Source organism: Rhodococcus sp. ARP2 (assembly GCF_001029585.1).
Classification (GTDB): Bacteria; Actinomycetota; Actinomycetes; order Mycobacteriales; family Mycobacteriaceae; genus Rhodococcus_F; species Rhodococcus_F erythropolis.
In genome coordinates, this window is the sequence record NZ_LEKE01000011.1 from 1 (window position 1) to 186,747 (window position 186,747).

The window sequence follows — 186,747 nt, forward strand, 5'->3', positions numbered from 1 at the left end:
ACCTCTGGTGTGCCAGTTGTTCCGCCAGGAGCACCGCTGGTTAGCTACGTTCGGAAGGGATAACCGCTGAAAGCATCTAAGCGGGAAGCCTGTTCCAAGATGAGGTTTCTCACCCCCTCGAGGGGGTAAGGCCCCCGGCAGACCACCGGGTTGATAGGCCAGAACTGGAAGTGCAGTAATGCATGCAGGTGACTGGTACTAATAGGCCGAGGACTTACCACAAAGAAGCTACGCGTCCACTGTGCGGTATCTGAAACAACACACAGATACTGATGAGAAACTCTGTTTTCTCCGTCATCCATCCACCCGGTAACGGGTTCGGGTTGGTGCACGGTGAAACCAGGTGATCAGAAGTTGGTTACTGTGACAGTTTCATAGAGTTACGGCGGTCATAGCGAAGGGGAAACGCCCGGTCCCATTCCGAACCCGGAAGCTAAGCCCTTCAGCGCCGATGGTACTGCACTCGACAGGGTGTGGGAGAGTAGGACACCGCCGAACACCCGTTAACCGAAAGGGGACCCAACATATTGGGTCCCCTTTCGTGCGTTGTATGAGAGGAATGACTGTGTCGGAGAATGGCGACGAGCGTCGGTCCTTCCGTGGGGGAGGAGCGCCTCGATCAGGTGGCCCCCGTCGTGACAACGACGGGCGTGGATCACGCGGCGCTGCAGGCGGAGACCGCCGCGGTGGTGCCGGAGACAACAACCGTGGCGGTGCTGGAAACAGTAACCGTGGCGGCGGATTCAACGGCGGACAGCGTCGCGGCGGCGAGGGTGGGTTCACCCCTCGTGGACGCGACGGCGACCGCAACCGTCAGCAAGCACGACCTGACGAACCGGATTTGCCCGACAACGTAGAGCCCACCGAGTTGGACCCGGCCGTGCGTCGGGATCTGCTCAGCCTCGACAAGGACAACGCCAACACAGTTGCGCGTCACCTCGTCATGGCAGGCAAGCTTGTCGACGAAGACCCGGAACTTGCACTGCTCCACGCGCGCGCTGCTCGTCAGCGCGCCGGCCGAATTGCGGTCGTTCGTGAAGCTGCTGGAATCACCGCGTACCACGCCGGTGAATGGGCTGAAGCTCTCTCCGAGCTTCGCGCTGCCCGACGAATGGCTGGTGGACCGGGTCTGATCGCTGTCATGGCCGACTGCGAACGCGGTTTGGGTCGACCCGAACGCGCCATCGAGCTCGGCCGTAGCGACGAGGCTGCCCTGCTTTCCGGCGACGAGGCTTCGGAGTTGAGGATCGTGGTCGCCGGCGCCCGCATGGATCTCGGTCAGTTCGATCAGGCAGTTGTCACACTGCAGACCAAGGATCTTGACGCAGCGCGTACCGGTGAAGCGGCGGCTCGGCTTTTCTATGCGTACGCTGATGCCCTCGTTGCAGCAGGTCGTGTCGAAGACGGATTGAAGTGGTTCCTCAATGCTGCAGCTGCAGACCTCGAGGGTGACACGGATGCTGAAGAACGGGTGGCCGAGTTGACCGGAGAAGATCAGTGACCGTGCTTCGTACTCAGTACGACGTACTTTTGCTCGATCTCGACGGCACGCTGTACGCCGGAGCTCATGCGATTCCCGGCACCCAGGCTGCGTTGGGTCAGGGTACGCAGGCTCTGTACTACGTGACCAACAATGCGAGTCGCTCGCCTTCGGCAGTGTCCGCGCATCTGACCGAACTCGGTTTCGATTCCGAAGACGATCGCGTGGTCACCAGTTCTCAAACGGCGGTGCGCCTGTTGGCTGAGCGTCTCGAACCCGGTGCCGCCGTACTTGTCGTCGGTACCGACGCATTGGCCGACGAGGTGACACGCGTCGGGTTGTTTCCGGTGCGCGAATTCGCGGATTCCCCGGTTGCAGTCGTCCAAGGACATTCGACGGAGACCAACTGGTCGATCCTCGCCGAGGCATGCTTGGCGATCAGGGCCGGGGCGCTGTGGGTGGCTGCGAACCTGGACACCACACTGCCGTCGGAACGGGGTTTGGTGCTCGGCAACGGCTCGATGGTGGCGGCTCTGCGCGCCGCCACGAGGCAGGAACCCTTGGTGGCAGGCAAGCCTGCTGCACCGCTGATGGAGGATGCGCTTGCACGCAGTGGGTGCTCGCGTCCACTGGTCGTCGGTGATCGCTTGGACACTGATATCGAAGGCGCACATGCTGTTTCGATCGACTCACTGTTGGTACTGACCGGTGTGAGCACGCCGGGCGACGTACTGCGGGCGCCGATTGAGCAGCGCCCCACCTACATTGCAGCAACTCTGGATTCGCTCAATCAGCCGGCCGTCGAATCGCTGGTCGGTGCGGACTCCAAGTGGTCTGTCTCCGTGAACGGGTCGGCGCTGGTTGTCGACGGCCCGGTTGTCGGGCACGAGATGTCGCTTCTACGTGCGGTTGCGCCTGTCGCATGGGCTAATCCGTCGTTCCAGACCCTGGAAGCGTCGGATGCCGGCGTGGCGGATCTGTTTGCTTCCTGGCTCGTCTGATTTCTCGCAAATGTGTTCGACTCGCGGGGGTGCGGGTGTATGCGCAACCGAGAGTCATGCACTAACGTTGTGCCCGATGAGCACGCCGACACCGCACCCCGGAAACTCGAGCAACGGATCACCGCTGCCCGGGTCACGCCCTACCGTCGATCCGGAACGAATACGTTCCGACGTCGACGGTTTGCTGGCACGCCTCGGCGGCATCGAACACGATCCGAACGATCATCACGGAGCAGGTGTGATTCCGCAGAAGGCACATATTTTGGAACAGGCACACGAGGTGCTCGTCCAGGCACTCGCCTCTGTGGACAGGGCTTGACGTGGCACGTAGAGCACGGGTGGACGCCGAATTGGTCCGTCGCGGTCTGGCACGATCGAGAGATCATGCGCAGGAACTGATCTCCGCGGGCCGAGTTCTCATTTCCGGAGCCGTTGCGACCAAGCCCGCGACGGCGATCGAAGCCGGAACGCCGCTTCGGGTCGTCGAGGTGGAGCAGGAAGTCTCGTGGGCGTCGCGCGGTGCTCACAAACTGATCGGTGCCCTTGACGCCTTCGGTACCGAAGGATTGACGGTCGAAGGTCGCCGGTGCCTCGACGCCGGCGCTTCCACCGGCGGGTTCACGGACGTTCTGCTGACACGCGGTGCGAAGGAAGTTGTCGCCGTCGACGTCGGTTACGGCCAATTGGTGTGGCGCCTGCAGTCCGACGACCGAGTGCATGTCATCGACCGAACCAATGTTCGCGCTATCGATGCCGAGACGATCGGCGGAACTGTCGATCTCGTTGTCGCGGACCTGTCGTTCATCTCTCTCAAACTGGTACTCGGGGCGTTTGTCGCCTGTACCGCTGACGGCGCGGACCTGGTTCCGATGGTCAAGCCTCAGTTCGAGGTGGGCAAGGACCGCGTCGGTGCCGGTGGCGTCGTACGAGATCCGGAATTGCGAATCTCCGCTGTGCTCGACGTGTCGGAGGCTGCTGCAAAGGTAGGTCTGCGGACGTTAGGTGTCGTGGCCAGCCCATTGCCCGGTCCGTCGGGAAATGTCGAGTATTTCCTGTGGCTTCGAAAGACGGGTACATCCGGCGATGAAGAGACGGATACCGACGCCGAGACGAACACCGAGGGAATTCCTGCGGTGGAGGACATGATTCGCAAGGCTGTAGAGGAAGGGCCCCAGTGAACGCGGTCACGAACGGCGAGTCGCGCGAGATCCTTCTTGTCGCACACCCTGGTCGACGTGACATCACGGAAACTGCCAAGCGGGTCGGGAAGATCTTCGAGCGCGCGGGAATTGGACTGCGAGTCCTCGTCGACGAAGCAGACAGCTCGCGCATCGAAGCAATGACGGAACCAGAGGGTTTCTCTGCGCCGGGTCTCGACGTCACGGTTGTTCATCCCGGCCCTGATGCTGCCGTTGGATGCGAGTTGGTACTTGTTCTCGGTGGCGACGGCACGTTTCTGCGCGCCGCCGAACTCGCTCAAGAAGCGTCCATTCCTGTACTGGGCATCAACCTCGGACGGATCGGATTTCTGGCAGAGACCGAGGCCGAGCATCTCGACGAGGCTCTCGCACAGGTAGTTCGCAAGGAATATCGCGTCGAGTCCCGTATGACACTCGACGTCGTGATTCGGGTGGACGACGAGATCATCGACCGCGGGTGGGCGCTCAACGAGGCCAGTATCGAGAACCGTTCGCGTCTGGGAGTTCTCGAAGTTGTCCTCGAAGTCGATGGCAGACCGGTGTCCGCGTTCGGTTGCGACGGTGTTCTCGTGTCAACTCCCACAGGCTCGACCGCTTATGCATTTTCCGCAGGCGGCCCCGTCGTGTGGCCCGAACTCGAAGCATTGCTCGTCGTACCCAGCAACGCGCATGCGCTGTTCGCGCGGCCGTTGGTCACCAGCCCGAATTCGATCATCGCGGTGGAGACCGTCGCAGGCAGCCACGACGGCCTGGTCTTCTGCGACGGCCGTCGTACCTTGGAACTGCCTGCCGGCGCTCGCGTCGAGATCGTTCGCGGCGCCACTCCCGTCAAGTGGGTCCGGTTGGACTCTGCGCCTTTCGCTGATCGGATGGTTCGCAAGTTCGAGCTTCCGGTTACCGGATGGCGAGGAAGGAAGCCTTAATCGTGCTCGCAGAGATCCGTATCGACAGTCTTGGTGTGATCTCCGAGGCCAGCGCCCAGTTTCACGAGGGCCTGACCGTCCTGACCGGTGAAACCGGCGCAGGTAAAACGATGGTCGTCACCAGCTTGCACCTCCTCAGCGGAGCGCGAGCGGATGCCGGTCGAGTGCGGTTGGGCGCGTCGCGAGCCGTTGTCGAAGGACGATTCATCGCCGACGACGTCTCACCGGCCACCGAGCGTGAGATCGTCCGAATCCTGGAATCGTCCGGCGCCGAGCGCGACGAGGACGGGACCATCATCGCCGTCCGGACAGTCGGCAGCGATGGGCGGTCACGGGCTCATCTCGGCGGACGAAGCGTGCCGGCGGGAGTTCTCTCCGAATTCACGGACCCACTTCTGACTGTCCACGGACAGAACGATCAGCTGCGATTGCTTCGTCCCGACCAGCAACGCAACGCGCTGGACCGCTTCGGGGACAAGGCAATCGGAACGCTACTGACGAGGTACCGCAAACACCGTCGTGAATGGCTCGATGCTCGTTCGGAGTTGATCGAGCGCACGTCGAAGGCTCGTGAACTGGCACAAGAAGCAGATCAGTTGACCTTCGCGCTCAACGAAATCGACGGCGTGGCACCCGAGCCCGGCGAGGACACGGCGATCGTTGCCGAAGTTCGTCGACTCAGTGAACTCGATTCGCTCCGCTCCGCTGCCGAAGAGGCGCACGCTGCGCTCGCCGGTAGTGACGACATGGCAAGCGGCGACGTCGGTGTCATGCCGGCGCTAGACCTGATGTCCGAAGCGAGGGCGCGCATCGAGTCGGTCACCGACGCCGATCTGGACGGCCTCGGTTCCCGGTTGGCCGACGCTATTGCCGTCGTCACCGACGTTGCCGGTGACCTGAACACCTACCTGTCCGGGCTGCCCGCAGACCCGGGTGCTCTGGACTCTTTGTTGTCGCGGCAATCGGAACTGAAGACTCTGACTCGCAAGTACGCCGCCGATGTCGACGGTGTTCTCGAATGGGCAGATACTGCTCGCGCTCGTCTATCCAAACTCGACGTGTCCTCGGATGCGTTGTCACTGTTGGCCAAGCAGGTCGAGGAGACGGCTGGCCTGACCGCGGAAGCCGCTACCAAGCTGAGCGCCGCGCGAGTAAAGGCGGCGGCAAAGCTCGCCAAAGCCGTCAGCGCGGAACTCGCCGGTCTGGCGATGGGACGTGCGGGCCTCGAGGTGACTGTGCGTTCGCAGCCTGCCGGCCCGCAGGACTCGGCGCCGCTCAGTGTCGGGGGAGTAGACCTGCATGCCGGGTCTGCCGGCGTCGACGAGGTGGAATTTCGCCTGTCCGCGCACAGTGGAGCGCCGTCACTTCCGATCAGTAAGAGCGCTTCCGGTGGTGAGCTGTCACGCGTCATGCTGGCGCTCGAGGTTGTTCTCGCTGGTAGCGACACCGGTGCGACGATGGTTTTCGACGAGGTGGACGCGGGGGTCGGTGGCCGCGCTGCTGTCGAGATCGGCCGCCGATTGGCGAAACTTGCTCGCACGCATCAGGTTATCGTTGTCACCCACCTTCCGCAGGTTGCTGCGTTTGCCGACACCCACCTCGTGGTGGACAAGGTCGACGACAAAGGCGGAGTGGTGAGCAGTGGCGTGCGGACCTTGTCGGATTCGGATCGGGTGGTCGAATTGGCCCGTATGTTGGCAGGGCTGGACGACACCGAAACCGGTCGTGCGCACGCCGAAGAACTGCTCGAGATCGCGAATGCGGCCCGCGTCACAGATTGAAGGTTCTGTGGTGTTGGTGTGACTGATGTGGTAGTTGTCGGCGCGCCTCCACCGGTCAACGCGGTTTCAGGTTCATCATCGAAGCCATGAAGATGCCCGGATTGCTCTCACGTAACACCGAATCCTTGCCTGGGATCAGTGGCATCGCCAGGGCCGATCGGAACACGGCGAAGCTTCTGCGCCGTGTCGGTCCTGGAGACATCGTGATCCTCGACGAAATCGACATCGATCGCCGGACCGCCGATGCTCTGGTGAAAGCCGGAGTCATGGCCGTGGTCAACGCGTCGCCGTCGATTTCGGGGCGGTACCCCAACCTCGGACCGGAAGTGATCGTCGCCAACGACATCGTTCTGATCGATGCCGTCGACGGTGATGTCTTCAAGAACATCAAGGACGGAAGCAAGATCCGCCTGCACGAGGGCGAGATCTTCAACGGCGAGAAGAGCCTCGTCAAGGGCGAAGAGCAGACCGAGGCCGAAATCTCCGACCGGATGATCGAGGCCAAGACCGGCCTGGTCGATCACTTGGAAGCGTTCTCGGGTAACACCATCGAGTTCATCCGCACCGAAAGCCCGTTGCTCATCGACGGAATCGGTGTTCCGGACATCGATATCGACTTGAAGGACCGCCATGTCGTGGTCGTCTCCGACGGCCCCGAACGCGAGACCGATCTGAAGAACCTCAAGCCCTTCATCAAGGAGTATTCGCCGATCTTGATCGGTGTCGGCGCAGGTGCGGACGTGTTGAGCAAGGCCGGATACCGCCCCGATCTGATCGTGGGCGACCCGGAGGAAATCACCAGTTCCACGCTCAAGTCCGGCGCGGAAGTTGTTCTGCCTGCAGACCAGGACGGTCATGCGGCGGGGCTTTCCCGAATCCAGGATCTCGGTATCGGGGCGATGACGTTCCCGGCGACCTGCTCACCGACCGACCTTGCCCTGCTGCTTGCCGATCACCACGGAGCTTCACTGATCGTGACGGTCGGCAACGTGGTGTCCTTGGACGAGTTCTTCGACCGTGGGCGTCGTGAAAGCAATCCGTCGGCGTTCATGACACGGCTCAAGGTTGGACCGAAACTGGTCGATGCCAAGGCCGTCGCAACTCTGTATCGAAGTCGAGTGTCCGGCGGCGCGATCGCGCTCCTGGTGCTCGCCGCCCTGGTGGCAGTGATCGTCGCCCTGGTCGTGTCCAATGCCGGTAGTGAAGTTCTCGACTGGGCAATCGCAACGTGGAACAGCTTCGCGCTGTGGGTTCAGGGGCTCTTCAAGTGATTTCGATGCGTCAACATGCAATTTCCATAGCGGCAATCTTTCTGGCACTCGCGATCGGCGTGGTGCTCGGTTCCGGAATGCTGTCGAGTGGATTGCTGTCCGGTCTGCGTGACGACAAGGCGGACCTGCAGAACGAGATCGAAGACCTCAATCAACAGTCCAATCAGCTTCAGCAGCAACTCAATTCCGCGGACGGCTTCGATGCCGCTGTCGGCGGTCGCGTCGTGCGTGACAGTCTCGCTGGTCGCACCGTCGTCGTCATCACGGCACCGGACGCGGATCCCAGTGATCTCGACGGTGTCAACCGACTCGTCACTGCCGCCGGCGGCGCCGTGACCGGACGCGTCTCGCTCACCGATTCGTTTGTCGACGCCACCGGCGGTGACCGTTTGCGGACCGTCGTCACCAATGTCATCCCTGCGGGGATCACCCTCAAGACCGGTGCGGTCGATCAGGGCAGTCTCGCAGGTGATCTGCTCGGTTCGGTTCTGCTTCTCAACGGGCAGAACAGCGAACCGCAGAGCACTCCGGACGAGATGAATCTCGCGCTCGACTCGCTGCGTAGCGCCGGTTTCATCAGCTACGACGACGGAGCGGTCAAGCCGGCTCAGCTCGCCGTGGTTCTCACCGGCGACAACAAGAGTGAATCCGACGCAGCCACGGGTAACCGCGGCGCCGTCATCGCCCGGTTTGCCGGTGCTCTCGACGGACGCGGCGCAGGAACGATTCTCGCGGGCCGGCCTGGCTCGGCCGAGGGCAGTGGTCCGGTTGCCGTCGCGCGTGCGGACGCGGCGCTCTCAGCGGGCTTGACGACCATCGACAACATCGACCGGGAATCGGGCAAGATCACGACGCCGTTGGCACTTCAGGAACAGTTGAACGGCGGCGCCGGCCGCTACGGCACGGGACCGGGAGCGGCGGCGGTTACCGTCGGCGCACCCACCAACTGAACACCCCGGTATTGATACGCCGGTCACATCGGGGGCGGAAAGTCGGCGCGTTGTAGGCACCGACCCCCGATAGGTGTTACCGTGAAATCCCGTGGGTCGGCAGGCCCCAGCATGCTTCATCAGACCAAGCCCTGCACAGTCGTCACGGGAGCCCCTTTGCCACAGTCACGCACTAACACGCGTACCGCCACCAAGCACATCTTCGTCAGCGGAGGTGTAGCTTCCTCGCTCGGCAAAGGTTTGACCGCCTCGAGCCTGGGACAGTTGTTGACCGCGCGGGGAATGCGCGTGACCATGCAGAAGCTCGATCCCTATCTCAATGTGGATCCGGGCACCATGAACCCCTTCCAGCACGGCGAGGTCTTCGTCACCGAAGACGGTGCCGAGACCGACCTCGACGTCGGGCACTACGAGCGGTTCCTAGACCGTGACCTGTCCGGTCAGGCGAACGTCACCACCGGCCAGGTGTACTCGACGGTCATCGCCAAGGAACGTCGTGGCGAGTACCTCGGTGACACCGTTCAGGTCATCCCGCACATCACCGATGAGATCAAGCGTCGCATCCTCGAGATGAGCGGCCCGGATCTGCAGGGACACCGCCCGGATGTCGTGATCACCGAAATCGGTGGAACCGTCGGCGACATCGAATCGCAGCCCTTCCTGGAAGCCGCTCGCCAGGTCCGCCACGACGTCGGCCGCGACAACGTCTTCTTCCTGCACGTCTCCCTCGTGCCGTACCTCGGCCCCTCCGGAGAACTCAAGACCAAGCCCACGCAGCACTCGGTTGCGTCGTTGCGCAGCATCGGCATTCAGCCCGACGCGCTGATCCTTCGTTGCGATCGTGACGTTCCGCAGGGCCTCAAGAACAAGATCGCGCTGATGTGCGACGTGGACGTCGACGCCTGCATTTCGACGCCCGACGCTCCCTCGATCTACGACATCCCGAAGGTTCTGCACCGTGAGGGCCTCGACGCCTACGTCGTTCGCCAGCTCGGTCTCCCGTTCCGCGACGTCGACTGGACCGTGTGGGGCAACCTCCTCGATCGTGTTCACCAGCCGCGTGAGACCGTGCGCGTCGCGTTGGTCGGCAAGTACGTCGACCTGCCCGACGCATACCTCTCCGTCACCGAGGCACTGCGCGCCGGTGGATTTGCCAACCGGTCGAAGGTCGAGATCTCCTGGGTTCCGTCGGATGCCTGTGAGACGGAAGCCGGAGCGCAGGCCGCTCTCGGTGACGTCGACGGTGTTCTGATCCCGGGCGGCTTCGGCATTCGCGGCATCGAGGGCAAGCTCGGCGCGATCCGTTTCGCACGTTCGCGCAAGCTGCCGCTGCTGGGTCTGTGCCTGGGTCTGCAGTGCGTCGTCATCGAAGCTGCTCGCAGCGTCGGCCTCGACGATGCCAACTCGGCCGAGTTCGAGCCGGACACCAAGCACCCGGTCATCTCCACGATGGCTGATCAGGAAGACGTCATCGCCGGTGACGCCGACCTCGGTGGCACCATGCGTCTGGGTGCATACCCGGCCGTGCTGACCAAGGGTTCCGTCGTCGCTCAGGCCTACGGAACCGAGGACGTCTCCGAGCGTCACCGTCACCGCTACGAGGTCAACAACACCTACCGCGACCGGATTGCCAAGTCCGGCTTGCAGTTCAGCGGAACCTCGCCGGACGGTCACCTGGTCGAGTTCGTCGAGTACCCGCGTGAGCAGCATCCGTTCTTCGTTGCCACCCAGGCACACCCGGAGCTCAAGAGCCGCCCGACGCGCCCGCACCCGCTGTTCGCCGCCTTCGTCGAAGCAGCGTTGACGTACAAGCTCGAAGAGCGCCTGCCCGTCGACGTCCACGGTGACGAGAAGATCGACACCGCTGCCACCGAGACAGCGCTCGACGCTGCAGTCGAGAACGTGGAAAAGGTCTAGCCACAGATGAGCGATCCCGGTCGGCACGAATTCGACACCCTCGGCTCCAAGACGGTCTACACCGGCGCGATCATCGCGTTGCGCGTCGACACCGTTGCGATGCCTGGTGGTCAGCGTGCCGATCGGGAAGTCGTCGAACACCACGGCGCCGTTGCCGTCGTGGCACTGGACGAGCACGACAACCTGGTGCTGATTCACCAGTACCGTCACCCGCTCGGGCACCGGTTGTGGGAAATCCCTGCCGGTCTGCTCGACGCTGCGGGGGAGAGCCCGGTCGAGGCGGCAGCGCGTGAGCTGGGCGAAGAAACCGGACTCGGTGCCGACCGATGGTCGGTGCTGGTCGATGTAGCTCTCTCACCCGGGTTCACGGACGAGGCGGTTCGCGTCTTCCTCGCCGAGGGTCTGCACGAGGTGGAGCGCGACGATCCCGAACACGAAGAAGCCGATCTCGAGATTTCGCGAGTTCCGCTCGCCGACGCCGTCGACATGGCGCTGCGCGGCGACATCGTCAATGCCACCGCGGTATCGGGCATTCTCGCGATCGCTACCGCACGCTCGACGGGAAAGCCGCTACGCCCGGCCGACGCACCGTGGCCCGACCGTCCTCGCGCATTCGGAGAACGCAAGTCGCGAGCCTGAAGTGCTTGCCCGACAGGTGGACTCGTATCTCGACCATCTAGCGGTCGAGCGAGGATCTGCGCGCAACACTCTGCTTTCGTATCGCCGCGACCTGAATCGGTATGCGGAGTACCTGAACGGGCGTGGCATCGACGACGTCGCGGGCGTGACGGAGAACGACGTCACCGAATTCGTGACACATCTGCGCCTGGGTGACAAAGATGCCGGCGTCGTACCGTTGGCGGCCAGTTCGGCAGCGAGGACCCTGATCGCGGTCCGCGGATTCCACAAGTTCTCCGCCGCCGAGGGCCTGGTCGGTGTCGATGTGGCTCGAACGGTCAAGCCGCCGACGCCCGGACGCAAGTTGCCCAAAGCTCTGCCGCTCGACGACGTGATCGCCCTACTCGACGCTTCGGGTGGCGGTGCGGCCGGTGACGGGCCCCGCGACCTGAGGGATCGCGCTCTGCTCGAGCTTCTGTACTCGACCGGAGCACGCATCACCGAGGCGATCGATCTGGACGTCGACGACATCGACACCGAAACCCGTTCCGTGCTGCTCAAGGGCAAGGGCGGCAAGCAGCGGATCGTCCCCGTAGGCAGGCCGGCGATCGCCGCCGTAGACGCGTATCTCGTCCGCGGGCGCCCCAGCCTCGCGACGCGTGGTGTTCCTGCCCTCTTTCTCAACGCTCGCGGGGGACGCCTCTCGCGTCAGAGTGCATGGCAGATTCTTCAGGACGCGGCCGCGTCGGCCGGGATCAAGGCGGACGTCTCACCCCATACGCTCAGGCACTCGTTTGCCACCCACCTGCTCGACGGCGGCGCGGACGTACGTGTCGTGCAGGAACTTCTCGGTCACGCTTCGGTAACCACGACGCAGATCTACACACTGGTCACCGTCACAGCGCTGCGCGAAGTGTGGGCTCAGGCACACCCACGCGCCCGTTAGGCGTTGGTTGGCTCATGCGTGTCTGCGAGACCATTCGGTGATGTAAGCGGTAGCGTTCAAGGAGCGCGAGCGGCCTCCACCGCAGTTTCGGGGGTTTGCCGGCGCCGAGAGCAACCGCCGAAAGAGTAGGGGAGCATCGGACCGTGTCGACATCGCAGCCACCAGCGGCGGAGTCCGCGCCGCCGCATGTCAATGCCCAACTCTTCGAGCGCGTGAACGAATCAGCACCAGCTGTACCCTCCGAACCAGAGGCGATGTTCGAAATAGATACGACGCCAGTAGCCTCTCCACCTGCGGAAACCCCTGCTGTTTCCACGGAAGAACTCGGTCCGACGGGCCGGCCGGTCCGCGAGGTACCCCAACCGACACCGTTGGCGCATCACGGACCCGCGATGATCATCGCGATGTGCAACCAGAAGGGCGGCGTCGGCAAGACGACGTCGACCATCAACCTGGGCGCGTCGTTGGCCGAATACGGTCGCCGAGTGCTCTTGGTGGATCTCGATCCCCAAGGAGCGTTGTCTGCTGGTCTGGGCGTTCAGCATCACGACCTGGAACTGACCGTCCACAATCTCCTGGTCGAACCGCGTGTGTCCATCGACGACGTGTTGATGCGCACTCGGGTGGACGGTCTGGACCTGCTCCCCAGCAACATCGACCTTTCGGCTGCCGAGATTCAATTGGTCACCGAGGTCGGGCGTGAGCAGACTTTGGGGCGCGTGCTGCACCCGGTTCTCGATCGGTACGACTACGTGCTCATCGACTGCCAGCCGTCGCTTGGCCTGCTCACGGTGAATGCGCTGGCGTGCGCCGATTCGGTCATCATTCCGATGGAATGCGAGTACTTCAGCCTCCGCGGCCTGGCACTTCTCAACGACACCGTCGAAAAGGTGCACGACCGTCTCAATCCGAAGCTCGAGTTGGCCGGCATCGTCGTCACGATGTTCGACGCCCGGACCCTGCACGCTCGTGAGGTGATGGCGCGAGTGGTCGAGGTGTTCGGCGACGTCGTCTACGACACGGTGATCAACCGCACCGTTCGATTCCCCGAAACCAGCGTTGCCGGTGAGCCGATCACGACGTGGGCGCCGAAATCGGCTGGCGCCGAGGCATATCGAGCCTTGGCCCGCGAGGTCATTCACCGGTCTGGTCGTTAGTGGAACTGATTGCATCGCAAGAAGATCCGGTCGAAGTCGAGCCGGATTCGATCGATCCGAACGTGCCGACCGACGCTCAGACCGCAGCCAAGGCTGCCGGTTTTCGAGTCACTCTCCGGAACTTCGAAGGCCCGTTCGATCTGCTGTTGAACCTGATCAATCAACGGCAGCTCGACGTCACCGAAGTCGCCCTTCACACCGTCACGGACGATTTCATCGCGTACACCAAGGAACTCGGCAGTGCGATGGGCCTTGATCAGACGACGGAATTCCTGGTTGTCGCAGCTACGCTTCTGGATCTGAAAGCGGCCAGGTTGTTGCCCGCCGGGCAGGTCGAGGACGCGGAGGATCTGGCGCTTCTCGAAGCACGCGATCTTCTCTTCGCACGCCTGCTGCAGTACCGGGCGTACAAACAAGTCGCGGCACTGTTCGGTGAGTTGGAGGAAGCAGCGCTGCGGCGCTATCCGCGCTCGGTTGCCGTCGAGGATCAGTTCACCGAACTCCTGCCCGAGGTGTTGTTGGGCGTCGACCCTCAGCGTTTTGCGGAGATCGCGGCGACGGTGTTCACACCGCGTCCGGTGCCGACAGTGGGCCTCGATCACCTCCATGTGTCCAATATCTCGATACCCGAACAGGCCGAGCGAATTCTCGAGTTGCTGCGCGAGCGAGGCATCGGGGAGTGGACACCATTCGGGGACCTCGTTGCCGAGTGCGAAATCACTGTCGAGATAGTGGCAAGGTTTCTCGCATTGCTCGAGCTGTATCGCCGGCAGGTCATCGTGTTCGAGCAACCCGAGGCCCTCGGACCGCTGATGGTGAGTTGGACCGGAGACGACCCGGCCGCGCCGGTCACAGAGGAGGACTACGGATGAATGCCGAACCGACGGAATCAGAGTCTTCGCAGCTAGACGAGATTATCGAGCCTACCGACGACGCCCCGGAGTCCGAAGAGTCTGCACCCGATTTCGACCTCGACGACGATCAACTCGACGCAGTGCTGGAGTCGCTTCTGCTAGTCGTGGATTCGCCGGCGGAAGTGAACCAACTCGCATCTGTCACCGGAACCGCACCGGAGCGCGTCGAAGAACGCCTGACGTCGATGTCGGCCGCATTGACCGCTCGCGGCAGCGGAATGGACCTTCGCTACGCGGGCGACGGATGGCGTCTGTACACGCGACAAGAGTTTGCCCCGTACGTGGAAAAGCTGCTATTGGACGGCGCACGCACCAAATTGACCAGGGCGGCATTGGAAACTTTGGCCGTAGTCGCATACCGTCAACCGTTGACTCGTGCGCGGATCAGTGCGGTACGAGGCGTCAACGTGGACGGGGTGGTACGCACCCTCCTTGCCCGCGGACTGATCGCGGAAGCCGGGCCTGACCCGGACACCAACGCGACACGGTACTCCACGACCGAACTGTTCCTCGAACGGCTCGGGCTGGCCTCGCTCAGCGAGCTCCCGGAGTTGGCCCCGCTCTTGCCTGATGTCGATCTCATCGACGACATCAGCGAAAGCCTGGAATCCGATCCGCGATTTGCGAGAATGAACAAGGCAGACGTGCCCACTGAGGTAGTGGACACCGAAGTCGACGACTGACCGGAATCCGGCCGTCGTCAGCACCGAGAAAGACCCGACCACGCTCGGGAAACAGTAGAAAACTGACAGGAAAAAAGTGAACAATCCCGCTCGCCGAGATGGCACACCGGACCGTAACAACTCCCGCGACAACCGCGGCGCACGCAGCGATGTCCCCCGTGGTGGTCGCAGCGACGCCCCCCGCGGTGGTCGCAGCGACGCCCCCCGCGGCGCACGTAGCGAAGCGCCCCGTGGTGGACGCAGCAACACTTCCCGCAGTACCTCCGGATACGACCGCAACGCCGGATCCGACCGTCCCCGCACGGACGACCGTCGCGGTGGATTCAATGATGACCGTCGCCCGCCGCGCAGCGACGACCGTCGCCCCGCACGTACGGACGACCGTCGTGGTGGCTACAACGACGATCGTCGCGGACCGCGCACTGACGACCGCCGCGGACCCCGCAGCGACGACCGCCGTACCCCCCACGTAGACGCCCGTCGGGCACCGCGCGGTGGCGCCGACCGTCGTAGTGACGATCAGCGCGGCGCACGCCCCGACGCTCCTCGCGGCGGCGCATGGTCGAACGCACCTCGTGGATCCAAGTTCGACGGACCTCCGCGCAAGCGCCCGGCAGCTCCCACACCGCCGGCGACCAACAAGCGTGGCAAGCCGAAGACCGAGAAGCCGCAGCGCGTCGTCTCTCAGAACCCGTTGGTCTCAAACGCCAAGCCGGCACGTCATCAGCATGCCGAGATCACCAAGCACGACGGCCCGCCGAAGGGCGACGGCGTCCGCTTGCAGAAGGTGCTGGCTCAGGCCGGCGTCGCATCACGCCGTGCAGCTGAAGAACTGATCGACCAGGGTCGCGTCGAGGTCGACGGCCGCATCGTGGTCGAGCAGGGTCTGCGTGTCGACCCCGAGAACGCAGTGGTTCGTGTCGACGGCGTCCGCGTCGTCGTGCAGAAGGACCTCGTCTACCTCGCGATGAACAAGCCGCGTGGCTGGCAGTGCACCATGTCCGACGATCTCGGTCGTCCGTGCGTCGGTGACATCGTCTCCGAGCGCGTTCAGTCGGGTCAGCGGCTCTTCCATGTCGGCCGTCTCGACGCCGACACCGAAGGCTTGCTCCTCTTCACCAACGACGGCGATTTGGCTCACCGCCTGATGCACCCGTCGTTCGAGGTTCCGAAGACGTACCTCGCCACGGTTCACGGCGTTGTCGAGCGCAGCACCGGCAAGCAGCTGCGTGACGGTGTCACTCTCGATGACGGTCCGGCCAAGGTGGACGCGTTCACCGTGCTCGAGATCAACGAGGGCAAGACGCTCGTCAAGCTCGTACTGCACGAGGGCCGTAAGCACATCGTGCGTCGCCTCCTCGATGCCGTCGGTCACCCCGTTGTCCGTCTGGTTCGCACCAACGTCGGAGTTGTCGCTCTCGGCGATCAGCGTCCGGGAACGCAGCGCGTCCTCGGACGTAGCGAGGTCGGTGGACTGTACGAGGCGGTCGGCCTGTGACCGATTCGTCCATGCCGCTGGTAGTCGCTATGGACGGACCGTCCGGAACCGGCAAGTCCAGCGTCTCTCGCGCGTTGGCGCAGCGTTTGGGTGCTCGCTACCTCGACACCGGAGCCATTTACCGGATCGCGACCCTGCACGTGCTGCGTCAGGGAATCGATCTGGCTGATTCCGCCGCGATCACCGCCGCAGTTGCGGCATTGCCGTGGTCCATCGGTACCGATCCAAGCAGTGAGCAGGTGCAACTCGACGGCGCGGATGTCAGCGAGGAGATCCGCGGCGACGCGGTCACCAAAGCTGTCTCTGCGGTGTCGGCCGTACCCGAAGTTCGCGACCTGCTGGTCGCCACTCAGCGTGAGTTGGCGGCCGGTGCGGAGCGGATCGTCGTGGAAGGTCGCGACATCGGAACCGTCGTACTCCCCGATGCAGACGTCAAGATCTTCTTGACCGCATCGGCGGAAACCCGTGCGGCACGGCGCAATACGCAGAACGTCGGCCAAGGCCGTGAAGACAATTACGAAGCGGTGTTGGCTGATGTGCAGCGCCGTGACCATCTAGATTCGACTCGGGCAGTGTCGCCGTTGCGCCCTGCCGAGGATTCCATTCTGGTGGATACGAGCGAATTGGGAATTGAAGATGTGATCGCCAAGTTGCTGTTGGTGGTCAGCGACAGAACTGGAGCAGTGCAGTGAGCGACGATCTGGTAACCGAATATGCCGGTGACGGAACTTGGTCCGAGGAATCGGAGTGGGATTACGCCGATCTCGAAGCGGACGGCGAAGGCGAAGCGCACATTGCCGTCCCGACCTTGGCTGTTGTCGGTCGACCGAACGTCGGCAAGTCGACGCTCGTCAACCGCATCATCGGCCGTCGTGAAGCGGTAGTCGAGGACATCCCCGGCGTTACCCGTGACCGCGTCTCGTACGAGGCGAACTGGGCCGGACGGCGCTTCCTCGTCCAGGACACCGGCGGATGGGAACCCGACGCAAAGGGTCTTCAGCAGGCCGTTGCCCGCCAGGCCGAATTGGCCATGGGAACGGCTGACGCCATTCTCCTGGTCGTCGACGCCGTTGTCGGCGCTACGACGACGGACGAAGCTGTCGCTCGAGTGCTTCGCCGCTCGAAGACTCCGGTCATCCTCGTTGCCAACAAGGTGGACGACGGACGCACCGAGTCCGAGGTTGCAGCGCTGTGGTCCTTGGGCCTCGGTCAGCCGTACTCAGTGAGTGCGACGCACGGACGCGGTACCGGCGACCTGCTCGACGAGGTTCTGGAGAAGCTGCCGGAAACCCCTCGCGAAGGTATCCCCGGCGGCGGTCCGCGTCGTGTTGCACTGGTCGGAAAGCCGAACGTCGGAAAGTCCAGCTTGCTCAACAAGCTGTCCGGTGACGAGCGGTCCGTCGTGCACAATGTTGCCGGCACCACCGTCGACCCGGTCGACTCGATCGTCGAACTCGGTGGTCGCCCTTGGCGTTTCGTCGACACGGCTGGTCTGCGCAAGCGCGTCAGCCATGCCAGCGGCGCGGAGTTCTATGCGTCGCTGCGTACGAAGAGCGCGATCGAGGCCGCTGAGGTCGCGATCCTGCTGATCGACGCACACGAGCCGATCACCGAGCAGGACCTGCGTGTTCTGAGCATGGTGGCCGACACGGGTCGTGCATTGGTGATCGCATTCAACAAGTGGGACCTCGTGGACGAGGACCGTCGACTCATGCTGGACAAGGAAGTGGACCGCGATCTGGTCCGCGTTCCGTGGGCTCAGCGAGTCAACATCTCCGCCCACACCGGTCGCGCCGTGGCGAAGCTCGTGCCTGCGCTCGACACGGCTCTCGAATCCTGGGACAAGCGAATCCCCACAGGTCGCCTGAACACCTGGCTCAAGGAAGTTGTGGCGGCAACACCGCCGCCGATGCGTGGGGGCCGCCTGCCTCGCATCATGTTCGCGACGCAGGCAAGCACGCGCCCGCCGACATTCGTTCTCTTCACCACGGGCTTCCTCGAGGCCGGCTACCGCCGCTTCATCGAGCGGCGTCTGCGTGAAGAGTTCAACTTCGACGGCAGCCCGATCCGCGTATCCGTCCGAGTGCGCGAGAAGCGCGACCGTAAGGGCCGCTGATTCTGCGTCCTAATCGGTACCGAAAAGGCTCTGACCAGCCGATTGGTACTTCGGCCCGTCCCTGATGTAATCTTTCCAAGCGCCCGAAACAAGGGCGTGGGACGGGCTGTGGCGCAGCTTGGTAGCGCACTTGACTGGGGGTCAAGTGGTCGCAGGTTCAAATCCTGTCAGCCCGACCGAAGTTAGATCAAAAAGGCAGTTTCTCAGAAATGAGAAACTGCCTTTTTTGTATGTGCCTCACAGGTTCGGCAACGGATCTCGTGGGAAGTCCTGCGGTGACGTGATCTCCGCGTCGGCAGCGTTCACGACTGCAACATATTCTTCGTCGATCTCTTACGTTATGCCCGCGGCAGTGAAGTGCGGCGTGGACGCGGTGTCGACCGTGCCGAGAACGGTCATTCTCGGAAACTGGGTGAGGATCGACCTCGGCACTTTTCTGGAACGAGAGCTCGTCGAGAAGACGGTGATCGCCTTTCGGCTGACCACGACAAACACACTCGGTTTCGCGCTCATCAGAACGTCTGCTGGAAATACGTACCGGATCTCGTTCTCTGGATCCAGGTAAGACCGAAGGCGCTCGCGAACATCCGCAGAAACCGGCATGCGCGGAAGGCTAGCTCAGTTTCGCTGACTGAGGCGAATATTGTGGACGGCAACGGTTGCTCCGAAGAGCGCGATCAGAATGGCGGTAAAGATTGCTGCTAACCACCACGGCGCCGAACCTGCTGTATTCAGCCAGATTGTCAGTGCACCGAATATTGTAGTCGGAATGCCGACAGCACGAGACAGGTCGACGTTCCTCGGATTGACCGGCGGTGTTCTCCACCAATGAAGGCGATGTCCTCGATTCTCACGCAGCGTTCGCAGGATGGACCAGACAGTAAGCGGCAGACCAATCGCGAGGATGACCATCCCGCCAATGATCGCCAAAGTGGACCCGTCCCGGAAGTACGTCACGGCAGCGCCCACAACACCTGCAAAACCGATGGCCGTGAATACTTTCCACGCCGGGGTTATGGACTGGCCATGCGGTTGTGTTGCCATGCAAGCACCCTTCCATAAAACATGTTCGAAAACTTCACGCCTGTTGCGGCCGTCGATTGTGCATCAGGGTGACAGTCAAACTCGGCAGGCCGTTACTTATTCCGAGTACAGCGACTGCGATACCCGCACTCAAAATAGGTGCTGTCTCCCAATAGTTGTCAACGACGCGGAATGTCCCGATCAGGCTCAAAACCCAACCTTCGAGTTGAGCACGCCGAACATGTTGTGCCACTCGTGTCGAGAACCGCTCCGACGCAAGGAGGTTGTTTTGTCCATTTCGAGATTTGATTACTTTCTGCTTCGGAGCGCAATTTTCCCTACTGGCATGATCTCTTCGTATGACGGGGATTCGGATCGCGTGGGTTGTACTAGCGGTTGCCACCGGGATTCTAGGATCCGCGACGGCACAGTGGCCGCTGTACGAGATCACCAATTGTGAAATAGGTCTCGGCCCGCTCAGTTCTGCTGATTGCTACCGCTCGATTCATGACTATTTCGGGCGGGAGCTCTTCTTGGTGCTGGCGTTGCCGGTGGCTCTGTGCGTCATTCCAGCCGTGATTCCGCGACCATTAGTTTCCTGGATCGTCTCGGCGACAATGCTCTGCGCTGCAGTAGTGGGTTTCTTTACCGCTTTCAGCTCGGATGTGCCTTCTCTGCTCTCGATGGTGGGGAGCCTCCCTGCGGCAGTGCTGGCATTGGTACTTGCTGCGGTGCATCAGGGGATCGCATTGCGCAACCAGGGCGCCATTGCGCGTGCGCGCGGTGGAGTTCGCGATGCGCGGTCGAGTGAATGATCAGTCGGGGCTGAAGAACAGTTCCATCGAGATCCAGAACCACGCCACCATTGCAGCGACCGGAAGGAACGCAAACACCAATGGCAACGCGAATTGCCGGCCGGTGCGGCTGGGAATAGTCATAAGTCCGAGCAAGACGAACACGGCGGCAGGCGCCGCCCAACTTATCCAGTAGGTGAGCGGTGGTGGGTTAGGGCCGAACGACGTGAACGAACGGTTCGGATACAGCTGCGGCTGCGGGACATCCGCGAAGTGTTGCCACAGGAGTACCAATGGCAGGTAGCCGAACAGCCCCAGTAGGAGGCCGACGACGAGTCCCGCGAAGATTCGTTCGCCCCTCATCTCGACGCACCCGTCCGAATCAATCGTCCCACTGCCTATGCGACTTCTGGTAAGTCACGAGGCTGAATCCGTAGAGCCCACGCCCGGGCCGCAACGAACGTCATGGCCAATACGAGAACCACCAGCAGTACGACCGCGATCCAGGTGGGAGCGGCGGTGGAAAAGCCCAGCCTCCACGCAGTACCGACACCTACAGTCGTCGCCGCCAATGCCCCGACCGGAAGCATCGCCGCCACCGCCTGCGCCGTGCGCGTAGTAAGTCGATCCCCGGCAGCGCGAAGAACTCCGAACACGGCGGCGACCGCCAGGGCGTAGGCCAGGAAACCGCTGACGGCATAAACCAGGAGCGGGGACCATCCGATGTCAACCGACCTGGTGAATGCCATGCTGATCAAGACCAACAGGGGCGTCAACCCAAGCGTGACTCCCACGAGCCCTGCCACCACAGTTCGAAGCATTCGATTGTCCTGACCTCCGGAGATTCGCACACCCGCGAGGTGGAGTACGAGCCCGGTCAGCGCGCCCAGACCGGCGCCGATCACCGCAGCCTCGATGGGCCAGGTCCATTGCGATTCACCCGCGAAGCCCGAGATTGTCGTGCCACCCGAAAAGAGAGTGATCGTGGCCGACGCCTGTGACGATCCTTGTGTCAGCGCCGCCGTGACGATGGCAACGGTCGCACCGAACAAAGCAAACCCGAGTGCCTGTTTCCACATCTAGCCATCTTGGCCCATCCCGCGGGAGAATTCGGCGCAACAGGTCTGCGTCATGCTTTACCTATCGGGGTGGGATCGGCGCGAAGTTCCGCATCTCGTCCCGTCCGGGCCGGATGACGCCTGCGGCGGACTCGGGAACCTCGTTCCATGCTCCGGGAAGGTCGCGCAGAGGTTCGGATACGACGATTCGGGTCTCCTCACTGAGATGGTGCAGGGCATCCACCTCAGGATGGAGCTTGCGCAACGTGGAGATCTCGGTGGAGAAGAACAACGATCTCGACCGGTTCTCGCTCGAATAGCGAAAGATCCAGGTGGAGACGCCATCCGACGTGGCAACGGTCATCTGGACCGGATCGTCGATACCCTGCGAGCGAGCCGTGTGCTCGACAAATCCGACGGCCCTCGCGACACCTTCGAACGGATCGTCGGTCAGGCCGAACGTCAGCGCGAGGAAGAACAAGGTTTCCGAGTCCGTCGATCCTTCGAGATCCGGAAAGAGCGACGGATCAATGGCAGTCACCAATTCCCTTTTCATGTCGTGGAATCCGCGTAGTGAACCGTTGTGCATCCACAACCAATTGCCGTGCCGAAATGGGTGGCAGTTGCTGCGCTGCACCGCAGTTCCCGTCGAAGCGCGCACGTGGGCGAACATGAGCGGGGTGCGCAGTTGCGAGGTGACCTCGCGCAGGTTCGAGTCGTTCCACGCGGGTTCGATGCTCTTGAACACTGCTGGTTGGGACCCCTCGCCGTACCAACCGATTCCGAAGCCGTCACCATTCGTCGTCGTTGCCCCGAGTTGAGAATGCAGGCTCTGGTCGATCAGCGAGTGCTGTGGCCTGAACAGCAAGTCATGGGCGGGTATCGGTTCTCCCGAATACGCCATCCACCTACACATGCTTTCAACTCAAACAGATTGAGTCGGCGTTGTCGGTGCATGCGCAGCGGCGTGCGTCGTCTGGGCGGGCTTCCATGTCGACACAGCCCAGATTACGACGATGTTCAGGGCGATGATGAGAGTCGACCACCAGGGGTAATACGGCAGCCACAAGAAGTTCGCGATGATCGAGATCGCACAGATCACGACTGCCGATACCCGTGCCCACGCCGTTCCGGTGAACAGTGCGAGACCGACGAGAGCGACGAGCGCGCCCAGCACGAGATGGATCCAACCCCACGTCGTCAGGTCGAATTGATAGACGTAGTCGATCCCGACTACGAACACTTCGTTTTCGGCGACGGCAGCGATTCCTTGGAAGAACTGCACGATACCGACCGTCACCAGGATGACTGCTGCCCCGATTGATGTTCCTACCGCGAAACCCTGCTTGACTGACGTTGTATCCGACATGGCGGTTTCCCTTGATTCGGTGGGGTGACCGGACACGTGCCCGGCACGTTGTACCGATCGTTGTTCCACCGGCCGACTGCCGTGAAACGGAAATGCCGGTCCGGTTCGGTGAGAAATCAGTGCGTTCTGCTCCGATGTACGGGCGAAATGTAACTTCTGGCCCCTGCTGATGCGATGTACCCCTTGCCGGAACGCGTGTGCGGAGGAATTGCTCGTAACCGAAGTTCACAGAAAACAAGAAGAATTCGGCACGGAATTCGACCTATTTGTCCAGCTGTACTGGTATTTTGACTGAATTGACCGGAAGCTACGGTCCGCGGAAAAGAGTAGCGAGAGAATGACGATCTTCGGCAGGCGTTCCGCGGGCATCTCCGCGACGGCCTTCGTCTTGGCAGCTGTTGTATCGACGGCACTTCCCGCGGTGGGATCGGCAGCACCAGTCGCACTCACCCACGCGTGCACTCCCGAGATCAACGACAATTCGATGTCACTCGATCCGGCAGTGATAGACGGTTGGTACGACATCTCGACTGGTTCACCGGGAACGAAGATCAACTCGATCGAGGCTTGGCGGACAGTGCCGGGAGACATCCTCGAGTTTCGCGCATCGGTGACGATCAGAGCCCACGGAAGTCCCGTCCGAGGGACCCTTCGGATCGACGGCGCCGGCTTGACCGGAGATCAGGATTTGATCTCCAGAATGACGTTGACCCAAGATCTCGGTCGCTCAGGATCGACGGTCACCGATGCCGACGACGGCTCGGTCATTCCGGTTCGTGCCAAGCTCGCATTCGACGTCACAACTCCTGGACAAGTGGCACAGAACCAGACGGTCAACCTCTCGGCAGTCAAGATTGTCTTGGCAGGCGACACCACCGATCCGGGAGGTGAATGCCCCGGCCCCGGCCCCGGCCCGGGCTCCGGCGGCGGCGGGAATGGAAGCGGTGGCGGGAACGTCGGTGGTGACGGTTCCGGTGGGAACGGTGGGGATTCCGGTGACGCACTTCCTGGTCGTGACGTAGGAAACCGAGTACCAATTTCCCAGATTCCGTCCGGCCCGACTTCTCGCCCGTGACAGCGGCACCTGGATTCGCGGTCCGTCGAACATGGGCCGCTGCAGTAGTGGCGACAATGCTCTTGATCGGCGGGTGTTCTGACGACGGCGACTCGCCGACCCGCGTCCTCGCGACCGGCCAACAAGATTTGCCGCCAGAGATTCGCGCTGTGGTCGACGGTCCGGATGTCCCGACCACGCTTCGCATAGTCGACAGCACCGCTGACGTTCTGTCGATCAAGACGACGACAGACGGCTCGCTCATTCCGCCCGATGATGTCAGTGAGATCGGATGGTGGGCAGATTCGGCATTCCCGGGCTCGGGCGCGGGCACCGTGGTGATCACCGGACACATCAACGACATCTATCAGGGTGACGGTTTCGGAAAGAAGTTCTCGACACTGGAAATCGGCTCGATCGTGACCGTGGCGGGCGCCGGGGGACAGACCTGGAACTACCGTATCGATGCGGTCGATCACTACGGCAAGGACGGCGAGCTGCCGGTCGAGCGATTGAACAGCCTCGACGGACCGGAAACCCTCGCGCTGATCACCTGCGGCGGCGAGTTCGTCGGTCCACCCTTCGGTTACGAGGACAACGACGTCGCGTGGGGAACTCCGGTGCCCGCATAGCCGAAAACCAGACGTCGGAACGGTTGATAAACTGGGGCCCCGCGTTCGTGGCCATCCACGCACGTTTCGAAAGTCCGAAGAAGGAGATTGTGCTGTGGTTGACCTCGCCTATGTCATCGCTGGGTCCGAAGCGACTGGCGGTGCCGGCCTGCAGGTCGACCTGAAGACGTTCCAGGCATTGGACGTCTACGGCGTAGCGACCACCACATGCATCGTCTCGTTCGATCCCAAGAACAACTGGGGTCATCGCTTCGTGCCGATCGCTCCTGACGTGATCGCTGATCAGATCGAGGCTGCCACTGCGGCTCACGATCTGGACGTCGTCAAGATCGGCATGTTGGGCACTCCCGCCACGATCGAGGTTGTGGCAGAGGGTCTGCGTCGGCAGTCCTGGCGCCACGTCGTCCTCGACCCGGTCCTGATCTGCAAGGGCCAGGAGCCCGGCGCGGCTCTCGATACCGATACAGCACTTCGTGATTCGATCCTCCCGCTCGCCACCGTCGTCACACCCAACCTGTTCGAGGCACGCACCCTCGCCGGAATGGACAGTATCGAAAGCGTGGACGACCTCATCGAGGCCGCACGTCGTATCCACGACCTCGGACCCAAGTACGTGCTCGCAAAGGGTGGTGTCGAACTCGCCGGTGGCGACGCCGTCGACGTGTTGTTCGACGGCACCGACGTGACGGTTCTCTCCGCCCCCAAGGTCGGCGAAGAGCGCGTCTCGGGTGCCGGTTGCACGCTGGCCGCCGCGGTGACCGCCGAACTGGCAAAGGGCGCCGACGTGGGAGAAGCCGTCGCTCTGGCCAAGAAGTTCGTCACGGCGGGCATCGAAGGCCGCGTCTCGGCACACACGCCGTTCGACACCGTCTGGCAGGGCGCTTTCAAGGGATAGGCACACTGCGGCTCACATCGCCGCGTGCGGCCTGGCAGGATCGAGTGCGTGAGTACTGCGAACCTGAATCGAAGCGAAGTCGCCGAACGATCTCGAACCATCGACGTCACCGGGTACCGGGTGGAGTTGGATCTGCGATCGGCGGCGGACTCTGCCGCGAAGACCTTTTCGACCGTCACGACAATTGATCTGAAGTCGTCGGCGGAGTCCACGTGGCTCGACTTCATCGGTGCTGCAGTCGATTCCGTAGAGGTCGACGGTGCGTCCATTCCGGTGGAGTACGACGGGTCCCGGATTGTGGTGCGCGGACTCGGCGGATCGAACGTCGTTCGGGTGGCAGCACACGGCCACTACAGCCTTTCCGGCGAAGGGCTGCACCGATTTGTCGACGACGCTGATGATCAGACGTATCTGTACACGCAATACGAGCCCGCCGATGCCAGGCGTGTTTTCGCCTGCTTCGAGCAACCGGACCTCAAGGCGCCCTTCACATTCGAGGTGACAGCACCTGACGGCTGGGAAGTCCTGTCGAATCAGCCCGCGACACAGACGCTCTCCGTCGACGGTGCGCAACGCGTCACTTTCGCACCGACGCTGCCGATCTCGACTTACATCACCGCGATCGCGGCCGGGCCGTATCACCGCGTGGCCTCGTCGTGGAGTCGCGGCGAACTCACTGTCGAGTTGGGCGCTTTGTGCCGGGCGTCGTTGGCTCCACACCTCGATGCAGACAACGTTTTCGACATCACCCGTCAGGGGTTGGACTTCTACGCCGAGCACTTCGACTATCCGTATCCGTTCGGCAAGTACGACCAGATCTTCGTCCCCGAGTACAACCTCGGCGCCATGGAGAACCCGGGACTGGTGACCTTCACCGAGGCGTATGTGTTCCGCGGCACCGCAACCGACGAGCAGCATCAGCGTCGCGCCAACACGATCCTGCACGAAATGGCGCACATGTGGTTCGGCGATCTCGTGACCATGGTCTGGTGGGATGACTTGTGGCTCAAGGAATCCTTCGCCGACTTCATGGGATCGCTGGTCAGCGCCGAAGCCACTCGCTTCACCGATGCCTGGGTAGCATTTGCCATCAAGCGGAAGGCGTGGGCGTACCTCCAAGATCAGCTGCCGACCACGCATCCCATCGTCGCCGACATCGTCGATCTCGAAGCTGCGAAGCTGAACTTCGACGGAATCACCTACGCCAAGGGTGCCAGTGTCCTCAAGCAACTCGTGGCGTTCGTCGGCCGTGACGCGTTCTTCGAAGCGGCACGACGGTACTTCAAGGCCCACGCCTTCGGGAACACCACGCTTGTTGATCTGCTCGACGTGCTCGCGGAGACTTCCGGACGTGATGTGCGCGAATGGGCCCGAATCTGGTTGCAGACCACCGGAGTGTCCACGCTGTCGCTCGACGGAACAGACCTGGTTCAGACGGACCCGAGGCCGCATCGGCTCGCAGTCGGAATCTACGACTACAACGAGTCCGGAGATCTTGTTCGCACCGAACGCGTCGAACTCGACATCACCGAATCCCGCACGCCGGTCGACCTTCCGCCCGGAGCGCTCACACTGCTCAACGACGAAGACCTCACCTACGCGAAGGTGCGACTGGACGCGGAATCTCTGTCCACGGTCGAGGCATCCCTGGACCGCGTGAGCGATCCGCTTGCGCGCGGTGTGATCTGGTCGTCGCTGTGGAACTCGGTGCGCGATGCGCAGCTCTCGGTGTTCCGATACCTCGACATGGTGGAACGATTCGCTCCCGCAGAGACAGATCTTGCGATTCTCAGCGCGATCCTGACCGATGCCCAATACGCGGTTCTTCACTACGTTCCGAAAAGCTTGCGGCCCAATGTCAGTGCGGGCTGGTTGGAAACGACCTGGAAGGCGGTGTTCGAAGCCGAACCGGAGTCCGGAAGACAGCTGGCATGGGCACGGGCTCTGTCGGCCGCCGCAGCGGTCAACGATGCTCGCGCCGGCGAGCTGCGGTCGATACTCGACGGCACGTGCCCGGGACCGGTCGGACTGGCTCTCGATCCTGATCTGCGGTGGGCATTGTGGATCGCCCTGTCCGCGACCGGGCATGCGAGTGTAAGCGACTTCGACGGTGAGCTGAGCAAGGACAGCACGTCAGCGGGTCGAACGGCGTACGTCCGCGCCGCGGCGTCGATTCCCGATGGCGAGACCAAGGCGGCTGCCTGGGCGTCGGCGACCACCGATGCCTCACTCTCGAACGACCGCCTGGATGCGACGATCGCCGGATTCCGTTCGGGCACGGACCCGTCGTTGATCGAGGGATATGCGGTCGAGTACTTCTCGTCCCTGGGGAAGTGGTGGTCCGAACGCAGCATCGAGATCGCGCGACGGTTGGTGAACGGGCTCTTCCCGGCAGCTGAAGACACCTCTGCTGTCGATTCCTGGATCCAGGCCAATGCGGAGGCGCCCGCGTCGCTGCGGAGGCTTGTTCTCGAGCGTCGGGATCACCTGGCCCGAGACCTACGTGCCCAGGCGTCGAACGCAGTGATCTGACGCCATCAGCTCCGAAATGTCCTGTTCTTGGATATTGTCTAAACAGGGCTGCGACGGGAGACGACGTGCACACGATCACGGATCTGTCGCTGGTCACGGGCCCGGTTCCGCCCGTGGTGACGGTGCTCGGAATTCTGGCACTTCTGTGGCTGATCTTCTCGAGATCGAGGCGTCACGTGCTGATCTCGATTCCGGTCTGCATCGTCGCGGCAATCGCGATCACTCTCGTGCTGTACTGGCTGATCGAGAAGGTGTGGCACCCGTTCCCCGATCCGATTGCCCGTCCGGTCTACGTGTGGATCGGGTTGGGCATTCTCGGCGTGCTGCTGGGTGTTTCGCGGGTATTTGCGGCGACGCGGATCGACGGTCGCGTGCTCACCGTGGTCTCCGTGCTCCTGGTGGTCGTGTCGAGCGCGGCTCACGTGAATCTGCAGTTCCAGTCGTATCCGACGTTGGGAACAGCGCTGGGACTCTCGGACGCGGAGAAGGTTTCACTCGCCGACCTGGACGACGGCAAGGACGGGGCGGTACCGGTTTCGCAATGGAAGGCTCCAGCGGACATGCCGTCGGCCGGCAAGGTCAGCACGGTCACGATTGCGGGGACGGTCTCCGGATTCAGCGCCCGCGACGCCGAGATCTACCTACCGCCCGCGTATTTCACCAACCCACGACCGGAGTTGCCGGTGTTGGTACTGCTTGCCGGCCAACCAGGCGCGCCCGAGGACTGGCTACAGGGCGGACGTCTCGTCCAGACCATGGACGCCTACGCCGCTGCGCATTCGGGCTTGGCTCCCGTTGTCGTCGTTGCTGACGGGACCGGGTCGGAACTGGCGAATCCGCTCTGCGTCGATTCCCAACTCGGGAACGTCGCAACGTACCTTTCGCGCGATGTTCCCGACTGGGTGCGCGGGAACCTCCAGGTGGATCCCGACCCGAGGAAGTGGGCGATCGGGGGACTTTCCTACGGCGGTACCTGCGCGTTCCAGATGGCAACGAACTTCCCCGCGGTGTATCCGACGTTCCTGGATCTGTCCGGTCAGATCGAACCCACCCTCGGCGATCGGAAGCAGACGGTCGATGCAGCGTTCGGCGGTAACGAAGCCGCGTTCGTGGCAGTGAATCCGCAGGATCTGCTCCGGGAGAAGAAGTTCCCCGACAGCGCCGGAGTGTTCGTGGTCGGCAAGCAGGACAACGACTACCGCCCAGGTCTTCAAACGCTCTACGAAGCCGCAAAAGCCGCAGGGATGGACGTCCAGTACGCCGAGGTCGACGGAGGACACAGCTTCCAGGTGTGGTCGGCTGGATTGGCGAGTCAATTAGGTTGGCTGGGAACGCGACTCGGTCTGCCCGGATGAACGATCGTCTGGAAGTTCCGAAGACCCGATGATCAGCGGGTGAATTCTTCCGGTCGCCCCGGCTTCGGAGCCCAATCCCTGCGGATCTGCCACACTCGCGAGCCGAAGGTCGAGTGCGCCGGTCCATTCTCGGGTCAATTGCGCATCGAGTGCGTCGACGCGCTCGAGTAGCGGAGGGTGCTGGTCCGGCGGGCAGGCTTCGAGCAACGTCGCGAATACCGCGCGTAGACGACGCTGGACCTGCGCGGAATTGGTACTGAAGTGCCGGATCTCGTCGGTGGCGACGGACACGTAATCGGTCCAGGTGCGTTGCTGCCCTCGGATCAGCGTGAGATCCGAGGTTGACGTGTCGAAGCGGACCCGCGGGGCGAGAAGTACCAGAAGATCTTCGATGTGGTCGAGAGCCTGCACGGCTCGGCCCGGGTCGTTGATGGCGGGTGACAGTGCCTTGAGCGCGATGTCCACGATCGACTGAAGCGCTGCACCGGGGCTGACGACCGGGCTGTGCGTGTCACCGAAGATCAAGCACGACATCAAGGTGTCAGGACGTACCTTCAGCGACGGTCCGCGTACCTCGAAGAGGGGCGCGTTCTGGGCGACGAACTCGCCGATGCTGGGGACGACCTCGACCGAGACGTCCCAGCGGCTCGCCAACCGCTGCAGTCGTGCGAGATCGATCGCCAGCAGAATCCGGCCGTCGGGTGAGAGGTGGCGCAGGCGAATCACCAGTGCGTCGGCGCTCTCGGAGGTTTCGGACTCGCGCGGTTGGGGGAGGGGGAGCGGCTGACTGGGTTTCGGTGCGCCGGAAGGTAAGTCCTCGTACAGCGGATAGGCACGAATCGTCGCGCTGCGACCCTGGGCCGCTATCCAACGCAGCAACCGACTGGAATTGAGGATCGACCCGACCTTCGCCACCAACGCGATGAACAGGATCGCACTGGCCAATGCCAGAAGGAGTGCGATCGCCGTGGAGATGGTCGGTGAGGAATTCTCCGAATCGAGCGCCAGATCGAGCGCAATGATCAAGGAGAAGACGAACGTGGCCAGAAACATGCCGATCGACCACCGCATGACTCGCTGTTGCGCAAGCATCGGGACCACCCGCACCGAAATCTGCGAGGCGCCGAACTGCATTGCGAGGGTGATGGCGGTGAACACCAGACCGGTGAGAGTGATCATCCCGCCGGCGATGACGCTGAGCAGCGTTGCGGTGGCCCCGGCGTCCACGCCCTCGGAAATGGTACCGACGTCGCCGTCGCTCACCAGGTCTCCGTCGATTCCGACGAGGATGTTCGCGGTGACGACGGACAGCACGACGAGGATCACGGGGAGGCGCCAGACCGGGACTGTTCGTAGTCGTCGGCGAGTTCGGCGCCAGCGAATTCTGTCCGAAAGCCGCCGTGATAATCCGACTTTCGTCGTAGGCGTCGTGGTGTCGACGACTGGGAGTGGTGGTGGGGTCGGGGGAGTGGAACCGAAACTTCCTGACACCGTTTCCTGAACGTAGATCTTCGCGTGGATCATCGGCTCGCGATACCGCTGCTCACGGGCGACTGCCCGGCTCATCTTCGCGGGCTTGTCGCGGTAACGCGAACGCGCCCACGGCGCACCCGGGCGACTCAACCGAATTGCTCCGACCAACAGAAGCGGGGTGAAGAACAGTCCGATCAAGCCGGTCCAGAGTTTGCCCTTCATCAACGTGATCACGGCGAGTCCGAGTTGGATCACGATCGCGACGACAACGCCGATCAACGTCGCCAGGCTACGGTCCTGCTCATACGGGTCGAACTCTCCCGCGAACCCGATCGGGTGGACTCCGAGAAGGAAAAGGAACGAGATCGCGATGGCAACGAACACTGCGTCGATGGACGAGCGACCCTCCTCGGCCCAGTAGACGTCGCGCAGATGTAGCACGAGTGCGTACTCGTCGAGGACCAGCGCGCTGCCGATACCGAACACCGACGCAAGAACACAGTTGGCGATCGGGGTGTGATAGTCGGCCAGAGCGATGAAGGCAAAGCCGGACACGAGCATCATCATCAAACCGAAAACCATGTGGTGGATGTGCATTCCACCGGGCGTGACATTGCCTGGCCACCACGAGACCTCAGCTCGGATCATTCGAACGCTGAACCGAATGAACAGGAACGTCAGGACAAAGGCGAGCAGAAGGAAGAACAGTGGGAGTCTGCCGGTGTCGACGACCGTGTGCTCGAACCAGGACCGCACGGCGTCAGCTCTTGCTGGTGGCGAGCTTGATCAGCTGAGGAGCTGTCGCGTCCGGAAGGTAAGCACGCGTGAGCGCGATTCCGATTCGAGGCAGGTCGGCCTCGTCGCGGAAACACAGGAAAACGGGTTCGTATCTCGGCTTGAACTTCTTCTTGAATGCGTGAAGAGACCGGAAGCCGTAGAGCGGTTCCATCGCGGCTCCGAGCATGTCGAGCAGGCGGTCCATCGATGCGGCGTCGGCGCCGTCGTCGCTGCGGGCCAGCGGCGCGCCGGACAGTGAGACGAATTGGGCACCTTGTTCTTTGAATTCGAGGGCCGACGATGCGATGAGGAACTCGACCACCGGCCGGAAGCCGTCCGGGCGTCGACGCATGACGTCGAGCGTCCAACCCCGGACCACGCCGCCTTCGCCGTACACCGGCAACCACGAGGTGACGCCGTGAATACTTCCCGTCGGGTCGACGGCCAAACCGACCCGGACGTCGCGATCGAGCGCCTCCTCGACGCTGCCGAGGGTGAACCCCATCTCGGGGAGTCCCTTGTCGCCCACCCATTCCTCGGATATAGCGCGCACTTGAGCCAAGACGGAAAACGGCTCGTCTGCCAGTGTTGTCATCCGGAAGGTGATGTCGTCCTTCTTGGCCTTGTTGAGCGCCGAGCGGATGTCCTGCCAGGACTTTCCGGTGAACTGCAATTCCGGCAGGTCGACGATCGTGTCCTCGGCGACCTGAACGGTGCGCCACCCGCGCCGTGTGGCGGCATCGGCTGTTTCCTTCCCTACGGAGAACAAGCAGGGAGTGAGGCCGTTGGCTTCGGACATCGTCGTGAATTCGTCGACCGCCGCGGCAAGTCGGTCGGGGCTCGCTATCGGATCGGCCAGCACTACGACGACACCGACATGCCGTTGGAATGCAACGACGCTCTCACCCGACTCGCCGAAGTAGTAACTGTTGCCGTCCCACGTCGTCATCCACGACATGGTTCCGCCGCCGTGCTGTTTGAGCAGTTCCCGAGCAGTGGCGCGAGGATCGTTCCCGGACAGCGGTCCGCCTCGAATCTTGCGCCGCATCGGCACGTGAAAAGCGTGACGGCCCTTGATCAGCAAGATGAGTTCGAGAAGCCAGAGCAGCGCGGTACCGACCGTGACGGCTCCGGCGCTTTCGTAGTCGAAGAAGATGACCGAACCGAGGACGAGGGCGGTGGCCAAGACCGTCAGAGAGCCGAACACCACGGCAACCCACCAGGCCCAGCGGCGACCTCGTCGCAACTGATCCGCGATCAGTGCAACGATGATCACGTCGACCAATGCGGTCCAGCCCGAACCGGTTTCGGCTTCCGTCGGCCCGAAGGGTCCACTGCCGGGGAACAACCACACGGCGATCTCGACCACTCCGATCAGGAGCAGGCCGATGAATCCGAGCAGACGGATCTCGCGTCGCGTTCGGGGGATGAACCCGCGCTCTCCGTCGCCGAAGAACTTTTCGCCGACCGGAAGGAAGATCGCGACCGCGATGAGGTGCTGTACGTCGGCGAGGCGACCTTCGAAGAGAAAGGCGATCGCGATGTACGCGCACAGGATGGCGCGCACTCGCATTCGCCAGGGCGAGCGCAGAGTTGCGGTGGTCGCGGCGAGTGCGGCGATGATTGCGGTGGTGACACCGACGTCGCGGTGGGTGGCGAGGTTGCGAGCCCAATCCCAATCGGTGTGGCTGCCCACCCAGAGGAGGAGCGATGCACCCAGTTCGCCCGCCAACTGACCGCTGATCGTGACGATGGCCGCGTTCTTGGTTCCCAGGCGCCACTCGCACCAGCCGACCGCGAAGGCAAAAACGACGATGATCGAAACATACTGACCCGGCGTCAAGCCGAAGAACCAACCCGTGACGAGAGTCCACCACTTACCTTCTTGCAAGGCAGGGACTCCGTAGGCGATGTCGTCGAACCACGAGTAGGTACGGACGTGATTCCACAAGGCGCCGGTCGCGATCCCGACGACGGTGATGGTGAGCACGACGATCGAGGTGAACGGCACGCGCCGCAGGACGCTCAGCGCGTCGGAGGCAAAGCGAGAGGCCCGATTCGGCGCGCCTGGCGCGCTCTGGTCGGTCTGCGGGGTGGGGGTCTGGGACTGCTCAGCCATCGAGGTTCTCTTCTCGCCATGCCGCACGGTGGATTCTGCCTGTTCAGCATGACAGGAATACAGACCGATAATCAGGCGAAGCGGTCAAAATGGACGAGACTGGCTGGGGGTCTCAGTCTCGTGGCGCTACTGTCGAGCCATGGTGAACGGAGATTTACTGAATCGGGACCACCTGGTCGCCTCACTTGCCGCTTTCGAACCTCGGTCGGTCGAATTGGACGGAAGGCGCTCGGCGTCGGTGGTCATCGTCGTCATGCGGACTGCGGACGGAACACCCGTGTTCCCGGTGACGAAGCGGCCGAGCAAGATGCGCGCTCACCCCGGTCAGTTCGCGTTGCCAGGCGGAAGCGTCGACCCGGGTGAGTCTTCCGAACAAGCAGCGGTTCGGGAGCTGTCCGAAGAGTTGGGCGTCGACGTCCCTGAGTCGAACATCATCGGCCGGCTCGACGACTACGTCACCCGTTCGGGATTTGTGATCCGACCGTTCGTCGTCTGGTCCGGTGAGGACATCGGGGGACTGGTACCCAATCCCGACGAGGTGGCCCAGGTGTATGCCGTGACGTCGGAGGAACTCGACGTGGACTCGCGATTCGTCACCATCGAGGAATCACCGAACCCGGTGATCCAATGGCCTTTCCGAACGAGCCTGATCCATGCGCCGACCGGAGCCGTCATCTATCAGTTCCGCGAAGTGCTGAACGGACGGAACACGCGCATCGACAACCTCGAGCAGCCGGTGTTCGCCTGGCGATAAGGTCAGCTCGACACGCTCGGGACAGTTCGGGCTACGGCGCCTCGGCGAATAGTCCGTCGTGCTGTGGAAAGCTGGCCGCACGGCAATCGAAAGACGCGAGGTGTGTGCAGTGAACTCTGGCGAACAAGAACTGGTCCCCACGGATCGGATTCTCACTGTTCCCAACGTGCTCAGTATCGTGCGTCTACTCGCTCTGCCGCTGTTCGCCTACCTGCTGCTCGTCACGCACTCGGACGGCTGGGCATTGGCGCTGCTGATGCTCAGCGGGTTCACCGACTGGCTCGACGGCAAGTTGGCCAGGGTGCTCGGGCAGACCTCGCGTCTGGGAGCGCTTCTCGACCCGTTGGTCGATCGCCTGTACGTCGTGACGACACTGGTCACCTTCGTTGCCCGCGATTTCATTCCCTGGTGGGTCGCGGCGATTTTGATCGGCCGTGATCTTCTACTCGCGTTGACGCTGCCGATCTACCGCCGGCGTGGACTGCCGCCGCCCGAGGTCATCTACCTCGGCAAGGCTGCGACCTTCCTCCTGATGTTCGCGCTGCCCTTGATTCTTGCCGGACACGGAGACTGGGCCATCGGACCGTTCACCCATGCCTTCGGTTTCGCTTTCCTGATCTGGGGAACCGTCCTGTACGTGTGGACTGCCGCGATCTACGTGCTCAAGGCCGTTGACGTTGCGCGAACGCACGAGGTCGTGCGCCGATGAAGTCGACCGGGGAGGACGTCCGTCGTAACCCGGTACCGTCGCTGCTTCGGTCGCTCATGACCGAACATCTCGATCCGGGCTACGAAGCGACGGCATTCGAACGCCAACACGAGCACACGACGAACAGATCCTCGAAGACGGGGCCGTGGCTGGCCCTCGGTGCACTGTTGATCGGGTTCATCGTCACGGTCTCGGCAGTTCAGGCCACCAAGCAGGTGACCGGCACCGAGGAGGTTCGAAGCGAGTTGGTCGCCAAGGTCCGTGACGCGGAGGATCGAATCGATTCGCTGGCCGCGTCCCGCGATTCACTCGGCGGCGACGTCGACGCCGCCCGTGGCCTGGCGCTCGAAGGCGATGCCAGAGGCAGCGCGGTCCTCGATCAATTGCGAGCGGTCGAATCCGGCGCAGGAGCCGAAGCTGTTCACGGGGAGGGGCTGGTGGTGACGTTGACGGACCCGGCCGGGCGCCCGAACCTCTCGGATGCGTCCCAGCGCAGCGTCGGCGGTAAGACAGTTGTCCTCGATCGCGATCTGCAGACCGTCGTCAACGCCCTGTGGGCTGGCGGAGCGGAGGCAATCGCCGTCGGCGGCGTGCGAATCGGGCCGACGGTGACCATCCGTCAGGCGGGCGGCGCGATGCTCGTCGACAACCAACCTGTCTTCTCGCCGTACCGCGTCGAGGCGATCGGCGACACGCGCGCGCTGCAGCGAGAGTTCGTCGTCAGCGACGCCTACGTGAGAATGTCGAGCGTCTCGCAACTGTACGGAGTCGGTTTCGCAGTGGCCGAGGACGACTCGTTGACACTGCCACCCGCGACGCCTCGTGCGGTCCGGGTGGCAACAGAACCCACAGAACCCAAGTGACAGAAGGAGTTCGATGAAGGCCGGTTCCGCCCTGTACGGACTCGCAGCACTGGTCGTCGGCATCGTCTTGGGCGTCGTTTTCAGCCCGCAGGTCCCCGACGTCATCCAGCCCTATCTTCCGATCGCTGTCGTTGCGGCACTCGACGCCGTCTTCGGCGGGCTACGCGCGTATCTGGACGAGATATTCGACGCAAAGGTGTTCGTGGTCTCCTTCGTCTTCAACGTGCTCGTCGCGTCGTTGATCGTCTGGCTCGGCGATCAGTTGGGTGTGGGTACTCAACTCTCGACGGCAATCGTCGTCGTGTTGGGTATCCGGATCTTCGGCAACGCAGCGGCATTGCGACGACGACTGTTCGGAGCGTGAGCCATGTCCGACCACGCCACGACTGACCCCGAAGAACCGCCAGTGACGACTACGGGTGAAGGTCGTCACGAGTTGCGTTCGCCGTCGAAACATCGCACGAACGTCGTGTTCGCGATCCTCGCCGCCGTGCTTCTGGGTGTGCTCGGCGTCGCGATTGCCACACAGGTACGCAGCACCGTGGCCGGAGATTCACTCGACGCCGCGCGCCCTGCCGACCTCCTGGTGGTTCTCGACAACTTGAATCGGCGTGAAGCCGCGCTGAGGCAGGAAGTCGCGAATCTTCAGGAATCGCTTGCCACTTTGGAAGCCGGCGGCAACACCGGAGCAGCGCTCGACGAGGCGCGGGCGCGGCTGACCTCGCTCTCCATTCAGGTGGGGACCGCTCCTGCTACCGGACCGGGTGTGACGATGACCCTGACGGATCCAGCAGGGGGCGTCGGCTCCGAAGTGATTCTCGATCTCATCCAGGAACTACGCGCTGCCGGTGCCGAAGCCATCTCGATCGCAGGTGCGAACGGCGAACCCATTCGTATCGGCGTGAACTCGTGGGTGAGCGGGCGCGGCGGCGAGATCGAATTGGACGGAACCCGGATCGAGCAGCCGTACACTGTGACCGCGATCGGGGATCCACCGACGTTGGCAGCAGCGTTGAACATTCCCGGAGGCGTTTTCGACAACGTCGCACGCAACGGCGGAACTTCCTCAGTCGACCAATCGCAGCAGGTCACGATCTCCGTCTTGCGACAATTGAATCCGCGCCAATACGCTCAACCCGGAAATTGATCTTTTGCGTCCGACTTTCGGACGGCCTGTGAAAGGAAGCCACTGTGAGTGAGCTCGATACACCTACCGATCTGCGCTACACCGCGGAGCACGAGTGGGTGAAGCGGACCGGCCCGACCTCAGTTCGAGTCGGTATCACCGACTTTGCTCAGTCGCAGCTCGGTGACGTCGTGTTCGTCCAGCTTCCTGCTGTCGACGAAGACGTGACCGCCGGTGAATCGCTCGGTGAGGTCGAGTCGACCAAGAGCGTCTCCGACATCTTTGCTCCGTTCACTGCGAAAGTTCTTGCAGCCAACGGTGAATTGGACGGACAGCCTGACCTCGTCAACACCGATCCGTACAACACGGGTTGGTTGGTCGAGCTCGAGGTCGCCGACGAGGCCACACTCGACGCCGCACTCGCGGCAACGCTGGACGCGGAGGCATACAAGGGACTCACGTCCGAGTAGAAAACCTGCGCGTGGACCGGCCAACTCGTGTTGTGTCGCGGCCTGTCTCGCTGCACGCGGCGGTCTGCGCAGGGTACGGTCGTTAGGTACGCATGTGCCGAGTCGGGGCGCAGGGCCGTATCGAACGTGACTGTGAAAGATGCTCGTGAAGAAAGTGCACTGCGTAGTCCAGTGATTCATGATCTGGATGATTGACCCAGGAGGAGAAACAGTGAGCGAGAACGGTAACGACGCGGGCTATGGGGAGTCGCCGGCGGAGACCACTTCGGTTTTCCGTGCGGACTTCCTCAATGAGCTCGACAACACCTCCTCTGCAGCACCGGCCGCCGAGCAGCCGGTTTCGGGCGTGGAAGGCCTTCCCGCCGGAGCCGCCCTTCTGGTGGTCAAGCGGGGACCGAATGCAGGATCCCGCTTTTTGCTCGATCAGCCGACGACGTCGGCAGGTCGGCACCCGGACAGCGACATCTTCCTCGACGACGTGACCGTCAGCCGTCGTCACGCCGAGTTCCGTCAGGAAGATGCAGATTTCCACGTCGTCGACGTCGGAAGCCTCAACGGCACCTACGTCAACCGTGAGCCTGTCGATTCGGCAGTTCTCGCGAACGGTGACGAGGTTCAGATCGGCAAGTTCCGTCTGGTGTTCCTCACCGGCCCTCGTGCCGGCGGTTCGCAGGTCGGCGAGTCGTCAGCAGGTGCGGGTAGCTAATGACGGCAGTGCGGCAGCAGAGCCAGCCCGGAATGTCGATTGGTTCCGTGCTGGATCGGTTGCGTCCAGATTTTCCCGACGTGACGATTTCGAAGATCCGTTTCCTCGAGTCCGAGGGCTTGATCAGCCCACAACGGACACCGTCGGGATACCGCAGATTCTCTGTCGAGGACTGCGAGCGTCTTCGCTTCGTGCTGACCGCTCAACGCGATCAGTACCTGCCGCTCAAAGTGATCAAAGAACAACTCGAAGCGATCGACAGCGGCGCAGCGACGGTGAGTGCAGAAGTTCCTGCGCCTCGTCGTGCTCGCGTCCTGTCGATCGCTACGGGCGATGTCTCACCCGAGGCTTTCCGGGTCGATCGCGAAGTTCGAGTCGGTCGTCAGGACCTTCTCGCTCGCGCCGACATCGACGATCGGTTTCTGACCGATCTGATCCGCACCGGTTTGGTCGTTCCCGGCGCAGCGGGCTTCTTCGACGAGGACGCCGTGACGCTGGCGCGCACCGCGAAGGCGATGTCCGAGTACGGCTTGGAGGTTCGTCATCTGCGGGCGTTCAAGTTGGCTGCTGATCGTGAAGCAGGACTCGTGACCCAGATCGCCGGACCGGTTGCCAAGGGTCGTGACGCCGGAGCACGTGATCGTGCCGAGGAAATGGTCCGGGAACTGGCTGCGCTGTCGCTGACTTTGCACACATGTCTGGTCAAGTCGGCGGTTCGGGGAAGTCTCGATCGCTGAGTTCCTCGATCAGCGGGGCACACTCGAATAGAATTTCAGTACGACCGCATCGGAGTCGGTCGGCTGGATCACGTCAGGTTGGAGGCAAGCTCGATGGGCGAAATGCGTGTGATCGGAGTTCGTGTCGAGCAGCCTCAGAATCAGCCGGTCCTGTTGCTGCGAGAGTCCGACGGCGATCGGTACCTGCCGATCTGGATCGGGCAAACCGAAGCTACCGCGATTGTTCTCGAACAACAGGGAGTCGAGCCGGCGCGGCCGCTGACTCATGACCTGATCAAGATCTTGATCGAATCATTCGGTCGGAGCCTCAAGGAAGTGCGGATCGTGGACCTGCAAGAGGGCACTTTCTACGCGGATCTCGTCTTCGACGAGCAGACCACCGTCTCGGCACGTCCGTCGGACTCGATTGCATTGGCCCTGCGCATCGGCGTTCCGATCTTCGCGTCGGAGGCTGTTCTCGCCGAGGCCGGTCTGGTCATTCCCGACGAGCGCGAAGACGAGGTCGAGAAGTTCAAGGAATTCCTTGACACCATCTCGCCGGACGACTTCAAGGCCACTGACGGTTAGTCCTGTTTGCCCGTAATCAGGCTTTAGTCTTCAACTCTCAAGTAGAGGTTGAGTCTCGGTCGGCGTGTTGCGTTGACCGAGCACCCTCGTGGTCTTACCGTTGCGTGCGGTGGAGATCTTCTCGCCTTGTCGATCGAGGCGTACTCTGGGTAAGTCCACTCATGGAATTACCGGCCTTGGATTCACGTCTGAAAGTTCGGTCGGCACGGGATTCTCGTGACTGCTGATAGCACAGGTTGGTTACATGATGGCGAAGCGAGAGGGAGACGGCAGTGGAAGAACAGTCGAATGAGCGCGGAACGGGCATAGCCGATAGTGCCGAGCCGACTGCAGAAATGTCTTCCGAAGAGCTGCAGCCAGGCCTGTTCCCGGACGATTCCATCCCCGACGACCTCGTCGGATATCGAGTACCCAGTGCGTGCCAGATCGCCGGGATCACGTACCGCCAACTCGACTACTGGGCGCGGACGTCGTTGGTTGTTCCGTCAATCCGTGGCGCTGCCGGATCCGGTAGCCAACGTCTGTACTCCTTCAAGGACATCCTCGTTCTGAAGATCGTGAAGCGTCTGCTCGACACCGGCATCTCACTGCAGAACATCCGCGTTGCCGTCGATCACCTCCGTAAGCGTGGCGTCCGCGATCTTGCCAACATCACCCTGTTCTCCGACGGCACCACCGTGTACGAATGCACGTCTCCCGAAGAGGTCGTCGACCTCCTCCAGGGTGGGCAGGGCGTATTCGGCATCGCAGTCAGTGGAGCGATGCGTGAACTCACCGGAACAATCGCCGACTTCCCAGCCGAGCGGGCTGACGGCGGCGAAAGCGATCCCAACCCGGAAGACGAGTTGGCTTCGCGACGCAAGAATCGCGCCAGCCGCAAAACCGGATAACGCACGTCACATCTCTTTGGAGGATGCCACGGTGCAGGTAGGCGTTTCGGTCAACTAGACTGGGCCTGCGTCGCCGGCGTACGGGAGAGCCTCGGATACCGATTCACCGAACTTGTCTTTGTTTCAGTCTTTGTCTCAAAGGTCAGTCGTGAGCGGGATCAGGGCGCCGAAGGAGCAATACCTCCCCGTCAATCTCTCAGGCACCAAGGACCGTACGGGCTCCGACGCCTCTGGAAAGCGGTGGGACAACCCACCCGCCGACGGGGAAAGGCTGTGGCTTCCGTCTATCGGCGGATCACTACCGAATCTCTCAGGCGCTCGGGAATCGAGCATGCGACAGAGGGGGAGGAACGCACCGCAGTTCGGTGTGTGTCCTGATCCTCCGATCTGTCTGGGAGTTGTCGTGATCGACGCTGCAAGCCGTATATTTGCCGACCGCCATGTCGGTCCGAACGCCGCGGAACTCGCGCGCATCCTCGAACTCGTCGGTGTCGATTCACTCGACGAACTGGCAACCAAGGCCGTTCCCTCCGTCATCCTCGACGCTGCCCCCAACGGCATCGCGGCCGGACTCGACGCTCTGCCGCTTCCGGTCGGAGAGCACGAGGCACTTGCCGAACTGACTGCACTTGCAGCCCAGAACACTGTCGCGACGTCGATGATCGGCCTCGGCTACTTCGACACGTTGACGCCGCCGGTGTTGTTGCGCAACATCATCGAGAACCCGGCCTGGTACACCGCGTACACCCCGTATCAGCCGGAGATCAGCCAGGGCCGCCTCGAAGCCCTCCTCAACTTCCAGACCATGGTCGCCGATCTCTCCGGCATGGAACTGGCCAACTCGTCGATGCTCGACGAGGCCACCGCCGCTGCCGAAGCCATGACGCTCCTGCGCCGCGCGAACCGCAGCAAGTCCCCACGCTTTGTCGTCGACGCGGACCTGTATCCGCAGACCCTCGCCGTCATCGAGACACGCGCCGAGCCGCTCGGCATCGAGATCGTCTCCGCAGATCTCACTGCCGGACTGCCCGAGGGTGATTTCTTCGGTGTCATCGCCCAGATCCCGGGCGCTTCGGGACGCGTCATGGACTACACCTCGATCATCGCGGAAGCTCACGAGCGCGGCGCACTGGTTGCCGTCGGCGCCGACCTTCTTGCGATGACGCTCATCACCTCGCCGGGTGAACTCGGTGCGGACGCGTGCTTCGGCACCACCCAGCGCTTCGGTGTTCCCATGGGGTACGGCGGACCGCACGCCGGTTACCTGGCCGTGCATTCCAAGCACGCGCGTCAGCTGCCCGGCCGTTTGGTCGGCGTCTCCATCGACGCCGACGGAGACAAGGCATACCGCCTCGCGCTGCAGACACGTGAGCAGCACATTCGCCGTGAGAAGGCGACGTCCAACATCTGTACCGCGCAGGTGCTCCTCGCGATCCTCGCTGCGATGTACGCGAGTTACCACGGCGCCGAGGGGCTCAAGGCGATTGCGTTGCGCGTCGCTGCCCGCGCACACGCGTTGGCAAACGGCCTGCGCGAGGGCGGCGTGACCGTAGTCCACGATTCGTTCTTCGACACTGTGCTGGCTCAGGTTCCGGGTAAGGCGGCCAGCGTTGTCGCTGCGGCCAAGGAATCCGGGATCAACCTGCGTCTGGTCGATGCCGATCATGTCGGTATCTCCTGCGACGAGGCCACCACCGCCGACCACGTCCTTGCCGTGCTCGACGCGTTCGGGATCGAGGATGCTGTTGTCGCCATCGAAGCCGAGGGCAATTCGGTTCCGGCTGCTCAGGAGCGCACCTCCGACTACCTGCAGCACGAAGCCTTCACCCGTTACCGTACGGAAACGGCAATGCTTCGCTACCTGCGCGCGCTCTCCGACAAGGACATCGCCCTCGATCGCAGCATGATCCCGCTGGGTTCGTGCACCATGAAGCTCAATGCGACCGCCGAGATGGAATCCATCACCTGGCCCGCGTTCAACGCGATCCATCCGTTCGCGCCCACGTCGGATGCACCCGGTCTGCTGAAGATCATCAAGGATCTCGAAGACTGGCTGGTCGCGGTCACCGGCTATGACAACGTCAGCCTGCAACCCAACGCCGGCAGCCAGGGGGAGTACGCGGGCCTGCTCGCGATCCGCAACTACCACCTCAGCCGGGGCGACGACCACCGCGACACCTGCCTCATCCCGTCGAGTGCTCACGGCACCAACGCGGCGTCTGCCGTCATGGCCGGGATGCGCGTCGAGGTAGTCGCCTGCCGTCCCAACGGTGACGTCGACGTCGACGATCTGCGCGCGAAGATCGCCGATCACGCCGAGCGTCTCGCCGCGATCATGATCACCTACCCGTCAACACACGGTGTCTACGAGCATGAGATCTCCGACATCTGCGCAGCGGTACACGACGCCGGTGGCCAGGTGTACGTCGACGGCGCCAACCTCAATGCGCTTGTCGGCCTTGCCCGTCCGGGCCGATTCGGCGGCGACGTCAGCCACCTGAATCTGCACAAGACCTTCTGCATCCCGCACGGCGGCGGCGGACCCGGCGTCGGCCCGATCGGTGTGCGCTCACACTTGACGCCGTTCTTGCCCGGACACCCGATGGCCCCCGAACTCGGTGGTAGAGGAACGATCTCGGCAGCGCCGTACGGTAGTGCGTCCATTCTGCCCATCACCTGGACCTACATCCGGATGATGGGTGCTCAGGGCCTGCGCCGCGCCAGCCTGACCGCCATCGCGTCGGCCAACTACATCGCGCGTCGACTCGACGAGTACTTCCCGGTTCTCTACACCGGCGAGAACGGCATGGTCGCGCACGAGTGCATCCTCGACCTCCGTGGGTTGACCAAGGACACCGGCGTCACCGTCGACGACGTGGCAAAGCGTCTGGCCGACTACGGTTTCCATGCACCGACCATGAGCTTCCCTGTGGTCGGCACACTGATGGTCGAGCCCACCGAGAGCGAGAACCTCGAAGAGATCGACGAGTTCTGCGAGGCGATGATCGCCATTCGCGGCGAAATCGATCGCGTCGGCGCCGGCGAGTGGACGGTGGAGGACAACCCGCTACGCGGTGCTCCCCATACTGCCGGAAGCATTGCAGCGCAGTGGGATCACCCGTACTCGCGTGAGATCGCCGTCTTCCCGCGAGGCAAGGCTCGCCCGAAGGTGTGGCCGTCCGTGCGTCGTATCGACGGTGCACATGGCGACCGCAACCTGGTCTGCTCGTGCCCGCCGATCGAAGCGTTCGCAGGCAACTAAGGCGTGTGCCCGCCGGAGATCATCACCTCTCGCGTACGAGTTCGAGAACGGTGATCTCCGGCGGTGCGCCGACGCGTACCGGCGGGCCCCAGGCCCCGGCGCCACGCGTCGTGTAGAGCACTGTGTTTCCGACCGTGTCCAAGCCTTGCACCGAAGGTTGCTGCAGGGGAACGAGATAGCGCAGCGGCCACATCTGACCGCCGTGAGTGTGCCCGGACAGTTGCAGATCGATACCCATCTCGGACGCCTCGATCGCTTGACGCGGTTCGTGCGCGAGAAGCAAGGCGAAAGTATTCGCATCGCGACCTGCGAGCGCGGCAGTAAGGTTCGGCTCGTACGGGGCCGGCGACGTGTAGTCGTGGATGCCCACGATGTCGATGGTGTCGCCGTCATGCTGGATCGAGGCGCGACTGTTGCGAAGTGTGGTGATCCCCAATGTTTGCCACACGTCGAGCCATTTGCCACCGTCGTCCGCGTAGAACTCGTGGTTTCCGCTGACTCCGAAGATTCCGTCCGGCGCCTGAAGATCGGCGAGCGGAGCAAGATCGGGAGCAACTTTTGCGACGGTGCCGTCCACGAGATCGCCGCCGATCGCGATCAGATCGACATTCTGCGCGTTGACGATTTCGACCACCTTGCGGGTGAAGTCGACCCCGCGGGCCGGTCCCACGTGCAGGTCGGTGATCAAGGCGATCCGGTATCCGTTGAAGCCCTCGGGCAGGCGAGCGAGCGGCACGCGGACGCGTGAAATCTTGGGGCCCGACGCCTCGTAGACGCCGTAGCCGGCGGTGCCGATCGCCGCGAGAGTGACTGCTGCTGTAGCCAACTGCAACGTACGACGCTTGGCCGGGTCGACTTCGGTCGTGGTATCCGTGCGGCGTGCACGTAGTCGACTGATCCCGGCAAACAGGCCGATCACGAGCAGTCCGGGAATCAGGTACAGCCACGAAGCCAGCCAGACCCATCCGAGAAATCCGATCGGTCGCGCCCAGGACGTCGGAAAGATTTCGCCGCTGCCGACCCCGATGAGCGTCGAGACCGCCAAGACGACAAGCGCAGTGTCGGCAAGACGAGCCCATCGCCTCGGGATGCCGGTGGCGCGAACGAGTCGGCGGTGCAGGAACCAGGTCAGAAGGGCGAGAAGGACTGCAAAAACCGCGACGCGCCCCATCAGGACAGCATCTTGGTCACTGTGGCCGCGAGAGCGGGGTCGGACGTCGAATCGACGCGAACCAAGGTTCCGCCGGTCCGATCCGAGACGTCTTGGAGTGTGGAGACGTCGTCGCCCGCACCGACGACGATCACGTCGACCTGTACCGGACGTGACGGATTGCCCGCAGCGGCGATCGCGCTGAGCAGTTCGGCTCGCGTCGTGGTGGATTCGTCAGGTGTACTCGAGGTGATCAGCAGCACCGAGTTGACTCGTCCCGCGTCGAAACCGTCAACCGCGGCTTTGTACGAACTGGCAAGCGCCGGGTACTTGGAGGTCTTTCCGCCGGCTCGAAGCCCGTTGAGGAAATCGGTGATGGTGGCACGCCGATTCGGCTCGGACAGTGAACCGCCCGGAACCAGGATGCGCTCGGACGGTTTTCCGTCGGTGCCCGTGCTGAACTCGCGAAGGCCGATGTCCGAAGCGTCAGGGCTGCGACCCAATTGCGTGTTCACTGCCGCGGCAACGTTCACCAAGCGGGTAGTGCCACCGTCGTCGGTACCCATCGACGCCGACGTGTCCATCAGGATGGTGGCACTACGCGGAGAGACCGGATTGGCGACGATGTCACCGAGCGCAGCTGCGGTTTCGGCCGAAGCCGGTTTCAACGTGGACGAGATCTTGGCCGGAGACACCGCACCGAGATCGGGAAGATCTTGACCCTCGACCCGGAAACCGGCGCCGACGAACAACTGTGACTGATTCGGCTCACGCATGAAATCGGCAAACTGTGCCGCTGCGCGCGAGGCGGTTTCGTCGATCCCGCTGCCCGAGACGATGACCGCCGGATAGTCCGCGACTGGCGTTGCGCCGGCGGGGGAGTACGTCGTCATCGCTGCGTTCGCGCTCTGCGCTATCGACTGTTCCGTGGCCGGAACGGCTTTCACCGAATCCGGTGTTCCGGCGCTCAGTGCTCCGAGGGCTTCGGCGGTGGACGTGGGGGGAGTCGGCAAGGATTGGAACTGCAACGCCCGCGCACTGAGCGCAGCGTTGACCTGCGCGGACTTCGCCTGATCCGTCGTGACCGGACCGGCACCCGCATCGGCGACGTCGGCAGCGATCGCCTGTGCGGCCATCGAGGTTTCGGTGCTTCCGACCGGCAGGGCGACCGTCAGATCGGAAGGCAATGACTTCCAACTCGATGCTGCGCCGACCAATGTTGCCGCGGTCTCGGGGCCGGCTGCCAGAACGATCGGGGAACTCGCGAGCGAGCGAGGATCACCGTTGATCACGGCCTTGCCCGCCAGCGGCGCGAGTTCGAACGAGCTCGTCGGGATCCACAGGGAGGGACGCTGTCCCAATGCTGCGTCGTCCCAGGGTGCCGCCGGACCGGCTTCGAGTGCCGTCGAGACCGACGCGGACGGCGCACCGTGCACCACGACGGTGATGCAGTGATCGCGCACGACCGGAGAGGTCTGGGTGTACCGCTTGGCCAGTTCCTCGATCTGTGGGGCGATGGACGGATCCGCGGTGACGTCGAGTGTCTTGTTGCCTTCGACGCACGTACCTGCTGCCTGCTGGCCCTGATCGTCGATCCGGTTGCTGAGGGCCTTCCACCCGAAGAAGCCTGCAACGATCAAGACGATCAGCACGACGACGAGAATCGGCCCCTTGCTGATACCTCTGGCGCCTGACCTGCCGCGATGTTCGCCCACGTACCTTGCCCTACCTTGGTCACTCGAAGAATGTCTGCTGAACGGACTGTGTCCTCGGCCAGTCTAGTGACGAATCTTCGGGGCCTACGCGAACAGCCTCGACACCGGTAGCGGTGCCGAGGCTGTTCGGGTTCAGCTTCGAGTTCGAAGAAGGTGAAATCAGGCGTTGGCAGCCTTGTACTCGCGGCGGCGGCGATGCAGGATCGGCTCCGTGTATCCGCTGGGCTGCTTCGCGCCTTCGAGGATGAGTTCCTTGGCAGCCTGGAACGCGATGTTGGAATCGAAATCAGGTGCCATGTTGCGGTACTCGGCGTCGCCCTCGTTCTGACGGTCGACAACCGGGGCCATGCGCTCGAGTGCACTGACAACGTCGCTCTCGCTGACGATGCCGTGACGCAGCCAGTTGGCGAGCAGCTGGCTCGAGATGCGCAGGGTGGCGCGGTCCTCCATGAGCGCGACATCGTGGATGTCGGGAACCTTGGAGCAGCCGACACCCGCGTCGATCCAGCGGACGACGTAGCCGAGGATGGACTGGCAGTTGTTGTCGAGCTCTTCCTTCTTCTCCGCGTCCGTCCAGTCGGTGCTGGGAGCGAGCGGGATGGTCAGGATGTCGTCGACGCTCGCACGCGGCTTGCCCTTCAGGCCGTCCTGAACAGCGAACACGTCGACGCGGTGGTAGTGCGTCGCGTGCAGCGTTGCGCCGGTCGGCGAAGGAACCCACGCGGTGTTGGCGCCGGCCTTGGGGTGGCCGATCTTCTGCTCGAGCATGTCTGCCATCAGCTCGGTCATGGCCCACATGCCCTTGCCGATCTGCGCCTTGCCCTGCAGGCCGCAGGCCAGTCCGGTGTCGACGTTCCAGTCCTCGTACGCACCGATCCACTTCTGCTTCTTCATCTCGGCCTTGCGCACCATCGCGCCGGCTTCCATGGAGGTGTGGATCTCGTCGCCGGTGCGGTCGAGGAAGCCGGTGTTGATGAACACGACGCGGTCGACTGCTTCCTTGATGCAGGCAGCGAGGTTGACTGTCGTGCGACGCTCCTCGTCCATGATGCCGACCTTGAGCGTGTTCTCGGGAAGCCCGAGGACCTGCTCGACGCGGCCGAACAGTTCGGTGGTGAAGGCAACTTCCTCGGGGCCGTGCTGCTTGGGCTTGACGATGTAGATCGAGCCGGTGCGGCTGTTGTCGAGCGGGCCGTTGGCGTCACTGATCGAGAGGCCATGCACTGCACAGGTGCTGGTGATCAAAGCGTCGAGAATGCCCTCGGGGACCTCGTTGCCTTCGGCATCGAGGATCGCGGGGTTGGTCATGAGGTGACCGACGTTGCGGACGAACAGGAGCGAACGACCGTGCAGGCTGAGTTCGCTGCCGTCGACGGCGGTGTACTTACGGTCGCCGTTGAGCGTACGAGTGAAGGACTTGGCGCCCTTCTTGATCTCCTCGGACAGATCACCGCGATTGAGGCCCAACCAGTTCCGGTAACCGACAACCTTGTCGTCGGCGTCGACAGCGGCGACCGAGTCCTCGAAGTCCATGATCGTGGTGACGGCCGATTCGAGAACGACGTCCTTGACACCGGCGGCGTCGGTGCTGCCGATCGGGGAGGACGCGTCGATCTGGATCTCGGCGTGCAGTCCGTTGTTGAGCAGCAGGATGCTCGTCGGTGCGTCCTTCTCGCCGAGGTAGCCGACGAACTTCTCCGGCTGGGCGAGGGTGGTGACCGTACCGTCTGCCAACGTGATCTTCAGTTCGCTGCCGTCGATCACGTACTTGGTCGAATCTGCATGCGACCCCGACGCGAGAGGTGCTGCCGCGTCGAGGAATTCACGCGCCCAGGCGATGACCTTGTCGCCTCGGACCTTGTTGTAGCCGGAACCCTTCTGGGCGCCGTTCTCCTCCGAGATGGCGTTGGTGCCGTACAGCGCGTCGTACAACGAACCCCAGCGGGCGTTGGACGCGTTGAGAGCGAAGCGCGCGTTGAGGATCGGCACGACCAACTGCGGGCCGGCCGTCGAGGTGATCTCGGTGTCGACGTTCGCGGTGGTGACCGAGAACTCGGCAGGCGTCGGCAAGAGGTAGCCGATCTCCTGCAGGAACGCCTTGTATGCGGCAGCGTCGATGGGAGCGCCGGCATGATCGCGATGCCACTGATCGATCTGAGCCTGCAGATCGTCACGCTTGGCAAGCAAATCGCGGTTCTTCGGTGCGAGCTCGGTGATGACCTTGTCGGCGCCGGCCCAGAACGTCTCGGCGTCTACACCGGTGCCGGGAAGAGCCTCCTCGACCACGAAGTCGTAGAGAACCTTGGCAACCTGAAGACTGCCGACCTGAACGCGCTCAGTCATGAATAGCCTCACTTTTCCGAAAGCGGAGCACCACATATGGATGCCATGAACCAACATCAATGTTACCTGGGAGTATTCCCACCGCTGTCCGCGCCCTGAGCTGCGATAATCGGGCGCGAAGAGCTGAAACGATCAAGTGAAATTCGTTCTGTCTAGAGTTTGCGCGCGGAAATCTCGAAACCGGCCTTGCGTAGACGCTCGACCAGGACGTCGCCGAGCGCTGTTGCTGGAGTCAAAACGCCGGTGGCCGGGGGGAGATCCTGTTGGTCCTTCGCCAATGACAACGCAGATTCGCCGAGCATTACCGCCGTCGCGCTATATCCCGGGTCGCCCTTCGCCTTCACTCGTGAGGTGTATCGAGCGCCGGTCGTGGTCGTGGTGAACACATCGAGCGTGAAGTGCCCCTTCTTCTGGGTGCTCTCGCTCGGGCCCTCGCCGGGCGCAGGCAATACCTTGTCGAGAAGGAAACGCGTCGGAGGAAGAGCGAGTCCGGCGACCAGCGCGCCGAGGCCGACTGCGACACCGCCCGCGATTACCGGTGACACCACCGATGAGCCGACGCTCATCACCTCGCTGTACTTGAACTTCTTGCCGTACGCCCACTCTCGGAGCGCATTGCTGCGACGGACGACTCGTGTGTTGTACGACGCCATCACGAACGGTGCCTTCCAACCCTTCAACGAAGGATCGATCTTCTTGCCGTCGACCACGCTCACGTCGCTCTGTCGTCCGAGGTCAGGCTCGCGGTCACGATTGGGGCTCAATGAATACGGCGAGGCAGCGAGTTTCCTTAGGCGCGCATCGTCTTTCGACACGTCGATCTGATTGCGAAGCGAATCGATCGTGCCACCGCTCACTCCGCCGCGCAGCGCCGTGACCACCAGCGTTGTGTCGGTGAGCTCACCGGCGCCGTCGGCAGTGACCTTCTCGTGGAGGACGTGAACTCCGAGATCGGAAGGGATGGAATCGAATCCGCAGGAATGGACGATCTTTGCGCCGGACGAGACCGCCAGCTCATGGTTGGCGTCGATGCTCTCGCGGTGGAACAGCACCTCACCGGTGAGGTCGACGTAATGAGTTCCGGCGGAGGCGCATTCGTGAACAAGGGTGTGACCGTACTTGGCGTACGGGCCGACCGTGGTGGCGACGACCCGAGTTCGCTGCGCGAGCGCTTTCAATGCGGTGGCGTCGTCGGCGTCGGCGATGATCAGGGGGAGATCGGCGGCGGCGGTACCCAGATCGGCGCGAGTGGCTGCCAACTTCTCGAGGGAGCGGCCACCGAGGCCGATCTTCGTGCCTTCGGGAGCGTGTTTGACGAGGTAGTCGGCGAGTAGCTTTCCGACGAAGCCGCTCGCTCCGTAGACGATGATGTCGAGTTCTCGGGCGGGCGAGGTTCCAGTCATGGAGCCAGCCTACAAACGCGTACTCGAAAGTGATGTGACCGAGGTCACTCGTCGGGGAGGGGTTCCTTGACGACGAGGATCGGAGCCTCCACTTCGAGCAGGAGACGCTGCAGTGGGCGTTCGAGGAGGAACTTGCCGATGGGGGACATCCGGCGTGTTCCGACGATCAGGAGATCGACACCCGCGCCGTGGACCAGGTTCACGAGCGCGGTCACCGGATCGCCGTCGTGCTCGGTGGTGCGCAGATCCCACTTCGTCTCCGAGAATCCACCGGCGTCGAGCGCTGACTGAATCTCGCCGCGAAGAGCGGCCCGATCGTCCTCGGTGTCTCCGGTGTCGGCCGTGTCCCCGATGTTGACATCGTCCAGGACGTGCAGAACCAGCAGTTCCTCGCTTCGACCCACGGATTCCCGTGCGGCGGCCACGATTGCGGCGCGGCCTTCCGGGCTGTCCTTGTGTACGACGGCGATCGTCATGGTTCCTCCGAGTCGGTGAGCAGGTTCGCAGTCCATTATCGCCTGCAATGCTGTGCCCTACCTGAATTGAGCTACTCGACACGGGGGTTTGGCGGTGATGAGATCGCCACATTGGGGCGCCTAGGTGCTGCCTGTCACCACTGCGGGGTGCCGCCCATCACCACGGCGAGGGTTTGTAATCCTTGAGGAAGCAGCCGTGCAGGTCGATACCCAGTTCGCCCTGAACGATGGGGTCGTAGACGCGGGCTGCACCGTCGACGAGGTCGAGTGGTGCGTGGAAACCTTCGTCGGCCAACCGCATCTTGGTGAAGTGCGGGCGTTCGTCGGTGATCCAGCCGGTGTCGACGGCGGTCATGAGGATGCCGTCGTCGAGCATTTCCTTGGAGCTGGTGCGGGTCAGCATGTTCAGTGCTGCCTTGGCCATGTTGGTGTGCGGGTGGCCAGGGCCCTTGTACGCGCGGCTGAACTGGCCTTCCATGGCGGAGACATTCACGACGTACTTGCGTCGCGCAGCTGCCGCGGCCATCGACGGGCGCAGGCGTGAAACGAGGATGAATGGCGCGACCGAGTTGCAGAGCTGGACTTCGAGAAGCTCGATCGGATCGACTTCCTCGACGGTCTGGACCCAACTGTTGGTGTGCGCGAGGTCCGGCAGCAGCCCGCCGGCGTCGATGGCGATGCCTTGCTCGATGCGATCGGGTGAAGCCGACTTGGCGACGAGTGCGAGTGAACTGACCGCGTCGGCGGACAGATTTCCGGAGGTGATGCTTGCGACGTCCGACAGCGATCCGGCCAGAGCCGCGGGGTGGGCGTCGCTCGTCTTGCCGAAGGTCAGGACATCAGGGAGTTCACCGGCGGGCAGTGCTCCGGACTCGGCGTCAACCAGAGCGCCGTAGGCACCGGGGGAGCGTCGGACGGTCTGCGCGGCGTTGTTGATGAGGATGTCGAGCGGACCCTGTGCGGCAACGGAATCCGCGAGTGCAACAACCTGGGCGGGGTCGCGGAGGTCGATGCCGACGATGCGCAGACGGTGAATCCAGTCGTTGCTGTCTTCCATCGCCTTGAATCGGCGGATCGCGTCGTTGGGGAATCGCGTCGTGATGGTCAGATGTGCGCCGTCACGCAGCAGGCGCAGCGCGATGTACATACCGATCTTCGCGCGGCCGCCGGTCAGAAGTGCGCGTCGGCCGGTGAGATCAGTGCTCGCATCACGTTTGCTGCGGCTGGTGGCAGCGCACTCGGGGCACAGTTGGTGGTAGAAGGCGTCGACTGCGGTGTAGCGCTGCTTGCAGATGTAGCACGGTCGCGCCTTGATGAGCGTGCCGGCGGAAGCGCCGGCGGTGTTCGACTTGATCGGAATGCCTGCGGTCTCGTCGTCGATGCGATCGGGTGAACCTGTGGCAGTCGCGGCGACTACTTGGCGGTCCGCTTCGTTGACGGCTGCGCGCGAGGCGAGGCGGCGCTTCTTCTTGAGTCGCTTGAACAGATGGCCGACAGCGCGCTGCATGGTGATCGAATCGGGATGCTCGTCGTCGAGTTCGGCGGCTTCGGAAAGGACCTTCAGGCAGATTTCGAGTTCTGCGGGGTCGAGGCCGGTGAGTTCGGCTCGAGCAGATTCTGAATCGGCTGTTTCCAGCGAATCTGCCTGCAGTGCATCCGACTTCTTGGTGTCTGTATCCACTTCGAACTTCTGTTCCATCTCGATCGCCGCTCGCGCGGACTGTTCCCTGGTGCGGGAACTTCGCCAATTACGAGAAAAGCTCCGGTTCGATGAACCGGAGCTTTTCCTGTCTGTCTCAACACAGAGTGTCCGAGGGGGGACTTGAACCCCCACGTCCGTTAATAGGACACTAGCACCTCAAGCTAGCGCGTCTGCCATTCCGCCACTCGGACTCGGCCCCGATTTCTCGGTGCTGGGAAAGAGTATCCGATGCCATCGCCAGGTCCCAAATCGCCCCACCGCTGTGCGCCTTTATTAACCGCCGGGGGTTAATAAAGGCGCACAGCAAAAAGACCCCAACCTGATCAGGCTGGGGTCTTTCTGCTGTATTCGAGTGTCCGAGGGGGGACTTGAACCCCCACGTCCGTTAATAGGACACTAGCACCTCAAGCTAGCGCGTCTGCCATTCCGCCACTCGGACTCGGCCCCGATTTCTCGGTGCTGGGAAAGAGTATCCGATTAGGTGAGCTGCCCCAAATCGCCAGGTTGCGGGGCATTCCGGTCGCCCGCGTCGTTTGATTCGATGGTAGGAAAGTGGAATGACCACAACCCCGAATAATCCGAATCCGAGCAGAGCCGAAGCAGAAGTAGTCGAACTGGTCAGTTCTCTCATCCGCTTCGACACCTCGAACACGGGAGAACTCGAAACCACCAAGGGTGAGCGTGCGTGCGCGGAGTGGGTTGCCGCGCAGCTTCAAGAAGTCGGCTACGAGACGGAATACGTCGAGTCCGGTGCACCCGGACGCGGGAACGTCTTTGCCCGCTTGAAGGGAGCTGAGTCGGGTCGAGGCGCATTGATGCTTCACGGTCACCTCGACGTCGTTCCGGCCGAGCCCGCCGACTGGAGCGTCCATCCCTTTGCCGGCACCGTCCAGGACGGTTACGTCTGGGGGCGCGGAGCCGTGGACATGAAGGACATGGTCGGGATGATCTTGGCCCTCGCCAGGCAGTTCAAGGCGGAAGGCGTCGTACCGCCGCGTGATCTGGTGTTCGCCTTCGTGGCGGACGAGGAAGCGGGCGGCAAGTACGGATGCCAGTGGCTGGTCGAGCACCGCCCGGATCTGTTCGAGGGAGTGACCGAAGCCGTCGGTGAGGTGGGCGGTTTCTCGCTGACGGTTCCGCGGCCGGACGGAACCGACCGCAGGCTCTACCTCGTGGAGACTGCGGAAAAGGGCCTCGGTTGGATGCGTCTGACGGCCAAGGGACGCGCCGGGCACGGCTCCTTCCTCCACGACGACAACGCAGTCGCGACACTCGCCGGCGCGGTCTCGAGACTCGCTGCTCATCAGTTCCCGATCGTGATCTCGGATTCGGTTGCCGAGTTCCTCACCGCCGTCGGCGAAGAGACCGGATTGGACTTCGATCCAGGATCACCCGACATCGACGGGACTCTCGCGAAGTTGGGGACGATCGCCAACATCATCGGGGCGACCTTCCGTGACACGGCGAACCCGACGATGCTCAAGGCCGGATACAAGGCGAACGTCATTCCGCAGACTGCCGAGGCAGTCTTCGACTGCCGCGTGCTGCCGGGACGGCAGGCTGAATTCGAGCGCACGGTGGACCAGCTGATCGGCCCCGACGTGACCCGCGAGTGGATCACCAAGCTCGATTCGTACGAAACAACGTTCGACGGCCACCTCGTAGACGCCATGAACGAGGCGATCCTCGCCCATGATCCGGAGGCTCGCACAGTTCCGTACATGCTCTCCGGCGGAACCGACGCGAAGGCATTCGCGAAACTGGGCATTCGCTGCTTCGGCTTCGCGCCGTTGCAGTTGCCGCCCGAGCTCGATTTCAGTGCGCTGTTCCACGGCGTCGACGAGCGAGTTCCGGTGGACGCACTACTGTTCGGGACACGTGTTCTGGAACATTTCCTGCTCAATTCCTGACGAGCACGTAGATAGATCCGTGAGCTCGACGCACATCGAGCTCTCTTGTCACAGAAAGGATTCGCATGGCGCACGATCCGTACGAACCATTGCCGAAGTTGCCGAGTTTCGAGCTGACCAGTGACGACATCACTGCGGGCCAGCCGCTGAAGCTTGCTCAGGCCAGTGGAGCCTTCGGAGTTCCCGGTGGCGAAGACATCTCACCGCAGCTCTCGTGGTCCGGCTTTCCGGCCGAGACGAAGAGCTTCGTGGTGACGGTGTTCGATCCGGACGCACCGACGGCGTCAGGATTCTGGCACTGGGCCGTGGCGAACATCCCCGCTTCCGTCACCCAACTCCCGGCCGGTGCCGGCGCGGCGGACAGCGATGTCCTGCCCGCCGGAACCGTCACCCTCCGCCACGACGGTGGCGGGTTCGGTTTCATCGGCGCAGGCCCGCCTCCCGGGCACGGTCCGCATCGCTACATCGTGGCGGTGCATGCCCTCGACGTGGAGACGCTCGACGGAGTCACCCCTGACTCGTCGCCGGCGTTCCTCGGTTTCAACGTGTTCCATCACGCGATTGCGCGTGCAACCCTGACCGGGACGTTCGAGGTCGAGTAATCACTTTGCTGTGCGCCTTTATTAACCGCGGGCGGTTAATAAAGGCGCACAGCAGTTTCTAGCGAGGATTTTCAGCTCCCACTGCCTGGGCGATCGACGAGAAACCGGCTGCGCGGACCCGCTTGGCTATGCCCTTGTGGATGCTGCGAGCCCAGAACGGTCCGCCGTAGATGAAGCCGGTGTACCCCTGCACCAGCGTCGCGCCGGCGAGGATGCGCTCCCACGCCTGGTCGGCTGTTTCGATACCGCCGACCGAGATGATGGTCAGCTTGTCGCCGACGCGGGCGTACAGGCGCCGGAGCACCTCGAGCGAGCGGTCGGCAACCGGTGCACCGGACAGCCCGCCAGCGCCGAGTGCAGCTACCTCGGCATCCGGGGTCTTCAAACCGTCGCGGCGGATCGTGGTGTTGGTCGCGACGATTCCGGCAAGCCCGAGCTCGACTGCCAGATCGGCGACAGCGTCGACGTCCTCGTCCGAGAGATCGGGCGCGATCTTCACCAGTACCGGCACGCTGACGGTGTCGAGCACGGCCTGCAGGATCGGGCGCAGAGATTCGACGGCCTGCAGATCACGGAGTCCGGGCGTGTTCGGCGAGCTGACATTCACGACCATGAAGTCGGCCAGCGGACCCAGAAGCTGGGCGCTGGCCGTGTAGTCGGCAGCGGCGTCGGCAGCTTCGACGATCTTGGTCTTGCCGATGTTGGCACCGATCGGCACCGTGACGCGACGCTGTCGCAGGAAATTCGCCGCGTGACCAGCGCCGTGGTTGTTGAAGCCCATTCGGTTGATCAGAGCGCGGTCGGCCGGAAGTCGGAAGAGACGTGGCGCGGGGTTACCGGGCTGAGCTTGGGCCGTTACTGTTCCGACCTCGGCGAAACCGAAGCCCAACGGGCCCCAGGCGTCGACTCCGGTGGCGTCCTTGTCGAATCCTGCGGCCAGGCCGAGAGGTGCCGGGAACGTCAGACCGAAAGCCTGACTGCGCAGAACCGGGTCGTCGACGACAAGGACTTTTGCGACCAGCCAGCGAAGGGGAGCGAACCGTGTCACCAGTTTCATCGCGGTGAAGGCAATGTGGTGGATGCGTTCCGGTGGGACCCGGAACATCAGGCTCAGCAGCAGTTGGTACACGATTCTCCAGCTCTTCGATGGTGTGATTTTGTCAGCGGTTTCGATAGCGGCGGGTTCTGGTCGTCTGTTGAACGATCAGTGCTGAATGCCGTCCGGATCGGTCACGTGCAGCGGCGTCTTCTTTCGCTTGAGCAGCACGCGACGACTGCCGTCGGGGTAGAGACGGACTCGGGAGAGTTCCCACCCGCCGAACTCGGCCGAGATCGCCAGGCGCATCGACGCCGTGACCCGCGAAACGTTCGGCGGTAGCCGGAGCGGCACGTAGTCGAACTTGTCGTCCGACGTCTCCCACTGCGCGGGGATCCCGCGCGTACGCTTTTCCATCAGTTCTCCCGTGACGGGATGACCTGCAGCCCGTCACCGGTTGCCGATCCGACGATCAGATTGCCGTTGGAAGAGTCTACGGCCAACGAATTCGGCTGTCGCACCGTCTTGAACCGCCCGGTCTCCACGGGGATGCCGGACGACAGATCGAAGCCGACCACTTCGTTGGTCGCCGTCAGTGTCACCCACACCCGATCCGCGGTCTCGTCGTAGGCGACGGCGTAAGGCGATTCGCCGACGGGGTAGCGCTGGTGCATCAGGAGCGGATCGGCCGTGAAGACGAGCAGTTCGTTGCCGGTGGTGTCGGTGACAAGGATGCGTCCGAAGCGATCGGTGGCCAGATGAGTTGCGCCCTCACCGGCGCGAAGAGCGACGCCGAGTTTGCCGTCTTCGAGATTGATCGCCGTCAGCGAGGTCTGACGGTGATCGAGGGCGCTCAGGTTGTCGCCGGTCACCGCAAGTTCGTCGACGGATGCAAACCCCGAAACCGTCTGTGACTGATCGGTCTTCGGGTCGACGATGTGAACTGAACCATTGTCCGTGCCGATCGCGATGCGGCCGTCGGTCAGCTCGACCGCGGAGTTCGCCTGGCCGTCGACCGGTATGGACGTCTGTTCGCCCGATGTCAGATTCAGCTTCACTACCTGGCGATCCATCGCCAGCAGAGCGCTACCGTCGGAGCCGATCGAAACGTCGCGTACGTCTGAATCCAGAGCTATCGGACGACCTGCGGAGGCGGGGTCGGCGCCGGCCAAACTGTCCGAAGGAACGACCAGCACCGATCGTGGGTCGTTGGCAACCAGAACAGCGCTGCGCGTGATCGGGTCGAATGTGATGGAATCGATCAGACCTGAATACGGGTGAACCACGCCGTCCGGGGTACTGGTGGTGGCCGGTGAGACCGCTGCCGTAGCGGGATCGATCGTGATGAGGTCGTCTCCGCCATCTCCGGAAGAACATCCTGTGACCAGCAGAACCGCCGCCCCCATTGCTGCTGCAGTGGTGCGGATCCCTAGGCGAGCCATGTGTAGTTCCTCTTTTTCTTGTCATCTGTTCTTCACGCAGTGCGACTGTCATCGATCATCCCTGATCGCAGTCGGGCGCCGTTCATCGCGTCGAGGAACTACCGACCATTCCGCTCACACCCTTGACGCGATACCGTACGAACAGCGGTTGCGGTTGACGCTGCAATCACCGAGGAGATCATTGTGATTCCCACAGAACCCACCGATTCCGGCGCACAGCCGCCCGAACCGGCGCGGCCGGGCTTCGAGATCGAGGACCTCACCGTCGGCGCTCATGCACACGGTTTCGGCAGGTCCGACGGTCGAACTTTCGCGTTCCGCGTACGCAAGAGCGTGCTGTTCGTCGAGGTATACGGCGAATACTGCGAGCACAGTGTGCCGACCCCTTCGGACGTTGTCGCCACGGCGGAGCGATCGGTCACCGACATCGATCTGACCGACGAGCGAAGCATCGCCGGTGTGGTGCGCGACGCAGTTCTCTCGACCGAGACTGATTGGTCACATCCGGACGTCGGTGACGGCGTTCGTCAGGGCGAGGGTCGCAGCCTGCCGACGGTGAGAGCAGTCCTGAACAGGCTGGGATCGATCATCGATTCTGTTCGGTGAATTCTCGGCGCGGGATAACCAGCGTTGCTCCGGTTGTCGGATGCGGGAACACCTCGACCGGATAACCGTAGACGCGGGTCAGAAGCTCTTCGTGCAGCACCGATTCCGGGGGACCGTCGGCGGCGATGCGTCCATTCTCGAGTACGACGATTCGGTCGGCATACGCCGCTGCCAACGCGAGATCGTGCAAAACGACGACGACGGCATCGCCGTCCGCAGCGCGAGCGCGCGCCACGGACATCACCGCTTCCTGGTGTCCGAGATCGAGTGCTGCAGTCGGCTCGTCCAGCAGGATGGTCGACGTTTCCTGTGCCAGTACCCGGGCAAGAGCGACCCGCGCCTGCTCGCCACCGGACAGCACGGCGAACGGCCGATTGGCGAACCCCTCGACATCGCAGGTCTTCATCGCTGCGGTGATAGCAGCGCCGTCGCGGTCTTCTCGGCGCGTTCCGGCCCATGGGGCACGTCCCATGCGAACGACCTGGCGAGCGCTGAACGAAAATCCGATGGTGTGTTTCTGGGGGAGAACCGCGCGTCGGCGCGCCATGTCGATCGGCGACCACTGAGTGAGGTCGGTGCCTTCGACGTCCACCCGCCCAGCGATGACGGGCTGATCACCGGCCAACGCCGCAAGAAGAGTCGACTTACCGGCGCCGTTCGGTCCGACGAGGACGACGAGCTCGCCTGCCCGGACTTCGATGGATACGCCTTCGAGAATGTGTCGACCACCGCGTTCGACGGTGATGTCGCGCGCTTCGAGGGTGACATCACCGACGCCAGGGCCTTCCGGTTCGGGGGTGACGCGGCCGAACAGTTCGCGCCAGTTTCTTACGAGGCTGCTCATGCCCACCCGCCCTGTTGCGCGCGTGTTCGTCGGAGAAGCCAGAAGAAGAAGGGGCCGCCAACCAGAGCGGTCAGCATTCCGAGGGGCAGGTCTGCGTTGTCGATCAGCGACCGCGAGCCGAGATCTGCGACAAGCAGAACCAGTGCGCCGGCAAGGGCGCTCGCCGGAATCAGCGCGCGGTGGCCGGGGCCGACAAGAATGCGCATCAGGTGCGGAACGATCAGTCCGACGAAGAGGATGATGCCGGTGAAGGCAACACTCGCCGAGACCAGGAGAGCGACGATCAGAACCGCGAACTGGCGCAGCCGTTCGACGTTGACACCCAGGTGACGAGCTGCATGTTCACCGAGTGCGAGAAGGTCCAGACGCGGAGCGATCATGACCGTCGCGGCAATTCCGACAACGGTCATCGGCGCCACGATCATGACGGCATTCCACGACGCTCCGTTGAGTGAGCCGAGTTGCCAGAACACGATCTGATCGCGAGCGGACGGGCTGGCGACGAAGGTGAAGAACGCGATGAGTCCGCCGGCGAACGCATTGATCGCGACGCCGGTCAGCACCAATGTCACTACTTCGGTTCGCCCTTCGTGGCGCGCAAGCAGGTAGACCGCCGCGGTGGTGAACAGCCCGGCGACGAACGCCGCCGCAGCAACGGCCCAGCCGGCCACGAACGTGCCGCCGACGACGATGACAGCGCTCGCGCCAACTGCAGCGCCCGCGGACACTCCGATCACCCCGGGCTCCGCGAGTGGATTGGAGAACACACCCTGCAGGAGCGCACCGGAACATCCCAGCGCCGCGCCGACACAGATGGCGAGCACGACGCGGGGGAAACGAACCTCCCACAAAGTCACTTCACCGCTGGGATGGGCGGGCATCGGACCGAGATCGAGCCCGATGCGGTGCAGAATGCTGCCCAAAACCTCGAGAGGCGATGTCGGAACTTGACCGATGCACGCCGACAGCACTGCGACGATCACCAGGGCGAGAGTCAAGCTGACCAGAACCGCACTCACCCGCGACCGCGACGCGGGGCCAGACGCCGACTTGTCGGCGCCCCCGACGTCATGTGAATCCTCGGCTGCGGACACAGACTTACCTGCTTCGGAACTACCTGTTTCTGTACTCACGAATCAGCACTCACAAATCTTTGCTCACGATCCACCGGGCTCGTAGATCGCTTCGGCGAGTGCCGCCATGACGCGTCCGGTGTTCGGCCCGAAGCTGAGCAGGACACCGTCCTCCATGTCGACTACTCGTTTGGTCTTTCCGGCCGGCGTCTGAGCGATGCCAGGGACCTTTTCGAGGCCGTCGATTCCGCCGATCGATGCCAATCCGTCCGTCATCATCAGCAGGGCGTCAGGCGCTGCGGCGATGAGCGCCTCGCTGGTGATGGGTACGAACTGTTGTGTGATGCCCGAGGCGGTACCCGCATCTGTGGCGCCGAGGGCCTCGATCAAGGAATCGGCACCCGAACCTTCACCGCCGATCATGGTGATGGCCGATCCGCGCATGTAGAGGAACGCGATCTTCAGTGGATCGCCGTCGTTGGGAACCAGATCGCGCGCGGCAGCGATCTCCGATTCGGTTCGATCGATCAGCGCTGCGCCCTGGGCCGGAACGCCGAGCGCGTCGGCGACTGCTTGGATCTGCCCCGGCACACCTTCGAGGGTTCGGGTCGGGTCGAAGAACACCACGGGAACACCGGCGGCGCGCAACTGATCCTGGACGCTCTTGGGCCCGATGCTCGTGTCAGTGAGAACCACGGTGGGATTCAAATCGAGGATGGCTTCGGTACTGAGCGATTGGCCGCCGACCGTGACAACCGGTACGTCCGCGACCGCGGGGAACTTGGCTGCGGTGTCGCGGCCGACAAGGTTGTCACCGAGGCCGAGCGCCACCGTTGTCGTAGCGAGCGTCCCGTAGCGGTCGGCCGCAACGATCCGGCTGTTGTCGGTGATGGTCACGTCGACGCCGTCGAAGCTCTTCACCGTCACGGGCAGCGTTGCGGTCGGGTTGTCGGACACGGGAACCGGGCTGGAATCTTCGAGTACTGCGGTCCGGGCACCCTGAGATGTCGTGGAGTTGTCGCTGGATCCGCAAGCCACGAGACCGAAACCGGCTGCTGCGACCAGTGCCGCCGCGGCCAAGCGCTTCATCATTTGACGAGGTAGCTCTCGATGTCGCCTTCGAGGTCGGCGAACAGGTCACCGTTGAGGCGGTACGCCAGATTCACCTCGTCGATGAAACGCTGCTGTTCTTCGGCCGGAATCTGCAGCGCATCCAGATTCGAGCGGTAGTCGTCCTTGAAAGGCTTCGGCTTGGGGATGCCTTCGAAGATGTAGAAGCGAAGTCCGTCGGTCTCGAATCCGTAGGCGCGCTCGAGCATCCGGCGGATGATCTGTCCGCCCGAGAGGTCACCCATGTATCGCAGGTAGTGATGTGCGACGAAGCCGGCGGGCCAGTCGAACGCCACTTCCTTCAGGCGGGCGATGTAACGCTCGGTTGCCGGCAAGGCCACGAGTTCGTCGCGCCAGTTCGGTCCGCCGAGGAACTCGAGATCGGCTTCGAGCGAAGCCACCCGCAACAGATCCTCGGACAGGAACGGAGCGACCAACTCGTTGTCGGCGTGTGTGCGGCCGGCCTCTTCGAGGCTCGTGTAGACGAGGTACGTCTGTCCCAGAAGAGCGGCGTAGCCAGCCGTGGTCAGCTCACCGCCGAGAAGCGCGCCTACGAATCGGGACTGCTCCGTCTCGCGGTGTGCTGCGTCCGTCTCGGTCTTGATTCGTTCGGAGAAGGCGGGGCCTGCGTCTGCGGAAAGGCTGTCTACGTCGAGCGTGGTCATTGTTTCTCCTGAGGCTGTAGTCAAGCGTTGCCTACTAGGTTAGCCTGCCCTCGCCAACACGATACCTTCGGTATTTCGATCAGCGGGACAGATCAAGCGCTCACATCGTCGAGAGCCGCGGCAATCGCTTTCGGAAGTTCCAATTCTTCGGTTGCCAGTACTCCTGTCAACTGGGCGAGATCCCGCGTGCCGACGACGGCGCTGGCCACCCCGGCGCGATCGCGCGCCCAGGCCAGTGCCACCGCCAGTGGGGAAGTACCCAGCCCGTCGGCGGCGGTAACGACTGCGTCGACCACCCGGATCGAGGAATCGGTCAGATAGCTCTGCACATCCTGCGAATGTGCTTCGTCGGCGCCGCGGGAATCGACGGGAATGCCGTCGCGGTACTTTCCGGTCAGAACACCGCCCGCCAGGGGTACTGCGGCGAACACTCCGACGCCGTGGTGGGCCGCCGCTGCGAACAATTCTTCCTCGACGCCGCGCGCGAGCAACGAGTACTCGGCCTGCGTTGCGGCGAGTGTTGTTGCGCCACCGGCTCCGACGGCCGTCGCGAGCTGCCAGCCGAGGTAGCCGCGCACGCCGACATACCGCACCTTGCCGCTCGAGACCGCGTAGTCGAGGGTTGCTGCAACCTCGTCGACGGGCGTGAGCGGATCCCAGGTTGCGACCTGCCACATGTCGAGGAAGTCGGTTCCGAGTTCACGAAGAGTCGCGTCGAGCTGGCGGAGCAATCCGCGCCGCGAGCAGTCGACGCGGTCGGTGCCGATCGGAGTGGGATCGATTCCGGCGCTCGAGCTGATGATGAGTTCGTCACGTGGAACGACGTCGTCGAGTAACTCGGCGAGGATCCGTTGCGCCGCACCGGCGCCGTATGCGGGCGAGGTGTCGACCAAGGTTCCGCCGGCCTCGGCGAATGCGAGTAGCTGCGCCGCAGCCTCGTCGCCGTCCGTGTCGCGTCCCCATGTCAGTGTGCCGAGCCCAAGCCGCGAGACCCGAAGTCCGCTCGTTCCGACAGATCTGTGCTTCATAACCGCCTGCATCTCGCGCCCGACTCGTGTGCGCAAGTGCGGCACCCGAGAGATCTCACCACGTGCAGACTAGTAGGCGCTCGCCTTGAGTCGGGGTATTCGGACACGGACGTGCCGGGCGCGGCGCGGCGCCGTGGGCCCCGGTAGCGTGGCGCCGGTGAAACGTGAACCCGACACACGAAACCTGTGTGCAGTAACCCCATTCGAATCAGCCGGGATCGGTGAGTGATGGGCGAAGCGATGACCTGGCTCCAGGCCGTGATCCTGGGCCTCGTACAGGGATTGACCGAGTTCCTGCCCATCTCGTCTTCCGGACATTTGCGAATCGTGTCGGAGATATTCTTCGGCAGTGACGCCGGTGCGTCGTTCACCGCGGTGACGCAGCTCGGCACCGAACTGGCTGTGTTGATCTACTTCGCGCGCGACATCGTGAGGATCATCACTGCCTGGTTCCGGGGTGTGTTCAATGCCGAGCACCGGGGCGATCTCGATTACCGGATGGGCTGGTACGTCATCATCGGTACCATTCCGGTCGGCATCCTCGGGTTTCTGTTCAAAGACCAGATCCGTACCGGCGCACGCAATCTGTGGCTGATTGCCACGATGTTGATCGTGTTCGCGCTCGTCATCGCCGCTGCCGAGTACTACGGACGCAAGACGCGCCCGATCGAATCGCTCACAGCGCGCGACGGCATCATCATGGGTTCGGCTCAGGCGCTCGCGCTCATCCCGGGTGTCTCACGTTCGGGTGGCACGATCAGTGCCGGTCTTTTCCTCGGACTCACCCGTGAGGCCGCAGCTCGTTACTCGTTCCTGTTGGCGATTCCGGCAGTTCTCGCCTCCGGTTTGTTCAGCCTCCCGGATGCCTTCGAGCCGGCCGGTGAGGGTCTGAACGCGAGCGGTCCGCAATTGCTGGTGGCAACCGTCATCGCCTTCGCGGTCGGTTACGCAGCGATCGCCTGGCTGCTTCGATTTGTTGTCGATCACTCCATGTACTGGTTCGTCGGATACAGAATCGCTCTCGGCGTAGTCGTCCTTGCGCTGCTGGCCACAGGGGTCGTGTCCGCGACATAGAGCCCGTTTCGACGTCGACCACCCGTCTGTGCGGCCACCGCCCCATTAGGGTTGTGGAATGACAGTTGTCCTACTGCGGCACGGGCGGTCGACGTCCAACACTGCCCATACCCTGGCCGGTCGAACGCCGGGTGTGGAACTCGACGACCACGGCCGGAAACAGGCCGAAGGCGTCGTCGATCGGCTGGTCGGTCTGGACATCGCGGAGATCGTCCGCTCGCCGCTGTTGCGGTGCGAGCAGACGGTCGGCCCCATTGCCGTCGACCGTGGTCTGACGCCGGTGGTCGAGGATCGCCTGATCGAGGTCGATTACGGCGACTGGACGGGTCGCCCGCTGAAGGAACTCTTGGAAGAACCGCTCTGGAAAGTGGTGCAGCGCCACGCTTCCGGTGCGGTCTTTCCCGGCGGTGAAGGGCTGGCCCAGGTACAGGCGCGAGCCGTTGCCGCGATCCGAGAGCACGATGCACGGCTGGCCGAAGAACACGGCAAGGACGTCGTCTGGATCGCCTGCACACACGGTGACGTCATCAAATCGGTTCTCGCCGACGCGTTTGCGATGCACCTCGATTCGTTCCAGCGGATCGTCGCCGAGCCGGCCTCGGTCAGCGTGATTCGCTACACGGCCACACTGCCGTTCGTTCTTCGAGTCAACGACACCGGAGACGTCCTCGCAGCGATCAGTGCAGCGAAGACCGCGACCAACGGTTCGGCTCCCGCGCAGGAGTCCGTCCCCGGTGGAGAGGTCGGTGCGTGAGCTGTGACGGATAATGGGTATTCAGTGATGTTCTGCTCGAACTCGAGGAGGTGCAATGTCGCGCGCGATTCACGTATTTCGCACTCCTGACCGATTTGTCGCAGGAACGGTGGGCGAGCCCGGTGACAGGTCTTTCTATCTCCAAGCCGTGCACGATTCACGGGTGGTGAGTGTGCTGCTCGAGAAGCAGCAGGTTCAGGTCCTCGCCGATCGCATGGGTCTTCTCCTCGAAGAGGTACATCGACGCTTCGGAACCGAGGTTCCGCCGCAGGCCGACGATGTCTCCGATCTCAGCCCGCTGGTCACACCGCTCGACGCGGAGTTCCGGGTCGGCACGATGGGGCTGGGTTGGGATGCCGATGCCGGTGCGGTCGTCGTGGAGTTGCTTGCCGTCAGCGAGACGGAGTTCGACGAATCGGTTGTCCTCGACGACGCCGACGACGGTCCGGACGCGGTCCGTGTGTTCCTGACCCCGGAGCAAGCGCGTGAATTCTCGCTGCGGTCCGAACGCGTCATCGCGGCGGGACGCGCGCCATGCCCTCTGTGTGGTGAGCCGCTGGCGCCCGAGGGGCACGTGTGCATCCGAACCAACGGATACCGCCGCGGCGAGTCCTTCGGTTTTGCGATCGACGACGCAGACGACGAGGTCTGACGTCGTGTCCGAACCTGGAGTGCCGGACGTTCTGCTCGAGGGAGATCTGACCCTGATCGGCCAGATCACCACGGCAAGCAACGCCACGCTGGTGTGCGAGTCGACTCTGGGGGAGCAGTCCACCCGTGTGGTCTACAAACCGGTGCGGGGTGAACGCCCACTGTGGGATTTCCCGGACGGCACTCTGGCCGGGCGTGAGGTTGCGTCGTACCGCGTGTCCGAGGCGCTGGGCTGGGGAGTGATTCCGCGAACAGTGTTGCGGGACGGCCCTTTCGGGACAGGCATGGTGCAGCGCTGGATTGACACCGTCGATCGCCGCGCGGATGGATCTGGCGGACTCGAGATGGTCGACCTGTGCAGTCCCGGCAATGTTCCGCCAGGGTGGTTCGAGGTCCTGCAGGCCTTCGACTCGGAGGGCGAACCAGTCTCTCTGATCCATGCGGACGATCCACGGCTGCAGCGAATGGCCGTTCTGGACGTCCTCATCAACAACGCCGACCGCAAAGGTGGTCACGCCCTCGAAGGCGTCGACGGCTCGGTGTACGGCGTTGATCACGGAATCTGTCTTCACTCGGAGAACAAGCTGCGGACCGTGTTGTGGGGGTGGGCGGGGCAGCCCGTACCCGGTGCTTTGATCGCCGACGTCGCCGAATTCGCGACAACTCTCGATGGAGATCTCGGGGACGAGTTGTCCGAGCTGATCACCGAAGAGGAAATCGTGGCCTTGGCGGTCCGGGCGATGCAGTTCGCCGAGTCGGCCGTGATGCCCGAACCGAACGGCCATCGAACGATTCCCTGGCCGGCTTTCTAGTCTCGAGACGTTTCCTGCTGTTCGCGAGTTGCCGTCTTCAATCCGGGTGAGCGAACCAATCGCAGTAGTTGTTCGCGCAGCGCGGCGACGTCCCCGACGCCGACGGTCAACGCCGCATCTTCCTTCTCGAGCGTCAGTAGTCGCTCGTACGTCAGTCTTCCGGCGTCGGTTATCGCGATCACGCGCCGACGCTCGTCCCGCGGATCGGTGTCACGCGTGACGTAACCCGCTCGTTCGAGACGGTCGATCGTGCGGCTCATCGTCTGATCGGTGACGCGGGCGTTCTTCGCGATGTCGCGTTGAGACGCCGCCCCACCGGCGATCGAGTGGAGCACGATCAGGCCCGCGTGCGTCATGTCCTGAGACCGCAGAACCTTCTCCCACGAGTGCTCTACCAGGCGCGCAGCGGTGGACAACAGCCGGCCGGTTGGCCAGTCGTCCAGGCCGTCGCTGCTCATGTTTTTGCCTTCCGTTTGCAATTACTCAGCATGCTGAACAAAATAGTCGGCAAGTCCTCTCTGCTGCCGATCCCTGGAGACCCAGTGAGCACACCAGTACAAAATCGTCCTGTTCGTCGCCTTCGATGGATTGTGCCAGCTCTCCTCGTGATCGGCTGGCTGGCAATCGGAGGATTCGGCGGCCCGTTCGCCGGAAAGCTCAGCACCGTGCAGCAGAACGACAACACGTCGTTCCTGCCGGCGTCGGCCGAAGCCACCGAGGTGGCAAAGCTTCAAGAGAGCTTCACGGACACCCGCTTCGTGCCGGCCATCATCGTGGCGGAACGACCAGGTGGCCTCGAGCCCACCGACTCCACCTTCCTGTCCCAGACCGTCGATTCGTTTGTCGGTACCGAGGGATTCGGTGACGCGTCATCGCCGCCGATCCCGTCGGCCGACGGCCAGGCGTTGCAGATGTTCCTGCCGGTCGACAGCACCCTCGAGGTCAAGGACAGCGTGAAAGCGTTGCGCGCGGCGCTGGAGTCGAGCCCTGACGGACTGACAGTCAAGGTCACCGGCCCCGCTGGGCAGGTTGCGGATCTGTCGGCAGCATTCGCCGGTATCGACGGACTGCTGTTGTTGGTAGCCGGATCCGTCGTGATCCTGATCCTGATCATCGTCTACCGGAGCCCGATCCTGCCGTTCGTGGTGATCTTTTCGGCGATCTTCGCACTCGGATTGTCGAGCTTGCTCGTGTATCTGCTCGCCGACGCGGACGTCATCGCACTGAACGGCCAGAGCCAGGGCATCCTGTTCATCCTCGTGTTCGGTGCCGCCACCGACTACGCGCTGCTTCTGGTCTCTCGCTACCGGGAAGAATTGCGGATCGAGAAGGACAAGTACGCAGCAATGCGGACTGCGTGGCGCGCGACGCTCGAACCCGTCGCGGCGTCTGCCGGAACGGTCATCGCGGGCGTTCTGTGCCTGTTGCTCTCCGACCTGAACTCGAACCGCGGACTCGGTCCGGTGGCCGCCATCGGTATCGCCGCGTCCTTCCTCGCATCGATGACGTTCCTACCTGCTGTCCTCGTTCTGTTCGGGCGGACTGCGTACTGGCCGACCAAGCCGAAGTTCGACGCCGACCGCGAGCACCACGACGAGGCGAACGATCACCGGTTCTGGGCCGGGCTCGCTGCTCGAATCGGTAGGCACCCGCGCCGCTTCTGGGTGGCGTCGACGCTGGTGCTTGTGATCTTCGCGCTGATGATGCCGCAGTTCAAAGCCAGCGGTGTCTCTTCGTCCGACATCTTCTTACTCGACGTCGATTCGGTTGCAGGCCAGGAGATTCTCGGCGAGCACTTCGACGCGGGTTCGGGTTCACCGGCCGTGGTCATCGCGAATGCGGACCAGGTGGACGCCGTTGCGGCAGCCAGTCGCGTGGAGGGCGTCAGCGACGTAAGCGTCGTACAGAACGGGGGAGCCCCACTGGTTGTCGACGGACGAGTCTCCCTGCAGGCGACGTTGACTGACGCTGCCGACTCACTCGAGGCCGAAGACACCATCGCGCGACTACGTGATGCAGTTCACTCCGTGGACGGCGCCGACGCGTTGGTCGGTGGCGTCACTGCGACCGACCTCGACACGAAGACCACCTCGACACGGGACCGGACACTCATCATTCCCGTGGTGATCATCGTGGTGTTCGTGATTCTCTCCCTGTTGCTGCGTTCGCTTCTCGCACCGCTGCTTCTCATGGGCACCGTTGTGCTCTCGTTTGCTGCGACACTGGGCATTTCGTCGCTGGTGTTCGACCACCTCTTCGGGTTCCCCGGCGCGGATCCGGTGGTCCCGCTGTTTGCGTTCGTGTTCCTCGTGGCTCTGGGAATCGACTACAACATCTTCCTCATGACGAGGGTGCGTGAGGAAGCGCTGAAGATCGGCACTCGGGCGGGTGCGCTGCGGGGACTCACCGTGACCGGCGGGGTGATCACCTCTGCCGGAGTTGTTCTGGCAGCAACCTTCTCGGCGTTGGCGGTGATCCCGCTGTTGTTCCTCGCGCAGATCGCGTTCATCGTGGCGTTCGGTGTCCTGCTCGACGCTCTGATCGTCCGATCCTTGCTGGTCCCGGCCCTGACCTACGACATCGGTCAGAAGATCTGGTGGCCGAGCAAGCTCGCGTCGATGCCCGAACCGGAGCAGGATCAGCCAGCACCTTCCCAGCCTCAGAGCAGTCTCCACTAGGCTCGGCAGCATGCAGTCTTGGTCCGATACCGCACTCCCGTCCGTTCCCGGTCAGGGGCCGCCGTTGCGGCTGTACGACACAGCCGACCGTCAGGTTCGCCCCGTCACCCCGGGCAAGAAAGCGACGATGTACGTCTGCGGCATCACCCCGTACGACGCCACCCACCTCGGTCACGCGGCCACCTACCTCACGTTCGACCTCGTGAACCGCATCTGGCGCGACGCCGGACACGACGTCCACTACGTCCAGAACGTGACGGACGTGGACGACCCGCTGTTCGAGCGCGCCAATCGCGACGGCGAGGACTGGATCGTCCTCGGCATGCGTGAGACCGCGCTCTTCCGGGAGGACATGGAAGCGCTGCGCGTGCTTCCGCCGAAGGACTACATCGGCGCCGTCGAATCGGTGAACGAAGTAGTCGAGTTGGTGGAGAAATTCGTGGCGTCCGGCGCCGCGTACATTGTCGACGACGCGGAGTTCCCCGACGTCTACTTCCGCGCCGACGCGACCGAGCAGTTCGGCTACGAGTCGGGCTACGACCGCGCGACGATGGAGAAGTTCTTTGCCGAACGTGGCGGAGATCCCGATCGCGTCGGAAAGCGCAATCCGCTCGACGCTCTTGTCTGGCGGGCGGAGCGTGCGGGCGAGCCTTCTTGGCCGTCGCCCTTCGGACCGGGACGCCCCGGTTGGCACATCGAGTGCGCGGCCATTGCGCTCAACCGCATCGGCTCCGGCTTCGACGTCCAGGGCGGTGGCAGCGACCTGATCTTCCCGCACCACGAGTTCTCGGCAGCACATGCCGAATCGGCAACGGGTGATCGCCGTTTCGCGCGGCACTACGTGCACACGGGCATGATCGGCCTCGACGGCGAGAAGATGTCGAAGAGTCGCGGAAACCTCGTCTTCGTCTCGAAACTGCGCGGTGAAGGGGTCGATCCCGCAGCAATTCGTCTCGGATTGCTCTCCGGCCACTACCGCCAGGATCGCGCGTGGACCGATCAGGTCCTCGAGGATGCTCAGTCGCGTCTGAAGGTATGGCGCGAGGCAGCGGCTCTCGATTCCGCGCCGTCAGCCACCGACACTGTTGCGCGGTTGCGTCAGCATTTGGCCGACGATCTCGACACCCCGAAGGCGCTCGACGCGCTCGACGGTTGGGCACGCCGCGCCATCGAGGGCGGCGGATCCGACACGCAGGCACCCGGCGAGTTCGCCGATGCCGTCGACGCCCTGCTGGGTATTTCGCTTCGCTGAATCCCTGCTGTGCGCCTTTATTAACCCCGGGCGGTTAATAAAGGCGCACAGTGGTTTCTAGGCGTAGTCCAACGCACCTTCGGCTGGTGTCGGCACCCGGCGCCGTAGCGGCGAGCCCAATGCCCGCGCCAGATCCGTTCCGTCGTGCTCGGCGAGCAGCTCACCGTTCGACCACACCAGCAGCGCGGCGCTGACAGCTTGTTCGGCCGTGGAGTGCGCGAGGTCGTAGTGCGCACAGCCGGGGACGTCTGCGTACGTGATCCACAGGTCGTAGCCGGTCATGAAGAGATCCAGGTCGAACTGAACGCTCAAGCCGAGCAGCTCGCTGCGTCCGTTGTCGTCGACACCGGCGAAGGCCTCGTCCAGTGCCAGCAGACGTGGGGCGTGCGGGTCGGCCGAGTCCAGCATGACGTGCGCCGCGGCGAACAAAGGAAGGTGCAGCGAAACCGACTGCTCGCCACCGGACAGTGCGCTGTGCCGCGCGACGGTAAGGCGGTCTTCCTTGCCCTCACCGCTGATGAGGGTGAACGAGAACACGCGCCACTGCCTGTAGTCGAGCGCCGAGGACAGGATTTCCGGGTACGAGCGTTCGGGGTGCGCCGCGCGGGCGGTACGGATCTGGGTCGCGAAATGAGCTCGCAGAGTAGCCAGTTCATCGACGCCGAGGGCCGACGCGTCTCGATCCAGCAACTTGGAGATCGCCCGCGAGCTGTCGTCGAGGTTGTCGGCGAGCACCCAGTGAACGCCGATGGTGTTGCCCGAGGACATCCGACGCTCACGCATCTCCGTGCCCATCTGTGCGATCAACACGCGTGCATCGACCGTGCGCTCGTGGATCTGCTGAGCCAATCCGGTCAGCAGGGCATCTTCGAGAATGCGACGCTCGGATTCGGTGAGCAACTGCTCCTGATCGCCACGAGCATCGTGGATCCGCGTTGCGAATTCACCGATCGACGAATAGCCCTGATCGTCCTGCACTCGTACGACGGTCAGTCCGTCCGGTGCGTCCCATTGCAGGCGGTAGTCCTGTCCGGCCGCTGCGAGTTGGGCGTCGAAGTCCTGCAACGCCGAGGTCAGTGCCGTGCGGGTTGCCTTGCGGGCTCCGTCGGTGACGCGTACCGCCGAGGTCGCAGCCTCGAGCGCTCGGTACAACTTGTCGACGTCTTCGGGGAGGACGGGCGGGTGGGCCGCGTCCTCGCTGCGGTCTTCGTTCTGGATGCGGTAGACCAACTGATCGGGGCTCATCCACGCCGCTGAACTTGCCGGCCAGCTCAGATGTTCCTTGACGCCCAACAACTCGAGAAGGTCCGGGCGAGCATAGGGTGCGAGTCGCTCTGCATCACTGCGGGTTTCGGTCAGGGTGTGCCGCAACGTCTCGACGGCGGTGTTGTACGCACCCTCTGCCGTGCCGATCTGGAGTACCGCAGCGTCGTACGCCTTTCGCGCAGCACGCTGTTCGACCTTGCATTCTTCGATCTTCGCGCGGGCTTTTGCCAGGTCGAGGTCGATCTGCTCGGCGCTGGCCCCGAGGGTGTCGCGCAGTGTCTCGAGGCGCTGGACCTGCTGAAGCAGACTCTCCTCGGCGATGGCGGCTTCCTCGGCGAATTCCTCCGCATTGGCGCGTGATTCGTCGAGACGGTCGCGAGACTCGCGTTCGAGTTCGACTTCCTTGGCATGTTCGCGTCGGCAGCGCAGCGCCAGTTCGCCCTGCTTCTCGAAATGACGGATCGCCGCCGCGAGGGAGTCGAGTTCACGGCCGATATGCGGGGTCCGGTGCTGCGACGCCGTCGCCCGGAGTTGCTTTTCCTTCGCCGCGAGATCGGCGATCGCCGCATCGAGTTCGCGTTGCGCTGTTTCCGTGGCCTCCGAGCGAGTGCGGAGTGCACCGGCGGATTCGGTGACAGTTTTGAGTGCGCGGAGGATCGACCCTGTCTTCGGCAATTCCTTTGCCGCAGAGTTGATTCGGCTCAGCTGCTCGTTGGTCTGCGTCACCAGTGCCTTGGCTGCATCGACTGCCGCGGCAAGTTCTTCCAGAGCCGCGTCGATCTCGGTGATCCGAGCTTCGCGTCGACGCGCCCGCGCTGTCGTGCCGATGTACTCGGCGTCGGCCTTGACGTGCCGGCCACGCGCGACGCCCTGCCAGAAGCGCCCGTCGACGCCGATCGCGACGCTGGCATCGGAGTCGCCCGGTGCCTCGACGAGACTGATCGACGCGAGAATGTCCTGTACCCGAGCGTCGGGTACGTCGGCATTGCCTTCGACCTCGAGGACGTCGGCCAGCGTTCGTCCCTTCGGGCGCTGCTTGACCGGCAGAGCGGTCAGGAACTGCTCACTGACGTGATCGGGAATCGTTTCGTCGGGGCAGACCCAGCCGTCCAGCAGATTTGCCGCCTGGAGTGCGGATTCGATTCCCGTAGCCACGTCTGGTTCGACTGAATCGGCGAAGCGCACCAGCTGCCACAGCGGCGCCCCACCCAGATCACTGCGGTTGTCGGTCCGTGCGTGGAAGGCCGGCGGAGCATCGTCATGTTCCGCCGAGACGGCCTTGCGCTCGGATTTCAGAGCTGCGATGGAGGCGTGTGATGCAGATATTTCAGCTTCGGCCTCACGACGTCGCTCGCGCAGCGTCTCGGTGCCTGCCTCGGTGTGCTCGGTGAGAACTGCGGAGAGCGCCGGAGCGTCCTCGTCGCCGACCTCGGCGAGCGCCGCGTCGAGAGCCTCGAACAGCGACGTGTCTGCACCGACAGCTGAGAACAAGGAAGAGTGATCGGTCCACCACGCGCGCAGCCCACTGGCGCACTGACTGCGTGCGAGTTCCACGGCAGCTTCGCCCTCGAGCACAGCGGCCTTGGACGCTTCGAGCAGCTCTTGTCCACGGCGCGAGCTGTTTTCGGCCCGGGTTCGTTCGGTAGCGGCCTTCTCGACGGTCGCGAGCGCAGTGCGGACGACGCGTACGTCGCCGTCACGTTCCTCGGCATGGCCACGCACGGCTGCCGTGATCTGGTCGCTGCGTGAGCCGTCGGGCAGGGGAGTCCAGACGATGCCGGCGTCCTCGGCGGCTGCCTGCAGTTCGTCCTCGGCACGCGAGAGTGCCTCGGCTGCACGCTTGACCGACGATGCAGCCTTGTCGGCTTCGTCGCCGCGCTGCGCGAGTGCAGCCTGCGCCTTCCTCGACTTGTCTGCCTGTTGCTCGGTCGAGAGCTTGAGCGTCGAGACGGCCTGAGCGAGATCGTCGAGTTGCTGTTTGCCTTCGTAGGCGCTCGAGCGTTGCAACGCTTCGACATTGGCGCGCGCGTTCTCGAGTGCCTGCTCGGCCTGGTTGAAGCGCTCCTCGGCTGCTGCCCGGGCCTCACGGCTGCGAGTCTGGGCGAGCGACGACTCGTCCATGGCGGCAACGCCTCTGGTGACCGCTGCGAGGCGGGTGCTGACCTGTTCGATCTCTCCGCGCGACTGCTGACGCAGGTACTTGGTGTAGACGCCGATGAAACTCTGCGCTGCCTGATCGGCGGCTGCGAGCCCCTCGAGCGCGCGGCCGACCTCTTCCATATCGCTGAACGAACGCGCAGCTTCGAGGACGAGTTGGTCGTCGAGTGGACGGAGGCCGTCGGTGAGCGCTTGCGAAAGGCCCTTCGGATCAAGGTTCTTCGCGAGCTGGGGACGGCGAAGCGTGAGAATGAGATTGATCAGCTGGTCGTAGCGCTGCACTCCGAGACCGAACATTCGCGCGTCGATCGCGGTGCGGTAGTCGAGGGGACGGTCGGTGATGGAATCGCTGCCGAGTTGTTCGGCCAACTGCTTCTTGGTGAGAGGACGATCGTCGTTGCCGATCAGCGAGAAGTCGACTCCGACGCGGCCGTCGGCGACGAAGTACCAGCGGGTGACCTTGTCGTTGGTGCGGGTTGCCCGCATGCCGATGCCCACGGTCACCGACTCGGGATCTTCGAGGGAGCCGCGGCAGAACTCCATCCACACGTAGGAGTGCGCGCTGTCCTGGCCCCGGTAGAGCAGGTTGGACTTCATCGTGCGCTCTTCACCGGCGAAGGGGTTGAGGCGCCGCGGTTCGATGCGGCCGTCGAAAACGAACGGGAACAAGACCTCGAGGGCCTTGGTCTTACCGGATCCATTTGGCCCTCGTAGGACCAGTCGACCGTCGGCGAACGAGAACTCCTGGTCTCGGTAATCCCAGAGGTTGATGATTCCAGCCCGAGTAGGTCGGAAGCGGGCGTTGCTCATACGTTCTCTACCTCTGATAGTTCGCCGTTGGTGGAAGATTCGGGGCCGAATTCGTCGACCGGATCCGGTGCGGAGTTGTCTACCGCGAAGTCGATCTGAGGATCGCGTTCGCGTACGGAGACCACGACGTCGCGGTACCGGGCAAGGACGGGCAACACCAGTACGCCGCCGTCGACCGCATGCGTCAGGCGCAGACGTTGCAGCAACCCGAGCGCCTGCTTGCGCAGCCCGTTGTGATCGGCCTGCCATTGCGCTGCGAACGTGCGTCCGAACTGGTCCACCAACTCGGTGACCTTGTCGGCGAGCCAGTCTTCGTCGATCATCGGGTACGTGACGGGTTCCGGGGGCTCGGCCGGTTCGCCGGCAGGCACCACGAAGTCGTCGTCCTCGTCGGCGAGGTCCTCGAAGATCCCGGCCTCAGGGATGGAGGCATCGAGTTGTTCGATCAGGTGATCGTCCGACACGTGCGGGATCGGAAGTTTCGGCAGCTTCGGAGCGTCGACGTCGAGTACGCGGTCGGCAATCTCGCCGGCGAGGAGTAGCGCTACCTGGGCGATCGTTCCGGTGCTCGGGAAGCGGACGTCGGAGAGGCGACCGGTGGGATCGATCATCGCGATTCCCTCGGCGCGACGCTCGGCCACCAACCCCGTCAGTAGTTCGACTTCCGACGCGGTCTTGGGCTGCGCCAAGGCGATCAATTCGTGCTGATCAAGTTCACCCGCCAGTACGACCGGCCGCTCGACCAGAGCCCGACGCACTCGGCGTCCGATCTCTTTCGCGTCCACATGAATTCCGTCGTCCTCGGCAGCGCTCGAGGTCTCCGTGGCCAGGAGTCCGCGGATGGAGTGCAGGTGCTGCAGGGCGCGCGGCGGACGGAACAGGGCTACGACGACGGAACGGTCGATGTCGTAGAGCGCTTCTCCCGCTTCGGGATTGGACGCCCAGCCGTTTGCGTCACCGTCGGCGAGTGCGATGGCGCCTCTGACGCCGAGCCAGCCCACTGCGTCGACGAAGGCGTCGCGGTCCGACGCACGATCGGTGGAGAGTTCGACGCCGTCGACTTGTGCAGCGTCGGCCGCGACGTGATCGGCCAACTCCGACAACGTGATCTGGTTCCCGGCGCGGCCCAACGCGGCCAGGCACAGTGCCAGGTAGGCGTAACGCGTGCGATCGAAGGTTCGCTCGGAGGCAGTTCGGGCCGGTGCCGACGGGTTGAGTCGATCCGACACCGTGAACAGGCGCGCGGTGGTCTCCGTCACCTCGAGGCGGTAGCCGAACAGTTCGAGTAGGTCGTCACGCAGCTCGGTGGCCCACCGGCGCAAGAGCGGCAACGCAATTCGATCCGGGTACGTCGAGGTGATCAGGTGGTTGGACAGGATCACTCGCGCCGCGCGTTGATACGAGTCGAGGGCAAGGGGCGTGATCTCGCGAGCTCTCATCGAACACTGACCTCGATGCCGTCGAGGTGCATACGCCCGCGGGCGGTCTTGATGGTGGTCGAACCGTCCGAGGGACTGAGCGTCAGCTTCACCCCGTTCTCACTACCGGTGGAGCTCTTGACGCGTCCCACTACCGGAACGCGCGCGGTCAGTGCTGCATTGAGCAGACTCAGCAAAACTTCGGTCTCCTGCTCGTTGAGTTCACGCTGATAGACGCCGTTCGACGCGAGTGATTGCGCCGCGGCGCTGCGGGTACGTTGCGCTGCCAACTGCTCTTCGCGTAGGCGGCGGATGCTGCCGTCGTTGCGGGCGACCTTGCTCGGCAATCCTGGTGAGGGTGGGCGGCCGGTTTCGGCGAGTGTTCGCGCGATTTCGACCGGCGGTGCCTCCCACCACGAACGTGAGTGAGAAATGATGTCGGCGTCCGGATGCACCATCGAGAGGTGGCGTGGACGGCCGAGGTCGAACACTGCCTGGAACAGAGCATGAGCTGCGTCTTCGGACGGCGTGGCGGCGAACCAGCCGGCGAGGTGCCGGAGCTGGCTCTCGCGGCTGACGCCGCCGCGACGGGTTTCCGTGACGCGGCGAAGGAGCGCCAGAACCGCGGCGATCGCGCTCATCGTGCCCTCACGTAGACGCTCGGACTCGCTGATCCCCGATTCCGCGGAGACGAACCAGGCGGTCAATCCTCGCCAACGCGCAGCCCAGTCGTCTTCGCGTTCGGTGATCGGGACGAACACCCGTTCGTCACTGGCGGCGGCGAGGCGGATCATGCGATCGACCCCGGTGGATTCGACGTGCTCGATCGCTTCCTTGAGCTTGGGGGCGTAGCGCGCCAGATCGGAGCTGAACTCCCGCATGTGCGTGAGCAGAGCGTCCTTGTGCGTGAGGAAAGCCTGCGGAGTGATCTCCGTGGTCCGTACGAGGTCGCCGAGGGTCAGATAGAAGTGCGCGGCTCGATCGGCCATGTCGGAGAGCGTCGAGTCGAGGCGCTTGAGCTTGCGGAAGATCAGGTCGCCGTCGGAGCTTCGGTTGGCCTCGGCGAGTTCGGACATGTCTGCGAGCAGGTCCGGCAGAGCGAGGCGCGAGAGCGAGGCCGAGTCCAGGCGTGCGGCGAGAACGTCTTCGACTGATCGATAGACCTGGTATCCGGCCTGACCGAACTGGTAGACGAAGTGGCGATTGCGGTACTCGGCCAGCGTGGCCGCGCGGGTGCCGTCGTAGCTGCGCTCGAGGATCTCCCACACATGGAGCTGATCCAACAGGGGAGTGACCTCTGCTGCCGACAGATCGGCCGCCGGATCCGATCCACCGATCTTCTCGAGGATTTGCGCGACGGCTCCGGCATGCAGCAGGACGGTGTAGTTGGCGCGAGCATGGTCGAAGGCACGAAGTACCCAGAGGTACTCGGCCCGTTTTTCCGCGATCGTGAACGAAAACAGCTTCAGTCGATTGGTGTCGGCGTACGCGGCGTAATCGGGCGCACTCGTTTCTTCCACCATGACAGGGTAGGCGAGAGACGCCCCCTCTTTTTCCTACGGGCGATCCGTAGCAGGGGATGCGGCGCGTCGCCACTGCGATTCGTTCTCGATCATCCATGTGAGCAGGTGCTCCGCCGCCGCCTCGTCGGAGTCCGGGCCGACCAGCAGATCGGCGAACGCTTGGCTGGGGGCGACGATGCGGATGCCGTCGCGGGTGAGCAATCGGTCGAAGGCAGACGGTGAGAGGGGAGCGGTGATCCACACGTCACCGCCGGATTCCACACGCCGTAGTCCGAGAGCGTCGGCGAACTGATCGACGTTGTCGGCATGGAAGTGGGCACGTCGAGTGGGCGCGTACCGAGCAAAGGGTGCCGCCGCTATCGATGCGGTACCGGCGTAGATGTGACCGCTGAGCTGACGCAGTTGATCGAATAGTGCTTCCAACCCGTCCGGCGCGTGAAAGCCGTGAGGCGTCGGCGCTTTGGCGCCGGCTTCAGCCGCCCATTCACGAAGCATCTTCGGCCAGCGGACGTCACCGATCCCGCCGCGGGGGAGCCTGGTCACCAATTCACGATCCGACAGTGTCTGAACCACCCGATAGGTTGCTCCCGTCGACGCACCGGCCAGGCGCACCAAGGCAGTGATCGCCAGTGGCGCCGCGAAATCGGCAAGCGCACGCACGACGCGAGCTGACGGATCGCCCGTCAGTTGTCCGGAAGGACGTCCGGGCCCCCGCCACGGATCGGCGTCGGCTCCGCGTCCACGCACCCAGACGGCGGGTCGATCAGCGGTCAACGACACATTGCCCGTGGCGTCTGCGTACGAGATCGCGTGGGAATCGAGCTGCCGGCGGACCGGCTCGGACAGATATTTTGCGCACACGAAGCCGGGTTGACCGGTGGGGAAGCGATCGGCGATACCGGGAACGTCGCTGCTCAGGACACCGTGAGCGGCGTAGACGCCGAATTTGGCCACCGCGCCGTCAGGGGAGCGGAGGTCGAGTCGGAGTGGCGCCTCGGACAGGTCGGGGGAGCGCTGTGTCGACAAAGACCAGGTAGGAGGCAAATTTTCTTCGATGACGGCAACCGATCGCCGAAAAATGTCGATCGGCCGTTCCGGTTCCGACTCAGATTCGCTCATGTTCCAATGGTATCAATATCTGTCGACGACGGAAACACAAGATTTTCCGAATAATGTTCGCCCTGACAGCCTCGCGACAACGGTGGTCACTTTCGCCGACAAACTCACTACCTACACAACTTCAAATTCGAAACTGCCGAGACCGATCAGCGTTGCTTCGGCATGATCAGGGGAGCGACGACGGCGAGCAATAATGCGGGGATCAGGAAGCTCGCGGCAGGCGAAGAGTCGTAGATCGGTGTCAGGGCCAGGGGAGCAAGAGCGGCGCCGCCGAAGCGCATCGCTTGGACGACCGACACGGCGCCGCCACGGTTGGGCCCCGCGGATCCGAGCACCGCCGCGTTGACGCCGACAAGGACGAACTGGCTCGCGACACCTGCGACAAACCATGCGATCGCGATCACCGGCACCAAGCCGGCAAGGCCGACGACGGAGACCAGAACTGCTCCGCCCAGTGCACCGATCATCACGGAGGAGCGTGCGCCGATGCGATCGATGAGGATTCCGATGCGCCGGGCCGAGAGGATGCCGGCCACGCCGAAGACAGTGAGCAGTAGGCCGCGGACGGTGGGGGACAGCCCGAACTCGTCTTCGAAGCGGAAGGCGAGCAGGAAGCTCAGTCCACCGAGGGCGCCCCAGCCGAGCAATGCAGCGATACCGATGCGGAGCACTTCGGGGCGTAATGCATCGCGGAGACGGGCGGGAGTGGTCGCTGCCGGTGCTTCGGACTTCGGGAGTCCGACGGCTCCCAGGATGCCCGCGACCACTGCGATGACGAGAAAGGCCAGACGCCAGTCGAATTCGGCCGCCAGTCCGCCGATCAACGGAGCCGACGACTGCCCTGCAGCCTGGAATGCGCCGAAGGCGCCAAGGGCTCGACCCAATCGAGCCTGCGGAGTTGCGGCCGCCAATGAAGCAAGCAGCAGCGGCGTGGTGAATGCGTTCGCGGATCCCTGCAGTACCCGGGCGGCCAGGAAGATCTCGAGTGTCGGGGCGAGGAAGCATGCCAACGACGCGAAGACGTAGACGCCGTATGCGATCCGCACCGTCCGGACCTTGCCCCACCGTGTCCCGAGCGTCCCCGACACCAACATCAGAGCGGCGAAGGGGAGCAGGTACGCGGTGAGGGAGGAGGCGGCCGCCGACGGTCCGACCCCTAGATCGTCACCGATCTCGGGGAGGATCGAAGCAACCACGCCGCCGCCGAACGGGCCGAGGAACCCGCCGGCGTACAGCGCGATCAGTTGAAGCCGGAGGCGCAGTGGGCGCTGCGTACTTCCACCTTCTTCTGGAGTGTTCTTGCTCACAGTCCGAAGCTGCCGGGGCCTCGCCGTCTGAGGTAGCGCTCGAATTCCGCCGCGATGGCGTCGCCGTCGATCTTGGAGATTGCTTCGCTGATGTCGGTTTCGGCGTCTCCCCGCTCTTCCAGGGTGCGCACGTATTCGCCGATTTCCTCGTCGTCCGCGGTCATTTCGTTGACCGCTTCCTCCCAATCCTCCGACTGAGCTGGGAGTTCACCGAGGGGGACCTCGATGTCGAGAACATCCTCGACTCGTTGAAGGAGGGCCACTGTGGCCTTCGGGTTGGGTGGCTGCGAGACGTAGTGCGGAACCGCTGCCCAGAACGAAATAGCGGGTACACCAGCACGAACGCACTCATCCTGAAGAACTCCGGTGATGCCTGTCGGGCCTTCGTATCGGGTCTGTTCGAGGTTGAATCGTGCCGCGGATTCGCTGCTGTACGCCGTGCCCGTGACCGGCACCGGGCGGGTGTGCGGAGTATCGGCGAGCAGGGCTCCGAGGATGACCACCGTCTTGACGTTCAGTTGGTCGATCAACTCGAGCAGATCCTCGCAGAAACTGCGCCACCGCATGTTGGGTTCGATCCCGCGAAGAAGGACGATGTCGCTCTCACTGCCTGGAGGCGAACAGACCGACAAACGTGTTGCCGGCCAAACGATTTCGCGAGTGACACCGTCGACCTGACGGACCGTGGGACGGTTGACCTGGTAGTCGTAGTAGTCCTCGGAATCGAGTTCGGCGAGCGGCTGGGCATCCCAGATCAGCTCGAGATGTTCGACCGCACCGCTGGCTGCGTCACCGGCGTCGTTCCAGCCCTCGAAAGCTGCAACGAGGATGGGATCACGTAGGACAGGGATGTCGCCCTCGAGGCGGTCGCTGCTGTCGACGGCAAAGCCGTCAGGGCTCTCGAAGGCCGCGGAATCGTCGAAATCGACCGGGCCGTCGGGAGTGACGGGGAACTCACTTGGACTCACCCACCCAGCCTACGGCCAGAGCTTGTCGGTGCGCCCACTACTCTGGACGGCATGTCTGCCCCATTTAACTCTGCCCTGCTTGATGCGCTGAAACAGCGCGTTGTCATCGGCGACGGAGCGATGGGCACCATGTTGCAGGCCGCGGACCTCACCCTGGACGACTTCCTCGGCCTCGAGGGGTGCAATGAGATCCTCAACGACACCCGTCCCGACGTGCTCAAAGACATCCACCGTGCGTACTTCGCCGCTGGTGCCGATGCCGTCGAGACCAACACCTTCGGTTGCAACCTGCCCAACCTCGCCGACTACGACATCTCTCACCGGATCCGCGAACTCGCGGAAAAAGGCACTGCTCTCGCCCGTGAAGTAGCGGACGAGATGGGACCAGGCCGCGACGGCATGGCCCGATTCGTACTCGGCTCGATGGGACCGGGAACCAAGCTCCCCAGCCTCGGGCACGCACCGTACGCAGTCCTTCGTGACGCGTACACCGAAGCTGCGCTCGGCATGATCGACGGTGGCGCCGACGCCATCCTCGTCGAAACCTGCCAGGACCTGCTTCAGGTGAAGGCGGCCATTCTCGGCAGTCAGCGCGCGATGGAGCAACTCGGACTGCGGTTGCCGATCATCACGCACGTGACGGTAGAGACAACTGGAACGATGCTCCTGGGCAGTGAGATCGGTGCGGCGCTGACGGCACTCGAGCCACTCGGTATCGACATGATCGGCCTGAACTGTGCCACCGGGCCGGCCGAGATGAGCGAACATCTCCGGCACCTGTCCAAGTACTCGACGCTGCCGGTGTCGGTCATGCCCAATGCAGGTCTGCCGCAGCTCGGCCCCAAGGGCGCCGAGTACCCGCTGACCGCCGACGAATTGGCCGAAGCCCTCAGTGGTTTCGTTTCCGAGTTCGGACTCGGCCTCGTAGGCGGCTGCTGCGGTACGACACCCGAGCACATCAGCGCGGTCGCCGACGCGGTCCGTCAGGTCGAGAAGGCCCAGCGCACCCCGATCCACGAGCCGAGTACCTCTTCGCTGTACTCGGCGGTGCCGTTCGAGCAGGACGCCAGCATCCTGATGATCGGTGAACGCACGAACTCCAACGGCTCCAAGGCTTTCCGCGAGGCAATGCTCTCCGCGGACTACCAGAAGTGCCTGGACATCGCCAAGGACCAGACCCGCGACGGCGCACACATGCTCGACCTCAACGTCGACTACGTGGGCCGCGACGGTGCCGCCGACATGTCGGAACTGGCCAGCCGTCTGGCGACGTCCTCGACGCTGCCGATCATGCTCGACTCCACCGAGCCTGCCGTGTTGCAGGCCGGTCTCGAACACCTCGGTGGCCGCTGCGCTGTCAACTCCGTCAACTACGAGGACGGCGCCGGCCCCGAATCGCGTTTTCACAAGATCATGACGTTGGTCAAGGAGCACGGCGCGGCGGTCGTCGCCCTGACCATCGACGAAGAGGGCCAGGCTCGCACCGCCGAGACCAAGGTCGCCATCGCCAAGCGTCTGATCGAGGACATCAAGGGAAACTGGGGACTCGCCGAGTCCGACATCATCGTCGACGCCTTGACCTTCCCCATCTCCACCGGTCAGGAAGAGGTGCGACGCGACGGCATCGAGACCATCGAAGCCATCCGTCAGCTCAAGGCTGCGTACCCGGAACTGCACTTCACCCTGGGTATCTCGAACATTTCGTTCGGTTTGAACCCGGCCGCACGGCAGGTCCTCAACTCGGTGTTCCTGCACGAGTGCACCGAGGCCGGTCTGGACACGGCGATCGTTCACGCGTCCAAGATTTTGCCGATGGCGCGAATTCCGGACGAGCAGCGTGAAACCGCACTCGACCTGGTCTACGACCGTCGTAGCGAGGGCTACGACCCGCTGCAGAAGCTGATGGCTCTGTTCGAGGGTGTCTCGGCTGCGTCGGCGCGCGAGTCCCGTGCGCAGGAACTCGCCGGACTTCCGTTGTTCGACCGGCTCGAGCGTCGCATCGTCGACGGCGAGCGCAACGGCCTCGACGACGATCTCACCGAAGCGATGACGGTCAAGTCCCCGATCGAAATCATCAACGAGACACTGCTTTCGGGCATGAAGACCGTCGGTGAACTGTTCGGTTCCGGACAGATGCAGTTGCCGTTCGTTCTGCAGTCCGCCGAGGTCATGAAGGCAGCAGTTGCGTTCCTCGAGCCGCACATGGAAGCGACGGACGACGACGGCAAGGGTCGCCTCGTCATTGCGACGGTCAAGGGCGACGTCCACGATATCGGCAAGAACCTTGTCGACATCATCTTGAGTAACAACGGTTACGACGTCGTGAACCTCGGCATCAAGCAGCCCATCGCGACCATTCTCGATGCTGCGATCGAGCACAAGGCCGATGTCATCGGCATGTCCGGACTGCTCGTGAAGTCGACAGTGGTCATGAAGGACAACCTCAAGGAACTGAACTCTCGCGGTGTCTCGGAACAGTTCCCGGTTTTGCTGGGTGGTGCCGCGCTGACGCGTTCGTACGTCGAGAACGATCTGCAGGAGGTGTACGAGGGCGACGTCAGCTATGCCCGCGACGCTTTCGAGGGTCTGAACTTGATGGACCAGATCATGACGACCAAGCGCGGCGGCGGCCCGGCGCCGGACAGCCCAGAGGCCATCGCTGCTCGCGAGAAGGCTGCCGAGCGTAAGGCTCGTCACGAGCGTTCCAAGCGCATCGCCGAAAAGCGTAAAGCTGCAGCGGTTCCCGTCGTCCTGCCGGAGCGTTCCGATGTCGCTACCGACATTGCGGTGCCGACACCGCCGTTCTGGGGCTCGCGCATCGTCAAGGGAATCTCTCTGTCCGAGTACTCGGGGCTGCTCGACGAGCGCGCTCTCTTCCTCGGCCAGTGGGGCCTTCGCGGTCAGCGCAAGGGCGACGGTCCGACGTACGAGGAACTGGTCGAGTCGGAAGGCCGTCCGCGGCTCCGGTACTGGCTCGATCGGCTGACGTCCGAGGGCATCCTCGCGCACGCCGCGGTTGTGTACGGCTACTTCCCGGCGATCTCGGAGGGCGACGACGTCATCGTGCTCACCGAACCGAAACCGGATGCACCTGAACGGTTCCGGTTCACCTACCCGCGTCAGCATCGCGACCGTTTCCTGTGCATCGCTGACTTCGTGCGCTCGCGTAAGGAAGCAGAAGCGACCGATCAGGTCGACGTTCTTCCGTTCCAGTTGGTGACGATGGGTCAGCCGATCGCGGACTTCGCCAACGAGTTGTTCGCGTCGAACTCGTACCGTGATTACCTCGAGGTTCACGGAATCGGCGTCCAACTCACGGAATCTCTGGCCGAGTACTGGCATCGACGCGTTCGTGAAGAGCTTGTGCTCCCCGAGGGGCATACCGTCGCGGAGCAGGACCCGACCGAGGTTGCCGGCTACTTCGATCTCGAGTACCGCGGCGCTCGTTACTCGTTCGGATACGGCGCGTGCCCGGACCTCGAGGATCGTGCCAAGTTGGTGGCGTTGCTCGAACCCGAGCGAATCGGCGTCGAATTGTCCGAAGAACTGCAGCTGCATCCCGAGCAGTCCACGGACGCTTTTGTCCTGCACCACCCGGAAGCAAAGTATTTCAATGTCTGAGTTGTTGACCGAGGTATCCGAATCGACCCTCGGTGGTGTCCTGTGGGACATGGACGGCACCCTGCTCGATTCGGAGAAGCTGTGGGACATCGCGCTTCGTGAGCTGTCCCTACGCCTGGGCGGACCGATGACGGAAGCGACACGCATCGCCGTCATCGGTGCGTCGAGCCCCTTCGCTCTGGCGACGGTGTTCGACGCGCTCGGCCTGGAGAAGCATCCCGATGCCGTCGCCGAGGCGAAGGACTGGATGTACACCCGCGTCGGCGATCTGTTCGAGGACGGCGTGACCTGGCGGCCGGGTGCTCGCGATGCACTGGCGACCGTGCGTGACGGTGGTCTGCGTTCTGCACTGGTCACCAACACCGAGCGAGTACTGGTCGATCGGGCACTCGGCATGCTCGGCCGTGAATTCTTCGACCACTCGGTGTGCGGCGACGAGGTTCCCAACGGAAAACCGGCGGCGGATCCGTACCTGCGCGGAGCGCATCTACTCGGACTCGAGCCGGCGCAGTGCCTCGCCATCGAGGACTCGCCGACCGGTACTGCGTCGGCAAGCGCCGCGGGTTGCGCGGTGCTCGTCGTTCCGTGTGAGGTCGATGTCCCGGAGGGGCCTGGACGCGTGTTTCGAGAGTCTCTGGTGGACTTGTCCATTCACGATCTTCACGACGTTCACTCGAGCGCGGCACGTTAGGCGGGATTTGCTGTGGCTATTCCGAAAATTGTTCTGTTCTACCAGTTCACGCCGTTGGCGGACCCGGAAGCGATCAAGCTGTGGCAGCACAGCCTGGCCGAGTCCAACAACCTGACGGGCCGGATCATCGTCTCGCCTCACGGAATCAATGCGACGGTCGGCGGAGACATCGAGGATGTCAAGCGATACGTCCGCGGAACGCGTGGCTACGAGCCGTTCCGTACCGCTGACATCAAGTGGTCGGACGGACTCGGAAACGACTTCCCTCGCCTCAGCGTCAAGGCTCGCTCGGAGATCGTGACGTTCGGAGCCCCCGACGAGCTGAAAGTCGACGAGAACGGTGTTGTCGGTGGCGGAGTTCATCTGGCGCCCAAGGAACTACACGAACTCGTCGACAGTCGCGGTGACGACGTTGTGTTCTTCGACGGCCGCAATGCATTCGAAGCCGAGATCGGCCGCTTCCGGGATGCGGTAGTTCCGGACGTCGCCACCACCCGCGATTTCGTCGACGAACTCGACAGTGGAAAATACGACCATCTCAAGGGCAAAGCCGTAGTCACCTACTGCACTGGCGGAGTGCGCTGTGAGGTGTTGTCTTCGCTGATGCGCTCACGTGGCTTCGACGAGGTCTACCAGTTGGACGGCGGAATCGTCCGTTACGGCGAGACTTTCGGCGACCGCGGCCTCTGGGATGGTTCCCTGTACGTGTTCGACAAGCGGATGAACATCGAGTTCTCATCCGAAGCCAAGACACTCGGCGTGTGTGTCGATTGTGGTACTCCGACACCGCGGTACCGCAATCGGATCGACGGCGACGGCCGCACCCTCGAATTGCTCTGCGAGAGTTGTTCACCAGACCTCGAGCAGGACTGAGCAGTGCCCAAGGCACCGTTGCCGATCCGAAACGGTCTCGGACCCGACCGGCTGCGGATGCCGGCGGAGTCGTCGGCGCATACCGTCCTCGAGCATCTGATCGGCGAGCACCCGGGGGAGCGGGACCTGTGGGCGGACCTCGTGAATGCCGGAGACGTCGTCGACGAGCACGGGCGGAAGATCACGAGTCGAACGCCCTATCAGCCGACCCGCTTCGTGTACTTCTACCGCGAGCCGGCCCCCGAGATTCCGGTTCCGCACGAGATCAAGATCTTGTACCGCGACGACTCCATTCTCGTGATCGACAAACCGCACTTCCTGGCGACCATTCCGCGGGGAGCGCACATCGTCGAAAGCGCCGTCGTGCGACTGCGTCGTGATCTGGATCTTCCGGACCTTGCGCCCGTTCACCGCCTCGACCGAATGACGGCGGGTGTCATCGTGTTCACGGTGACACCGGACCTACGACGGCCGTACCAGGAACTTTTTGCCGAGCAGCGGATCGTCAAGGAATACGAGGCGATTGCAGGGTTCGATCCGGAACTGACTTTCCCTCGCACGGTGCGTAGCCGCATCAACAAAGTTCACGGCGAGATGACGGCTACCGAGATCGATGGCGAGCCGAACAGTGAGACTTCGATCGAACTTATCGAGACGATCACCGACTCGGCCGGCCGGACTCTCGGCCGATACAGGTTGCTCCCACGGACCGGCCGTACCCATCAGCTTCGGCTGCACCTCAACTCGCTGGGCGTCCCGATCGTCGGTGACAATTACTACCCCGAGTACCTTCCCGCGGTGCCCGGCGACTTCTCGACTCCGTTGCGATTGTTGGCGCGGGCGTTGGAATACCCGGATCCGATCACCGGGCAGACTCGCAGGTTCGTGAGTTCGCGCAGCCTCGACGCAGGCCTGTGAACACCGCTGTTCGTGGGCGTGTGCAAACCGCTTCCGTCCTCGTGAAAGAATGTGTACCCGTGAAGACCTTCGAATCCTTGTTCGCCGAATTGACCGAGCGTGCTGCTACTCGCCCCGAGGGGTCCGGCACTGTCGCCGCCCTCGACGCCGGTGTGCATGCTCAGGGCAAAAAGGTCATCGAGGAAGCCGGTGAAGTGTGGATCGCTGCGGAATACCAGAGCGATGAGCAGCTAGCCGAGGAAATTTCCCAGCTGCTGTACTGGACGCAGGTGTTGATGGTCGGTCGCGGACTGACCCTCGAGGACGTGTACCGACATCTGTGATCGGAGCTGACCAGCGAGATGTTCGCCATCTCGCTCGTCCAGGGCTTCCGATTCATGTCGTCTCACGTCACCCACACCTTCCGAAAGGACATCCACCATGCTGCGCGTAGCAGTTCCCAACAAAGGCTCACTGTCCGAGTCCGCCGCCGAAATTCTCAGCGAGGCCGGCTACCGTCGACGCACCGATTCCCGTGATCTGACGGTCCTCGATCCTGCCAACCAGGTCGAGTTCTTCTTCTTGCGTCCCAAGGACATTGCGATCTACGTCGGCTCCGGTGAGCTGGATCTCGGCATCACTGGTCGTGATCTCGCCGGCGACTCGGGCGCTCCCGTATCCGAGCGTCTGTCACTGGGCTTCGGCCGTTCGTCGTTCCGCTACGCAGCACCAGCAGGCAAGGACTGGGCCGTTGAGGATCTGTCCGGCCTGCGCATTGCGACGTCGTACCCGAACCTTGTCCGCAAGGACCTCACCGATCGCGGACTCGACGCAACCGTCATCCGTCTCGACGGAGCAGTGGAGATTTCGATTCAGCTCGGTGTCGCCGACGCGATCGCCGACGTGGTCGGGTCGGGTCGTACTCTCCGCCAACACAACCTCGTTGCTTTCGGTGAATCGCTCTGCGATTCCGAAGGTGTCCTGATCGAGCGCACCGGCGCTCCGCAGGACGATCCCGCACGCAATCAGCTCATCGAACGCGTACGCGGAATTGTCTTCGCGCAGCAGAATCTGATGATCGACTACGACTGCCCGCGCACCATCCTCGACGACGCGATCAAGATGACTCCGGGTATGGAGTCGCCGACCCTCTCGCCGTTGGCTGACCCCGACTGGGTCGCGGTTCGCGCGATGGTTCCGATCAAGGGACACAACCAGGTGATGGATGCCTTGGCGGAACTCGGCGCCAAGGCCATCCTCGCGTCGAACATCCGCTCGGTACGCGCTTTCTGATCACCGTCTGAATAGATTTACGCGCATTCGCGCCCGTTCCTGGAAATCAGGAACGGGCGCGAATCTGCAAAGTCTGGGCGATACGGCCGACGGCACCCTGCTCGTCGTAGAGCACTCCCGCACACATGCCGACGCCGTCCGGACCGGTAGTGGTTTCGGCGGCGACACCGACCCACTCGCCCTCGGGTACACGGAAGATATGCACCGTGAGATCGGTGTTGAGGAACGTCCAGTGCTCAGGGTCGAGCTTGGCGCCGACGCCGTTGGAGATGTCGGCCACCGCGAACAAACGCTCGAGGGCAGACATCTTCTCGCCCTCGACCAGCTCGGGCTTGGGGCGCGCCCATACCTTCCCGGTTCCCACGCACCCGATCGGAGCAATCCAGGACCAGTCGAGGGTCTTGAGGTAGCCGACGCTCCAGAGACCCTCGAGAACGCCCGGGGTGCCGCTGTCACGGGGTTCGAGCGGGGGATCGACTACGTGGACGACCTCGCCGGTATCGACGGTCTCCATCCGCCATGCCGTACCGCGCGCAACCGCGCGGGCAGATCCGTCGGCGGTGGTTGCCCACAGCTCGGCGACGATCAATTCGATTCGGCGACCGGGGCGTTCGATCCACGACCGGACTTCGAGGTCGGCAATCGGAATAGGCCCGAGAATCTCGACGACGACGCGCGTCAGACGGGTTTCGTCGCGCGCACCACACCGCTCGAGTGCTCGTACCAACAGCGCCGACGGGGGAGCACCGTGCTGCAGTGTCGGGCCCCAGATGCTGACAGTCGCCTGCGTGCTCGCGAACCGCTCGTGCCCTTCCTCCGTGGTTCCGAGGTAGCGGTAGTACGAACTGTCCGTCATGTTATGAATTCTCCTTTGCAGCAACAGGTTCGGTGCTCAGCAGGTCCGGCCAACCTGGATACGGCGGTGGTGTTCCGCCGAACGAGGGGCACAGTGACTTGTGATCGCACCAGTCGCACAGTTTGCCAGGCTTGGGTCTGAAGTCTCCGGTCGCACCTGCCGCGAGGATCGCCTTCCAAATGGCGGAGAGGGTCCGCTCGAATCGAATGAGCTCGTCGTGATCCGGGGCGTACATGAGAATCGAGCCGGAGGCCAGATAGATCAGGCGCAGTTGCGCGGGAACGATTCCGCGAGTGCGCAGTAGTACGAGCGCGTAGAACTTCATCTGGAAGAGCGCTTTGGACTCGGTGAACTCGCGGGGTGCCTTTCCGGTCTTGTAGTCGACCACCCGCACCTCACCGGTCGGTGCAACGTCTATCCGGTCGACGAAGCCGCGTAGTCGAACGCCGTTCTCCAACTCGGTCTCGACGTAGACCTCGCACGCCTCGGCATCGAATCGAGTGGGATCTTCGAGCGTGTAGTACGTCGCGACGAGCTTGCCGACTTCGCCGAGAAACGCGTCCAGCTCGTCTTCCGGAATCAGATCAGCTGCCTCGGGAGACTCGGCACTGACACGTTCCCACGCGGGACGGACGAGTTCGGCTGCGCGATCGGGAACCCGGTGACCGGTCGGGAGTGCAAACAGCGCTTCCAAGGCCGCGTGGACGACGGTGCCTCTGACCTGGGCTCTGGTAGGTGTTTCCGGAATTCTGTCGACCGCTCGGAACCGGTAGAGCAGGGGGCATTGCTTGTAGTCACCCGCACGCGACGGAGAGAGCGCCGGCCGACTACGCGGGCGCTCCTGTGATGTTGCACCCGTTGGAGTGGGGGTTGGCAATTCGACAGAGCTCACACCTGGCAGGCTATGCGGTTGGTCCGACAACTCCGTCGGAGCCGGTGGCGAGGACACCGGAAACAAGCGAACAGGGATCATCTGCGCATGGCGAACGAGCTGCAACCAGAAGAAGTCACGACCGAAGTGGATGAGGTTGTGCAGTCCGCTGTCGCCGAGATTCCCGAACAAGAGCTTCCAGAAGCTGATCTCACTGCGCCGGGCAAGCGGCCGTCGGGGCCGTTTCGCGTCGGCGACCGAGTCCAGCTGACCGACGGCAAGGGACGCCACTACACGATCGTTCTCGAGGCGAACCGCGAGTACCACACCCACAAGGGCGGAATCGTTCACAACGATTTGATCGGCGCCGACGAGGGCAGCGTCGTCAAGTCGGTCAACGGCACGCCCTACCTCGCCCTGCGCCCGCTACTGGTCGACTACGTGCTGTCCATGCCGCGCGGTGCACAGGTCATCTACCCGAAGGACGCAGCTCAGATCGTCCACGAAGGCGACGTGTTTCCAGGAGCACGCGTGCTCGAAGCCGGAGCCGGCTCCGGCGCACTGACGTGTTCACTACTGCGTGCCGTCGGACCCGAGGGCAAGGTCATCTCCTACGAGGTCCGCGACGATCATGCCGAACACGCGGTTCGCAACGTCGAGACCTTCTTCGGTGAACGTCCGCCGAACTGGGAACTGACCATCGCCGATCTGGCAGAGTTCGATCCGGAAGCACACGGCGGCAAGGTCGATCGCGTCGTACTCGACATGCTGGCTCCATGGGACGTCCTGCCCGCCGTCTCGAAGGCGCTCGTGCCAGGCGGCGTGTTGATCGTCTACGTCGCGACCGTTACTCAGCTCTCGAAAGTCGTCGAAGCGATGCGTGAGCAGGAATGCTGGACCGAGCCACGGTCGTGGGAATCGATCGTGCGCGGTTGGCACGTCGTCGGTTTGGCAGTGCGTCCCGAGCATCGGATGCAGGGCCACACCGCGTTCCTCGTGAGCGCTCGTCGTCTGGCCGAAGGAACGGTCACCCCGAAGCCGCAGCGGCGCGCGGGCAAGGGCTCGAACACGGCAGCCAAGTAGTCACACGAAAACAACAAGAGCGGCGATCCGGATACCGGATCGCCGCTCTTGTCGTAGCTGGAAGTTAAGCGGTGCAGGAAGCGCGGCCCATTTCCAGGAGCACGCATGCCGAGGTGTCGGACAGCTTCCAGGATCCGTCTTCGAGCTCCCAGGTCCACGGGGTGGCCGGTGCGGCGCCGTGCGGGCTGACGACGGCGACGTCTGCGGTTGCGGTCTGACCGTCGACCTTGACGTTGTCCACGTTGAACGTGATCGCGTAGGCCGGGTTACCGCCCAGCGCAGCACTCATCGTCTCGATGTTGGCCTGACGCTTGGTTCCGTCGACCACCAGAGCGGTCTTCTCCTCGATCGGCTTGGCCGGATCGATCAGAGCGACGAGCGAAGCGTTGAGCTCCTCGGCCGTCGGAGCCGTTGCGGCAGCGGCAGCTGACGTCGTAGCGGAAGCCGAGGCCTTGGCCGTGGTGCTCGAGGCGGCGACCGAAGTCGAGCTGGCCGCCGTCGAATCCTTGTTGTCGTCCGAGCTGCATGCGCCCATGGTCAGGACGGCAGCGACGGCACAAGCGCTGATGAGAGTCTTGCGGATGATCACAGCGTTACCTTTCGTTGTAAAGAGAGACAGGCGCTGTCTCCATCTTGTAGGCAAGGCTAACATGACCAAAACCTGGCTCGAGACCAGTCGGCACGGTCCGTACTCACGTGTGAATTCGCACTCGCGCACCGTGTCTGGCGACACTTGGGGCCTTATGCCGGTAGCGTTGATGGATCGCACTGGGAGGAGACGCACATGAGCTCGACAGAGAACCCGGATTCGGTTGCGGCAGCAGAAGAACTCCACGCGCTACGAGTGGAAGCACAAGTACTGCGCCGACAACTTGCACAATCGCCGGAGCAGGTGCGTGAGCTGGAGTCGAAGGTGGACTCGCTGTCCATCCGAAACAGCAAGCTGATGGACACCCTCAAGGAGGCCCGTCAGCAGCTCATCGCACTTCGTGAAGAAGTCGACAGACTCGGTCAGCCGCCGAGCGGTTACGGAGTCCTTCTCTCGGTACACGAGGACAAGACCGTCGACGTGTTCACGTCGGGTCGCAAGATGCGATTGACGTGCTCACCGAACATCGACACGGACACCCTTGCCCTCGGACAGACGGTGCGCCTCAACGAGGCACTCACCATCGTCGAGGCCGGCACCTACGAGCAGGTCGGTGAGATCAGCACGCTCCGTGAGGTACTCGACGACGGCTTGCGCGCACTGGTGGTCGGTCATGCCGACGAAGAGCGCATCGTCTGGCTCGCAGCACCGTTGGCAGCCGTCTTCGCCGACCCCGAAGCCGACATCATCGCGTACGACGCCGATTCTCCGACCAGGAAACTGCGTCCGGGCGACTCGTTGCTCGTCGACACCAAGGCCGGGTACGCCTTCGAGCGCATCCCGAAGGCCGAGGTCGAAGATCTGGTTCTCGAGGAAGTTCCGGATGTTCACTACGACGACATCGGTGGTCTCGGGCGTCAGATCGAACAGATCCGTGATGCCGTCGAACTCCCGTTCCTCCACAAGGACCTGTTCCACGAATACTCGCTGAGGCCGCCGAAGGGTGTACTGCTCTACGGTCCGCCTGGTTGCGGTAAGACGCTCATCGCCAAGGCCGTCGCCAACTCGTTGGCCAAGAAGATCGCCGAAGCTCGCGGTCAGGACAGCAAGGACGCCAAGTCCTACTTCCTGAACATCAAGGGCCCGGAACTTCTGAACAAGTTCGTCGGCGAAACCGAGCGTCACATCCGGATGATCTTCCAGCGTGCTCGTGAGAAGGCGTCCGAGGGGACGCCGGTGATCGTCTTCTTCGACGAGATGGACTCGATCTTCCGTACCCGTGGTTCGGGAGTCTCTTCCGACGTGGAGACAACGGTCGTTCCGCAGCTGCTCAGCGAGATCGACGGCGTGGAAGGGCTCGAGAACGTCATCGTCATCGGCGCCTCCAACCGTGAGGACATGATCGACCCGGCCATCCTGCGTCCCGGCCGACTGGACGTGAAGATCAAGATCGAGCGCCCCGACGCGGAATCCGCTCAGGACATCTTCTCGAAGTACCTGGTGGACGGTCTGCCGATCAATGCGGACGACCTTGCCGAGTTCGGTGGCGATCGCACCGCATGCTTGAAGGCGATGATCGTTCGCGTCGTCGATCGCATGTACGCGGAGAGCGAAGAGAATCGTTTCCTCGAGGTCACCTACGCCAACGGCGACAAGGAAGTTCTGTTCTTCAAGGACTTCAACTCGGGTGCGATGATCCAGAACATCGTCGACCGCGCCAAGAAGTACGCGATCAAGTCGGTACTCGACACCGGTGCTCCTGGCTTGCGTGTGCAGCACCTCTTCGATTCCATCGTCGACGAGTTCGCCGAGAACGAGGATCTGCCCAACACCACCAATCCTGATGACTGGGCACGTATTTCGGGCAAGAAGGGTGAACGGATCGTCTACATCCGCACTCTCGTCACCGGTAAGAACGCCAGTGCCAGCCGCGCGATCGACACAGAGTCGAACACGGGCCAGTACCTGTAACGAAACGAACACCGATCGGGCCGGCCACTCCACGGGAGTCGTCGGCCCGATCTGTGCGTCGCTGCCGTTCCCTCCGTTGCGATTGGACCGGTCGGTCGCGCTGGTTTAGAGTCCCGCCGTGCAGATACATCTTCGACACAATCCGTCGTCCACTGTCGCTCGCTGCTACCTCGCGCCCGGCGAACCGCTGCGCGTGGAGAGCGGGGCAATGCTCGCGCATTCCGCCGGCGTAGTTCTCGAAGCGAAGGCGCAGGGCGGCGTCCTGCAGGGACTCAAGCGGTCGATGCTCAGTGGGGAGTCGTTTTTCGTCACGACGTATACCGCTCCGCCGCAAGGTGGTTGGGTCGACGTGACCGGCGTGCTTCCCGGCGATCTGATCCCACTGACCATCACGTCCGATCGCCCGTTCTTCCTCAACCGTGGAACCTGGTTGGCCAACTCCTACGGCGTGACCGTCGAGTCCAAGTGGGGAGGCATGTCCAACCTCTTCGGCGGTGAGGGTGGATTCGGTCTGCGGGCAAGTGGCGACGGTGAAGTAGTGCTGGCCGTCTACGGCGCGATCGACGTCATCGACTTGCAGCCAGGCGAGACGGTCACGATCGATACCGGTCACGTGGTCGCCTACGACCTCGGGATGAACTTCAACATGCGGCGCGCCGTTCAGGGGCGCACCATTCAGTCGATGAAGTCCGGTGAAGGATTTGTCTTCGACTTCACCGGCCCAGGACGCGTTCTCGCGCAGACCCGCAACCCCAGCGCGTTTGCTGCTTGGCTCTCGGCGATCACCCCGGGCTGATCACGGTCGCAGCAGTGTTCAGTCGCAGCAGTGTTCAGCTCCAGCAGTGTTCAGCTCCAGCAATAGTCGGCCAGCAGCGCGCGTGAGTCCGGAACGAACGGCCACGACGGGTCCTGCAGGTGGGCGCCGAGTTCTTTCGGCGTCCACCACCAACCTTCGGCGATCTCGCTGGGTTGATGTGCCATCGGCCCGTCGTATCTGAGTTCGAACGCAAACAGGTGACAGCGCAACGGAGAGTTGTTCCACTCGCCGTCCCAGGAGATTCGAGCGATCTCCGTCAGTTGGAGTGGCTGATCTGCTGTTCCGAAGATTCCGAGTTCTTCACCGACTTCACGGATCGCGGTTTCCTGCGGCGTCTCACCTGGATCAACGACACCTCCGGCAAGACAGTCGTGATAGCCCCCGAACACCGCTTTCGTGTCGGTTCGGCGATGGACGTAGATGCGGGAGCCGTCCCCGGTGCGAACCAGGACGCCCGCACTCGCGTGCCAGAGCCCACCCGAGTAGACGACGGAACGTGGTGCTCGGCCGATCGGATTACCCGTCCGGTCGTACACGGCGACTACCTCGTCCGCGGGATTCAGGTCTGCGGTGAGAGGTTGGTGCATTCCTCCAACTGTGCCACGCCTGTGGGTGCCGCGCCGCAATCACATAGGCTCTTGTGTCATGCAGCGGATCATCGGTGTCGAGGTCGAATACGGAATATCTTCACCCAGTGAGCCGTCGGCGAATCCGATTCTCACTTCAACCCAGGCGGTGCTTGCCTACGCCGCCGCAGCGGGCGTGCCACGGGCCAAGCGCACACGCTGGGATTACGAGGTCGAATCTCCGCTGCGAGATGCCCGAGGCTTCGATCTGGGGCGAATGAGCGGGCCCGCACCGGTCATCGACGCTGACGAGATCGGCGCCGCGAACATGATTCTCACCAACGGGGCACGGTTGTACGTCGACCACGCCCATCCGGAGTATTCGGCCCCCGAGGTCGCCGACCCGCTCGATGCCGTGATCTGGGACAAAGCCGGCGAACGAGTGATGGAGGCAGCTGCGCGGCACGCCTCCAGCGTGCCGGGTGCCCCACGGTTGCAGTTGTACAAGAACAACGTCGACGGCAAGGGTGCGTCGTACGGCACGCACGAGAACTACCTCTGCTCGCGTGACACCCCGTTCGCCTCGATCGTGACCGGCTTGACGCCGTTCTTCGCGTCCAGGCAGGTGATCTGCGGTTCCGGTCGTGTGGGTCTCGGTCAGTCCGGCGACGAGGCCGGATTCCAGCTTTCGCAGCGATCCGACTACATCGAGGTCGAAGTAGGCCTCGAGACCACGCTCAAGCGCGGAATCATCAACACCCGCGACGAACCGCACGCGGATGCGGACAAATACCGCCGGCTGCACGTCATCATCGGTGACGCGAACCTCGCGGAGATGTCGACCTACCTCAAGGTGGGAACAACCGCGCTGGTACTCGACCTGATCGAGGCGGGCGTCGACCTCACCGATCTGCAACTGGCGCGTCCGGTCACCGCCGTCCACCACATCAGCCACGACCCCACTCTTCGCAAGACCGTTGCGCTGGCCGACGGTCGTGAACTGACGGGGCTTGCGCTGCAACGTATTTACCTCGAACGTGTCTCCAAGTTCCTCGATCGCGAGGCGGATCGTGATCCGCGAGCGGACGATATCGTCGCCAAGTGGGCGATGGTTCTCGATCTCCTCGAGCGCGATCCCATGGAGTGCGCGAACATCCTCGACTGGCCGGCCAAACTGCGCCTGCTCGAAGGTTTCCGCAATCGTGAGGGACTCGCGTGGTCGGCTCCGCGATTGCATCTGGTGGATCTGCAGTACTCCGACGTGCGACTCGACAAGGGCCTCTACAACCGTCTGGTTGCTCGCGGCTCCATGGAGCGGCTTGTCACCGAACAGCAGGTTCTCGACGCGGTCACGAACCCTCCCACCGACACTCGCGCATACTTCCGTGGCGAGTGCTTACGCCGATTCGGTGCCGATATCGCGGCCGCGAGCTGGGATTCGGTCATCTTCGATCTCGGCGGCGAGTCGTTGATCCGCATCCCCACCCTCGAGCCGCTTCGAGGTACCAAAGCGCACGTCGGAGCGTTGCTCGACTCCGTTGACAGCGCCGCGGAACTGGTTGATCAGCTCACTCACTGAAACAGCCGATGCGGCTCGCCGTCGCGTCTCTCCACACCTGACGGTGCCGCTCGGTAGGGTGAAGGTCCGAGCGGGATCAGTTACCGACTCTGCTGGGCCGAACAGGATGCTCGCGAGAGCTCCCTTCACACAAGGAGGTCGACGGCGATGGCTCAAGAACAGACGCAGCGTGCCGGTGGCGGCGAAGACGACGAAACCACTGGTGGCGACGGCAGTGCCGGCCAGGAACGTCGTGAGAAGCTCGCTGCAGAAACCGACGACCTGCTCGACGAGATCGACGACGTGTTGGAAGAGAACGCCGAGGACTTCGTCCGTGCCTATGTCCAGAAGGGCGGCCAGTGACGGTGGATCGCGCGCCCCGGATCACCGACGGGGACACACGGTTGAGCTTCGGCTCGAATCTGTCGTCATTCTCGGAATACCTTCGGGTGCATGCACCGGAGCATCTTCCGCAGAACCGCTTCGCCGACACAGGAGGTGTTGTCATGGGCGGGGGAGACGTAGCTCCGCACGGCACCACCATCGTCGCGATCAGCTATGCGGGTGGAGTTCTGCTCGCGGGTGATCGCCGAGCGACGATGGGCAACCTCATCGCCAGCCGTGACGTGCAGAAGGTGTACGTCACGGACGACTACTCGGCTGCGGGTATCGCCGGTACGGCCGGGATCGCAATCGAACTGGTCCGGCTCTTCGCGGTCGAGCTCGAACATTACGAGAAGATCGAAGGCGTCCCACTCACGTTCGACGGCAAGGCCAATCGACTTTCGTCGATGGTTCGAGGAAATCTCGGAGCAGCGATGCAAGGTTTGGCGGTCGTGCCATTGCTCGTGGGTTACGACCTGGACGCGGTCGATCCGTCGAGGGCAGGTCGCATCGTCTCCTACGACGTCGTCGGTGGGCGATACGAGGAGCGCGCGGGCTATCACGCAGTCGGATCCGGTTCCCTGTTCGCGAAATCGGCGCTCAAGAAGCTGTATTCCCCGGGAATCGACGAGGACACCGCGCTTCGGTTCGCGGTCGAGGCGCTGTACGACGCGGCAGATGACGATTCGGCTACCGGTGGTCCTGATCTGACACGCGGGATCTATCCGACAGCGGTCACCATCACCTCGGCCGGTGCCGTGGAGTTGTCGACGGCCAAGGCTGCCGAGATCGCAAGGGAGATCGTCGCGGCTCGTACTGCGACAGCGAGTCCGGAAGGGGAGTCTGCGCTATGACGATGCCGTACTACGCATCAGCCGAACAGATCATGCGCGATCGTTCGGAATTGGCGCGCAAGGGAATTGCCCGCGGACGCAGCGTCGTCGTTCTCACCTACCGCGACGGAGTGCTCTTTGTCGCCGAGAACCCGTCGAGGGCGCTGCACAAGGTCAGTGAACTGTACGACCGTCTCGGATTTGCGGCAGTGGGCAAGTACAACGAGTTCGAGAATCTGCGCCGCGCGGGCATCGTCCACGCCGACATGCGTGGGTACTCGTACGACCGTCGGGACGTCACGGGGCGTTCCCTCGCCAATGCGTACGCACAGACCTTGGGAACGATCTTCACCGAGCAGCCCAAGCCGTACGAGGTCGAGATCTGCGTTGCCGAGATCGGCCGTTTCGGGAGTAGTACGCCGGCTCAGCTCTACCGGATCACGTACGACGGTTCCATCGCGGACGAGCAGGAATTCGTGGTCATGGGCGGTACAACCGAACCGATCGTGACGGCGATGCGCGAGTTCTACCAGCGAGACCTCGACCTCGAATCCGCGGTGCGGCTCGCGGTCGGGGCGCTTCAAAAGGGCGGTCCGGCGCCGGCCGGAACCACTGAGGCGGAACCGCGAACACTCGATGTGAGTGCACTCGAGGTTGCCGTTCTCGACAGCAACCGTCCACGCCGTGCGTTCAAAAGAATCGCTGGTTCGGCATTGGAAGAGATGCTTCCAACTCCGGCAGCAACTGAGGACGCGCCGCCGGCAAACGGCGACGCACCCTCGTAGTTGCTGCGTCGGTCTGGGAGTTACTGCAGGTCTGGAGTTACTGAGTGATTCTGTAGACGGCCACCGCGCCCGGTTCGGTGTCGAAATCGAACCGGCGCGCGTCTGCCACCACTTCACCGTCGGTGGCGATGGCTACCGGTGAATCGGCCACTCGAACCGACATCGAGGACACGAGTTCGCGAACGTAGACCCGCGAGCTGCCCAATGTTCCTGTGGCAGCAGCAAACAGCAGGCGTGAACGCGAGAACTTCTTGTCCGCGCGCAAGTAGCGGACGTCCAGCAGTCCACGGTTCATCTCCGGACGCGACATCGGCACCTGATCAGCGGGGGAGTATCGCCCGTTTCCGACGAACAGCATCCAGATGGTGGTCCGCTTCCCGTCGATGGTGACAGTCATCGGCTCTGCCGCTGCGAGAACCCGGATCATTGCAGCACCAGCGGCCGGCCACTTACCGAAACGCGGTTCCCACTTTTCCCTCAGACGCACAGCGTCCGGGTATCCGCCCAGGCTGGCTGTGTTGAGAAACCGTGCAGTCACTCCGGAATCCGTGCGCACCACCGCGTGGTCGACAAATGCCGCCTGACCGGACTCGACTGCCTGTGCGGTCTCCTCGACATTCACCGCCCCGACGTCGCGGGCGAAATGGTTCAACGTTCCGCCGGGAAAGACGGCAAGTGGTAGCTCGTGCTTTGTCGCCGCGGTCGCGACCGTGACCACTGTTCCGTCGCCGCCGCATACTCCTAACGCTTTCGGCGAGAGTTCGGGGATCTTGGCATCGATCTGCATGTCGAAGTCGATGTCCGCGTCGAACTCGTAGACGATGGCCTCCGGTAGCAGTTCTCGAATCGATTCCACGATCCCGTCGTCCTCGGAGCCTGAACCAGGATTGGTGAAGACCAACAAGCCTTCTCCGCGCGCGAGCGCGGGAACCACGCACTCGGGTCCGAGTTCGGCGGGTTCTTCGTCCCGCACCGCCCACCAACGACGCGTGCCGGCAGCGATTGCGCCGCCGACCGCGAGGCCTGCGAAGACGTCGGACGGCCAGTGCACTCCGTTGTGAACGCGTGAGTACGCCACTGCTGCGGCCAGTGGTGCGAGTGCGGCGCCCGCCGCCGGGGACTCCATGGCCACTGCCGCGGTGAATGCCGCGGCCGAAGACGAATGCCCGGAGGGGAACGAGGACGACGTCGGAATGTCGACGCCTCGCTTCGGGCTCAGCCAGACACGCGCCGGTGGGCGCCGGCGGGGGAAGAGGGGCTTGAGTATGCCGTTGGCCAGCGCGCTCGAACCTGCCAGCGCGAGCATCCCACGTGCCGCTGCCCTCCTGGGGCGGCCACCGATCATCGCGAGCAAGGCTGCGACAACCATCCACAAAACGCCGTGATCGGCAGCTCTGGAGAGAAACCGCATGGTCGGGTCGAGCACGGAAGGGCGCAGTGCTCCAGTGCTTTCCATGACTTTGACGTCGCTTCGGACAACTTTTCGGCGAATAAGGCTCACACCGTCACACTATGCCGCCGCCCGACGTTGTCGAGTCGTGACTTACGACGCGATCGAAGTACACGGGTGAACCTCGCATTCTGGTTGTAGTGTCGAAGTGTGCAGAGACGAATCATGGGTATCGAGACGGAATTCGGCGTTACCTGCACCTTTCACGGGCACAGGCGACTGAGCCCCGACGAGGTTGCTCGTTACCTCTTCCGTCGTGTCGTGTCGTGGGGTCGCAGCTCCAATGTCTTCCTCCGTAACGGAGCCCGCTTGTACCTGGATGTGGGTTCGCACCCGGAGTACGCGACCGCAGAGTGCGACAGCCTCATCCAGTTGGTCAATCACGACCGTGCCGGTGAGCGAGTGCTCGAAGAACTGCTGATCGACGCCGAGGCGAGACTCGCCGAGGAGGGGATCGGCGGCGACATCTACCTCTTCAAGAACAACACCGACTCGGCCGGAAACTCGTACGGATGCCACGAGAACTTTCTCGTCGCGCGCGCCGGTGAGTTCTCCCGCATTTCGGATGTCTTGTTGCCGTTCCTCGTCACGCGCCAGTTGATCTGCGGCGCCGGCAAGGTGCTGCAGACTCCCAAGGCCGCGACGTTCTGCCTCTCGCAGCGCGCGGAACACATCTGGGAAGGTGTCTCGTCGGCGACCACTCGCTCGCGTCCGATCATCAACACCCGCGACGAACCGCATGCCGACGCCGAGAAGTACCGCCGACTGCACGTGATCGTCGGCGATTCGAACATGGCCGAAACAACGACGATGCTCAAGGTCGGTTCTGCAGCACTCGTGCTCGAGATGATCGAAGCCGGGGTTTCGTTCCGCGATTTCGCTTTGGACAACCCGATTCGTGCCATCCGCGAGGTCAGCCACGACGTGACGGGTAAAAAGCCTGTCCGTCTAGCTGGTGGTCGTCAGGCCAGTGCCCTCGATATTCAACGCGAATACCACGCCAAGGCAGTCGAACACCTGCGTAACCGCGAACCGGACCCGCAGGTCGAGCAGGTAGTCGACCTGTGGGGTCGCACCCTCGATGCCGTCGAAGCTCAGGATTTTGCGAAGGTCGACACGGAGATCGACTGGGTCATCAAGCGCAAGCTGTTCCAGCGTTACCAGGACCGTCACGGTTTCGACCTGTCCGATCCCAAGATCGCGCAGCTCGACTTGGCGTACCACGACATCAAACGCGGCCGGGGTGTCTTCGACGTGCTGCAGCGCAAGGGCTTGGTCAAGCGGGTCACCGAGGACGAGACGATCGACGATGCCGTCGAGAATCCGCCGCAGACCACGCGCGCCAAATTGCGAGGCGACTTCATCACTGCAGCCCAGGCCGCAGGCAGGGACTTCACGGTCGACTGGGTTCACCTCAAGCTCAACGACCAGGCGCAGAGAACGGTGCTGTGCAAGGATCCGTTCCGTTCCGTCGACGAGCGTGTCGAGCGTTTGATCGCTTCGATGTAGGTCACCCATTTTCACGATTGACAACACGGCAGGTCTGTTTTGCGGCGACGCGCCGGGCACGAAAGTGTCCGGCGCGCGTTCGGTTATCGGATAGCCACTAGGATTTCGGCGTGGCGACATCAAAAATCGAGCGGTTGATGAACCTGGTGATCGCATTGCTGTCCACCAGACAGTTCCTCACGGCGGAGAAAATCCGCGACAGTGTGGCCGGGTACAACGATTCCGCGAACTACGAAGCGTTCAGTCGCATGTTCGAACGCGACAAGAACGAACTTCGTGACCTGGGTGTCCCGTTGGAAACCGGTCTGGCAGGACGGTTCTCGACGGTCGAGGGTTATCGGATCAATCGCAACGCTTATGAGCTTCCGGACGTGGACCTCACCAGCGAGGAATCTGCTGCGGTTGCTGTCGCCGTGCAGTTGTGGGAGTCGCCGGAACTGATTTCGGCAGCCCAGAGTGCACTACTCAAACTCCGAGCGGCCGGCGTCCAGGTCGACTCAGAAGTCAGTGCCGCGCCGGTCACGGCGATTCCCGCGCGCACCCGCGGTTCGGAGCCCGCGCTCGGCAAGCTGCTTGCAGCCGTCGACGCCGGACGAGCAGTTCATTTTCAGCACCGCGGCGCGTTGAACGAACCGTTCACCGAGCGCACCGTCGAGCCGTGGGGCGTAGTTACGCACAACGGCAAGTGGTATCTGGTCGGGCACGACGTCGACCGTGATGCGGTGAGGACCTTCCGGCTCTCCCGGATCGGTGACGATGTCAGGGAGTTCGGCCCGGCCGGTTCGGTTCACAAACCCGAAGGTGTTGATCTTCGCGAGGTCGTCGACCGCGTGACCGGATCGGGAGTCGTCACCGGAACCGCCACGGTCTGGGTCGCCGACGGCCGCGCACATGAGCTTCGGCGGCTTGCGACGTCGTCGTCCGATCGGCGGCTGACCGATCGTGATGGCAGCGTGCTGGCCATTCCCGTCCGATCCTGGGAATGGACCGCTCGGTTGATCGCCGGTCACGGTTTGGATGCACTGGTGTTGGACCCACCGGATTTGCGTGCTGAGGTCGTCGCGAAGCTTCGCGCCGCCGCGGCGAGCCTGGCCACCAGCAATGACGGACAGGGGGACAACTGATGAGCAATCGACTGTCATCGCGGTTGGCACGGCTGCTCAACCTCGTGCCGTACTTCATCGCGAATCCGGGCATCAGTCCCGCCGAGGCGGCCGAGGAACTCGGCGTCAGCACGACTCAACTGATGACCGATCTGAATCAGCTGTGGGTGTGCGGACTGCCCGGGTACGGTCCCGGCGATCTCATCGACCTGTCCTTCTCCGAGGAAAGTATCGAGGTCACGTTCTCGGCCGGGATCGATCGCCCGCTGCGCCTCACCTCTACCGAAGCGACGGCATTGCTGATCGCCCTTCGGTCGTTGGTGGAAATGCCGGGCATGGTCGATCCGTCGTCGGCCCAGCGCGCTATCGCGAAGATCGAGGACGCAGCAGGCTCGGCCGCGGCACGAGCTATCGGTCAGGACCGGGATACATCGCCGGCGCCGGACATCGCCGAAGACCCGATCGCCGCGACGGTCAGAGCCGCGCTCGCAGACAAGACCGCCCTGCGATTGACGTATTATTCGGCCTCGCGTGACGCGGTCTCCGAGCGCATCGTCGATCCCGTTCGTATCGTGTTGGTCGACAACTACAGCTACCTCCAGGCCTGGTGCCGTCAGGCCGAGGGTGTGCGGTTGTTCCGATTCGATCGGATCGATGCCGCCGTCCAACTCGACGAGCCCGCCGACCCGCCGCCGCAGGCCCTCGAGGAAGATTCGAATCTCGAGTTGTTCAGCGGCGACGGTTCCCTTCCGGAAGCACGGTTGTTCATCACCAAAGAGTGGGTGTGGATGCTCGACTACTACCCGATGGACGTCGAGCACGTGAACGACGACGGGTCGGTCGAGGCGACGATGAGTTTCGGAACACTCGAATGGATGGCAAGGCTGGTGTTGGGATTCGGTGAGGGAGTTCGGGTCCTTCATCCGCCGGAACTGGTCTCCGAAGTCCATGATCGGGCCGTTGCGGCACTCGACGCCTACGACGTAATCGGTTCGTAAAAGTTGGGGAAACTCCGCGTTCAGTGGGTTCGCAGGAAACAAACAGGTAAAAGGTAGCTGAAGTAAGTGCTTTGACACCTCCGAGCGCCGGTTGTGTCCGGTAGCATCGAGGAATCTGATCATGGGAGGTCGTTATGGGTGCAATGCAGCCGATGCATTGGCTGATTGTCGCTGTTGTCGTCGTAATTCTGTTCGGGTCGAAGAAGCTTCCCGATGCAGCACGCGGTCTGGGTCGTTCACTCCGCATCTTCAAGAGCGAAGTCAAGGAAATGCAGAACGACGATGCGGCGCCCGCAAGCGCGCCGGTCGCACAGCCTGCTCCGGCACAGTTGCCGACGGCCAACACCGCGGTGGTCGCAAACGGTGCAGCAGCACCTGTTGCGCAGCCGACCGAAGTCAAGCCGCTCTAGTACACACTGCGTTCTAGCCGGGGTGAAATATTCGTTCACCCCGGTTGTCTGCTGACCAAGACCAGGATGCACAGTGCGTATTCCGTTAGATCCGCGTAACCGCAAGCGGAAGGTCAACCCAGACGGCACCATGTCGTTGGTCGACCACCTGTACGAATTGCGGACTCGTTTGTTGTTCGCATTCCTCGGCGTGATCATCACCACGGCGTTCGGCTTCTTCTGGTACTCACACTCGATACTCGGTCTCGAGAGTCTGGGCGATCTGCTTCGTGGACCGTACTGCGAGCTTCCGTCCGAGAGTCGCGCCAACCTCAGCACCGACGACGCGTGCCGATTGCTGGCGACCGGGCCGTTCGAGCAGTTCATGCTGCGATTCAAAGTGGCGCTCACCGCCGGCATCGTTCTTGCTTGCCCGGTGTGGCTTTACCAATTGTGGGCATTCATCACCCCGGGGCTCTACGCCAAAGAACGTCGATACGCGGTCGGATTCGTCACCGCCGGTGCCGCTCTCTTCATTCTCGGCGCGATCCTGGCGTACCTCGTCGTGGCGAAGGCTTTGCACTTCCTCCTGACCATCGGTGACAACGTCCAGATCACCGCGCTCAGTGGTTCGGAGTACTTCGGCTTCATCATCAATCTGCTGCTCATCTTCGGTGTCAGCTTCGAAATTCCACTGCTCGTCGTCGTGCTGAACTTTGCCGGCATTCTGACGTACGAGCGTTTGAAGGCCTGGCGTCGAGGATTGATCTTCGGGCTTTTCGTATTTGCTGCAGTCGCCACGCCGGGTTCGGATCCGTTCTCGATGCTGGCGCTCGCGCTGGCCCTGACGCTTCTCTTCGAGGTCGCTGTTCAGATCGCTCGCCTCAACGACAAACGTAAGGCCAAGCGAGCCGGTGAAGACTGGGGCGCACTGTCCGACGAGGAAGCTTCCTCCATCTCGTCTCCGTCCGATCTGAACGAGGCTTTCGACAATCCGACCAAACCCAAGGCCGAATCGAGTGGATTGTTCGGACGTAAGTCCAAGTCCAAGGCTCCGGTTGCGGAGAAATCCGACACCGGCGGCGACAACGCGCCCGGTCAGGATTTCACTGACACCCTCTGAGCGCCGTGCCACCACGTCGGCGGCGTGTGAAACCCTGACGAGGTGGTTATGAACAAGAGTGAACTGAGCACGTTTGCGTCCAGCCTGAAGTTCGAACTCGATCCATTCCAGGTGAAGGCATGCGTTGCGCTCGAAGCGGGCCACGGAGTCCTTGTCTGCGCGCCGACCGGTGCAGGCAAGACCGTGGTCGGCGAGTTCGCTGTCCACCTGGCTCTCGCGGCGGGCCGCAAGTGTTTCTACACGACGCCGATCAAGGCGTTGAGTAATCAGAAGTACGCAGAACTCGTCGAGCGGTACGGCCCGAGCGAGGTCGGCCTGCTGACGGGTGATTCGAGTATCAACTCCGACGCACCGGTGGTCGTCATGACCACTGAAGTCCTGCGGAACATGCTCTACGCAAATTCCGAGGCACTGCGCGGGCTTTCGCACGTAGTCATGGACGAAGTGCACTACCTGGCGGACCGGTTCCGTGGTGCGGTGTGGGAGGAAGTGATCCTGCACCTGTCCGAGGATGTTCGGCTGGTGAGTTTGTCGGCGACCGTGAGCAATGCCGAAGAATTCGGCTCCTGGATGGAAACCGTCCGCGGCGACACCACCGTGGTCGTCGACGAGACGCGGCCGATCCCGCTGTGGCAGCACATCATGGTCGGTCGACGGATCTTCGATCTCTTCGACAGCCGTAGTCACCCTGCGGCTGGGCCGAAGACCGTGCTCGTCGACCAGGATCTGGTTCGCCACGTCAAGCAGCGTCAGGCTCTCGAACGCGTCGAGAGCTGGCAGCCGCGTGGCCGCGGGCGTCGTGGCAGCTACCAGAGTTCCAACGATTTCCGGCCCTTGCCACGCCCCGACGTCATCGCGCAGCTGGACCAGTCCGGACTGCTCCCGGCGATCACCTTCATCTTCAGCCGCGCCGGTTGTGATGCGGCTCTTGCACAGTGCCTGCGGTCCCGACTGGATCTGACTTCGCCGGAGCAGGTTCGCGAGATCGACACCATCATCGAGAAACACACCGGGGAACTACCCGAGGAGGATCTCGAAGTTCTCGGATATCGGGACTGGTGCAAGGCACTGCGACGCGGACTGGCCTCTCACCATGCCGGCATGTTGCCGGCATTTCGCCAGACAGTCGAGGAACTGTTCGTCAAGGGTCTCGTGCGTGCGGTCTTCGCGACCGAGACGCTGGCCCTCGGCATCAACATGCCGGCACGCACGGTGGTCCTCGAACGTCTGGTCAAGTACAACGGTGAATCGCATGCCGAACTGACACCGGGGGAGTACACGCAGCTGACCGGTCGGGCAGGCCGACGCGGCATCGACGTCGAAGGGCACGCTGTGGTCCTGTGGCAGCCCGGGGTCGAGCCCACGGATGTCGCCGGCTTGGCGTCGACCCGGACGTTCCCGCTCCGCAGTTCGTTCCGCCCCTCGTACAACATGTCGATCAACCTCGTCGAACGCATGGGCGCGGCCGATTCACGGAAGCTGCTCGAGCGTTCCTTCGCACAATTCCAAGCGGATCGCTCGGTGGTCGGCCTGGTGCGTGGCATCGAGCGGAACGAAGAAGCACTGAAGGGTTTGCAGGAGAAACTCGGCGGTGCGGACGGCGAATACTTCGAGTACGCGTCGTTGCGTGAGCGGCTCAGTGCGCGCGAGCGCGCGCTCGAACGTAAGGGCCGCGAAGACCGACGCGGAGATGCGGTGGAGTCCCTCCGTGCACTCGCCCGCGGTGACGTGATCGCAATTCCCATCGGTCGTCATTCCGGGGTGGCAGTGGTCCTCGTCCCGGACAACGATCCGAAGGACCCGCGTCCGCTGGTTCTGACTGCCGATCAGTGGGCCGGCCGACTCTCCTCGGGTGATTTCCCGGAAGCAGCCGACGTTCTGGGAAAGATGCGCCTGCCCAAGCATGTCGATCACCACACCGCAAGGATCCGGCGCGATCTGGCCTCGGCATTGCGTAGTACCGGGATCAGTGCCCCCCGGCGGAAGAAGCGCCACAAGGCGGGCGCGTCCGAAGACGCCGAGGTCGCTACTTTGCGACGCGCTATTCGCTCGCATCCGTGCCACAGCTGGCCCGATCGTGAACATCTGAGCCGGATCGGTGAGCGCTACAACCGACTGGCCCGGGAAACGCAGTCGATGAGGGAAAAGGCAGCGGCCACCACCAACTCGTTGGCGCGGACGTTCGACCGCATCATTGCGCTACTCAAAGAGCGTGAGTACATGACTGCCGAAGCAGCGCCCGAAGTCACCGAATCCGGACGACGACTCAGCCGCATCTACTCGGAAAGCGACCTTCTGGTCGCCGAGTGCCTGCGGACCGGGGCGTGGACAGGTCTCAGCCCGGCCGAGTTGGCGGCCGTTGTCTCCTCGGTGGTCTACGAATCACGTCGGGACGGCGACACCGTTGATCGGGTGCCGACAGCGGCGCTTCGTCACGCCCTCAACGACACTCAACGATTGTGGAGCGAACTGCGGTCGGACGAGATTCGTCACAAGCTGCCGCCGACGCGGGAACCGGATCTCGGATTCGTCACCGCCGTTTATCACTGGGCGAGTGAGAACTCGCTTGTCGACGCACTGATCGCGGCCGGAGTGCAGGGCCGTGCGTTGTCTGCGGGTGACTTTGTACGTTGGTGTCGTCAGGTGATCGATCTGCTCGATCAGGTCCGCCTGACATCGACGGATGCCGACGTCGCGAAGACTGCGGCGCGGGCGGTAGCTGCAATTCGTCGCGGGGTAGTTGCTGTCGACGCAGCATGACCGCAACTATGTGGTTTGATTCGCAGACTGGTATTTCGAGTGGGAGGCGAACATGAGCGGGCCTTACGGACCGAACGATCCGAATCGGCAATGGGGTCCTGGTGATCAGCAGCAGCCGAACGAGCAGCAGTGGGGGCAGAATCCTCAGCAGCCGGGCGGTCAGCAGCAGCCTGGTCAGCAGCCCGGCCAGCAGCAGCCGTGGGGTCAGTCTGGTCAAACACCGCAGCCCGGTCAACAACCCGGCCAGCAACAGCCGTGGGGACAACCTGCCTACGGCCAGCCCGGGCAGCCTGGTGGTCAGCCTGCGTACGGTCAGCCGCAGCAACCTGGACAAGGACAACCCGGCCAGCAACAGCCGTGGGGACAACCCCAGCAGCAGCCTCCCGCTCAGCCGTGGGGTCAGCCCGGGCAACAGCAGGCACCTGACGCAACCCAGGCCTGGGGTCAGCCGCCTGCTGCCGCACCTCAGCAGGCATGGGGCGCCGCCGCTCCCGGCCAAGCGCCGGGACAGCAGAATCAGTGGAACCAGGCTCAGCCGTTCCCGAGTCCCGGTGCGCCCGGAAACCAGTCGGGTAAGTCGAAGAAGCCTTTGATCTTCGGTGCGATCGGTGTTCTCGTCGTTCTTGCTGCTGTCGTGGTGGCCCTGGTGTTCGGTGTCTTCGGCAAGAACACACTCGATCAGAGCGCGGCTCAGGCCGGCGTCGAAAAGATCGTCACCGAGTCCTACGGGGCAAAGAACGTGAGCAACGTTCAGTGCCCCGCGGACCAGGAAGTCAAGTCAGGCAACAAGTTCACCTGCACGCTTTCGATCGCGGGTGTGAAGTCGAACGTGACTGTGACGTTTGTCGACGACAACGGCACGTACGAGGTCAGCCGCCCGAGCTGACGCTCTATTGGTCGGAACGGCCTGCCGCCGCAGCCGCGAGCGCGGCGGCAAGCCGTCCGGCCGAGCGCTCGATGTTCAGCGAGGCCGCTACTTCCTCGAAGCGTGCGGGATCGACGGGGGCCGCCGGGAGTTGGTCGTCCTTCGAGAACTGAACGTCCGCGTCGCGAACCACTCGTACTACCGGCAACGCAGCATCAAGGTAAGCGATGGCCTCTGGTGAGGTGAGTTTTGCGCGAATTCCCTTGGCCATGTCGGATTCCGGATCAGCTGCGGCCGCGCGAAGTCCGGCCAACGAGCCGTAGCGCAGCATCAGCGTCGACGCAGTCTTCTCACCGACACCCTTGATGCCGGGTAGACCGTCGGAGGCGTCTCCGCGCAGTACCGCGAGTTCGGCGTATGCCTCGCCCGCACGATCACCGGGTACTCCGTACTTCTCGGCAACCTCGACCGGTCCGAAGAGTTCTGCCTTGGACAAGCCACGGCCCACGTAGAGGACACGAACGGGCACGTACTCGTCGGTGACGACCTGCAGAAGGTCTCGGTCACCACTGACGACGACGGTGAGATCTTCGCGCTCGGTGGCGGCAAGCGTTCCCAGCACGTCGTCGGCTTCGAGTCCGACGGCACCCGCTGTCGCGATTCCTGCTGCTGCGAGCACGTCCATGATCATGTCGACCTGAGGCGTCAACGTGTCCGGAACTTCTTCGGACGAACCGTCAGAGCCTTCTTCGACGCGATGCGCTTTGTACGTCGGGACCGCATCGACGCGGAACTGCGGTCGCCAATCCAAGTCCAGGCACACCGCGAGACGACTCGGCTGGTGTTTGGTGATCAGGGAAGCCACCATGTCGGTGAAACCGCGCACGGCATTGACAGGTCTTCCGTCGGGGTCGACGAATGACTCGGGCAGCGCGTAGAACGCACGAAACCACAGGCTGGCACCGTCGAGGAGAAGCAATGGCCCACTCATGGTCACCATCCTGCCAGTCGGCACTAACCTGTAAGCCATGACGTCTCCAGCCGAACAGGATTCCCGATTCTCCAGCGCCGTGTACGGCGCACGTATCGCTCGCGCCGCGGAGTTGGCTCGATCAGCAGGACTCGACGGTCTGGTGGTGACTCCAGGCCCGGATCTGCGGTACCTGACGGGTTCTCGGGCCGACTCGTTCGAGCGCTTGACCGCGTTGGTCATCGCTGCGGACACGGCGAAGGCGTCTGTCGTGCTTCCTCGCTTGGAGTTGGCGTCGTTGAAGGAATCGGCGGTGGGCGATCTCGGGCTGACCGTCCTCGACTGGGTCGACGGTGTCGACCCGTATGCGATTGTGGCGGCGCAACTCCCGACCGGCGCCAAGGTTGCGGTGACGGATGCGATGCCTGCATTGCACCTGATCCCGCTCGCAGACACCTTGGGCGCGTTGCCGATCCTCGCTACCGGCGTATTGCGTGAATTGCGGATGGTCAAGGACGACGCCGAGATCGAGGCGTTGCGACGGGCCGGTGCGGCGATCGACCGTGTTCACGCCCGCATGGCCGAGTTCTTGATCGTCGGCCGTACGGAAGCCGAAGTGGGCGAGGCAATTTCGGAGGCGATTCTCGAAGAGGGGCACACCGAGGCCGCGTTTGTGATCGTCGGATCAGGCCCGCACGGCGCCGATCCGCATCACGAGGTTTCGGACCGGGTGATCGAGAGCGGCGATATCGTGGTGATCGACATCGGCGGACCGGTCGAGCCCGGCTACAACTCGGATTCCACCCGCACGTACAGCATGGGGCAGCCGTCCGCCGAGGTATCAGCGCAGTTCGCGGTACTCGAAGCGGCACAGCAGGCTGCCGTCGATTCGGTGCGGCCAGGAGTATCCGCAGAATCCGTCGACGTTGCCGCCCGCGAAGTGCTTGCCGCACAAGGTCTTGCGGAGGTCTTCGTTCACCGCACCGGTCACGGTATCGGGCTGTCCGTGCACGAGGAGCCGTACATCGTCGAGGGCAACACCATCGAACTCGTCGAAGGTATGGCCTTCAGCATCGAACCGGGAATCTACTTCCGCGGCAGTTGGGGTGTCCGTATCGAGGACATCGTCGTCGTGACCGCGGACGGTTGCGAGTCGTTCAACAACCGTCCGCACGGCCTGACTGTCCTCGGCTGATCAGCTTTCCTTGAACGCCGCGGACCCGAGGATGCGGGTGACGTCGATTTCGATGACCACGCGCGCTGGGTTGACCCGTGGCTGGCGGTACCGCTCGGCATAGCGCCGAACGGCGTCGGCCACCGAGTCCTCGTCGGCGAGCACGCGTGCCGGCCCTTCGAGCGTGAGCCAGCGACCACCGTCGACCGAACTGACTGCGGCGTATCCGCCACGCGCTGCGTTTATCGCCTTCTGTGAACCACCGCTGGTGATCACGCGCGCCTTTCCGGCTTCCTGGTCCCAGGTGAACCCGACGGCCACGACGTGTGGGGTGCCGTTCGGACGCAACGTCGTGAGTGTCGCGAGGTGGTATTCACCGACGAACTTCAGCCCGTCTTCGGTGAGAGTCTGCTGTGCCGACGGCGTGGTGGAGGGGGTGAGCGTCATGCCACGACGGTAATCCAGGACACTGGAGCGGTGACTGCGGGTGCGAACGTGAATGACATCGAGACGGTACTGCTCCTCGGCGGACGAAGTGAGATCGGCCTCGAGATCGCGGTCAGGCTCGCGCCGGGCCGCAACATCGTTCTGGCTGCCAGACGCAGCGGCGAGCTGTCGGAGCAGGAGCAGATGCTCAGGAACGCCGGAGCGGTCGGCGTCTCCACCGTCGAGTTCGACGCCGACGCCGTCGACACGCACGGAGACCTCCTGGAGGCCGTAGTCGCCGAGCACGGTCGGATTTCGGTTGCAGTGCTGGCCTTCGGAATTCTCGGCGATCAGGCGCGTGCCGAAACCGACGCGGCGCATGCGGTCGCGGTGGTGCACACCGACTACGTGGCGCAGATCAGCATCCTCACGCACCTCGCGGAGATCATGCGCCGACAGGGAACCGGAAAGATCGTGGTGTTCTCGTCCGTCGCCGGCGTTCGGGTTCGCCGCGCCAACTACGTCTACGGGAGCGCAAAGGCCGGCTTGGACGGTTTTGCCAGCGGTCTGGGCGACGCGCTGCACGGTTCGGGCGTGCAGTTGATGCTGGTACGGCCAGGGTTCGTCATCGGGAAGATGACCGAGGGAATGTCGCCTGCCCCGATGTCGAGCACTCCGTCGCAGGTCGCCGACGCCGTCGTACGGGGACTGAACTCCGGGGCGACTCGGGTGTGGGTTCCGCGAATTCTGCAGCCGGTGTTCTTCGTCATGCGGCTTCTGCCTCAGACGATCTGGCGCCGGATGCCGCGATGACCGCACACCCGGTGGTGATCGTCGGCATCGGCGCCGACGGCTGGGAAGGGCTGTCCGAGAGCGCGCAGGGTGCAATCCTCGGTGCGGAGGTCCTGATGGGGTCGCCGCGCCAGCTGGACTTGGTCCCGGCGGCACATCTCGGGGCACGGCGTGCGCCCACCAGGCTCACCTGGCCGTCTCCGATGATTCCGGCGTTGCCGTCGATGTTCGCCGAGAACGCGGACCGCAAAGTATGTGTGCTCGCCAGCGGTGACCCGATGTTCCACGGCCTCGGCGTCACGTTGGTCCGGCTGCTCGGCGCGGACAACGTGCGAGTGATCTCGCACCCGTCGTCGGTGGCGTTGGCGAGCGCGCGAATGGGATGGGCATCGGCCGAGGTCGACATCGTGAGCCTGGTGAACCGAGACTCGGCGACCGTCTTGGCGGCAGTGGTCGATGGCGCGCGCCTCTTGGTTCTGAGCAACGGGCGCTCGACACCGGGGGAGGTGGCACGTCTGTTGGCCGGCGCGGGCTTCGGACGATCGACTCTGACTGTACTGGCCCAGCTGGGCGGGGCCGAGGAATCGCGGACCGTCACGGTGGCGGACGAGTGGGATCACGCGGACGAGGACGTGGACGCGTTGAACGTTCTGGCCGTCGAGTGCATCTCGGTCGATCATCCGTTGCGGCTGACTCGAATCCCGGGTCTACCGGATGCTGCGTTTGTCGGCGACGGTCAGATGACCAAGCAGGAGATCCGCGCATTGACGTTGTGTGCACTCGCACCGGCGCCGGGAGAACACCTCTGGGACGTCGGCGGAGGGTCGGGCACCGTCGCCATCGAGTGGATGAGAACCCACCCGCGTTGCACTGCAACAGCATTCGAGAAAGTGGCGAGCCGGGTATCGCAGATCGGTGCCAATGCACTCAATCTCGGCGTGCCTGCGTTGGCAGTGAAAGGGACCGCGCCCGAGGCGTTTGCGGAAGAGGTTCGGCGTCCCGATGCGGTGTTCGTCGGCGGCGGCGTCACGCAACCGGGAATGCTCGAAGCGTGCTGGGAGCAGTTGAGCGTGGGCGGGCGTCTGGTTGCCAACGCCGTGACCGCCGAGTCCGAATCGTTGCTGCTCGGCTGGATGAGTCGCCAGGGTGGGACGCTGCGACGCTTTCAGGTGCAGCGCGCCGAGCCTTTGGGCGCGTTCAACGTTTGGCGACCGCAACTTCCGGTGGTCCAATGGTCCGTCACAAAAAGTCAGCCGTCTGCAGGCGCAGGCACAGATACGCCGGAGGAATCCACACAATGACCGTTCATTTCATCGGTGCGGGTCCCGGTGCGGCAGATCTGATCACTGTCCGCGCGCAACGCATCATCGCTGCGAGCCCTGTGTGCTTGTACGCCGGCAGCCTTGTCCCGGCGGAGTTGCTCGAGTGGTGCCCGGTCGGGGCGCAGGTCGTGGACACTGCTCGCCTGAGCCTGGACGAGATCACCGCGATCCTTGTCGAAGCGCATTCGGCCGGGCTGGACATCGCGCGTCTGCATTCCGGTGATCCGTCGATCTTCAGCGCGGTAGCCGAGCAGGCTCGTCGCCTGGACGCCGCGGGTGTCGATTTCGACATGATTCCCGGTGTTCCTGCATTTACCGCGGCCGCCGCAGCGCTGAGGCGTGAGCTGACCGTCCCAGGCGTCTCGCAGACCATTGTTCTCACCCGAGTCTCCACCTTGTCGACGGCAATGCCGGAGGGCGAGGATCTGCGGTCCCTGGGCCGCAGCGGCGCAACGATGGTGGTTCACCTCGGCGCTCATCGCATCGAACAGATCGCATCCGAGTTGGCCGACAATTACGGCGAGGACTGCCCGGTGGCGGTCGTCGCCTTCGCCTCGCGGCCCGAGGAGATCGTTGTTCGAGGCACTTTGAAGACGATCGTCGAACTTGTTCATGCAGCCGGCATCACGAAGACGGCCGTTGTGATCGTGGGCCGAGTGTTGACTGCTGAAGGATTCCCGGACAGCTATCTCTACTCGGCGGCGCGTGAGAGAAGCACACACTGACCCCGACGGGTACTCGTCGTCGCGTGCTCTTGCTCGGCGGCACGGGTGAAGGTCGAGTGATCGCTTCTCGGTTGGCCGATTCAGCCGACCTCGAAGTTGTCACATCGCTGGCCGGCCGGGTTCGTGATCCTCGATGGCCGGAGGGGGAAGTGCGCATCGGTGGGTTCGGGGGAGCCGACGGGCTCTCGGAGTGGTTGTCGGCCAACGATATTCGTGCAGTGCTGGACGCCACACATCCGTTTGCCGCTCGCATCACCAAAAATGCATTCGACGCGTGCCGCGCAAATTCCGTTCCGTACGCCATGTATCGACGCCCCCCGTGGCGCGAGCAACCCGGCGACACCTGGCTTCCGGTACGCGATCTCGATCACGCCGCAGAATTGGTGCCGACGATCGGCTCACGCGCTTTTCTGACGATCGGGAGGCAAGGAGTTTCGGCGTTCGACCGCGTGAAGAACGTCTCGTTTCTCGTGCGTTCCATCGATCCGCCTTCAGGGACATTGCCGCCTCATTCGCAATTGCTGCTCGCACGTGGCCCATTCGACGTCGAAGCGGAAGTCGATCTGATGAGAACTCACGGCGTCGACGTCGTGATCACCAAGAACAGTGGCGGCGAGCAGACGTACGCAAAGATCGCCGCCGCCAGGCAATTGTCGATCCCGGTGATCGTCGTCGAACGACCACCGATCCCGGCGACCGCTCCGGCATTCGACACCGAAGCCGGGGCGGTGGACTGGCTCACGGCTTTCGGTAGTGGAACGGCGCTGTGAGGCCGACATCGCGTTCGCTTCAGGTTCGTCTAAGGTTCCGTGACCATACTGGAGGGATGTTGGGATCTTTCGACGCCGCACTGCGGGACCGCGCATGAGAGTGTCGGTTCCCGGAATGAGCCGTCGAAAACCATCGGGAATTCACGTGCGGACGCTCCATGCGCGCGTGAAATTGCTGACTGCAGGCCTGGTGGCGATCGCGGTGATCGTGTCGGCGTCGGCGGTGTACATCGTGTTCAACGCGTATTTGCAAGGCAACGTCGATCGACAACTCGAGCGCACGAGTGACGCGATCACCGACACCGTCAATTTCGGCGGTGTCACACCGGTTCTGGGATTGACGGCCGGCGCGGATACAGCGGTCATCCAGGCGGTGGGGCTTCTCACTGCCGACGGCGCATTGGTGACGGCGACTCCCGGTCTGCCGCCGTTCAGCACCAGCGCAGACGCCATCAGGTCGATCGCAGACGGCAATTCGTCGCAGACGATCGCAACCGTCGATGCGTATCGAATTCTTGTCGAGCCCTCGGTTGCGGGCCAAACTTTGGTTGTCGCCCAATCCTTGGGGCCGACCCGTTCGGTCCTCAAGCGACTCGCAGTGGTGTTGGCGGCACTCGGGGCGGCCGGTATCGCACTCGCTTACGCGGCCGGAGATGCTGTGGCACGCACAGGATTACGGCCAATTGCGCGACTCACTGCGGCAACGCGGCGGGTTGCCGAAACGGATGATCTTGCGCCGATTCCGGTGACCGGCGACGACGAGTTGGCGTCGTTGACAGTCAGTTTCAATCGGATGCTCGGGACGTTGTCGGAATCGCGGGCGCGCCAGAGAAGTCTGATCACCGAAGCGGGCCAGGACCTTCTGGCTCCGTTGACTGCACTTCGCACCAATATCGAGTTGTTGATGTCTTTCGATACCAAGTCCGGCGCGATTTCCGAGGCAGATGCAACGCAGTTGCGTGAGGAAATCACGGACCAGATGATGGAGTTGACGCTCCTCGTCGGAGAGTTGGTGGACCGTGCGCGGGTTGACGAAAGCACGTTGGGGAGAGGAGATTCCCTCTAAATCGGACGTCTGACCAGCGCCTTTGTTGCATTCGTAATTGAAGCAATGGAAGGAGCGCTGGTAATGTGGGGCAATTGTGAAGTTTTTGGGTATAGCTGGAGTGTGGCGCGAACCGTGGGGTTTGCTGGGCGGGGGCCTTTGGAGGACGAGAGGGATTCAGTGGTCAAGCAAGCACGCGCCGAGCTGACTCGGCAGCAAATCGTTGCCGGCGCGGCCGCGCAGTTCGAGAAGACTGGTTACGGCAGCACCAGCATGGCCGACATAGTCTCGGGGGCCGGTACTACCAAGGGCGCGTTGTACTTCCATTTCGCGTCGAAGGACGAGCTCGCGCAATTCATCATTGCCGAACAGCATCGGCTCTCGATCGAATCGGTGCAGGCGATTTCCGCGACGGGCAAGGACCCGTTGGAACAGATGATCATGCTCACGCACGAAATGGCACGTCAGATTGTCGACGAGCCGATCGTTCGCGCGGGCATTCGCCTGACGCTGGAACTGAGCACGTACGAGGGGCCGGTGGAACCGTACGCCGAATGGATCTCGGCAATCACGGATCTCACCGCCAGAGCTCAGGCGGAAGGTGAAATCCGAAAATCGGTCAGCGCAGAATCGTTCGGCAGGTTCATGCCCTCGGCATTCACCGGGGTACAGCTGGTTTCGAACGTTCTCACTCGACGCTCGGACCTTCCGGATCGTGTCGACGAGATGTGGCAGATCCTGCTTCCGGGAATCGTCAGCGACGAACTTTCCGGTGACATCGAGCGCCTCGTCAAGTCGCGGTGGACTCCGGCGGCGGCGTAGCCTGCGGGACATGGCCGTCACGCGGATAGTTTCGGATCTGTCGAGTAGTTCGCTCGAGGCCGCGCAGCGCTTCTACACCGAAGTGCTGGGCCTCGAAGTTGTCATGGATCACGGGTGGATCGTGACGTTGGCTTCGCCGACGGATCCGTCCTCGCAGATCAGCGTCATGACGCACGACGCGCATGCGCCCGTCGTGCCGGACGTCTCCGTCGAGGTGGACGATCTCGATGCGGCGTACGAGGCCGCAGTGCAACGCGGCGACACGATCGTCTATCCCGTCACCGAGGAGCCGTGGGGTGTGCGCAGGTTCTTCGCTGCCGACCCCGACGGTCACGTGATCAACATCCTCAGCCACCGACGCGAGCAGTGATGGCGTCCGGCCCGGGCGGACTGACGTACCTCGAGGTGGGCGCAACGTCAGGCGTTCTCCCCGCTGGCTATCACCACGTTCACGAGAGCGCGACCGTCGGATCCGGACGTGAAGATTTCGAGGTCGCAGCTCGTACCGTCCTGGAATGGGGAATGCACCGCGGAGCCGGTCTGACCGTCCGTACGGCAGCCCCGACCGCGGTGGCAGGTCAGGATGCGACTTTCGGACTCGGCCCGGTGGCTATCCCGGTTCGGATCGTCTATGTCGTCGACGACGCCAATCGCAAGGGCTTCGCGTACGGAACCCGCGCAGGCCACCCCGAATGCGGGGAGGAATTGTTTGTCGTCCAGTTCGACGAGACCAGCCAAGCGGTTCGTATCGAGATCGTCGCATTCTCCAAGCCTGGAACGTGGTGGGTACGTCTCGGCGCTCCGATCGGACGTCGAGTTCAGGCGTTTGTGACGCGCCGCTACATCCGTGCCGTCCGCGCGAGCGTCGACCGATCGCGGGTATGACCGCGGTCGGGCGCGCTGGAAAAATGATTGGACGAGCTTCGGTTCGGGTTGATAGCTTGTGCGAGACCGTGACAACACGCCAGGAGGTGAGACCCATGAACGCTGTAACCATGTGGGTGCTCCCACTCGTGTTCACGGATCGGCGATTGACGTAGGTGTCGCCGGGAGCGCCTCGAGTAGGCATCCCGAAAGGTAACACCATGCAATCCAATTCTCAGACCATCGAATTCACTTCCGAGACGACGTTGAACGGGGTCGTCGAACGCCATTTCATTCTGGACGACATCACCGGTGTGCTCTGGTCACCCGCGTCCGGATCGGTCGAATCACCCCTTCTGCTGTCCGGGCACTCCGGCGGCATGCACAAGAAGGCACCAGGACTGGTTGCCAGCGCACTCCACAGTGTGAGCTCTCACGGGTTCACAGTCGCCGCGATCGACGCGCCCGGACACGGCGACCGGCCGCGGAACACACAGGACGAACAGTGGGTCGAGGCGATCCACCAGGCTAGGGCGGCCCACGAGCCGATCGCCCCGATCGTCGTCGAGTACAACCGATCGTTGGCGGAGCGTGCAGTGCCGGAATGGCAGGCGACCATCGACGCTCTGCAAACACTGCCCGACGTCGACGCCGACGCTCCGATCGGCTTCGGCGGCGTGTCGCTAGGGGTCGTGACCGGGCTGATGTTGGCCCCGGTCGAATCCAGGATCGCTGCCGTGAGCTTCGGGGGAGTTTTTGTGGACGACTCCCTCATCGAAGCGGCACGAAAGCTCACGGTCCCGGTCGAGTACCGGATCCCTTGGGACGACAAGGATTACGACCGCACGTCAGGGGTGGCGTTGTTCGATGCCTTCGGCTCGAAGGAGAAGACGCTGCACGCCTACTCGGGCAGGCACTATCCCGTGCCCGACTACGAGCAAGACAGTTCGGCTCGGTTCTTCGCCCGCCACCTCGGCGGGAGCGGTGGCGCTCCTGTGAGCTGACGTGAACACGTATCGGCGTCCGGCCTGTGTCGGACGCCGATGCGATTTCGATCCTTCGCTCGCCGGTAGCCGTCCAGCTTGGCCATTTTTACTGAGGCGCGCGAGGGTGCGCGCTAGCATGGCCCTCGACCGGGGGTGCTTACAGCTCGAGGTGCAGTGCCCGTGGAATAAGGGGCCAGAGTGTTCGATAGCGACGAGTGGTCCTTACGGTCCGCCGGGCGGAACGACCTTGTTCGTGATCCAGTTCGATACTTCGATCTCGTCGAGGATTGTCCGGAGAACTTCGGTGGCTAATGCTCGTGATGTGCCGAGTATCCGGTCAATACCGAACACCGAACAAGACTGGAAACTCTTCTCGCGTCCGAACTGAGGCGACGACATGTGTTTCAACCGCGCATGTCCAGCCATGCGTCGACTACCCGTCCGATACCTGACCCGGGGGCGGTATTTGAGTGGGCCGATATCGCACGGCGACTGCACCCGACTGGAACTCGTGGCGATCGACGAGTTCGAGTCGGATGCGCTCGTGCAGACCGGCGAGCAACGTCGGTCCGTGTCCGGCAAGGACCGGTTGCACAACGAACTCGTACTCGTCGATCAGTCCCAGGTCTGCCAATGCCAGGGGGAGTGTCACGCCGCCAACCCACAGGCCTTCGCCGGGCTGCTCCTTGAGTCGCTGAACTGCTGGCCCCAAGTCGCCTTGCACGAGTTCGGCATTCCAATCGACCCCGCTCAGCGTGTTCGACACGACGTACTTCTTCGCCCGGTCCATTGCCTCGGCGAACGGGATCTCCCACTCGTCCATCCAGTCAGGCCACGCGCCCGTTGCAGGCTTCCGCCACGCCGACTCCATCATCTCGTAGGTCACCCGGCCGAACAGCAAAGCATCGGCGCGTTCCATCTGAGCGGTCCAGTAGCGCATCGACTCCTCGTCGGGTGGGAGCCCCGCCTCGTGATGGCAGCAGCCGTCGAGGGTGACGTTGATCGAGTATCGAAGTGGTCTCATCTCGTTGTTCTCCCCTGATACGCGCAGAGTGACAGCACCGGACCGTACTCAGACTACTGCCGGGCCGTCGGTGTAGATCAGGTTCGGGACCTGGAGTCACGCGGGGGTCGACCGAACAGCAACCAGACGAGCGCACCGAGTACAGGCACCGCGATCACCAGTGCCGACCACCAGAATTTGCCGCCCGAGCGGTCGAAGTCGGTGCGCACGATCGCCACGAGCGCGCTAATCGTGATGAAGATCCAGGCAAGAACGAAGACGGTGAAGGTGATGTCCACCCAAAGCGGAATGGTGGGGTTGTGGATCGATTCGTTCACGCTTACAAATCCCTTTCAACCGCTGTGACTTGATTGGAACAACACGCTCCAGCGCTTGGGCTTAGTGCGAGATCGACCTTCCCTCGGTACCCCGTCGATCACGCGGACGCGAGACGTTCGGAGATCAACGCGTTGAGGGAAACCCCTTCCTCGGCGGCGGCGCGTGCCAGCTTGCGGTGCAAAGTCGGGGTGATCCGGACCTGGAACTTGCCCGAATATCCGCGCTCGCTCAGCGGTTCGGGGATCCGCTCACCTGTCTCTGCCATGTCCGCGAGCGTCTCGGCCACCGCTGTACGGATGCCGTCGAGGGCGGCTGCTTGAGTATCCGCGAGCCACGACAGGCCAGGGAACTCCGTGCAGGTTCCCAGGAACTCTCCGTCGGGTTCGTACCACTCGACTCGGTATGTGTAGTGCTCCACTGCGGGGATCACCGCGATTCTCCTTCCATGCGTTCGATTGCTGCCAGAACTTGCCCTACCTGGTACTGCTTGGCCTTACCGCCCGAACCCTTTTGAATGTTGATGCGTGGTCCCGGCCACGGCGTCTGGAACTTGGCGTGAGACCCGGCGTTCTGCCTGGCCTGACCGAAGACATCGATGCAGAGTGCGAACAGTTCGTCGTAGGTGACGTTCTGCGGCGCGGTCCGCATTTGCGCGAGCAGCTTGTCTCTCTTCCCCATGCAATATTGATACTGCATCTAGTATCACCGTGGGTCAGCGGAGTGCGCAAGGTGTAAGTGCCCACACCGTGCAATTCTCTCTCCCGAGGCGGAGTCGGGAGCTGTTCACGCTTCCAGACCACTTTCGACGACTGTGCCTTGATGAAACAACACGCTCCATCGATTCTCGGTGAACCGCCAGATGGATGATCGCTCGGTAACCCGATGCGCCTGCGCCAGCCGGTACGTCACCAGATACGTGTCAGGCGCGATCCTGCTCAGCGCTGGCCGGTCAACCGTCCACCCGAGTTCGGCGGCGTCGTTCACCTCGCCGCGGAGTCGCCGGCTCGCGACTACCGATTGCACGTAATCGCGGGTGTATCGCGCACCCGAGGCTCCGATCTCCCGGAACTCCGGGTCGACGACCGAATCGAACTCGTCTCGTGACATCGCTACTCGAGTTCGGTGAAACAGAGGTTCGAACTCCATCAACTCGTCGAGGATCGGGCGAAACTCGTACGGGGTCGTCACGACTGCTCCGAGAACTGCGCCCTCATCTCGATACCTATCTCCGCGTGTCGCAGGAGGAAGGCCTTCTCGTCATACCCCTTGCGCCGCAACCAGAGAGTGACCTCGCTGTTGCATTTGCTTGCATTGCACGAGCGGCACGCCGGTGCGATGTTGTCGAGCGTGTAGCGCCCACCGCGGGAGATCGCCAGCACACAGTCACGCTGCGGCGACTCGTCCGGCTCGCCGCAGTACGCGCAGCCACCCCAGGCCGCTTTGAGCGCGGACCACTGCTCCACGGACAAGTCGTGCTCCACCAGATCCATTCGGCGTTTGCGTTTGCGCGCGTATCTGGCTTTCCGGGTCCGGTTGACGGGCATGACGCCATGCTATCGCCGAGTGGTGGTTACTCCGGGTACCGCCGCGGGGTGAACACTTGACGGCCCGAACCGGTTTCGACGACCGTCGTCATCGACGAGCCGACGATCAGCAGCGTCCGCATGTCGATCTCGGAAGGCTCGAGCTCGCCGAGGGTTACGACGCGAACTGATTCCTCGGCGCCGGCAACATCGCGCCCGATGACAACAGGAGTCTCAGGGGAGCGGTGCTCGAGCACGAGGTCTTTCATGGCTTGGACCTGCCACGTCCGGGACTTCGACGCCGGGTTGTAGACCGCAAATGCCATGTCTGCGGCTGCAACTGCCGAGATACGGCGCGCGACGACATCCCACGGCTTGAGGCGATCAGACAACGAGAGCACCGCATAGTCGTGCCCGAGGGGAGCGCCGACGCGACTGGCGACAGCGTTTGCCGCCGTCATACCGGGAAGGATGCGGACCGGGACCCCGCGCCACTGATCTTCGGCGGCAACTTCGAGAACTGCTGCAGCCATGGCGAATACGCCGGGATCTCCCGACGAGACGACAGCTACACGGGCGCCGTTCTTCGCCAGGTCCAACGCCATCGCGGCGCGTTCGGCTTCGACGCGGTTGTCGCTGGAATGGCGCCGCTGGCCCGGACGCGTCGGCACGCGATCGACGTAAGGGCCGTAGCCGACGAGGTCGGTGGCCAACGAAAGCTCATGCGCCACTTCGGGTGTGGTCCAGGCGGTGTCGCCCGGCCCGAGTCCGACCACGACCACCTCGCCGCGGGACTCGGTTGCGGGTCGAGGGTTGTTCGACGGGCTCGGAACGATGGCGATCGAGAAGTACGGAACTCCGTCCGGGTCGACCTCGGCAGCGGATTCGACGCGTTGACGTGTGGTGCTCGCGCGCTCGACGTAGTGCGCTTCATCCAAGCGGCCGGAATCCTCGAGCGATTGCAGGACAGGCGGGAACGTGCGTCCGAGCTTGAGGATGGCAGCGGCGTCGGTTTCCTTGAGCCGCCTGGTCAGCTCGGCCTGCGGCAATGTTCCGGGCAGGATCGTCAGGATTTCTTCACCCTCGACCAGCGGCTTTCCGAGTGCAGCAGATGCCGCGCTGACGGAGGTGACACCGGGAATCACCTCGGCGTCGAAGCGATCGGCCAGCCTCTTGTGCATGTGCATGTAGGAGCTGTAGAAGAGCGGATCGCCGGCCGCGAGCAGGGCAACTGTTCGACCGGCCGCGAGGTGAACTGCCAACCGTTCGGCAGCCGCTTCGTAGAACTCGTCCATCGCGCCCTGGTATCCGCCGGGATGATCAACGGTCTCGGTGGTCACGGGGTAGACGAGGTGTTCTTCGATCTGTCCTTCGCGCATGTACGGCGCTGCAACTCCGCGGGAGATGCTCTTGCCGTGCCTCGCGGAGTGGAACGCAACCACATCGGCCTCGCCGATGACGCGAGCGGCTTTGACGGTCACCAATTCGGGATCGCCGGGGCCGATACCGACACCCCAGAGCTTGCCTGCACTCATTCGACTTCGCTCGCAATCGCATTGACGACGGCGGCGGTGATCGCGCTGCCGCCGCGTCGGCCGCGGAGCACGAGATGATCGATCCCGCTGGCGTGTTCGATGAGGGCTTCCTTCGACTCGGCAGCACCGATGAAGCCGACCGGACCTCCGACGATGGCGGCCGGACGGGGCGCGCCGGCTTCGATGAGGTTCAGGAGATGAAACAGTGCGGTGGGTGCGTTTCCGATCGCGACAACAGCGCCCTCGAGCTTGGCTCCCCACAGTTCGAGAGCAGCTGCCGAACGAGTGTTGTCGATGGTCGACGCCAGCACGGGAACCCGCGGATCTCCGAGGGTGCAGATGACGTCGTTGCCGGCGGGCAGACGCTTGCGCGTGATGCCGGCAGCCACCATCTGGGCGTCGCAGAAGATCGGCGCGCCGTCGCGCAGAGCTGCGCGCGCAGCCGAGACGACACCGGGTGTGAAGGCGACGTCGTCGACGAGATCGACCTGGCCACTTGCATGAATCATGCGCACTACAGCTTGCGAGACATCCGCCGGGAAACGGCTCAGGTCGGCTTCGGCCCGAATGGTGGCAAAGGACTGGCGATAGATTTCCGCGCCGTCACGGATGTACTCGATCATGTGCCACACGATAGAGGCATCACCGATCGGCCGGATTCACCCGGTAACCGTCACCCGTCGCAATCACATCCGCTACGTCCCCGCGGGGACGTCCGCAGCTGCGGTCGCACCCGGCCCAGTGCTGGCGCCCGACGACGGGCAGTTCTGCCTGCTCTACCGCGGTGATGGCGTCGGTGCGCACATCGGCGAGCGACTTCTCGCATCCCGGGCTTCCGGTGCAGGCGGTGACGTCGAGCCACGGTGAGTTCTCGTCGAAGATCAGCCCCATCGGCGCCAACACCCGGACTACCTGCTCGGCAGCCCATTCGTCGAGGTCGAAGATATGCACCGATCGCCACGGCGTCACGACGACGGGCTTGTCGACGGCGGCCAGGAACTCGGCCAGCCGAGCGTCGAGCAGCCCGAATCGCAAGCCTCCGCCCAGGGCTACGGTCCCGTCGCGCTGCTCGAGCCAGCCGATGGTGGGCCGTGCATCCGGCGTGAGGTCCGCGGCACCGGTGGACTCGGCGCTCAGACCCAGCTGCTCGAGGGTGCGTTCGATTCCGTCCGGAACCTCGGCCAGGCGCCAGTGCTTGTCGCGGACGTAGAGGAAGGATCGAGCCGCCTCGAGGAGCAATTCGATGGCGTCGTCCGCCTGGACGCGGTGAGTGGTGTGGTGACCGGCGAGCACCAGTGAATGCTCGGTGGCGCTGCGCGCATGGAGCCCGAAATCGCCCCGTAGCCCGGTGATGTCTCCGCGCCCGTCGTCGAGGGTGAACAGGGTTCGCCCTGGCAGATCCGCCAATGCTTGATCCGCTTGGATCGCCGAATCGAGACGGTGGACCAGTTCACGAATGTCGGCTACGCCCCCGATACGGCCGGACAGTGGGGACGCGAGGATGTTGCGCACTCGCTCGTGCGTCGCGGACGGCAGCAGGCCGGCCGACGCGATTCGCGCTGCGAAAGCTTCGGGATCCGAGACCGAGCGCAGTTGGACGTTGCCCCTCGAGGTGAGTTCCATCTGCCCGTTGCCGAGATCGCGCGCTGCGTCGGCGAGCGTCTGCAATTGGACCGGGGTGAGGAGTCCGCCGGGTAGGCGCACGCGTGCCAGTGCGCCGTCGGCGGCGTGGTGAACTTGCAGTGCACCCGGGCACGCGTCTGGCTGTGAACGGTCCGTGGGCATGGCTCCAGGGTACGACCTGTCATGAGTGCCTTCTGCGGACCGGTAGCATCACCACCACCAGTGACGGCAGTTGAGGAAACCGGTGAAAGTCCGGTGCGGTCGCGCCACTGTGAGTGTTGCTCGAGCGGGACGTGTTTCCGCTCGGAAACACGAGTCAGACCCTCAACCGCCGTCGATGACAGATCTGTGCCACGGGGCGCGAAACCCCAGGAAGGCTTCACCCGTGATTCTTCTGCTCTCCACGTCCGATACCGATCTGCTGAGCGCCCGCGCCAGCCAGGAAGCCGGCGACGGCGTCTCCTATCGCTGGGCCAACCCCTCACGCTTGCTGGTCTCGGAGGACTTGCCGCCCTTGCTCGACGGCGTCGACCTCGTGATCGTTCGTATCCTCGGCAGCCGTCGCAGCTGGGAAGACGGCTTGGAGATGGTCCTCGCCTCCGGACTCCCCGTAGTCGTTCTCGGCGGCGAGCACGCGCCGGATGCCGACCTCATGGAGTGCTCGACGGTCTCCGCCGGTGTTGCTGCCGAGGCGCACAACTACCTGGCTGAGGGTGGCACACAGAATCTGGCACAGCTGCACCACTTCCTCTCCGACACCGTCCTGCTCACCGGCCACGGTTTCGAGCCGCCGGCTCACCTGCCTTCCTGGGGCATCGCTGATTTCGCGCCCGATCTCGACTCGGCGAGCGGTCCGGTCATCGCAGTTCTGTACTACCGCGCCCAGCATTTGGCCGGAAACACCCGGTATATCCAGGCGTTGTGCGACGCGGTCGCCGAGGCCGGTGGCACCGCGCTGCCGATCTACTGCGCATCTCTGCGAACCGCAGAAGCCGAACTTCTGAGCACGCTCCGCCGCGCCGACGCCATGGTCGTGACGGTTCTTGCTGCCGGCGGCACCAAGCCCGCCACCGCGTCCGCTGGTGGGGACGACGAAGCCTGGGATGTCGCCGCACTCGCTGCACTCGACGTCCCGATCCTGCAGGGGCTGTGCCTGACCAGTAGCCGCGCCACCTGGGACGAGAACGACGACGGCCTGTCGCCTCTCGACGTCGCGACGCAGGTGGCGGTGCCGGAGTTCGACGGGCGCATCATCACGGTCCCGTTCTCCTTCAAGGAAATCGACTCCGACGGACTGTCCACGTACGTCCCCGATGTCGAGCGCGCTGCCCGTGTCGCCGGCATCGCTGTCCGTCACGGCAAGCTTCGCCACATTCCGACCACCCAGCGTCGCGTTGCTCTGATGCTCTCGGCGTACCCGACCAAGCACGCCCGTATCGGCAATGCCGTCGGCCTCGACACTCCGGCGAGCGCAATCGATCTGCTCACCGAAATGCGTTCTGCCGGTTACGACCTCGGTCCGGTCGACGGTCCTGACGCAGTTCCCGGCCTGGCGGCCAAGGACGGCGACGCGCTGATCCACGCCCTGATCGCGGCCGGCGGCCAGGATCCCGACTGGCTCACTGCCGAGCAGCTCGAGGGCAATCCGATCCGCATCTCGGCAGCGAAGTACCGCGAATGGTTCGCCACTCTGCCCGAGGAACTGCGCAGCGGTGTCGAGGAACACTGGGGTGCAGCGCCCGGCGAGTTGTACGTCGATCGCTCGCAGGATCCGGACGGCGAAATCGTCATCGCGGCACTGCGATTCAACAACATCGTGCTCATGGTCCAGCCGCCGCGGGGATTCGGTGAAAAGCCTGTCGCGATCTACCACGACCCGGATCTGCCGCCGAGCCACCACTACCTCGCGGCCTACCGCTGGATCGCTGCCACCCCGGACAACGGCGGATTCGGCGCCGACGCCGTTGTGCACCTCGGCAAGCACGGCAACCTCGAATGGTTGCCGGGCAAGACACTCGGCATGTCCAGCAACTGCGGCACCGACGCAGCGCTCGGCGACCTGCCGCTGATCTACCCGTTCCTGGTCAACGATCCGGGCGAGGGAACACAGGCCAAGCGTCGTGCTCACGCGACGCTCGTCGATCATCTGATCCCGCCGATGGCCCGTGCCGAAAGCTACGGCGACATCTCCCGCCTCGAGCAACTGCTCGACGAGCACTCCAACATTTCCGCACTCGATCCGTCCAAGCTCCCGGCTATTCGCCAGCAGATCTGGACACTGATGCGTGCCGCCAAGATGGACCACGACCTCGGCCTCGCCGAGCGGCCTGAAGAAGACGTGTTCGACGACATGCTCCTGCACGTCGACGGTTGGCTGTGCGAGATCAAGGACGTCCAGATCCGCGACGGTCTGCACATTCTCGGCCGTGCACCCCAGGGCGACGCCGAAATCGAACTGGTCCTCGCCATGCTGCGTGCCCGTCAGATGTGGGGCGGCGAACAGAGCGTCCCCGGTTTGCGTGAAGCACTCGGGCTCAGCGAAGACGGCGACGAGTCGCGCAGCCGTGTCGACGACGTCGAGGAAAAGGCGCACGCTCTGGTTCGCGGCATGTACGACGCCGATTGGAACCCCGCTGCGGCAGAACAACTCAGCGACGACGAGACCGTCGTGAAGATCCTGCAGTTCGCGGCCACCGAAGTGGTTCCGCGTCTGCGGCAGACGGACAACGAGATCAAGCAGGTCCTGCACGCGCTCGACGGCGGATTCATCGCCGCGGGTCCGAGCGGTTCGCCGCTGCGCGGCCTGATCAACGTTCTTCCCACTGGTCGTAACTTCTACTCCGTCGACCCCAAGGCAGTTCCTTCACGTCTGGCGTGGGAGACCGGTCAGGCGATGGCCGAGTCGCTCGCCGCTCGCTATCTCGCCGATCACGGCGAATACCCGCGCTCGGTGGGTCTGTCGGTGTGGGGAACCGCCGCCATGCGTACCTCCGGCGACGACATCGCCGAAGTGTTCGCGCTCCTCGGTGTTCGCCCCGTCTGGGACGAAGCAAGCCGACGCGTCGTCAACCTCGAAGTCATCGATCTCGAAGAACTCGGCCGCCCGCGCATCGACGTCACCGTCCGCATCTCCGGATTCTTCCGTGATGCGTTCCCGCACGTGCTCGCACTGCTCGACGACGCCGTTCAGCTGGTCGCGGCACTGGACGAGACGGACGAGCAGAACTACGTGCGCGCCCACGCACAGGCCGACCTTGCCGAGCACGGCGACGCCAGGCGTGCGACCACCCGTATCTTCGGTTCGAAGCCCGGAACCTACGGCGCCGGACTGCTGCAACTCATCGACTCCAAGACCTGGCGCGGTGACGACGACCTCGCCGAGGTGTACACCAACTGGGGCGGCTTCGCGTACGGCCGTGGGCTCGACGGAATCCCGGCAGCCGACGACATGCGCAGTGCTTACCGTCGAATCAACGTGGCGGCCAAGAACACCGACACACGTGAGCACGACATCGCCGATTCGGACGACTACTTCCAGTACCACGGCGGCATGGTTGCCACCGTGCGCGCGCTGACCGGAAAGTCGCCCGAGGCATACATCGGCGACAGCACTAGGCCGGAATCGGTTCGCACACGCACACTTTCGGAAGAGACCGCACGTGTCTTCCGGGCGCGCGTGGTCAATCCCCGCTGGCTCGACGCGATGCGCCGTCATGGGTACAAGGGTGCCTTCGAGATGGCAGCCACGGTCGACTACCTCTTCGGGTACGACGCCACCACCAACGTGGTCGCGGACTGGATGTACGAAAAGCTCGCCGAGACCTACGTTCTGGACGAGCAGAACCAGAAGTTCATGACGCAATCCAATCCGTGGGCACTACACGGAATCGCCGAGCGGCTCCTCGAAGCCGCCGAGCGCAACATGTGGGAGCACCCCGAGCAGAAGACACTCGACGGCTTGCGTCAGGTGTACCTCGAAACCGAAGGCGAACTCGAGGGGGAGTAAACCTCGAGAATCATCAGCAGGTCCGGGCGCTGAAGTGTTTCAGCGTCCGGACTTGATGATCTGAGCGATGTTCCGCTCCGCCAGAGCAGTGATGGTCAGTGACGGATTGACGGTGCCGGTGCTGCCCGGAATGGCAGCGCCGTCCATCACGTACAGGCCGTCGTAGCCCTTGACTCGCCCGTAGCCGTCGGTTGCCTTGCCGAGAACCGCACCGCCGAGGGGATGCGCGGTGAACGAGGAATTGACGTCTTTCGCGAACGGCAAGGCGGACGGCAGCGTGGTGCCGGCGAAGGCCATCTTGTTCTGGACGGCGCGCAGGGCCTCGACGGTGGCGTCGTTGCCGTTCTTCGGCCAGTTCAGCACCACCCGATCGTTGCCCCCGTCGTAGGCGAAGTCGGCGCGCTGCGAATCGAGGGTCATACCCAAGGTTCCGAGCATGCCGATGTTGACGGGTAGGCCGGGGACGTACCAGTTTTCCAGGGAGAGTGGCATTCCCGACTCGTCGACGATCCGTGATGCCGACGGTGCGGCTTGCGCAGTGCCGTCACTGAAGCCGAACGAGCGCACCATCCCGGCGTCGCCGTTCGTTCCCCAGCCCTTACCGACGTGTTCGTTGAGGTTCGGCAGCGCGCCCGTCGCCTGGGCGCGTACCAGCAGTTCGGAGGTGCCGATCGAGCCGGCGCCGAGGAACAGACGGTCACAGGTAAGAGTCTTCCGGGCCAGAACGCCACCCGTCGGATCCGTCGATTCGACGTCGACGACGTAGCGTCCATCACGTTCGCGACCGATCGCGAGCACCTGATGTCCGTAACAGACGGTGGCTCGTCCGGTGGCTTCGGCGGCGGGAATGTAGTTCTGTGTGAGGTCGAACTTCGCGCCGTTGGAGTTACCCATGTTGCTGTCACCGACAGTGGCCGAGGCTCGGGTTCGGCCGTCGAGTTCTGAGCGCACCACGTCCCAGTTCCAGATCCCGTCGATCCGCTGCGGATCGAATCCGGCACGACGAGCGTCCTGATCCCAACGACGCGAGTGACCGAAATTCGGGGTTTGGTAAATGTCTTCGGGCAACGGGCTCAGACGCAGCATCTGGCGCACCTTGGGGTACCAGGTGGACGCCATCTCGTCGTAGTCGAGGGAGTTGCCGAAGACTGCGTCGAAGAATCGGCGCTCGGGCGCGATCATCACGCCGGTGAAGATGATGGAACCACCGCCGACTGCAGCGCCGCGCCAGACCGAGATGTGTTCGTAGTCGGTGGCATCGAGGACGCCGCTGAAGTAGTCGCACACCACCGGGAGTCCGGTGAGGTTGGTGAACGATGTGCGCCGGAAAACTCCGCGGCCGTCGGCCAGCATGTCGGAGGTGTGAATCTCCCGCTGCGGATCATGCGGCCATCGGAGTCCGCGTTCGAGGATGGTGACCTGGGTGCCGCTCTGCGCCAACCGGAGAGCGGTCGCGCTGGCGCCGAAACCTGACCCGATGACGATGGCTTCGGAATGTTCCGGGGGAGTGGGCGAGGGTACGAACAACTCGGGGACGAGTGCGCGGTAGTGATCGGCACCCATCGGTAGCGCACGCAGAGGCGCGGGGGCGGCGTGGCTGATCGAGGTCGACATGAGCGGTGTCGCGGCTGCAACTGCTGCCCCCACTCCGGCCGCTTTGAAAAAGTCACGACGCTGCATGTCACGACGCTGCATGTGTTTGTTCGACTCCCCAGTTCGACGATTTGCCTCAGAATAACGCGAGATGGAGTTTGGGGACGAAACGGCATGTTGAATGCGCACAGAAACCGGATAAAACGTGCATAAGTGGCATGTTTCAGCCGATTGCGGAAGGTCGCCGGATAGTCGCCGAGGCTCATCGGTGTCCAGTGAGAGGTTCCCGCCCCTATCCTCGAGGAGTGAACTCCGACTTCAAGCGCGTCTCCGAGGCCAAGTACGTCCTACTCACTACCTTCCGCAAGGACGGAACGCCGGTGGCGACGCCGCTCTGGGCCGCGCCGGACGGCGACAAGCTCCTGATGTGGACCGTCACCGATTCCTACAAGGTCAAGCGCATCAAGCGAAACCCCTCGGTCACAGTCGCCGCGTGTGACGCGCGGGGAAATCCGAAGGGTGAACCGGTTGCCGCCGTCGCCGAGATCCTCGACGCGCCGGGCACCGATCATGCTCGCGACGCGATCGCGCGTCGCTACGGAATCCTTGGCTGGATCACCATGAAAGGCAGTCTCCTGCGCCGCGGCAAGACCGGAACGATCGGACTTGCCATCACTGCAGCTTGACCGCGTCAGTTGCCGAGCAGATCGTCCAACGCTGAATCGAACCGCGGATAGGTGAAGGGGAAGCCGTTGTCCGTCAGCACTTTCGACACGGCGTGACGACCCGTCAGGCCCAAGGCAGCGTCGCTGCGCAGCAGGAACGCGCCGAATCTGACCATGACAGCGGGCGTCGGCGGCGCAGGTGGCCGGTGAAGGTGCTTGCGCAGCCCGGCCATCAGTTCTGAATTGCGGACGGGATCCGGGGCAGTCGCGATGACCACCCCCGAGGCAGCCGAATCGGGTTCGAGGGCCCAACGAACGATCGACAGCCAGTCGTCGATGTGAATCCAACTTGTCCATTGTCGACCTGACGCAACGCGTCCGCCCAGACCGAGACGTACGAGCAACAGGAGTCGCTCGAGCGCCGGTGTGCCCTTCTCCAACACGACGCTGGTTCGCAGGATCACTACTCGTGACGTGTTTGCTCCCTCGACCGCTGCCTCCCAGTCCTTTGCGACGTCGGTCATCTGAGGTGGTCCGTCAGCGAGTGGGGAAGCCTCGTCGAGTCGGGTCTCTCCGGCGTCGCCGTAGATTGCGAGCGTGCTCGCCTGGATCCACACCGGAACAGGGTGCGCCAGTAGTTTCGACGCTTCGACCAGTGCGCGGGTCGGATCGACTCGGGAACTGGTGAGCAGTGCGATGTTTGCCGGGGTGGGTCGGCGATCGACCAACTCGCCGGCGAGGTTGATCACCGCGGCGCCGTCGAGTTCTCCTGCCCAGTCGCCTACCGTGACACCGTCCCACTGAACCTGCCTGTGCCTGCCGGGTTTCGGTGACCGAGTCAGGACCACGACGTCATACCCGCGGTCGGCGAGATCGTCGCTGATTCGGCGGCCGAGAGCGCCGGTGCCGCCGGCGATCACGACCTTCGTCATCACTGCGCCTGGCTGACCGAGGACATGTGGAAGTCGGGAATCCGCATGGGCGGCATGGCCGTGCGGGTGAACCAGTCTTTCCACTCGCGGGGAAGCGTGATCTCGGTGCGTCCAGCCTCGGTGACCCGCCGCAGGAGATCGAGCGGGCTCTCGTTGAAACGGAAGTTGTTGACGGCGCCGACGATCTTGCCGTCCTCGATCAAATACACCCCGTCACGGGTGAGTCCGGTCAACAGCAGCGTCGTCGGATCCACCTCACGGATGTACCAGAGGGTTGTGAGCAGTAGCCCCTTCTCGGTACCTGCGATCATGTCCTCGATCGAGGTGTCGTCACCACCGGTCAGGATGAGATTGTCGCCGGGAACTGCGACAGGTCGACCGAATTCTCGTGCAGCGTGGCGCGGGTACGCCAGTGCATTGACGACGCCGTCTCGGACCCAGTCGACGGGTTCGATCTCCATACCGTTGTCGAACAGTGAGACGGATTCACTCGACGACGTCGTGATCACGAACGGCGCGGACTGCAAGCCCTCGGCGCCGGGGTCGGAGGTGAGTGTCAGTGGCAATCCGAGCTTCTCGCCGATCCGGGTACCACCGGTGGTGGAAAGTGCGGTGTGGCCCTCTTCGGCGCCGCGACCCTCCATGGTCCACATCAGATAGATCATCAGGTCCGCGACAGCCGAAGGCGGAAGAATCGTCTCGTAGCGGCCGGCGGGCAGACTGACCGAATTTTCCGCCCAATCGAGTCGAGTGGTCAACTGCGACAAAAGGTTCGGCACTGAAATGTCAGTGAAATCGACAGTTCCGGATCCGACCCAGGCGCTGGCGTCGCCGCGCTTGCCGTTGATCTCCACGGAGCCGGTGGCCTGAGCCGTTCTACGTCGCACGCCCGTCGAAGTTCCGAGCCAGGTGGTGTGCAACTGGTGGTGAGCGAAGCCGAACAACTGGTCATCACCGTCGAAGGCCGTGGACAGGTCGGCAGCCAACTGCGCAAAGACACCGATGTCGGTCAGGGCGGCCGGCAGGTCCCAGTCGGTCTCTGCCACCGACTGCGTGATCAGGTCGGACGCGTCGTCAGCCGGAGTGGCTGTGCGCGCAGCCTGTTCGCTTGCCTGTACGAGTGCGGAAATCTGCTCCGGATCGACACTGCTGGAACTGACAGTGCCCACCTTCGCGATGTCACCCTCGCGCACGATCGAGATCACCGTCCACGTCCGGGACAGCGAAACTCCGTTGGTGGTCATCGAATTGTTGGCCCACCGCAGCGACGCCTCACTCGCATCGGTCACGATCACCAACGATTCGTCTACCGTCCTCGCGGCCAATGCACGCTCGACGACCTGCTGCGGATCGATCACTGCTGAGCCTCCGAACGAGTATTGAGGATGTTGACTCCGCGGAACAGAGCGGACGGGCAGCCGTGGCTGACCGCCGCAACCTGACCGGGTTGCGCCTTGCCGCAGTTGAATGCGCCCTGCAGGCGCCAGGTCGACTCACCGCCAACGGCTTCCATCGAGCCCCAGAAATCCGTCGTCGTCGCCTGATACGCCACGTCACGCACCTGACCGTCGAGCTTTCCGTCACGGATCTTGAAGAACCGCTGACCGGTGAACTGGAAGTTGTAGCGCTGCATGTCGATCGACCAGGACTTGTCACCGACGACGTAGATGCCGTTCTCGACTCGCGAGATCAGGTCTGTGGTCGAGGTGTCCGTAGAAGGGTCGGGGGAGAGCGAGACGTTGGCCATTCGCTGGATGGGAACGTGATGTGCGGAGTCGGCGTACGAGCAACCGTTGGAACGCGTCAGCCCCAGCCTCGGCGCGAACACGCGGTCTAGTTGATACCCGACCAGTGTTCCCTCTGCCACCAGATCCCACCGTTGAGAGGCGACGCCGTCGTCGTCGAATCCGACGCTGGCCAGGCCGTGCTCTTCGTTACGATCGGCGGTCACGTGCATGAGTGGCGTTCCGTATTTCAGCGTTCCCAGCTTGTCCGGCGTCGCGAACGACGTACCGGCGTAGGCCGCTTCGTAGCCGATCGCGCGGTCGTATTCGGTGGCGTGTCCGATGGATTCGTGGATCGTGAGCCACAGATTGGTCGGATCGATCACGAGGTCGGTCGGACCCGCTTCGACGGTCGGTGCCTTCGTCTTCTCTGCCAGCCACTCCGGGATCTGCGCGAGCTCATCGCCCCAGTTCCACGTGCTCTGCGCCCCGAGGTACTCCCATCCGCGACCTACCGGCGGCGCCAAGGTGCGCATCGATTCGAAGCTGCCGGCCGACTTGTCGACGGCGGTCGCCTCGAATTCGGGGTGCAGACGCACCCGTTGCTGGGTGATCGACGAACCGGCCAGATCCGCGTAGAAAGTTTGCTCCTTGACCTGGAGGACACTCGCCGTGACGTGATCCACGCCGTCAGCGGCTTGAAGCCGTCCGGAGTAGTCGACCAGCAGCGCTACCTTGTCGGCCGTCGGTGTCGCGAAGGGATCTTCGAGGTACGGGGACACCCACGTCGCGTCGGCGTAGACGGGCTCGTCGGCGAGGGTGACCGGATCCCGATTGAGCGAGCGTAATGCCTTCGCAACCTCGACCGCTTGGCGTGCCAGCGCAGCCGCGACGTCAGGGGATACCTCGGCGTGCGAGGCGAATCCCCACGTGCCGTCGACGATCACACGGACGGCGACCCCGATCTCGTCTCCGTCGGACACCGCCTGAACTACGCCGTCGCGCAAGCGGATCGACTGTGTGAGCACGCGGTGGACACGAACATCGGCGTGCTGAGCGCCGGCTGTTCTCGCTGCCGACAGCGCCGCATCAGCGACAGCTCGCAGCGGGAGGGCGAGGAAATCTGCATCGACATCTCGGGTGACGGTCACGCACACGACGCTAGCCGACGACCGCCGATCTCAACCGAACTGCTGCCATCCGAGGCGAATCACCATGGCGATCACGACCACCAACAGCGTGATCCGGACGAATCCGGATCCCTTGCTCAGCGCCATCCGCGAACCGATGACCGCGCCGAGAACATTGCACACCGCCATCGCCAAACCCAAACTCCACCAGACATGCCCGGTGACGGCGAAGTAGGCGAGCGCGCCGAAATTGGAACCGAGATTGATCACCTTCGCCATGGCCGCGCTCCGAACGAATTCGGTTCCGAGGAAGGTGGCGAAGCTGATGATGAGGAAAGTGCCGGTACCGGGTCCGAGCAGACCGTCGTAAAGCCCGATGAGTCCGGCGGAGAGCAGCAGGACGAGGACGGTCTTGCGCTGCGTCGGACGATGAGTGGCGATCGTGGTGCCCAGCGTCGGCCGCATTGTCACGAAGACGGCGACAGCGACGAGTACGACCATCACGATCGGAATGAAGTACTTCTTGTCGATCAGTGAAACGGCCGCCGCCCCGCACGCGGACGTCACCGCAGCCAAGGCGGCTGCCGGCGCCATCTGCCGCCATTCCATCGGGATTCGACGCGAGAACGTGTACACCGCAGCACTCGTCCCGGTGAATGCCGTCAGTTTGTTGGTGGCCAGTGCGGCCTGCGGGGTCAATTGCGGGGCGACCAGAAAGAGCGCGGGCAACAGAATCAATCCGCCGCCGCCGACGACGGCGTCCACCCAACCCGCCGCCGTTGCTGCCGTCATCAGCAGTCCCCAATCAGCAATATCCACGGCGGTGACTCTTTCACAGCTGTGACACTCTTGAGCACATGCGGAGGTTCAGCCTGTGGCTGCGAGGAAAGCCGATGATCGCGGACAGCGCGCTCGCGCTCGTGTTCTTCGCGCTCGAGGTAGTCACGTTCGTCAGTTCGCCGCGTGAGGAGCGGTGGCCTCAGCTCGTCGTCGGATTTCTGATCTGCCTTCCCGTCGTGTGGCGTCGCAAATATCCACGTGTGTCCGCTGCGTCCATATTGTCGATGTCGTACTTCGCGACCCTGATGATGTGGGCGACCGGGGATCCGGCTGCGGAACATCCAGGCCTGCTGGCGCTCGGAGTTTCGCTCTACACACTCGTTGCGTACGTCGATCGGCGTACCGGGGCGATATTCGCGTGCTTCCTTGCCCTGGACATGACTTTCTCGTTGCTCGTCATCCGCCAAGACGTGATCCTGACGATCATCATCGCGACGCTGCTCTATGCGCTGGCCTGGATCACCGCCGAGTTCTTGAGCGCGCGACGTGCCTACGACGAGGAAGTGGCCGCCAGACTCGAAGTGGCCGAATACGAACGAGACCGCCGCGCCGAGGATGCGGTGGCGACGGAAAGAACCCGGATCGCCCGCGAACTCCACGACGTCGTTGCCCACGCGGTCAGCGTGATGATCGTTCAAGCGGACGGCGCCTCGTACGCCGTCGATTCCAATCCGGCGTTGGCGAAGAAGGCGCTCGGCAACATCTCCAGCACCGGACGTGACGCGCTTGCCGAGCTTCGCCGGACCGTCTCGCTTCTGCGCACCGAGGTCAGTAGCGATTTGATGCCGCAACACGGAACGGCCGGCATCGCCAAGGTCGTCGAGATGATGCGGGCTGCCGGTCTCGGCGTGCGCCTCGAGCTGACCGGCGAGCTCGACGACGTCAGTCCATCGGTCAGCCTGGGCATTCATCGCCTCGTTCAGGAATCACTGACCAATGTCCTCCGCCACGCCGGCGCGAACCCGAAGGCCCGAGTCGCCGTGCGCCGCACCGAGACCGCGGTACTGCTCGAGGTCGTCGACAACGGAACGTCGAGCTCGACCTTCGCTCACGGTTCGGGCAACGGACTGGTCGGCATGCGTGAGCGGGTGGCGGTACTGCACGGGACACTCGAGACGGGACGACGCCCCGACGGCAGTTGGCGTGTGTACGCAGAGTTGCCGCTCGAGATCCACGATTGATACCGGCTCGCCGCAATCGCATTGGCACCGACGTCTCAGGCCCGATAGGTTTACGCCGTGCCCATCACCGTGCTGCTAGTCGACGACCAGGAACTCATGCGGATGGGCCTGAACATGGTGCTCGAAGCACATGAGGACATCTCGGTCATCGGTGAGGCCGGTGACGGAGCCGCGGCGGTCGCAGCGGCGGTAGCGCTGAAGCCTGACGTCGTGTTGATGGATGTGCGGATGCCGATTGTCGACGGTGTGAAAGCGACGGAGCAGATTCTTGCCTCCGGGATCGAATCCAGGGTCCTGGTCATGACGACGTTCGACCTGGACGAACACGCGCTCGGCGCCCTGCGTGCCGGAGCGAGTGGGTTTCTACTCAAAGACACCCCGCCCGAGGACCTCGTGTCGGCTATCCGCAGCGTGGCGGCCGGTGATGCGGTTGTTTCCCCGAAGGTGACACGTCGTCTGCTGTCGAGGTTCATCGTGGACGGTCCGGCGCCGCGACGCGATCCGGTGGTTCTCGACGTCCTGACCGAACGCGAACGCGAAGTCCTCGGGCACGTGGCCACGGGACTGTCGAACATCGAGATCGCACAGCAGCTGTACCTGTCCGAATCGACGATCAAGTCGCACGTCGGACGCATTCTGACCAAACTCGATCTGCGTGATCGTGTGCAGGCGGTGGTGCTGGCCTACGAGACCGGACTGGTAACTCCGGGCGCGTAGGCCAGCCGCCTGTCATGCAGCGAGCGTTTCGCTCTGCTCAGGCATCAAAAGCGCCCACTGTTGGCAGCACGATGCAGGTCTTCCCGTCTGCGTAATCGACATTGCCGAACAGAGCGGCAAACACCTTGCCGTCGCCGGTGTCGACAACCTTCGAGAGCAAAGGCGTATCGAGTACGGGCAACTTCTCGTCCAACGGGACGATGCCACCCTTGAAGGTGCCGACGTTGATCCAGGCAACACTCAACCCTGAGGTCTTGGGTATGCCGACGTAACCCGGGATTGCCTGGAACCGGAGATGGTCGGCCTCGACCCACGGCGGCAACGGGAAGTTCGGACCGGCCTGTGCGGAGCTGAGGGTGACGGTGACAGGTTCACCGGCCACGCCACACCCGACCGTCGGTGCGGGGTACATGAACGACTGCGGCTTGGTGACGCCGATGTCCGGGAGATCGAGGGCGGTCGTGATCTGATCAGCTCCTGCCGTGCCGATCAACTGCTGAACAGCAGCAGAGGCTTCGGGGGAGATGGCTGCGGCCTGCGCGATCAGCGCGGCAATTCCTTCGGGTACTACCGGTTCTGCGGCCGCGGTTCCCGCGCTGATCATCGTGCTGCCGGCGGTGAGTGCCACGACGGCGGCAGTGCCGGCGATGGCAGCGGGAATGCGTCGGGCGAGTGTCTTGCCGGGGAGTCGGCTCATGTCGGGCTCCTTCATTTCATGAGGCCGGGAAATGCGGCCCGAAGTGACTTGACCACGCGCATAGTCTCAACGTCAACTTGAGGTTTAGAATCGTTAGCGGAGCGTTAGTTAACGCCAGGCAAGTCGCACGTGCGCGAGAGAAGGCCCGTGTGACTCACGGCACTCGCCTGTTTTGCACCTCTGCGTCGTTGTCGGGAGAAAATCCGGCCCCTCGAGCGTTGAACGGATAGACCGTCTGAAAGGGGACGTCATGATCGCCGCCGTATTCCTCCTCTACGTGATCGTCGAGATCGCCGCATTGGTCATCGTGGGCAACGCCATCGGTGTCGCCTGGACAGTGCTGCTGTTTCTCGCCGGTTCGCTTGTCGGATTGATCCTCATGCGTTCACAGTGGCGACGAGTCATGGACGGATTCCGCAAGGCAACGAGGGGTGAGGGATCGCCGTCACTGGCGGTCGCCGACGGCGCCTTGGTCGCGGCGGGCTCCGCGTTGATGTTCGTACCCGGACTCGTGACTTCCGTTCTGGGCCTTCTGCTTCTGATTCCGCCGACCCGGTGGGCGCTCCGCCCGCTTGCGGTGCTCCTGGCAGGCAAGCGCGCAGCAGCATTTGCCGCCGGTGGTGACGCCTTCGCCGGAACCGTCGGCTACGCGGCGCGCATGCGCGGAAACGGCGAGGTGATCGACGGCGAGATCATCGTCGAGACACCCGAAACCACCGAGTACGTAGCAAGCAACGGCAAGGAACTGGTCCTCGAGGGTGAGATTCTGGACACGGATACACCCACCCGTTCGCGGGGGCCGCAGTACTAACAGGCAGACTGGGTGCTCGTGACTACTCGTCTGCTGGTCAACGGCCGGATCTACAGTTCATTTGCACCTGACGCGACCTCGATCGCCATCACCGACGGCACCGTCGTGTGGGTCGGCGACGAGCGCGCCGGACGGGCGTTGCACCCCGCCGCGGAGATCGAAGACCTGGGCGGTGCGTTTGTCACTCCCGGGTTCGTCGACACCCACGTCCACATCACTGCATTGGGACTCAATCTCGTCGGTCTCGATCTCGTGGGCGCGAACTCACTGGACGAATGCCTCTCGCGAGTACGAACATTCGCAGCGGCAAACCCCGAAACTGCCCATCCCGACGCAGTCATCTGGGGACACGGTTGGGACGACACCGAGTGGGCAGATCAGACGCCGCCCTCGACCGCGGATCTCGACGCGGCTGCCCCTGGCCGCAAGGTGTATCTCTCGCGGATCGACGTTCACTCGGCCGCGTGCTCGAGCGCATTGCGCGACGGGATCTCCGGCCTCGCCGACACTGCCGGATACTCGGCCGACGGCCCGCTGACCTTCGACGCACACCACCTGGCGCGCAATGCGGCTCGGAACCTGCTGACCGAATCTCAGCGCGCGTCTGCTCGTACCGCGGCGCTCGATCTGTGCGCCTCCCGCGGGATCGTCGCAGTGCACGAGTGCGGGGGACCGGACATCTCGGGACTGACCGATTTCCAGGAACTACTGGCCCACGACCACGGAGTGGAGGTTCGGGGCTACTGGGGTGAGCGCGTCGACACCGAAGAGGATGCTCGTGCACTCCTCGACAAAACCGGAGCAGACGGACTCGGCGGGGATCTCTTCATCGACGGTTCGCTCGGTTCGCATACCGCGTGGCTGCTCGAACCCTATGCAGACCAACCTGATTCGACGGGCAACGCCTATCTCGACGTCGACGCGATCGCCGCACACATCCGGGCCTGCACCCTCGCGGGTGTCCAGGCCGGCTTCCATGCGATCGGTGACGGTGCCGTCTCGTCGGCAGCGGCCGCGTTCCGCAAGGTCGCCGACGAACTGGGTGGCCCCAAGGTCGCCGCGTTGGGTCACCGCCTCGAGCACGCGGAAATGATGTCGATGGCCGACGCGGAAACCTTCGCGGCCTTGGGCGTCATCGCGAGCGTCCAACCGGTGTTCGACGCACTGTGGGGCGGTACCGACGGTCTGTACGCCACGCGCCTGGGAGTCGACCGCGCAGCAGCGTTGAATCCGTTTGCACCTGCTGCCGGTAAGGGTGTCTCGCTCGCATTCAGCTCCGATGCCCCGGTCACCCCCATCGAGCCGTGGGCGATGCTGCGCGCCGCTGTCCAGCACCGCACCGACGGAAGTGGAATCTCACCGCGTGCGGCCTTCTCCGCCGCAACGCGCGGCGCCTGGCGCGCGGGCGGAGTGCGGGACGGCGCCGCGGGAACGCTCAATCCGGGTGCACCCGCCTCCTACGTGTTGTGGGCGGCAGGCGAACTCGAAGTCAGTGCACCGGCCGATTCGGTTCAGCGATGGTCTACCGATCCGCGCTCGCGAGTACCCGCTCTGCCCAGGCTGGCGGAAGATGCGCCGATTCCGGTCTGCATCAAGTCGGTGCATCGCGGACGCGTCGTCTACCAGCGCGGCTCGACGAGTGAGTGAGGCCGGCGCAGAGGCGCCCAGCAGCGATCGCTCCCGCGTGAACGCTGTGCTCACCGGTTCGGCATGGCTACGTTCGCTGTACGCAGCCGCAGGCGGATTCTTGATCTTCGCCGGGTTCCCACCTCGTCCGCTGTGGTTTCTGGCGCCAGTCGGGATCGCTCTTCTGACGTGCGTGTTGACGAACTTCGGTCGAGGCGGATTGCGTCTTCGTGCCGGCTTCGGTTACGGGTACCTGGCCGGTCTCGGATTCCTGGTGCCGTTGCTTCCGTGGATCGGTGTGTTCGTGGGCGCGGTCCCGTGGATCGCGTTGGCCGCGGTGGAGTCGTTGTTCATCGGACTGTTCGGGTTGCTGGCGGTACTGGTGGCGAGGTTGCCTTGGGCACCTTTGTGGATTGCCGCGACCTGGACGCTTACCGAGTGGCTTCGTTCCAGCGTCCCTTTCGGCGGATTTCCTTGGGGCAGGCTCGCATTCGGTCAATCCGAAGGGTGGCTCCTCCCACTCGCGAGTATCGGCGGTGCGCCGCTGCTCAGCTTCGCGGTGGCCCTGACCGGTACCGGCTTGGCAGCAGTCGTCGTCGTTGTCGCGGCAAAACGATGGGACCGAGGATTCTTCGGAGCCGTTGCCGCCGCCATCGTGCCCGTGATCGTTGCTCTCGTGGTGTCGCCGTTTCTTGCCACCATGGATTCCGGCGACCGAACGATCACCGTCGCCGCGATCCAGGGCAGCGTTCCGCGGTTGGGCTTGGACTTCAACTCGCAACGCAAGCAGGTCCTCGACAACCACGTCACCGAAACTGTGAAACTGGCAGCCGAGGTGGACGCGGGCCGCGTCGATCAGCCTGACGTCGTGATCTGGCCGGAGAATGCCTCTGACATCGACCCACTTCGAAACGCCGATGCCGCGGCCGACATCACCCGAGCCTCCGAAGCGATCGGAGCCCCGATTCTTGTCGGCACCGTACTCGTGAATGCCGATCGTACGACCACCAATTCAGTGATCGTGTGGGACGGCGCCAATGGTCCTCAGGAACAGCACGACAAGAAGATCATCCAGCCGTTCGGTGAATACCTGCCATACCGAAGCTTCTTCCGGAACTTCTCCTCGTACGCCGATCGTGCGGGCAATTTCGTGCCCGGCGAGGGCAACGGCGTTGTCCACGCAGCGGGTGTACCGATCGGCGTCGCGACTTGTTACGAGGTTGCGTTCGACCGGGCGTTCCAGGAATCGGTGCGCAATGGTGCGCAGCTGCTGGCAGTACCGACCAACAACGCCACCTTCGGGGACACCGAGATGACGTATCAGCAGCTGGCAATGTCCCGTGTGCGGGCAGTCGAGCACGGCCGTGCCGTCGTTGTGGCCGCAACCAGTGGTGTCAGCGCCATCATCGCTCCCGACGGGGCAGTGACTTCGCAGACCGACCTGTTCGTGCCGGCGGCACTTGTGGCCAAGGTGCCGCTCTCGACCAGCTCCACCCTCGCTACCCGAGTAGGTCCGGCGCCGGAGATCGTGCTCAGCATCATCGCGGTCGGTGCGATTGCCATGGCGCTGGTAGCCCGGCGCCGAGATCGGGCCGAGCAATCACCAGAGGAGGCTGCGGCAATCTGACCCGAGCAACGGATATCGGGCTGCCGATGTTCCGAGGGGCGCCTACGCGGGTACTCGCTGTGCCACCCGTTCCTGCGTAAAGGCGGCCTCCTGTGACCGAGCCAGACAAGACCGAGCCAGACAAGGCCCAGCCTGAGAAGACCGAGCCCCAGACTGCAGTTCGCAAGACCAGTGTCGTCGACGCGGTGCTGCAGTCACCGCTCGCGGGGCTGTCACCGTGGATCCTGCTGTCCTTGCTCTCCGGGCCGGGAAGGTTCGAGGAATCCGCGGCCGCCGCGCTCGGGTTGTCGCTGCTGATCTTGGCGGCCAGTCACCGGCGCGGCGGCACGGTGAAGCTGTTGGAGGTCTTCGACGTCGTGTTCTTCGGCGTTCTGGCGGCCATCGGCCTCCTCGCGTCGGCGAACACGATTCGGTGGTTCGAACTCTGGGGAGGCGAACTGACCAACATCGCGCTGGTGGTCTTTGCCTTCGGATCGATCCTGCTCCGCAATCCTTTCACTTTGCAGTACGCGAAAGAGTCGACGCCTGAAGAGTATTGGACGACGCCACTGTTTCTGCGCATCAACTACGTCATCACCGCAGTGTGGGCGCTCGCCTTCACATGGTCGGCCGCAGTGGGCTTGTTCGGAGACGCACTGCTGCACGACGGAGACAACTTCTGGACCGGATGGATTCTGCAGTTGCTCGGAACCTTCTTCGCGATCTCCTTCACCGAGTGGTACCCCGAGTATGCGCCGAACAAGGCCGCTCAGGCTCAGGGCCTCGAAACCGAACCACCGCAGTCGATTTTCAGGCTGTTCGACTTTTTGCCGGTGTTCGTAGCCGTGACCGGCATCGCGGGGTTGGTGACCGACTCCGTTTCCGTGACCGCAGGCGTCACGTTGATTCTGGTCGGCGTGTTCGGACATCTGGCGATGCGACGGTTCACCGTCGACTAGGAGCTCTCGGTGATCTTGCGCCGACGGGAACTTGGTGCACGATCGTCTCGATGACCGGCAGGTGCCGGCTGATGCACGGAATTTGTCCGTTTCTGCGATAGTCAGTGCACCTGCCGTGCAATGGAAACGAGGGAAATTGAGCGTTATTTCGAGTACTGCACACAAGCACGAGCCCATACACGGACGACGTCCACCAGCGGATCACCGCTTCCTCGGACTCGACACACGCGTCTTCCCACACGCCCTCGCGATCTTGGGGGTGTGGATGCTCTGGACCGTGATCGTGCCCGCCATCGATTCCGCTGTCTCCTCCGAAGATCCAACCGGCGCCGGAGACCGAATGGCCGTGACCGAAACGGTCTCCTTCGCCGCACCTGCGGGCTGGAATGTCGAGAGTGGTTTCCGAACCGACCAACATGGCGCGTCCGATTCGCTCCCACGTGTGACGTTGACCGGCGGCACCGTCACCGTGAGCGTCGACGCCGACACATTCAGTGGAACTGCCGACGAGCTCCTCTCCCAAACAGATGCCGTGAGTCTTGCGACGAACGGCAGTTCCGTGCTTGCGGTCTCCGGTACACGCCAGCCGATCAGCACCGACGGGGGTCTGAGCGGCGTCCAGGTCAGCTTTGACACTCCGCGGTCCGCCGGATCGGTGACCACATTCGTCGCCGACGGCGAGGGGATTCGGGTACAGGTAGTCGGCCCACCCGATCAGATCGCCGCCCGCGGTCGAGAAATCACCGACATGATCGCCTCCATCGGCACACATGAGGGAGACACCAAGTGAGCAGCGATCTCCTCGAAACCCGCTCCCGCGCATTCGATACGACGGCCTGGGGCGAGAAATTTCACTTCTTCCAACCACGCAACGTCGTGTTCTGGATATACCTGTGGATGTGCGGATTCGGCCTCGTCAAAGGCTGGCAGATGTTCGCCCCCTTCGCCGGATACTTCGGGCGCGCACTCCTCGTTGCCGGCATCGTCGGCATCATCAGTGCCGCGGTCTGGACATGGTGGTTCCGGCACATCGACCGCTACGAACGCCAACCCGTAGGACTAGTGGTCACCGGCTTCATCTGGGGCGCCACCGCAGCAACGTTCACTATCGCAGTACCCGCGAACGGAGCAGTCGGCTCGCTCTACACGAAGATTTTCGGGCAGGTATGGGCTCAGGACTGGCATGCGGGCCTCTCTGCACCGTTCGTGGAGGAAACCGCCAAAGGCATCGGCATCGTCGTCCTCCTCGCGCTTGCACCGCGACTGGTGCGCACCGCAACCGACGGCCTGCTCCTCGGCGCTTTCATCGGCTTGGGATTTCAGACCAGCGAAGACTTTCTGTACTCGATTGCCGGCGCGACGCAGGGCTTCGGCGCCCACCAAACCGACGGCCTGATCGGTTCCATCGCCACCCGCACCTACTCCGACATCGTCTCTCATCCCCTCTTTACAGCCCTTTTCTGCGCCGGCGTGATCTATCTGATCGGCACCCCGGCCCAGCCCCGGCGGATCGGACGCGGATTGGCGTTGATCGTGGCACCCATCCTGATCCACGGCGTGTGGGATTCGATGCTCGCGATCGCCGGCGGCAGCAGTTCGCTCGTGTTCGTCATCATGATCGGCGACATCGTCTTCGCTTTCACTGCCTTGTGGATCGCGTTCGTCTGGGCGCACCCACGTGAGTCCCACTTCGTCCGTGACATTCTCGCCCCGGAAATCGAGTCCGGCGTCCTGACCGACGCCGAGGTGACAGCCGCCGGCGGATGGCGACAACAACGCACTTACGCGAAAGCCGCACCCACTCGCACCGAACGTCGCCAACGACGACATATCGTTCGTGCCGCGCTGGATCTGTGCAGCGACCTTGCTGTCAGCAAGGGCGACGACAGCTCCCAGGTCGTCGAATCACGCAACGAAATCACCCGCCTCCGCCAAGGAACCGCGGCACAGAGCATCGCTCGGTGACCGCGAAGTAGCGGAAGTACCGTTCAGCACCGTAAGTCATTTACCCACACCCCAGTCGGCGTGAGTGGGGTACCGAAGTTTGGTGTGTCGCGGGGTGGGGGATACAGCTCACACTGGTGCACGAAGCAGTGCCGATGGTTCTCCAGCGCGAATCGCGAATCCGCGCACTGTCGGCTCGCGAGTGCGCCTGGATGCTGAATGACGTTGTCCTGAAGTGCCTTTGAGGACCGCGAAGCATCCTGAAGTTGCCACGTCGAAGAAGGGCCGAAGTATGACGTCGACTTGTGAACGATCACTCCCCGTAGAACGAGAAAGACCGCCCGGTGTAGAACCGGACGGTCTTGATCGAAGTGCTAGTTCATGCGCCGCGACGCTTGGCCTTCAGCAAATCGAGACGCTCTTTGAGGAGCTCTTCGAGTTCCTCGACCGAGCGACGCTCGAGCAGCATGTCCCAGTGGGTGCGGGGAGGCTTGACCTTCTTGGCTTCGGGGGCAGTTCCCTCCATGAGGGCGCCTTCGAGGCCGTTGCGGCACAACCAGGTGCCGGGGATCTCGGCTTCGTCCGCGAACGGGATGTCGAAGATCTCGCCGTTCTCGCACTTGTACTTGGCCATACGACGGGGCGCGAGGTCATGGTCACGGTCGGTCTCGTAGCTCACAGCTCCGAGACGGCTACCTCGAAGTACGCGATCTGCCATGGTGGTGTCCTCTCTTCGTTCGTCACCGCTGGTGGGCGCCCTGACTTGGGGAGTAGACGCTCACACTCATCTACAACGCCACGAGCACCCGATTGGTTCCCGTGTGGCGAGAAGACGCAACCTCTCCATCTTACCGGGTACCGCGCGCGTTCAGCGAAGGCGTCCGAATCTCGAGTACAGTGTCGACTCATGGCTGAGAGCACACGCGTCGGATCACCGCAGACTGCGCGTTCCGGAAACCCGTGTGTGTGGTGCGGCCGCGAGGTCGCGGTGACGGGAGTGGGTCGTCGTCGCCGGTACTGCAGCCAGTCTTGTCGCCAGCGCGCGTACGAGCAGCGCAATGCCGTCAAGGGCACGACGATCCCGGCTGACGCCGTCATCTTGACCGCCGTCGAGGCCGTCGAACTGGTGGATCGGATGTTCGAGGTTCGCTGCGCCGCCGAAGATGTGGCGACTGCTGTTGCCGAGGGAGCCGAAAGTTCGGAACTCGCACAGTTGTGTGAACGGTTGACCGAACTTGCCCGTGAAGCCGAACGTTTCCGGTGAAGCAGGTGTGGGCAACCGGTTTCTAGCCTTGCGTTGAGCACCGCAGCACTGCGGTGCGCCTGACGCCTGACGACGACAAATTCTGATCCTGAGTTCGGACCTTCGGGGAGGTTCGGACTTCGAAGCGACCCTTCGTCGAGGTCGATGACCTTCGGCTGCGCTCTCGCAGGATCGCCACATGGTTTCCACTCGATATCGAGGCGGTGCGATGTTTCTCTTCAATCCCCGAGCCACAGTTCCCGGCGCTGATCGTCACAACGCTGTGTGGGGGTGGTCGTGATGGATACCGACAAGAGGATCGATCCGCTGACCGGATCGCGAAGCCTGCCGGCAGGGGCGTTTCCCCTGTCAGCGGTGCAGCGCAGTATGTGGTTTGCGCAGCAACTTCACCCGACGGTGCCGTATTTCATTGCGCAGTACATCGAGTTCCACGGCGACCTGGACATGCAACTGCTCAGCCGCGCTGCAGTGGAGGCCGCCCACGAGTTCGAGTCGCCATTTCTGCGGTTGATGTACCCCGATGGTGAGCCGTGCCAGATCGTGGACTTCACGATCGATCCGGGTATCGACTACTTCGACTTCCGCGAGCGTGAGAACCCTCGGCAGGCTGCGTCGGAGTGGATGGACAACGATTACGCGACGACGCTCGACTTGACGCGTGATCGTCTCGTCGAGATGACAATTCTCCAAACTGGCGATCGAGACTACTTGTGGTACACCAGGATTCACCACGTTGCTCTCGACGGATACAGCGGAATGACGATAGTGAATCGCATTGCCGCGATCTACACCGCAGCAGTCGAGGGCCGGGAGCCTGCGGTAAACAAGGCGCTCGACGTCACGACGCTGTCCGAACTCGATCAGAAGTACCGCGAATCGAGTCGGTTCGAGGCCGACCGCGAATACTGGGCCCGGCGAGTGTCCGGCGTCGAGCACGGTTCTACGTTGGCGACGCGTGAGGGACCTCCGACTGCGCGTAGCGAACTCGTCAGTGCCGCGATGTCGGCGAACAGCCTTGCTGCCTTGGACGAGTGGAATTCGCGTTCCGGTGCCACTGCGGCGGCGGTGCTGATTTCGGCACTGGCGTGCTATTTGTCTCGCAACACCGGCTACGACGACGTTCTGATAAATCTGCCGGTCTCGGCGAGGACCACGGCACCGCTGCAACGCTCCGGCGGAATGCTGGTCAACGTCGCGCCCCTTCACATCCACGTCGACCCCGACGAAAGCGTGGACGATCTGGTCGGGCGGGTCCAACTCGAACTCCTCGGCGCGCTTCGTCATCAGCGATGCAGTCTCGAAGACATCAGGCGCGATGCGGGCTTGGCGGTCGGCGATGCACGACTGTCCGGTCCGATGATGAATGTGATGCTCTTCCGGCAGGAGATAACACTGGGATCACTGACCGGCGAGTTTCACATCGTCACGTCGGGGCCCGTCGAGGATCTCCTGGTCAACGTGTACCAGAGTGGCGACCCAGCTCAGACGTTGATCGACTTTCGTGGCAACCCCAATCGCTACGGTCACGACGAACTGGTTGAACACCACCGGGCGTTCACCGAGTTGGTCGCAGAACTGACAGCAGCACCGGCCGGTACGCCGATGAACCGGATTCATCCGGCAAGCGCCGAGGCCGGGGCACGCAGTGCGCAGCGGAGGGAAACCGAAAGGTTCTGGGCTGGATATCTGGGGGACTCCGACGAGGGTTCGGCGCTGGGGCTCGAGCGAATCGACGCAGAATCGGAGCCGACCACTACGAATCGGCTCAGCTTCCCGCTCGATCCCGCGGTCGCCGAACTTGCACGTACGGAAGATGTCTCACTCTTTGCCGTTGTCCACGCGGCATTTGCGGCATTGTTGTCGAGATCGACCGAGCGCCGTGACGTGTTGATCGGAACGAGGACCGAGTGGGGGACTTCGCCGCTGCGCTGCGAGGTCGATCCGGCGGCGCCGTTCGACGAGTTCGTGAGTTTTCTTGCTCGAGAACGCGACACGTTGTTGGTTCGATCGGCGGCAGGTATCCCCGAGCTGCCCGAGTTGCACGTCCATCTCAACGACGGCTCGCAGGAGACCACGATTGCCGGCCTCGATGTGGCGATCGACGTCCACGCGGATACCGGCGCCCTCGAGGTGGCGTACTCCACGCAGCACTACGCCGAATCCACGGTCCAAGCCTTCCTCTCGCGACTGGTGCGGATCCTTGCGGGCGCAGCGGCAGCCCCGCGAACGTCGGTCGGAGATCTCGATCTTCTCGACGAGTTCGAGCGTGAGTTCCTTATGCCGGCACGGGGAGCGACCGCGTCCGCGCCGTTGACCCTGCCCGATATCCTCCGGCGGGCCGCGGCTGTGAACCCCGATGCCCCGGCGCTCGTTTTCGGTGATCGTGAGGTGAGCTACCGGGAACTCGACGCCGAGTCGAACACACTCGCCCGCGAACTGATCAACAGGGGAGTCGGCCCAGGCACCTACGTCGCCCTTGCACTGTCAAGGTCGATCGAATCGGTGACCGCGACGTGGGCAGTGGCCAAGACCGGCGGCGCCTTCCTTCCGATCGATCCGCACTACCCCGAGGATCGTATTCGGCACATGCTCACCGATTCGGGAGCTGTTGTCGGAATCAGCGTGGGGGAGCACCATGCCGGGCTCGCCGATTCGGTGGACTGGCTGCTTCTGGACGAATTCCGCACCGAAGAACCGAACGCGTACCGCTCGGACCCACCGCTCGACGATGGCGAACGTCGCTCACGCGTTCGCTACGACGACCCGGCTTACCTGATCTACACCTCGGGATCTACCGGCGTCCCCAAAGGCGTCGTGGTCAGTCACCGCGGGCTGAGCAGCTTCGCCGACGAAGAACGAATCAGGTTCGGAGTCGAACCAGGCGACCGCACCCTGCATTTCTCGTCGCCGAGCTTCGACGCTTCGGTACTCGAACTTCTCCTTGCCTTCGGCGGCGCGGCGACGATGGTGATAGCGCCGCCCACCGTGTACGGCGGCGACGAACTGGCCCAGGTGATGCGCGTCGGCCGGGTGACACACGCTTTCGTCACCCCGGCCGCGCTGGCAACTGTTGATCCCGCCGGCCTACCGGATCTACGAGTGGTCGTGACCGGCGGCGACGCCTGCTCGCCCGCGCTGGTAGATCAGTGGTCACACGGACGCTCGATGTTCAACGCGTACGGACCGACCGAAACCACCGTCGTCGCCACCCTGACCGGACCGCTGAGCAGCGATGTTCCCGTCACGATCGGAAAGCCGATGCGCGGCGCCGCGGCCGTCCTCCTGGATTCGCGGCTTCAACCGGTGCCGATCGGTGTCGCCGGCGAACTCTATGTGAGCGGTATCGGTTTGGCGCGTGGATACCACGCGCGAGCCACGATCACGGCCGAACGATTCGTCGCCGACCCCAACGGCGTTGCGGGAGAGCGCATATACCGCACGGGTGACCTCGCGCGGTGGAACGGCGCGGGTGAGCTGGAGTACCTCGGACGGAGCGACTTCCAGATCAAGATCCGCGGTTTCCGCGTCGAACTCGGCGAGATCGACGACGTACTGCGCCGCCATCCGAGCGTCGCGCAGGCCGTCACCGCCGGAGTTTCGGGCCCGAGTGGGGAAACACTGTTGGCGGCGTACGTCACGGCGGCTGAGGGCACGCACATCGACAACTCCGAATTGATCGCCCACGCCGGATCCTCGTTGGCAGCGCACATGGTTCCGTCGCGGATCGTCGTACTCGATTCCATTCCACTGACTCCCGCCGGAAAGATCGACAGGAAAGCATTACCGGACATCGATTCGGCGGGCGGCACGGCCGAATACCGTGCCCCCGAGACCTCGACCGAGAAGCGAATTTCTGCGGTGTTCTGCGATCTGCTCGGCATCACCAGGGCGGGAGCAGACGACAGTTTCTTCGACCTCGGCGGTGACTCGCTGATCGCGACCCGAGTCGTGTCGAGGGTCAACGGAGCACTCGGGACGACGCTGAGCGTTCTCGACCTCTTCGAGGCGCCGACCGTCTCCGCTCTGGCTGCTCGCGCAGACCTCGCGGACTCGCGGAACACGCGCGCCCCAGCACTGACGCGTATCGATCGCCCTGACCGGATACCGGTATCTCTGGCTCAGCAACGTATGTGGCTGACCAATCAACTCGATCCGAGTTCGCCGGCGTACAACATTCCGATCGCGGTTTCGATGACCGGCGATCTCGACGTCGACGCACTGTTCACCGCACTGCGGGACGTGATCGTTCGGCACGAGGTCTTGCGGACCGTTTTCCCCGAGAGCGCCCGTGGTCCGGTCCAGCACGTTCTCGGTGTGGACGAGATGTTCGATCATCTCGAGGTGGAAACGGTGCCTGCCGCAGCGGCCGCAGCGCGGGCGAGCGAACTGGCACGAACGGGATTCGACGTCAGCGAATCGGTGCCGATCCGCGCCACTCTGCTCGAGGTGAACGAACGCGAGCACACGCTGGTCCTCGTCGTTCACCACATTGCAGCGGACGGCCTGTCGATGGCGCCGCTGGCTCGTGACGTGATGGTCGCTTACGCGTCGAGGGCGAGCGGGCGTGTACCGGCGTGGTTGCCGCTCGAAGTGCAGTACGGCGATTTCAGCGAATGGCAACGAGGAGCGCTCGGCGAAGCATCCGACCCGGATTCAATTCTCGCCGAGCAGTTGCGGTTCTGGTCGCACACGCTCGCCGAACGCGGTGAGCTCGCGGAACTGCCGATGGATCACCCGCGGCCTGCAGGTGTCTCGCTGCGCGGTGGAGATCTCGATTTCCGGATCGACTCCGCGACGTACCGCCGGGTCGGCGAGATCGCGGCGCGATGCGACGTCAGCGTGTTCATGGTGATCCACGCCGCGCTGGCCGTCCTGCTCAGTCGAGAATGTGGAGCGAACGACATCACGATCGGCACCCCGGTGGCCGGGCGTAGCGAGCGCGCCCTCGACGACGTCGTCGGAATGTTCGTCAACACGGTGGTGCTGAGGACGGTTCTCGACGGGGGACTCACCTTCGGTGAAGTTCTCACCCGCGTCCGGGACGTCGACGTGGCGGCCTTGCAGCACACCGAAGTGCCGTACGACGTACTCGTCGAATCCCTCGCAGAGCGCCAGGCACCGCTGTTCCAGGTCATGTTGGTGATGCAAGGCGCTGCTCCCGCCGAGGTCACCTTACCCGAGCTCGACGTCACTGTTGACGAACTGTCCACGGGTGCAGCGAAGTTCGATCTTCAGGTCATTCTCACCGACCGCGGCGACCATCTCGACGGCCAGTTGAACTATGCCAGCCAACTTTTCGACTCGGACACCATGTCGGGCCTCGCTGATCGCTTCACGATGCTCCTCGACGCGGTAGCGGCCGACCCCGAATCAATCGTCGGCGACGTCGATCTCACAGCTGTGGGCGAGGCGGAACTGGTCCTCGAGCGCTGGAATGCCACCGAACACGCCGTACCGATCACCACCCTCTCCGACCTGGTGGCGGAGCAGGCAGCCCGGACGCCCGAGGGGGCCGCGCTCATCTACGGCGAGCGGACACTGACGTATGCGGAGTTCGACGCGAGGGTCAGTGAACTTGCCAGAACCCTCATCGCCCACGGTGTCGGCCCGGACATGCGCGTCGCGGTGTCGATTCGCCGGTCACCCGAACTACTCGTCGCGGTCCACGCCGTGATCCGTGCCGGCGCGGCGTATGTCCCGGTGGACCCCGACCATCCGGCCGAACGTATCGCGTACGTCTTCGACATCGCCGCACCGATCTGTGTGCTGAGCCGGCCCCAGGACCACGGCGCACTTCCCGCGCGAGTCCCGATCGTCGACGTCGATCTCGATCGTCCCGTGTCCACGACGGTGCCGATCACCGACGCTGATCGGATCCGACCCCTCCTCCCGGACAATGCTGCATACGTGATCTTCACGTCCGGATCGACCGGTCGGCCGAAAGGCGTTGCAGTATCACACCGTTCGATCGTCAATCGCCTTCTGTGGATGCAAGACGCGTACCCACTTCACGCGTCGGACGTGGTGCTGCACAAGACTCCGGTGACCTTCGACGTCTCGGTGTGGGAACTGTTCTGGCCCCTGCAGACTGGTGCGCAGTTGGTGATCGCGGAACCGGAGGGGCACCGTGATCCCGGGTACCTGTCGGCGTTGATGGCCGAAAAAGGCGTCACGACGGCGCACTTCGTTCCGTCGATGCTCGCGGAATTCGTCGCGGTCGCGACTGCCGGGCAGTGCGCAAGCCTGCGTCAGGTGTTCTGCAGCGGTGAAGCTCTCGCTCCCACCACCGCGGAGGCGTTCACCCGTCTGAGTTCTGCAGGATTGTTCAACCTGTACGGACCCACGGAGGCTGCCGTCGACGTGAGCGCCGCCGAATTCACCCCAGACATGACCGTCACCGTTCCCATCGGTGCGCCTGTGTGGAACACCCAGCTCTATGTCCTCGACGGGCGGCTGCATCCCGTTCCGGTCGGCGTTCACGGCGAGCTGTACCTGGCGGGAGTGCAACTGGCGCGTGGATACCTCGGGCGCAGCGATCTCACCGCCGACAGATTCGTGGCCGATCCGTACAGCCCGGCTGGCACCCGGATGTACCGAACCGGTGATGTCGTCCGGTGGCGCGCCGACGGGCTGCTCGACTACGTCGGTCGACGCGATTTCCAGGTCAAGATCCGCGGCCAGCGCATCGAACTCGCCGAGGTCGAAGCAGCGTTGCTCAGGCTGCCCGGTGTCACGCAAGCTGCTGCTCTCGTCCATCACGACGACGTGGTCGGTGACAGCTTGGTCGGCTACGTCATCGCCGAGACCGGCACCTCGATCGACACGGACGGCATGCGCGCCGAGTTGAGAGGTCTCCTTCCCGCCTACATGGTTCCCGCAGTGGTCATCGCCCTCGACGTGTTTCCGCTCGGCTCGACCGGCAAGCTCGATCGGAAAGCTCTGCCCGCGCCCAGCTTCGACAGCTCGCAGACGTATCTGGCGCCGAGAACACCGCTCGAAGCACAGTTGGCGGCGATCTTCGAGGAGCTTCTGGAATCCGGGGCAGTCGGTGTTCACGACAACTTCTTCGAGATCGGCGGAAACAGTCTCGTCGCTGCCCGAGCCGTGGCGCGCGTGAACGATTCACTCTCGTTGAACCTGTCGATCAGAGAGTTGTTCGACGCGCCGACCGTTGCGCAGTTGGCGGTCGAGTGCGCCACGGCGCGAGGGGGAGCAGCCGTTCTTCCGCTCGAGGCGTTGCCGCGGCCGCAGTCGATTCCGCTGTCGCTGGCCCAGAAGCGCATGTGGTTCGTCAATCAATTCGACGTCACCTCCGCGGCGTACAACGTGGCCATAGCGATCAGGCTGAGAGGCCGGTTGGACGTTGCGGCCTTGGAAGGCGCGATCACCGATGTGCTCGATCGCCACGAATCGCTGCGCACGCTGTTTCCCATGATCGAGGGAGCGCCGGCGCAGGTAATCGTGGAACCCGGTGAAGCGTTGGGGTCGCTACCGATTGTCGGCGCGAGCACCGAAGCGGTACTCGGGGAGATCGAACGCGTCACCTCGAGGGGCTTCGACGTGACGCAGGCTCCACCGATCAGGGCGGAACTGATCGAGGTCGACGCAGAAGATCACGTCCTGGCTGTGGTCGTCCATCACATCTGCGCCGACGGATTCTCGATGGCACCGTTGGCGTTCGACGTGATGAGCGCGTACTCGGCACGGCATCGAGGTGAGGCACCCGACTGGTCTCCTCTCCCGGTCCAGTACGCGGACTTCGCGATCTGGCAGGAAAGGGCTCTCGGACGGATAGACGAAGCGGAGAGCACCCTCGCCGGCCAGCTCGAGTACTGGACACGTCAGCTGGCAAGTGTGCCCGAGCTTCTCGCGCTCCCCGCAGATCGCCCGCGGCCGCGCGTACAGGATCTCTCGGGCGGCGTCGTTCGATTCGACATCGATGCCGGCATTCATCGTCGTCTGAGCGAAACCGCGATCGAACACCGAAGCAGTATGTTCATGGCGACACACGCCGCGTACGCGGTGCTCGTGGCCAGATTGTCCGGCATGGAAGACATCACGATCGGCTCACCGATCGCCGGACGCGGAAATGCCCTCCTGGATCCGATGGTCGGTATGTTCGTCGGAACCTTGGTGCTGCGCGCCGATGTCGACCCCGCAGCCTCGTTCACCGATCTGTTGGCCAGAGTTCGCAGCACCGACCTCGACGCCTTCGCTCACGCAGACGTCCCCTTCGAGCGCGTCGTCGATGCGCTCGCTCCGGAGCGGTCGACTTCGCATTCACCGTTGTTCCAGGTGATGCTGGAGTTCAAGAACACCAGTCGACCAGCAGTTCGTCTGACGGACCTCGAGGTCGAGGTCCTCGAACTCGAATCCGCCGTCTCGAATTTCGATCTGCAACTCACGCTTGCCGAGACATTCGACGACGACGGCCGGCCGGCGGGAATCGAGGCCGGGTTCACCTACGCGAGCGCCCTGTTCGACGAGTCGACGGTCGAAGGCTTCGCTCGATATCTTGTTCGGATCCTCGGTGCGGTGACCGAATCACCGCACACGCCGGTCGGCGACATCGATCTCGTGGTCGACACCGACACGATGAGCGTCGTGTCTGCACCGGAACTTCCCGGCCAGGTTCACTTCTCGACGTTGCTCGAGCGGAAGTACGTCGACGAACCGCAGAGAACTGCACTGATTTTCGGCGACCGACATCTGACGTACTCCGATCTGGACCGCCGGGCCAATCGGCTTGCACGACTGTTGATCGGCCGCGGGGCAGGTCCGGAATCCGTTGTCGCCCTGGCATTGCCACGCTCACTGGAATCCGTGGTCGCGATCTGGGCGGTTGCCCGGACCGGCGCCGCATTCGTACCCGTCGACCCGGCGTACCCCGTCGACCGCGTACATCACATGATCAACGACTCGGGAGCGGGCGTCGTCCTCACCACCGCCGAGCATGTGGGTGTCGTCCCCGACGAGGCAGACGCAGTTCTGCTCGATCAGGCCGAGACACTGGCAACCCTCGAACAGTTCGGAGATCAGCGGCTGGAGGCCTCGGAACTGGCGGGGACGGTGTCTCTGGACAATCCCGCCTATGTCATCTACACCTCCGGTTCCACCGGCGTCCCCAAAGGTGTCATGGTCACTCACCGTGGGCTTGCGGCACTCGCCGAACAGGAACGTACTCGATTCGGGGTGGAATCGACTTCGCGCACGCTGCATTTCAGCTCACCGAGCTTCGACGCCTCGATTCTCGAACTCCTGATGGCCGTTGGTGCCGGGGCCACGATGGTCATCGCTCCACCGAGCATCATCGGCGGAACCGAACTGACGAGCCTGATCGCCGATCAGCACGTCACGCACGCCTTCATCACCCCGGCCGCTCTGGCCACGGTCGATCCGAGCGAACTGAACGAGCTGGTTTGCATCGGAACCGGTGGCGACGTCTGCCCGCCCGATCTCGTCGCCGCCTGGGTCAGTGATCACCGGATCATGATCAATGCCTACGGACCGACCGAATCGACGGTCGTCGCCAGCATCACCGAGCCGATGTCCCCGGCCGATCGAGTGACGATCGGTCGCCCGTCGACAGGCATCAGTGCGTGGGTCCTCGACAATCGCCTGCACCGCGTCCCGGTCGGAGTGACGGGGGAGCTGTACGTCAGTGGCGACGGACTCGCCCGCGGTTACCGCAACCGCGCCGGCACCACCGCCGAACGTTTCGTGCCCAATCCCGCGGGCAGTGCGGGCACACGGATGTACCGCACCGGCGACCTCGCCAGGTGGAACAAGAACGGCGAACTCGAGTACCAGGGCCGAGGTGATTTCCAGGTCAAGATTCGTGGGTTCCGCATCGAACTCGGCGAGATCGAAGCAGTTCTGGCTCGTTACCCCGGGGTCGCGCATTCCGTGGTGACCACGCTCGAACGTGACGGAGGCGCCGCGCGAATCGTCGGATACGTCGTGCCCGCCAACGATGCTCAGACTGTGGATCCCGAGGCCGTCATCGCGTTCGCGGGCTCGGCTCTGGCCCCGTACATGGTTCCTGCGGCGGTGGTCGTTCTCGACGAACTGCCGATGACTGCCAACGGAAAGCTCGACCGCCGAGCCCTGCCGGTTCCCGACCTGCGAGCAACCCAAGCGCGCTCGCGGGCTGCCGAATCCGATACCGAGCGCACGCTGGCCGCCTTGTTCGTCGATGTCCTCGGTGTCGAATCGGTGGGCGTCGACGACTCGTTCTTCTCGATGGGCGGCGATTCGATCATGTCGATTCAGCTCGTCGCCCGTGCCCGCGACGCCGGGCTCGTGTTCACCCCGCGTGACGTCTTCGAGGTGAAATCGGTCGCCGGTCTTGCGGTTTTGCTGGCATCGACCAAGGACGACGAACCCGAGGTGCTCGAGGAACTTCCCGGAGGCGGCGTTGGCCACGTGCCGTTGTTGCCGGTGGCACAGTGGTGGCTCGACCGGCTCGGCTCCGATCTGCAGGGGCTCGATTCGTTCTCCCAAGCGACCCTTCTCAATGCGCCGCACGGGCTTCGCAGTGTGGAGCAGTTGACCGCAGCGCTTCAAGTTGTTCTCGATCGTCATGACATCCTTCGCGCGCGTCTCGAACTCGACGGCGAGCGCGGGCTCGTTGTCGACGATCCGGGATCTGTTGCAGCCGAGGACATCTGCCGGGTTGTCGAGGTCGAGGCCGAGCCGGGCTCCGCAGTGTTCGACGCGGCGATCGTCGCTGCCCTGGGTGATGCACGTCGAGAACTCGACCCCGTCCGGGGCGAGATGGTGCGGGTCGTCTGGTTGTCCGGCGTACGCAACACCGGCCGGTTGCTCCTGGTGATCCACCACCTCGCGGTGGACGGTGTGTCCTGGCGCGTGCTCGTACCGGAACTTGCGTCCGCTTTCCACCGGATCGACGCCGGCGAGGAGCCGGAGCCGTCGTATTCGGGCACGTCGGTTCGTCGTTGGTCGCATGCGCTCCGTGACATCGCGCCCGATCGAAGAGTCGAATTGCCGCGGTGGCGTTCGATCCTCGAAGGTGACGACCCCCTGATCGGAACCCGGCCGCTGGACCCGCGGCTCGACACGTTCGATTCGGTCGGCCGAGTTGTCGCCGACGTGCCCGTCGAACTGTCCGACACAGTCCTGACCACGCTTCCCGCGCTCTTCGGTGGATCCGTCAACGACGGTCTCGTTGCTGCTCTCGCGCTGGCACTGACGCAGTGGAGGCAGGCACAGGGCATACGAACCGACAACGTGCTCGTCTCGATGGAAGGTCACGGACGCGAGGCTCACGTGGTGCCCGGTGCGGACGTCCTGCACACCGTCGGCTGGTTCACCAGTGTCTTCCCGATGCGAATCGACCTCGCCGACATCGACATCGCGAACGTGATGAGCAGCGGCCCCGAGGCAGCGGTGGTTCTCAAGCGGGTCAAGGAAGAACTGTTGGGAGTTCCGGACAGTGGCATCGGGTACGGAGTTCTGCGTTATCTCGACGAGGTGGGCCGAGCGGAACTGGAAGATCTCCGTCAACCGCAGATCTCGTTCAACTATCTCGGTCGTTTTTCCGGCACCGAGGCAGGAGAGTCGCTGGGGGACTGGGCGCTGGCCCGCGACGTCGATCTGGAAGCGGCAGCTCGGTCCGAGATGCCCGTGGGTTCGGTCCTGGACGTCAATGTCGTCACCACCGAAATCTCGGGTGCACCGCACATCGGTGCCACTATCGCGTATCCCACCGGCGTGCTGGCAGAGCGCGATGCTCGCGCCATCGCCGAACTCTGGGTGCAGTCGTTGCGCGCTCTGGCCACCTACGCCGAACACAGCGAACGCGGGGGACTCACACCGTCGGACATCGACCTGATCGAACTGGACCAGGAGTCCATCGACCACCTCGAGCGCGAGTTCCCGACACTGACCGACGTCTGGTCCCTTTCACCGCTGCAATCCGGACTGCTCTTCCACGCCCGCTACGCCGAACACACAGTCGACGCGTACACCGTCCAACTCGCACTCGAACTCGACGGCGTCGACGCGTCCAGGTTGCACCGCGCCGCACAGGCGTTGCTCGACCGTCATGAGAACCTGCGCGCTGCGTTCACGACCGACACCGGTGGGCGATCGGTGCAGGTGATCAGCGCCGACGTTGACGTGCCGTGGACCGAGATCGACATCTCTCCGTTGGCCCCCACCGAACAGGCAACCGAGATACGCGAGCTCCTCCATGCGGATCGGGTGCGAGGCTTCGACATGGCCACGCCGCCCCTGCTGCGGTTCCTGCTTCTGCGAACCGGAGACGACGCGTATCGGTTGATCCTGACCAACCACCACATCCTCCTCGACGGATGGTCGATGCCGCTGCTGGTCCGTGACCTACTGACGCTCTACGCCACCGACAGTGATCACAGTGCCATCCCACGCGTGCACCCCTACCGGGACTATCTGAGCTGGATCAGCACTCGCGACGACAGCGTGTCGATCGAAGCCTGGGGCGAAGCACTCCGCGGACTCGACGACCCGACGCTGCTGACCGGAACTCACGCCGTCGACGAGGACGGCGCGACCTCACGCTCGACCACCACAGCCCTCGGAGAACGTGAGACGGAACTTCTGCGTGGATTCGTCCGCTCCCGTGGCCTGACGACAGCCTCCTTGATCCAGGTGGCTTGGGGAATCGTGCTCGCCGAACTCCTCGGCCGCGACGACGTCGTCTTCGGTGGAACCGTCTCCGGCCGACCACCCCAGGTGTCCGGCGTCGAGTCGATGGTGGGTTTGTTCATCAACACTGTCCCCGTCCGAGTTCGCCTCGACCCGCGAGAGTCACTGGCAGCGCTGTGCGTTCGTGTCCAAGCGGAACAGGCGCGGTTGTCCGATCACCATCATGTGGGGCTTTCGCACATCACTTCGGCAGTGGGGGCCGCTGCATCGTTCGACACGCTGACTGTGTTCGAGTCGTATCCCGTTGACCGCGGTGGACTCTCCTCGGGCACCGACATCGCCGGAATGCACGTTCTCGACGTCCACGACGCCGAGGATGCCGCGCACTATCCACTCGCGATCGTTGCCTCTGCGGCAGACGGGCGACTGCGGCTCAAATTCGAGTATTTCCCGGGAGTCCTGGGCGATCACGACATCGACGCGATCGCGGACCGGCTGCTCCGCACCCTCGAACTGATCACCGCACAACCGGATCTTCCGCTGGCGAAACTGCGTTTGATGCCGGATTCGCAAGTGCAGCAATTGGTTCCCGCGCGCGGCCGGCAAGGCCGCTCGGTACGGACACTCGATCGCATCTTTTCGGACACCGCGAGCAGATTCCCCGAACGGGTCGCACTGTCCTGTGGTGACAGAAAGATGACCTATCGAGAGCTGGACGAGGCGTCGAATCAGTGGGCGCGCGTGCTCATCTCGGAAGGCGCGGGCCCGGACTCACGGGTGGCGATCTGTGTGGAACGGTCCTTCGAATCCGTCGCAGCGGTCTGGGCGATCACCAAGACCGGCGCCGCCTTCGTGCCGATCGATCCTCGCTACCCGAGTGACCGGATCTCGTTCATGCTCGAGGACTCGGCATCATCGCTCGGAATGACCACGGCTGCACACGCACCGGCCGGCGGTGGCGCAACGAAGTGGCTCGAACTCGACGACCCGGAGAACGCCACTCGGCTCTCCGGAGTGTCCACGTCACCGCTACGCGAAGACGAGCGCCGGGGAACCCCGCGGCTGGAGAACACTGCCTACCTCATCTACACCTCGGGCTCGACCGGCCGGCCCAAGGGTGTCGTCGTCACGCACACCGGTCTCGAGAACTTCGCCGACGAACAGCGTCATCGCTACGGTCTCACGGAGAATTCACGCGCGCTGCATTTCGCCTCGCCGAGTTTCGACGCCTCCGTTCTCGAGTATCTGCTCGCCTTCGCCGTCGGCGGCGAACTGGTCGTAGCTCCCACCACCGTCTACGGAGGAACCGAACTGGCCGACGTTCTCCGAGAGGGACATGTCACTCACGCGTTCATCACGCCCGCAGCGCTGACGTCGGTGGATCCCGAGGGACTCGACGATCTGACCACCATCACGGTGGGTGGCGAGGCTCCCTCGGCGGACCTGGTGCGCACCTGGGCGCCGGGAAGATCGTTCGTCAACGTCTACGGACCCACCGAAACCACCATCTCCTGCAACCTCAGTGACCCCATTCCAGCCGGTGAGAAGGTCTATCTCGGGCCGCCGAACCGCGGCTTCAGCGAGGTCGTCCTCGATCGCAGACTTCAACCGGTGTCCGTCGGAGTTCCCGGCGAACTGTATGTCGCCGGAGTTGGACTCGCGCGCGGCTATCACGGGCGTTCACCGCTGACGAGCGAACGATTTGTCGCCAACCCGTACGGCGAGCCGGGGGAGCGGATGTACCGCACCGGAGACGTGGTGCGCTGGCGCAGTGACCGCACCATCGAGTACCTCGGACGCAGCGACTTCCAGGTCAAGATCCGCGGGTTCCGTATCGAACTCGGCGAGGTCGACACGGCGTTGGGTCAGCTGCCCGGTGTGGAGTACGCGGTCACATTGGCGGTGCGCGGACCCTCCGACGAGCAGGCCTTGGCGGCATATGTCGTCTGCGACGACGAACGCCCGGTGAGCGCCGAGGACATCCGGGCGGCGGCACGGGAGCTACTGCCGGCACACATGGTGCCAGCGAGCGTCGTCGTGCTCGACGAGCTACCACTGACCGGCGTCGGCAAGGTCGATCGGGCTGCTCTTCCTGCGCCTCGCTTCGACACCGATCCCGAAACACTCGCTGCGCCGGCGACCGAGCTCGAACGGCTGGTGGTGGGCGTTTTCGAGGACGTGCTCGGAGTGTCCCCGATCGGTATCGACACTCACTTCTTCGACATCGGCGGAAACTCACTGACCGCGACCCGCGTCATCGCCCGCGTCAACGCTCTTCTCGGCACCGACATCGGCGTTCGAGGATTGTTCGAGTCTCCGACAGTTCGGCAGCTGTCTCGTCTGGCGGAGAGTGTCGGCCGCGGCGAGAACCCCAGACCACCGTTGACTCGGCGATCTCGCCCGGATCCACTGCCCGTGTCATTGGCACAGAAGCGGATGTGGTTCCTCAACCAGTTCGACGTGACCTCGCCGGCCTACAACGTTCCCCTGGCAGTGCGCCTCGACGGCGATCTGGACTTCGCCGCATTGCAGGCCGCGGTAGCGGACGTATTGGGTCGCCACGAGAGCTTGCGGACGAAGTTCCCCTCGATCGACGGACAGCCGGTGCAGCAGGTGATGTCCAGCGACGAGGTCATGCCGATCCTGGAGCCGGAAATCGTCACTGCTGCCAGAGTGTCCGATCGAATCCTCGAGCTGGCCTCGGCAGGCTTCGACGCCTCGGCCGAGGTTCCGATCCGCTGCGCGGTCCTGCGCGTCGACGGGGACGAGCGCAGGCACGTACTCGTGATCGTCGTCCACCACATCGTCGCCGACGGGTTCTCGATGAACCCCCTGGCAGCGGACGTGGCAGAGGCCTATGCGGCCCGCAGCGCCGGCAGTGCGCCGAGCTGGTCGGAACTGGCCGTGCAGTACGGCGACTTCGCTGTGTGGCAGCACGAAGTGCTCGGCTCCGAGGAAGATCCGGACTCGGCTCTGACCCGTCAGCTCGATTACTGGAAGGACCGACTCGCGGGACTGGGCGAGCCGATCGCCCTGCCGACGTCGTTCCCACGTCCGGCAAAGCCGTCCATGGTCGGCTCTGTTCACCGGTTCGCTGTATCGCCGCAGACCCATCGGGCGCTGACCGATCTGGCCCGCGAGCACGGCAGCACCATGTTCATGGTCATGCACGCAGCACTGGCGGTACTTGCGGCACGCCTGGCCGGTACCGAGGACATCGCCATCGGTACACCTGTCGCCGGGCGCGGCGAGGCCGAACTCGATCACCTGGTCGGAATGTTCGTCAACACTCTTGTGCTGCGGACACAGATCACGCCCGACGCGTCGTTCGAGGACGTACTCGCCCAGGTTCGCGAAGGCGACCTCGGCGCGTTCCAACACACCGACTTGCCCTTCGAAAGGTTGGTCGACGCACTCGCCCCGGAACGCTCGACGTCGCACACTCCGTTGTTCCAGATCCTCATCGAGTTCCGTAACAACGCGCTACCGCAACTCGAACTGCCAGGGCTGTCGGTCTCGGGAGTCGAGTTCGACCTACCCGTCGCCAAGTTCGATCTGCAACTCTCGGTCACCGAGCGTTACGACGCGGATGGCGGAACGGATGGAATCGACGCCGAATTCATCTACGCCACAGACCTGTTCGACGATGGATTGATCGAGTCGTTCTCGCGCAGACTGCTCACCCTCCTCGAGGCGGTCTCCCGAGAGCCGTCGACTCCTACCGGTGACATCGACGTCGTGGGCGCCGGCGAGCGTCGACAGATGCTGACCGAGTGGAACACTCACGCCGAACCGGCTCCGGCCGACAACATCGCGGACCGATTCTTCGAAGCTGTTGCAGCACATCCGTCGTCGACCGCGGTCAACGACAGCGACGGCGCCATGACGTACGCCGAACTGGACGGGCGCGCGAACCGCCTGGCGCGGCTCCTGATCGGCCGCGGTATCGGTCCGGAATCCGTGGTTGCCGTTGCGATGCCCAGAACCACCGATCTCGTGCTCGCCCTCGTCGCCGTCATCAAAACCGGGGCGGCATACCTGCCGGTCGACATCACCTACCCGGCCGAGCGCATGCGATTCCTCTTCGACGACGCGCGGCCGGTATGCCTGGTCACGACCGGAGACTTCCGAAGCGACCTACCTTCGGAGATCATCGAATCCGGCATCGACATCGTCGAACTCGGATCGCCGGAGATCGCTGTACGCCTCGATCACTCCGCGCCACATCGCATCACCGACGCGGACCGGACGACACCACTTCTGCCCGACGCGATCGCGTACATCATCTACACCTCCGGATCCACAGGGCGCCCCAAAGGTGTCCAGGTCAGCCACCGAAACGTTCTGACTCTGATGGACAACACCTCCCCGACATTCGGGTTCGACAACACGGACGTGTGGACGATGTTCCACTCGTACGCATTCGACTTCTCCGTCTGGGAGCTGTGGGGGCCGTTGCTGCACGGTGGCCGGCTGGTCGTCGTCGACTACTACACGACCAGATCGCCGGACATGTTCCACGAACTGCTCCGCCGTGAGCGAGTGACGGTGCTGAACCAAACACCCACCGCCTTCTACCAACTCGCCGAAGCCGACCGTGCGTACTCACCGAACGGCACGGACCCCGACCTTGCACTGCGTTACGTCGTCTTCGGTGGAGAAGCGCTCGATCTCGGGCAATTGCGCAAGTGGTACGACCGTCGTGCGGACACGGCGCCGACGCTGGTCAACATGTACGGGATCACCGAGACGACAGTGCACGTCAGTCGAATCGCACTCGACCGCAACGACAGCGAGCACGCGTCGGCGAGCATCATCGGGCGAGCAGTACCAGGATTGTCCGTCTACGTACTCGATCGGCGACTGAACCTGGTGCCACCAGGTGTTGTCGGCGAAATGTACGTCGCCGGTGACCAGGTGACTCGGGGATACCTCGGGAAACCCGCATTGACTTCGGTGCGGTTCCTTCCCGATCCATTCGGTAGTTCGGGGGATCGAATGTATCGGAGCGGGGACCTGGCGAGGTGGAACGACGCGGGGCAGTTGGAGTACGTGGGCCGCAGTGATTTCCAGGTGAAGGTGCGTGGTTTCCGCATCGAACTCGGAGAGATCGAAGCCGCAATGCTCCGCTGCCCCGGCGTCGCTGCCTCGGTAGCACTTGTTCGCACAGAGGGAGCGTCACCGCGGATCGTCGGGTACGTGGTCGCCGAAACAGGCAGTACCGTCGATTCAGCGACGGTGACCGACTTCGTCGCCGCCGAACTCGCGGAGTACATGGTGCCCACCGCGATCGTCGTCCTCGAATCGCTTCCACTGACGGTCAACGGAAAGCTCGACCGACGCAGCCTCCCGGCTCCGGACTTCACCGTGACGGGAACAACCGAGGCGACGCGGGCACCAGCCACCGCCACCGAAGCGGTCCTCGCGGACCTCTTCGGAGAGGTTCTGGGGCGGGGCGGTATCGGAGTGGACGATTCCTTCTTCGGCCTCGGCGGCGATTCGATCATGTCGATCCAACTCGTCTCACGGGCGAAGTCCGCAGGCCTCATCTTCACTCCGCGGGACGTCTTCGAAGCGAAAACCGTGGCCGGCCTCACCAAGGTCCTCCTCATCGAATCATCGGAAACGGCACCGGTTCTCACCGAGCTACCCGGCGGGGGAGCCGGCCCGCTACCGCTCACACCGATCATGGAGTGGCTCGTCGAACGCAGTCGCGGTGACCTGAGCACGATCCGCAGTTACAGCCAGAGCGCGCTGATCGCACTGCCCGCGGATGTGTCCGGCCCCGCGCTGGAACGCGCACTACAAACGATCCTCGACCGCCACGACGTACTGCGGGCACGTCTGGAGGCCGTGACTCACCAACTCGAGATCAGCGAACCCGGCACCGTCGCAGCCTCCGACATCTTGCACCGAACCCCCATCGTGTCCACCGGCGGCGAAGAATTCCTGCGCGCGGCAGAAGCCGCGATGCAGGACGCATCCAGCCGACTCGATCCCGAGCACGGCAAGATGATCAGCGCAGTCTGGTTGGATCCGGTCAGCGCGAACGGCAACCGGCCTGAGGCGGGACGGTTGCTCCTGGTACTTCATCACCTCGCGGTCGACGGTGTGTCCTGGCGAATGCTGGTCCCCGGCCTGGTCACGGCATATGCGTCGGCGTTCGACGGCGAAACACCGATTCTTCCGCCCGGCGGAACGTCGATACGTCGCTGGGCGACAGCGCTCGCCGAGACCGCCGCAGATCGACGCGACGAGATCGACCTGTGGTCGAGGATGCGGACCGACGAACCAATGCTCGGAACGCGCGGGCTGGACCCCGCGGTCGACGTCGGAGCCACCGTCGACCGCGTCAGCGTCGACGTACCGACCTCGGTGACCGAGAACATCATCTCGGCGGTGCCACGACATTTCGGAGGCTCGGTGAACGACGGGCTGCTTGCTGCTCTCGCGATCGCCGTCACCGCCTGGCGTCGATCGCGCGGACAGCGAAGCGGGGAAGTGCTCGTCAATCTCGAGGGACACGGGCGCGAGGAGAACGCAGCGCCTGGCGCAGACCTCTCGCGCACAGTCGGTTGGTTCACCACCTTGTTCCCCGTCCGGATCGATCTCACCGGACTCAATGTCGTCGATGCACTGTCCGGGGGATCAACCGCGGCCTCCGCTGTGAAAGTCGTCAAGGAAACGCTGCTCGGTCTGCCGGACAACGGCATCGGGTTCGGGATGCTCAAGTACCTCGACCGGAACGAAGAACTACAGGAGTTGCCCACACCTGAGATCTCGTTCAACTACCTCGGACGTTTTGCCGGCTCGGATCCCGAGCACGGCGAGGTGCCGTGGCTGCCGATCTCGGAAGTGACGCTCGACGAAGCGCACAGCGGAGATCTTGCCGCCGCGTCGGTGCTCGACATCAATGCCGTCACCACCGACACCGCGCACGGTCCGATTCTGCGCGCAACGTGGTCCTTCCCGCGCGGCATCCTCAGCGAAGCCGAAGTCACGGAACTGGCGGAACTCTGGTCCCGAGCACTCGGCTCGTTGAGTGAATACGTGGACGAACACTCCGAGCGCGAGCTCACGCCCACCGATCTCGATCTCGTCACCGCGGATCAGCAGAGCATCGAACAGCTCGAGCGTAGGTTCCCCGACCTGACCGATATCTGGTCACTGTCACCGCTGCAGTCGGGCATGCTCTTCCACGCCCAGTTCGACGAAACGGAAATCGATCCGTACATGGTGCAACTGACCCTCGAGCTCGGGGGTCGGGTGGAGGCACCGCGCCTGCGTCGCGCCGCGCAGGCCTTGGTTGATCGTCATCCGAGCTTGCGCGCGGGATTTGTCTCCGCGCCGGGAGGGCGGGCGCTGCAGGTAATCCGTTCCGGTGTCGAGATCGGCTGGGCCGAGATCGACCTGTCCGGGACCGAGGACAGTGAAGTCGCGTTCGCTCAGCTGCTCGAGCGTGATCGCGCTCAGCGTTTCGACATGGAAACAGCACCCCTGATCCGGTTCATGCTCGTACGATTCGGACCGGACACAGCACGCTTCGTCGTGACGAACCACCACATCCTGCTCGACGGCTGGTCAACCCCTCTGTTACTTCGAGACCTGCTCACTCTCTACGCAACCGACGGCGACCCCGAGATTCTGCCCAGAGTTCAGTCGTATCGCGACTACCTCACCTGGATCTCGAAGCAGCACCCCGACTCTTCTCTGCGAGCCTGGCAGGAAGCGCTACGAGGAGTGGACTCATCCACCCAACTCTCGCAAGCGAGCGCCGCCGCCGAAACCGTTGCCAGTGACATTCACTCGTACTCGCTGCCGACCGCACGAGCCGAGACCCTTCGGGCGTTCGCGCGAAGCCGCGGATTGACCATGGCAACCCTGGTCCAAGTGGCCTGGGGAATCGTGCTCGCCGAACTCCTCGGCCGCGACGACGTCGTATTCGGTGGAACCGTTTCCGGACGCCCACCACAGGTGTCCGGTGTGGAATCGATTGTCGGCCTGTTCATCAACACAGTGCCCGTCCGAATCCGCCTCGACGCCCGAGAAACCCTCGCGGAACTGGCCATTCGCGTCCAATCCGAGCAAGCGTCACTACTCGACCACCACCACATCGGACTGTCGGACATCGCGGGAGCAGTGGGCGCCGCCGGTTCATTCGACACCCTGACGGTATTCGAGTCGTATCCCGTCGACGAGGCAGCCCTGACCGCCGAAACCGACATCGCGGGAATGCACGTCCTCGGCATCGACGGACGCGACTCGGCGCACTATCCGATTGCCGTTGTCGCGTCGGAAAGTGACACGCTGAACCTGAAGATGGAGTACTTGCCGACGCACTTCTCCGCCCGCGAAGTCGCGAAGATCACCGAGCGCGTGGGCATCGTCCTCGAGCAGCTGGCGTCGGCGCCGGATCAGCCGCTGGCCCGCCTGCAGGTTCTCACGGAGTTCGAGAGCCGTGATCTTGCGCCGGTCTTCGGATCCCCGGGTCGCTCCGCTCGTACGCTCCCGGAAATACTCGCCGACGTCTCCGCCACATATCCCGACCGCATCGCGCTCTCGGCCGGCAGCCGTTCCATGACCTACATCGAACTGGACCGACGCTCGAACCAGTTGGCCAGAGCCATGATCCGCCGCGGCGCCGGGCCCGAGACGTCGGTCGCCATCGGCATCGAAAGATCCGTCGAATCAGTACTCGCGGTGTGGGCAGTGGCCAAGACCGGCGCAGCGTTCGTCCCCGTCGACCCCACCTATCCGGCCGACCGAATCGAACACATGCTCAGCGACTCCGAGGTGTTGTTCGGGTTGACCGTCGTCGACGCCATCGACACATTGCCACCCATAGTGTCCTGGTTGGTGCTCGGAGAGGAAGCATTCGACGACGACGTCGCCACAAGCTGCACGCTGCCGATCGGCAAGGACGAACGGCTTGCACCGGTGGTCATGGACAACGCCGCCTACGTTGTCTACACCTCGGGATCCACCGGCCGACCCAAGGGAGTTGTCGTCACCCACACCGGACTCGACAGCTTCGCGCTCGATCAGCAACGTCGATTCCACGCCGATCACCACTCTCGGACCCTGCACTTCGCCACCCCCAGCTTCGACGGAGCCATCTTCGAGTACCTGCAGGCATTCGGTGTCGGAGCAACCATGGTGATCGTCCCGACCGACATCTACGGCGGCGCCGAACTGGCAAGTCTGATCCGCCGCGAACACGTCACTCACGCGTTCGTCACCACGGCGGCACTCGCCACCGTCGATCCGGCCGGCCTGGACGAATTCCGGCACGTCGTCGTCGGGGGAGAGGCTCTGCCACCGCACCTCGTCGGTCTGTGGGCACCCGGGCGGGAATTCGTCAACGCCTACGGCCCCACCGAGACAACCGTCATGGCAGACATCAGCGAACCCATGACAGTGGGTGCACCCATCACGATCGGTGGCCCGATCCGCGGTGTGCACGAGATGATCCTCGATTCGCGCCTGCAACCGGTGCCCGTCGGAGCTCCCGGCGAGCTGTACATCGCCGGCATCGGCCTGGCTCGCGGATACCACCGGCGTCCCGGCTTGACCAGCGAGCGATTTGTCGCCGACCCCTTCGGCAAGCCAGGCGACCGGATGTACCGCACCGGTGACATCGCCTCCTGGCGAAGCGATCACACCATCGAGTACGTAGGCCGCAGCGACTTCCAGGTCAAGATTCGCGGATTCCGTATCGAACTCGGTGAGGTGGACGCCCAGATCACTGCAATGGCAAGTGTCACGAACTGCGTGACACTCGGCGTCGACGGACCGGCCGGCGCAACCGTTCTCGCGTCTTACCTCACCGTCGAGGAAGGGTCGACGCTGACCGGCGCAGAGATCACCGCGCACCTAGCCGGACGTGTTCCCTCGCACATGGTTCCGGCCAGCATCATGATCGTCGACGAGCTACCGCGCACCGCGGTCGGCAAGCTCGATCGAAAAGCGTTGCCGACCCCGGAGTTCACCGGAACCGGCGTGGAATTCCGGGCTCCCGGCACCAGCCTCGAGCGTCGGATCGCCGACGCCTTCATCGATGTACTCGGCGTCGAGCAGGTAGGCGTCGACGACAACTTCTTCGAACTCGGCGGCAACTCGCTGATCGCCACTCGCGTGGTCTCGCGGCTCAACTCCGCACTGAACATCGACGTCGGGGTGCGCGTGCTCTTCGAGGCACCGACGACAGCTCAGCTCGCCGAACGGCTTTCCGACGCTGTCACTGCCGTCGGCACTGTGCCGCTCACTCCCATGGAGCGCGACGGTAACGTCCCGCTCTCGTTGGCGCAGAAGCGCATGTGGTTCCTGAACCAGTTCGACACACGCTCAGCCGCGTACAACATCCCACTAGCTGTTCGCCTCACCGGTGACCTCGACGTCACCGCCATGCAACAGGCGATCGCCGACGTCGTCGAGCGGCACGAAACCCTGCGGACGGTGTTCCCCGCCGTCGGCGGCGATCCGATTCAGAAAGTGCTCACCGCCGACGAGGCCGTACCGCCGGTCCGTGAAATGACGTTGGGAGAGCACGAACTCGCAGAGCGCATGCAACGACTCGCCACGACCGGTTTCGACGTGTCGGTGGACCTGCCGCTGCGCGTCGCGCTCTTCCGCCTCGACACCGATGAACCCGTTCACATTCTGTTTGTCGTGGTCCATCACATCTGCGCCGACGGTTCGTCGATGGCGCCGCTCGCACGCGACGTGATGACGGCCTACCTGGCGCGCACGGCAGGAACCGAACCCACCTGGGCGCCACTCGAAGTGCAGTACGCGGACTTCACGTTGTGGCAGCACCGCGTCCTCGGATCGGAAGACGATCCGGAATCCGTCATCAGTCGCCAATTGCGCTACTGGAGTGAGCAACTCGCCGGCCTCGACGACGTCATCGCACTGCCCACCGACCACCCGCGGCCCGTGCAACAGACCTTCCACGGCGACCGATTCACCTTCGACATCGACGCCAACACCCACCGCGCCCTCGCGGACCTCACCAGGGCAAACGGAGTGACGATGTTCATGGCTCTGCACGGCGCACTGGCCGTGCTGATGTCGAAGCTGTCCGGCGCCGAAGAGGTCACCATCGGCACACCGATCGCCGGCCGCGGTCAGGCAGCGCTCGACCATCTCGTCGGAATGTTCGTCAACACGTTGGTCCTGCGCACCGGCGTCGACCCCGACATCACGTTTGCCGAACTGGTGGAACACATCCGGGAAATCGATCTGGCCGCATTCCAGAACTCGGATCTGCCATTCGAACGGCTCGTGGACGTCATCAATCCGACCAGATCCACGTCGTACTCACCGTTGTTCCAGGTCGCCCTCGAACTTCAGAACAACGAGCCAGCGCATTTCCACTTGCCCGGCCTCGATATCGAAGGCCTCACCGTGGAAACCGAATACGCGAAGGAAGATCTCGAACTGATCGTCGACGAGAAGTTCGACGAGTCCGGCGCCCCGGCCGGGATGTCCGCTGCGTTCGACTTCGCAACCGATCTCTTCGAACCCGCCACCATTCGGCGCTTTGCCGACCGACTGCGTCTGATCCTCGACACTGTCGGATGCGAACCCGCAACACGTATCGCCGACATCGGCATCCTCGCCGCCGACGAAACAGCAGCCCTGGTGCCGGCATCCGGTGCAGCAGCGACTCGCGTGCAGGTGTGGCCGGAGATCCTCGCCGAGGCAGTCGCCTCGAACCCGGATGCTCCAGCTCTCTCGAGTCGCGAGGGGTCGATGACCTACCGCGAGCTCGACGAGGAATCGACGAAGCTGGCTCGAGCGTTGTGCCGGCGCGGTGTCGGACCCGAAGATTTTGTGGCGCTGGGGCTGCCGCGGTCCACGGCGGAGATCGTCGCCATCTGGGCGGTTACGAAAACCGGAGCAGCATTCTTGCCGGTCGACCCGAACTATCCAGACGATCGCATCAACCACATGCTCGACGATTCGCGGGCCGTACTCGGCATCACCGACGACGCTCACCGCAGTCAACTTCCCGACACGGTCGAGTGGATGGTCCTCGATGAAGGCGAGACCGTCGACGAGATCGACGGCCAGAGCGCCGCCGCGATCACCGACCTCGACCGCACGATCCCCTTGCATCACGGGCATCCCGCTTACCTGATCTACACCTCGGGTTCAACCGGGAAGCCGAAGGGCGTCATCGTCACCCACCTCGGTTTGTCCAACCTCAACGCCGAGGAACATCAGAGATTCAACGTCCAGCCCTATTCGCGTATCTCTCACTTGGCATCACCGAGCTTCGACGCCTCGGTCTTCGAACTCATGATGGCGTTCGGCAGCGGAGCCTGCCTGGTCGTCATCCCACCCACGGTCTTCGGCGGATCCGAGTTGGCCGAAATCTTTGCCGACGAACACGTCTCACACGCGTTCATCACGCCGACCGCGCTCAGCTCCATCGAAAGCTCCGCGCTGCCAGAACTCCGCGTGCTCGCAGTCGGTGGCGAAGCCTGCCCACCCGAACTCGTGGACATCTGGGGCCGAGACCGCCGCATGTTCAACGGATACGGACCTACCGAATCCACCATCCAGGCCAGCGTCAGTGAACCCATGCGGCCGGGCAAGGACATCAACATCGGCCGACCGGCCATCGGCTTTGCCGGCCTGGTCCTCGACGGGCACCTCAAGCCCGTGCCAGTGGGAGTCATCGGGGAGCTGTACGTGACCGGCCCCGGACTCGCCCGCGGGTACCACAATCGTCCCGACCTCACCGCCGACCGATTTGTCGCCGATCCGTTCGGCGAACCAGGCCAGCGGATGTACCGCACAGGCGACCTGGTGCGCTGGCGCTCCGACAGCACCCTCGAATACCTCGGCCGCAGCGACTTCCAGATCAAGGTCCGCGGATTCCGCATCGAGCTGGGCGAAATCGACTCAGTCCTGATGGCACACCCATCCGTCTACTTCGCCGCAACACTTGGGCACGAAGCACCGTCGGGGGAGACGATGATCGCCTCCTACATCCAGCCTGTGGAAGGACAGACCGTCGACGACTGGGAGCTTCGCCGCCACCTGTCTTCTCGCCTGCCTGCGCACATGGTTCCCGGCGCGATTGTCGTCGTCGACCGAATTCCGGTGACACCGGTCGGCAAGCTGGACCGTAAAGCACTGCCGACGCCGAGCTTTGAGCGTCGTACAGTCCCGTACGCGCCGCCGACCAATGACACCGAACGAACGGTCGTCGACATCTTCGAGGCAGTGCTCGGTCACGAGCACATCGGCGTCGACGACGACTTCTTCGAACTGGGAGGAACGTCGATCGTCGCCACTCGAATAACCATCGAACTCGAGAAGCGCCTCGGGATGCGAGTGCCGTTGCAGTCGCTTTTCCTGGATCCGACACCGGCCGGTGTCGCCCGGGCGGCCGACGGAATGGACGCACACTCTCCGGACGATTCTTCGGATCTGCTCGCCCCGATGATCACGCTGCGCGCCGGATCCGATCGAGCACCACTGTTCTTCGTCCATCCGGGTATCGGATTGTCCTGGGGTTATGCAGAATTCGTCAAGCACCTCGAGCTGGATCAACCCGTCTACGGTCTTCAGTTACCGTCCCTGAGCGGCGGACCCAGCTTCGACTCGCTGACCGAACTCGCCGACGACTACGCGAATCGCATTGCAGCCGTGGCACCGACCGGCCCGATCCATCTGGCCGGCTGGTCGCTCGGCGGCGTCATCGCACACGCCGTGGCGCACAGTCTCACTCGGAGCGGACGTGACGTGACGTTGTCGATCCTCGACAGCTATCCGTCGTCGGATTCCGATCAGCCAGCGGAACTCTCCGTCTCCGAACTACTGGCCGGGCTCGCGATGCCGGCGGGATCCAAGCCCGTCGAGACCTTCGAAGAAGCGGCGGAATTGCTGGAGCAGACCCTGGGCGCCGGAATCGGAATCGAAGCGGAGCATCTAGCGCGGATCAGTCGCGGTTACTCCCACTCCGTCGAATTGACGAATCGGCACCAACCGCCTGTCCACCTTGGAGCCATCGAGTTCTTCGTAGCCGGAAGATCTACGGAGAACGGACACGACGTGGCCGAATGGCGAAGGTTTGTACAAGGCGACATCCGAGTCACCGAAGTCGACTGTGAACACAACCAGATGATCGAACCGGGTCCGGCGGCAAGCATAGCTGTACGATTGCGGGAAGTTATCGCTCAGTGGGGTGTCTGAACCAGGTTCGACATGGGTATGAGTGAAACACACAGGGTGATGGACCCCGGGTGGGTCCGGACGAGGGGAAAACGTTGAAACTGCGAACCAGACGCGTGTTTACCGGATCGATGCTGACTGCTGCTGCACTGACTGCCGCACTTCTCTCCGGGTGGACTGCACAAGCAGATCCCGCATATCCGGCGCCGGACCCGGACCCGTTCTATTCGCAAGCAGCGGCCGAGGGGACCGCCGGCACGCCTATCTCTGTGCGCCGGGCCCCTGACCTGATGACCTTTCCCGGCGTCGCGATCTGGCAGGTCAGTTACAGGTCCACGAACTCCGAGAACAAGCCGATCGCCGCGGTCAGCACGATCCTGGTCCCGCCGAATCAAGCGCAAGACGGCCCGTTGCTCTCCTATCAGCACATCGTCAACGCACTCGGAACGGGATGTGCGCCATCTCGCGCGCTTTACGCATCGGATCCCAACATCGTCATCCGTGAAGCGCCCATCCTCAACGTCGCGCTTCAACGTGGATGGACCATTGCCCTTCCTGACCATCTCGGACCCAACAGCGCCTACGGCGCCGCGCGCCTGGGCGGACAGATCACGCTCGACGGTATCCGCGCCGTTCAGAAAATCCCCGAATTGCGTAGTGGCGCCAGCCCAGTCGGTATTGCCGGTTACTCCGGCGGCGGCATGGCCACCGCGTGGGCGGCCGCACTGGCCCCGAGCTACGCACCCGAGGTCAACCTCGTCGGTGTAGCCGAGGGTGGCGTTCCGATGAATCTGTCCAAGATGGCCAACGGCCTCGGACAGGATCCGCACCCGGCATTCGGCCTCGCCTTCGCCGCAGCAATGGGCCTCGAACGCGAGTACCCCGACCTCCTTCCGCTGAGCAACCAACTCAATGACCTCGGTCGGTCGATGCGGACCGAACTCACCAACGCGTGCACCAACGACATCCTGAGAGTTGGCGCAGGACGCAGCGCTTCCCAGGTGTCGACGTCGACTTCTCTGTTGTCCAGCCCCGAAGTGCGAAAGGTTATGGACGACAACAGCGTCGAGCTCTATCCGGGTGTGCCGACTGCCCCGGTATTCGAATGGCACACGCCCGACGACGTCCTTATCCCCATCGATTCGGTGGTCAACACGATTTCTCGGTACTGCGCCGCCGGAGCCACGGTTCAATCTCAGCTGTTCCCCAGCCCGGACCACCTCACCACTGCGGTCCTCGGTCTGCCCACCGCGTTCGAGTACCTGCAGGACCGGTTCGACGGAGTGCCGGCCCCGCGTTCGTGCTGAATGTCTCCGGAGTGATGTATCGAGCAGGCGCGGCACATGGCCAACTCGGTGTGCCCGTGGCATCGTTGATCGTATGAGCGACACGGATGACACCGGCGCGGCCGGCAATGGCGATTACAGTCTCGATCCCGACGACCAGCTTCAACCCGAAGACACCCTGATCGATCGAGGCGTGGACGACATTCTCGACGAGGGAATCTCACCACCGGAACGCCCATTGGGCCTGGACGCCCACGGGTTGACCGGCAGTGAAGAATCGGCGGGGGAGACCCTCGACGAGCGCCTGGCCGAGGAAGAACCTGATCCGTACGCGTCACTGGGAGATCCCCTGAAGGATCCGGCAGATGCCGACGAATTCGAACGGGAAGAAGAATTCCCGAACGGTGCCGAAGTCGGAAATCGCCGCGTCGGGCGTCTCGTTGCCGAAGACGAGGGCCGATACGAGGACGAGGAAAGCGAACTCATTGCCGGAGACGTCGGAATCGACGGCGGCGCAGCGTCGGCGGAGGAAGCCGCGATGCATCTGATCGAAGAATCAGACGACTGACCGACCGCCTGACTGTTGTGGCTGTTGATCGGTGAGAACGATGGAGTGGACGTGATTTCCACCCATCCTCTTGCTTTCGTACATCGCCGAATCGGCTAGGCGATGTAGATCGTGAACGCCACTTTCTGCTGCTTGCACGTCTGGCCAGCCGCCGTTGTGTATGGCTATGCCGATGCTTGTCGTCGAGAGTGGTTCGCCCGTAGGGGAGTTCATGATGGGGGCGATCCGTGCGAGCAAGTCGCCGACGTACGGCAACGGCATGATCTGAACGACGACGAACTCGTCACCTCCGATACGAGCGATCGCTGCGTCCGATCTGGCCCAGTCGTGGAGTCGATACGCCGTGCGCAGGATGACGCGGTCGCCGACGTCGTGACCGTAGGTGTCGTTGAAGTGTTTGAAATTGTCGATGTCGATCACCACCACCAGCAAGGACTGGTCGAGGCTGGATTTCGCTTGCAGGAGTTCGGAAGTCCGCCGTGAGAGTCCGCGCCGATTCAGCAGGTCCGTCAACGGATCGAGTTCGGAGCTTTGAGCGTCGTTGCTCAGGAGCGCCAGAGCAATCTGCGTGACGACCGGTATGACGGTGATGACAGGGATGGCAAAGGCAATGCGTCCCAGGACGTCTGAGAGGCCGGAAGGTACATCGGTGAACACGCCAATGCTGGCGATAACGATGACCGCCCCGGAAAACAGCAGGTGCCACAGCTGCGCTCGAAGATTGTGAAAGAACGCTATGTACGAGCCGACGAGTCCGAAGACGAGGCACCCCAGCAGCCTTTGATCCGGATTGGCCTCCGCCAGCACGATCACCGCGACAGCGAGGTCGCCCGCGATGACGAAAAGGTACGACCGTTCCCGGGTCGTCGCAGTGAACGGCAGCGCTGTTCCGCCGATTATCACGAGCACTGCGATCATGACGTCCAATGGAAATCCGATGGTCTGCACCGAATGGGTGCCTAGTCGCTTCAGCAGAATCGTGACTCCCAGGAGGAAAACCAATATGCCGATGCCTATCCGAGTCGGCATCAGAATTCCGTTGTCGCGCAAGAATCGCGTGAATCGGTCGAACTGGTCTGGCACTGCAAGCCAGCGGTGCACGACCTTGGGTGTGTCACTCATCGCGGCCACTGATCATTCGAAGCGGCCGGTCGAAATAAAACACATGCGGCGATAGTAGTCCGTGGCGATGACAATGGAACGGCACCCGCACGCAGCCTGTCGTCCCAATACGTCACAGTGACGAATTGGGGCGGGGTGGCTGGGAGTGGGCGAGACTCATCCATCAACATCAACCCGCGTCAGGCGGCCTGCCGCGCAGCCTGAACACCTGAGCGGCAGGGTTGCTCGGTGGCCGGCCGGGGTCGGACGGCGATCGACGATTGATTGCCCGACGACGGGCACGCCAAGATGATCAGCTCACACAATGCGTCCAGCGGTCCAGGGCGGAAGCACGCGAATGGTCGACAGATACATCTACGGATCGACGACGCAGGAAACGGATCATGAGCCGATATCGCCAGGTCGACAATTTGCCGATAATCTACATTATGTCAAGTAAGGGGTATTCGGACGTCCCCCGTCAGCCTGTCCGCTAGCTTTGCTCACATGGATTTCGTTGCACTCATCCTCGGTTCACCACGTGGCCGTCGCTTCTGTGCGAACGTCGGGCACGCGTGCCGCGCCAGCGCAAGCAACTCCGGTGGACACTGGCCTCAATCGCCGGAACATGCGCTCGAAGTTCTCGGCGCTGTTGATATCCGGGCAATCGCCGAGATGTCCGAACTCGAGATTCTGCACTGTCTTGCGTATGCCGTAGATTGCGCACGCTACTGGGAGCCGCCGGACGAAGAAGACCTGATCTTCGTCCGGCCGGATGTCGCAGCGGCGCTGCGACCGATTGCCGGAGCACTACTCGACTCGCCACACGCCGCCTGGTGGACCGAGCCGATCGACCGCCTGAACCAGAATCTGGTTGAAAAGCGAAACCCCATTTACGGCTGGTCGGGCCTACCCCTGCGGATTTACCCCACGAAGGACGGCCTCGAACATTGGCGCGATGAGGCACTCGATACCGAACGCCGGTTTCTGGAATACCAGATCGAAGATCCGGACCGTAACATCGGAGGCGAATGGTGGTCTACCCCTTTTGCCAACGGCACAACCGAAACAACCAGGGCCCGCGACGGTATCGGGGCCCTCGGGGTGTTTCTCGAAGAAGACAGCTCCTCGAACGAGGCGCGGGTGCAGCCGGTAAGGATCTACGGCGCGCCCCGCATCTACGAGATCACCGGTCCGCAGGACTGGGCGAATCTGGTCGATACCTATCCCCTGCCAGTGCCCGCTTCACGTCGCTCCGTTTGGTACGACACGACCGGTGAATACCGTGACTGGTTCATTCCGGACTGGGTTTCGGTCGCCGCAGATTACGACGCCATCCACTTGACCTTGATGGCCTATCTGACCACGCCAGGCATCGCGATCCCGTTGTCGGCCAACTCGGGGGCCACCGTGCTCGCCGGGTGGGATCCGGACGCCACATTCTGGCTACGAAGCAACAACATCACCGTCGAGGGCGAGCCACCAAGCTGACGCTCATCGGCGCAGAATTCAGCCGGTGCGCCCGTACGGCCAGCCACCGTGCAGTGTCCTCGATCCCCTGTTCCAGGGTGAACGTCGGAACCCACCCGAGTAGTCGTAACGCACGATCGTTCGACGCATAGGCGCCGGCAGTGTCACCGGTGCGTCGGTCGGCAGCGACCACGTCGATGTCTTCGCCGAGCACGTTCTCGAATGTGTGTACCAATTCCCACACCGTCGTCCCCCGCCCGCTGCCCAAGTTGACCACAGTCATGCGTGATGAATCAGCGGTGACCCGGTCGAACCTTTCGAGTGCTCGAACATGAGCGTCTGCAAGGTCCCAGACGTGAACGTAATCACGCACTCCCGATCCGTCGCGCGTCGGCCAATCCGTCCCCGTAACCCTGAAAGGCGTTCCTGTCGAATATGATTCGAACAGCTTTCCGAGTGCGTGGGTCGGGCGTGCCGACGCTGTTCCGCTTCGCAGCTCCGGGTCTGCCCCGACAGGGTTGAAGTAGCGTAGAGATATCGCTGATAATCCTGTGGCCGCCACGATGTCGTCAAGCATCGTTTCGAACTGAGCCTTGCTGTGCGCGTAGGGACTCTGCGGTGCGATCCGCCAATGTTCGTCGACACACCCACCGTCGCTCGGCGCGTACACCGCAGCAGAGGAACTGAACAAGAAGCGCTCACAGCCGTTCCGAAGGACACTCGATACCAGTGTCAGTGACTTGGATACGTTGTTCTCGTAGTACCGCGCCGGGCTACTCACGGAATCTCCGACCACGATCAAGGCCGCACAGTGAACTGTGGCAACGATATCGGGATGATCTGCGAATATCCTGTCGAGCAGTTTCTCGTCCGCGATGTCGCCGCAGTAGAACGGGAATCTGTGCGCAAATTCGGCACGGCCGGTCAGCAGGTTGTCGAGAATCACGACATCGATCCCGGCGTCGACGCACTTCGACGCCACGGTGCTTCCGATGAATCCCGCTCCGCCGGTGATCAGTACTTTCACGCTGCTCCCCCGGCATCTTCGACGGCAGCCCTCGCACGACGGACGAAGTGGGATACGCGTGAGCGTGTCAAGTCCCACCCACGTAGGTCGCGCCCGTCCCGGATGGAAAGCCGATCACGGTCGAGAAAGAGCGGCACCATGACCAGATCGCGGTAGAGCGAGTGCAGACGTGGGCGATCGGCCAACCACAGCGTGCATTGCCACCACCAACGCGCCGACGTAGTCGTCACCCCGGTATTCACTCCGAAGATCGATTCCACCGCAGCCCAGTGGACGTTCACCGCGCGACGGACATCGCGCGGCAATCGGCGTCGCGCGAGCATCGCCGGGAGTGACGGCTCGGAGTCGAACAGGTACCCCACGTCGAAGACGCTGTTCAACGCCAGATCAGCGCGAATCAAGGCGCGATCGGCAAGCCGCGCGTGAGCGATGACATGAAGCGTGACATCGGCAAGGGCAAGTCTGGATCCTTCGGTCTCCGCGCTGAGTCCTCGGACCGCGGACTCGCGGGTCAACGCGTGACGGGCGAACCGCGGAAGCAAGTGTGAATGGATTTCGACGGAGCCGTGACGGTCGTCGCGAAGGAGCGCTGGTTCCTGATGATCGTCGTGATCGATGGAATCCCCTGCCACCTCGTCCGGGCGAACCATTCGATAGCCGAAGTCGATGATCGCGTCGTTGGCTGGAACGGCGTGTGCGGGATCTACGACCAAGAGGTCGATGTCCGTCATCCGTCGTGCCGCCGGGTTCGGCCAGATTCTTCGCTCGAGAAGAGCAGCACCTTTCAGCGCGACAGTCGGAAATCCGCTGCTGTGTAACAACTCTTGCAGTTCTACGCGCTGCGCATCGAGGTCCGCGATACGAAGCGCGTTTCGGTGATGGACAAGGCTCAGCGTCAATTCCGGACTCGACGCGCTAGCTGCGGATTCCGACAGCATTTCGGCGAAACTCGCCGGCAGGACCGATGCGAAGCCGGCATCGACTGCGCGGGCGGCCAGCAGCGGCAGCACCTTGTGCCTGGCAGCGGCGTCGATGACTCGCGGCCAATCCCGCTGCGAACACGAACGGATGACGTCGGCCCCGTGCTCGGGTTCCAACATGGAAATCAGGTACCGGGTGTCACGCATGACGCCACCAGTTCCTCCACGGTGTCGGCGCCGGTGTCGCCGTGGTGCCGGATCATTCTGTAGCACGGGGCATTCGAGAGCAGGGCAGCGATGTTTCTCAGGGTCAGTCCGTGATTGTCGGACCACAGAGCGGATTGCTCGGCCAGCGACTGTATCGCCTGGGGTGCGGGCATCGGCGCGATACGAGTAGGACCCCCGTCCCATTTATCGAGAATCAGCACCAGATCGATTCCGCGAACCGCCGAATCGACGTTGGGAGTAGCGGGCAATGTCGACGGGTCCAGTGCCCACACCGAAGGGGTATACGGGAGATACAGCGAATCGTGCGCCTTGATGTCCGGGAGAACGTCGAACGTACCGGCTTTCAGATGGACCCGGCGCGGCAAGCCCACCGCTTCGGTACCGCGAATGAAGACCCCTTCGTCAGCTCGCAGTTGTGCACCCCGTAAGGCAAGGGCAAGCGCCAAGGTGGTTTTACCCGCCCCGGAGTGCCCGGCGATCGCCACTCTCACACCGTTGCAGTCGACCAGAGCGGCATGCAGGCGTGTCCACAGTTCGGTATCTGCGGCCGTCATGACATCCCGGTGCACAGTGCGGTAAACGTTCTCCGCGAGGTGGAGTCCGTCGAGACCGATCAGCGGTTCATTGCTGCCTCCGATGGTCGAGTCGATGGTGGCGTCCCAGCGACCGAACGTCGATCGATTCCGCTGAATCCGAACTTCGACGTTGTGGTCCGCAGGCCAGGGGCTGGCAATTCGATGCTCGATGACACCGAGTTCGGGTATGGCAGGGCCGCGCACGATCGCATCAACCCACAGGTAGTGCGTTCGGAATTGTGGTACGTGGCTGCCTGTCACGGGATTCTCACACCAGCAGACGCGAGGCGCTCAGCTGTCCATAGGTCTCGCTGACCACCGACTCCGCGTCATGGTCAGGGATCTCGAGTACCTCCGACACCGCCTGGACGATGTCACTGACGGTCCGGCCGTCACACAGTTCCCACACCAAAGTCGCGACGGGGTTGAGGTGATGGGCCACCTCGCTGGAACTGTCGTACAGCACGACACCGTCGGTGAGATCATTGCTCTCCACCGTCTGTGAGCGCTGAGGCCTCGCGTCTTCGAGTAGTTCCGTCAAGATATCTCCTTGTTCCAACGAGTCCGATATTCGTGTTGAGCTATTTGCGTTGGGGTGGTGTCAGAGCGAGAAGCGTCGTGAGTATTCGGATTCGATTGCGCCCGAACGAATCAGGCTGCGTGTGGAGGCGATGCCGGGTGCGAGCGTCAGACACGTCAGCACTCCCCCGGCGTTCGCATCCACCAGGTAGTTGCCCAAAGTTTGGTAGTGGCCCGCCCATTTTTCGAATGCTTCGGGGTCTACCTCCGGATCCGCAATCGCGTCCAGAATTCGTTCGAAGGCGCGCGAATGAACGAGGACGGCGTGAACTCCACGGTTCTCCGGACTGGTGCGCAAGAGCGCCGAACCGTCGATCAGCGCTCCGTCGGCCGATTTCGCGTCGTGTCCGAGTTGGACGACATCCCAATCGCGGTGATCGAGGTCTTGACGTGCGTGGTCCAGGATCGACGCAGCCGCATCCAGCAAACTCACGTCGTCAGCTGCAATGAGGACCGAATCCCAGCTCTTCTCGGTCGCCCGAGAAACCGCGCGACGCCACGAGACGGCAAAGGCCGCTTCCTGATTCATCACGTCCTCGAAAGCTGATTCTCTCTCCACCGCTGTTACGCGCGGTAAGCGAATGAATCGATGCCAGGACGCCTTCCATCTGTCGATATCGAGGTCAAGATTCACGACGACAACACCGAGGTGCGACTTCGAATCCTCGACAGCCGGGGTGGGTTCTCCCCCTACTCGGGCAGGCGACAGTGGGCGATCGAGCACAACGTCGACTGCGCCCCGCTCGAGCAGATAGGTCGCCAGTGAAAAGTCGGACCGCACGGGTCCGTCCATGCTCCGCGAGAGTTCGTCTCGCAAGGTTCGGTATGCCGCGGCGCGAACAATCAGTGCAGCCCCGACCAGGTCTTCGCCGTGTGCGTGGATGACGGCCGCATCGGCTTCGGCGGGGAGGTCGTCTGTTATGTTCCGCAGCTTGTACATAACCGCGGGTTCGATCACGCGAGCCTCGTCCAGGAAGACCACCGACTTCCAGCCCAGCAGAATCGCCTTGTCGAGTCCGGCGACGAACGCTGAGGCCGTCCTCCACCCATCCGGACCGTCGTCCTCCGCCGGAATGGCACGGTGAACGGTCAGTTCGATCGACTCGGCCTCCGCCAGGCATGAACGCCACGGAGCTACTCGGCCGTCGTCGCTGAGAACGATCACCCCGCCGAAGACCAACTCGGGTCGCTGGACGCTCAGTTCGGCACGGCGACGAATCTCGGGATACGAATCACCGAGGTACCTGGAGAACTGACGATGGAGTGAGTCGAGATCCCATCCGACCTCACTCCAACCGAGCAGGTAATTGTGAACGCGATCTTCCCAATTTATTCGATACGGGACACCCGCCGGGCGCTCGAATCGATGGTGCCAACCAAATGTCGGAAGGCAGACGACCTTTCCGCCGTTGATCCGGAACTTCTCGTGGATGTATCCCTCCTCACCGCCGAATCCGGTGAAGTGCGAGTTCAATCCCGGCCACGCCTCACGCCTGCAGGCAAATGAGCCGAGGCCCTGCATGATGATCTCGAAAGGCACGTCAGGGTGTTGCTTCGCTCGCGGATCAACTCCCCAGGAGCCGAACATTCCGTTGCGCCACTTGGGGTCCATGTGGGTGGCCGCGATGTGCGAGGAATCCTGGGAGAGCATCGGTCCCTGGATCAGATCGTCAGTTTCCGGATTTGCATCGAAATACGCCAGCAACGCCGACAACGATCCCGGTGCCAGGATCACGTGGGAGTCGAGGACCAGGACATACTTTCCGGTGGCCTTGCGGAACAGGACGTCCCGCACCGCAGTCGATCGAACGTCGGTGAACGGGATGTAGCGGAACCGATCGATGTAACCGGCAAACGATTCGAGCATCGGCGCCGGCAACCCCTCGGGGTTGTTGTCCAACAAGACGAATTCGACTCTGTCCAGAATCTCGCGATGATGGACCAAGATCGAGTGGATCGTGAAGTATGCGCCGTCGAAATCGTCGTAGGTCGCGATTGCAATGGTGAGGTCGGCAGATTCTCCGTGCGGCGGAGTTTCTTTCACCTGTACTGGCACCGCGCTCTGAAGCTTCTTCAGAGCGCGGTGCAGGGCTTCGTCGAACTCGGGCATCGGTGTGCTCCCTGGGAACCCGTGGCGTTGTATCGATTACGTCGGTTACGCAGGTTCCGTGGGATCTGTCGGCTTGGTCGGGCTGGTTGGGAACGTCGGCTCGGTGCGAGTGGTCGGCACAGTTGGGACAGTTGGGACGGTCGGCTCCGTCGGCTCCGTCGGCCCGGTGGGCTTGGCGGTCGTCGTTCCACCCGAACCTGACGAGCTACCGGTTGATCCGGAACCTGTGGAACTTCCAGACGATCCCGAACTCCCGGAACTACCCGAACTTCCCGACGATCCCGAACTTCCCGACGATCCGGGGTTGCCCGGCTCGTTTCCTCCCGGCTGATTCCCTCCCGGAGTATTACCACCGGGCTGATTCCCGCCTGGTTGCTCGCCTCCTGGTTGATTCGGATTCTGCTGGCCTCGAGTAGGAGCTCCGGAGAGGTTCGGCGTGTCACCGGCCGCGAAGGCCGGTGCCGCACCACCGAGGCTGATCGACGTCACGACCGGAACAGTTACCGCCGAGGCCGCTAGAACTGTCTTGACGAACTTGCGTCGATCAACCGGAACATTCTGAAAAGCGTCGCCGCCCATAGCGTTTCTCCCATGCGTCCGAGACGAGGTCGTCCTCACTCGATGTCGGGCAAAACGCTAGCATCCTTCCGGCAACTTTACAGACTGAACGCGCCGATATTTGACGGGTATGCGAATTTGAGTCCGGACTGCGCCGACTGTTCGGACAGAAGTACGGCGATCTCCTCCTGTTCAGGGGGCTCGTTTGTCCCGGTCGACAACCGTCAACCAACCGGCATCTCCCACGGCGCCACCGGAAGAGTATTTCCGGTCTCGAGGTAGGACTTCAGATTCGACAGCACCGCCGACCATCCGCCCGCTACCTCCATGCGAGCCGATTCGTCCGCTAAATCGGTGTGCTTGACGGTCAATCGCACGATCGCGCCGAAGGCTTCGATGTCGAAACTCACCCGCGAGATATCGACGCCCGGTTCGCCGTTCGGATCAGCCCAGGTGGTGACCAACCTGGACGGCGGGCTGCTTTCGACTACGGTGCCGACTACATCCGCGATGTTCGAACCGTCGATCCGGCGGTGCTCCCACGTCGATCCCGGCTGCCAGTCTGAGACGTTGCTGTGTCCCCAATACTCTGCAGTGGCCCCCGCGTCCGTGAGTGCTTTCCAGACGTTCTCGGCCGTACTGGCGATGTAGGTGACATATACAAAACTGGGCTTGTCGGTCATGGCTTCCTCCGCGAGTTTTTTGACGGCACTGAGCGCATGCAGGCGCGGTACCTCGAACTTGTTGATCCATCGCTCTCGAATCTCCTCGAGCGCAACGGGATTGAGATAGTGAAGTTTCGTTCTCCCCTGCCGTACCGTGCTGATCAGATTTGCATCCTCGAGCGCCGTGAGGTGTTGCGTGACAGCTTGGCGACTCATCTCGAGGCTCTCGCACAGCTCACCGAGCGACTGCCCGTTGGCTACGAACAGGCGGTCCAGCAGAAGTCTTCGCGTGGGATCGGCAAGTGCTTTGAAGGCTGCATTCATCCGGTCGTTCACAACTTCACGATATGCAAGCATTTACTTGCATGTCAATGGTTGGGCGTGCCGGGTTTCGGAAGTGGGGACAAATAGGGTGTGATGTCTTCAGGCAGATGTGATCTGAATCCCGGATCGCACCGTAAGAGAGGTTGGGCACATGGACTGGGCAGCAATTGGAGTGGGTGTCGGGTATGCCTCGGTGGCTCTGTCGATCCTGGTTTTCGTCGGCGGGTGCATCGCACTGTTCATTTTGTCGGTCCGCCAGTAGCTGACACCTCGACAAAGTGGTGAACACCCCCGGCGCGACGATCACACGCGTCTCGGGGTGATCGCCGCCGGAGGCTGCTTGATCGATTCGGACACACCGGCGCGCGTCGGACTGCTCGCAGAGAAGCTCGGCCGCGGTGGGACTACCGTAGGACTGTCGCCTAGAACTCGAGGAGTACGGAATGAGCATCCAGTCGGTTGAACCGCACCGCCACCGCGTAGTGGTGATCGGTTCCGGCTTCGGAGGATTGTTCGGCACTCAGGCTCTCAAAAAAGCCGATGCCGACATCACGATGATCGCGCGTACAACCCACCATCTGTTTCAGCCGCTCCTCTATCAGGTTGCGACCGGCATCCTCTCGGTCGGTGACATCGCTCCCGCCACGAGACTGGTGCTGCGCAAGCAGAAGAACGCCCAGGTGTTGCTCGGTGAGGTCGAGACCATTGATCTCGAGAATCAGACCGTGACCTCGCGTCTGCTCGAACGCGTCACGGTTACGCCGTTCGACAGTCTGATCGTGGCAGCAGGTGCCGGTCAGTCGTACTTCGGCAACGATCAGTTCGCGGAGTTCGCCCCCGGAATGAAAACGATCGACGACGCCCTCGAACTGCGCGGACGAATCCTCGGGGCCTTCGAACAGGCCGAACTGTCGGACGATCCCGCCGAGCGCGCGCGCTTGCTCACCTTCGTCGTGGTCGGCGCCGGCCCCACCGGGGTGGAGTTGGCCGGGCAGATCGCCGAGCTTTCCCGTCGAACGCTGGACGGCGCCTTCCGCAAGATCGATCCTCGTGAAGCGCGCGTCGTGCTCCTCGACGGCGCCCCTGCCGTGTTGCCCGTGTACGGCGGGAAGCTCAGCCGCAAGGCTGCCGAGACGCTCGAGAAGCTCGGCGTCGAGATCCAGCTCGACGCAATGGTCACCGACGTCGACAACGACGGTCTGATCATCAAGGAAAAGGACGGCACTCTTCGCCGCATCGAGTCGCAGTGCAAGGTCTGGTCCGCCGGCGTGCAGGCCAGCCCTCTCGGCAAGCAGCTTGCAGAGCAAAGCGGCGGAGAAACCGACCGCGCCGGCCGAGTGATGGTCAATCCTGACCTGTCGCTTCCCGGACACCCCAACGTCTTCGTCATCGGCGACATGATGTCGCTCGACAAGCTTCCCGGACTGGCTCAGGTCGCCATGCAGGGCGGCAAGTATGCGGCCAAGCAGATCAAAGCGTCACTGGATGGAAAGTCCCCGTCGGAACGAGTTCCGTTCAAGTACTTCGACAAGGGCAGTATGGCGACGATCTCGCGCTTCAGCGCGGTAGCCAAGGTGGGCAAGCTCGAGATCAGCGGCTTCATCGGGTGGGTTGCCTGGTTGGCAATTCACCTCCTGTACCTCGTCGGATTCCGTTCACGCGCCTCGACGCTCTTGTCGTGGGCAGTGACGTTCTTCGGGCGTGGCCGTGCTCAGATGGCGTCCACCGAGCAGCAGGTCTTCGCGCGAAACGCGATGGGCGAGTTGGAGAAGAAGAACAAGGAAGCGACGGAGTCCGGCAGCACTTCGAATGGCGAAGCCAAGAAGGCTGCCGGCAAGCAGCAGAAGGCCGCCGGCTGATCGATCAGCACCTGGGCGAATAACGAAGGGCGGCTGTGGAGTTCAACTCCACAGCCGCCCTTCGTTATTTGATCGACTGCCGCGTGGTCAGTTTCCGATCTTCGCCACCTCGGTGATGTTCGCGAGGCGAACCTGTCCCTTGGAAACGAGTCGGCCGTTCTCGTCGGTGATGCGAACTTCCCAGAGTTGCTGGGTGCGTCCGCGATGAATCGGGGTGGCTTCAGCGGTGAGAGTGCCCTCCCGCGTTGCGCGCAGGAAGTCGGTGTTGTTGTTGACTCCGACTACGTGTCCTCGCTCGCCCAGCCACACGGTGCCGCCGACGCTGGCGAGAGACTCCACCACCGAGCAGTACACACCCCCGTGCTGTATCCCGGCGGGCTGGTGCAGCGTGGGCTTGACCGTCCATTTCGCCCTCACACGGTCTGGGCTCAGTTCGGTGTATTCCAGGCCGATGGTGGCGTCGAAGCCCGTCCCGAGCCGTTTCATCATCTCTGCGGTCTCAGCAGTGTCGACCATGCCATCTCCATCTGTGATTCTCTGGCGCCGGTGTGGCTGCCACTCCCTACCTGATTACACGAGAGGTAACTCGAGCCAGGAATCAGGTCTGGAAAAAGAACCGGCGGGTTTCCC

General features: G+C 63.4%; 150 protein-coding genes, 3 tRNA genes, 2 rRNA genes and 2 riboswitches. Of the genes, 93 read left to right on the forward strand and 62 right to left on the reverse strand.

The window, feature by feature from the left end; all coding sequences use genetic code 11:
- The 20 genes from ABX74_RS02165 to ABX74_RS02270 form a co-directional block, all read left to right on the forward strand.
- A 23S ribosomal RNA gene (locus ABX74_RS02165) occupies positions 1-222 on the forward strand; the annotation flags it as partial.
- 159 nt (positions 223-381) lie between these two features.
- Positions 382-498, forward strand: a 5S ribosomal RNA gene (rrf, locus tag ABX74_RS02170).
- Positions 499-559: 61 nt separating this feature from the next.
- Positions 560-1,501 (forward strand): hypothetical protein, encoded by a 942-nt coding sequence (locus ABX74_RS29800; protein ID WP_073513327.1) that lies wholly within the window; start codon positions 560-562, stop codon positions 1,499-1,501.
- Entirely contained in the window at positions 1,498-2,481 is a 984-nt protein-coding gene (locus ABX74_RS02185; RefSeq protein ID WP_047888120.1) for an HAD-IIA family hydrolase, read from the forward strand. Before ABX74_RS29800 ends, ABX74_RS02185 begins: the two co-directional genes overlap by 4 nt.
- A gap of 76 nt (positions 2,482-2,557) precedes the next feature.
- A complete protein-coding gene (locus ABX74_RS02190) occupies positions 2,558-2,800 on the forward strand; it encodes a hypothetical protein (RefSeq protein WP_019748595.1) in 243 nt (80 codons plus the stop codon).
- Position 2,801: 1 nt separating this feature from the next.
- On the forward strand, positions 2,802-3,659 hold the full coding sequence (locus ABX74_RS02195; protein ID WP_047888121.1) for a TlyA family RNA methyltransferase: 858 nt from the start codon (positions 2,802-2,804) through the stop codon (positions 3,657-3,659).
- Entirely contained in the window at positions 3,656-4,603 is a 948-nt protein-coding gene (locus ABX74_RS02200; protein WP_019748593.1) for an NAD kinase, read from the forward strand. The genes ABX74_RS02195 and ABX74_RS02200 overlap by 4 nt, the downstream gene beginning before the upstream one ends.
- 2 nt (positions 4,604-4,605) lie before the next feature.
- Positions 4,606-6,384: a DNA repair protein RecN gene (gene recN / locus ABX74_RS02205; RefSeq protein WP_003946143.1), complete on the forward strand. Its 1,779-nt coding sequence runs from the start codon at positions 4,606-4,608 to the stop codon at positions 6,382-6,384.
- A gap of 86 nt (positions 6,385-6,470) precedes the next feature.
- Positions 6,471-7,655 (forward strand): putative cytokinetic ring protein SteA, encoded by a 1,185-nt coding sequence (steA, locus tag ABX74_RS02210; RefSeq protein WP_020907868.1) that lies wholly within the window; start codon positions 6,471-6,473, stop codon positions 7,653-7,655.
- Entirely contained in the window at positions 7,652-8,605 is a 954-nt protein-coding gene (locus ABX74_RS02215; RefSeq protein ID WP_019748590.1) for a copper transporter, read from the forward strand. Before steA ends, ABX74_RS02215 begins: the two co-directional genes overlap by 4 nt.
- A 156-nt stretch (positions 8,606-8,761) precedes the next feature.
- Positions 8,762-10,522, forward strand: coding sequence for a CTP synthase (locus ABX74_RS02220; RefSeq protein ID WP_003946139.1), 1,761 nt, complete (start codon positions 8,762-8,764; stop codon positions 10,520-10,522).
- Positions 10,523-10,528: 6 nt separating this feature from the next.
- Complete coding sequence (locus tag ABX74_RS02225; RefSeq protein WP_020907867.1) at positions 10,529-11,161, forward strand: NUDIX domain-containing protein; 633 nt, start codon at positions 10,529-10,531, stop codon at positions 11,159-11,161.
- A gap of 1 nt (position 11,162) precedes the next feature.
- Entirely contained in the window at positions 11,163-12,086 is a 924-nt protein-coding gene (xerD, locus tag ABX74_RS02230; RefSeq protein ID WP_019748588.1) for a site-specific tyrosine recombinase XerD, read from the forward strand.
- A 143-nt stretch (positions 12,087-12,229) separates the two neighbouring features.
- Positions 12,230-13,243 (forward strand): ParA family protein, encoded by a 1,014-nt coding sequence (locus tag ABX74_RS02235; RefSeq protein WP_020969711.1) that lies wholly within the window; start codon positions 12,230-12,232, stop codon positions 13,241-13,243.
- On the forward strand, positions 13,243-14,115 hold the full coding sequence (locus ABX74_RS02240) for a segregation and condensation protein A (RefSeq protein ID WP_019748586.1): 873 nt from the start codon (positions 13,243-13,245) through the stop codon (positions 14,113-14,115). Before ABX74_RS02235 ends, ABX74_RS02240 begins: the two co-directional genes overlap by 1 nt.
- Positions 14,112-14,840: an SMC-Scp complex subunit ScpB gene (gene scpB / locus ABX74_RS02245; RefSeq protein WP_047888122.1), complete on the forward strand. Its 729-nt coding sequence runs from the start codon at positions 14,112-14,114 to the stop codon at positions 14,838-14,840. The genes ABX74_RS02240 and scpB overlap by 4 nt, the downstream gene beginning before the upstream one ends.
- Before the next feature lie 76 nt (positions 14,841-14,916).
- On the forward strand, positions 14,917-16,338 hold the full coding sequence (locus ABX74_RS29805) for a pseudouridine synthase (RefSeq protein ID WP_082148443.1): 1,422 nt from the start codon (positions 14,917-14,919) through the stop codon (positions 16,336-16,338).
- An 11-nt stretch (positions 16,339-16,349) separates the two neighbouring features.
- Positions 16,350-17,030, forward strand: coding sequence for a (d)CMP kinase (cmk, locus tag ABX74_RS02260; RefSeq protein WP_179154643.1), 681 nt, complete (start codon positions 16,350-16,352; stop codon positions 17,028-17,030).
- A complete protein-coding gene (gene der / locus ABX74_RS02265; protein WP_019748583.1) occupies positions 17,027-18,454 on the forward strand; it encodes a ribosome biogenesis GTPase Der in 1,428 nt (475 codons plus the stop codon). The genes cmk and der overlap by 4 nt, the downstream gene beginning before the upstream one ends.
- Positions 18,455-18,556: 102 nt before the next feature.
- Positions 18,557-18,630 (forward strand) — tRNA-Pro (locus ABX74_RS02270).
- A gap of 157 nt (positions 18,631-18,787) precedes the next feature.
- On the opposite strand, the gene ABX74_RS29810 is transcribed toward ABX74_RS02270, so the two are convergent.
- Together ABX74_RS29810 and ABX74_RS02280 are read right to left on the reverse strand one after the other, a co-directional pair.
- A complete protein-coding gene (locus ABX74_RS29810) occupies positions 18,788-19,057 on the reverse strand; it encodes a hypothetical protein (protein ID WP_223257804.1) in 270 nt (89 codons plus the stop codon).
- 15 nt (positions 19,058-19,072) lie between these two features.
- Positions 19,073-19,498: a hypothetical protein gene (locus ABX74_RS02280; protein ID WP_047888125.1), complete on the reverse strand. Its 426-nt coding sequence runs from the start codon at positions 19,496-19,498 to the stop codon at positions 19,073-19,075.
- 338 nt (positions 19,499-19,836) lie between these two features.
- On the opposite strand from ABX74_RS02280, the gene ABX74_RS02285 reads away from it, so the two are divergent.
- Positions 19,837-20,292, forward strand: a complete 456-nt coding sequence (locus ABX74_RS02285; protein ID WP_047888126.1) for a hypothetical protein — start codon at positions 19,837-19,839, stop codon at positions 20,290-20,292.
- Here the strand turns inward: ABX74_RS02285 and ABX74_RS02290 are convergent, their stop codons facing one another.
- From ABX74_RS02290 to ABX74_RS02305, 4 genes are all read right to left on the reverse strand, one after another.
- Positions 20,293-20,634, reverse strand: a complete 342-nt coding sequence (locus ABX74_RS02290; RefSeq protein ID WP_047888127.1) for a hypothetical protein — start codon at positions 20,632-20,634, stop codon at positions 20,293-20,295.
- Positions 20,635-20,669: 35 nt separating this feature from the next.
- Positions 20,670-21,350 carry a hypothetical protein gene (locus ABX74_RS02295; protein WP_047888128.1) on the reverse strand — a complete coding sequence of 227 codons (681 nt, stop codon included), beginning with the start codon at positions 21,348-21,350 and terminating at the stop codon, positions 20,670-20,672.
- A gap of 61 nt (positions 21,351-21,411) precedes the next feature.
- A complete protein-coding gene (locus tag ABX74_RS02300) occupies positions 21,412-22,233 on the reverse strand; it encodes a class II glutamine amidotransferase (RefSeq protein ID WP_047888129.1) in 822 nt (273 codons plus the stop codon).
- A 21-nt stretch (positions 22,234-22,254) separates the two neighbouring features.
- Positions 22,255-22,698, reverse strand: a complete 444-nt coding sequence (locus ABX74_RS02305; RefSeq protein WP_047888130.1) for a hypothetical protein — start codon at positions 22,696-22,698, stop codon at positions 22,255-22,257.
- A 337-nt stretch (positions 22,699-23,035) separates the two neighbouring features.
- Here ABX74_RS02305 and ABX74_RS02310 point away from each other — a divergent pair, with 337 nt between their 5' ends.
- From ABX74_RS02310 to ABX74_RS02330, 5 genes are all read left to right on the forward strand, one after another.
- Positions 23,036-23,773 (forward strand): hypothetical protein, encoded by a 738-nt coding sequence (locus tag ABX74_RS02310; protein ID WP_047888131.1) that lies wholly within the window; start codon positions 23,036-23,038, stop codon positions 23,771-23,773.
- Positions 23,770-24,384 (forward strand): class F sortase, encoded by a 615-nt coding sequence (locus tag ABX74_RS02315; RefSeq protein WP_223257805.1) that lies wholly within the window; start codon positions 23,770-23,772, stop codon positions 24,382-24,384. The genes ABX74_RS02310 and ABX74_RS02315 overlap by 4 nt, the downstream gene beginning before the upstream one ends.
- Before the next feature lie 94 nt (positions 24,385-24,478).
- On the forward strand, positions 24,479-25,279 hold the full coding sequence (gene thiD / locus ABX74_RS02320; RefSeq protein WP_003946192.1) for a bifunctional hydroxymethylpyrimidine kinase/phosphomethylpyrimidine kinase: 801 nt from the start codon (positions 24,479-24,481) through the stop codon (positions 25,277-25,279).
- Positions 25,280-25,327: 48 nt separating this feature from the next.
- Positions 25,328-27,811, forward strand: coding sequence for an aminopeptidase N (gene pepN / locus ABX74_RS02325; protein ID WP_047888133.1), 2,484 nt, complete (start codon positions 25,328-25,330; stop codon positions 27,809-27,811).
- Between the two features lie 65 nt (positions 27,812-27,876).
- On the forward strand, positions 27,877-29,166 hold the full coding sequence (locus ABX74_RS02330; protein ID WP_007731985.1) for an alpha/beta hydrolase: 1,290 nt from the start codon (positions 27,877-27,879) through the stop codon (positions 29,164-29,166).
- Here ABX74_RS02330 and ABX74_RS02335 read toward each other — a convergent pair.
- Both ABX74_RS02335 and ABX74_RS02340 read right to left on the reverse strand, forming a co-directional pair.
- Positions 29,128-31,395 (reverse strand): DUF2254 family protein, encoded by a 2,268-nt coding sequence (locus ABX74_RS02335; protein WP_046378597.1) that lies wholly within the window; start codon positions 31,393-31,395, stop codon positions 29,128-29,130. The two genes, ABX74_RS02330 and ABX74_RS02335, sit on opposite strands and share 39 nt — an antisense overlap.
- Positions 31,396-31,399: 4 nt before the next feature.
- Entirely contained in the window at positions 31,400-33,535 is a 2,136-nt protein-coding gene (locus ABX74_RS02340) for a bifunctional lysylphosphatidylglycerol flippase/synthetase MprF (RefSeq protein ID WP_047888134.1), read from the reverse strand.
- Between the two features lie 139 nt (positions 33,536-33,674).
- Between ABX74_RS02340 and ABX74_RS02345 the strand changes: the two genes are divergently transcribed.
- From ABX74_RS02345 to gcvP, 11 genes are all read left to right on the forward strand, one after another.
- Entirely contained in the window at positions 33,675-34,289 is a 615-nt protein-coding gene (locus ABX74_RS02345) for an NUDIX hydrolase (RefSeq protein ID WP_020969692.1), read from the forward strand.
- 109 nt (positions 34,290-34,398) lie between these two features.
- Complete coding sequence (locus ABX74_RS02350) at positions 34,399-34,998, forward strand: CDP-alcohol phosphatidyltransferase family protein (protein ID WP_020907837.1); 600 nt, start codon at positions 34,399-34,401, stop codon at positions 34,996-34,998.
- Positions 34,995-35,861, forward strand: coding sequence for a DUF881 domain-containing protein (locus ABX74_RS02355; RefSeq protein ID WP_019748559.1), 867 nt, complete (start codon positions 34,995-34,997; stop codon positions 35,859-35,861). The genes ABX74_RS02350 and ABX74_RS02355 overlap by 4 nt, the downstream gene beginning before the upstream one ends.
- Before the next feature lie 13 nt (positions 35,862-35,874).
- Complete coding sequence (locus ABX74_RS02360; protein ID WP_003946178.1) at positions 35,875-36,225, forward strand: small basic family protein; 351 nt, start codon at positions 35,875-35,877, stop codon at positions 36,223-36,225.
- Positions 36,226-36,228: 3 nt separating this feature from the next.
- Positions 36,229-37,008 (forward strand): DUF881 domain-containing protein, encoded by a 780-nt coding sequence (locus tag ABX74_RS02365; RefSeq protein ID WP_021344355.1) that lies wholly within the window; start codon positions 36,229-36,231, stop codon positions 37,006-37,008.
- A gap of 44 nt (positions 37,009-37,052) precedes the next feature.
- Positions 37,053-37,457 carry a glycine cleavage system protein GcvH gene (gene gcvH, locus ABX74_RS02370; protein ID WP_019748557.1) on the forward strand — a complete coding sequence of 135 codons (405 nt, stop codon included), beginning with the start codon at positions 37,053-37,055 and terminating at the stop codon, positions 37,455-37,457.
- A gap of 211 nt (positions 37,458-37,668) precedes the next feature.
- Positions 37,669-38,163 carry a glycogen accumulation regulator GarA gene (gene garA, locus ABX74_RS02375; protein WP_003946166.1) on the forward strand — a complete coding sequence of 165 codons (495 nt, stop codon included), beginning with the start codon at positions 37,669-37,671 and terminating at the stop codon, positions 38,161-38,163.
- Positions 38,163-38,900, forward strand: coding sequence for a MerR family transcriptional regulator (locus tag ABX74_RS02380; protein ID WP_003946161.1), 738 nt, complete (start codon positions 38,163-38,165; stop codon positions 38,898-38,900). Before garA ends, ABX74_RS02380 begins: the two co-directional genes overlap by 1 nt.
- 93 nt (positions 38,901-38,993) lie before the next feature.
- Entirely contained in the window at positions 38,994-39,467 is a 474-nt protein-coding gene (locus ABX74_RS02385; RefSeq protein WP_003946194.1) for a bifunctional nuclease family protein, read from the forward strand.
- A 335-nt stretch (positions 39,468-39,802) separates the two neighbouring features.
- Complete coding sequence (locus ABX74_RS02390; RefSeq protein WP_021344354.1) at positions 39,803-40,357, forward strand: MerR family transcriptional regulator; 555 nt, start codon at positions 39,803-39,805, stop codon at positions 40,355-40,357.
- A 220-nt stretch (positions 40,358-40,577) separates the two neighbouring features.
- Positions 40,578-40,707, forward strand: a riboswitch (glycine riboswitch).
- A 53-nt stretch (positions 40,708-40,760) separates the two neighbouring features.
- A complete protein-coding gene (gcvP, locus tag ABX74_RS02395) occupies positions 40,761-43,619 on the forward strand; it encodes an aminomethyl-transferring glycine dehydrogenase (RefSeq protein ID WP_019748554.1) in 2,859 nt (952 codons plus the stop codon).
- Positions 43,620-43,641: 22 nt separating this feature from the next.
- Here gcvP and ABX74_RS02400 read toward each other — a convergent pair whose 3' ends face one another.
- From ABX74_RS02400 to ABX74_RS02435, 8 genes are all read right to left on the reverse strand, one after another.
- Complete coding sequence (locus tag ABX74_RS02400) at positions 43,642-44,790, reverse strand: metallophosphoesterase (protein ID WP_047888135.1); 1,149 nt, start codon at positions 44,788-44,790, stop codon at positions 43,642-43,644.
- Entirely contained in the window at positions 44,790-46,484 is a 1,695-nt protein-coding gene (locus ABX74_RS02405) for a VWA domain-containing protein (protein WP_047888136.1), read from the reverse strand. Before ABX74_RS02405 ends, ABX74_RS02400 begins: the two co-directional genes overlap by 1 nt.
- Positions 46,485-46,643: 159 nt before the next feature.
- Positions 46,644-48,827, reverse strand: coding sequence for a malate synthase G (locus ABX74_RS02410; protein WP_047888137.1), 2,184 nt, complete (start codon positions 48,825-48,827; stop codon positions 46,644-46,646).
- 152 nt (positions 48,828-48,979) lie between these two features.
- Entirely contained in the window at positions 48,980-50,230 is a 1,251-nt protein-coding gene (locus ABX74_RS02415; protein ID WP_047888138.1) for a saccharopine dehydrogenase family protein, read from the reverse strand.
- Positions 50,231-50,274: 44 nt separating this feature from the next.
- Positions 50,275-50,706, reverse strand: a complete 432-nt coding sequence (locus tag ABX74_RS02420) for a universal stress protein (RefSeq protein WP_047888171.1) — start codon at positions 50,704-50,706, stop codon at positions 50,275-50,277.
- Positions 50,707-50,863: 157 nt separating this feature from the next.
- Entirely contained in the window at positions 50,864-52,405 is a 1,542-nt protein-coding gene (locus ABX74_RS02425; RefSeq protein WP_020907830.1) for an SDR family NAD(P)-dependent oxidoreductase, read from the reverse strand.
- Between the two features lie 108 nt (positions 52,406-52,513).
- Positions 52,514-52,599 (reverse strand) — tRNA-Leu (locus ABX74_RS02430).
- A gap of 162 nt (positions 52,600-52,761) precedes the next feature.
- A tRNA-Leu gene (locus ABX74_RS02435) sits at positions 52,762-52,847 on the reverse strand.
- A gap of 118 nt (positions 52,848-52,965) precedes the next feature.
- Here ABX74_RS02435 and ABX74_RS02440 point away from each other — a divergent pair.
- Both ABX74_RS02440 and ABX74_RS02445 read left to right on the forward strand, forming a co-directional pair.
- On the forward strand, positions 52,966-54,318 hold the full coding sequence (locus ABX74_RS02440; protein ID WP_003946170.1) for a M20/M25/M40 family metallo-hydrolase: 1,353 nt from the start codon (positions 52,966-52,968) through the stop codon (positions 54,316-54,318).
- Between the two features lie 65 nt (positions 54,319-54,383).
- Positions 54,384-54,920 carry a YbhB/YbcL family Raf kinase inhibitor-like protein gene (locus tag ABX74_RS02445; protein WP_029255410.1) on the forward strand — a complete coding sequence of 179 codons (537 nt, stop codon included), beginning with the start codon at positions 54,384-54,386 and terminating at the stop codon, positions 54,918-54,920.
- A gap of 58 nt (positions 54,921-54,978) precedes the next feature.
- On the opposite strand, the gene ABX74_RS02450 is transcribed toward ABX74_RS02445, so the two are convergent.
- The 3 genes from ABX74_RS02450 to ABX74_RS02460 all read right to left on the reverse strand — a co-directional run bounded on the left by ABX74_RS02450 (position 54,979) and on the right by ABX74_RS02460 (position 57,398).
- The gene (locus ABX74_RS02450; RefSeq protein ID WP_020969684.1) at positions 54,979-56,049 is read right to left on the reverse strand and encodes a quinone-dependent dihydroorotate dehydrogenase; all 1,071 of its coding nucleotides are present in this window, start codon (positions 56,047-56,049) and stop codon (positions 54,979-54,981) included.
- 75 nt (positions 56,050-56,124) lie between these two features.
- On the reverse strand, positions 56,125-56,373 hold the full coding sequence (locus ABX74_RS02455; RefSeq protein WP_003946171.1) for a DUF5703 family protein: 249 nt from the start codon (positions 56,371-56,373) through the stop codon (positions 56,125-56,127).
- The gene (locus tag ABX74_RS02460) at positions 56,373-57,398 is read right to left on the reverse strand and encodes a hypothetical protein (RefSeq protein WP_019748546.1); all 1,026 of its coding nucleotides are present in this window, start codon (positions 57,396-57,398) and stop codon (positions 56,373-56,375) included. Before ABX74_RS02460 ends, ABX74_RS02455 begins: the two co-directional genes overlap by 1 nt.
- 183 nt (positions 57,399-57,581) lie before the next feature.
- Here ABX74_RS02460 and ABX74_RS02465 point away from each other — a divergent pair, with 183 nt between their 5' ends.
- A complete protein-coding gene (locus tag ABX74_RS02465; protein WP_020969683.1) occupies positions 57,582-58,004 on the forward strand; it encodes a hypothetical protein in 423 nt (140 codons plus the stop codon).
- On the opposite strand, the gene ABX74_RS02470 is transcribed toward ABX74_RS02465, so the two are convergent.
- The 5 genes from ABX74_RS02470 to ABX74_RS02490 form a co-directional block, all read right to left on the reverse strand.
- The gene (locus ABX74_RS02470) at positions 57,985-58,848 is read right to left on the reverse strand and encodes a heme ABC transporter ATP-binding protein (RefSeq protein WP_047888172.1); all 864 of its coding nucleotides are present in this window, start codon (positions 58,846-58,848) and stop codon (positions 57,985-57,987) included. The genes ABX74_RS02465 and ABX74_RS02470 overlap by 20 nt on opposite strands.
- Positions 58,845-59,942 carry a FecCD family ABC transporter permease gene (locus ABX74_RS02475; protein WP_020907826.1) on the reverse strand — a complete coding sequence of 366 codons (1,098 nt, stop codon included), beginning with the start codon at positions 59,940-59,942 and terminating at the stop codon, positions 58,845-58,847. Before ABX74_RS02475 ends, ABX74_RS02470 begins: the two co-directional genes overlap by 4 nt.
- 63 nt (positions 59,943-60,005) lie before the next feature.
- Positions 60,006-61,013 (reverse strand): hemin ABC transporter substrate-binding protein, encoded by a 1,008-nt coding sequence (locus ABX74_RS02480; RefSeq protein WP_047888139.1) that lies wholly within the window; start codon positions 61,011-61,013, stop codon positions 60,006-60,008.
- Complete coding sequence (locus ABX74_RS02485) at positions 61,010-61,696, reverse strand: heme oxygenase (biliverdin-producing) (RefSeq protein WP_003946162.1); 687 nt, start codon at positions 61,694-61,696, stop codon at positions 61,010-61,012. The genes ABX74_RS02480 and ABX74_RS02485 overlap by 4 nt, the downstream gene beginning before the upstream one ends.
- A 92-nt stretch (positions 61,697-61,788) precedes the next feature.
- Entirely contained in the window at positions 61,789-62,724 is a 936-nt protein-coding gene (locus ABX74_RS02490) for an aldo/keto reductase (RefSeq protein ID WP_003946175.1), read from the reverse strand.
- Positions 62,725-62,952: 228 nt separating this feature from the next.
- On the opposite strand from ABX74_RS02490, the gene ABX74_RS02495 reads away from it, so the two are divergent.
- Genes ABX74_RS02495 through ABX74_RS02510 form a run of 4 tightly spaced genes read left to right on the forward strand, consistent with a single transcriptional unit; the run spans position 62,953 to position 66,015 of the window.
- A complete protein-coding gene (locus ABX74_RS02495) occupies positions 62,953-63,798 on the forward strand; it encodes an undecaprenyl-diphosphate phosphatase (protein WP_019748539.1) in 846 nt (281 codons plus the stop codon).
- A gap of 58 nt (positions 63,799-63,856) precedes the next feature.
- Positions 63,857-64,552: a histidine phosphatase family protein gene (locus ABX74_RS02500; protein ID WP_019748538.1), complete on the forward strand. Its 696-nt coding sequence runs from the start codon at positions 63,857-63,859 to the stop codon at positions 64,550-64,552.
- Between the two features lie 55 nt (positions 64,553-64,607).
- Complete coding sequence (locus tag ABX74_RS02505) at positions 64,608-65,204, forward strand: DUF3090 domain-containing protein (protein ID WP_047888140.1); 597 nt, start codon at positions 64,608-64,610, stop codon at positions 65,202-65,204.
- A 4-nt stretch (positions 65,205-65,208) separates the two neighbouring features.
- Positions 65,209-66,015, forward strand: coding sequence for an SCO1664 family protein (locus tag ABX74_RS02510; protein WP_019748536.1), 807 nt, complete (start codon positions 65,209-65,211; stop codon positions 66,013-66,015).
- Here ABX74_RS02510 and ABX74_RS02515 read toward each other — a convergent pair.
- Positions 66,012-66,473, reverse strand: a complete 462-nt coding sequence (locus tag ABX74_RS02515) for a MarR family winged helix-turn-helix transcriptional regulator (protein ID WP_003946187.1) — start codon at positions 66,471-66,473, stop codon at positions 66,012-66,014. The genes ABX74_RS02510 and ABX74_RS02515 overlap by 4 nt on opposite strands.
- A gap of 30 nt (positions 66,474-66,503) precedes the next feature.
- Here ABX74_RS02515 and ABX74_RS02520 point away from each other — a divergent pair, with 30 nt between their 5' ends.
- Positions 66,504-68,693, forward strand: a complete 2,190-nt coding sequence (locus ABX74_RS02520; protein ID WP_223257806.1) for an MMPL family transporter — start codon at positions 66,504-66,506, stop codon at positions 68,691-68,693.
- Between the two features lie 10 nt (positions 68,694-68,703).
- Positions 68,704-69,945: a cysteine--1-D-myo-inosityl 2-amino-2-deoxy-alpha-D-glucopyranoside ligase gene (mshC, locus tag ABX74_RS02525; protein ID WP_047888142.1), complete on the forward strand. Its 1,242-nt coding sequence runs from the start codon at positions 68,704-68,706 to the stop codon at positions 69,943-69,945.
- Positions 69,946-70,002: 57 nt separating this feature from the next.
- Here mshC and ABX74_RS02530 read toward each other — a convergent pair whose 3' ends face one another.
- The 6 genes from ABX74_RS02530 to ABX74_RS02555 all read right to left on the reverse strand — a co-directional run bounded on the left by ABX74_RS02530 (position 70,003) and on the right by ABX74_RS02555 (position 80,396).
- Positions 70,003-74,178, reverse strand: a complete 4,176-nt coding sequence (locus tag ABX74_RS02530; RefSeq protein ID WP_047888143.1) for a TIGR02680 family protein — start codon at positions 74,176-74,178, stop codon at positions 70,003-70,005.
- Positions 74,175-75,617, reverse strand: a complete 1,443-nt coding sequence (locus tag ABX74_RS02535; protein WP_047888144.1) for a TIGR02678 family protein — start codon at positions 75,615-75,617, stop codon at positions 74,175-74,177. The genes ABX74_RS02530 and ABX74_RS02535 overlap by 4 nt, the downstream gene beginning before the upstream one ends.
- Positions 75,614-77,119, reverse strand: a complete 1,506-nt coding sequence (locus ABX74_RS02540) for a TIGR02677 family protein (protein WP_019748531.1) — start codon at positions 77,117-77,119, stop codon at positions 75,614-75,616. The genes ABX74_RS02535 and ABX74_RS02540 overlap by 4 nt, the downstream gene beginning before the upstream one ends.
- A gap of 33 nt (positions 77,120-77,152) precedes the next feature.
- Positions 77,153-78,238: a hypothetical protein gene (locus ABX74_RS02545; protein ID WP_047888145.1), complete on the reverse strand. Its 1,086-nt coding sequence runs from the start codon at positions 78,236-78,238 to the stop codon at positions 77,153-77,155.
- Positions 78,239-78,384: 146 nt separating this feature from the next.
- The gene (locus tag ABX74_RS02550; protein WP_020969675.1) at positions 78,385-79,545 is read right to left on the reverse strand and encodes an MFS transporter; all 1,161 of its coding nucleotides are present in this window, start codon (positions 79,543-79,545) and stop codon (positions 78,385-78,387) included.
- Positions 79,542-80,396, reverse strand: a complete 855-nt coding sequence (locus tag ABX74_RS02555; protein ID WP_223257810.1) for a PAC2 family protein — start codon at positions 80,394-80,396, stop codon at positions 79,542-79,544. The genes ABX74_RS02550 and ABX74_RS02555 overlap by 4 nt, the downstream gene beginning before the upstream one ends.
- A gap of 168 nt (positions 80,397-80,564) precedes the next feature.
- On the opposite strand from ABX74_RS02555, the gene metH reads away from it, so the two are divergent.
- The 6 genes from metH to hisG all read left to right on the forward strand — a co-directional run bounded on the left by metH (position 80,565) and on the right by hisG (position 87,888).
- Complete coding sequence (gene metH, locus ABX74_RS02560; RefSeq protein WP_047888146.1) at positions 80,565-84,134, forward strand: methionine synthase; 3,570 nt, start codon at positions 80,565-80,567, stop codon at positions 84,132-84,134.
- Complete coding sequence (locus tag ABX74_RS02565) at positions 84,127-84,825, forward strand: HAD family hydrolase (protein ID WP_020907815.1); 699 nt, start codon at positions 84,127-84,129, stop codon at positions 84,823-84,825. The genes metH and ABX74_RS02565 overlap by 8 nt, the downstream gene beginning before the upstream one ends.
- Before the next feature lie 12 nt (positions 84,826-84,837).
- Complete coding sequence (locus tag ABX74_RS02570) at positions 84,838-85,698, forward strand: rhodanese-related sulfurtransferase (protein ID WP_003944828.1); 861 nt, start codon at positions 84,838-84,840, stop codon at positions 85,696-85,698.
- Positions 85,699-85,755: 57 nt separating this feature from the next.
- Positions 85,756-86,616, forward strand: coding sequence for a pseudouridine synthase (locus ABX74_RS02575; protein ID WP_047888173.1), 861 nt, complete (start codon positions 85,756-85,758; stop codon positions 86,614-86,616).
- A gap of 59 nt (positions 86,617-86,675) precedes the next feature.
- Positions 86,676-86,939: a phosphoribosyl-ATP diphosphatase gene (locus ABX74_RS02580; protein ID WP_003944933.1), complete on the forward strand. Its 264-nt coding sequence runs from the start codon at positions 86,676-86,678 to the stop codon at positions 86,937-86,939.
- A gap of 97 nt (positions 86,940-87,036) precedes the next feature.
- Positions 87,037-87,888, forward strand: coding sequence for an ATP phosphoribosyltransferase (gene hisG, locus ABX74_RS02585; RefSeq protein WP_003944905.1), 852 nt, complete (start codon positions 87,037-87,039; stop codon positions 87,886-87,888).
- A gap of 46 nt (positions 87,889-87,934) precedes the next feature.
- Here hisG and ABX74_RS02590 read toward each other — a convergent pair whose 3' ends face one another.
- On the reverse strand, positions 87,935-88,744 hold the full coding sequence (locus ABX74_RS02590; protein ID WP_019748522.1) for a thioesterase family protein: 810 nt from the start codon (positions 88,742-88,744) through the stop codon (positions 87,935-87,937).
- Position 88,745: 1 nt separating this feature from the next.
- Complete coding sequence (locus ABX74_RS02595) at positions 88,746-89,636, reverse strand: RecB family exonuclease (protein WP_411269021.1); 891 nt, start codon at positions 89,634-89,636, stop codon at positions 88,746-88,748.
- A gap of 138 nt (positions 89,637-89,774) precedes the next feature.
- Here ABX74_RS02595 and ABX74_RS02600 point away from each other — a divergent pair, with 138 nt between their 5' ends.
- Entirely contained in the window at positions 89,775-90,698 is a 924-nt protein-coding gene (locus tag ABX74_RS02600) for a tRNA (adenine-N1)-methyltransferase (RefSeq protein WP_007729892.1), read from the forward strand.
- A gap of 64 nt (positions 90,699-90,762) precedes the next feature.
- On the opposite strand, the gene ABX74_RS02605 is transcribed toward ABX74_RS02600, so the two are convergent.
- Positions 90,763-91,287, reverse strand: a complete 525-nt coding sequence (locus tag ABX74_RS02605) for a hypothetical protein (protein WP_020907811.1) — start codon at positions 91,285-91,287, stop codon at positions 90,763-90,765.
- Positions 91,288-91,482: 195 nt separating this feature from the next.
- Here ABX74_RS02605 and arc point away from each other — a divergent pair, with 195 nt between their 5' ends.
- The gene (arc, locus tag ABX74_RS02610; protein ID WP_003944870.1) at positions 91,483-93,258 is read left to right on the forward strand and encodes a proteasome ATPase; all 1,776 of its coding nucleotides are present in this window, start codon (positions 91,483-91,485) and stop codon (positions 93,256-93,258) included.
- A 118-nt stretch (positions 93,259-93,376) separates the two neighbouring features.
- Positions 93,377-94,054: a TIGR00266 family protein gene (locus tag ABX74_RS02615; protein WP_003944961.1), complete on the forward strand. Its 678-nt coding sequence runs from the start codon at positions 93,377-93,379 to the stop codon at positions 94,052-94,054.
- 50 nt (positions 94,055-94,104) lie between these two features.
- Here the strand turns inward: ABX74_RS02615 and ABX74_RS02620 are convergent, their stop codons facing one another.
- A complete protein-coding gene (locus ABX74_RS02620) occupies positions 94,105-94,662 on the reverse strand; it encodes an NUDIX hydrolase (RefSeq protein WP_020969670.1) in 558 nt (185 codons plus the stop codon).
- A 58-nt stretch (positions 94,663-94,720) separates the two neighbouring features.
- Between ABX74_RS02620 and dop the strand changes: the two genes are divergently transcribed.
- The 4 genes from dop (at position 94,721) to prcA (ending at position 98,201) form a co-directional block, all read left to right on the forward strand.
- A complete protein-coding gene (gene dop / locus ABX74_RS02625; RefSeq protein ID WP_019748516.1) occupies positions 94,721-96,220 on the forward strand; it encodes a depupylase/deamidase Dop in 1,500 nt (499 codons plus the stop codon).
- A 147-nt stretch (positions 96,221-96,367) separates the two neighbouring features.
- Positions 96,368-96,562, forward strand: a complete 195-nt coding sequence (locus ABX74_RS02630) for a ubiquitin-like protein Pup (protein WP_003944925.1) — start codon at positions 96,368-96,370, stop codon at positions 96,560-96,562.
- Positions 96,559-97,437 (forward strand): proteasome subunit beta, encoded by an 879-nt coding sequence (gene prcB / locus ABX74_RS02635; protein WP_019748515.1) that lies wholly within the window; start codon positions 96,559-96,561, stop codon positions 97,435-97,437. Before ABX74_RS02630 ends, prcB begins: the two co-directional genes overlap by 4 nt.
- Entirely contained in the window at positions 97,434-98,201 is a 768-nt protein-coding gene (gene prcA / locus ABX74_RS02640) for a proteasome subunit alpha (RefSeq protein ID WP_047888147.1), read from the forward strand. Before prcB ends, prcA begins: the two co-directional genes overlap by 4 nt.
- A 37-nt stretch (positions 98,202-98,238) precedes the next feature.
- Here prcA and ABX74_RS02645 read toward each other — a convergent pair whose 3' ends face one another.
- Positions 98,239-99,657, reverse strand: a complete 1,419-nt coding sequence (locus ABX74_RS02645; RefSeq protein WP_021344323.1) for a phosphatase PAP2 family protein — start codon at positions 99,655-99,657, stop codon at positions 98,239-98,241.
- 144 nt (positions 99,658-99,801) lie between these two features.
- Between ABX74_RS02645 and pafA the strand changes: the two genes are divergently transcribed.
- The 7 genes from pafA (at position 99,802) to ABX74_RS29820 (ending at position 108,419) form a co-directional block, all read left to right on the forward strand.
- Complete coding sequence (pafA, locus tag ABX74_RS02650; protein WP_007729869.1) at positions 99,802-101,160, forward strand: Pup--protein ligase; 1,359 nt, start codon at positions 99,802-99,804, stop codon at positions 101,158-101,160.
- 110 nt (positions 101,161-101,270) lie between these two features.
- Positions 101,271-102,284 (forward strand): helix-turn-helix transcriptional regulator, encoded by a 1,014-nt coding sequence (locus tag ABX74_RS02655; RefSeq protein ID WP_046378583.1) that lies wholly within the window; start codon positions 101,271-101,273, stop codon positions 102,282-102,284.
- Positions 102,284-103,261: a helix-turn-helix transcriptional regulator gene (locus tag ABX74_RS02660; protein WP_021344321.1), complete on the forward strand. Its 978-nt coding sequence runs from the start codon at positions 102,284-102,286 to the stop codon at positions 103,259-103,261. Before ABX74_RS02655 ends, ABX74_RS02660 begins: the two co-directional genes overlap by 1 nt.
- A 134-nt stretch (positions 103,262-103,395) precedes the next feature.
- Positions 103,396-103,671 (forward strand): Sec-independent protein translocase subunit TatA, encoded by a 276-nt coding sequence (tatA, locus tag ABX74_RS02665; protein ID WP_003944836.1) that lies wholly within the window; start codon positions 103,396-103,398, stop codon positions 103,669-103,671.
- Between the two features lie 73 nt (positions 103,672-103,744).
- On the forward strand, positions 103,745-104,773 hold the full coding sequence (tatC, locus tag ABX74_RS02670; RefSeq protein ID WP_019748510.1) for a twin-arginine translocase subunit TatC: 1,029 nt from the start codon (positions 103,745-103,747) through the stop codon (positions 104,771-104,773).
- A gap of 48 nt (positions 104,774-104,821) precedes the next feature.
- Entirely contained in the window at positions 104,822-107,533 is a 2,712-nt protein-coding gene (locus tag ABX74_RS02675; protein WP_021344319.1) for a DEAD/DEAH box helicase, read from the forward strand.
- A gap of 52 nt (positions 107,534-107,585) precedes the next feature.
- A complete protein-coding gene (locus ABX74_RS29820; protein WP_080945669.1) occupies positions 107,586-108,419 on the forward strand; it encodes a DUF4333 domain-containing protein in 834 nt (277 codons plus the stop codon).
- A 4-nt stretch (positions 108,420-108,423) separates the two neighbouring features.
- Here ABX74_RS29820 and ABX74_RS02685 read toward each other — a convergent pair whose 3' ends face one another.
- Complete coding sequence (locus tag ABX74_RS02685; protein ID WP_047888175.1) at positions 108,424-109,389, reverse strand: 5'-3' exonuclease; 966 nt, start codon at positions 109,387-109,389, stop codon at positions 108,424-108,426.
- Positions 109,390-109,426: 37 nt separating this feature from the next.
- Between ABX74_RS02685 and ABX74_RS02690 the strand changes: the two genes are divergently transcribed.
- Positions 109,427-110,563 carry a M24 family metallopeptidase gene (locus ABX74_RS02690; RefSeq protein ID WP_047888148.1) on the forward strand — a complete coding sequence of 379 codons (1,137 nt, stop codon included), beginning with the start codon at positions 109,427-109,429 and terminating at the stop codon, positions 110,561-110,563.
- On the opposite strand, the gene ABX74_RS02695 is transcribed toward ABX74_RS02690, so the two are convergent.
- On the reverse strand, positions 110,564-110,989 hold the full coding sequence (locus ABX74_RS02695; RefSeq protein WP_019748505.1) for a PPOX class F420-dependent oxidoreductase: 426 nt from the start codon (positions 110,987-110,989) through the stop codon (positions 110,564-110,566).
- 30 nt (positions 110,990-111,019) lie between these two features.
- Between ABX74_RS02695 and ABX74_RS02700 the strand changes: the two genes are divergently transcribed.
- The 9 genes from ABX74_RS02700 (at position 111,020) to ABX74_RS02740 (ending at position 118,312) form a co-directional block, all read left to right on the forward strand.
- Entirely contained in the window at positions 111,020-111,781 is a 762-nt protein-coding gene (locus ABX74_RS02700; protein WP_020969664.1) for an SDR family NAD(P)-dependent oxidoreductase, read from the forward strand.
- Complete coding sequence (locus ABX74_RS02705; protein WP_047888149.1) at positions 111,778-113,061, forward strand: bifunctional cobalt-precorrin-7 (C(5))-methyltransferase/cobalt-precorrin-6B (C(15))-methyltransferase; 1,284 nt, start codon at positions 111,778-111,780, stop codon at positions 113,059-113,061. Before ABX74_RS02700 ends, ABX74_RS02705 begins: the two co-directional genes overlap by 4 nt.
- Entirely contained in the window at positions 113,058-113,807 is a 750-nt protein-coding gene (cobM, locus tag ABX74_RS02710; protein WP_047888150.1) for a precorrin-4 C(11)-methyltransferase, read from the forward strand. The genes ABX74_RS02705 and cobM overlap by 4 nt, the downstream gene beginning before the upstream one ends.
- 23 nt (positions 113,808-113,830) lie before the next feature.
- Positions 113,831-114,577, forward strand: a complete 747-nt coding sequence (locus ABX74_RS02715) for a cobalt-precorrin-6A reductase (protein WP_047888151.1) — start codon at positions 113,831-113,833, stop codon at positions 114,575-114,577.
- Between the two features lie 145 nt (positions 114,578-114,722).
- Positions 114,723-115,643 (forward strand): HAMP domain-containing protein, encoded by a 921-nt coding sequence (locus ABX74_RS02720; RefSeq protein ID WP_007729850.1) that lies wholly within the window; start codon positions 114,723-114,725, stop codon positions 115,641-115,643.
- A 159-nt stretch (positions 115,644-115,802) separates the two neighbouring features.
- Positions 115,803-116,444, forward strand: a complete 642-nt coding sequence (locus ABX74_RS02725; RefSeq protein WP_019748499.1) for a ScbR family autoregulator-binding transcription factor — start codon at positions 115,803-115,805, stop codon at positions 116,442-116,444.
- 10 nt (positions 116,445-116,454) lie between these two features.
- Complete coding sequence (locus tag ABX74_RS02730; RefSeq protein WP_020907798.1) at positions 116,455-116,814, forward strand: VOC family protein; 360 nt, start codon at positions 116,455-116,457, stop codon at positions 116,812-116,814.
- Positions 116,814-117,329: a DUF1990 domain-containing protein gene (locus ABX74_RS02735; protein ID WP_047888152.1), complete on the forward strand. Its 516-nt coding sequence runs from the start codon at positions 116,814-116,816 to the stop codon at positions 117,327-117,329. Before ABX74_RS02730 ends, ABX74_RS02735 begins: the two co-directional genes overlap by 1 nt.
- A gap of 200 nt (positions 117,330-117,529) precedes the next feature.
- Positions 117,530-118,312, forward strand: coding sequence for an alpha/beta hydrolase (locus ABX74_RS02740; RefSeq protein ID WP_047888153.1), 783 nt, complete (start codon positions 117,530-117,532; stop codon positions 118,310-118,312).
- A 415-nt stretch (positions 118,313-118,727) separates the two neighbouring features.
- Here ABX74_RS02740 and ABX74_RS02745 read toward each other — a convergent pair whose 3' ends face one another.
- The 9 genes from ABX74_RS02745 to cobG all read right to left on the reverse strand — a co-directional run bounded on the left by ABX74_RS02745 (position 118,728) and on the right by cobG (position 124,479).
- Entirely contained in the window at positions 118,728-119,318 is a 591-nt protein-coding gene (locus tag ABX74_RS02745; RefSeq protein ID WP_047888154.1) for a dihydrofolate reductase family protein, read from the reverse strand.
- A gap of 77 nt (positions 119,319-119,395) precedes the next feature.
- On the reverse strand, positions 119,396-119,635 hold the full coding sequence (locus tag ABX74_RS02750; RefSeq protein WP_020907792.1) for a PLDc N-terminal domain-containing protein: 240 nt from the start codon (positions 119,633-119,635) through the stop codon (positions 119,396-119,398).
- 98 nt (positions 119,636-119,733) lie between these two features.
- On the reverse strand, positions 119,734-120,066 hold the full coding sequence (locus ABX74_RS02755) for a type II toxin-antitoxin system HicB family antitoxin (protein ID WP_223257807.1): 333 nt from the start codon (positions 120,064-120,066) through the stop codon (positions 119,734-119,736).
- Complete coding sequence (locus tag ABX74_RS02760; protein ID WP_172932870.1) at positions 120,063-120,314, reverse strand: hypothetical protein; 252 nt, start codon at positions 120,312-120,314, stop codon at positions 120,063-120,065. The genes ABX74_RS02755 and ABX74_RS02760 overlap by 4 nt, the downstream gene beginning before the upstream one ends.
- Before the next feature lie 105 nt (positions 120,315-120,419).
- Positions 120,420-120,824 carry a hypothetical protein gene (locus tag ABX74_RS02765; protein ID WP_047888157.1) on the reverse strand — a complete coding sequence of 135 codons (405 nt, stop codon included), beginning with the start codon at positions 120,822-120,824 and terminating at the stop codon, positions 120,420-120,422.
- The gene (locus tag ABX74_RS02770) at positions 120,821-121,180 is read right to left on the reverse strand and encodes an HNH endonuclease (protein ID WP_078377497.1); all 360 of its coding nucleotides are present in this window, start codon (positions 121,178-121,180) and stop codon (positions 120,821-120,823) included. The genes ABX74_RS02765 and ABX74_RS02770 overlap by 4 nt, the downstream gene beginning before the upstream one ends.
- Positions 121,181-121,206: 26 nt before the next feature.
- Entirely contained in the window at positions 121,207-122,694 is a 1,488-nt protein-coding gene (gene cobJ, locus ABX74_RS02775; protein ID WP_029255380.1) for a precorrin-3B C(17)-methyltransferase, read from the reverse strand.
- On the reverse strand, positions 122,691-123,317 hold the full coding sequence (locus tag ABX74_RS02780) for a precorrin-8X methylmutase (RefSeq protein ID WP_007729839.1): 627 nt from the start codon (positions 123,315-123,317) through the stop codon (positions 122,691-122,693). Before ABX74_RS02780 ends, cobJ begins: the two co-directional genes overlap by 4 nt.
- Before the next feature lie 19 nt (positions 123,318-123,336).
- Positions 123,337-124,479 carry a precorrin-3B synthase gene (cobG, locus tag ABX74_RS02785; protein ID WP_047888158.1) on the reverse strand — a complete coding sequence of 381 codons (1,143 nt, stop codon included), beginning with the start codon at positions 124,477-124,479 and terminating at the stop codon, positions 123,337-123,339.
- Between the two features lie 74 nt (positions 124,480-124,553).
- A riboswitch (cobalamin riboswitch) is annotated at positions 124,554-124,639 on the forward strand.
- Positions 124,640-124,702: 63 nt separating this feature from the next.
- Between cobG and cobN the strand changes: the two genes are divergently transcribed.
- Positions 124,703-128,323 carry a cobaltochelatase subunit CobN gene (gene cobN / locus ABX74_RS02790; protein ID WP_047888159.1) on the forward strand — a complete coding sequence of 1,207 codons (3,621 nt, stop codon included), beginning with the start codon at positions 124,703-124,705 and terminating at the stop codon, positions 128,321-128,323.
- A gap of 39 nt (positions 128,324-128,362) precedes the next feature.
- Here the strand turns inward: cobN and ABX74_RS02795 are convergent, their stop codons facing one another.
- The gene (locus ABX74_RS02795) at positions 128,363-130,018 is read right to left on the reverse strand and encodes a GMC oxidoreductase (RefSeq protein WP_082148444.1); all 1,656 of its coding nucleotides are present in this window, start codon (positions 130,016-130,018) and stop codon (positions 128,363-128,365) included.
- Positions 130,019-130,221: 203 nt separating this feature from the next.
- Here ABX74_RS02795 and ABX74_RS02800 point away from each other — a divergent pair, with 203 nt between their 5' ends.
- Complete coding sequence (locus ABX74_RS02800) at positions 130,222-130,602, forward strand: PPOX class F420-dependent oxidoreductase (protein ID WP_029255376.1); 381 nt, start codon at positions 130,222-130,224, stop codon at positions 130,600-130,602.
- Positions 130,603-130,607: 5 nt separating this feature from the next.
- On the opposite strand, the gene ABX74_RS02805 is transcribed toward ABX74_RS02800, so the two are convergent.
- The 4 genes from ABX74_RS02805 to ABX74_RS02820 are packed head-to-tail and all read right to left on the reverse strand — an operon-like array spanning position 130,608 to position 135,186.
- On the reverse strand, positions 130,608-131,513 hold the full coding sequence (locus ABX74_RS02805; protein ID WP_020969646.1) for a TIGR01777 family oxidoreductase: 906 nt from the start codon (positions 131,511-131,513) through the stop codon (positions 130,608-130,610).
- Positions 131,513-132,871 (reverse strand): metallopeptidase TldD-related protein, encoded by a 1,359-nt coding sequence (locus ABX74_RS02810; RefSeq protein WP_047888160.1) that lies wholly within the window; start codon positions 132,869-132,871, stop codon positions 131,513-131,515. Before ABX74_RS02810 ends, ABX74_RS02805 begins: the two co-directional genes overlap by 1 nt.
- Complete coding sequence (locus ABX74_RS02815) at positions 132,868-134,388, reverse strand: TldD/PmbA family protein (protein WP_047888161.1); 1,521 nt, start codon at positions 134,386-134,388, stop codon at positions 132,868-132,870. Before ABX74_RS02815 ends, ABX74_RS02810 begins: the two co-directional genes overlap by 4 nt.
- A 30-nt stretch (positions 134,389-134,418) precedes the next feature.
- Entirely contained in the window at positions 134,419-135,186 is a 768-nt protein-coding gene (locus ABX74_RS02820) for a TSUP family transporter (RefSeq protein WP_019748481.1), read from the reverse strand.
- Between the two features lie 38 nt (positions 135,187-135,224).
- Here ABX74_RS02820 and ABX74_RS02825 point away from each other — a divergent pair, with 38 nt between their 5' ends.
- Positions 135,225-136,388 carry a sensor histidine kinase gene (locus tag ABX74_RS02825; protein WP_047888162.1) on the forward strand — a complete coding sequence of 388 codons (1,164 nt, stop codon included), beginning with the start codon at positions 135,225-135,227 and terminating at the stop codon, positions 136,386-136,388.
- A 57-nt stretch (positions 136,389-136,445) separates the two neighbouring features.
- A complete protein-coding gene (locus ABX74_RS02830; RefSeq protein ID WP_003945024.1) occupies positions 136,446-137,105 on the forward strand; it encodes a response regulator in 660 nt (219 codons plus the stop codon).
- Between the two features lie 37 nt (positions 137,106-137,142).
- Here ABX74_RS02830 and ABX74_RS02835 read toward each other — a convergent pair whose 3' ends face one another.
- Complete coding sequence (locus ABX74_RS02835; RefSeq protein ID WP_020969642.1) at positions 137,143-137,802, reverse strand: hypothetical protein; 660 nt, start codon at positions 137,800-137,802, stop codon at positions 137,143-137,145.
- A gap of 250 nt (positions 137,803-138,052) precedes the next feature.
- Here ABX74_RS02835 and ABX74_RS02840 point away from each other — a divergent pair, with 250 nt between their 5' ends.
- From ABX74_RS02840 to ABX74_RS02865, 6 genes are all read left to right on the forward strand, one after another.
- On the forward strand, positions 138,053-138,613 hold the full coding sequence (locus tag ABX74_RS02840; protein ID WP_003944915.1) for an FxsA family protein: 561 nt from the start codon (positions 138,053-138,055) through the stop codon (positions 138,611-138,613).
- Between the two features lie 12 nt (positions 138,614-138,625).
- Positions 138,626-140,260: an amidohydrolase gene (locus ABX74_RS02845; protein ID WP_021333480.1), complete on the forward strand. Its 1,635-nt coding sequence runs from the start codon at positions 138,626-138,628 to the stop codon at positions 140,258-140,260.
- Between the two features lie 37 nt (positions 140,261-140,297).
- Positions 140,298-141,866, forward strand: a complete 1,569-nt coding sequence (gene lnt / locus ABX74_RS02850; protein ID WP_047888177.1) for an apolipoprotein N-acyltransferase — start codon at positions 140,298-140,300, stop codon at positions 141,864-141,866.
- 92 nt (positions 141,867-141,958) lie between these two features.
- Positions 141,959-142,804, forward strand: coding sequence for a hypothetical protein (locus ABX74_RS02855; RefSeq protein WP_019748476.1), 846 nt, complete (start codon positions 141,959-141,961; stop codon positions 142,802-142,804).
- 136 nt (positions 142,805-142,940) lie between these two features.
- Entirely contained in the window at positions 142,941-143,594 is a 654-nt protein-coding gene (locus ABX74_RS02860) for a hypothetical protein (protein WP_223257808.1), read from the forward strand.
- A complete protein-coding gene (locus ABX74_RS02865; protein ID WP_020969637.1) occupies positions 143,591-144,769 on the forward strand; it encodes a PrsW family intramembrane metalloprotease in 1,179 nt (392 codons plus the stop codon). Before ABX74_RS02860 ends, ABX74_RS02865 begins: the two co-directional genes overlap by 4 nt.
- 358 nt (positions 144,770-145,127) lie before the next feature.
- On the opposite strand, the gene ABX74_RS02870 is transcribed toward ABX74_RS02865, so the two are convergent.
- Positions 145,128-145,466 carry an RNA polymerase-binding protein RbpA gene (locus ABX74_RS02870; RefSeq protein WP_019748472.1) on the reverse strand — a complete coding sequence of 113 codons (339 nt, stop codon included), beginning with the start codon at positions 145,464-145,466 and terminating at the stop codon, positions 145,128-145,130.
- Positions 145,467-145,655: 189 nt separating this feature from the next.
- Between ABX74_RS02870 and ABX74_RS02875 the strand changes: the two genes are divergently transcribed.
- From ABX74_RS02875 to ABX74_RS02890, 4 genes are all read left to right on the forward strand, one after another.
- The gene (locus ABX74_RS02875) at positions 145,656-146,012 is read left to right on the forward strand and encodes a hypothetical protein (protein ID WP_020907776.1); all 357 of its coding nucleotides are present in this window, start codon (positions 145,656-145,658) and stop codon (positions 146,010-146,012) included.
- 279 nt (positions 146,013-146,291) lie between these two features.
- On the forward strand, positions 146,292-172,868 hold the full coding sequence (locus tag ABX74_RS02880; RefSeq protein ID WP_047888178.1) for a non-ribosomal peptide synthase/polyketide synthase: 26,577 nt from the start codon (positions 146,292-146,294) through the stop codon (positions 172,866-172,868).
- Positions 172,869-172,978: 110 nt separating this feature from the next.
- The gene (locus ABX74_RS02885) at positions 172,979-174,154 is read left to right on the forward strand and encodes a lipase (protein ID WP_021344275.1); all 1,176 of its coding nucleotides are present in this window, start codon (positions 172,979-172,981) and stop codon (positions 174,152-174,154) included.
- A 73-nt stretch (positions 174,155-174,227) separates the two neighbouring features.
- Positions 174,228-174,701 (forward strand): DUF5709 domain-containing protein, encoded by a 474-nt coding sequence (locus ABX74_RS02890; RefSeq protein WP_047888164.1) that lies wholly within the window; start codon positions 174,228-174,230, stop codon positions 174,699-174,701.
- On the opposite strand, the gene ABX74_RS02895 is transcribed toward ABX74_RS02890, so the two are convergent.
- Positions 174,690-175,823 carry a sensor domain-containing diguanylate cyclase gene (locus tag ABX74_RS02895; protein ID WP_047888179.1) on the reverse strand — a complete coding sequence of 378 codons (1,134 nt, stop codon included), beginning with the start codon at positions 175,821-175,823 and terminating at the stop codon, positions 174,690-174,692. The genes ABX74_RS02890 and ABX74_RS02895 overlap by 12 nt on opposite strands.
- Positions 175,824-176,309: 486 nt before the next feature.
- On the opposite strand from ABX74_RS02895, the gene ABX74_RS02900 reads away from it, so the two are divergent.
- A complete protein-coding gene (locus tag ABX74_RS02900; RefSeq protein WP_047888165.1) occupies positions 176,310-177,293 on the forward strand; it encodes a hypothetical protein in 984 nt (327 codons plus the stop codon).
- Here ABX74_RS02900 and galE read toward each other — a convergent pair.
- From galE to ABX74_RS02925, 5 genes are read right to left on the reverse strand one after another with little or no spacing between them, the layout of a single operon-like run.
- Positions 177,265-178,299 carry a UDP-glucose 4-epimerase GalE gene (gene galE / locus ABX74_RS02905; protein WP_047888166.1) on the reverse strand — a complete coding sequence of 345 codons (1,035 nt, stop codon included), beginning with the start codon at positions 178,297-178,299 and terminating at the stop codon, positions 177,265-177,267. The genes ABX74_RS02900 and galE overlap by 29 nt on opposite strands.
- Positions 178,296-179,426: a nucleotidyltransferase family protein gene (locus ABX74_RS02910; RefSeq protein ID WP_047888167.1), complete on the reverse strand. Its 1,131-nt coding sequence runs from the start codon at positions 179,424-179,426 to the stop codon at positions 178,296-178,298. The genes galE and ABX74_RS02910 overlap by 4 nt, the downstream gene beginning before the upstream one ends.
- Entirely contained in the window at positions 179,405-180,283 is an 879-nt protein-coding gene (locus ABX74_RS02915; RefSeq protein ID WP_223257809.1) for a hypothetical protein, read from the reverse strand. Before ABX74_RS02915 ends, ABX74_RS02910 begins: the two co-directional genes overlap by 22 nt.
- Before the next feature lie 7 nt (positions 180,284-180,290).
- On the reverse strand, positions 180,291-180,563 hold the full coding sequence (locus ABX74_RS02920) for a PqqD family protein (RefSeq protein WP_020969628.1): 273 nt from the start codon (positions 180,561-180,563) through the stop codon (positions 180,291-180,293).
- A gap of 60 nt (positions 180,564-180,623) precedes the next feature.
- Positions 180,624-182,711 (reverse strand): glycosyltransferase, encoded by a 2,088-nt coding sequence (locus ABX74_RS02925; protein WP_047888168.1) that lies wholly within the window; start codon positions 182,709-182,711, stop codon positions 180,624-180,626.
- 58 nt (positions 182,712-182,769) lie between these two features.
- Here ABX74_RS02925 and ABX74_RS02930 point away from each other — a divergent pair, with 58 nt between their 5' ends.
- Entirely contained in the window at positions 182,770-183,042 is a 273-nt protein-coding gene (locus ABX74_RS02930; RefSeq protein WP_021333470.1) for a hypothetical protein, read from the forward strand.
- Positions 183,043-183,493: 451 nt separating this feature from the next.
- On the opposite strand, the gene ABX74_RS02935 is transcribed toward ABX74_RS02930, so the two are convergent.
- Positions 183,494-184,291, reverse strand: coding sequence for an ArsR/SmtB family transcription factor (locus tag ABX74_RS02935; RefSeq protein ID WP_021333468.1), 798 nt, complete (start codon positions 184,289-184,291; stop codon positions 183,494-183,496).
- Between the two features lie 410 nt (positions 184,292-184,701).
- Here ABX74_RS02935 and ABX74_RS02940 point away from each other — a divergent pair, with 410 nt between their 5' ends.
- Positions 184,702-186,117, forward strand: coding sequence for an NAD(P)/FAD-dependent oxidoreductase (locus tag ABX74_RS02940; RefSeq protein WP_019748456.1), 1,416 nt, complete (start codon positions 184,702-184,704; stop codon positions 186,115-186,117).
- Between the two features lie 87 nt (positions 186,118-186,204).
- Here the strand turns inward: ABX74_RS02940 and ABX74_RS02945 are convergent, their stop codons facing one another.
- On the reverse strand, positions 186,205-186,633 hold the full coding sequence (locus tag ABX74_RS02945; protein WP_047888169.1) for a PaaI family thioesterase: 429 nt from the start codon (positions 186,631-186,633) through the stop codon (positions 186,205-186,207).
- Positions 186,634-186,747: the final 114 nt, after the last annotated feature.

Bases quoted from the DNA above. Each gene is read 5' to 3' on its own strand.
- ABX74_RS29800 (WP_073513327.1), top strand. From the start codon at position 560: ATGACTGTGTCGGAGAATGGCGACGAGCGTCGGTCCTTCCGTGGGGGA.
- ABX74_RS02190 (WP_019748595.1), top strand. From the start codon at position 2,558: ATGAGCACGCCGACACCGCACCCCGGAAACTCGAGCAACGGATCACCG.
- steA (WP_020907868.1), top strand. From the start codon at position 6,471: ATGAAGATGCCCGGATTGCTCTCACGTAACACCGAATCCTTGCCTGGG.
- ABX74_RS02225 (WP_020907867.1), top strand. From the start codon at position 10,529: ATGAGCGATCCCGGTCGGCACGAATTCGACACCCTCGGCTCCAAGACG.
- scpB (WP_047888122.1), top strand. From the start codon at position 14,112: ATGAATGCCGAACCGACGGAATCAGAGTCTTCGCAGCTAGACGAGATT.
- cmk (WP_179154643.1), top strand. From the start codon at position 16,350: ATGCCGCTGGTAGTCGCTATGGACGGACCGTCCGGAACCGGCAAGTCC.
- ABX74_RS29810 (WP_223257804.1), bottom strand. From the start codon at position 19,057: ATGCCGGTTTCTGCGGATGTTCGCGAGCGCCTTCGGTCTTACCTGGAT.
- ABX74_RS02280 (WP_047888125.1), bottom strand. From the start codon at position 19,498: ATGGCAACACAACCGCATGGCCAGTCCATAACCCCGGCGTGGAAAGTA.
- ABX74_RS02285 (WP_047888126.1), top strand. From the start codon at position 19,837: ATGACGGGGATTCGGATCGCGTGGGTTGTACTAGCGGTTGCCACCGGG.
- ABX74_RS02290 (WP_047888127.1), bottom strand. From the start codon at position 20,634: ATGAGGGGCGAACGAATCTTCGCGGGACTCGTCGTCGGCCTCCTACTG.
- ABX74_RS02295 (WP_047888128.1), bottom strand. From the start codon at position 21,350: ATGTGGAAACAGGCACTCGGGTTTGCTTTGTTCGGTGCGACCGTTGCC.
- ABX74_RS02300 (WP_047888129.1), bottom strand. From the start codon at position 22,233: ATGGCGTATTCGGGAGAACCGATACCCGCCCATGACTTGCTGTTCAGG.
- ABX74_RS02305 (WP_047888130.1), bottom strand. From the start codon at position 22,698: ATGTCGGATACAACGTCAGTCAAGCAGGGTTTCGCGGTAGGAACATCA.
- ABX74_RS02310 (WP_047888131.1), top strand. From the start codon at position 23,036: ATGACGATCTTCGGCAGGCGTTCCGCGGGCATCTCCGCGACGGCCTTC.
- ABX74_RS02340 (WP_047888134.1), bottom strand. From the start codon at position 33,535: ATGGCTGAGCAGTCCCAGACCCCCACCCCGCAGACCGACCAGAGCGCG.
- ABX74_RS02345 (WP_020969692.1), top strand. From the start codon at position 33,675: ATGGTGAACGGAGATTTACTGAATCGGGACCACCTGGTCGCCTCACTT.
- ABX74_RS02355 (WP_019748559.1), top strand. From the start codon at position 34,995: ATGAAGTCGACCGGGGAGGACGTCCGTCGTAACCCGGTACCGTCGCTG.
- ABX74_RS02360 (WP_003946178.1), top strand. From the start codon at position 35,875: ATGAAGGCCGGTTCCGCCCTGTACGGACTCGCAGCACTGGTCGTCGGC.
- ABX74_RS02365 (WP_021344355.1), top strand. From the start codon at position 36,229: ATGTCCGACCACGCCACGACTGACCCCGAAGAACCGCCAGTGACGACT.
- ABX74_RS02380 (WP_003946161.1), top strand. From the start codon at position 38,163: ATGACGGCAGTGCGGCAGCAGAGCCAGCCCGGAATGTCGATTGGTTCC.
- ABX74_RS02385 (WP_003946194.1), top strand. From the start codon at position 38,994: ATGGGCGAAATGCGTGTGATCGGAGTTCGTGTCGAGCAGCCTCAGAAT.
- ABX74_RS02390 (WP_021344354.1), top strand. From the start codon at position 39,803: ATGTCTTCCGAAGAGCTGCAGCCAGGCCTGTTCCCGGACGATTCCATC.
- ABX74_RS02400 (WP_047888135.1), bottom strand. From the start codon at position 44,790: ATGGGGCGCGTCGCGGTTTTTGCAGTCCTTCTCGCCCTTCTGACCTGG.
- ABX74_RS02410 (WP_047888137.1), bottom strand. From the start codon at position 48,827: ATGACTGAGCGCGTTCAGGTCGGCAGTCTTCAGGTTGCCAAGGTTCTC.
- ABX74_RS02415 (WP_047888138.1), bottom strand. From the start codon at position 50,230: ATGACTGGAACCTCGCCCGCCCGAGAACTCGACATCATCGTCTACGGA.
- ABX74_RS02420 (WP_047888171.1), bottom strand. From the start codon at position 50,706: ATGACGATCGCCGTCGTACACAAGGACAGCCCGGAAGGCCGCGCCGCA.
- ABX74_RS02425 (WP_020907830.1), bottom strand. From the start codon at position 52,405: ATGGAACAGAAGTTCGAAGTGGATACAGACACCAAGAAGTCGGATGCA.
- ABX74_RS02440 (WP_003946170.1), top strand. From the start codon at position 52,966: ATGACCACAACCCCGAATAATCCGAATCCGAGCAGAGCCGAAGCAGAA.
- ABX74_RS02445 (WP_029255410.1), top strand. From the start codon at position 54,384: ATGGCGCACGATCCGTACGAACCATTGCCGAAGTTGCCGAGTTTCGAG.
- ABX74_RS02455 (WP_003946171.1), bottom strand. From the start codon at position 56,373: ATGGAAAAGCGTACGCGCGGGATCCCCGCGCAGTGGGAGACGTCGGAC.
- ABX74_RS02460 (WP_019748546.1), bottom strand. From the start codon at position 57,398: ATGGCTCGCCTAGGGATCCGCACCACTGCAGCAGCAATGGGGGCGGCG.
- ABX74_RS02470 (WP_047888172.1), bottom strand. From the start codon at position 58,848: ATGAGCAGCCTCGTAAGAAACTGGCGCGAACTGTTCGGCCGCGTCACC.
- ABX74_RS02480 (WP_047888139.1), bottom strand. From the start codon at position 61,013: ATGATGAAGCGCTTGGCCGCGGCGGCACTGGTCGCAGCAGCCGGTTTC.
- ABX74_RS02485 (WP_003946162.1), bottom strand. From the start codon at position 61,696: ATGACCACGCTCGACGTAGACAGCCTTTCCGCAGACGCAGGCCCCGCC.
- ABX74_RS02490 (WP_003946175.1), bottom strand. From the start codon at position 62,724: ATGAAGCACAGATCTGTCGGAACGAGCGGACTTCGGGTCTCGCGGCTT.
- ABX74_RS02495 (WP_019748539.1), top strand. From the start codon at position 62,953: ATGGGCGAAGCGATGACCTGGCTCCAGGCCGTGATCCTGGGCCTCGTA.
- ABX74_RS02500 (WP_019748538.1), top strand. From the start codon at position 63,857: ATGACAGTTGTCCTACTGCGGCACGGGCGGTCGACGTCCAACACTGCC.
- ABX74_RS02505 (WP_047888140.1), top strand. From the start codon at position 64,608: ATGTCGCGCGCGATTCACGTATTTCGCACTCCTGACCGATTTGTCGCA.
- ABX74_RS02515 (WP_003946187.1), bottom strand. From the start codon at position 66,473: ATGAGCAGCGACGGCCTGGACGACTGGCCAACCGGCCGGCTGTTGTCC.
- ABX74_RS02520 (WP_223257806.1), top strand. From the start codon at position 66,504: ATGCTGAACAAAATAGTCGGCAAGTCCTCTCTGCTGCCGATCCCTGGA.
- mshC (WP_047888142.1), top strand. From the start codon at position 68,704: ATGCAGTCTTGGTCCGATACCGCACTCCCGTCCGTTCCCGGTCAGGGG.
- ABX74_RS02530 (WP_047888143.1), bottom strand. From the start codon at position 74,178: ATGAGCAACGCCCGCTTCCGACCTACTCGGGCTGGAATCATCAACCTC.
- ABX74_RS02535 (WP_047888144.1), bottom strand. From the start codon at position 75,617: ATGAGAGCTCGCGAGATCACGCCCCTTGCCCTCGACTCGTATCAACGC.
- ABX74_RS02540 (WP_019748531.1), bottom strand. From the start codon at position 77,119: ATGGTGGAAGAAACGAGTGCGCCCGATTACGCCGCGTACGCCGACACC.
- ABX74_RS02545 (WP_047888145.1), bottom strand. From the start codon at position 78,238: ATGAGCGAATCTGAGTCGGAACCGGAACGGCCGATCGACATTTTTCGG.
- metH (WP_047888146.1), top strand. From the start codon at position 80,565: ATGTCTGCCCCATTTAACTCTGCCCTGCTTGATGCGCTGAAACAGCGC.
- ABX74_RS02565 (WP_020907815.1), top strand. From the start codon at position 84,127: ATGTCTGAGTTGTTGACCGAGGTATCCGAATCGACCCTCGGTGGTGTC.
- ABX74_RS02575 (WP_047888173.1), top strand. From the start codon at position 85,756: ATGCCGGCGGAGTCGTCGGCGCATACCGTCCTCGAGCATCTGATCGGC.
- hisG (WP_003944905.1), top strand. From the start codon at position 87,037: ATGCTGCGCGTAGCAGTTCCCAACAAAGGCTCACTGTCCGAGTCCGCC.
- ABX74_RS02590 (WP_019748522.1), bottom strand. From the start codon at position 88,744: ATGACGGACAGTTCGTACTACCGCTACCTCGGAACCACGGAGGAAGGG.
- arc (WP_003944870.1), top strand. From the start codon at position 91,483: ATGAGCTCGACAGAGAACCCGGATTCGGTTGCGGCAGCAGAAGAACTC.
- ABX74_RS02620 (WP_020969670.1), bottom strand. From the start codon at position 94,662: ATGCACCAACCTCTCACCGCAGACCTGAATCCCGCGGACGAGGTAGTC.
- dop (WP_019748516.1), top strand. From the start codon at position 94,721: ATGCAGCGGATCATCGGTGTCGAGGTCGAATACGGAATATCTTCACCC.
- ABX74_RS02630 (WP_003944925.1), top strand. From the start codon at position 96,368: ATGGCTCAAGAACAGACGCAGCGTGCCGGTGGCGGCGAAGACGACGAA.
- prcA (WP_047888147.1), top strand. From the start codon at position 97,434: ATGACGATGCCGTACTACGCATCAGCCGAACAGATCATGCGCGATCGT.
- ABX74_RS02645 (WP_021344323.1), bottom strand. From the start codon at position 99,657: ATGGAAAGCACTGGAGCACTGCGCCCTTCCGTGCTCGACCCGACCATG.
- ABX74_RS02660 (WP_021344321.1), top strand. From the start codon at position 102,284: ATGAGCAATCGACTGTCATCGCGGTTGGCACGGCTGCTCAACCTCGTG.
- tatA (WP_003944836.1), top strand. From the start codon at position 103,396: ATGGGTGCAATGCAGCCGATGCATTGGCTGATTGTCGCTGTTGTCGTC.
- ABX74_RS02675 (WP_021344319.1), top strand. From the start codon at position 104,822: ATGAACAAGAGTGAACTGAGCACGTTTGCGTCCAGCCTGAAGTTCGAA.
- ABX74_RS29820 (WP_080945669.1), top strand. From the start codon at position 107,586: ATGAGCGGGCCTTACGGACCGAACGATCCGAATCGGCAATGGGGTCCT.
- ABX74_RS02685 (WP_047888175.1), bottom strand. From the start codon at position 109,389: ATGAGTGGGCCATTGCTTCTCCTCGACGGTGCCAGCCTGTGGTTTCGT.
- ABX74_RS02690 (WP_047888148.1), top strand. From the start codon at position 109,427: ATGACGTCTCCAGCCGAACAGGATTCCCGATTCTCCAGCGCCGTGTAC.
- ABX74_RS02695 (WP_019748505.1), bottom strand. From the start codon at position 110,989: ATGACGCTCACCCCCTCCACCACGCCGTCGGCACAGCAGACTCTCACC.
- ABX74_RS02705 (WP_047888149.1), top strand. From the start codon at position 111,778: ATGACCGCACACCCGGTGGTGATCGTCGGCATCGGCGCCGACGGCTGG.
- cobM (WP_047888150.1), top strand. From the start codon at position 113,058: ATGACCGTTCATTTCATCGGTGCGGGTCCCGGTGCGGCAGATCTGATC.
- ABX74_RS02730 (WP_020907798.1), top strand. From the start codon at position 116,455: ATGGCCGTCACGCGGATAGTTTCGGATCTGTCGAGTAGTTCGCTCGAG.
- ABX74_RS02735 (WP_047888152.1), top strand. From the start codon at position 116,814: ATGGCGTCCGGCCCGGGCGGACTGACGTACCTCGAGGTGGGCGCAACG.
- ABX74_RS02740 (WP_047888153.1), top strand. From the start codon at position 117,530: ATGCAATCCAATTCTCAGACCATCGAATTCACTTCCGAGACGACGTTG.
- ABX74_RS02745 (WP_047888154.1), bottom strand. From the start codon at position 119,318: ATGAGACCACTTCGATACTCGATCAACGTCACCCTCGACGGCTGCTGC.
- ABX74_RS02760 (WP_172932870.1), bottom strand. From the start codon at position 120,314: ATGGGGAAGAGAGACAAGCTGCTCGCGCAAATGCGGACCGCGCCGCAG.
- ABX74_RS02770 (WP_078377497.1), bottom strand. From the start codon at position 121,180: ATGCCCGTCAACCGGACCCGGAAAGCCAGATACGCGCGCAAACGCAAA.
- cobJ (WP_029255380.1), bottom strand. From the start codon at position 122,694: ATGAGTGCAGGCAAGCTCTGGGGTGTCGGTATCGGCCCCGGCGATCCC.
- ABX74_RS02780 (WP_007729839.1), bottom strand. From the start codon at position 123,317: ATGATCGAGTACATCCGTGACGGCGCGGAAATCTATCGCCAGTCCTTT.
- cobG (WP_047888158.1), bottom strand. From the start codon at position 124,479: ATGCCCACGGACCGTTCACAGCCAGACGCGTGCCCGGGTGCACTGCAA.
- ABX74_RS02795 (WP_082148444.1), bottom strand. From the start codon at position 130,018: ATGCAGCGTCGTGACATGCAGCGTCGTGACTTTTTCAAAGCGGCCGGA.
- ABX74_RS02805 (WP_020969646.1), bottom strand. From the start codon at position 131,513: ATGACGAAGGTCGTGATCGCCGGCGGCACCGGCGCTCTCGGCCGCCGA.
- ABX74_RS02825 (WP_047888162.1), top strand. From the start codon at position 135,225: ATGCGGAGGTTCAGCCTGTGGCTGCGAGGAAAGCCGATGATCGCGGAC.
- ABX74_RS02835 (WP_020969642.1), bottom strand. From the start codon at position 137,802: ATGAGCCGACTCCCCGGCAAGACACTCGCCCGACGCATTCCCGCTGCC.
- ABX74_RS02840 (WP_003944915.1), top strand. From the start codon at position 138,053: ATGATCGCCGCCGTATTCCTCCTCTACGTGATCGTCGAGATCGCCGCA.
- ABX74_RS02870 (WP_019748472.1), bottom strand. From the start codon at position 145,466: ATGGCAGATCGCGTACTTCGAGGTAGCCGTCTCGGAGCTGTGAGCTAC.
- ABX74_RS02875 (WP_020907776.1), top strand. From the start codon at position 145,656: ATGGCTGAGAGCACACGCGTCGGATCACCGCAGACTGCGCGTTCCGGA.
- ABX74_RS02880 (WP_047888178.1), top strand. From the start codon at position 146,292: ATGGATACCGACAAGAGGATCGATCCGCTGACCGGATCGCGAAGCCTG.
- ABX74_RS02885 (WP_021344275.1), top strand. From the start codon at position 172,979: ATGCTGACTGCTGCTGCACTGACTGCCGCACTTCTCTCCGGGTGGACT.
- ABX74_RS02890 (WP_047888164.1), top strand. From the start codon at position 174,228: ATGAGCGACACGGATGACACCGGCGCGGCCGGCAATGGCGATTACAGT.
- ABX74_RS02895 (WP_047888179.1), bottom strand. From the start codon at position 175,823: ATGAGTGACACACCCAAGGTCGTGCACCGCTGGCTTGCAGTGCCAGAC.
- ABX74_RS02900 (WP_047888165.1), top strand. From the start codon at position 176,310: ATGGATTTCGTTGCACTCATCCTCGGTTCACCACGTGGCCGTCGCTTC.
- ABX74_RS02910 (WP_047888167.1), bottom strand. From the start codon at position 179,426: ATGCGTGACACCCGGTACCTGATTTCCATGTTGGAACCCGAGCACGGG.
- ABX74_RS02925 (WP_047888168.1), bottom strand. From the start codon at position 182,711: ATGCCCGAGTTCGACGAAGCCCTGCACCGCGCTCTGAAGAAGCTTCAG.
- ABX74_RS02935 (WP_021333468.1), bottom strand. From the start codon at position 184,291: ATGCTTGCATATCGTGAAGTTGTGAACGACCGGATGAATGCAGCCTTC.
- ABX74_RS02940 (WP_019748456.1), top strand. From the start codon at position 184,702: ATGAGCATCCAGTCGGTTGAACCGCACCGCCACCGCGTAGTGGTGATC.
- ABX74_RS02945 (WP_047888169.1), bottom strand. From the start codon at position 186,633: ATGGTCGACACTGCTGAGACCGCAGAGATGATGAAACGGCTCGGGACG.